Origin of the sequence: Gordonia tangerina, assembly GCF_021556435.1 — a bacterium.
GTDB lineage: Bacteria > Actinomycetota > Actinomycetes > Mycobacteriales > Mycobacteriaceae > Gordonia > Gordonia tangerina.
This window is the reverse complement of record NZ_JAKGCU010000001.1, coordinates 173,014-403,699: the sequence shown is the minus strand read 5'-3', so window position 1 is coordinate 403,699 and position 230,686 is coordinate 173,014. Positions and strand designations below refer to the sequence as shown.

Here is a 230,686-nt window from a genome sequence, read left to right as displayed (position 1 = left end):
CGGAGTTCGGCGCGAATGCGTTCAGCGTCGGGGCCGAGGCGCGAACGTGACCGATGACGCGGCGGGGCCCACCCCCCGGTTCGTTGTATACCGATCGCAATCGGCGACAGCACGGCAATCAGGAGGAGCAGCAGGATCAACATGTTCATGACTGAAAGTATGTTCTCGTAAATATCCCGCCGACAGTGGCCTGAACGACATTGTTCGCAAAATTTCGGCCATACTGGATGGGTGTTGAAGAAGGTCGCCGTCGTACTGCATCGCCAGGTGGCGCTGTTCGAGTTCGGGGTGGTCAACGAGGTGTTCGGCCTCGATCGCACCGATGACGGCGTCCCGGCCTTCGAATTCCTGATCGCCTCGCCGGATCCGGGGGTTCCACTGAGCATCGGTCACGGCGCGGCGGTGGTCCCACCGCACACGCTCGACGACTGCCTCGACGCCGACCTGGTGGCTGTTCCGGGTGGCAGCACCGACCCGGACTTCGCACCCGAGATACTCCAGACCCTGCGCGGGGTGGTCGACAACGGGGGCCGCGTGCTCACGGTGTGTACTGGCGCCTTCGCTGCAGCCGAGGCCGGCCTACTCGACGGTCGCCGGTGCACGACGCATTGGCGCCATGGCGCCGAACTCGCCCGCCGCTATCCGAAGGCGATCGTCGACACCGACGTGTTGTTCGTCGATGACGGGCCGGTCACCACGAGCGCCGGAACCGCCGCCGGAATCGACGCGTCATTGCACCTTGTCCGCGCGGAATATGGGCCCGACGTCGCCAATCGCATCGCCCGCCGAATGGTGGTGCCGCCGCATCGCGACGGCGGACAGCGTCAGTTCGTGGAGGCACCCGTACCTGCCTGCGAGTCCGACGGGTTCGCCCAGGTTCTCGACTGGATGGTCGAACACCTCGATACCGACATCACGGTCGACGAACTGGCCAACCGGATGCACATGTCCACGCGCACCTTCGCCCGGCGCTTTGTCGACGAGGTCGGGGTGTCGCCTCACCGATGGCTGACCGAGCAGCGGGTGCTGCACGCGCGCCGGTTGCTCGAATCCACCACACTGCCGGTCGACGACGTCGCCGCCCGGGTGGGTTTCGCGTCCGCGACGTTGCTGCGCCACCACTTCAACGCCACCGTCGGGGTCACGCCGACCGTCTACCGCCGCCGATTCGCCGCCCGCTGAGCGGGCCCGGCTACCCGGAGCCGGTGTCGGTGGTCGACCTCTCGGCAGCGTAGGACTCGGCGAAGGAGACGCGCGGGGTGGTCGCGGTGTGCACGAGCGCCATCGCGACGAAGGTGAGGGTGGCCAGCGCGAACACCGCGGTCACCACGAGGGCGCCGATCTGGGCCACCGTACAGAGCACGCCGTCGCCGGCCGACGCGGCCACGGCCGCGCTCATCGCCAGTGCAGTTCCGAACAACGCCCAGGCGGCACTGCGGATGCGCGGACCGACCACCGATGCGTAGAAGAGTCGCTGGTAGATGGCCAGCTCGAACTCGTCCACCGATGCCAGCCGGACCTCGTCGGTCCCGGCGAGCTCGCGGAGTTCGCGGGCGAGCGTCACGTCACGCTGCAATGTCGCGGTCTCATGTTGCCGGTAACGCACGAACGCGATGACCCCGACGGCCGCCGCGAGTAGCCCCAACCCCACTACCGCTGCCCAACTGTCCACGCTGCCACGCTACATGCGGGCATTTCGCATCGTTCGCGGGGTCACAGTCACCTCGAGAGCTGCCATCGAACTCGAGCACGCGGACACGACAACGCCGACATGACCGGGGCGCTCGGCCATGTCGGCGTGTCAGGAGCAGACGTCAGACGGACTGCGCCTGCCACATCCAGTGCAGCTGCTCGAGCTTCGAGACGATCTCGATCAGCAGGTCCTGAGTCACCGGATCGGCCGACTCGGTGGCCTGGACTCGCTCGCGCAGACCGCCGATCACCGACTGCAGGTTATCGATGACCGCGGTGACGACGTCACTATCCTGGGTCCAACCTTCGCCGAAACCCTTGGTGTTCGCGGTTTTCGCGACGGTCTCTGCGCGGCCGTCCGGGCTGACACCGATAGCGGTTGCGCGCTCGGCTGCGGCATCGGTGAACTCGCGCGCGACCGAGACCAACTCGTCGAGTTCGAGGTGAACCGAACGGAACTGACGTCCGACGACGTTCCAGTGCGCCTGCTTGGCGATCAGCGACAGGTCGATCAGGTCGACGAGGGTGTCCTGCAACGCCTTACCGGTGACCGACTTCTGCTCTTCGGTGAGCGTGCTGGTGATGGGTGTGTTGGTGGCCATGGTGGACCGCTCCTTTCCTTGCGTGGGCTGTACGCGTCGGTGCGGGTCGGGTCAGACCCGAACCGTGATGTTGTGCTCGATATTTCCCTTGGTGGCCTTGGAGTACGGGCAGAAGGCATGGGCGCCTTCGGCCAGCTCCTTGGCCTTTGCCTCGTCGAGGCCCGGCAAATAGGTCTCGATGGTGGCGACGAGGGCGAATCCGCCGTCGGCGTCGTCCTTGCCGATGCCGACCGTCACGGTCACCGTCGCCTCGTCGGGCACCTGCGCGCCCGCCTGCTTGGCGGTCGCCCGCAAAGCTCCGAGGAAGCACGACGCGTAGCCGGCTGAGAACAACTCCTCGGGATTCGCGCCTTCGCCGCTGCCGCCCATCTCGGTGGGCGGCCGCATGTCGAGGTCGACCCGGCCGGGCTGCGAGACGACCTGGCCGTCTCGGCCACCCCCGGTTGCCGTGGAGGCGACGGTGTACACGGGATCAATTGCTGCCATGGGCTTCTCCTGACTCACTCGGTGTTGCTGAATCCACTCGGTGTCGCTGGATCACAGTGCGTTCACACGGTTCTGGACGTTTGCTTCGTCATTTTCCTTTCACCGCAACCGAACTGCGACACCGCGGGCATTCACCCCAGTAGGTGACCTCGGCCTCATCGATGCGGTAGCCGTGATCGTCATCGGGCAGCGCACACGGGGCCTGCCCGACCGCGCAATCGATGTCGACGATCTGTCCGCAGCGACGACAGATCAGATGGTGATGATTGTCGCCCGTGCGGGTCTCATAGCGGACCGGCGAACCAGCCGGTTCGATGCGCCGAAGCAGACCGCGATTCGTACACGCGCGCAGGACGTCGTAGACGGTCTGCGTGGACACCCCGCCGAGGTGTTCGCGGACCCCGGTGGCGACGAAATCCGCGGTCGAGTGCGGGTGATCGTCCAGAATCTCCAGCACCGCGATGCGGGGCGCGGTGACCCGCATTCCCGCTTCGCGAAGCCGTCGATGGAACCGGTGACGATCTGACATGACTCCACTGTAGCAGTTTTCTGGAACGAGTCCAGAAATAGGAACAGTTCCAGAAAATCAGGGAAGGCTTGCCTGAACCCGCGCCGCCTCGCGGACTCGGCAGGTGTCACCTATGCTCGGACCCACGAGGTCGTATGTAGCAGCGGGCCAGAGTCCCGTTGTTCGCGTCCGCGGTGTCCTCATCTCTCAGGCACCGCGTCGAAAAGCGCATGCGGCCTCATCACCACGAGAGAGAACGCATGTCCGAGATCACCACCGCCACCCGTCATCGTTCCGTCCGAGCCGACGAGATGGCCGAGCTGCACCGCGAACGCGCGATGGGCGGGCTGGGCACCGAGACAACCGACCGCGAGGTACGACGCATCAGTCTCGCCGACTTCGCGCAGCGCCGCGGGCAGATCGCCGACGACCTCTGGGCGGCGGCAACCGACATCGGCTTCTTCCAGGTCGTCGATCACGGCATCGACATGGCCGAGGTCAACCACACCTTCGACATGTCGGCGCGATTCTTTGATCTGCCCACCGTGGTGAAAGAACAGTATCCGCTGCGCAAAGGCCAAAACGCGGGCTGGGAATACATGAGTCAGGTTCGGCCGTCGGTCGGCACGCCCGACCAGAAGGAGTCCTTCCAGGTCACCCGCCCGCGGATGGACGGCCTCTGGCCCGGTGAGCACGAACTGGCCGGGTTCCGCGCCACCATCGAGGAATTCGAGCGCAAATGCTGGCGTCTGGCGATGGACCTACTGAGCTGTTTCGCCGACAAGCTCGGCCTGGACCGGGAATTCTTCACCCGGGCACACGATCCCGCCTCCCGCACCTACCAGAGCACGCTGCGTCTGCTGCACTACTACGCATTTCCCGCCGAACTGCTCGACGCGGACTCCGCGTGGCGTGCCGGTGCCCACACCGATTTCGACGCCCTGACGCTGCTCTTCCAGCGCACCGGTCAAGGGGGTCTGCAGGTGTTGCCCGGCGCCGAGGCCGAGGGTCAGGCCTGGACACCGGTCGAACCCTCCGACGACGCGATCACCTGCAACATCGGTGACATGCTGATGCGCTGGTCCGATGACCGTCTGCCGTCGAACTTCCACCGCGTGCGGGCCCCGCGCCGCGGCGAGTACACCGGGCCGCGCTACACGATCGCCTACTTCGCGCAGGCCAACACCGACGTGGTGATCGAGAGCGCCGCGGGCACGTACCCGCCGATCACGGCCGCCGACTACATCGCGCAGCGCGTCGCGGCCAACTACGGCAAGTAGGGGACGTCGTGACCACACCGGCAACACCCGCCGCACCGGCAGCTCCCACACCCGCGTTCCGCGACGTCACTGTCTACACCGGCGGCGCCTGGCACAGCCATCAGGACGTCCTGGTCGAGGACGGCGTGGTCACGGCGATCACCGCAACCCCACATCCCGGTGATGGCAACGGCCACCTGATCCCCGGGTTCGTCAATACCCACACTCACCTGCAGCAGTCACTGATGCGCGGCATCGCCGAGTGCACACCACTGCTCGAGTGGCTACTCGCCGTCGGCGAGGAGTCGGTGGCCATCACCCCGCGACGCGCCTATCTGGCCGCGGTGTCGGCATGTCTCGAGGCGTTGCGGTCGGGTACCACGACCGTCGTCGAGCACATGTGGCCACACCCCTCGACCGAAGTGCACGGTGCGGTGATCCAGGCGTTGGCCGACACCGGGATTCGTGCGGTGCTGGGCCGCGGTGTGGCAGACCGTCCGGATGCCACCCGCAAGTGGGGATTCGAGCCACGGCTGATGCAGCCGCTCGACGAAGTACTCTCGCATGTGGATCATCTGCGCACGCAGGTTGCCGATACGCCGATCTCGATGGCGCTGGCGGTGCCCAACCCGCGGTCGGTGACCGAGACCGGGATGGCCACGCTACGTGAGTTCGCCCAACGTCACGAGCTCCCGGTGTCCATCCATCTGCTCGAAACCCCCACCGACGACCGGATGTGCCTCGAACACGCCGGCGTCGGTGCGGTGGAGTATCTCGACGGCAACGGGTTCCTGTGGGACCGGGTGCTGGCCGTGCACTGTGTCGAACTCGACGACCTCGGACAACAGATCCTCGCCGAACGTGGGGTGGCCGTGTCCCACAATCCGCTGTCGAATATGCGTCTGGGCAGTGGGATCGCACCGGTTCCGGCCATGCTCGAACGCGGCATCCGGGTGGGCCTGGGCGTCGACGGGGCGGCCAGCAACGACACCCAGGACATGCTGGAGACCTTCCGGATCGCCGCCTACCTGCAGCGGGCGCTACACCGACGCGCGGACCTGCTCGGTTTCGGCGCCATGCTCGACATCGCCTGCGGTGGTGCGAACAGCGCACTCGGCCTCCCCGCGGTGAGCGGTGGGGTCACCGTCGGCGCCCCGGCAGACCTGACACTGTTCCGGTTCGACCGCGACTACGCGACGCTGCCGGTCCGCGACCCCGGTTCATCTGTGCTCACCACCGGCTCACCGAGGATTGTCGACACCGTGATGGTCCACGGCCAGGTGGTGGTAGCCGATGGACACAGCACTCTCATCGACGAGGCCGAGTTCACCAAAGAGCTGCTCGCGTTGGAGAGTTGAGACTGTTGCGGGTGCGCTATCGCGCCCGGAACATCTTCGTCGGACGCATCCGGGTCGAGTCGGGCAGCCACTGATTGACGTTGCGCCGCAAGGTGAACACACTGGCGACGATGAGCAGAGCGAATTGCAGCCACGCGATGACCGGCATCGCCGACCATACCTCCGGGTAGTCGAAGAGCAGGTCGATGCCGATGGGGATGCACATCAGGTTGATCACCACCGCAGCGAGGAAGAAGTTGCGGCAGTTGCGGCTGTGATGGGTGACCGAGGCCACCAGCAGCGCGTACTCGATCACCAGGAACACCACAATCGTGGCGAGCATGAACGGCGGGAAGAAGCCGGCCAGCGAGTCGACTTGATCCTCCGGGCTGGCATTGCGTGGGTCGTTGACCACCCCTTCGAGCAGGCGTGCCCGCAGCAGGTCGCTGATCATCCCGAGGTTGAGGAATCCGTAGACGACGCTGATCAGCCCGGCGATCGCCGAACCCCACCACGCGACTCGCGCGTGCAGACTCAACGCCGCCGGCGCCGGTCCGGGATCGCCGGGCCGCGGCGGGTACAGATTCGCTTCGTCACGGTCGCGCGACCTGTGCTCGATGGCAGCCATGTCCTCGGCGTCGAGTTCGGCCTGGGTCGGAATCCGATCCGGGTCGTCAGGGTCGGTCATGACGCGATTGTCCCACGGCCATCCCGCCTCACCGCGAGATCTTCAGCATGCGCCCGACGGTTGCCTGCCACATCGTGCCGTCAGGGGCGATGGTGCCGGTGAGTTCGAGCGGTTCGTCGATCGGGCCATCCCCCACCCGGAGCGTGCGCACTCGTTGTCCGGTCGCGAAATCGGTTGCCACGTAATAGACCGGGCCCAGCTGCTGCACCGATCCGGGCACGTACGGGCCGTAACCGAGCGAGTTGATCAGGCCGTCTCCGCGGGTCAGTCGCGGCAGGGTCGCGATCCGGTCGCGGTTCTCCCAGACCCGGCGGCACCCGCTCGGCGACACGTCGATCCGGGTGGACCCACCCACGAACGGGGCATTCGTCGGCACGCTCGGTCCGGTGACCGCCATCGGCGGGTACTGGTAGCCGTAGGTGCTCGGGATCACCAGCGAGTCGCCCCAAGCCAGAATCGAGTTCTCGGTGCCCTGCCCCGAACCACCAAAAGCGGGCATTCGGCAGACCGTGGCGCCGGAATCACTGTCGTAGACGATCAGCTCCGGCCGCGCGGCGTTGTCGACGATCGCTACCCAGCTGTCCCCGCCGGGGCCGAAGTAGGTGGGGGTGGTCCCCGACCCCCAGGTCAGCTGACCGGGACGCCTCGCCGCACCACGGTCGTAACCTCGGCGCCACACCACACGGGGGACGCCGTCGGCGCCGGCGCGCATCTCGTAGAGCGCGTGCGTGGAGAGCACCGAGACCCCCGATTCCCGCACCGACAACCCGTTGCCCAGGTCTTCTCCGGGCCGCAGGTGCATCGAGCGGACTCGGGTGTCGTCGACAGTGCCCACCACCCCGTGGGTGGTCGCGAACCAGATCCGGTTGTCGAAGTCCGGCGCCAGACCGGTGATCGCGTCGCCGTCGGGGATGTGGCCGGAGACGTCCACGCGGTCGTCGACGTAGACCTGCCAGCCAATGGGGGTCTGGCGGTGTGCGACCCGGAGAATCTCACCCGATCCGTCGGCGACGACAACGCGGTCACGGCTGTCGAGGTAGCCGTAGACACCGCCCAGCAGTCCACCCTTGGCCAGCTGCAGCCGTGCCACCGGCGCGGCGGTCTGTGGATCGAACAGGGTGACCGTCGGTACGGCGAATTCCGGTGGCGCAGTGCCCACGAACTGCGTACACAACGACACGGGCATACCGTCGCTGCCGATGAACGTCGCCGCGCAGGCCCCGCCGGGTACCGAGGAACCGGCCAGGCGGGCGGTGCGTCCGGGGCCGCGGAAAGGCGTCGAATCCGTCGACCACAGATCGCCGTGCATCAGCGAGGTGCCGACGGGACCGACCCCGGCGGGCGGCTGCGGCGAGACAGCGGGCGCCGCGCCGGCCGAGGGTGTGGTCACCACCATCGTTGCCGCGATCAGCGCGATGATCGCGGTCCACCTCGACGTCCGCACCGTACCCACCGACCTCATCTCAGTCCCCCACACGGGCGACAGCACATCACATTCCCGATGCGCCCGGAAGCGTCTTGGGCGAGTCGAGCCGAATCAAGTGTCCTACGACGAGTTGTCGGCGTCAGCTGTCGAAATGCGTGAGCAGGAACTGTGTTCCCGGCAGCAATGTCGTCAGCATCGGCAACGCATGGTTGACCACCAGGCCCGGGAAGATCGGCGGGATCTCGTTGGTCACCAGCGCGACGTCGGCGCCCTGCGCGCGCCAATCCCGGTAGAGCTGCTGGACCTGGCCGTACGGGATGACGTCATCGCTGATGCCGCCCTCGAGCAGGACCGGGGCATTGGGCGTCAGGCGACCGATCCGCTGCTCGTCGACCGCCTTCTTGGCTGCCGGGCTCCGGTCTATGACCGCCGAAAGCGACTCCCCGGTACGCGTCCACTGAGTGGTGCGTTGGAACCCGAACGCGAGCCCGGTGTCACCGATGCACTGCGTGGCCACCTGGGAGAGCACGTGCCGTCCAAACGCCGTGGTCTCCCGGTCGAGTACCGGCTGCAGCGACGGATACCGAGCCGCGAGACCGTTGATCGCGTAGCCGATGGCGCCGGCGATGAACGTGCCATCGATCTGCTGGGTCACCTTGGCGAGATCGGCCGGCGGCGCACCGGCATAAGTCGCCTTGACGTTGAGTTCGGGCGCATAGGTCTGCGCCATTTCGGCGGCCGAGGCGGCGGCACCGCCGCCCTGCGAGTACCCGGAGAAGCCCACCGGTGCATCGTCGCCCGCCTTGGCCAGCCGGAGCGCCGCCCGCGCGCCGTCGAGCATGGCGGCACCGGATTCTCGCCGGTTCACGTAGGTGTGCACGCCCGGGGTGCCCATGCCGATGTAGTCGGTGATGAACACGCGGACACCGTTGATCAGCAACAGGTTCAACTCGAGCGCGGTGTAGTTGACCGCGATGCTCGGCTTCGCCGGATCGATGGCGAGGGGGAAGTTCATCATCTTGGAGCCGGCGCACTGGTCGCCTTGTCCCACGGTGCCGGGTCCGAGGACGACCGTCGGCCGCTTGCCGCCGCGCTGCCAGGGCGCGGTGGGCTCCACCAGCGTGCCGGTCACCGCGGCGGGTTTCCCGTCCTGATAGCTCGAGGTGTACATCACCCGGGTGGCCGTGCCCGGCCACTGGTTCGGCACGCCCGGGATCTGCAGCAGCAGCGGACTGGGCTCGCTACGGATGACGGCGCCGGGATCGGTGTCGAACTGCGCGGGCGGTGTATAGAAGTCGCCGGCGGCCGTCGCGGCCGGCGCTCCCACCGCCAGGCCGGAACCGACGACCAGACCGGTGACCACCAGCGCGATGAGTCGCCGTGGTGCCCAGGTAGTGTGCAATCGCCTCATTGAGATACTCCCCCACCTTTGTTTCATTCCCCAGTAAGCTACCGCACAGTAACATATTGGGGTGATCGGGGTCATCTTTCTCGCGATCACCGCGCCCTCGTCGACGCATCCTCCGAGCCCCACCCTCCCCGTCGACTGGGCGCCGTTCCCCGTTCACTGGGCGCTGTTTCTCGTCGGCTGGGCGCTGTTTCGCGTCGACTGGGCATGCGCGGTCAGATCACCAAACCGAGCAGGAGTACGACGATCAGACCGGTCACCGACAACACGGTCTCCATCATCGACCAGGTCTTGAAGGTCTGACCCACACTCATCCCGAAGTACTCCTTGACCAACCAGAACCCGGCGTCGTTGACGTGCGACAGGAACACTGAGCCGGCGCCGATCGCCAGCACGACCAGCGAGGTCTCCCCCGAACTCAACCCGTCGACCAGCCCGAGCATCAACGACGACGCGGTGATGGTCGCGACCGTGGCCGATCCGGTGGCCAGGCGGATGAGCGCGGCCAGCGTCCAGGCGAGCAGCAGCACCGAGATGTTGACGTCCGTGGCCCAGTCGGCCAACAGGGTGCCGATACCAGTGTCGACGAGGACCTGCTTGAAGCCACCGCCCGCGGCCACGATGAGCAGGATGCCGGCGATCGCGGGGAGGGCTGCACCGGTACATTTGGAGATCGTGTCCCGATTCATCCCCGACCCGCGGCCGAGGGTGAACATGGCGACCACCACGGCGATCAGCAACGCGATGACGGGCGTGCCGAGGACGTCGAGCACCTGGCGCACGATCTGGTTCTCGTCGTCGACGAAGATCTCGGCTAGGGCCTTGCCCAACATCAGCACCACCGGCAACAGGACGCTGAACATGGTGACCGCGAAGCTCGGGCGGCGGGTGGTGGGCCCGTCGGCGGGATCGGCGGCGAAGGTATCGGGGATCGGTACCGTCACCCAGCGACCGGCAAAGGTGCCGAACAGCGGCCCGGCCACGATGATGGTCGGGACAGCCACCAGCACACCGAGCGCCAGGGTGGTACCGAGGTCGGCGCCGAGTGCGTCGATCGCGACCAGCGGACCAGGGTGCGGCGGCACGAATCCGTGCATCGCCGACAGACCTGCGAGCGCTGGGATACCGATGGTGATCAGACCCAACCCCGAGCGCCGGGCGACCAGGTAGATCACCGGCATCAGCAGGACGAGGCCGATCTCGAAGAACATCGGCAGGCCGATGATCGCGCCGACGAGCGCCATCGCCCAGGGCAACATCCGTGGCGAGGCGTGCCCGACGATGGTGTCCACGATCTCGTCGGCACCACCGGAGTCGGCCAGGAGTTTGGCGAACATCGCACCGAGGGCGATGAGGATACCCACACCGGCCGCGGTACTGCCGAACCCATCGGTGAAGGACTCGAGCAACGTCGGGATCGATTCGCCGGCAACAATTCCGACGGTCGCGGCACCGCCGATCAGAGCGAGGAACGGATGCACCTTGGCGATCGTGATCGCCACGACGATCACCGCGATGCCGGCCAGCGCCGCAACGATCAGCTGCCACCCGGGGGCAATGGGTTCGGGGAGTTCGGCGTCGGCGGCCAGTACCGCCGTTTGTAGGGTCGTCATGACTGGTCGTTCTCCTGAAGAAGGGCGACGGACTGTTCGACGATCGCGTCCACGCTCTGGTCGACGTCGACCACACCGCCGGCCTCGTCGGGGCCGAGCGGCTCGAGAGTGTCGAACTGCGACTGCAGCAGTGTCGCGGGCATGAAATGTCCGGGGCGCGAGGCCTGCCGGCGGGTGATGACCTCGATGGGACCGTCGAGATGAACGAAGAAGACCGACGGCGCATGTGCGCGCAGCTGGTCACGGTAGGAGTGTTTGAGCGCCGAACAGCTCACCACGCCGCCGTCGGCGTGCTGCGCCAGCCACTGTCCGATGGATTCCAGCCAGGGACGACGATCAGCGTCGTCGAGGGCGCGACCGGCCGACATCTTCGCGATGTTCTCCGGCGGATGAAAGTCGTCGGCATCGGCGAACGGCGCCCGCACCCGCTGGGCCAACGCCGCCCCTACGGTCGACTTCCCCGACCCCGACACCCCCATCACGACCACTGGTGACCGCATCAGAACTCCTACCTGTTGTGCTTCTGGTCACAGAGATTGCCTCAATAGTCATACTTTTGCAAGTACGAGCGCTCACAAGTACTCATATTCGGTCGATGCGTGGAGTAATGACAAGATGAATGGGTGAGTCAGGACACTTCCGGCATCGGCAAACGGCACGACCAGGTCCTCACGTCGATCGGACGACGCATCGTCGCGGGTGAGCAGCCACCAGGCAGCGTCCTCACCCTCGACGGCATCTGCACGCAGTACGAGGTGTCGCGCACCGTGGCGCGTGAGGTGATCCGGGTCCTGGAATCGATGGGCTTGGTGAGCTCACGGCGCCGGGTCGGTATTACGATCCAACCGCAGACCAAGTGGAGCGTGTTCGACCCCCGCCTGATCCGGTGGCGCCTCGACGGCGACAACCGCGCCGATTTTCTGCTCACCCTGTCGGAGCTACGTCGCGGCTTTGAGCCGGTGGCCGCGGCATTGGCCGCCGAGCGGGCCGACGAACATCAGTGCCGCATCCTCGCGGCGGCGGTGTCGGACATGGTCGTCCACGGACGCAGCGGCGACCTGGACGCTTACCTACTGGCCGACAAGATCTTTCACCGTGCCCTACTGGAAGCGAGTGGCAATGAGATGTTCCGCGCCCTCGCCGAGGTGGTCTACGAGGTCCTCGCCGGACGCACCCATCACGGCATGATGCCGGACAGGCCGAATCCGGAAGCCATTGCGTTGCACGATGATGTCGCGCGAGCCATCCGCCTGGGCAACCCGGTGGCGGCGGAGAACGCGATGCGCGCCATCATCGTCGAAGCCGCGGCGGCCGTGACCGACGGGGATCGACCGCCGGGTTATAGGTGAAGGGATGTGCGTAGTCCGCGGTCTACGTCGTTGAGCAGGGCAAGAGGAATGCTGCCGGCGTGATCGGTGAGGTCGGCTTTGTTCAGGGTGATCAGGGCGGTGACGTTGACGACGGAGTCTTTGGGTAGTCCAGTGGCGGCTGCGGGCAGGAACACGTTGCCGGGCATGGTTGCCAGGTTGGTGTTGGAGGTAATGACCGCTGCGATGACGGTGGCTATGCGGCTGGCGTTGTAGCTGTCGTCGGAGATGACCACGACGGGACGGCGTTTGGCCGGGCGTGAGCCCGATGGTGCACCGAGATCGGCCCAGTAGATGCCGCCGCGTTCGATCACCACTCGGACGCGGCGAGGACGTTGCGACCCATGGCAACGGCCTCCTCGGCGGAGGAATCAGAGGTAGTGGCCGGTTGTTCGTCGAGTGCGGTGTTGATCTGGTGGGTGATGGAGGTGGCGTCGAGGGTATCGAGATAGCTGCCCACGGCGCGAGCGAACAACTCCGAGCGACTCAGGCCGAGCTCTCGGGCTCGGCGCGTTGCTCGTTCGAAGGTGTCGTCGGGGATCGAGATGGCGGTCTTCATGCCTAGAGTATAACCCGGTATTACCGGTATGCGTCCGTACAAATCCTTCGGCGACCCCCCGTCCCCCTTGTCTGCGACGCCCATCTGGGCGGCCGGTCACCGAGACGAAACGCCCGCCACGACAACCTGTGTCGTGGCGGGCGTTAACGTGGCGTCGAAGTCTAGACGAGCAACTCGGCGATCTGAATCGTGTTGAGTGCAGCGCCCTTTCGCAGGTTGTCGCCGCTGACGAACAGCGCGAGACCGCGGCCGTCCGGCACACCCGGGTCCTGCCGGATTCGGCCGACCAGCGAGTTGTCCTTGCCCGCCGCCGCCAGCGGGGTCGGCACGTCGGAGAGTTCGACTCCGGCTGCGGCGCCGAGGATCTCCTGCGCCTCCTGCACCGACAACGGGTTTGCGAACTCGGCGTTGATCGACAGCGAGTGCCCGGTGAACACCGGCACCCGCACACAGGTTCCGCTCACCAACAGCTCCGGCAACCCGAGGATCTTGCGGGACTCATTGCGCAGCTTCTGATCTTCGTCGGTTTCGCCGGAACCGTCGTCGACCAGCGAGCCGGCCATCGCGAGCACGTTGAACGCGATGGGCGCGACGTACTTGTCGGGTGCCGGGAAGTCGACGGAGCCGCCGTCGTAGACCAGCTTCTCGGCGTCGCCGACCACGGCGCGGGTCTGCGATGCGAGTTCCTCGACACCGGCCAGCCCACTACCGGACACCGCCTGATAGCTCGAGACGATGAGGCGCTGCAGACCGGCCGCGTCGTGCAGCGGCTTGAGCACCGGCATCGCGGCCATGGTGGTGCAGTTCGGGTTGGCGATGATGCCCTTGGGCGGGTTCTTCGCCAGCTCGCCGTTGACCTCGGACACCACCAGCGGGACGTCGGGGTCCTTGCGCCAGGCCGAAGAGTTGTCGATGACTGTCGCACCGGCTGCGGCGAACCGCGGCGCCTGCTCCTTGGACATGGTGCCGCCGGCAGAGAACAACGCGATGTCCAGGCCCGAGGGGTCGGCCGTGGCGGCATCCTCGACGACGATCTCGCCGTCGCCCCACGGTAGCTTTTTGCCCGCCGACCGCGACGACGCGAAGAACCGAACCTCATCGGCCGGGAACTTGCGCTCGGCCAGCAGGGTACGCATGACGCCACCGACCTGGCCGGTCGCGCCCACAACTCCGATACTCACCATTTCTATCGCCCCGTTCCCCCGTAGACGACGGCTTCCTCATCGCCACCGAGATCGAACGCCGCATGCAGCGCGCGCACGGCGTCGTCGAGTTCGGTGTCGCGGCACAGCACCGAGATGCGGATCTCCGAGGTGGAGATGAGCTCGATGTTGATGCCGGCGTTGCTCAGCGACTCGCAAAAGGTGGCGGTGACGCCGGGATGGCTCTTCATGCCGGCGCCCACGAGCGACACCTTGCCGATGTGATCGTCGTAGAGCAGATCGGTGAAACCGATCTCGTCCTTGAGCTTGGTCAGCTTCTCCACGCCGAGCGGGCCGAGCTCGCGCGGCAGGGTGAAGGTGATGTCGGTCTTGCCGGTGTCCACCTTGGACACGTTCTGCAACACCATGTCGATGTTGATCTCGGCGTCGGCGACCGCGCGGAAGACCCTTGCCGCGTAGCCGGGCTTGTCATCGAGGCCGACCACAGTGATCTTGGCTTCGCTGCGGTCATGGGCGACGCCGGTGAGAATGGCTTCTTCCACGGGAATGTCCTCCATCGAACCGGCGACGAGTGTGCCGGGTTTTGTCGAGTACGACGAGCGCACATGAACAGGGGTGTTGTAGCGGCGCGCATACTCCACGCAGCGCAGCATCAGCACCTTGGCGCCACAGGCGGCCAGTTCGAGCATCTCCTCGAAGGAGACGGTTTCGAGACGCTTGGCATCGGGCACGATGCGCGGGTCGGCGGAGTACACGCCGTCGACATCGGTGTAGATCTCGCAGACATCAGCCTTGAGCGCCGCAGCCAGCGCGACCGCCGTGGTGTCGGAGCCACCGCGACCGAGCGTGGTGATGTCCTTGGTGTCCTGGGCGACACCCTGGAAACCGGCGACCAGCACGATCTTGCCCTCGTCGAGGGCGCTACGGACGCGGCCCGGCGTGACGTCGATGATCTTCGCCTTGCCGTGGCTGCTGGTGGTGATGACACCGGCCTGCGAACCGGTGAACGACTGCGCCTGCGCGCCCAGCGAGCTGATCGCCATGGCGACCAGCGCGTTGGAGATGCGTTCACCGGAGGTGAGCAGCATGTCCATCTCGCGCGGCGGCGGAGTCGGGTTGACCTGCTGTGCCAGATCGAGGAGTTCATCGGTGGTGTCACCCATTGCGGAGACCACCACTACGACGTCGTTGCCCTGCTTCTTGGTCTCGACGATGCGCTCGGCGACACGGCGGATCCGCTCGGCCGTTGCAACCGAGGAACCGCCGTACTTCTGCACAACGAGTGCCACGTCGACCACCTTTCGGGGGTTGTCGGATGGTGCATCGCCCCAGTTCGGAAACGCTCGACGTTGAGCAGCGGGGCGAACCTTAGCGGCCATCACCTTACCGGCGGCGACCTTTCTGCCCGAATCCACCACCCTCGGCCACGTGATCCCAGACACATATCCGGGCACGGTCGGCGGCGTCTGCCGGTCGATTCCCTCGGATGGACTGTGATCGCCCGGCGATGGCCCGGCGAGTGTGGTGGTCGACACGTCGCGGGTCGTCCTACCATCGCTGAGGTGGCCACCGGAACCGACGTCGGTGCCTCCGCACGCGGTGGGCGCGTGCCGCGGCGCAACTCAGCCTCCCCCACCGCACCCACGTCCGGTGGCCGCAGCGTATGGGAGTTCTTCGCTCGTCCGGCGGTCCGCAGTTGGATCGAACCGATCCTCGTGTTCCTGGCCATCCGGGCGGTCGGGATCGCCGTGTTGGCGCGATTCGCCCAACTCCGCGACACGACCCTGGGCGACTCCCTCTGGCTGTGGGACGGGCAGTGGATGGTCGCGATCGCCGAGTACGGCTACCGCGACGTCCCGTTCACCCAGACCGACGCCCGCGGTCTGCACACCCCGGACACCGCCTACGCGTTCTTCCCCGGATATCCCCTGCTGGTCGGGGCGGTGGCGAAACTGCCGTTGATCACCCCCTACGGCGCCGCGATCACCGTGAACGTCGTGTTGGGATGTGTGGCCGCAGTCGGCGCGGCACGATTGGGCCGCTGGTGCGCCCGTCTGATGGCCGATCGCTCGCCGATCGGCCCGGCGAATCCCCGGCGTACGGGACTGCTCCTGGTGGCGTTGTTCGCGGCCACGCCGATGTCGGTGGTGCTGAACATGGCATACACCGAGGCGCTGTTCTGCGCGCTCGCGGTGTGGGCGTTGATCGGGGTCCTCGAACACCGTTGGTTGCTGGCCGGCACATGCGCGCTGTTGGCCGGCGCGACGCGGCCGACCGCGGTGGTGGTGGTCGGGGTGGTGATGCTGGCGGCCGTGCTGTCTCGCCGGGATGGCTGGCGGGCCTGGGCGGCGGTCGCGATCAGCCCCCTCGGCTATCTCGGTTACCTCGCGGTGGTGTGGTGGCGAACGGGTTCGCCGACGGGCTGGTTCCGCATCCAGACCGAGGGCTGGGGCACCCGGTTCGACTGGGGACGCTCGACCTTCGACTTCGTCAACGACACCCTCGTGCATTCCGGTGAGGTGGCTCCGGTCGCGACCTCCTGGATCATCGTCAGCACGCTCGGGATGCTGGTGCTGGCGGTGTGGTCGCGAATGCCGTGGCCGGTGCTGCTCTACGGGGTGTTGGTGGTCGCGTCGATCGTCTTGTCGAGCGGACTGATGATGAGCCGCGGCCGACTGCTGCTGCCGGCCTTTGTGCTGCTAATACCCCTCGCGGTGATCATGGCGCGGTGGCGGGCGGGGGTGGCCGTTGCGGCGATGGTGCCGATCGTCCTCGGCAGCGCGTGGTTCGGCGCACACATGCTGACGGTGTACCCGCACGCGATGTAGGAGACCACCCCAGCCGGTCTTTGAGAGACAACACCCCGCGCCCGACGGTACCCGAAATGCACCCCAGCAAAGCGCCCTCGCCAGCTGCGCGGTTGACACTATGCCGATGGCGCCGCTGTGGTGGGCGCATTTTTCGGAAGTATTGGCTTCGCCGGCGCGTCTCAGCCCTCGCCGCGGGCGGCGAACCCGGCACACAGGTAGGCGATGCCGTCCTCGAGGCGGGCTCGGGGATCGACCAACCGCGCCGACACCGGGTTGGCGCCCAGCGAGGACAGGTGCGGAGCCAGCACCTTTGGCTGCCCGGCGATGAGATCGGCCAGACCGTCGGGCCCCTCGGACGGTTTCTCCGCCCGCAACAGGTCGTCGCTCACCGCCACCAGCGCGACGCCGTGCACGTGACTCCATACCGTCAGCGCCATGCCGGTGGCCTCGACGAGGTCGACACCGAGGTCGAGGAAACCCGCGGCGAACCAGTCCAGGCAGCGCAGCGATTCGTCGCCGAAACTGTGCCGCGGCGAGGAGTAGGCGAGCACCACCCAGGGGTGGCGCCGGTAGAGCTCCCAGTCGATGTCGACCACCACCCGGACGCGGTCGCGCCAGCCCCACGGCCCGGGGTCGGCAACCGGATAGGGAAACCGGCGACCGATCTCCTCCGACATCTCCTGCAGCAACGCATCCTTGTCGTCGACGTGGCGGTACAGCGACATCGCCCCGACACCCAGGTCATCGGCGATCCGCCGCATCGACAACGCCCCGATCCCGTCGCGATCGGCCACCGCGATCGCGGCGTCCACGATCGCCTCCAGCGTCAGTTTCAGGCTCGCGGCCCCCTTGTCCGCTGATGCCACCGACCGCTCCTTTCCGCATCACCCACGCAGGCGTCATCATCTGCGGGAATAAATGATTTGCGTACAGCGTACCCACATGGAGTACCGTCATTGCGTACGGCGTACGCGACCGGGTCGTCGTCGCCGTCCCAGCAGATCCAAGGAGCGTTGTCATGTCCGTCCTCACCCCCTCGTCCGATCGGCACCGGAACCCGTCCGGCACCGATCGACGTATGTGGTGGGGCCTGGCGGTGCTCACCCTCCCGGTCCTGTTGGTGTCGATGGACTTCTCCGTCCTCTACCTCGCGATCCCCGCCATCACCGACGCCCTGGCGCCGACCGCCGCGCAGCAGCTGTGGATCCTCGACATCTACGGCTTCCTGATCGCGGGCCTGCTCATCACCATGGGCAACGTCGGCGATCGCATCGGTCGGCGGCGTGTGCTGCTGATCGGCGCGGGTATGTTCGGCGTGGCCTCGGTGGTCGCCGCGTTCGCGCCGAACGCGGCGGTACTGATCGCGGCGCGGGCGTTGATGGGTGTCGGCGGTGCCACCCTGATGCCGTCGAGCCTGTCGCTGATCGCGAACATGTTCCCCGACGCCCGCGACCGTGCGAAGGCGATCGGCGTGTGGACCGCCGCCTTTGCCGGCGGCAGCGCGATCGGACCGGTGGTCGGCGGCGTGTTGCTGCATCACTTCTGGTGGGGTGTGGTCTTCCTGATCAACGTGCCGGTGCTGGCGGTGCTGTTCGTCGCCGCCCCGCGTCTCGTCCCGGAATACCGGGCACCGGTGGTGGCCCGCTTCGACGTGGTCGGCGTGGTCCTGTCGTTGCTGGGCATCCTGCCGCTGGTGTACGCGGTCAAAACGATGGCCGCCGAGGGCACCGACGGCGGAGTGGTCGCGATCGGACTGTTCGGCGTGACGATGTTGGTCGCCTTCCTGGCCCATCAGCGCCGCGCGCCCGCCCCCCTGCTGGACCTCGCCCTGTTTCGCAACCCGCAGTTCAGTGCGGCCGTCTCGGTGGCACTGGTCGGCATGATGGCGCTGGGCGGGATGTCGTATCTGACCGGTGTGTACCTGCAGTCGGTCCGCGGTTTCGACGTCCTGACCGCGGCGCTGGCCGGTCTGCCGATGGCAGTCGCCGTGGCCGTGTTCTCCATCGGCGCGTCCCGGGTGGTTGCGGCGTTCGGCCTGCGTACCGCCTTCGTCGGGGCGGTGCTGTTCGCCGCGCTCGGCAACCTCGGACTGGTGGCATTGTCGCTGTCCAGCCCACTGTGGGTGTATCTGCTGTTCACGTCGATCGCCGGCATCGGGTACGGCATCGTGTTCAGTCTGGTGTCCGATGTCGTCGTGGGGTCGGTGCCGGTGGAACGCTCCGGTGCCGCGTCCGGCATCTCCGAGACGAGTTTCGAACTGGGCACCGCGATGGGACTTGCCCTGCTCGGATCGCTGGCGACGTTGGTGTTCCGGGAACGCTCCGACGGCTGGAGCTTCGGCGACACCCTCGGCGACACGCTGCACCGGGCCACCGAGATGGGCACCGGCGGAACCGAACTCGCCGACGCCGCCCGCGTTGCCTTTGTCGATGGGATGCACGCGGCGTCACTGGCGAGTGTGATCGCGCTCGGGGTGCTCGCAGTGGTCCTGACCGTGGTCATGCGCACCCGCACCGCGTCGCGGACCGACGACCCGACGTCACGCACCGCAGCGCACGACACCGAGGTCGCCGACGTGGACGCCGTGCGCCCGTAACCTGGCGGCGTGCACGAACTCATCGCCGGTCGGCGCAGCGCGCGCGGCTACGACCCCGACGCCACCATCTCCGCCGACGACCTCACCTCGATCCTCGAGGCCGGACGCTGGGCACCCACGTGGGGACGCGTGCAGCCGGTGCGGTTCATAGTCGGCGTGCGCGGCGACGCCACGTTCACCGGGCTCACCGAGATCCTCACCCGCGGCAACGCGGGGTGGGCGCCCGCGTCGGCGGCCCTGGTGCTGGTGTGCACGGCCGCCGAACCCGACGATGAGAAGGCACGCACCTATGCTGCCGTCGACGTGGGTTTGGCTGTGTCGCAGATGATCCTGCAGGCGCAAGCAACCGGTTTCAACGGCCACCCGATGGCCGGATTCGATTCCGACGCGGCCCGGGCCAGGTTCGCCATTCCCGACGAGAGACGTCCGCTCGTGCTGCTCGGTATCGGCCAGATCGCCGATCCCGAGGCCGTGGCGCCCGACATCCGCGAACGCGACGCACGTCCACGCACGCGCCTGCCCCTGGATGAAGTGGCCTTCGCCGGCATCTGGGGCACCCCGTATCCGGCAAACGACCGACCTCGGTCAGAGGGCATTTGATCCGCGACCGTGGCGGGGAGTACAGTCCAGCACATGCAGCGTGCACTCCTTCTCGGTTGCCGCGGCGGGGTCTGATTCGACCGGCCCTCCGTCGCGGGGCCCTTTCACGCGCCGGTCTTCCTCCCCCGATCTGATTCACGGAGAATGACCCATCATGGCAGCAGCAGATAGCTTCACCTCCGGCACGAGCCGCATCGTCGAGCCCGCCGGACCGATTCCCGCAGACCAGCCGGTCTGGAACACCCAGCGCAGTTCGGCGATGCCGGTACACCGCTACCGCCAGTTCGCCGACGAGGTCGAGAACGTGTCGGTACCCGACCGCACCTGGCCCGACCAGACCATCACCACCGCCCCGCTGTGGTGTGCGGTCGACCTGCGCGACGGCAACCAGGCCCTGATCGACCCGATGAGCCCGGCCCGCAAGCGTCGGATGTTCGAGTTGCTGGTCCGCATGGGCTACAAGGAGATCGAGGTCGGCTTCCCGTCGGCTAGCCAGACCGACTACGACTTCGTCCGCGAGATCATCGAGGACGGCGCCATCCCCGACGACGTGACCATTCAGGTGCTGACCCAGTGCCGACCGGAACTGATCGAGCGGACCTTCGACGCGTGCCGCGGCGCCAACAAGGCCATCGTGCACTTCTACAACTCCACCTCGGTGCTGCAGCGCCGAGTGGTGTTCCGCGCCGACAAGGACGCGATCACCAAGATCGCCACCGACGCCGCCCACAAGGTTCTCGAGGAGCAGCAGAAGTACCCCGACACCCAATGGCGTTACGAGTACTCGCCGGAGTCCTACACGGGCACCGAGCTGAGCTATGCCAAGGAGGTGTGTGACGCCGTCACCGAGATCATCGCCCCCACGCCGGAGAACCCGATGATCCTCAACCTGCCGGCGACCGTCGAGATGGCCACCCCGAACGTGTACGCCGACTCCATCGAGTGGATGCATCGCAACCTGGCGCGACGCGACTCGATCATCCTGAGTCTGCACCCGCACAACGACCGCGGAACCGCCGTCGCCGCAGCCGAACTCGGCTACCAGGCCGGCGCCGACCGCATCGAGGGCTGCCTGTTCGGCAACGGCGAGCGCACCGGCAACGTCTGCCTGGTCACCCTGGGCATGAACCTGTTCAGCCGGGGCGTCGATCCGCAGATCACCTTCTCCGATATCGACGAGATCCGGCGCACCGTCGAGTACTGCAACCAACTCAACGTGCCCGAACGCCACCCCTACGGCGGCGACCTGGTGTACACCGCCTTCTCCGGCAGTCACCAGGATGCGATCAACAAGGGCCTCGACCAGATGAAGTACGACGCCGACGACGCCGACCAGGATATGGACGACATTCTGTGGCAGGTGCCGTATCTGCCCATCGACCCGAAGGACGTCGGCCGCACCTACGAGGCGGTCATCCGCGTCAACAGCCAGTCCGGCAAGGGCGGTGTCGCCTACATCATGAAGGCCGACCACGGCATGAACCTGCCGCGCCGGCTGCAGATCGAGTTCAGCAAGGAGATCCAGAAGATCACCGACGGCGAGGGCGGTGAGGTCAACCCGAAGGAGATGTGGGACGTCTTCGCCGAGGAATACCTGAACCCGATCCGCCCGCTGGAGCGGATGCGCCAGAAGGTCGATGCCGCCGAGGTCGATGGCGGCGAGGACTACATCACTGCCGTGGTCAAGGTCGACGGCGTCGAGCGGGAGATCAGCGGCAGCGGCAACGGCCCGCTCGCGGCCTTCGTCGACGCACTGTCCACCGTCGGTTACGACGTCCGGGTACTCGACTACAGCGAGCACGCGCTGACCTCCGGCGGCGATGCAAGCGCGGCCGCCTACGTGGAGACCGAGGTCAACGGCGAGACCGTGTGGGGTGTCGGCGTCGCATCGTCGATCACCACGGCGAGCCTGCGCGCGGTGGTGTCGGCGGTCAACCGCGCCTACCGGGTGGCCGGTCCCGACCGCGGCGCCGACACCGAGACCGCGCCGCGGACCTGGGCTCCCTGATCCGCCGACACGATCTGGCCGGCGCAGTCCGGACAGATCACCCCGCGTGCGTCCCCGACGCCGCACGATGACTCGCGATGCCCGGACGACCTCCGCGCGCATCGTGGCAGAGACTGGGCCCGGAACCCATGTGAAGCGGGCGATCCCCGCCGAGGAGTTCCGGCCCATTCTCGTGCTCGGGCGCGCTCTGCAGGCAATCACCCGTTCCGGATGACGACGCGCGCGCGGATCGTCGAACACAATCGAGACCAGGTCATCTCGGTGAGCCCATCGCACCGAGGGCCGCCCGTCGCCGGCGAGGAGGAGCGTATGACCACCCCGCCCGGAACCGATTCACACGACCTGGGTCCGATCGATTATCTGGTCGTCGAACTCCCGCACGGAACAACGACTCTGACCAACAAGATGATCGATCACATCGCGCGATCGGTCGCGGATCGCACGCTGCGAATCCTCGAACTGCTCATCGTCGGGCGGGACAGCACCGGCCATGTCACGGTCACCGAGTTCGAAGACTTGGCCGACGCAGGACTGCGTGGTCTGGACGTCTCACTCGTGGAGATACTCGCCGTTGAGGATGTGGAGAACCTGGCCGGCGCGATCGCGCCCGGCCGGTGTGCGGCGGTCATCGTGTGGGAATACCTGACGGCGGCATCCTTCAGCGCCGCAGCCCGCGAGTCCGGGGCGAAGCTGGTGGCACAAGGACGAATTCCGACGCAAGCGATCGCCGCAACCCTGCGTGGTGACGACGACAACGACTGAGACGTGGCCTGGCCGCTCAGATCAGATGTCGCTCCCGCGCCCGATCGACCGCGTCCCGGCGTGAGGACACCCCGAGCTTGCGATAGATCGACTGCTGATGGGTTTTCACCGTGTTCACCGAGACGAACAGGTCCGCCGCGATCTCGGCCGCCTTGTACATCGTCGGAAGGTACTGCAACACCATCAGCTCTCGGTCGGTCAACGACTCCACCGGCGGCACAACGACTGTCGAGTCCGGTGTGCCGACTCGCCCGCAGACGCCGAGCAGGTCGCGGACGAACTCCGGATCCTCGGCGGTCACGTGCTCCAATCGGGTGAGCAACGCCGCCACCGGCGCACCACCGGCCACGAACGGCCGGATCTGACGCACCGGCGCGGCCAGCCGTACTGCCGCCGTCAGGTGCTGCAGGGCAGCCACGTCTCGGTGAAGTCGCGCCCACGCCACAGCTGTCAGGATCTCCGCCTCGACCGCCTGCAGCCGATGCGGCGCGAATCCGTCGGCGGTGCCCAGCACGTCGATCGCCACTGCCGGGCGGCCCGCAGCCAGCTGCGCCTTCGCCAATACGACGCGGGTCAGCGCCCCTTCGTAGGTCGCTGACGCGTCCGGCCGCGTCAGCGACGTGATCACGGATTCGGCCTCCCCCATCAGGATTCGGGTCTCCGCGATCGCCACGTCGTACCAGCTGCGCACCAACGGGGGCAGCCCGGAGGTCGATCGCCGCGCGATTTCCAGGCGACGGCATTGTGCGCGCGCCGCGTACACGTCGGCCCGTGTCACCGCGACACCCACCGCGACGGCCTCACCGATCAGCAACGCCGCGGTATCGGTGCCCGGCCCCACGGCACGCCGCGCCATCGACACCGCCCGATCGGCTGCGTCGAGATCATGCCGTTCGAGATCCAGCAGGGCCTGCGCCGCGTACAGCGCCACCGCCTGCGGCTGCCGCGTCCACCCTCGCCGCTCGACCAACGCGGTCATCGCCGCGATGCGATCGGCGACGACCCCCAGTTCTCCCCGCGTCACGTCGATCAGGGCCAGGTAGGTCTCGGCAGCCAGCGCGGTGAGGCCCAACCCGAGATCCTCGGCCGTCGCCGCACTCCCGACGAGTTCCGTTGCGGCCGCGTCGACCTCACCTCGATGGAACAGACCGATCCCCCGGTTGTTACGCGCCATGAGTGTGTATGCCCGGGCCGCCGGGATCTCGACCCGGGACGCCGACGCCACCAGGTCCAGGACCTCGTCGCAGCGATCGATCAGCTCGGGCAGACGAGAACTGCGCGCTGTCACCATCCGGGTCAGCGCGATCAGAATCCGTGACCCCGGCGTCGCTCGGGCGGGCTCGGCGTCCAGGAGTTCGGCGGCGTCCTCGGCATTGCGCGACATCTCGCCGAAGTCGCCGCGGTGATAGCAGAGGACCGCGGCGGCCAGGAGCGTGTCGGCAGTCGGACGTCGGGCCGCCTCGCGGGCCGCCGACTCGAGCGCACCCGCGAGCTCAGATGCCTGCGGCGACAACACCAGCGGCCCGGCGACATCGCCGAGCACAGTGGTCACCTCGTGCCAGGCCCCAGCGCGGGCGAAGTGGTCGATCGCCGCGATCGGGTCGTCGTTACGAACACACCAGTTCGCCGCGCGGCGATGCAGATCGGCAGGCGCGTCGGGATTCTCGGCGCCCAGCCGATCGATGAGCAATTCCCGGAAAAGCGGATGATAGGCGTACCAGTCCGGCCGATCGGCCAGTCGGACGGTCAGCACGTTGCGCGCGACCAGATCGTCGAGGACTCGACGGCTGTCCGCGCGCCCGGTCAGTTCCCGCGCCAACGACGGTGTGATGCTCTCCCCGACAGACGTGGCCAGCAGGAATCGACGGTCGGTCGGCGCGAGATCCTCGAGGACCTCTTCCAGCAGGTAGGCGGCCACGAGATCATTGCGGCCGGTGAGCCGATCCGACGTGACGTGTCCGAGGTCGTCGCGGGCGCTGAGCACCGCCAGACGCAAACCGGTCGCCCATCCCTGGGTCCGTTCGAGGAGCGTATCCACCTCGGTGGCGTCGAACTCGCTGCCCACCATCCGGCCGAGATCGACGACGTCGTCCCGGGTGAATTGCAGATCGCGCATGCCGACCTCGATCAGCCGCCCCTCGAGCCGTACTCGCTGCAACCGCAGGTCCGGGGCCGCGCGCGTGATCAGTACCAGCCGCAGCCGCTCGGGTTGCCGCGCGACCAGGTGCCGGATCGAGTCCATGACGTCGGGCGCATCGATTCGGTGCACATCGTCGAGCACCAGGGTCACCGGGGTGGGCGACGACGCGAGTCCGTCGACGATCATGTCCACCTCGGGCTCGGCGAATGCCGGCCCGGGCGCGATGTCGAGCAACGCACCCGACCCGGTTGACGCACCGCCCGCGGTGAGCGACCCGAGGATGTCGCTCCACAGGGCACGCATGCCGTGGGGCTCACCGACCGCGAGCCACGCGACCGGACCGTCGGCCACGCGGTGCTGCAACCACGATGCGACGGCGAGTGACTTTCCGTAACCGGCACCGGCCTCGACGACCGCGATATCGCCGGGGCCACAGGCACTGAGCGTCTGGTCGATCCGGTGCCGATGTACGTAGGCAGGAGGCAGCGCCGGCCGTGCGGTGCGCAGCCGCAATCCCGGCGCCAGTCGACCGCTAGGTGCGTCCACTCGGTACCCACTCCGTGTCACCCCGACCCGACCTCGGGGACCCGCGAAGATGATATCGGCAAGCCGGTGAGAGGGCGAGAGGGCGAGCAATCATCCGGTCCGGGTGACCACCCCGGCGGCAGTGGCCTGGCATCATCGAGGAAAAGTCACCACACGAGGGAGGCGATCGGAGATGCCGATGCGCCACGGTCGGCTCAGCCGGCGCGCAGTGATCGGACATCCCGTCGTCCGGTCACCCGCTCCCCCGGATTCGGCGTCGCTGGTCGCCAAAGGTGTGGCGCGGCGCAAGACGCGCGACGGACGCAGCGGAAACGACGGCTCCTGAGGCTGGTTGCGGTGCTGCGCGCGGTGTGAGGGTGGCCCTTCGTGACGCGGCCTCGCACGCTCGACCGCTGATCAGGGACCAGGGGTCGCGGCCTCGGCCGCCACCTCGCGGCGCGCAGGCCGCATCGCGATCTCGAGAGCCGCCAGCGCCAGGCAGGTGATCACGACAGTCCAGATCACCACGAGTCCGGTCGGGTAGGACCAGAACATCAGGATGAGCGCGGCACCGACCACCACGGCGATCCGCACCGGGATACGGGCCTGATAAAGGGCTTGCTCCACAGCATTCGGTGCACGCTGCTTGCGCCGCGCGTCGAGAGCTCCGATCCCGCCGGTGAATCCACGCCGGATCGCCTGCGCCGATCGGGAGCCGCCGGCGAAGAACACCACAAGCGCCACCACCAGCGCGGCGACCGCGACCGCCCGCAAGGCCAACCGCAACGGATTGACGACGGTATCGAAGATCACCCGCGCGGCATCGGGAGCGAGTACGTCGGCCGGGATCTCGCTCATGTACACGGCACGACCGATGAGCAGTCCGATGGCCAACAACAGCATCGCCACCACGATCGAGACCGCGACCACCGCGGTCATCCGCAATCGCCGTCCCGCTCCGATGACCGCGATGGCGCCGATGGCGGCGGCGAGGGCCAGCCACGGCAGCACATCGGCGACCTTGTCCAGCGCGTTCACCCACCGTTGCGCGTTCGCCAGCTGCGGGGACTCGAACACCACGAAGCTCTTGTCGACCTGAGGGATGTTGTTCGCGAAAGCGAATCCGCGGTCGGAAAGGATCTGTTTGACCTGTTCGATGATCGGGCCGAGCTCGATGCTGATGGCGCCGTTGGGATCGACCTCGACCGCACCGCGCTCGGTGTCGCCGGTGAGCACCGCCACCACCGACTGGTGTGCGGCACGGTTGGCCGTCACCCACAGTTGTTCGAACTGGTCGGACTGCACGAATCGGCTCACGGTCTGCTCGATGAACGACTCGGCCTGGTTGGCCAGCACCGGAGCCAGACCGACGACGGTCTGGTCGATGCGGGGACGCTCGGCCGGAGTCAGATCCACGAGTTGCTGCAGCGCGTCCTCGGTGATCTGCCGGATGTCGACCTGCTCGTCGATCGCGGCGGTGATCGCGTCGGTGACCTGGCCCTGCACGGCCGGATCTGATGCCAGCGGCGCCACCGTCGTCAGATAGTGGTCGGTGTCGAGGAGTTCGCCACGCACGTAGCGCGTCGTCACCGACAGCAACGTCAGCAGGGCACACAGCACCACGAGTACCACCGCGGTGAAACGTCGCCAGAACATCCGACGTTGCGGTGCCGGGGTGGCGCGCAGTTCGGCGACCTGCGCCCGCAGGCGTTGGAGTTCGGCCCGCTCGTCGGGGTCGAGTGGGCCCTCTTTTCCGTCGACTGGGCCCTCTTTCTCGTCGACTAGGCGCTCCGCAGCGGTCCCCGCGGGGTGTTGCGCACCGGCGTCTTCCGGACGATCGGCACCCGCGTCCGGTTCGGGATGCCCTCCGGTCGGCTCACTCACGTCGTGTCTCCGCTCTGTCGATGCCCGCGAATCCTCGCATGGCGAGATCGAACCCGCCGGTCAATGCTCCGACCTTCCCACGAGATGGACACCGACCACATCCTCCGTGCCGGGTGAGTACGCGACGACGACCCGGAAGTCACCCATTCCAGGTGATCCGCCGTGGGCTCGCAGCAGGCATTCTGACCTGACGATCCGTCTGCGGCATCGCCATGCCGCCACGTTCAAGGAGTGACGACATGTGGGACTCGTTCTGGGACTTCATCTGGTACACCGTGGTGATCTTCATCTTCGTGGCGTACCTGATGATGCTGTTCTGGATCATCAGCGACCTGTTCCGCGATCGGGCCCTGTCGGGCTGGTGGAAAGCCGTGTGGATGGTGTTCTTGATCTTCATCCCCTGGCTCACCGCGCTGGTCTACCTGATCGCGCGCGGTCCCGGTATGTCCCAGCGCGCCGCCGAGACCCAGAGCCAGATGCAGCAGCAGTCCGACGCCTACATCCGGTCGGTGGCCGGCAAGTCTTCAGCCGACCAGATCGCCGACGCGAAAGCACTTCTGGATGCCGGCACCATTGATCAGCAGGAGTTCGAGGCGCTGAAAGCCAAGGCGCTGAGCTGAGCTGACCGCGCCACCGTCGGGGATCAGCCGGCGAGGGTTCAGTCGGCGGGGATCACCCGGTCCAGGAAGTCGAGGACGTCGTCCATCCCACCGTCGGCCCGCAGGTCGGTGTGATCGCTGTTGATCGTCTTCAACTCGTAGTCGGTCCCCGCCTTGCGGAACGCACGCAGCAGCGCATAGGTCATCGGAATCGGCACGGTGAAATCGCGCAGGCCGTGCACGATCAGGATCGGACCGCCCTGCTCGCGCACGGGCACCTCCATGTACCTGCGGAGCGCGTCACGAAAGGTGTCGTCGCCGAGCGACTTCGACAGCAACGCATCGGGCCGGGTGCCGTCGAGGATCGACTCCCATTGCGGACCACACGATCGGCCCACCTCGGCTACGACCCGCCTGCCGAAGTCCGAGAGATACGTCGACACGTCGACATCGTGCTGGTTGGCCGACATCCCGGCCAGAACAGCGGCCAGCGGCCCGGACATCGCCCGCGGCAGGGCGGGGATCCCGGGCCGCATCAGCGGGATGACATCCTCGAAGTTCGATGCCGGGGCCAGTGCGGCAGTACCGCGGAAGTCGAGTTCAGGCGCATAGTCGTGTGCGTAGTGGCCGGCGGCGAGCGCCGCGTGGCCACCTTGCGACGACCCGGCAGCGGCCCAGGTCTCCGAGAGCCCGAGGATCACCGTGCGCGCGGCTCTGACGATGTCGATGACCGCGGTCGCCTCCGAGCGTGTGTGCAAGTAGGCGTGCGGGCCGAGCGAATTCGGACCGAGCCCGACGTAGTCGGTCGCCACCACGGCATATCCCGCCCCGGTGAGGGCGCCGACGACCGGCGCCGTCGATCGGATGAGATCGCCGGAATCGGCCAGGCCACAGCTCTCACCGAGCCCGGAGGTGCCGTGCGCCCACGAGATGATGGGCCATCCCCCGCGAGGTCGGGCACCGTCGGGCAGCGCGACGATGCCGCTCGCCGGTACCACAGCGCCGCGCGCATCCTTCGTCAGATACGACAACCGCAGCACCCGATCCAGTCCGCCCCACTCCCCCAACTGGGTCAACGCGATCGCACGCCCCGGTTGACCGGCAACCGACTGTGCGGAGGTGGGCGCGCCGACGATGACAGACCCCATCATCGCCACGACACCGAGCAGCACGAACAGGATCGTGCGCGATCTGCGCATATGTCACACACCGCGGCCGGATGTGAGAGTCCCAACCGTCAGCGTCTGCTGAGGTGCCACGGGACTCCTTCGTTCGGACAATGGATGTCATGAACACTCTAGCGATGGCTTCCGCGCTGGCCCTGGTGGCGGTGGCGACCGTGACCACCGGCGCGGTGGGCGCTCTGATCGGAATCGTCTCCCGCGCCGACGCGCACCCCGCACCCGTTCGGGTCCCGCGCCAACCCCCGGACGTGGTCCCACACCGCTGAATCGGCCCGCACGGTCCCTATCGGCACCAGCCGTCCATGTGAGACGCTCGCCACAGGTACGCTCACGCAAGTTGCGGAACACACCATGTGACGAGAACACCTGGCATCGGCCGAACGAGGTGAGGATCGAAATGAACCGACCGAAGACGCGTCTGACCTGTCCGTGCGGCGAGGCGATCAAGGGCGCCGACGAGGACGAGCTGGTGGTGAAGGTGCGCGAGCACCTCAAGGAGAATCACCCGGGACACGACTACAGCCGCGACGAGATCTTGTTCATGGCGTATTGAGTCGACGCCCGGCACGTGTGGCGTGGCCGAGATCCGCGTCCGTCAGGCCCCGGACGTTGCACTCACCTACTCGACATGCACCGGGCAGCCCGGTGCGAAGGTGCCCATCTTCTCGATGTCGTATCCGTTGGGGTAGGAGCGGATTCGTGGCATGTTCTGCACCAGCGCCGGCTTGCGCCGTGCCGGGAAGTACCGGAGAGCCCGGGCACGCGCCTTGAGCGCACCGACCGACAGCGCGCGTGCCACCGGGCCGGGTTCGGGATACCGGAACGCCGTGATCAATGGTTCGTCCATGAGCGACCGGCTGAAGATGTTGACGGCCCGTGCGGCGATCGACGGATAGAACGAGGCCATCAGGTCCATGGTCGAGTCCGCGACGCGACGCGCCCCGTCGTCGAAGGCGAAATGCTCGTCCTCATAGGCGTCCATCAGGGTCTCGAACTCGTCGTAGGTGTCCGGGATGTCCTTGATCGCCATGTGCCGGCCGAGATCCTGGTAGTAGCGGACCATCGCGACGCGCTCATTCGCCTGAAGTTCACGCCACCCGAACCGCGCCAGCCACCGCACCGGGACCACCACGAACGTCGACAGCACGTAGCGCATGTCGTCGTTGGAGATGTCGTACATCTTGTGCATCTGGTTGATGCGACGGATGGCGGCCTTGCCGGATGCACTGTCGAAACCTTCGACGAGGGGAACCTCGAGCAGGATCGCGGTGTCGTCATAGCGCTTCTGGGTCTGCCGGGTGAACGCGCCTGTGCGATCGAGCAGGTTACCGATGCTCGGGACAGCGTAGGTGCGGAACAGCGCGAAACTCAGTGACTGGTTGATATCCCATGGGAATTCGTAGGTCGACAGGTTCCGGTAGATCTCCACATACCGGGTCTCCGGGTCCAGTCCGGTGTTGCGGTTCGTTGTGCTCACAGCTGTCTCCTCATCTGGATGGGAGATAGCGTAAGTGCACTTATGGTTTTGTGCAACCCATCACATCTACACTGTCGATGTGAGCTCCACAGCGAAGAAGACCAGTACGCCGTCACACTCGGCACGAGTCCGGTATCTGGACGCGGGCCTGCGTGTTTTGGCAGATCAGGGACACGCGGGGTTGAAGTTGGCGACCGTGTGTGAAGTCGTCGGCGCCACCACGGGTTCGTTCTATCACGCGTTCTCGAACTGGCCCGCCTACACCTCAGCGCTCATCCACCATTGGCGCGAGAAGGAGAGTCGGCGTCCGATCGCCGAGGCCCGCACGGTGACCGACCCGGTTGCCCGCCTGCAGTTCCTGACCGACATCGCGATGCGATTGCCCCATGACACCGAGGCGGCGATCCGGGTGTGGGCCGAACACGACCCCGACGTGCGCGCCGTGCAGGACGACGCCGACGACGAACGACGCCGGTTCATCTCCGACACCTATCTCGAGGTGGTCGGAAACCGAGCCGACGCCGATCATTACGCCACTGCGGCGATGTATCTTCTGGTCGGCTACGAGAACGGCACCCTCCGATCTCGGGAGACACTCGAGTGGGCTTTTCAGACCTTCATCGAGCAGGCCCTGCGCCAGGCCGGACGTATCGCCGAGACGACGACTCAGCGGAAGACCAGCCCTCCGTCAATCAGCACGGCCTGACCGGTCATGTAGTTCGAATCCGGTCCAGCGAGGTACGAGACAAACGCAGCCACATCTTCGGGCGTCTGCGCGCGCCCCAACGCGATACCGCCGACGAACTTCTCGTAGGTCTCCCCCTCGGCTGCCCCGGTCAGCTCGGCAAAACGTTTGTCGATGGTCACCCACATATCGGTACCGACCACCCCCGGACAGTAGGCGTTGACAGTGATACCTTGCGCCGCGTATTCCTTTGCAGCGGCTTGCGTCAGGGCACGCACCGCGAACTTGGTAGCGCTGTAGACACCGAGCATGGGGAACCCGTCGTGGCCGGCGATGGAGGAGGCGTTGATGATCTTTCCCCGCGTGCCGTTTGCGGTGAATCGCGCTGCTGCGGCTTGGATTCCCCACAGCACGCCGTTCACGTTGACCGACCAGATGCGCTCTAGCTCGTCGGGCCGCACGTCGTCGATCGGCGCGACCTGGGCGATGCCGGCGTTGTTGATCATGACGTCGAACCCGCCGAGCGCCTCCTGAGCGTCATCCACGGCGGCGAACACCTGTTCCCGGTCGCTGACGTCGGCGACGAACGCGGTGGCCTTGCCGCCGAGTCCGCGGACCTCGTCGACTACCGAGCCGATACCGGCCTCGTTGACGTCGACGAGCGCGATGTCGTGTCCGTCGGCAGCCAACCGCAGCGCGATGCCACGGCCGATGCCCTGACCACCGCCGGTGATGAGTACGACGCTCATGCCGCCACCTCCGCCGGGTCCACGAGCACCTTCATCTTCGCTCCGGCATGCAGCGCGTCGAAGCCGTCGTCCACCACGCGATCGAGACCTATCGTGTCCACCCACCCTGTCGTGTCGTACCGACCCTGCGACATGAGATCGATGACGGCGTCGAAGTCCGCCGAGGTGTAGCAGAGCGAACCCTGAATGCGGGACTCGTTCATCACGAGCCGCTGAAGTGTTGTGGTCAGCGGTTTCTCGTAGATGGCGACGCTGACCAGCGGCTGTCGGGCACCGATGCAGTCGAGTGCCGTGTTGACGGCCGGTTCCACCCCGGCCGCGTCGAAGATGGCGTCGGCACCCCGACCGTCGGTGGTGTCGGCGACGAACTCCGCGACGTCGAGCGAAGTCGGGTCGAGTGTCGTCGCGCCCAACGCCTCGATGGCGGCGCGTCGCGTCGCCGACGGCTCCACCACGTACACGTTCTCCAGCCCCTTGCCACGCAGGGCGAACCACAGTCCGATCCCAATCGGCCCGGCACCGAACACCATCGCGGTGTCGTCGGCCTGTGGCTGCCCCAGCGTCGCCGCGTGGTATGCCACCGACATCGGTTCGACGAGCGCGCCCAGCTCGAGTGAGACGTTCTCCGGCAGTTGATGAATCATGTTCGCCGGGACCACTGTGTACTCGGCCATTCCACCGTCGGACATCAAGCCGTGAAAGCCGATGTGCTGACAGATGTTGTAGTTGCCGACTCGGCACGGGCCGCAGTGCCCGCAACGGTAGATCGGTTCGATGGCGACCCGATCACCGGCATGAACGCCGGTGACGCCGTCGCCGACCTCGGTGACGGTGCCCGAGAACTCGTGACCGAGCACCAGCGGCAACTGTGCTCCAGTGAGCGGGTGCGGCTCGGTGGGGATGAAGATCGGTCCGGCAAAGTACTCATGCAGATCTGTGCCGCAGATCCCGTTGAAGCCGACCTGCACCTTGACCTCACCCGCGCCGGGCGAAGGTTCGGGTACGTCGGCGATCTCCACCTTGTTCGCGCCGTAATAGACAGCTGCTCGCATCAGTTCTGACTCCTGTTTCTCGGCTGATTCCGATGCGTTCATGACTATGTGACTCAGCGCACAACTTGCCAGGGTTGCAGTGCGTTGCATCTGCCCACGCGCAACCCTCCGCCCCCTGCAGTCACCGGTGTGATCCACGCGCCGACTCGCCCCGGCATGAGGAGCGCCGACGCAATCTGCGACATCACGCGACTGCCGCCGGGCAGAACGCTCGGCTCACCGCTGTCCGGCGGCCTCCGCCGACGCCACCAGATGATCGACGACGTCGGTCACCGCCCGTCGCATCCCCGGCCGAGTCAAGGCCTCATAGACACGGGCCGCGCGAACCCCTTTGAGCGTCAGTCGCTTCACCCCGGGATGGCGCACCGCGAACCGCGGGATCAGGGCGATGCCGTGGTCGGCGGCCACGATGGACTGGATGGTGCCGAAGTCCAGCATCCGCTGGGTCACCCGCGGCGCCACCCCGGTCACCGCCGAAATCGACAGCAGCACATCGTCGACGGGGAAACCGCCCTCCACGCTGATCCAGTCGCAGTCGGCCAGGTCGTCGACCTCGATGTCGTCGCGGTCGGCGAACTCAGAACCCGCGGCGACCACCACGTCGACGGGCTCACGCATCAATTCGGTCACCTCGACCCGCGGAGCCCGCACCGGTGCCGTGCGTTCATCCCGGTGGGTGACGACGATGTCGAAGTCCGCCAGCGCCGGGGCGGCATCGGGGTAGCCCACATCGAGCTCGGCGGCGATCACCTCGACACCCGAGCCGGCGACTCGGTCCAACACCCCGGGCAACAGCAGCGCAGCACCCGACGGGAACATCGCCAGGCGCACCGTCGCGGCGCCCGACCGGTAGCCCTCCATCTCCTCCTGCGCCCGTTCGACTGCCGCGATCACCTCATCGGCGCGCAGCACCAGCGCGCGGCCGGCGTCGGTCAGCCGGATGCGGCGTCCATCCTGGGCCAGCAGGTCGACGCCGGCTTCTCGCGTGAGCACCTTCAACTGCTGTGACACCGCCGACGGCGTCATGTGCATGGCGTCGGCCACCGCCCCGATCGAGCCGCGGTCGGCGAACTCGCGCAGTAATCGCAGCCGCTTCACATCCACACCGCCAACGTACTGCGCCGCACCGCCGCGGCCACCGCGGTTCCTCCGCCGGGTATCCGCGCATATCCGCCGCGAGTTGGTGGAGACTCTGGGGAATGCAGGAGGAGGAACCGCCGGGAATGAAGCGGACCGGAGTACTGTTTGGTCACGTATGAAGAACATCGGGTTCCTGTCCTTCGGACATTGGTCGGATGCGCACGGTTCGCAGGTGCGGTCCGGGTCCGACACATTGCTGCAGTCCATCGACCTGGCGGTGGCGGCCGAAGAACTCGGCGCCGACGGCGCGTACTTCCGCGTGCATCATTTCGCGCGTCAGCTCGCCTCACCGTTCCCGTTGCTGTCGGCGATCGGCGCAAAGACCGACCGCATCGAGATCGGCACCGGCGTGATCGACATGCGCTACGAGAACCCGCTGTACATGGCCGAGGACGCCGGAGCCGCTGACCTCATCTCCGGCGGACGACTGCAACTCGGCATCAGCCGCGGATCGCCCGAGCAGGTGATCGAGGGATACAAGTACTTCGGCTATGTGCCCCCCGAAGGGTCCACCGACGCCGACATGGCGCGCCAGCACACCGACGTCTTCCTCAAGGTCATCTCGGGAGATGGCTTCGCCCAACCGAATCCGCGGCCGATGTTCCCGAACCCACCGGGACTGCTACCCATCGAACCCCAGTCACCCGGGCTGCGCGAGCGCATCTGGTGGGGTGCGGGCTCCCGCGCTACCGCGGAATGGACTGCGCAGCAGGGTATGAACCTGATGAGCTCGACGCTGCTCACCGAGGACACCGGCGTACCGTTCCACCAGCTACAGGCCGAGCAGATCGAGCGATATCGGAAGGCGTGGACCGACGCCGGCCACTCTCGTGAACCGCGGGTGTCGGTGAGCCGCAGCATCTTCGCGATCGTCGACGACCTCGACCGTGCCTACTTCGGTCGCGGTGGCTCCGAGGACGATCAGGTGGGCGTGATCGACAACGCCGTCGCACGATTCGGTCGCAGTTACGCCGACGAACCGGACAAGCTGATCGAGCAGTTGCGCGAGGACGAGGCCATCGCCGCCGCGGACACCCTTCTACTGACCGTTCCCAATCAACTCGGCGTGGACTACAACGCACACGTCCTCGAGTCGATCCTGACGCACGTGGCGCCGGCGCTCGGCTGGCGGTGACAATGCACTGACAATGTAGAGAAACTACATCATCAGTGCACAACAATTCGATTGTCCTTGATCGAATTCGTCTCCACGATGGTCGTCATGACCAACCGCGACCGGCTTCTCGGGCTTGCAGTGGTGGCGCTGTGGGGACTGAACTTCATTGCGATCCGCCTCAGCCTCGACCACTTCCCGCCGTTTTTCTGCGCAGCGCTGCGCTTCGCGGTGATGGCCGTCCCGGTCATCGCGTTCGTCACCTTCCCGCACGTGCGCCTGCGGTGGTTTCTGCTGTACGCCACCGGATTCGGCTTCGTCCAGTTCGCCTTCCTGTTCCTGGCGATGCATCTGGGGATGCCAACCGGACTCGCGTCGCTGGTGCTGCAGACGTCGGCTCCGTTCACCGTGCTGCTCGGAGTGCTGTTCCTGCGCGAGCGCATGGCCCTGCTCCAGGTGGTGGGCATCGTGGTGGCGGTGCTCGGCATGGCGGTCATCGGGATCGACCGCGCCACCGGCAGCCCGCTCGGGCTGGGTGCGCTGGTCCCGATGGTGCTCACCGTGCTCGGTGGCCTCGGCTGGGCGTTCGGCAACATCGGCAGCAGGCTCGCCGCGCAGCATCCGCCCACGCGGCCGGCCCCCGACGCCCGCCTCGACAACGCGCTGCGCATGACCCTGTGGATGTCGGTGGTCCCACCGATCCCGTTCGCCGCGATGAGTCTGGTGTTCGACGGACCCCGCGCCGGTGTCGAGTCGCTGACCACTCTCGACTCGCGCAGCGGTCTGCTCGCGCTGGCCGGACTCGCCTACACGGTGCTGCTGGGCACCGTGGTCGGGTCCGGGCTGTGGGTGTACCTGATGTCGCGCCACCCCGCCAGCAGCGTCGCGCCGCTGTCGTTGTTGGTGCCGATCGTCGGCATCACCGCGGCGTGGGCATTGCTGGGTGAGCGTCCGAGCGCCGTCGAGCTGATCGGCGCGATCACGGTGATCGTCGGATGCGCGGTCGGCGTGCTGGCCGCTCCGAGGTCGCGGCCCAAGCCCCCGGCCGATACCGGGTCAGCGAAACGCGTACGCGAGCGCGGCGCCGATGCGCTCGACGGCGGCACGCGCGTCCGGGCTGATCAGCGTCATGTTGGCGAAGGCGTGGATCAGGTTGCCGGCGCGGTCGAGGGTCACCGGGACACCCGCCTGCTTGAGACGATCGGCATAGGCAATTCCCTCGTCGCGCAGCGGATCGAATCCGGCGACGATCACATACGCAGGCGCGAGTCCGCTGAGATCGTCGGCCAGCAGCGGTGAGACGCGCGGATCGGAGCGCTGGGTCGCGTCGGGCACATAGTGGTCGGTGAACCAGTCCATGTGTTCGTCGGTGAGATACAGGCCTTCGGCGAACTCGCGGCGCGACGCCCGTTTCGTCGTCACGTCGACCACCGGGTAGATGAGCATCTGCAGGCAGGGGGTGATCGCGTCGTCGCGGACCTGCTGTGCCACCACCGCAGCCAGGTTTCCGCCGGCGCTGTCGCCGCCCACCGCGATGCGCTCGGTCGCCACACCCCATTGCGGCGCCTTTTCGACCGCGAAGCGCCACGCGGCGACCGCGTCGTCGACGGCAGCCGGGAACGGATGCTCCGGGGCCAGCCGGTAGTCGACGGACAGGATGTCGGCGCCGGTCGACAACGCCAGCCGACGTACCAGGTTGTCGTGGCTGACCCGATCACCCACCACGAACCCGCCACCGTGGAAGAAGACGAGAATGCCGGCCGAACGCACCCGGGCGCGGTACCGCGTGGCCGGTATCGGTCCACCGGGTCCGTCGATGAGCAAGTCCTCTTCGACCGCCATCGCCGGCAGATCCTCCGCCAACGTCGCCGCGTTGGCGGTCAGATCCGCGCGCGCCTGCGACACCGGTTTGCCGGCGATCTCGAAAGCCGGCACCTTGTCTGCGATCAGTCCGGTCAACGCCATCTCCGGCGACAACCGGTCACCGTCGGCGTTGACCCGGCCCCACTGGCCGGCGAAGCGCAACACCACCGGTGGGATGCGTCCGGCGGAGCGCATCAGCGCACGCCGGACCCGGGTGGGCAGGGACGGAGACATCGCTGTGGCCTGACTCACGTCCGTGAGCGTACCGGCGCCGCACGGGCGACCTGTCGACGGGCGCTTGTGTCAGACTCGTGCCATGTCCGACCGCACCAGAGTCCCGATGCGCACCAACCTGGCGCTGGCAGCCGCGTCGGCGGCCCGCTGGGCGTCGCGAACCGCAGGTCGCGGTAAGGGGTCGATGATCGGTGGTCTGATCGCCGCGAAGATCGATCCGAACATCATGAGCCGCCTGGCCGCCGGCAAGCGCTCTGCGCTGGTGACCGGCACGAACGGTAAGTCGACGACGACGCGGATGACGGCGGCGGCCCTGTCCGAGCTCGGCGACGTGGCCACCCAGGCCGACGGCGCCAACATGGACGCCGGCATCATCGCCACCCTCACGCTGCATCGTCCCGCGACGATCTGCGCGCTCGAGGTCGACGAGTTGCATGTGCCGGGTGTCAGCGATGCTGTCGACCCGGAGGTGTTGGTGCTGCTGAACCTGTCGCGCGATCAACTCGACCGGGTCGGCGAGATCAACATGATCGAACGGCGACTCCGGGAAGGCATCGCACGCCATCCGGCGATGACGATCGTCGCCAACTGCGACGACGTGTTGATCACATCGGCCGCGTTCGACGCCACCGATGTGGTGTGGGTGGCCGCGGGAGCCGGCTGGGTGGGCGACTCGGTGAGTTGCCCGCGCACCGGCGAGCCCATCATCCGGTCGGGCGACGACTGGCGCTCGAGCGGTGACGAGAACTTCCGCCGCCCCACCCCCGACTGGTGGTTCGACGACGAGAACCTCTATGGCCCCGGCGGATTCACCGCCCCGATGACGCTGTCGGTGCCCGGTCGCGCGAACCGGGGCAACGCTGCCCAGGCGGTGGCCGCAGCGGTGGCGATGGGCGCCGACCCGGCGAAGGCGGTCGCGGCGGTGGGCACGGTCGGGGAGGTCGCCGGGCGCTACGGCATTCATCAGGTCGGCAACCACTCGGTGCGCACGCTGCTGGCCAAGAATCCGGCGGGCTGGCAGGAAGCCCTGTCGATGATCGACCAGGACGCCGATGGTCTGGTGATCGCGGTCAACGGGCAGGTCCCCGACGGTGAGGACCTCTCCTGGCTGTGGGATGTGCGGTTCGAGGCGTTCGAGACGATGCAGGTGGTCGCCGCCGGCGAGCGTGCGGCCGACCTGTCCGTCCGGCTGCTCTACGCGGGCGCCGAGCACACCACCGTTCCCGATCCGATGAAGGCGATCGCCTCCTGTCCGCCGGGCCGAGTGGAGGTACTCGCCAACTACACTGCGTTCCGCGATCTCGGCACCGCCCTGGAGCGCGCCGAGCGCGCCCGCGGCGCCGACCTGAAGGGGGCGGGGTCATGAGCGAATCCACATTGCGGATCGGCCTCGTCCTGCCCGATGTGATGGGTACCTACGGAGATGGCGGCAACGCGCTCGTGCTCCGGCAGCGCGCGCGCATGCGCGGAATCGATGCCGAGATCATCCAGATCACCCTCGATGACGAGGTACCCGACTCGCTGGACGTCTACACCCTGGGTGGCGCCGAGGACTACGCGCAGCGTCTGGCCACCCGCCACCTCACCCGTTTTCCCGGGTTGCAGCGTGCCGCGGACGCGGGCCGGCCGGTCTTGGCGATCTGTGCGGCGATCCAGGTGCTGGGCCACTGGTACGAGACGTCTGCGGGTGAACGCGTCGACGGGATCTCGCTGTTCGACCTCACCACCTCGCCGCAGGAGAGCCGCAGCATTGGCGAACTCGTCACCGATCCGGTTGTCGACGGGTTGACCGCACCACTGAGTGGCTTCGAGAACCACCGCGGCGGAAGCACTCTCGGCGACGACGCGCGGCCGTTGGCCCGCGTGCGGCACGGGGTCGGCAACGGCGTGGGCGACGGCACCGAGGGTGTGGTGCAAGGATCGGTGATCGGCACCTACATGCACGGTCCGGCGCTCGCGCGTAACCCCGAACTCGCCGACCATCTGCTGGCGCGTGCCCTCGGTACCGATTCGCTGGCGCCGCTGCAGCTTCCCGAGGTGGCCCGCCTGCGCACCGAGCGCCTGGCCGCCGGTCGACGCGGCTGAGTTCACCTTCGCCAGGAAAGCCCGTTCATTACCGCTTGCTGAGCTGAGGAGACCCGGAGCCTGCGGCCACCACTATTCCGTGCGCGGCACCCACCGGCGACGACTCACCGCACCGATCGGTCAGGCCGAAACCGCGCGCACACCGTCGGACCGCAGACGGCGCAGTCGGTACCGGATCGATAGTGGGTGTGCGCGTCACGGGCGTGGCCGCAGCGGCAGCGGGAGTCCGGGTGACGGCCCAACCATCGGGCGAGCACCTTCTTCATGAGTCGACCCCCGATCTGCGGCTGACCTCGTTGTCACCGCCCATCGCAGACTACTCGTCAGTCACGGCGCGGCCGCTTCGGTGACAGCCCGGCGTGTTCAGCGGCCGCGGTCAGTACGTCGGCCAACATCGCCGGGGTGAGCCGGCCGGTGAAGGTGTTGTGTTGGCTCACGTGGTAACTGCCGAAGATGGTCAGCTCCGCCTCGCCGCGGCGGATGGTCGTTCGGGCGCCGTGGCCGAACTTGGGTTTCGGTCGGTCGACGCTCCAGCCCAGGTCGGCGAACGCCCGCAGACCCGCCTGCCACCCGAACGCACCGAGCACCACCACCGAACGCAGGGTGGGCTCCAGCAACGCGAGTTCCGCGTCGAGCCACGTCGCGCATCGGTCCCGTTCGGCGACGGTCGGTTTGTTCTGCGGCGGCGCGCAATGCACCGGTGCGGTCATCCGCACCCCGTACAGCTGCATGCCGTCGTCGACGGACACCGCGGTCGGCTGACTCGCCAAGCCAACGTCGTACAGCGCCCGGAACAGCACGTCACCGCTCTGATCACCGGTGAACATCCGGCCGGTCCGATTACCCCCGTGGGCTGCCGGCGCCAAACCCAGCATCACCACGCGTGCATCGGCGGGCCCGAAACCAGGCACCGGCCGGCCCCAATAGGTCTGGTCGGCGAACGCGGCCCGTTTGTCCCTCGCGACCTGCTCACGCCACTCGACCAGACGCGGACAGGCACGGCACTCGACGACGTCGGCGTCGAGCCCCGCCATCGTCGAATAGCCGGCCATGGCTCACCCTAACGCCGGCGGTCGATCAGTCCAGCACACGAGACCGCTGCCGGGTTCCGTCGACGGCGAACCAGCCCCGCTCGAACTGCTGCCACCGCTGCAACAAGGGCCGTGACTCTTCACCATCGCGTGCGACCGCCCGTTCGAGCCGTTCCGCCGCAGATCCACCGTCGAGCCACAGGGAGTGGGTCAGACGCGGGGCGATGCGCCGACGCGCCGACGACACCCCCTCGATGATGAGCAGCGGTTCCCACCGCAACCACACCAGCCGCCCAGGCTTGGCCACGCCGTCCCGCCACACCCGCGGCCGATAGTGGTAATCGTGTCGCCGGATGAACGCCTGCAGGAGGTCGGTTTCCAACTCAGGCCACCAGGCGACGGGATTGTCCCAGGTGGCGAAGTCGTCGGTGCGGATCAGCTGCACTCCGGTGCCGCGCTGACGCAGGCGCGCCACCAGCGCGTCGGCCACCGTCGACTTCCCCGATCCGGACGGGCCGTCGATGGCCACGATGCCCGAGTCCATTTCCGCCGCGAGATCGTCGAGTCCGCGGACGACGTCCGACATCATCACAGTCTCCCGATCCCGGTGGTCGGCGGCGTGGTCAGCGACGCGGTGATCGGCGGTTCCGGGACCTCGGTCACCGTGGTCGTACCAGTGCGCAGGTACTCGACGATCGCACGATCGAGCGGTGGATGCGATCGCCCCAGCTGCGCGTGGTCGCCGCCACCAACGGTGATCAGATGGCTGCCCATCAGCCGGTGCATCGCCAACGACTCGCGGTAGGGCGTTTGCGGGTCGTCTCGCGCCTGCAGCTGCAGTGGCTGCACGGCGAGATGGTTGTTGGTCACCGCCACCGGCGTAGTCACAGCAGGTGCACCCGCACAGGCCATCCCCGACTGGTAATAGAGACCCGGCCCGTCGAAGACGTCTGCCACCACACCGTTGAGGAACACCGACGCGGGGACCTGCAGCGGCTGCGCCGGCATCTGGTTCTCGTTGCACATGATCACCGACTGAAGGTCCTGCAGACTCGTCAGGATGGCAACGACCTCCGGATCGGGTTCGGCCTTCGGTTGGGCGCGGCCGTTGATCCGCATCGCCACGAACGGCCATTTGTTGCGGTCCGGGACGGCGATGCGAGTGATGCTGAGCAGCAACGAATTCGACTGTATACCCGGAACAGTCAGTGTCGCAATGAGATTCTCCACGCGCGCACGGGCATCGGCGGTGAGGTTCACTCCGGCGAGATACTGCTGCGCGATCGCACGCAATCCGGGCGGAACGTCACCGACCTGTGCCGGAGGCGCGGCGAGCGACGGTGGCACGCCGGACTCGGCGACAATCTTCGCACTCCACTGCCGATACACCGCCAGCGGCGTGCGCCCGAGGTGATAGATGTTGTCGTGCTTCGCGATCCACACCAACATTTCGTTCATCCGACTCTTGAACGCCTGCGTCTGCGAACCCGGAATCCCGTTCCAGACCAGTGCCGGGTTGACCGCGGAGTCGAGCACCAGCCGGTCGGTGCGCTGCCCGAACAGCGTGGCGTACGTCGACATCAGCAGCGTGCCATAGGAAATGCCGTACAGGCTCACCTTCGATACGCCGAGCACGCGGCGCACGACCTCGATGTCGCGGGCCGTGTTCTCGGTGGTGATGGTGCGTAGGTAGGCGGGCGCCGACGCCGCACAGCGGCGGCGATGCAGTGCCCCGCCCTCGGTGAGCAAGGCCAGCTGCTGCGAGTCGGAGACCGGCGTGCACGTCAGCGGCGTCGACGAGAGCAATCCGCGTGGCTGTACGCCAACCAGGTCCCACTCGTCGCGCATCTCATCGGGCACCGGGAGCCGGGAGAACATCCCGATGGCGTCGGAACCGGGCCCGCCCGGGTTGCCGATGAGCACGCCACGACGACGGCCCGGATCGCGCGCCGGGAGCCTGCTGATCATGATGTCGATCGTCGGACCGCTCGGCATCGCGTGGTCGAGCGGCACCTGCACCGTCGCACACCGTGCCGCCGGGGATGCGTCGTGGATCGCGGGGCACGGGCCCCACCGCAACTCCTGCGCGGGTGCCGCATCGGCGGACGGCAGCACGATCGAACCCACCGCCACTGCGAGCGCGACAGCGATGGCAGACAGGCGCCCGATCTGAACGTTTCCCCGGCTGGTCACGGGTCTATCTGTAGCAGACTCGTACCTGTCGCAGAGCCCGGTCGGTCCGCCTAGGCCAGCACCCGTCGGCCCGACAACGCCCGCCCCAGCGTCAGTTCGTCGGCGAACTCGAGGTCACCACCCATTGGCAGTCCCGACGCCAACCGAGTCACCGACAGTCCGGGAAAGTCCTTGAGCATCCGCAGCAGGTACGTCGCGGTCGCCTCGCCCTCGGTGTTGGGATCGGTGGCGACGATGATCTCGGTGACGTCGTTCCCGTCCTCCTGGGTCGCGAGGCGTTTGAGGAGTTCACGGATACGCAGCTGGTCGGGACCGATGCCCGACAGCGGGTCGAGCGCACCGCCGAGCACGTGGTAGCGGCCATCGAACTCCTTGGTCCGTTCGATGGCGTGCACGTCCTTGGGCTCCTCGACGACACAGATCTTGGTGGCGTCGCGGCGGGCGTCCGAACAGATCCGGCACAACGTGTCGGCCGAGACGTTGCCACATTCGGCGCAGTAGGTGACGTCATCGCGAACCCGGGCGAGAGCCGCGATCAGGCGATCGATCTCCTTGTTCTCCACCGATAGCAGGTGGAAAGCGATGCGCTGGGCACCCTTGGGTCCCAAACCCGGCTGTTTGGCCAGCTCGTCGATCAGATCCTGGATCGGCCCCTCGTACATGGCGGCCTACTGGCCAAGGCCGGGAATGCCGCCGCCGAGGCCTCCGGCGAGCGGTCCCATCTTCTCCTGCGCGAGGGCTTCACGCTTTGTCGACAGGTCGGCGAGCGCGCCGAGCACGAGATCCTGCAACGTCTCCACATCGTCGGCGTCGACGACCTTGGGGTCGATACTCACCGCGGTGACCTCGCCGGTGCCGTTGCCGGTGACCGTCACCAGGCCGTTGCCGGCCGATCCGGTGACCTCGGCCGCGGCGATCTCGTTCTGTGCGGACAGGAGCTGTTCCTGCATCTGCTGGGCCTGGGCGAGCAGGCCGGCCATCGGGTTGTCGCCGCCTTCACCGCCGCCGAAGAGTGCGCTGGGGTCGAAAGGTTGAGTCACGCCCTCAACTGTATCGCCGTCTCAGCGCAGCAACCGATCGACGTGCTCGGCGAGTTCGTCCAGCGTCGCGCCGTCGCCGGGAGTGACGACGAACGAGATCACCTCGTCACCGAAGAGACGGCCGGCGTGACGGGTCAGCGCGAACTCGAACCTGTCGTCGACGCGCCGCCACTGAGTGATGCCGCCGTACACAGGCGCGCTGGCCCCGGTCGTCACGCAGTACTCGTCGGACCGCGGCCCGCCGGTCAGGTCGCGCTGGATCTGGAAACACGCCATCGACTCGTCGTCGATGAACACCACCGCCTCGCACCCGAGGTCGGGATGGCGCTCGTAGGTCGCCTGGATGGCCATGTGCTCAGGCTATCGCGTCGACTGGGCGCCGTTTCCTGTCGACTGGGCGCCCTTGTCGCTGGTCGAGTAGCCCGCGAGCTCCTCTCGCAGGACAACAACCCACTGGTCGAGTAGGTGCCAATATCTCGCTGATCGAGTAGGTCGAGCCGCCAGGCGAGACCGTATCGAGATCAGGTGACGTGGTCTCGATACGCCTCGTCGCAGGCTCCTCGGCTACTCGACCACCGACAAGGCGCCCCCGCCTCGGCTACTCGACCACCGACAAGGCGCCCCCGCCTCAGTCACTCGATCGGCGAACAGTGCCCACCGCACTCAGGCAACCGACCGCCCCGACACGAACTCCCGACGCTCCCCCGTCAGCGGGTCGTCGAAGCCCAGCGAGTGCGCGACGAGCCGCAACGGTTGCGTGAAGTCTCCATGGTCCGGCAGTTCCGCCAGGTCGGGACGGATATCGGGATATAGGGGGTCGCCGACGATCCCGACGCCGAGCTGTGCCATGTGCATTCGCAGTTGGTGGGTCCGGCCGGTGTGTGGCTGCAGACGATAGATCCCGCCCGACACGGTCTGGTCGAGCAGAGCGATGGTGCTCGACGCGTTGGCCTCACCGTCGACAACCCGCGCCCGCAGATCACCCGCGGTCTTCTCGATCCGGTTGCTGATGGTCACCGGATCGATGAGGTCGGCTCGGACCGGCGCCAACGCCCGGTACTCCTTGTCGGCGCGACGTTCGGCGAATAACGCCTGGTAGGCCGACCGCACGTCGGGTCGCAGCGTGAACAGCAACACTCCGGCGGTCAGCCGGTCGAGCCGATGCGCAGGAGACACCAGGTCCGAGCCGAGCTCGCGCCGCAGCCGAACCAGCGCGGTCTGCGTCACGTGACGTCCGCGCGGCATGGTGGCCAGGAAGTGCGGTTTGTCGACGACGACGATGGCGTCGTCGCGGTACAGGATCGGCAGGTCGAACGGGATCGAGGTCTCGTCGGGCAGATCCCGGTACAGGTACACCGAGGTGTTCATCCGGGCCGGATCGTCTAGGCCGACGCGGCGGCCGTCGGCGTCGACGATCTCACCACGCGCCGCCCGATCAGCCAGATCATCGATGGTCAGATCACCAAGCGACGGCGTCGCCAGCAGACAGTCGGCGACTGTGTGAGCCGGGCCGAGCCGTAGCACCACCCGGGTCGCGTCGACCCCGTCCCGCGCCGACAGCGGCGGAACGGGTCGTCGTCGGCGGCGGCGGGTCAGCTCTCGAGACGCTTCTTGAGATTGCCGAGCAGCTCGGCCTGGATCTTGTTCAGCCCCTTCGGCGCGAACGTCTTCTCGAAGAAGCCGCCGATGCCGCCGGCGCCGGTCCACGTCGTGGTGGTGGTGACACGGCTCCCGGATCCCGACTTCGCCACCACGTAGGTCGTCACCATCGACGAGTTCTCGTCGTTCTCGGTCACCGTGTCCGGCACCACATTCACGGTCGCCTTCACGTCGCGCTGGCGCTTCTCGGTGGCCTGCAGAATCCAATGCACCACGGTGCCGTCGCCGTTCCCACCGCTGAGCACCTGATAGTCGCGGTAGTTCGCGGGCAGGATTGCCGGGCGCACCTCGTTGTAGTCGGCCAGCGCGGCCATCACCACATCGGGGGCGGCGGCGATGTCGAGCGTTTGCGTTGCGGAAACCTGACCCACGGCGTGTTCTCCTTCGAACTGATTGGCGGGGGGCAAACTCACGTCCTAGGCTATCCAAGTGAGCTCGGACCGGTTGGAGATGGGGGCGCAGGCATTCGACGAGGGTGTTGCGACCCTTCTGACGAGCTATCGCGCGATTCCGCCGGGCGCCACAGTGCGCCTGGCGAAGAAGACGTCGAACCTGTTTCGCAAACGCGCCGAGAATCCGCACCCCGGGCTGGACGTGTCGGGTCTGGACCGCGTGATCTCGGTGGACAAGGCCGCCAAGACCGCCGACGTCGCGGGCATGTGCACCTACGAGAATCTGGTCGCCGCGACCCTGCCGTACGGCTTGGCCCCCAAGGTGGTGCCACAACTCAAGACCATCACCCTGGGCGGCGCGGTCACCGGGTTGGGCATCGAGAGCACCTCGTTCCGCAACGGATTGCCGCACGAATCGGTCCTCGAGATCGACATCCTCACCGGCGGAGGCGAGATCATCACCGCCACCCCCACCAACGAGCATGCCGATCTGTTCTTCGGGTTCCCCAATTCCTATGGCACGCTCGGTTACTCGGTCCGGCTTCGGATCGAACTGGAAGAGGTTGCGCCGTATGTGGCGCTGCGACATGTCCGTTGCGGTCGACTCACCGACCTCCAGGAGACGATGGCGCAGGTCGTCGTCGACGGCTCCTACGACGGCGAGCGGGTCGATTACCTCGACGGGGTCGTGTTCACCGCCGAGGAAAGCTATCTGACTCTCGGCCGCCAAACCGATGAACCCGGGCCGGTTAGCGACTACACCGGAATGAACATCTTCTATCGGTCCATCCAGCACCCGAGCGGCGTCACCCGTGACCGGATGACCATCCACGACTACCTGTGGCGCTGGGACACCGACTGGTTCTGGTGCTCGCGCGCCTTCGGTGCGCAGAACCCGCGCATCCGCCGTCTCTGGCCCAAGAAGTTGTTGCGCAGCAGCTTCTACTGGAAGTTGATCGCCCTCGACCACCGCTACAACATCGGTGACAAGCTCAACGCCCGCAAGGGCGAGCCGCCCAGCGAGCGTGTGGTTCAGGATATCGAGGTGCCGATCGAGAACACCACCGCCTACCTCGAATGGTTTCTGCAGAACGTGCCAATCGAGCCGATCTGGTTGTGCCCGTTGAGGTTGCGTGAGCCCGCCCTTCCCAACAGCGATGCCACCCGACCGTGGCCGCTGTATCCCCTCGAGCCGCGACGTACCTACGTCAACGCCGGCTTCTGGTCTGCGGTACCGGTGACCCCGGGCGACCCGGGGCACACCAACAAGTTGATCGAACGCACGGTGGCCGATCTCGATGGTCACAAATCGCTGTATTCGGAGTCCTTCTATGCGCCGGACGAGTTCGATGAGCTCTATGGCGGTGAGAACTATCGGTTACTCAAGAAGCGGTACGACCCGCAGGGCCGTCTGCTCGACCTGTATGCGAAAGCGGTGAAACGACAATGACCACATTCAAGGACAGTTCGCTGCACAACGGCGCGGCGCCCGCGGCGGGCAAGATGACATTGGCGCAGATCTTCGAGGCCCTGATGGGCGGTAGGCTCACCGTCCGGATCACCGCCTACGACGGCAGCTCGGCGGGCCCGGAAGATGCCGAATTCGGCCTGCACCTCGCCACATCGCGCGGCACCACATATCTGGTCACCGCGCCCGGTGACCTCGGACTCGCCCGCGCCTACATCTCCGGCGACCTCGAACTCACCGGCGCCCACCCGGGCGATCCGTACGGCGCGTTGCGCGCGTTGGCCTCGGACCTCAATTTCGTGCGTCCGTCCCCGTTGACCCTGGCGCACGTCGCGCGGTCGCTGGGTATCGAACACTTCAAGCCGATCGCTCCGCCGCCGCAGGAAGCACTGCCCCGGTGGCGGCGGTTCACCGAGGGCCTGCGGCACAGCCGAACCCGCGACGCCGAGGTCATCCACTATCACTACGATGTGTCGAACACCTTCTACGAGTGGGTACTCGGACCCTCGATGACCTACACCTGCGCGGTGTACCCGGAGCTCGAAGCGACCCTGGAGACCGCGCAGGAGAACAAGTATCGGCTGATCTTCGACAAGCTGCGTCTCAAGCCGGGTGACCGGCTGCTCGACATCGGTTGCGGCTGGGGCGGAATGGTCCGTTACGCCGCACGCCGCGGGGTACATGTGATCGGTGCGACGCTGTCGGCCGAACAGGCCGAATGGGCGCAGAAGGCCATCGTCGACGAAGGTCTCACCGAGTTCGCCGAGGTGCGCCACAGCGACTATCGCGACGTGACGGAGACCGGCTTCGACGCAGTCTCGTCGATCGGGCTGACCGAGCATATCGGTGTCGCGAACTACCCGGCGTACTTCTCGTTCATCCGGGACCGTCTGCGTGTCGGCGGCATGCTGCTCAACCACTGCATAACACGGCCCGACAACCACAAACGCGGCCGCGCCGGGTCGTTCATCGATCGCTACGTGTTCCCCGACGGCGAGCTGACCGGCTCGGGCAAGATCATCTCCAAGCTGCAGGACATCGGCGGCATGGAAGTGGTGCACGAGGAGAACTTCCGCGACCACTACGCCATGACGCTGCGTGACTGGAACCGCAACCTCGTCGAGCACTGGGATGAGGCTGTCGAGGAGGTCGGCGAGGGCACCGCGCGCCTATGGGGTCTGTATATGGCCGGTTGCCGCATCGGCTTCGAACGCGACATCGTCCAACTGCACCATGTCCTGGCCACCAAACTCGACGACAAGGGCGGCAACGATCTTCCACTGCGCCCCTGGTGGGACGCCTGACCTCGACTTCGTAGTACGAACCGCGTTTTTTTGGCCGGTTCGTACTACGGATCCGTGGTCATTCCAACGGCCGCGCACCGAGTTCGGACTTGAGCAGTTCCAGCGCGACCTGGTCGGGGTCGAGGCGCCGTTCTGGCGAGCCGGTTCGGGCGTCGGCAACCATCTCGTCGCGTTCGGCGTCGGTCAGTTCCTCATCCGCCCGTGGCGGCTCAGGCTCCTCGGGCTCAGGTGCGGGCTCCGGGGTTGCGGCCTGCGATGCCGTCTGATCCCGCCCACGGCTCGGCCGTGAATAGGTCGGTCGTTTCGGCGCGGTCTGTGCCGCCGACCGGTCGGCCCGGCCGCGCTGCACCGCGGCCTGAGCGGCCGGTTGTCCGGTCGAGTGCACACATCGCGCGTCGGCCGACGGCCCGAACACCTGCTGCACGGCCGCCCGCAGGTTGCCCGCGTGTTCGTTGCTCAGCCGCCCGACGAGCATCTCGGTGGCGTGGCCGAACACCACGGTGGTGCCGTCCACACCGGCGATCGACGCACCCGACAGCATCACCTCCAGCACCGGCGTGATACCGCGGGCGGCGGCCCGGATATCCGACCAGCGGGCCTCGACATCGGCGACGGTCAACCCGGAATCCTGCTCTTGCGCAGGCTCGTCGACGGCCGCAGGTACCGGCTCGTCGAAGTCCGGTGGCGGGGCCATGTCGTCGTCGGTCGGTTCGTCGGGCAATGGAATGTCGTCGTCGGCCGATGACGTCGCCTGCGGCGGCGCCTCCGACTGCGCCGCAGTCCGTGCCGGCGGACGCGGGGATGTCGGGTTGGGCGGAGTGGGAACCGGGCGCGCGGGCGGCGTCGGGGTCGCCGACGTCGATTCCGGCGCTGGTGGTGTCGGTTCGGCGCGCGCCGTATCGGGCGCGGTCGGCACGGACACGTCCGGCGCGCCCGACGGCGGGCTCTGCACCTGCGGCGCAACCGGTTCCGGGGACAACGGATCCACCGGTTCCGGGGTCTGCGTGGCGGCCGACGGCTCCGCCCTCACGGGTTCAGTCGGCGCGGGTTCTGCCGCCGGTGGCGAATCGTCGGCAACCGGCGTCTCGGGCGTCAGCGCAGGCGGATCATCGGTGGCCGAAGCTGCTGGCGAGGTGTCCTCATGCGCGGCGCGCGCTGCCGCTGCCTCCTCGGCGGCCTTACGCTGCGAGGGCCGCACATACTTGGGCGCCGACTCGGCATCCGTCGGCGCGGCCGGCGCCGACGTTCCGCCGGAAGGGGTTGTCGGCGTGGCACTGCCACCCGTCGCTACCACCCCCGATTCCAGACGTTCGAGGCGCTGCAGCAGTGCCGTGTCCGCGCTGGACGCGGCGGGCAGCAGCATCCGCGCACACATGACCTCGAGCAGCAGACGTGGCGACGTCGTACCTCGCATCTCCCCGAGCGCGGCATGCGCCGTCTCGGCGAACCGGGTCAGCGATGCCGGGCCGAGTACCTCGATCTGACGCTGCATCCGGGCGAGTTGGTCACCGGGCGCCTCGACCAGTCCGCGCTCGGCCGCATCCGGAACAGCTTGCAGCAGAATCAGATCACGCAACCGTTCGAGCAGGTCGACGGCGAATCGACGCGGGTCGTGGCCGGCGTCGACAACCTTCTCCACCGTGCCGAACAACGCCGCACCATTCGCGTCGGCGAGCGCGTCGATGGCCTCGTCGATCAGCGCGATGTCGGTGACACCCAGCAGAGCCAGCGCCCGCTCGTAGGTCACACCTTCGTCACCCGCGCCGGCGAGCAACTGGTCGAGGATGCTCAGCGAGTCACGCGGTGAGCCGCCACCAGCGCGGATGACGAGCGGATACACATCCTGGGCGACCACCACATTCTCACTGGCACAGATCTTTTCCAGCAGGTTGCGCATCACCGGAGGCGCCAGCAGTCGGAACGGGTAATGGTGTGTACGCGACCGGATGGTGGGCAGCACCTTCTCGGGCTCGGTGGTCGCGAACACGAAGATGAGGTGCTCGGGCGGTTCCTCCACGATCTTGAGCAGCGCGTTGAATCCCGCGTTGGTGACCATGTGCGCCTCGTCGACGATGAACACGCGATACCGCGACTCCGAGGGCGCGTAGAAGGCGCGATCCCGGAGCTCGCGCGTGTCGTCGACGCCGCCGTGACTGGCGGCGTCGAGCTCGATCACATCCAGATTGCCGGGGCCGCCTGGGGCCAACGCCACACAGGAATCGCACTCCCCGCACGGTGTCGACGTGGGTCCGTGCACGCAGTTGAGCGAGCGGGCGAGGATGCGCGCCGACGACGTCTTACCGCACCCGCGCGGGCCGGAGAAGAGGTAGGCATGGTTGATACGTCCCCCGTCGAGCGCACGACTCAACGGATCGGTGACGTGCTCCTGGCCCACGACGTCGGCGAAGGAAGCCGGGCGATAGGTGCGATACAGAGCCACGTGACGAGAGTACCGGCGCAGCCCGACACCCGGGCGCGCTCCCCCACAGGCTCAGGCGACCGCCGAACCACTGCACGTCAGCGCCGGTAGCGGGACCGGCCCGTGGGTCACCGACCGGATCCGGATCGTCAGCGGCCCGCTGGCGTGCAGGTTGTCGATGCGATAGCCGGGGCGATCGGCGAGGCGCGCCGACCAGCGGCGATGGAAGGTTTCCGTATGTCCCGTGGGTAAGTGGGTGATGGTGACCCAGGTGTCAACCGGGTAGGAGCTCAGCGACGCACTGTGGCCCCACACAGCGAACACCCCGGGCCGGCGGGCGTCGGTCCGGACACTCGCACCGCCATAGAACGGGATGTCGAGGATGTGTGGGCTCGGCCCCCAGCAGTGTTGCCCGATCGGCTGGGTCCGCACGCCGGCCTGCGCATGCGCCGTCCCCGCGATCAACCCGGCCGCGACTGCGGACGTCGTGCACGCGACCACCCATGCTCGGCGTCCCATGCGCGGTCTCCTCACTCCCCCGCCAGTGGCCCCTGCACGGATTGTGGCGTCTCCGACGGTGCCGCCGCCACCGTTGTCGCCGAGTCGTCACCGGACCGTAAGACGACGATGGTCGCGATCACCGTCCCCAAGAAGATCGCGTTGTAGGGGTAGACCGTGAACCACTCCAGCCATTCGATCCCATGCTTGAAGAACAGACCGATCAGGTACGCGTCGGGCACCGTCCGGTTCACGAACCAGATCGGATAGGCCAGGTAGGTGCGCCAGGAGAAGGCGATCAACAGCATCGAGATCAGCCCGGCGGCCGTCAGCGCGTACACCACGACGCCGCGGCCGGGAGTGGCCAACAAATGCAGCCCGATCACCGCGAGCGGGACGAACCACACCCAGTGGTGGCCCCACGACATCGGGGAGATCGCGCACGCGGTCATCCCCACCACCGTCACGGCGAGCAACTCCTGCCCGTGCCGGTGCGCGAGCGTCGCGGCGTACATGCCCAACGCGAGCGCCCCCGCCGCCAGAAACCCCCAGAGCAGGATGTTCGGGTCGTCGGAGTGCAACAAATTGGCCAGCCACCCGCGGATCGACTGGTTACCGACGGTCTGCGGTGCACCGACCCGATCGGAGTCGAACATGGTGCCCGTCCAGTACGCCCACGATTCGCGGGGTAGCACGGCGAACCCGACGATCATCGTGCCGAAGAAGCCGATCAACACACCGGCCATCGACCGCCACTGCCGCAGGACGGCCAGATACAGCACAAAGATCAGCGGCGTCAGCTTGATGCCTGCGGCGATACCAGTGCCCACCCCGCGCAACCGCGCCCCTTCGCCCCGGGTGAGGTCGGCGACGATAAGCAACATCAGGAAGACGTTGATCTGCCCGTACCAGACGGTGGTGCGTACCGGCTCCAACAGCAACGCCACCGCGACCAGCGACAGCGCGATCACCCGCAACGGCCACGTCGCCGTTCGGCCGAGGCTCTTGAAGCTGAGCATGATCACCAGGTACAGCGCGACGACGATGCCGACCGACCAGACGATCCGCGCCGCCTCGAACGAGATCCAGGTGAACGGGGTGAACAGCAGGATCGAGATCGGCGCGTACGTGTAGTCCATCTGTCCGAGCAGTTTGGCGTCGTAGAGGCTGTTGCCGTCGAGCACCGTGCGTGCGCCGGACAAGTACACGTCGAGGTCGAGCTGGTTGTCGAACAAGCCCCAGAAAGGGGTGGTGTAGGGGACGATCACGTCCTGCAACCACAGGGCGAGAAGGCCGATGAGCACGGAGCCGACGGCGATCAATGCCGGCCGGTGTCGCTTCACTCCTCGCGGGTTTTCGAGAACATCGCGGTCCAGTCGGGATTCGTGGGGTCAGGAATCGCTGGAGGCGAGCAATGACTCGGTGGCGGCGAGCAGCACGCAGGTGGCCACGCCGTCCATGGCCTTGGCCAGGTCGTCGGTGGTCGGGAACGTCGGCGCAAGCCGGATGTTGCGGTCGTTCGGGTCCTGCTTGTACGGGAACGCCGAGCCCGCCGCGGTCAGCGCGATCCCGGCCTGCTTGGCGAGTTCGATCACCCGCCGCGCGGTGCCGTCGATGACGTCGAGGTTGACGAAGTAGCCGCCCTCGGGCTCCGACCATGCCGCGACCTTCGAGTCGGCGAGCCGATCGTCGAGGATGTCGAGCACCATCCGGAACTTGGGTGCCAGGATCTCGCGGTGCTTGGCCATGTGCGCGCGCACGCCGTCGGCGTCGCCGAAGAACCTGATGTGCCGCAGCTGGTTGACCTTGTCCGGGCCGATCGTCTTGATCGCCAGGTGTTTCTTGAACCAGTCGAGGTTCTCGGTGGATGCACCGAAGAAGGAGACGCCGGCACCGGCGAAGGTGATCTTCGACGTCGAGCCGAGCACGAACACGCGGTTCGGGTGTCCGGCGGCCGCCGCCATCTCCAAAATCGGCAGCGGCGTCGGAGGCGCCTCGACCAGGGTGTGCACCGCGTAGGCGTTGTCCCAGTAGATGCGGAAGTCGTCGGCGGCGGGCATCTCCAGGAGCCGGCGGGTGACCTCCTCGCTGAACGTGACGCCCGTCGGGTTGGAGTAGGTGGGCACTGCCCACATGCCCTTGATGGACGGGTCGTCGGCGGTCAGCGCCGCGCACGCGTCGACGTCGGGGCCGTCGGGCAGCATCGGCACCGGGACCATCTCGATGCCGTAGGTCTCGGTGATCGCGAAGTGCCGGTCGTATCCGGGGACCGGACACAGGAATTTGACCTTCTGGTCCTTCCACGGCCGGTCCGAGTCCACCGTTCCGCGCAGTAGCGAGAACACGGTGAGGTCGTGCATCACCTCGAGGCTCGCGTTGCCGAGCGCCATCAGGTTGTCGGGATCGACGGCGAACAGCTCGCCGAAGATCTGCCGGATCTCGGGCAGCCCGACGATGCCGCCGTAGTTACGGGTGTCGGTGCCGGCGGCGTCGCGGTATTCGTCACCGGGCAGCGCCAGCAACCCGTTGGACAAATCGAGCTGCTCGGGCGCCGGCTTGCCGCGGGTGAGGTCGAGCGAAAGACCTGCCGCGCACAGCGCGTCGTAGAGCTTTCGCAGGTCGGATTGGGTTTCGCGAAGTTGGTCGGCACTCATCGAGTGGTAATTCAACGCGGGGACCTCTCCGTGACACCGGCATCGGTGGGCGGCGCCTCAGGTGCTCGTCTCGAGATTTCTATGGGGACCCCGCGCACCCGAGAGAGCCCGTTGACCCTTGCTGCCTTCCGGCCCTGGGGGAGTTCACAGGATGCACGCCGCGCGGGATCCGCCGACCAGTGTAGCGGGAGGGACCCCTCGCCAGACAAACCGGTCACCGACGACGTCGCTGCCCGGCCGATTTTGGGTTGCACCCCCCTTGGCCGCTATCATCCCCCGTGGAGGATTCGCCTAGTGGCCTATGGCGCTCGCCTGGAACGCGGGTTGGGTTAATAGCCCTCAGGGGTTCGAATCCCCTATCCTCCGCCACGGAAGAACCGCCTGCTACCTGCATTAACGCCAGTAGCGGGCGGTTTTTCGATCTCCATACATCGATTTGTGCATCAGCCCAACAGAAGTTTCGCTTGCCACGCACGCGCCCGCCGATCCATGCGTTGCCACCAGGAAGTGACATACACGTCCACGGCATCGCTGAGACGCCGGTCCACAGTGGTTCCATTGAGGAGCGAACTCAGGCAGAACATCGCACCCACGTACGGCCGTCGCGGCGTCTCTTCGATCGGCGCAAGCGGGGACGGCTTCGACAGCCGCCACAGGTCACGGCGAAAATCGGTCACATGAAAATCGAGCTCAATCATCAGGTTGTACACCGCGTCCATGGCGTCCACGACATTTCGATCGGCGATCAGCCTCACGGAGATCAACTCCCTTTCGACTTCGTCCGTAATCGCGTGTAGTTCCGAGTAGGCAACGTCAACCTCATCGACCGTGAGTTCCTTGTCGTCAAACAACTCGTGCTCACGATTGTGTCGGCGCTGACATAGCTGCAACACGTGGACAGCCGAACGCAGTGTGGTGTCGCGTTGCCAATCCTTCTTCGCGCGATGCGCGCTGCTAGCCAGCGCTCCCCATGCAGCGGCGGCAGATACCACAGCAGCGGTCGCGGCAATAGCTGTCGGTTCCATTGGCGACTATTCCACCTCATTGCGGACCACGACTGCGCCAGCAGCCCCGGCCGACCTGACAGCGTAAGCGAGCAACTCAGACGCCGCTCGACCTTGACCGGGCAGTACATGCGAGTAAACGTCCAACGTAATTGTTTCGGACGCGCCCAAGTCGCCCCGATACGACCTCGACAGGTACACCGAGCGACAGGAGCAGACTTGCGTGAGTATGTCTCAGGTCATGCAGCCTTATCGCAGGTAGGTCAGAGATCGCCTTCCGCGCCGCCTCGCCGCGGGCCCCGCCACCTCCTAGACACCTCGTCGTGGTGACTGGCCGTCGAGATCTCGGCGTCGCGGTGCCCGGCCCGTCGAGTCCCTGGCCGTCGCGGTCCCTGCCTGTCGAGGTCCCCGGCCGCCGACGCGCGGCCACTCGAGGCCCCGGCTTGGTTGATCGAACGATGCATCGCCGCCGATGCATCTGGCCGCATGTAGGTGTACCTAGATGTCGTCCGGCGATCTAAAACGTGATGGTCAAACGCTATTTCTGCACCCAAACGCATCACAACGTATCTCCACTTTCAGGGGTTCGAATCCCCCATCCTCCGCCGAAAACGTCAGGTCAACGACTTGCCGCACCGGAAGGGAACACTTTCGGGTATCACCGCCGGCAGATCGCGTGTGAATTCCCGCGATCTGCCGGCGGTGACGTTTCGGCCCGCGAAGGTCTCGGCGACCCCGATGCTGACAGTTGATCTAAAAAGTGTATTGCACTACATAGAAAGTGCAGTACACTTCTGATGTGCGGATCGAGATCACGCCCAGCGCCCGGCAGCACGGGATCGCCGATGATGAGATCCGCGCCGTGGTTGAATACCCGGCACTACGTGTCGTCTTGACCGCCCGTCGCGTGGGAACTCGCCCGGTCCTCCACATTGGACCGGCTGTCGAGCGCGGCCCGTTCATCGAGGTCATCGTCGATATCGTCGACCCGGTGATCGCTGTCGCATTCCACGCGATGATGCTGCGCAAGAGCCTGGTCACCAACCTCGGCATCGAACATCTTGTCGTTCCGAGTTACGGAACACAGCGATCGTGAGAGGAGAGAATCCATGGGCCGCAAGCTGACTGACGATGACTACGCCGCGATGGCCGACGACTACGCCATGAACGCGCCCACGGCGGAGGAGGTAGTCGGGGACGTCGAAGTCGCAGACCTGGCCGTTCTCCGCCACGGCCGGCCACCGAAGGGCACCGCGTCCAAGGGTAAAACCCCAACAACCTCCGTCCGCCTACCCGAGGATCTGCGGGAAGCGATGGTCCAGCTGGCTGACGCCGAGCACGTCAAACCCGCCGAAATCATTCGTCGGGCGGTCGCAGAGTACGTCGACCGTCACCGCGCCGCGTCGTAGCAGGCGACGACAGTCCCGGCTGGCGAACACGTCAGTGTTCATCTGGTTCGCCAGCGGACAGCCACGCTGATACCGTTTCGGCCCCGACGGGCCCGGGTAGCGTGAACTCATGACCTACGTAGTGCTCGGCGCCACCGGCGGTCAGGGTGGTGCGGTGGCAGCCGAACTTCTCGAGGCGGACCTACCGGTGCGGGCCGTGGTGCGTGATCTCGAGTCCAAACGCGCGCAGGAGCTCAGCACCCGCGGCATCGAGTTGGTGACCGGCGACATGGTCAGCGGCGACGGCCTCGTGGACGCGTTCGTCGGGGCCACCGGCGTCTTCGCGCTGACCACGCCGTTCGAGACAGGGGTTGATGCGGAGATCACCCAGGGCACCGCGATCCTCGACGCCGCCCGCCTCGCCGGCGTGCCTTACCTCGTCTTTTCCTCGGTGGCCAGCGCCGACCGCGGCACCGGCGTGCCGCACTTCGAGAGCAAATACCGCGTCGAGCAGGCCCTCGGCGACAGCGGTATCCCGTACACGATCGTGGGTCCGACGTACTTCTACGACAACCTGCTCGGCAGCGTCGACGCGGTGACCGCCGCCGGCATCCTGCCCATCGCGATGCCCGCGGACACACCGTTGCAGCAGCTCTCCCGCCGGGATCTCGGTAGGTTCGTCGTCGAGCTGTTTCGCGACCCGACGAGCCACGTCGACGAACGCATCGACATCGCCTCCGATTCGCTGACCCCCGATCAGATGGCCGCCGCACTGTCGTCGGTGTTGACACGCGAGGTGAACGCGGAATCGTATGATCCGGAACGGATCTCGTCGCCCGACATGAGCGCGATGTTCGGTTTCCTGAGCCGGGAGGGTTACCAGGTAGACATCCCGGCGCTCCATCACCGCTTCCCGGCCGTCGGGTGGCAGTCGTTCGCCGAGTGGGCGGCGATCCAGTTCGGGACATGACACAGTTCGGGCCCGACACACCACAGTGCGCGGGCCCGAAACTGGAAGTTTGGACAAGACCGGGGGCTTCTGTAATCACCCGGCCTCTGGTTCAACAAGCGAGTTACAGCATCGCGTGAACGTGCCATCACCGTATCAGGCCGTCGTCGCCGTCGGCCAATCGTCGTCTGGGAAACCGTCGTCTGGGAAACTGGCAGCGTGCTGTTTCCGACGCTGACTCCCGCCGCTGCCGATCTGTCCGATGCGATCGTGGTGGGCGACGACCGACTGTCCCGCGAAGATCTTGTCGGAGCAGCCACCGCGGTGGCCGAACGCATCGGCGGCGCGCACACCCTTGCCGTCCTGGCCCGGCCGACACCGGACACGATTCTCGCGATCGTCGGCTGTCTCATCGCCGGGGTCGCCGCGGTCCCGGTTCCGCCGGATTCCGGGGCACGCGAGCTCGACCACATCCTCACCGATTCCGGTGCGCAGGCCTGGCTCGGTGCAGCCCCCGACGACCCGACGCTGCCGGTGATCCCGGTCCGCCGCTATGCGCGTTCATGGCATCGCCACCCCGAGCCACCCGAGTCGTCGACGGCCCTGATCCTGTACACCTCTGGCACCACCGGCCTGCCCAAGGGTGTGCCGATCTCGCGGCGGGCCATCGCCGCCGGACTCGACGCACTCGCCGACGCCTGGCGGTGGACCTCCGATGATGCGCTGGCACATGGGCTTCCACTATTTCACGTGCACGGTCTGATCCTCGGCGTGCTGGGGCCGCTGCGTCGCGGCGGGCGGCTGATCCACACGGCGAAGCCGGCTCCGGAGAAGTACGCGGCGGCCATCGACGACGGCGCCACGATGTTCTTCGGTGTGCCCACCGTGTGGACCCGTGTGGCCAATGACGAGTCGGCGGCACAACACCTTTCGTCGGCCCGTCTGCTCGTGTCGGGCAGCGCCCCGCTGCCGGTGCCGGTGTTCGAGAGCATCCGGTCGTTGACCGGCCACGAGATCGTCGAACGCTACGGCATGACCGAGACGATGATCACCGTCAGTACCCGCGCCGACGGAGAACGCCGCCCCGGCTGGGTCGGGTTGCCACTGGCCGGGGTCGACACCCGAATCCGAGAGGGCGACAACGACCTTCCGCATGACGGCGAAACCGTCGGCGACCTGCACGTGCGCGGGCCGATGATGTCGTCGGGGTACCTCAATCAGCCGGAGAAGAGTGCCGAATCCTGGCTCGATGACGGGTTTTTCGCCACCGGCGACGTCGCCGTCATCGACCCGGACGGGATGCACCGCATCGTCGGCCGCCGGGCCACCGACCTGATCAAGTCGGGCGGCTACCGGATCGGCGCCGGCGAGATCGAGACCGTCCTGCTCGGACATCCGGCCGTCGACGAGGTCGCGGTGATCGGCGTGCCCGACGACGACCTGGGCCAGCGGATCGTCGCCTATGTGGTCGGCTCCCGGGTTCCCGACAGCGAACTGATCGACCACGTCACCACCGAACTCTCCAATCACAAGCGGCCCCGCGAGATCCGGTTCGTCGACGGGCTGCCGCGCAACGCCATGGGCAAGGTGCAGAAGAAACTCCTCGACTGACACAAGCGCCATCGCCCCCGACCGCTTCCGCTGCCGATCCCGCCCGTTCCACAAAAGTGCCCCAGAAAAACACCCTCGCCCAAGGCGGCCGTCGGCATTATGTCGATGAGTCGCCTGGAGCGGGTGCATGTCTGGGGCGCTTTTCGGGATGGGCGGTTTTCAGCGTGGAACGCCGGCGGTGGATCACTCGTCCCCCAGGTATCGCCAACTCCTCCAGCGAGATCAGAGGGGATCTGGTCGGCTCGACGCCGACGGCACGGGGAACCCGCCCGCGCGCAAGACCTAGGACGGCAGTCGCCTACCGAACCTGGTTTCGAGCCAGTCACCAGCCGCGCGCACAGGTCGGTGTCGAGCCCACGGGTGCGACTGCTGAAGGTGTCGGTGCAGTAGACGACCGCATTGACCTCGGCGACGAGGGCTAGGTCGAGTCCGCGTTCGTTGAGGATCAGCGCGCCGTAGGTGACGCCGTCGGCGTTACGGATCCGCCGACCACATCCTCCGCGTCGGCCATCGCCGGCACTTCTTCGGGAGCGCGAAGCTCATGACCTCGACGTTGCGCACACCGAAACCGACCGCGTGACGCACCAGCTCGAGCTTCTCGTCGGTCGACAACGACAACGACTCGTTCTGCAAGCCGTCGCGTGGCGCCACCTCAACGACCGTCACGTCGCGATCCGTGACTGTGCTGACACTCACGGGCTCACCTAACGATCCCGTTCATCACGGCATTCACGTCACCGAGGACATAGATTCGCCTCATGGAGAGTGTCCTCCCCCGCACGCGCACCCACCGCCGAATCGGGATCGTCGTCTTCGACGGCGTGAAGATGCTCGACTTCTCCGGACCCGCAGAGGTGTTCGTGGAGGCCAACCAGTTCGGTGGTGACTACGAGGTCGTCGTCATGTCTCCGGCGGGTGGTGACGTGACGACGTCGATCGGCGTGCGCGTCAGCACTGCCGCGGTGACAGGGTCGGGAAGGTTCGACACCGTGATGATCGCGGGCAGCGAGATCGCGCCGCCGTTGTTCGTGACGCCGGAATTGATCGCCGCGGTCTCCGACCTCGCCGGACGCACTCGCCGCCTCGCGTCGGTGTGCACCGGTTCGGTTGTGCTCGCCCAGGCCGGGCTACTGGACGGCCGGTCGGCGACGACGCACTGGAAGTTCACCGCCGACCTCGCACACCGCTTCCCCGCGGTGCGGGTGGACCGCGACGCGATCTACGTCCGCGACGGTGACCTCTACAGTTCGGCGGGTGTGGTCGCCGGAATCGACCTGAGTCTGGCCCTCGTCGAGGCGGATCACGGTGCCGAGGTCGCTCGGCGGACTGCGCAGGGCCTACTGGTCTACATGCAACGAGGTGGCGGACAATCGCAGTTCTCCGCGTCACTTGCCGGCCCCGCTCCGCGCACCGGTCTGGTACGTCGCGCCACCGACCACATCCACGCGAACCTGCATGTCCCGCACACGGTCGCGAGTCTCGCCCGACACGTCAATGTCAGCGCGCGACAACTGACCCGACTCTTTCGCGAGGAGTTGGGCACCACCCCGGCCGGCTACATCGCCGACGCCCGCTTCGCGGTCGCCCGCGACAAACTGCACGCCGGGTTCACCGTGAGCGCAGCAGCGCACGCCGCCGGCTACGGCAGCGCCGAGGTCATGCGACGCGCCTTCGTCGCCCGCATCGGGGTGTCCCCACGCAAGTACCAGCGACGCTTCTCATCCACCCGGGCAGTCGCCGGGTGATCCGGATGTCGCAAATGGGGGTGTTTGTGGCGCAGCGAGTGGGACCGCGGAGGACGTAGCGGGCGCACATTGAATGCGCTGGTCAAAAGACCACTACCTCTCGCGAAGGAGCACTGCCATGCCCACGGTCACCACCTCGGACGGCGTCGAGATCTTCTACAAGGACTGGGGTTCCGGACAGCCCGTCGTGTTCAGTCACGGCTGGCCGTTGTCGTCGGACGACTGGGATGCACAGATGATGTTCTTCGTCGAGCACGGGTATCGGGTCGTCGCCCATGACCGTCGAGGGCACGGTCGCTCCACCCAGGTCGCCGACGGCCACGACATGGACCACTACGCCGACGACATGCGTGCCGTCGTCGAGCACCTGGACCTGCGCGACGCGATTCACGTCGGACATTCCACCGGCGGTGGCGAGATCGCACGTTATCTGGCCCGGCACGGCGTCGACCGCGCCGCCAAAGCGGTGCTGATCAGCGCGGTGCCCCCGATCATGGTCAAGACCGACAGCAACCCCGACGGACTGCCGAAGGAAGTGTTCGACGATATCCAGCAGCAGGTCGCGCAGCGTCGTGCCGACTTCTTCTGGGAGTTCGCCGCCGGACCGTTCTACGGATACAACCGCGAGGGTGCGCAGCCGTCACAGGGCGTCATCGCCAACTGGTGGCGCCAGGGCATGATGGGCGGTGCGAAAGCGCACTACGACGGGGTGGTGGCGTTCTCGCAGACCGATTTCACCCCGGATCTCGAGAAGATCGAGATCCCGGTGCTGGTGTTGCACGGGGAGGACGATCAGGTCGTGCCCTACCAGGACGCCGGGGTGCGATCCGCGGAGTTCTTGCCGAACGCCACACTGAAGACCTATCCGGGATTCCCGCACGGAATGCCGACGACGGAGGCGGACACCATCAACGCCGACCTTTTGGAGTTCTTCCGCAGCTGATGCAGACCTCGGACCGGGCCCACCTTCGCGTCGTCCCGTTGCCAGCCCTTGACCCTTTCAGCGCGCACGCCGTACCGTTGACCCATCGACTTACAGCGTAAGCTTGGAGCGACGATGAGGGCCATGACCCAGCACGAATACGGCACCAGCGACTGTCTGCGCCTGGGTGAGGTCGATCGACCCGTACCGAAACGGGACGAGGTCCTGGTGCGGGTGCATGCCGCCGGCCTCGACCGCGGCACCTGGCACCTCATGACGGGCACGCCCTACGTCGCACGCCTCGGTCTCGGCCTGCGACGCCCCCGGTGGCCGGTGCCCGGCCGTGACCTGGCCGGAGTCGTCGCCGAGGTCGGCCCGGACGTAGACGCCTGGTCGGTGGGCGACGAGGTGATCGGTACGGCGGGCGGGTCGATGGCCGAGTACGCGGTGGTGCCGGTCAAGCGCCTAGGTCGCAAGCCCGCCGGCGTCTCCTTCGAGGAGGCTGCGGTACTTCCGGTGTCGGGACTGACCGCGCTGCAGGCCGTTCGTGACGCGGGTCGGGTGATCTCGGGGAATCGCGTGCTGGTGATCGGCGCATCCGGCGGTGTCGGTTCGTATGCCGTGCAGATCGCCGCGGCGTTCGGCGCCGACGTGGTGGCCGTGGCCAGCGGTCCGAAATCCGAATGGGTGCGGTCGTTGGGCGCTGCGCAGGTGATCGACTACACCCGCGACGACATCGACGCTTCCGCCGGCCCATTCGACGTCATCCTCGACATCGCGGGCAATCGAGAAGTCTCGGCCCTGCGACGCCTGCTGACCCTGCGCGGCACCCTCGTCATCGTCGGTGGCGAAGGCGGCGGAAACCTGTTGGGCGGCATCCAACGTCAGCTCGGCGCTATGCTGCTGTCGCCGTTCGTCAAGCACCGGTTGGTCGGCATCATCGCCAAGGAGAGCGCCGACGACCTGGCCGTGCTGAGGTCGATGGTCGAGGCCGGCACACTGCGCCCCACCCTGGACCGGACGTTCACGCTGTCCGAGGCCGCGAAGGCGATGGACTACCTCACCGAAGGGCAGGTGCGCGGAAAACTGGCGGTGTCGATCTGAGATCGCCTTCGACCCTGTGCAACCGACCTTGCGCTCCGCTCCCGACCCGACCATGGTGGACCCATGCCCATCGAGGTCCGCCCGGCAACCCGTTTCGCCGATGTCCGCGCGGTCATCGGACCCAAACGCCCGGACGCCAACGTGTGTTGGTGTCTGAGCTACCGCATACCGAACAAGCTCAACCAGGAGCTCGCGCGCGAGGAACGCGGCGAGTACGTGCGGAAGCTGTGTCGACGAAAGCCTGCCCCGGGTGTGCTCGCCTATGACGGCGACGACGTGGTCGGGTGGGTGGCGGTCGCCCCACGCGCCGACACCACTTTCGCCGGCAACCGCAAGATCCCCCACGTCGACGATCTCGACGTGTGGTCGGTGTGGTGCATCCGGGTGCGGCCCGGCCATCGCAAACAGGGCATCTCCCACGCACTGTTGGCCGGGGCCGTCGGCTTCGCCCGCGACCACGGCGCACCGGCCGTCGAGGGCTATCCGGTGGACAACCGCGGGGCGAAGGTGGATCTCACGATGGCGTATGTGGGAACGCGGAAGCTGTTCGAGGACGGCGGTTTCGAGTGGGCGGCAGACACCGATTCGGTCCTCAACCGCTTCCCGCGAGTCCTGATGCGACTCGACCTCCGGTAGTCGCATCCAACGAGAACTCCGCAACCCATCGCGGGTCGGCTCGCCGCAACCCATCGCTGGTCGAGTAGCGTCCGAGGCACCAGCCGAGGAAGCGCACTCCACTGCTGGTCGAGTAGCGTCCGAGGCGCCAGCCGAGGAAGCGTATCGAGACCAGGCAACCCGAACCCACCTCGTCACGCCAGCTCGCCCAAAGCGCACTCCGGCACGTGAATCCATCCCTCCCGCGCCGTCACCTCGAGGTCCGCGCCATCCGGGAGCCGAGTACGCCCCAGCGCCGCGGCCCGCGCGATCAGCGCGGTGATCACCGCATCGAAGGCGTTGTCATCGACCCCGAGCAACTCCCGGTGACCACACGGGTCCAACCACGGGGCCCGCGCGACCAACGACTCGTACGACGCCGCGAGCACATCGCGACGCGCGACCCCTTTGTATCCGCGATGCGTCAACCCCCAGTGTTTCAGCGCCGCAGCCGGATACGCCTCCACCGCCCAGCCGTCGACACGGTCGGCGATGCCCAGGTCGGCCAGCAGTCCGACGCAGCGGAAGGCGACATGAGCGATCTGGTCGGCCGAGACGCTCAGCGGGTTGCCGAGCTTCGCTGCGGCGATGGCGCGGTCGGTCCGACGATAGGCCAGCGGCCGCCTGCGATCGATGTCGTCGAGCCCACGTCCGGCGGAGAGATTGCCGTGATGTTGTGCCACAACGAGATCGACGAACGCATCAGGCCAACCGAACGGCGCGTCGATGCCGATGCGTTCGGCGCCCGCGACGAGTTCGCGAATCCGCGTATCGTCGGCCGGCATCGTCAGCTCTACGAGTCGCGCGGTCCCGTCGGCCCACTCGATGACCGCGACCGCCGTGCGCGTCGGGGACGCTGCGAGGTCGACTCCGACGGTGCGCATCGGTTCCCGGCGGTCACACGAGGTCGTCAGAATTTCCCGTCGAGGAACTCCGCGTAGGCCGGCAGGTCGAGCTGACCATGGCCCGACAACCCGATCACCACGACCTCCTCCATGTCGCTGTTGGCGACGTGGGCAGCACAAGCGGCGATCGCGTGAGTGGACTCCGGCGCAGGCACGATGCCCTGCGACCGCGCGAACTGCACACCCGCACTGAACGCATCGTGCTGGCTGATCGCCACGCCCTCCACCAGACCGAGCTCCACGGTGTGACTGAGCGCAGGCGCCATGCCGTGGTAACGCAGTCCGCCGGCATGGATCGGGTCGGGTACGAAATCCATACCGAGGGTGTGCATCTTGAGCAGCGGGGTCAGGCCGGCGACGTCGCCGTGGTCGTAGCGGTACTCGCCTTGGGTGATCGACGGGCACGCGGCGGGCTCAGCCGCGACGATGCGCGGGTTGGACCGACCGTGGATCTTCTCCCGCAGGAACGGGAACGAGAGTCCAGCCAAGTTCGAACCGCCACCGGCACAACCGAACACGACGTCGGCGCCGCCGTCCTCGACCGCGTTGAGCTGCTCGACTGCTTCCACGCCGATGACACTCTGATGTAGCACCACGTGGTTGAGCACGCTGCCCAGCGCGTAGCGGGTGTCCGGATCGGCGGCGGCCACCTCGACCGCCTCGCTGACCGCCATGCCCAGGCTGCCGGTGGTGTTCGGATCCTTCGCCAGCATCGCGCGACCCGACTCGGTCAAATCCGACGGCGAGGGATGCAAGGTGCCCCCGTAGGTGCGGATGAGGTGACCGCGATACGGCTTGGAGTCATAGGACGCGCGGACCTGCCACACCTCGATGTCGATGCCGAACTGGGCGCCGGCGAAGGCGAGCGCACTGCCCCACTGCCCGGCGCCGGTCTCGGTGGTGAGCTTCTGCACGCCGTCGACGCTGTTGTAGTACGCCTGCGCGACGGCCGAATTGGTCTTGTGACTACCGACGGGGCTGACGCCCTCGTACTTGACGTAGATGTGCGCCTTGGTGTTGAGCGCCTCCTCGAACCGCCGCGCCCGGATCAGCGGCGACGGCCGCCACATCCGATAGATCTCCCGCACCGGTTCGGGGATCTCGATGTAGGGCTCGGTCGAGACCTCCTGCGCGATCAACCCGGCCGGGAACAGGGCAGCGAGGTCCTCGGGGCCCACCGGCTCCTTGGTGCCCGGATGCAGATGCGGCGGGATCGGGGTCCCGAGTTCTGCCGCGAGGTTGTACCAGTGCGTGGGCACCCCAACGGTGACCAGTTCCGGGTTGGTGGCGTCCACGTTCATCGTCATGCAGGTCACCATAGCGGGCGGCGTGAGCTGGGTCGTATGCCATCGAGCCCGAACCCGGTCCGGACGCGGCACACCCGCCCGCGTGTCCGCGAGCATCACCGCTCAGGGACCTCGGCTGCATAATCCATCCGGGCAGGCTCAGCGGTGATCCCGCCGGACACGGTGGATCGGGTCGTGGCGTCCAGCCCGGACCCTGATACCCCCTGTGGGCAGGCAGGAGGGGCACCGACTACGACCGACGCCGCGCCGCCGACTGTGCGTCGTGATTCTCCTCCAACGCCGCGATCACGGTGCGGGCGTCGTGCGGGCCGCGGTGGCGCCGTCCGTTGAGGAAGAAGGTCGGGGTCCCACGGGCACCGCTCGCCTCTGCGCTGCGCTCATCGTCGCTGATCCGCCCGGCGAGTTCGGAGCTCTCGAGGTCGAGCACAAACCGGCTCACATCCAAGTCGAGCTGCTCGGCATAGCCAACCAGATGCTCGGAAGACAGTTCGGCTTGGTTCGCGAACAGCAGATCGTGCATCTCCCAGAACCTGCCCTGCTCGCCGGCGGCCTCTGCGGCGAGTGCCGCGAGGTAGGCGTGTGGGTGATACTCGTAGATCGGCAGGTGCCGCACGATGTAACGGACCTCGTCGCCGAAGTGCGCGTGTACGTCGTTCCACATGCCGGTGGTCTTCGCGCAGAACGGGCATTCGAAATCCATGAACTCGACCACGGTGAGCGGGGCGTCGACCGGTCCGCGGACATGGTCGACCTCGGGATCCACCGGCGGCTCGAGGGTGATGGGCAGATCGGCGGTCGTCTCACCCCATTTGACGCGGGCCCGGGTGAAGATCAGCCAGCCCAGCGCGGCCGCACAAACCATCGCGATCAGCACACCCACGGTGGCCTCCGCCGCCTGCGTGGTGTCGGTGAACGCCAGCCCGACGATCAGCAGGGACACGGTGAATCCGATCCCGGCCAGCGCCGAGCCGCCCAACAGACTGCCCCGCCCGACGCCTTCGGGCAGCCGGCCGAGTCCGGCGCGCACCGCCAGCCACGCGCCCAGCGAGATGCCGAGGAACTTGCCGAGCACCAATCCCGCGACGACGCCCCAGGTGATGGTCGAGGCCAGCGCGTCGGTGAGCACTCCCCCGCCGAGCGCGATGCCCGCGTTGGCCAGCGCGAACACCGGCACCACGAACAACGAGACCGGGGCACGCAGCACGTCGTGCAGTCGCTGGTTGACCGAGATCGACCGGGCCAACCCACTGCGCGCGGTACGCGCCACCCCGGCCTCTGGTGACTGCCAGTAGTCGCGGAACAGCGCCTTCGCCGATTCGACGTGGTCGCGTTCCGTCGCAGCCGCCGGCACCAGCAGACCGGCCGCCATCCCGGCCAGCGACGGATGCACACCTGAGGCCAGCGTTGCCGCCCACACCACCACCACCAGCGTCACGTACGGCGCGCTACGCCAGACCGTGGTGCGCGACAGCAACCACAACCCGACCAGACCGGCGACGGCGATCAACAACGCGACCACATCGAGGTCGTCGGAATACACCACGCCGATGATCGACACCGCGAGGAAATCGTCCACGACGGTCAACGTCAGCAGAAACACTCGCAGCTGATTCGACAGCCGCGGACCCAGGATGGCCAGCGCACCCAACAGGAACGCCGTGTCGGTGCCGACCACCACGCCCCAGCCGTCGGCGGCATCGCGTCCGGCGATCAGCAGGTAGATCACGGCCGGCACCACCACACCGGACACCCCGGCGACCAACGGCACCATCGCCCGGCGGCGGTCGCGCAACGATCCGACGGAGAACTCCTGGCGCACCTCGAGCCCGATGACGAAGAAGAACAGCACCATCAGGCCGTCGTTGATCCAGTGCTGCAATGACATGTCGACGCCGTGGGCCCCGAAGCTCAGGCCCACCTCGGTGTGCCACAGCTCGGCGTAACTGTCCGACGGCAGGTTTGCCCAGATCAGCGCCGCGATCGTGACTGCGACGAGCAGCGCGGCGCTGCCGGTCTCGGTCCGCAACCAGTCGCTCAACCGCCGCGTTCGCACCACCACCACCGCGCCACTCCCTTCACACCGATGACGGCCGAGTCGGCGTCACACCCGATCATCATCGACAACGTCGGGACGTCGCGCATTCCCGACGGGAGCTCAGGCCCAGGTCCAGTCCCGGATCTCCGGGAGGTCCTCGAAGTGCTCGCGGACGTATTCGTGGTGGCGCGCCAGTTGGCCACGGCAGTGCTCGGCGAGCTCCTCGCTGCGTTCGGGCACGCGCCGCGCCCGGCGCAGCGCCTCGAGCACGAGGTGGTAGCGGCTCATCTTGTTGAGCACCACCATGTCGAACGGTGTGGTGGTGGTGCCCTGCTCAGCGAACCCACGCACGTGGAATCGATCGGCGTCGGGCCGGCCGTGCAACAGCTGATGCACTGCGCGGGCGTAACCGTGGAAGGCGACCACCACGTGTCCGTCCTCGGTGAACAGGTCGGCGAAGTCGTCGTCGGTCATCCCGTGCGGATGGTCGGCCTGCGGCAGCAGGGCCATCAGATCCATCACGTTGACGACCCGTACCCGCAGGTAGGGCACCCATTCCCGCAGCAGTTGCGCCGCCGCGAGGATCTCCTGGGTGGGCACGTCACCGGCGCCGGCGAGCACGATGTCGGGGTCATCGCCGCTGTCCCCTTCGGTTCCGGCCCAGTCCCAGATCGACGCACCGGCCGCCGCCTGCTCCCCGGCCTCCTCGATCGACAGGTACTGCAGGTGGGGCTGTTTGTCGACAACCACCAGGTTCACGTGGTCGCGGCTTCGGAAACAGTGCTCGGCGATCGACAGCAACGAGTTGGAGTCCGGCGGCAACCAGATCCGCACCACGTCGGGTGCCAGTGGCATCACCGCGTCGATCAGGCCGGGCCCCTGATGGGAGAACCCGTTGTGGTCGTTGCGCCAGCATGTCGACGTCAACAGGATGTTCAGCGACGCCACCGGTTCACGCCAGCTCAGGTGCGACGCGTGCTGTAGCCACTTGGTGTGCTGGATGACCATCGACGCACTGATCATCGCGAACGCCTCGTAGGTGGCGAACAGCCCATGCCGGCCGGTGAGCAGATAGCCCTCCAGCCAGCCCTGGCACAGATGCTCGCTGAGCACCTCCATCACCCGCCCCGACGACGAGAGGTCGTCGTCGAACTCGGTGGTGGGCAGCTGCCAGCAGCGGTCGGTCACGTCGAACACGGCGTCGAGTTTGTTGCTGGCGGTCTCGTCCGGGCAGAACAGCCGGAAGGTGCCGCCGCCGTCCGGGGTGGTGTTCTCCGTGTAGATGTCGCGCATGTATTCGCCGAGGACGGTGGTGGTGGGATGGATGGTGGCACCGGGTTTGTCGACGTCGACGGCATAGCGCGCAATGGGCGGCAGTTTCAGCGGGGTCAGCAGGCGGCCGCCGTTGGCGTATGGCGTCGCGCCGAGCCGACGATCACCGGCGGGCGCGAGAACTCGGATGTCCTCGACCACCGCACCGGTGTCGTCAAAGAGATCCTCGGGCCGATAAGACCGCAGCCAGCTCTCCAGTTGGCGCAGGTGTTCGGGGTTGTCGCGCACCCCGGACAGCGGTACCTGATGCGCCCAATGGGTGCCCTCGATGCGACGTCCGTCTACTTCGGACGGTCCTGTCCACCCCTTGGGGGTGCGCAACACGATGGCCGGCCATCGGATGTCGTCAGCGCGACCGTCGTCCCGCGCGGCTACCTGGATCTCGCGAATCAGACGGTGGGAGTGATCTATGGCGGCTTTCAAGTCGCCGAACACCGCGCGTGGGTCGTCGCCCTCGACGAATACCGGCGCCCAGCCCTGGCCGCCGAGGAAGTCGGCGATGTCGGCGTCGTCGCTTCGGCCGAACACGGTGGGGGCGGCGATCTTTGCGCCGTTGAGATGCAGGATGGGCAGGACCGCACCGTCGCGTTCGGCGTTGAGGAAGGCCGGGAGCTTCCATGACCCCGCGAGTGGACCGGTCTCGGCCTCGCCGTCGCCGATGACACATGCCACCACCAGGTCCGGATGGTCGAAGGCGGCGCCGGCCGCGTGCACCAGGGCGTAGCCGAGTTCACCACCCTCATGGATACTGCCGGGTGTCGGCACGCTCACATGGCTGGGAATGCCTCCGGGCGTGGAGAACTGGCGGCACAGGCGGCGCACGCCACGTTCGTCGAGAGTGACGTGCGGATAGATGTCGGTGTAGGTGCCCTCGAGGTAGGTGTTGGCCACCAGCGCCGGACCGCCGTGGCCCGGTCCGGTGATGTAGAGCCAGTCCGTGTCGGTCTCGCGGATCACCCGATTGAGCACGACGTAGATCGCGGACAACCCCGGACTGGTACCCCAGTGCCCGAGCAGTCGCGGTTTGATGTGCTCGACGGTCAGCGGTTCGCGCAGTAACACGTTGTCCTGCAAATAGATCTGCGCAGCGGTGAGGTAGTTGGCCGCGTCCCACCACCGCAGATCGGCGGACAGGTCGGCGTCGTCGTCGGTGTGGTCGGCGGTGCGGGCAGCGGTCATCAGGACCCCTTCGGTGCTACCGGATGTGGCCTCGTTCCCCTTGCCGTCTCCATCGTGCCAGACGGACTCCCCGCGCACGGCCGATCGCACACCGCTACCCGGGTAGCCGGTATTCCTGGCGCGGCCGACCGGTGCTGCCGTACTGCAACGCCATGTTCAGCCGCCCGGCAGTGACGAGGTGAGCGAGATGTCGACGCGCCGTGGCCGGTGACACCCCGACCGCCGAGGACACCTGATCGGCGAACAGTGGGCCGTCGGCATCGGCGAACAACTCCAGGATGCGATGCTCGGTGGGGGACGCGGCATCGGCGCGTTCGGCGGCCCGGGTGCCGAAGCGCAACGCCGACAACGCGGTGTCGACCGCGTGTTGATCGACGACCTCGGCGGCCAGCACCCGCCGGTACTGGACGTATCCGGCGAGGCGACGAGCGAGTTCGGTGTCATCGAACGGCTTGATCAGGTAGGCCAGTGCCCCGGCCCGCATCGCCGCCCGCACCGCGCCCGCGTCGGTCTCGGCTCCAACGATGAAGGTGTCGCACGGCAACTCGCCCACGAGGTCGATTCCGGAGCCGTCCGGCAGGTAGACGTCGAGTAGCACGAGGTCGATGGCGCTGCCGTGATTGGCCAACGCGGAGCGCGCCGCGGCGACGCTGCCCGCACGGTCGATCACCCGGAACCCGCGCACCGCCTCGACGATGCTCGCGTGCAGCGCGGCGACCCGGAAATCGTCGTCGACGATGAGCACACCCAACTCGTCGGTCATCGGTCTCCCTCTCCGTCCTGGTCGGCCGTCTGCGCGGTCTCCAACACCGCGGGCAGGCGGGCGACGAGCACCGCGCCGCCATCGTCGCCGCCGGGGTCCGCGACCCAGATGTCGCCGCCGATGCGTCGGGCGATCTGCCGTGACAGCGCGAGACCCATGCCGCGCCCACCGGGTACCGCCGCGTCCGCCTTGGTGGTCACGCCCTCGGCGAATATCTCGGCCGGGTCGTCGAACGAAATACCCGGACCGGAATCGGCGACACTGATGATCAGGTCGTGTCCGTCGGTGATCACCTCCACCTCGACGGCGCCGTGAGCATCGCCTGCCGGCCCGGCGGCCTCGGGGCGCGCGGAGGCATCGATCGCGTTGTCGACGAGGTTACCCAACACGGTGGTCACCACAACCGGATCGCGCAAGCTGCCCTGCACCCAGGTCTGGTCACCGAGGGTGAGCGTGGTCGCCCGTTCGCGCGCGTGGGCGGCCTTGGCGTCCAGGAATGCTTCGAGGTGCGGCTCGCCCACATTGTCGAGGCCCGCCAGGCGCGCGCCTCGGCCGCCGACGCCGTTGACCTCCTCGAGGTAGTCGATGGCTTCGGCCGTGTGTCCGTGCCGGAGCAAGCCGGCGAGGACGTGCATCCGATTCGCCGTCTCGTGTCGATGCGCCCGCAACACCGTGCTCATCGCACGAATCGAATCCACCTCGCGGGTCAGGTGCTCCACGTCGGTGCGGTCAACCACCGACAGCACCATTCCCAGGTCGCGGCCGTCGGCTTCGACGGTGTGCGAGCTGACCAGCACCACCCGGTCCCCGATGGTCGCGGCGACCGGGTCGGGTGTCGGCCGGTCCAGCACGCCCCGCACCCGGGGACTCAGCGAGAGCTCGTCGACATCGGTTCCGACCGGGTCGGGCAGATCGAGCAGTCGTCGCGCGGTGTCGTTGGCGACGCGCACGACGCCGCTGCTGTCGACGGCGAGCACGCCGTCGGCGATGGAGTGCAGCACTGCGCCCTGCTCGCGCACCAGCTCGGTCAGCTCGTCGGGTTCCAAGCCGAGGGTCAGCCGGCGCCAGCGCCGGGCGAGCAGGATCGATCCGAGCGCCCCCACCCCGAGCGCGACCAGCGCGATGATCGCGGTGGCGGCGATGTCGCGACGGGTCTCGGCGGCCAGCCGCTCGGTGGACACGCCCACGCTGACAAAACCGACCACTCGGCCGTCGTCGACGATGGGCACCTTGGCCCGCACCGATCCACCGAGGGTCCCGCGGTCCGTGGTCACCTCCTCGTTGCCGGCCAGGGCGTTGGACGGGTCGGTGGAGACATGTTGCGCGAGCTGGTCGTCGTCGGGGTGAGCCAGCCGGATGCCGGAGGCGTTGCCGATGACGACGAACAACGCGCCGGTGCGCTGCCGCACCGCGTTGGCCTCGGATTGCAGCGGACCGGCCGCCAGCTGTGCCGGGTCGAGGACGGCGCCCTGACGTACGGCGACCTCGTCGATGACGGTCGAGTCGGCGGCCACCGACTGGGCGATGGCGAGCGCTCGTTGCGCGTACTCGTCGCGGACCCGGTCGTCGGCGCCGGAGAGCACCAGCCCGAAACCGACGGCGAGGCTGACCGCGATGACGGCGAGTTGCAGGAGCAGTACCTGCGTTCGCAATCGCATGCGGCCAGCCTATTCGCCGGTGAGGTGGGCTCAGATCAGAACGGGATCGCGCCGATCAGGCAGCCGACGCCGAGCATCACCAGCGACACCGCCGCGGCTCGCCACAGCACCTTCTTGTGGTGATCGGCCAGCCCGACACCGGCGAGGGCCACCAGCAACAGGATCGCCGGCACGAGCGGACTCTGCATGTGGAAGGGCTGACCGGTGATCGAGGCACGAGCCATCTCGGCGGGATCGATGCCGTAGCGGGTCGCGGTCTCCGACAGCACCGGCAGCACACCGAAATAGAAGGCGTCGTTGCTCATCAGGAAGGTCAACGGGATCGACAACACGCCGATGACGACGGCCATGTGCGGTCCCATCCAGTCGGGGATACCCGAGGCCAACCAGTGCGCGATGGCCTCGACCATGCCGGTTCCGCTGAACACGCCGGTCAGTACCGCGGCGGCCAGCACCATCGCCACCACCGACACGATGCTCGACGAGTGCCGGGTGATGGCCGCCTGCTGATCCTTCAGATGGGGGAAGTTGACGGCCAGCGCGATACCGGAGGCGATCATGAACAACACCGGGATCGACACCAGGTCCAGACCGAGGACCGCCAGCAGTGCGACGGTGAGCCCGGCGTTCACCCAGAAGAGTCTGGGGCGCAGCGTGTCCCGGTTCGGATCGAGGATGCCGGTGAAGGCGGAGGCCGCCGGGTCGGCGGGTGCGCCGTCGGGTGCGGTGGGCAGGTCGCGAGTCACGGCTTCGGAGTCGTCGGAGTCACCGGAGTCGCCGGAACCGCCTGTGACCGAACCGCTTCGCCCGGCGCGGCCACCGCGGGGTACATCGACCCCCGAGCCGCCACCGGCGGCCACCAACACCTCCTCACGCGGTGCCAGCACCGACTCGCGGATCTCGATCTGCCCGATACGACGGCGTTCCAGCACACCGAGATGGAAGGCGAACAACAACACCACGACCAGTCCGGCGGCGAGTGCCGGAACCATCGGCAGGAACACCGAATTGGTGTCGATGCCCAGCGCGCTCGCCGCCCGTGCCGTCGGTCCTCCCCACGGGAGAATGTTCATGGTGCCGTTGGCCAGGCCCGCGACCACCGTCAGCACCACTGGACTCACACCGAGTTTCAGATACAGCGGCAGCAGTGCTGCGGTGGTGACGATGAAGGTGGTGGAGCCGTCGCCGTCGAGGGAGATGAGCATCGCCAATACCGCGGTACCCACCACCAGGCGCGCCGGATCGTTGCGTACCGCGCGGACGATGAATCGGATGATCGGGTCGAAGAGTCCGACGTCGATCATGATGCCGAAGAAGATGATCGCGAAGAACAGCATCGCCGCGGTGGGCGCAAGGTCTTCGATGCCGTCGACGATCATGTCGCTGATGTCGAGGCCGGCGCCGGCGAACAGACCGAACGCCACCGGCACCAGGATCAGCGCGACCACCGGGGTCGCCCTCTTGGTGATGATCAGGAACATGAAGGTGGCCACCATACCGAGGCCGAGTGCTACCAACATTGCCAAGCTCTTTCTGCGTGGGGGACGGCCGGAGGTGTGCGGACTCGTGGTCGCGGCCGTTACAAGAGCACTCTGCGGGTAATGCAGGTCACAGTCACGCTTGCGCGCATAACTCGTCTTTTGCGCGTTTTGTGCATGGACGCGAGGTGATCTCGATACGGCTCCTCGCTGCGCTCGTCACCTACTCGATCAGCCGAACCAACCGCTGGTCGAGTAGCGACCGAGCCCCCGGGCGAGGCCGCGTATCGAGACCCCCGCACCACACCCTCGATCAGCCGAACCAACCGCTGGTCGAGTAGCGACCGAGCCCCTGGGCGAGGCCGCGTATCGAGACCCCCGCACCACACCCTCGATCAGCCGAACCAACCGCTGGTCGAGTAGCGACCGAGCCCCCGGGCGAGGCCGCGTATCGAGACCCCGCACCACACCCTCAGTCCGGCAACATAGGTGCGTCGTCGCCGTGGTGGCGGCCGACGAGCACGGCCCGGGTCACCGCATCCCTGCCGAAACGGTTGCGCAGTGCGTCCATCGCGATGTCGAGGTCGGCGGCATGGTCGGACTCGAATGGCAGACTCAGCTGGACGCTGTCGTGGTCGTCGAGGTTGGTCAGCGACAACCCGATCAGCGTGCACCCGCGCTCCCGGATCAGCGGCTTCGCGTCGTCGAGCAGACCGCGTGCGACGGCCATGATGATGTCGGTGCGATCGGTGCATTCCAGGAACGACCGCGATCGTGTGGCACGACCGAAATCGTCGAACCGCAGCCGCAGCACCACGGTTCGGCAGACCCGATCCGCGCCGCGCAGCCGTTTGCCCAGACGTTCGACGATCGCGACGAGCGTGGCCTCGATGTCGGCCTCGTTCTTCGGTCGACGCCCGAGCGCACGCTGGGAACCGATCGACCGGCGCCGACGACCCGTCTCCACGCGCCGCGGGTCGCGCGCCATCGACAAGGCATACAGATGCCGGCCTGCGCCCCGGCCGAGCAGACCGCACAGGCCGTGCTCACCGAACGCGGCGAGATCGCCCACCGTACGGATGCCTGCGTCGGCGAGTTTGCCCTCGGTGACGGCGCCGACACCCCACAGCCGCCGCACTGGCAGGGGATGCAGGAACTCGAGTTCGGTGCCCGGCGCCACCTCCAGCAACCCGTCGGGCTTGGCGACCGCACTGGCCACCTTGGCCAGGAACTTCGTGCAGGCCAGACCGACGGTGATCGGCAGCCCCACCTCGGTGGCGACACGTTTGCGCAGGTCAGCGGCGATCTTCAGCGGAGTGCCGCTGATCCTGTGCAGGCCGCCGACGTCCATGAATGCCTCGTCGACGGAGATACCTTCGACGACGGGCGTGATGTCGTCGAAGATCTCGAACACCGCGCGGCTGGCCTCGGAGTATGCGTCGAATCGCGGGCGCACCTCGATCGCGTCGGGACACAGTGCCCGGGCCTCCCGACCAGACATCGGCGTCCGCACCCCGTACGCCTTCGCCTCGTAGCTTGCCGCCAGCACCACCCCACCGCCGACGATCACCGGACGTCCCCGCAGGCGGGGATCGTCACGCTGCTCAACCGAGGCATAGAAGGAATCCAGATCGGCATGCAGGATCGTGGCCTCCGACCGGTCCTTACGCTCGATGCGCATAGAACATATGTTCGCATAAGGGTCTGACAAGTACGGTCGGAGTATGAACGAGCACACACACGGCGATATGGACGGCGCAGCGGAATGGGACCAGCGGTACAGCAGCGCCGACCGCCTGTGGACCGCCGACGTCAATCCCGCCCTGATCGCGGAGATTGCCGACGTTGCGCCGGGCACCGCGCTCGACGTCGGCTCGGGTGAGGGCGCCGACGCACGCTGGCTGGCCGACCGCGGCTGGCAGGTCACCGCCGTCGACATCTCCCAGGTGGCCATCGACCGCGCCCGTGAAACCGACACCCGGGAGGCGATCACCTGGTTGCGCGCCGATCTCACCGTCGACGAGATCCCCGGCCGCGACTTCGGCCTGGTGTCGCTGCACTATTTCCCGCTCGCCCGCACCGACGAGACCTCGATCCGCAGGATCATCGAGGCGGTCGGGCCCGGTGGTCGACTGCTGATGGTCTCCCATGAGGCCGAGGGCATACGTGCGCACGGACGCAACCCCGACGACTACTTCCAGCCCGCCGACGTCGCCGCCCTGCTCGCAGACGGCTGGACGATACTTACCGACGAGACGCGGGAACGCGGCGTGGCCGCCGGCGGTGGAGCGCACACCCACGATGTGGTGCTACACGCCCGACGCGCCGAATAGTTCTCGTCGAGTGGGCGCCATTTCCCGTCGACTGGGCGCCGTTTCCCGTCGAGTGGGCACAGCGTCCGCGGAATCTAGACGCCGTACCGCTTGTCTAGCAGCCGAATTCGACCACCCACCACAGCCCGATCCGGGTGCCCGGCCGGCAACCGGTGCTCGAGTCGACGCCATGCGACCAGGTCGTCCCGACCATGGGTCGACGACGTCCACTTGCGCAACGTGGTGACCTCCCCCTGCGCGATGAGCCGGGAACGCAGATCCTCACGCAGTTCCTCGAAGAGCTCCACCACACCCGGCGCCGACGATTCGGCGAGCAATCCGCCGCGACCGAGCAGGTCGATGACCCCGCCGAGGTCGCTACCGGCCGCGATACGGTCACGGACCTCGGAGACGTCGGAGGTCAGTTCGACGGTCAGCCGGTAGGGCCGCGACGCCACCACGTCGGTACCCAGATCCCTACGCAGGCGGGAGATCTCGGCCCGCACGGTGACCGGGTCCACCCCGTCCTCGGCGAGCAGCAGCGCGAGTTGTTCGGTGTTGAGCCCTTCCGGGTAAGCCTGCAGGAGCAGCAGGATCTCGGCGTGACGCCGCGACAGGCTGCGCTCGCCCCCGCTCGCCCGCCACATGTAGCCGCCCGCGCCGAGCACCGACAGCCGAGCCCTGCCCTGCGCCGGCGAGAACGTGGTCGGATCAGCGAGGTCGACTGCACGGGATTGCATTTCGCGCTCCACAGCGGCCACCACCGAACGTACCGCGGCCAGCGCGAACGGTGCCGCCACCTCACGTCCGCCGGTCACGTCGATGACACCGATGACGTGGCCGGTGATGGGATCGTGCACCGGCGCGGCGGCACAACTCCATTGCTGGACGGGCCCGGCGAAGTGTTCTGGACCCACCACCTGCACCCCGCGGTCCACCGCCAGCGCCAACCCCGGAGCGTTGGTGCCGACCACTTCCTCGCTCCACAGCGAGCCCTCGACGAAATTGATGTCGGCAGCCCGGTCGCGCGCGTCGGTGGCACCCTCCACCCACAGCAGTCGCCCGGCCTGGTCGGTCAGCGCCACCACCACCCCGGTGTCGGCGATGTCGTCGAGCATCAGCGACTGCACCAGCGGACGCACCGCGGTGATCGGGTGCGCGGCGCGATACTCGGCGAATTCTGCGGCACTCATCGCCGCGGTGTCGTCGTCGGGGACCGCCTCCCCGGGATTCACGCCCCGACTGACCGAACGCGCCCAGGAGTCCCTCACCAACGAACGTACCGAGTCGTCGGCGGGGGCGATGCCGGACAGGAAGTCCTCATACGCCCTGCGGACACGGGAGGACGCCGAGACAGGATCGCTCATCAGCCCTCCGTAATCGGTCTCATCTGCTCCGATCGTGCCGCCCGGAGTGGTGGGGGCAACACGACCCCCGTCCCGCAAGCCTAGCGTGACGCACGTCGCACTAAGAGAATCGTGCGGCAAACTGTCCCGGGGTCATCCCGGTGACGGTGCGGAAGTCACGCACCAGGTGCGCTTCGTCGGCGTAGCCCAGCTCGGCCGCGATCACCGCGAGGGTGGTGTCGGCGCCGCGCAGCCGCTCGGCCGCTTCCTGCAGCCGCCGCCGCTGGATCAGCCACTTCGGGGTCAGCCCGAGTCGCCGTCGGGTCAGTCGCTGCAGGCTGCGTTCGGTGACGTGGAAGCGGTCGCAGATCTGGGTCACCGACGTCACCGACGAGTCACCCTCGACAAACTCGACGATCGCATTGATCAGCAGCCCGTCGTCGTCGACCGGCGCGAACCCACGAATCCACGCCTCCACCAGGTCGGTCGCCTCGTGTTGACGGTCCGGGTCACGCGGGCCCGGCGCCATCACCGCCCGCACGTCGGCGGTGAGCCTCGCTCCGGCCGCGCCGGCGGGTTCGGACAGATCGCCGAATCGGTCGGTCCAGTCCGACACCGCGCCGCCGGTGATCAGTCCCCCGGCAGCCGGGGTCAGCATCGTCCCGATCGCCCAGCCCTCACCCGTGAGCACCGTCTCCGACAACCCGGTCACGACGCCGTAGAACCGCGAGTATTCCGCGGTCACCACCACCAGACACACCGGATATTGCAACACCCGCTGCGGAGCCTCCGCACCCGGCGGGACCGACCAGATCGGCACCCAGAACCGCCTGATCAGGTCGGCGACATCGGGTGCAGGCGCCCAGCGGCCGATCGCGAACGACGTGTCGCCGGGGTCGACGAGGTGGGCACGTTCCACATCGTCGATACGGGTGCCTGCGGGCCGCCCCGAACTGTCGGATTTCATCAATTCTCGCCCCGGTCGGTCTGGTTACCGTTCCATCATGACCACTTCATCGCACACTGCACAGGATTCCGGCACCGACCTCGGTGCCCGCTACCGCCAACTCGCCGACGGTTTCGCCGCCGTCGTGGCCTCGGTGCCCGCCGACGCATGGTCCGCCGACTCGCCGTGCGACGGCTGGACCGCCCGCGACGTCGTCGCCCATGTCATCGACACCCAACGCCAGTTCTTCGACGGCCACGGGATCGACCTCGGCGCGCGCCCGGATCTCGACGACCCGGTGACCGCCTGGCAAACACATGCCGACCGGGTTTCGGAGGCCCTCACCGACCCCGCCGTCAGCGACCGATCCTTCGACGGCCACTTCGGACCCACCACCATCGGCGAAACACTGATGCGTTTCTACGGATTCGACATGGTGGCCCATCGCTGGGATGTGGGCAGCGCCGCCGGCCTCGACGTGCGGTTCAGCGACGACGAAATGACCCTGATGGAGACCGCCGCAGCCGGATTCGGCCCGGCTCTGTACGGCGACGGCGTCTGCAAGCCCGGCGTCGAGGTGGCGCCGGATGCCGACCGGCAGACACGGTTGCTGGCAACGTTGGGGCGACAAGCCTGACCCGCGCTACGGAATCCACCCATTGCGGCGCGGATACCGGGCGCGCAGGAAGCTGTAGAGGTAGGTGCTGAGCAGCAGCACCGTTCCGGTGATGACCGCCGGCCAAAGGAACTGGTTGTTCATGCTGTCGCGCACGGCGGCCACCGCCCACCCGATCGCAAGCAACACCAGCGCGATTGTGGCCAGCATGCGCACAACGAGCACGACGGTGGTCAGCACCGCCCACACCGCTTCACGCCCCCGGTCGGCCATGGCGCCAGGGTAACGGGCCTGCGAACAGATCTCTGTGCGGCCGCCTCGGTTGCCCGACTCCTCGACGCCGGGTCGGCCGGTGGCGGACAATGACGTCATGAAGACCATCCTCAACGTGATCTGGCTCCTGCTGTGCGGCGTGTGGATGGCGATCGGGTATGCGGTGGCCGGGATCATCTGTTGCATCCTGATCATCACCATCCCGTTCGGCATCGCCTCGTTCCGGATGGCCAATTACGCCCTGTGGCCGTTCGGCCGCACCGTGGTCCGCAAACCCACCGCGGGCGCGATGTCGCTGATCGGCAACATCATCTGGCTGATCGTGGCCGGCATCTGGCTGGCCATCGGCCATATCGTGACCGGCCTGGCGATGTGCCTGACGATCATCGGTATCCCGCTGGGTATCGCGAGCTTCAAGATGGTGCCGGTGTCGCTGCTGCCGCTGGGCGCCAAGATCGTCTCCACCGACAGCGACGTCGTCACCGGCGCAGCGCCCGGGCAGCGCCCGGCGTACTGATCTGACGGCGATGACCACCCCGCACGGCTCGGCGGCAGGTCACACGCCACCGCACCCATCCGATCGTGTCCCGGTACCGAACACCGGGCATGAGCAGAACGTCGTTCGGATCAGTGGCCGTGATCGGCAGCGGTGTGGCGGGACTGACCGCCGCGCACCTGTTGGCCGACCACCACACCGTGACCCTCTTCGAAGCCGACGACCGCCTGGGTGGTCACGCGCACACACACGACGTGACGATGCCCGACGGGCAAGTGGTGCCGGTCGACACCGGGTTCATCGTGCACAACGACCGCACCTATCCAACCCTGCTGCGGGTGTTCGACGATCTCGATGTCGCGACCCAGGACACCGACATGTCGATGTCGGTGTCCTCGACGCTCACCGGACTCGAGTACGCCGGGGCATTGGGCGTGGGTGGCCTGTTCCCCACCGCACGCAACCTCACCCGCGGCCGCTACCTGATGATGCTCGGCGAGGTCACCCGCTTCCACCGCAGTGCCCGACGGCTTCTCGACACCCCGGATTCCGACGAGCCGCTGTCGGAGTTCGTGGCTCGCGAACGCTTCTCCCGCTACTTCGTCGACAACTTCCTCGTCCCGTTGGTGGCCGCCGTGTGGTCGTGTGACGCCGACCTGGCCGCAGAGTACCCGGCCCGCTACCTGTTCACCTTTCTCGAGCACCACGGGATGCTCTCGGTGTTCGGCTCACCCACCTGGCGCACGGTGGTGGGTGGTTCGGCCAGTTACGTGGCGAAGATCGCCGATCGGATCGACGCGACCGGCGGCATGGTGCGCCGGAGCACTCCGGTGCGTGCGGTAGAGACCATCGACGATGCGGTGCAGATCAGCACCGATGCCGGCCCCGAGCGGTTCGATGCGGCGGTCGTCGCCACGCATCCGCACCAGGCGCTGAGCATGCTGACCCGACCCACCGCCGCGCAACAACGTGCACTCGGCGCCATCGGGTATTCGATGAAGCGCGCGGTCCTGCACAGCGACACCTCCCTGCTACCGCGGGCGCGCCGTGCGTGGGCATCGTGGAACTACCAGATCCGCTCGGACGGTTCCGATGTCGCCGTCACCTATGACCTGACCCGTCTCATGCGTCTGTCCGCGCGGCAGCCCCGCATGCTGGTCACCATGGGCCGCACCGACCTCGTCGACGAGTCCACCGTGATCGACGAGATGAGCTACGAACACCCCGTGTACACAACCGAATCCGTTGCCGCACAGTCTCTGTTGCCGGATGCGAATACCGACCGCATCGCGTTCGCCGGCGCCTATCACGGCTGGGGATTCCACGAGGACGGGGCGGTGTCCGGGCTGCGTGCCGCACAACACCTCAGCGCGATGCGGCCGGCCGGCGAGCCCGAGGTGTCGGTATGACCGGCAACCGTTTGGCGCCGATCTCCGTCGTTGGCCCACGTCGGTGGTCGAGTAGTTCCCGAGCCGCTAGGCGAGGGGGCGTATCGAGACAACGTGAGGAGACCACGTCTTCCCTCGTGGGACCCTTCGTGACGGCCCTCCGCACGCTCCGGGCCTCCTCAGGGAGCAGCGGCATCAGCTTGGTCCGTGAGGAGCGAGCTTGCGAGCGTCACCTGGTCCCTGAGGAGCGAGCTTGCGAGCGTCACGAAGGGCCACCCACCCCGGCGATCGTCCACACCCGCATCCGCCACGCCCGCACATCGCCGATTCGGCACGCTTTCACCCACCGCAGCGTCGCGTGGCTGATCGATGTCGACCACCCACCCATCACCGGAAAATGGTTGCGGCCCTTCGCACATTTCCGTGCCGCCGACCACTTCGGGCAACCCAGTCACCCCGGCGACACGCTGCGCTCCCGCCTCCACCACCAACTCGCCACCGCCGGCCTCGCACCGCCCTCCGGTCAGGTGGTGGCGCTGCTGTCCCCGCGGGTGGCCGGTCACGTCTTCAACCCACTCAGCGTGTACTGGTGTCATAATCGAGACGGCACGCTCGACCGTGTGGTGGCCGAGGTGCACAACACCTACGGCGAGCGGCACTGCTACGTGGTGACCCCGGATTCCCACGGAGATGCGTTGGTACCCAAGGAGTTCTACGTCTCTCCGTTCAACGACGTGGACGGCACCTACCGGCTCCATGTCCCGCCGCCGCGCGCCGACGGTCGGGTCGCGGTGTCGGTGACACTGCACCGCGACGGCCAGGACCCGTTCACCGCATCGGTCACCGGGCGTGCCCGACCGGCCACCACCGCCGAAATCATCCGCACCCAACTGCGCGCGCCGCTCGCTCCTGTGCTCGTGTCGGCACGCATCCGAATCCACGGAATCCGACTGTGGCTTCGCCGACTCCCGGTCATCCCACGCCCTGCACACCCCGACTCCATGACCGTCTCCGCATGCCCCGCATCCGGCACTCCCGTCTCGCGAAAGGACGACGATGAACGCTCCGCTTCGTGATCTCTCCGGCGACTCCGCCGACCACACCCAGGCCGCAACCGTCGCCGACGACGCCGCCTCCGATCTGACGCCCGCCGAGGCCGCACGCTGGCCCGATGTCGCGCAGCCGCCACGAGGCCGTACCACCGCGATCCGCAGCGCCGCGGCAGCCCGCCTGTTCCGGCATGCCGTCCGTGGCGTGGATGTTCGGGTGGAGATGCCCGACGGCACCGTGCTCGGTGACCACGGCGACCGGGTTTTGCCGCGGATGATCATCCGCCGTCCGACGGAGTTCGCGCGGCGGGTCGGTACCGGCGGGCTGATCGGCTTCGGCGAGTCGTATATGGCCGGCGACTGGACGACCGACGACCTCGTCGGCGTGCTGACCCCGTTCGCCACCCGGGTGGCTCGGCTGGTGCCGCGGCCACTGCAGACACTACGGTCGATCGTACTGCCCAAACATCCAGAGTCAGAGGAAAACTCGACCAAGAACACGCGCCGCAACATCGCGCGTCACTACGATCTGTCCAACGATCTGTTCGCATTGTTCCTCGATGGCACGATGACCTACTCGAGCGCATTGTTCGCCGACCTCGAACGTGGCACACGTCCACCGTGGTCGGATCTGGAATCCGCGCAACACCGCAAGATAGACCGGTTGCTGGATGCTGCGGGTGTGGGCCCGGGCACCCGGGTGCTCGAGATCGGCACCGGGTGGGGTGAATTGTGCCTGCGAGCCGCCGCCCGCGGCGCCACGGTCCGGTCGGTCACCTTGTCGTCGGAACAGCAGTCCCTCGCCCGGGAGCGGGTGGCCGGCGCCGGGCTGGCCGATCGCGTCCAGATCGACCTCTGCGACTACCGCGCGGTGCGGGGCGAGTACGACGCGGTGGTGTCGGTGGAGATGATCGAGGCCGTCGGTGAGAAGTACTGGCCGACCTATTTCCAGACGATCGACCGGGTGCTGGCGCCGGGCGGACGGGTCGCCATCCAGGCGATCACCATGCCGCACGACCGGATGGTCGCCTCCCGCAGCACCTACACCTGGGTGCACAAGTACATCTTTCCCGGCGGACAGTTGACCTCGCTGAGGGCTCTCGACGCGGTGACCCGTCGCCGCACCTCGCTGCGTCTGATCGAAGGTGAGGCGATGGGAGCCCACTACGCCGAGACGTTGCGCCTGTGGCGCGAACGCTTCACCGCCCGTCGCGATGAGGTCGCCGCCCTCGGCTTCGACGCGACGTTCCGCCGCATGTGGGAGTTCTATCTGGCGTACTCGGAAGCCGGTTTCCGCGCCGGCTATCTCGATGTACACCAGCTGGTGTTCGCCCGCGACGCGGTCGAGGACCCGCGATGATCGCCGATACGTCCCCGTGGGCGGCCTTCGGAATCCTCACCGCGGCAGCGCTGATGTTCCTGCTGGTCTTGCACGTCGTCACGATGGCGATCGGCCATCGCATCGGCCGCTACAACGTGGTAGACGTGTCGTGGGGCCTCGGCTTCGTCGGGATCTCCTGGCTAGCGCTGATCCTCGGCCCCGGCGACGCGACTCGCCGGTGGCTGCTCGCGGCGTTGGTGACCGTGTGGGGCCTGCGGCTGAGTTGGCACATGTACCAGAAGTCGGCCGGCAAGGGTGAAGATCCTCGCTACACCGAGATGCTGGAACGCTCCGGCGGTACCGAGATCGGCATTGTGGCCCGCAAGATCTTTGCCACGCAGGGGATCTCGCAGTGGTTCGTGTCGCTGCCGATCCAGGTGTCGGCGGTGGTCGACGCCACCGCAGGCGTCTGGACGATTGTGCTGGTGGCCGGGGTCGTCCTGTGGCTGTTGGGTTTCACGTTCGAGGCAGTCGGCGACGCCCAGCTGAGGCGGTTCAAGGCCGACCCGGCGAACAAAGGAAAGATCATGGACCGCGGCCTGTGGTCGTGGACACGGCATCCCAACTATTTCGGCGACTCCAGTGTCTGGTGGGGTGTGTGGCTGATCGCCGCGAGCAGTTGGCCCGGCGTACTGACGGTGCTGTCGCCGGTTGCGATGACGTATTTCCTCGTCTTCGCCACGGGAGCCCGGCTGCTCGAAGAATCGATGAGCAAGCGACCGGGCTATCCCGAGTACCAGCAGCGCACGTCCTACTTCCTGCCCCGCCCGCCGCGGGCGGGGTCGGAGTCGACACCATGACCGTGCTCGCCCCCGGCGGGTCGGCGCCCGTTCGGGTATCCACCGGGAAGTCGTTGAGGGTCGGCCGCCCGCCTACTAGGCTGATCGTCGATGACGACCGAGTGTGCGCGGTGACCGCAGATCCCGCATCCGACGTAGCCGTACTGCCGGCCCTGCTCGATCGGATCGCGACCGGCGACTCCGAGGCCTTCGCACGCTTCTACGACCTCACCTGCGACCGCGTGTACGGCATGGTGTTGCGCGTCCTACGTGACCCCGGGTTCAGCGAGGAGACCACCCAAGAGGTGTTCTTGCAAGTGTGGCGTTCGGCGCGGTCGTTCGATCCCAACGCCGGATCGGCACTGTCCTGGCTGATCACCCTCGCCCACCGTCGTGCCGTCGACCGGGTGCGCTCGGAATCGGCGGCCAGCCGACGTGACGTCAACTACGGGCTGGCGGGCATCCCGTCGACCTTCGACGAGGTCACCGAGGCCGTCGAATCCCGGGAGGTCACCCGTGAGGTACTCGGCTGTCTGCAGACCCTGACCGAGGTGCAGCGTCAGTCGGTGGACCTCGCCTACTACCACGGCCTGTCGTATCGAGAGGTCGCCGAACGGCTCTCCGTAGCGCTGCCGACCATCAAGTCGCGTATCCGCGACGGCCTCAAGCGGCTACGACAGTGTCTGGGGGATCGTGATGCGTGACGACGAACTCCTCGACCTGGCTCCCGCAGTGGGCCTCGATGCGGTGGAATCGGCCGAACTCGACGATCTGCATCGCAGACTGGATGCCGAGGCACCCGAGGTCCGCGCGGCGTTCGACCGGCAGGTGGCCGCCACCCGAGAAGCAATGGCCGGCATCAGCCACCTCACCGCGACCGCTCCCCCGGAGACACTGCGCGAGCGGGTCCTCGCGGCCGCGCGAGCCGAGGCCGAGCGCGTGACCACCGGCCCGGAGGTGACCCCGCTGCGGGCTGCTCCCGCCCCCGCCGGCGAGCTTCACGCTGAGCGGCCCGGCGCATCGGTCACCCCGCTGCATAGCCGGCGTCGGTTGATGTACGCCGCCGCCGCTGCCGTGGTGGCGGTCGCCGTCGGCGCCGTCGGCTGGGTGATCGGCGTCGCCACGACCGACACCACCTCACCACCCACCGCCGAGCAGGTGTTCGCAGCCAAGGACGTGCGCACCTCATCCGGCGATGTGGCCAGCGGCCGCGCGACCGTCACCTACTCGCCGACCGCCGACGCAGGGGTGCTGGTGATGAACGATGTGCCGCCGCCTGCGCCGGGCACGGTCTACCAGATGTGGCTGGTCGGACCGACCGGCGAGACGTCGGCGGGCACGATGACCGACGAGGACGTCGCGCCTTCGACCACCGCGGTCATCAAGGATCTCGGCGATGCCACCGCGCTGGCCTTCACCGTCGAGCCGCCCGGCGGTTCGACGCAGCCGTCCGGCCCGTTCGTGGCCGAGTTGCCCCTGACGTAGACCGTCACCACGTGTGCTCCGTGATCCGACGATGCGCGCGAGTCAGGCTGGGCAGTGCGGCCAAGACCGACCGCGAACGCCGGTCACCGAGCTCGTGCAGAACGAAAAAGCGCGACTGGTGTGGGAAACGACGTCCGGCGGTAGCTTGGATGCGGCGGATGCATTGCGCCAAATGGACGTATAGCCCGACGTCGCAGGTTATTTCACAAACCGTCACGCATCCATCGGCCCGCGCAGCGGATGCGCCCGGAAGAAATCCCAGATGATCGCGGTGGCGCTGATCGACTGGGTTATCGGGCCGGTGATCTGCGTGGGCACGAGAGCCGGGTCGCCGCCCGGCCAGGTGTGGCCGCCGCCATAGATGGTGTAGAGCTCGACCGAACTGTCGGGTGCACATGCATACGACGTTCGCGCAACATCATGCGTGATCTGCTTCGTGGTCGGGGTGGATGCGCAGCCGTTGCGTCGCGCCCAGGCAGCGGTTTGGGCCCGGGATGCTTGCCGCGTTGGGGACCAGTTGTGGATGTTTGTCCTCCCGCATCTGCCGGCCGATGGTTCGTAGTGTTCCGTCCGGCGCCGGCAGCTGCATGCCACGGGACCCGGTTCCGCCTGTGTAGGAGAGGATCTCGTCACCTGTACCGTGGAAGGCGACGACCGGAACGTCCCGGGCGGGCCGGCACCACGTGAAGTCCTGGAGACCCGACACTGGCGCGACGGCAGCGAATCGGTCGGCGAGTTGGCAGGCGACCGACGAAGTGGTGAAGGCGCCCATCGACAGTCCGGTCATGTACACCCGGCGTTTGTCGATGCACAGCGTCTGCTCGACGTGGGTCAGCATCTCGGACAAGAACGCGATGTCTGCACTGTTCTTGCGGTAGTCCCACTTCGGCGGCAGGACATGAGTTTCCGGCACTATCACCGCGAATCCGTGCCGTGCCCCGTACGCGCCCATCCCGCTCCACGCGTTCTGCATGATGCCGGGCTGCAGGTATCCGTGGACGTCGAACACCACGGGCATGGGTGTTCGTGCCGCGACGTGGGGAACCTCTTGGAGATAGTCTCCCGATCTGCCGGCGGCCGAGAAGGCGTGGACGGACGTCCCCGCCGGGGCGGCGGTTCGGCACCCAGACGATGGTACCGGGGCGTCGGTACTGGTGCGGACGGCCGGAGTTGCAGATGCGGACGCATGCGTCGTCATCACCGCCACGACCACCGCGAAGAGCACGCTCGCGACGCGTACTACCGAGTACGTGAACATCGTCGGCCTCCTGTGATTTCCCTTGTGCACCGCACTAATCGGAGAGCATTCCGCCGAGCAGCCGGTCGGCCATGGCGAGTAGTCGATCGGCCATCGCCTCCGGGTCGAGAGGATCGTCGCTCTCGTCGAGCCATTGCGTGAAAACCGAAAAGCATCCACCGACGACGAATGTGGCGTCGTCGCCGCTCGCGAGCGCGAGGTGTCCGCCGGGACGATCCCGCAGGGCGGCCACCGCCGCGAGCACGGCCTGCTTCGCCGGGTAGGCGCACGGGCCGGTGCCGACGGCACGGTAGAACTGCCGGTAGCGCGCGAGGTGACATGTCGCCAGCAGGGTCATCGCACGCCAGTCCTGATCGTCGCAGTCAATCAACTGCGGGAACACCTCCCGCTCGATCAGGTCGACGCCGGCAGCGACGATCAGCGCATCCCGGTCGGTGAAATGCGAATACACGGCTTGTCGGCTGAGGTCGGCAGTCTCGGCCAGCTCGGTCAGTGACACCGCCGTCGTCCCCCGCTCCGACACCACCCGCACCGCAGCGTCGAACAACGCGGCACGGGAACGACGGACACGGCGATCAACCGTGGAATCGACTGTGACCTGCCCCCGCATGTCAGTGACAGTAGATCCGGGCCACATCAATTGCAACTGTTAACTAATTGACAGTTGTCATTCTTTGGGCCCGGTATCTCACCGCCAACAATCCTTCTTCTTCCGCACAGCACCGCCACAAAAAGCTCAACGGTGTACCGTCGCGCGGTCGAGGTCGGCTCGATCGGCGCGGTGGCGGCCCACCTGCGTCCCCGCATCATCGGGGCCATCGAGAGCAGCTCGAACTGGTCGGATCATGAGGAACGCGCGGCTACCTGCTGATCGTCGGCGACCCGGGCCGACGCCGGCCCGGGTCCATGCTCGGCGCCACCCGCTCCGCACGGTGCTGGCTGAGCGCGGTGGCAGATGGGTGACGCCGAGCTCGCACCCGAGCCGGCATTGCTGTCACGTCGACCCGGGCGCACCCTACCCGTGTGAGTTACTGGGTCGGTACGACCTCACCGTTGACGGTGACCTCGACGGTGTCGGTCGCCGAATCCCAGGTGATCTTGCCGTGCTCGAAGGTGGATTCCTTGACTCCGGCGTTGTCGGTTTCGTCGCTGGTCGCGGTGCCCAACGGTCCGCTGGACCCGCCCTCACCGTCAGGGGACGGCATGCCCGCGTCGTCGCGCTTGACGTTCCAGGCGTCGCGGATCTTGCCCCAGGTGATGTACGCGGGTGTGCCTTCGTCGTCGTTCGCGGCGGTGATGACTCCACCATCGAACTGCTGGAACACCACGCCGTTATCACTGCTGCCCGACGCGTCTTCGCCGGTCAGCGGTGCGCCGAGATCCTGCTTCTGCTGCTCGGTGGCGGACTGGTACTTGGCCGCGATCGGTCCGGTCAGCGTGACGGTCGAACCATCTGCGGCGGTGAGGTCTACGCTTCCCGACTCGGCACCGCTTGCTTCGGCTGCTCCGCCGGCCGCACCGGAAACGTCACTGGCCGCGCCGGCCACCACCGACGACGCCGCATCGGTCACATCACCGGCGTCGGTGTCGTCGCTGCAACCTGCCACGATCAGGGTGGCCGCCGCGAGCGCCGCAGTCACACCGGTCGCGCGTCGAACGATCTGCTTCATGATTTCCTTTCGGTTTTCGGAAGCATTCCGAAAAGACACACGTAGTTTGCGCGTCCCGCCCGGCAGCCTATCCAGACGCGAGCGAAGATATGGGGATTACCACGCATCGTTTCCCAATCTCCGCAGTCCATTGAGACAATGTGCCACCCAGACGACGTCTGCCAGACGAGATGCGGACGGTCACAGTCTATTTGCATTCACACACAAATGTCCGGTTCGCTGACTTCAGCCAACTCCACGACCGTCCGAGTACGCTGCGCGGATTGAATTCAATGATCTGGCGTCTTAAACCTGCTAGTGTCCCGCGTCGGAAATTCGTTTCATGAGTTCGGCGGTCCAGGTGGATGCATCGCGAGGCGGCGGAGGAGCAGGTACTGGATGTACCTGCGACGACGCCAACGAAGCGAGGCGGCGCCTGGGCGTCGAAATCATCAACGAATTTCCGACGCGGGACACTAGCTGGTCAGCGCGCACCCAACAAGCGGCTGACGCCCACTCGACTACGAATCCGGCAGCAACGCGCGGATCGCCTCGACTGTGTCTGCCTCGTCGACAGTCTTGTCGGGCCGATAGCGCACGACTCGCGCGAATCGCAGTGCCACACCGCCGGGATAACGTGAACTGCGTTGCACGCCATCGAGTTCGATCTCCACCACGATCTCGGGCCGAAGGTAGACGGTGTACGAGTCTCGATGACTCTCGTGCTTCGGGAATTCGTCGGTCTGCCACTGCAGCAGCTTGTCGGTGAGGCCCTTGAAGGTCTTGCCGACCATGATCGGCGGGCCGCCGTCTGGGTCGCGTGCACCGAGGTGCAGGTTCGACAAGAAGCCGGTGCGGCGCCCCGATCCCCACTCCGCGCCGAGCACCACCAGGTCGAAGGTGTGCACGGGTTTGACCTTCTGCCAGGCCTTCCCGCGTCTCCCCGCCGCATACGGTCCGGCGAGCGATTTCACCATCACGCCTTCATGGCCTGCGGCGAGCGCCGCGTCCAGATGGCTCTGCGCCTCCTCGACGGTGGGGTTGACCACCGACGGGATGCGCAGGTCCGCCGCGAGTGCGGTCAAGGTATCGAGCCGTTCGGTCAGTGGCCGGTCGATCAGATCGACCCCGTCGAGGTGCAGACAGTCGAAGAAGAACGGGCGCAGCAGCGCAGCCGGATCGTCGTCGGCCACTCCGGCCGACCCGAAACGACTCATGGTGTCCTGGAAGGGACGCGGACGTCCGTCGGCGTCCAGGGTGAGCGTCTCACCGTCGAGGATGACTGCGTCGCAGGGCAACTGGCGCGCCACCTCGACGATGTCGGGGACCGCGGAGGTGATGTCACGCAGGCTCCGGGTGTAGACCGACACCTCGTCCCCGCGACGATGCACCTGCACCCGCGCTCCGTCGAGTTTGAAGTCCACCACCACATCCGGGCCCAGCGTGACGACGGCGTCGGCCAGCGAATCGGCTGGTGTCGCCAGCATCGGCGCCACCGCCCGCCCTACCTGCAAGCCCACGGCCGCGAGCGCATCGGCTCTGCCGTGCACGGCAAGCGAAGCGGTCTCCGGCAGTGAACCGGTCAGCATGTGGGCGCGACGCACGAGGTCGAGCGGCTGCCCCGAGGCCGACGCGATCGCATCGACCATCACGCCGGCCAGCGCACCCTGTCGGAGTTCACCGGTCATCAGGCGACGCAAGAAACCCTGCTCGGCTTCGGTGGCGGCACCGAACATTTCGATCAGCAAGTCCTTGCGCAGCGTCGCCGACCCCGGACCGTGCGCTCCGGCCAGCCGATCGAATACCTCGTCGACACCGTCAACAGTCAGCGTGGGTTCACCGGCAGGCGCCCCGCCCATCGACGACAGGGAACGCCAGCCCACTCCGAGACGCCCCTGTCCGATGACCCCGGACAACCACGCGACCACGGTGGGGATCTCGTCGGCGGTGGCCTCGTCGAGCAGCGCCCCGAGTACGGCGGTCTTGGTCTTGCGTGACCGCGTCGCGGCGACCGCTGCCGACGTCTCGACCACCCGCGCGAGTTTCATGGTCGTGCTGTCCCACCGTCGATCAGGTCCGCGTCACCATCGGCTAATCGACCCACGGTGCCACGATACCGGTTGGCACCGCGTCAACGGCCTCCGATCACTGTGCACGCACCCAACCACGCCGTCGCAGCGCAACGATGCTACGAGACCGGCTCGGCCAGCGAACGATCCGCGGACGGCTCGCTGCGATCGGGCGATCGGTTCAGCAGGTTGTCCATGGCGAGCCTGCCCGAACCGATGAACGCCAACAGGAACAGGGCCCAGCAGAACAGCGCCGCGGAATCCCCGTCATTCTGGATCGGGAGCAGTCCGTCGCCCTGATGCTTCCAGAAGTAGGCCACCGCCATCGATCCGGAGCCGATCAGGGCGGCCACCCGGGTCTGGAGTCCGAGCATCACCAGCAGCCCACCGACCAGCTGGATCGCTCCGGCCCACCACGATGGCCAGGCACCGAATGCCGCGGTGTCGCCCCCGTAGGGGGCGACCGGCCACCCGAGCAAGGTTGACGTTCCGTGACAGAAGAAGACGAACCCCACAACGATGCGGAATGCGGCGATGACCCACGGGGCGAGACGCTCTAGATAGGTAAGCATTGCCTAACTAGAGCACCTCGCGGGCGCGAGTTCCATACCCGTCCGCATGTTGTGGGCCATCCCACAACGTCAGCTGCCCCGCTTGATCCACTCCTCGAGGTGCGGCGATTCGGTGCCGACGGTAGTGCCGTCGCCGTGCCCGGTGTAGACCTTGGTCTCCGGATCGAGCGAGAAGATCTTCTCCTGGATCGATGCGATGATCGTCGGGAAGTCGGAGTAGGACCGGCCCGTCGCTCCCGGCCCGCCCTGGAACAACGTGTCTCCGGAGAACAGCACCCCGGCCTCCGGCACATGGATCACCGACGACCCCGGCGAGTGTCCGGGTGTGTTGATCACCGTCAACGAGGTGCCGGCGACCTGCACCGTCTGACCGTCGGTCAAATCCTGATGGGAGACATCAGGATGCGTCTCGTTCCACAACATGTCGTCACCCGGGTGCAGCAGGATCGGAGCGCCGGTGGCCTCGGACAGTTCCGGTGCGACCGTGATGTGATCGTTGTGGCCGTGGGTGAGCAGGATCGCTTTCACGGTACGGTCTCCGACCACATCCAGGATCGGGGCGGCCGAGTGAGCGGCGTCGATGATGACGACCTCGGAATCGTCGCCGACGATCCAGATGTTGTTGTCGACATCCCAGGATCCGCCGTCGAGCTCGAATTTGCCTGAGGTGACCACGTTCTCGATGTTCAACGTCATGGTTACAGCTCCACCACCGAACGGAGCACCTTGCCGGCCTCCATGGACTCGAACGCCGCTTCGACGTCGGTCAAGCCCACGCGCTCGGTGACGAACTTCTCCAGCGGGAGCCTTCCTTGCTCGTACAGGTCGATCAGCATGGGGAAGTCGCGTTCGGGCAAGCAGTCGCCGTACCACGACGATTTCAGCGCACCACCACGCGAGAAGAAGTCGATCAGCGGCATCTCGAGGGTCATCTCCGGGGTGGGCACGCCGACGAGCACCACGGTGCCGGCCAGATCGCGTGCGTAGAAGGCCTGCTTGTAGGTCTCCGGCCGTCCCACCGCGTCCACCACGACATCGACACCATTGCCGTCGGTCAGATCCTGCACGGCGGTCACCACATCGTCGACCTCGAGTCCGTTGATGGTGTGGGTGGCGCCCAGGTCGGTGGCCCACTCGAGCTTGGCCGGGTCGCGGTCGATCGCGATGATGGTGGTCGCGCCGGCGAGTTTCGCACCCGCGATCGCGGCGTCACCCACACCGCCGCAACCGATCACGGCCACCGAATCGCCCCGCCCGACGTTGCCGGTGTTCATCGCGGCACCGAGACCGGCCATCACGCCACACCCCAGTAGCCCGGCCACTGCGGGATCGGTTTCCGGATTGACCTTGGTGCACTGCAGTTCGTGGATCAGGGTCTTCTCCGCAAACGCGCCGATACCCAACGCCGGAGTCAGTTCGGTGCCGTCATCGAGCGTCATCGGCACACTGGCGTTGAAGGTGTCGAAGCAGTACCACGGACGACCCCGCTTACAGGCCCGACACTGACCGCACACGGCTCGCCAGTTGAGGACGACGAAGTCGCCCACCTCGACGTGGGTCACATCCGAACCCACCGACTCGACGGTCCCGGCGGCCTCGTGACCGAGCAGGAACGGATACTCGTCGTTGATGCCGCCCTGTTTGTAGGCGAGATCGGTGTGGCACACCCCGCACGCCTTGATGGACACCACCACATCCCGCGGTCCGGGATCGGGAATTACCACGTCGACCACCTCGGTCGGCGCGCCCTTGCTCCGTGAGATGACTCCCTTGACTGTCTGCGACATATCGGTTTTCTCGATCCTCTCGATGTGTGGGTGGACTGCCACCGGACGGTCCGCTACTCGTCTCAGTCTCGTGACGTCGACGGATACATGCATCCGGCCGAATGGATGGTTCTACCTAGACGAAAGTACAGCGGTAGCGTCGGTTCACTCCGCAGTGATCCCCGCGCGCGCCGCGAGCAGACCGGCTTCACCCCGGTTGGACACCTGCAGCTTCTGCAGGATCGCGGTCACGTGGAATTTGACGGTGCTCTCGCTGACCCCGAGCTCCGCTGCGATCGCCTTGTTGCGGCGACCCAACGCGAGGTGACCCAGCACCTCGAGTTCGCGTGGGTTCAGCGTCGACAACACGTTCTGGTCGGGCCGTTCCGCGGCGCTGTCCAGCGGCATCCGCGCCGTCACCCGACTCCCCCAGCCGGCCAGCGTCTCCACTTCCAGCCGCCCGCCGAGGGTCTGCAGCCGGCCGGCCAACTGCCTGGTCAGCGCATCACCGTCAAGATCACCGGCGCCCTGATCGCGCACGTCGACCACCAGTTCGTTGCCGCTACAGTCCCAGGCGATACGCAACCTGGACACCGTGCGCTGCGTACCGAATGCGACCGCCACCACGCGCACAATGGCTCGGGCCGCGTGCGCGATCTCGCCGGGCAAGTTCCGTCCGCGTGCGGTGGGGGCCACGTAGTCGACGTCGACGTGGAGTTGCTCGGCGACGGGCCCGAACTCGACTCGCAGGCGCGCGAACGCCGAGTCGACATCCTCGGTGGCCAGCTTGTGGTCGGAGTCGCTCACCGACCGCAACGCGATCAGCGCGGCCGATGCGGTTTCCGCGGCCGCCGACCGTGCTGTCCGATCGTCGAGGTCGCGCGCACGCAATGTCCCGAGGATCGACACCAGCGCGTCCTCGTGTGTCTGGGTGAGTTGGGCGATGGTCCGGGCGCGTTCACTGGAGGCGGCGCGGGACTCGGCGAGGTAGTCGGGGCTGGCCTGCGCCACCTGCTGGCGGATCGAGGTCGCCACGATCGCGAACCATCCCCGCAGCTGATCACAGGACACCAGGCGGTCTCCGGCGCCCGGACCAGCGGACCTCGACGGCTTCGGGATCATCACGAGCAGCGTGTCGGTCTCATCCCGCACCACCAGCACGTCGCGGGTCACGCCACCGACGACCGCGATGGCGGTCGCTGCGGTTCCCGGGTCGACCGTCTCCTTGAGAGCGTCGAGTTCGTCGATGGTGACGCGGTCGACGATGTCCCGGTCGCCGGCGACTTTTCGCGGACGGCCGGTGCACTCGCGGGTGAAGATGATCAACGCACGGTGCGGCCACTGCGGACCTACGAAGCGGGAGAATCGTGCGGCGATCTCCGGCAGCGGACCGTCGAGCACCGCCCGCAGCTGCTGCAGGCAGCCGTCGCGTTGCGCAGCGCTGGGCTCGACGGCAGTCCGCACCTCGCGCGTGGTCACGGGTCAACAGTAGTGCTGCGCAGCCCCCGGCCGTCGGGCGGTGATCGCCCGATCAGCCGAGCGCGTCGATCAGTTGCGCCTTCGTCATTGTCGAATAGCCCTTGATGCCCTTGGTCTTGGCCTCCGACCGCAGTTGGGCGACGGTCGGTTGCCCGGAGGCCGTGGACTTGGACGCGGTCTTCTTGGCCGGTGCCCGCCGACGCGGAGTCGACTCCGGGGCGTCAGGCACCTTCGTCGCTGATGATTCAGCCGCCTTTGGCGCCGAAGCGGACGCCGACGACCCGGGCTTCTCCTGAGCACTCCCTGCGTTGTCCCCGGTCGCCTTGTCGCCGGTCGCCTTGTCCCCCGTCGCCTTCGCTGGCGTCGCCGTGCCCGAATCCTTCTGCCCGATCAGCGCGAGGACCTTGTCCTGCAGGGCAGCGGCGTCCTTCTCGACCTTCTTGAGTCGCTTCTTGGCGTCCTTCTCGGCGCGTTCGAGTTCACTTTGCAACCGCCCGACCTCTTTTTCGAGGCGGCCGATGAGTTTCTTCTTCTTGCCCATGTGCGTCTCCTCCGTGTCGTGCGCCGTCTGCGAGATATGTCGGTCTCCACCAAACCCTAACGGGCAGGTCGAGGCGGAGCTGCCGTCTTCGATGGCGCGTCGGCGTAACGTCGGGAGATAGTGGGTACCCACAAGGCGTCCGTTCCACTCACAGGAGGTGTCGATATGCCAGAACGTGATCCGGGCCCTTCGGTCAAGGACGACGAGCTCTACGAAAAGCTGCGGGACGAAGGCAATTCGAAGGAGAAGTCCGCGCGCATCGCCAACGCGGCAGCCAACGAGTCCCGGTCGTCGGTCGGCGAGAAGGGCGGCCAGTCGCCGGCCTACGAAGACTGGACGGTCGACGAATTGCAGGACCGCGCAAAGGAACTGGACATCACGGGTTATTCAGACCTCAAGAAGGATGAGCTGATCGAGAAGCTACGCAACCATTAGGCCGCCTCTCCGGACGAAGCGCGGTCGGTCGATTCGGCCACGACCACATGTCCGCCGGCATCACCGCTGGCCGCCGTCGGCTGGATAATCCATCCGGGCACGCTCACCGGTGATGCCGGCGGACACCCGAGGCGGTTCCCCTACCCCGGCAGCAGACCCGACCGCCGGGCGAGCACAACCGCCTCCAGTCGGGTGGTGGCCCCGAGTTTGGCCATCGCGTCCTTCATGTACCCCTTGGCGGTCTGCACGCCGATACCGAGTTCCTCGGCGATCCGGGCGTTGCCGTGACCGAGCGCGGCCAGCGCCAGTACGTCCTGCTCACGTTGGGTGAGCCGCACCGCTGGGTTCACGTCGGGCGTGTCATCGAGCAGGCCGTCGCCGATGCGTTCGATCTCGGCAGCCAACGTCTCGTCGGCGACGGATCGTTGCAACCGACGCAGCCGGCTGTATGCGTCGGTGAGGCGGTCCCGCAGCTCGTCGCGGTCCGGCGACGCCACCGACAGCCGCTCGGCGACGATGCGTTGCTCGAGCGCACGGGCTTCGTCGGCCAGGATGTCGAAAGCGCGTCCACCGAGCGGGTTGTCGGTGTGCACCGCCCCGTAGAGCACGGCTATCGGGCTGCGATCCACGATGACCGGCACGGCCGCCATCGCGCCGAGTCCCTCGGTGGCGATAATCGGGTTGTAGCGGTGGGTGATCTGCGGTGTGCGCAGGTAGTCGTCCACCGCGAGCGGTCGACGCATCGTCACCACCTTGCCGCCGAGTCCGTGCCCGACGTCGACGGCAACACCGTTGAGGGCGCCACGTGTGGCGCCTTCGAAGTGTTCGAGACGCACAGCCTGCCGTTGTCGGGTGGGCGGCACCGACACCATGCCGGCAAACGCGAGCGATACACCACTGGACCGCCGGATGCGGCGCAGCGCATCGCGCACAGATGTGGTCTCGCTCATGTCACCTCCTGGGTTCTCCCCCTCTTCGGGGGGTGGTCCGTCCGCCGCGGCACGCGCACAATGTGACCCACATTACCCGTGGCCTGGCAACCGGCGCCGCGGCGATGACCACCGTTCCCGACCCGAGGTTCGACGATGACCCACACCGCATCCACTGCCCATCCGTCCGTGGAAGAGACCCTGAACGAGTGGATCGCCACGTTCGGCTCCGACACCGCCGACGCCGCGCACCTTTTGGTCGACCGCCACGACCCGGACGCGGTCGCCTTCACCACCATCGATGTCGACGGCGATCGCCTGGTGACCATCGACCTGACCTACGGCGAGCTCGCCGACGCCTCCAAACGATTCGCCGCCGCACTCGCCGAGATGGGCGTCGGCCGCGGTGACACCGTCGGTGTACTGATGGGCAAACGTGCCGAACTCGTGGTGTCGCTGCTGGCCATCGCCCGTCTCGGTGCCGTCTACATCCCGCTGTTCACCGCATTCGCGACGCCCGCCATCGAGATGCGGCTGACCGCCGGCAACGCCCGGGTGGTGATCACCGAGCCGAGCCAGGTCGGCAAGCTCGACGGAATCGACGGCATCACGACCGTCGTTGCCGGCGAGGAGTTCGACGGGCTCGTCTCCGCACACGACCCGGTAGACGAGTCGGTCGCGGTGGGCGGCGACGGCATGTTGATCCTGCTGTTCACCAGCGGCACCACCGGCGCACCCAAGGGCGTACCGGTTCCGGTGCGGGCGTTGGCGGCATTCAGCTGCTACATGCACTACGGGCTCGACGTGAACGCCGACGATGTGTTCTGGAACGCAGCTGACCCCGGCTGGGCCTACGGCCTGTACTACGGCATCCTCGGGCCGATGGCGATCGGTCGGCGAAACCTATTGCTGCACGCCGGTTTCTCCCCGGACGTCACCACGAAGGTGATGCAGCAGCTGGGTGTCACGAACTTCGCCGCGGCGCCCACCGTGTATCGATCGCTGTCCAAGGACCCGTCGTTCACCGGTTTCGCGTTGCGCCGGGCGTCGTCGGCAGGAGAGCCGCTGACTCCGGACGTCATCGACTGGGCCCGTGAGACATTGCAGACCGAGGTGCGCGACCACTACGGGCAGACCGAGCACGGCATGTTCATCAACAACCACTGGCATCCCGACGTGGCGCAGCCGTTGGTGCCCGGATCGATGGGCACCCCGATGCCCGGATTCGCCACCGGCATCGTCGACGGTCAGATCGCCATCGAGGTCGCACAGAGCCCGTTGCTGTTCTTCACCGGTTACCTCGACGCACCGGACAAGACCGCGGCCCGCTTCACCCCCGACGGCGCCTGGTATCTGACCGGCGACACCGGCCGCAAGGACGACGACGGCCGGTACTACTTCACCGCCCGCGACGACGACGTGATCATCATGGCCGGCTACCGTATCGGGCCGTTCGATGTGGAGAGCGTGCTGATCACCCACCCGTCGGTGGTCGACGTCGCGGTGGTGGGTCGCCCCGACGAGCTGCGCGGCGAGGTTCTCGAGGCGTTCGTGGTGCTCGCCGACGGGGTCGACGGCGACGACGCACTCGAAGCCGAGTTGCAGCAGCTGGTCAAGACCGGCTTCGCCGCCCACGCCTACCCGCGCACCGTCCACTTCGTCGATGCGCTGCCCAAGACCCCGAGCGGCAAGATCCAGCGGTTCATCCTGCGCAAACAAGAAAGCTGACCAGGAGCGAGCTCACCAGCCGCACCCCTGATCGGCCAGAAACCAGGACCGAAGTCGTCCGCATTCCCTCCTAGCGTTGACTTCACCAGCAACGACAACGAGAGGGACGATCATGGCCGGCACCTACACACCCGTCACACTTCCGTTCACCGTCAGCGGCGAAAAGGAGGATCTGCTCACCCTCCTCGCCGATCAGCGGCAGATGTTCACGGTGACGCTACGAGGGATCACCGAGGAACAGGCCCGCCAGCGCACCACGGTCAGCACGCTGACACTCGGCGGACTCGTCAAACACCTCGCGATGGGTGAACAGAGCACTCTGGAGGAGCTCGTCGAACGCGACGACACAGCGGAGTTCGACATGCAGAAAGCCGCGCACGCCTACGAGCTGACCAACGACGAGACCTTCGCCGGGTGGGTCGAGGAGTACCACCGGGCGGCCGCCGCCCTCGACGATTACGTCGCACAGTCCGCCGGCCTCGACGAACTGATCCCGCAGATGACCGCACCGTGGCAGCCGGAGCGCGAGTGGTGGACCATCCGCAAGATGCTGCTGCACAAGCTCCGCGAGACCGCGCACCACTGTGGTCACGCAGACATCATTCGCGAAGCGCTCGACGGTCAGAGCACGATGGCAGCACTCTACGACGGGCCCGACCCCGCCGAGTGGGCAATCGACTGACGTTCGTCGCGTTCACCGGCGAGTAAGCTCACCTCGATCGGCACCCCGGTCATGTTGGCCATACCCGCAAGTCGCTCGAGATCGTCGGGGTCCGATGAGATCAACGCATTCACATTGACTCCGCCGCTGCCGAGATCGTTGGCAGCGGCGGCGTTGGCCCGTGTCCAGCCGCCGGAACCGTTGTGCCCCCACCCGTGTGGGATGGCCACCACACCGGGTTTTATGTCGTCGGTGATCGTCGCCGGCAACTCCACCTGCCCGTGCGCCGAGCGCACCACCACAAGATCACCTTCGCCGATACCTCGGGTCTCGGCGTCGTCGGGGTGCAGCCGCGCTGCGTGCTCACGACCGCCACGCAGCAACATCGGGGCGTTGTGCTGCCAACTGTTCTCCGACCTGATCTCGCGCATCCCGATCAGTCGCAGTGGGAGTCGCGGGTCTGCCGCGGTGGCCACGCGGTCGAGCTCGGCCACCAGTTCGGGAGCGTCGAGGCGCACTTTGCGGTCACGGTGGGTGATGGTGTCGCGTAACCGACCGGGCATCAGACCGTCGCCGACGACGACGCCGTGCGGTTCGTCACGCACCAGCCGTCGATACGTCAGCCCACCGCGGCGCAGACCGAACCGATTGCCGCCCAGACCCATTCGAACCACCACATCAGACAGCCGCTCCGGATCCCACGCCCGACCGACCCGTGTGGCCATCGTGTTCATCGCATGCAGCGCCCCCAACATGGGCACCTGCCGCGACAAGGCTCCGACGAGTTCGTTGATGACCGTCCACTCTTCACGCGCCTCACCTCGCGGTGCGATCACCGGGTCGGTGGCCTGTTTGAACGGCGTGGTGAACAACGCCTGGAACGGCAGCAGGAAAGGGCCGCGCTCATACATCGTGGTGGCGGACAGAATGTAGTCGGCGTGGGCGTTGGTGTCGTTTCGGTAGATGTCCAGAGACACCAGCAGGTCGAGATCGTCGAGCGCGTCGGCCAATTCGGTGCCGTTGGGGACCGACAACACCGGGTTTCCGGCACTGACGAACAACGCCCGCAGTTGTCCGCGCCCCAGCGTGGTGATCTCCTTGGCCATCACGGACGCCGGCGCGGTCCCCAGCACCTGCGGCAGATTCCCCACGCGACTCCGCCGCCCCGACCACGCAAACCGCGACACACGTTGCAGGGCGGCAACTCCGAATCGTTGGCCGGGAATGCCGAGGTCGCCGAACATGGACCCGCCGACGACGTCGAGATTGCCGGCAACCAGGTTGACCATGTCCAGCAACGCGGTGGTCAGGGTGCCGGCGCGGCCCAACGAGGTGCCGGTCCGGCCGTAGACGGCGGCCCGTTCGGTGTGCACCAGCGAGCGCGCGAGCGCCCGGACCGTGTCGGGGTCGATGTCGGTGCTCGTCGCCGTCTGCTCCGGCGGGTACTCGCCGACGATGCGCTTGAGTGTGTCGAGTCCGACTGCGCGCTGCCGCAGCCGAGTGTCGTCGGCGAGTTTCTCCTCGAACATGACGTGCAGCAGCGACAGCAACAGCAACGCATCGGTGTCCGGCACGATGGGCAACCACTCGTGCTCGCGTGCGGTTTCGGTGTGCCGCGGATCGATCACCAGCACTCACCCGCCGCGCGCGGTGATGGCGTTGAGTCCTTCTCGGATGCGCGGCGAACTCATCACGCTGCCGTGGGATACGACCGGGTTGGCACCCATGATCACCAGGAGGTCGACGCGATTGATGTCCGGGATCGGGGCTGCCACCGGATTGCCGTAGAGGAAGTGGCTCGCCACGAACCGGTTGTTCACGTCCTGCGACCCCGCCGAGTAGACGTGTGGGCTGCCCAGCAGGTTCATGAACGTCGCGGTCCACAGCGTGTGCCCGGTGGAGAAGGTCGCCGGGTTGCCGAAGTACCACCCGATCCCCGCACTGCCGTGACGCCGATGCACCCCACGTAGACGCTCACCGATGTCGGCGAGCGCGGTGTCCCAGGAGACGTGTTCGAACCCGCCGTCCGCGGTGCGCCGCAGCGGATGCAGCACACGGTCGGGGTCGTTGACGATCTCGGTGAAGGCGATGCCCTTCGGGCAGGCGAAGCCCTTCGACAGTGGATGCTGTTTGTCCGGTCGCAGCGAGATGAGTTCGTCGTTCTCGACCGTCGCGATCATCCCGCAGAGGGGCTCGCAGATCCGGCAGTAAGTGACCTTCTCCTGACGCATGGTGACTCCCCAGGGCTGATGCCAACACGATCTGACAACAAGTGTTGCACGATGTCGTCGCGGTCATGAGAGAATGCCGCGACCGGCCTCATCGAACCGGTACGGCCAACGTGTTGCCGAAACTGATCTGCGCCTGCCGACGGGCCTGTTCGAGTGTCATCGCACCGCGTTCGACGAGTCCGATGACGCCGATCACCAGCATGGTGATCTGGCCGGCAGCGAACACCGGCTCGAGGCGCGGATCGATCTCACCGGCCTCCTGACCTCGCCGTATGGCCTTGAGGACCGGAACCGTGGCCCGGGCCTCGACGTCGAACAGCCCAGGATCGGTGCGGTGGTACATCAGGATGAAGCGGTAGCGCTCTCCAATCGTGATCGCATCGTCGAGGAATGCCCGCAGGGCCGCCACCACCGGCCCGTCGGCGGGCAGCCGACGGGCGACCTCGGCCGAATCGTCGAGCGCCTTCGCGTGTAGTGCACTCATCAGCTGGTCACGGCTGGCGAAGTGCCGGTACAGCGTCGCCCGATTCACCCCGGACGCCTCGGCGATCTGCTGCATCGATGCGTTCGGCTCGACGCCGAGTAGCCCGATCGCACCAGTCATGATGGCCGCGCGATTGCGTTCGACGTCGGCACGAACTTGCGTGGCGTGCGTCACAGGCATAGCGTACATGCAACACCGATGTCGCATTTCGGCGAGGACGGTGGCAGTCGGTGCGCCGGCGTGCAGCGGTCGGGGCCGCACGCCGGACGCGCGACGGTCGCGGCGCTGACAACCGCGGACATCGGTGTGCGCGTGGATCGTTCGAGGGGTGGTCCCGACGCCGACCGCCACCGCCAGACCCCCGGGTCATCGTTGCGCCAGTACACGATTCGCAGTCGGAGCACTTGCCGAATCCGCCATATTCGCGGTCGCGAGGAACTACCGTGACCCCCAATGGTGGGAGCCTGTGCCAGGCGCTGCCCACCGCGGCACGGCATCGCTCGACGAGGAGGTTGCGATGAGTGAGATCGACACAAGCGTGTCCCCGGTGGATGAGCCTGCGGACTGGGACGACTTCTACGACGTGATCATCCTCGGCGCCGGCCTGTCCGGCATCGACGCCGCCTACCGGCTCACCCAGGACAACCCGACGTTGCGATACCTCATCCTGGAGCGCCGCGAACGCGTCGGCGGCACCTGGGACCTGTTCCGCTACCCGGGCATCCGCTCCGACAGCGACATCTTCACCCTCAGTTTCCCGTTCGAGCCGTGGCGACGACCCGAGGCGTTGGCCCAAGGCGCCGACATCCGCAATTACGTCGAGCACACCGCCGAGAAGTACGGCATCGCCGACCACATCCGTTTCGGTCAGCATGTCACCGCAGCAGATTGGGATTCAAGCACCGACACGTGGACGATCTCGGCCACCGCCGACGACGCGTCCCGCAGCTACCGCACCCGGTTCGTCTACTTCGCGACCGGTTACTACGATTATGACGCTCCCTACACACCTCAGCTCGCCGGCATCGACGACTTCGCCGGCACCGTGGTGCACCCGCAACAGTGGCCCGATGACCTCGACCACACCGGCAAGAACATCGTGGTGATCGGCAGCGGCGCCACCGCGGTCAGCCTGATTCCGTCGTTGGCGAAGAGCGCCGGCCACGTGACGATGCTACAGCGCTCGCCGTCCTACATCGTGTCGATGTCCCAGGCCCAGAAGCTCAACCCCCTGATCCGAAAGCTCTTGCCCCCCAAAGCAGCCCATCAGGTCATCCGCACCCGGTACGCAGCTCAGACCGCCGCGATGGTGCATGCCCTGCACCGCTTCCCCAAGATCGGCCGCAAGCTGTTGACCAGTGGGGTGCGCAAGGAGCTTCCGGACAACTATCCGGTGGACGTGCATTTCAATCCGTCATATGACCCGTGGGATCAACGCATGTGCATGGTGCCCGATGCCGATCTGTTCGAGCAGATCTCGGCGGGCTCGGTGGAGATGGTGACCGATCACATCGACCGGATCGATGCCACCGGGGTGGCACTGAAGTCGGGCCGGCATCTCGATGCCGATGTCATCGTGACGGCCACCGGACTCAATCTGCAGGCCTTCGGCGGAGTCCGCATCCGGGTCGACGATGCCGAGGTCAAGCCCCACGACCGGTTTGTCTTCAAATCTCATCTCCTCGAGGATGTCCCGAACCTGGCCTGGTCGGTCGGCTACACCAACGCGTCATGGACGCTACGTGCCGACATGACCGCCCGCGCCGTCGCGAAGTTGCTGCACTACATGCGTTCCCACGGCTACACCCACGCCTATCCGCACCTCGGCGAGGTGTCCATGCCGTCGCAACCGTTGTGGGATCTCAAGGCCGGCTACGTTCTTCGCGCCCCGGACGCACTGCCGAAGTCGGGCACCCACGGCTACTGGAAGGTGCGGCACAACTACTACCGCGACGCCATCGATCACCACACCGACGATATCGAGAAGTCAATGGTTTTCGGCCGTGTGCCGGTACGCGCACGATCACTGTGACTGTGCATCCGCGACGCGGATGACCCGGCTGTGCCAACCGGTCGCGCCGTCGGGGATCGGGGCGACGCGCTGTTCGGGCTGGACCCGGCCGGCGCCGTCGGTCGCCCGGCAGTAGATGGTGTGCTGACCGGGTACGGCGTCCCAGGCGAAAGTCCATTGCCGCCAGGTGTCGATGGAGTACTGCTCCGCGAGTTCAGCCCGCTGCCAAGGGCCGTCATCCACCCTGACCTCCACCGCGCTGATGCCCCGATGCTGCGCCCAGGCGGTGCCGGCCACCATGACACGTCCGGCCGGCTGTGTGGACAGCGGCGCGGGCCGGTCGATGCGTGAGGCGGACTTGATGGGCGCACGCACACCCCAACCACGCTCGGTCCAGTAGGCCTGGGCGCGGTCGAAGCGGGTGATCTCCCAGTCGGTGACCCATTTGCAGGCCGACACAAATCCGTACAGACCCGGGATCACCTGACGCACCGGGTAGCCGTGTTCCAGCGGGAGGGGCTCGCCGTTCATGCCGATGGCCAGCAGCGCGTCGCGCCCGTCGGTGATGGCCTCGAGCGGGGTACCCGAAGTCCAGCCGTCCACGCTGGTCGACAGCAGCATGTCGGCGTCGCCGCGCACTCCGACGCGGTCCAGGATGTCGCGCATCGGCACGCCGAGCCAACGGGCATTGCCGGCCAGATCTCCGCCGACCTCGTTGGACACGCAGCTCAGCGTGATGACACGTTCGGACATGGACATCGCGAGCAGGTCATCCCAGTCGAGGGTCAGTTCGTCGTCGACCATGCCGTGCACCCGCAGCCGCCAGTCCTGCGTGCTGAGCCGCGGCACCTGCAGAGCGGTGTCGATGCGGTAGAACTCCGCGTTGTCGGTGACGAACGGCGTGGCGCCCTCGATCTGCAGTTGTGCGCCATCCGGGATCGGCTCGGCAGCCGATGCCGGCACCGGCAACCTCACGCGCCGACGTTCGGCCAGCACATCGCCCGCCCGCGACAGTTGCCGCGCGACCAGCGCGGACGCGCCCGATGCCGCGCCGATCAACACGGCGGCGGTCAGGAACTGTCGGCGATTCCATCCGGCCTCCGCCGTCTGGATCCTCGATCCGGCACACAGCAGCACCAGCACGCCGGCGGCGACGATGCCTGCGGCCAGCGGCGGCAGCACGAACGACGGGTCCGACGTGGGCCGCGTCGTCGTCGCCACCACACCGAACGCCGCGAACGCGACGACGACCGCGATCCCCCAGGGGGGTTTGCGCACCTGGATGATCCCGGCCACCACGGCCAGCGCCAGCAACGCCGCGCCGACACCCACCATCAACGCGGGCTTGTCGGCGGTGCCGAACGTATCGATGGCCCATTCGCGGGCAAACGCGGGTGCGTGGTCGACGAGAAACGCAGCCACCGCCTGATAGGGCGACGCGAACGGTGACACCAGCACGGCCACCAGCTCACCGACCGCGACCCCCGCCGCCACCGCGAGGACGCCTGCCACGGCTGCGCGTACATATGTTTCGACTCGCATGGTCTGCCTCCTCGCCGCGGCCTTCAGGTCTCAGGCAGGCATTCGTCCGCGCGAACTCACCGGATTGGTGCACCGCGCCGACCTGCATCGATGAGCCAGTTTTCGAAATCCCGCAAATCCGACCCATCCGGCTGCGCAGGTGCGCCGAATGACCTACAACCCGCCACGCGGCGGGGTGTCAACCACAGATTGGATCGATCATGGCTCTCAAGCGAATTCAACGTGTTCTGACGGCCGCGGCAGGTGTCACGCTCGCCGTCGGACTCGTCGCCGGCTGCTCATCCGACGACGACTCCTCCTCCGAGACGACCGCCGCGACCAGCGCGCCCATGAGCAGCATGGCCTCCGAAAGTGATTCGGACACTGCCGCGTCCGGCCTCGTCGGCCCCGGTTGCGCGGCGTACGCCGAAGCCAACCCGACCGGCCCCGGTTCGGTGGAGGGAATGGCCACCGCCCCGGTCGCCACCGCCGCAGCCGCCAACCCGATGCTGACCACGCTGACCCAGGCGGTGTCCGGCGAGCTGAATCCCGAAGTGAATCTGGTGGATACGCTCAACAACGGTGAGTACACCGTGTTCGCGCCGACCGACGACGCGTTCGCGAAGCTCCCGCCGGAGACCATCGAGACGCTCAAGACCGATTCGGCGATGCTGACCGACATCCTCACCTACCACGTGGTTTCCGGCCAGGCTGCCCCGGATGCAGTCGTCGGTGAGCACGAAACCCTACTCGAGGGCCAGTCGGTCGAGGTGACCGGTGAGGGCGACGAGCTGATGGTCAACGACGCGGGCGTCGTGTGCGGTGGCGTGCAGACCGCCAATGCCACTGTCTACCTGATTGATACGGTGCTGACGCCGCCGGCAGAGTGATCGCCACACCGCTCGCACCACGGCGTCAGTCGCTGGTCGATACGGCGCTGACGCCGCCGGCGAGGTAATCGCCACACGGCTTCAGCGCTGGTCGAGTAGTGACGAACGTAGTGAGGAGCGTATCGAGACCACCTTTCGCGGAGGTCTCGATACGCTCCTCGTCGTCGTTGCTACGGCCGGATCACCTCACCGGACGAGTTCGCGCAGCGACATGCCGGCCGGTACCTCGTTGTGGCGCAGGTAATGCAGGAACACCGTGCCCGCAGCCTCGGCGGTGAAGACCTCGTTCTGGGCAACCCGGTAGGAGTGTTCCCCGACCGCGATCTCCACATCCGCGCCGCCGGCCGCATCGGCCACCTCTCCTCGCCCCAGAACGTACTGGCGATAGGTCCCGTCGGCTTCCTTGCGCCGTACCTCCAATGTCATCGCGTCTGCGCTGCCGCCGGCTTGCAGGAACGATGACAACGATTCGTCGCGTTCGTGCTCGCTCAAGTCGTCGAGCCACTCCTGGCGGACGAGCCGGGACAGGATGATGTGCTTCTTGGTTCCGCCGTTCAATCGGGTGAGCGGGTGAGTGACGAATCGAGCGGGCATCCCGGAGTCCATCGTCACGGTGGTGCCGTCCGAGAACTCGTACACATGCGTCGGTTTCATCGCAAGTCATCCTTCGCGTTCATGGCCGGTCTATCACGTGGGTGATCTTAACTCTGGTGCCGTCGGGGAGTGTCACCGTTGCGGGGGTCTCCGGACTGACACGCGCATCGAACTGCTTCTGCTGCGGCGTCTTGCCCGCGCTTCCGCTCTTGATCTCGATCCCCGAGTACGTGCCGTCGCCGTTCGGGATCAACCCGTCGTAGAAGCGACCTTGTTTTCCACCCTCGAACGACGCGCGACGTTGGTCCCGGATGATGGGCACGCCGAAGTCGTCCTCGAGTTTGTCGAGCTCTCGCTTCTCCGCGTCCTTGCCGCTCCGACCGTCGTTTCCGTTGGCGTAGCGCCCCTTCGCGTCGCGTCCGTCACCTCGGTCGCGGTACTCGTCCGGCTCCTCGCTTGGCCGCGGCTCGGTGGTCCTCGGAGCGGGTGACTGACGTGGCGCAGGTGTCTTCGGAGGTGCCTGCCGTCCTGGGACGGCCGGGGGTCGCATTCCCGGGAAGCCGCCACCGATCATCGGCGGAACCGGCGACAACGGGCATACGACATCGCACTGCTCGTTGTCGACGATGCCGTCGTGATCGTCGTCTTCGCCGTCAATTCCGTGTGCCCCGGGACCGTTCAGCAGCCTCGTGGATCCATCGTCATCATCGCGGCGCGGCGATGTCGGCTCGTACCGCGGCGCGGGTCGGTCGGCAGACGGAGCGGTCCGTCTGTCCCGTTGTTCCTGCTGCCGTTGTTCTCGCCGCTCGCGCTTCTTGCGCGACGACCGACTCCGCTCCGATGAGTTCTTCGTCTGAGTTTGTGGCGCTCGGGTTTTCGGGGAGAACTTGTTCGGTCCCCGATCCGGTTTCGGGGTGGCCTTGCGCGGGCGGTTCGGTTTGTCGGCCGCGGGCGGTGCGGTCCGCTGCCGCACGTTGCCGGCGTTCCCGCCCGACGACGGTCCGCTGTTGCGGCCGCCCGCCGATGGTCCCGGTTGGGCCCGGGGGGTCATCTTGTTGATCCCGCCTCCGCCGGACGGGGACGATTTGTTTTTGCCGCTCTTGCCATCTCCGGATTGCGACAATGACCGATCGTTACCCATACCCGTGGTCGACGCCGCCTCGGCGTGCGTCAGGGGCAAGAGGACGATCAGGAACATCGTCGCAACGGTGAGGCATGCGCGGACCAGTGAAGCTCTGTAGACGTGTGCTCGCATGATGTCTCGATCCGTTCTGTGTGGTGGATGGAGCGATCCGAACGTAGGTCGCTCGTCACCAGACCGGAATCTGCAGCAGCCGAATATCTTCCCTGCGAACGACGGCCATTGGTCCGATGGATGGACACGGGGAACAAAACCGTGCCGCCGTCGCGTCGACGCGGACGTGGCGGTCGGCCCCCGGGCGGGTACCGGTCGGCCGGACCGATGGCATACCCGGCCGTGCATCACATCGACGACTGACCGTCGATATTGAGTGAACGGGCGTACACTCAATGGCATGATCGGATCTCCCCCGGCCCGGACCGACGAACTCGGCGCGCTCGCCCGGTTGGGCGTCACCGAGTTGCGCTCCGCGGTGTCCGGCCTCGGCGCGATGCACCGGTCGGTCGCGGGCACTGTGTTCGGCGCGCTTCGGCCGGTTCTCGGGTCAGCCATCGACTCGCCACGGATGGTCCACGACGCCGTCACCGACGGCGCCTACCTCTCGATGGATGCCCTGCTCGACACCGCGTCGTCGGCCGCCGATGCCATGCCCGCCTCGACGTTCGCCGTCTCCCAGACCCCCCACGGCGCCGTTGCCCTCGGCGTTCTCAACGGGCTCATCGGCGACGACCTCGACGCGGCGGACTCACCCCTGGCCGCCCGCATGTCGATCCGGTCCGCAGGTCGGCCGATCCCGGTTCGTCCCGCGGCCATCGCAGACGAATTCTCCGACGCACGCGGCCACGTCGTCGTCTTTCTGCACGGGTTGATGGAGTCTGAACAGGCGTGGACCATCGGGGGTCGGCCGAGCTACGGACACCGACTCTCCGCGGACATCTCGGCCGGCGAGGTCCAGATCCGGTACAACTCCGGCCGGCACATCAGCCAGAACGGGCTCGACCTCGCCGATCTGCTGGCCGATCTGGTGCTGCTGTGGCCGGTGCCGGTCTCCCGACTCACCCTGATCGGGCATTCCATGGGTGGGTTGGTGATCCGCAGTGCGTGCCATCACGCCACCGAGCGTGGCGACTGGTGGCCTCGACTCGTGACGGAGACCGTGTGCTTGGGTACGCCGCATCTGGGTGCACCGCTCGAGCGCGGCGTCCATGTGTTGTCGTCGATGCTGCAGCCACTCTCGGCCACACGTCCGATCAGCAACCTGCTGCGTCGGCGCAGCGCCGGGGTACGCGATCTGTTCCACGGGAATCTCACCGCAGCCGATTGGGCCGAGCAGGATCGCGACGCCTGGCAGCATCCCCCCGGCGCCGACGTCCCGCTGCTGTCCACCGCGCGCCACCTGTTCGTCACCGCGACGATGACACGCAACCCCGCTCACCCATTCGGCCGCCTGATCGGTGACGGCCTGGTCCTCGCACCGAGTGGTCGCGGCGAACCCACCCGCAGCCGCCTCGGCCTGCGGTTCTCCGACGGCCTCGACCTCGGCGGTGCACACCATTTCACGTTGTTGAACAACGACGACATCTACGCCTGGCTGCTCGCCCAGCTGCGACCACGCCGCGCGCTGCCGAGCGCACCCCCGGATCCGTAGTACGAGCCGACCGAAAATCGCCGGTTCGTACTACGAGATCGGCGGGGGTGGCGGGGTCACGGGCGGGGCAACTTGCGGTGCAGTGGGTTGGTGGAGATCGGGGTTGAGCGGCGTGTGCTGCCCGGGAGATTCGACACCACCGTCGGCGTCTCCGAACTCGCTCGCGTCGCATCCTGCAATCGCATCGCCGCCGAATCCCCTGCGCCCAGTGACGGCGCACCGATGACCCGCCGTGCATCGTCACCGCAGTCCGGGCAGGCCGACCGATCCGGGATCGACGCCATCGGATGGCGTTCGACGAAATCGGGGCAGTCCGCCGGACACCGGTACACGTAAGTCGGCATGTCGGTCACCGTAGCGCTTGCGCCCGGATCCCGCGTGCCGTTGGCCTGCCATCCGCGCCCTCGATCACTACACTCATCACCGTTACTTCCATTTGGAAGCAGGGTCTCGACCGCACTCGCGACCAGAGCATCGTGATGAGAAGAGGACGTGTCATGCCGGAGTTGCTGTACCCGCTCGATTCATCGAAGAAGTTCACCGATCAGCAGATCGTCGGCCACAACAGGTGGCATCCCGACATTCCGGCGGCGGTGACCGTGAAACCCGGTGACACGTTTCGTGCGCATTGTCGTGAATGGTTCGACGGCGCCATCCACAACGACGATTCGGCCGAGGACATCCTCAACGCTCCGCTCGACGGTGTGCACGTGTTGTCGGGGCCGTTCGCGATCGAGGGCGCCGAGCCGGGCGATCTGCTCATCGTCGACATCCTCGACGTCGGGCCGATCCCGCAGGAGGACTCGGGCCCACTCGCCGGCCAGGGCTGGGGGTACACCGGCATCTTCGCCAAGCAGAACGGTGGCGGCTTCCTCACCGATCAGTTCCCCGACGCCTACAAGGCCATCTGGGACTTCAGCGGCCAGAGCGCGACGTCGCGGCATGTCCCGCACGTGAAGTACACCGGCATCGTCCATCCCGGCCTGATGGGCACCGCGCCGTCACCCGAACTGCTGGGAAAGTGGAACGCACGTGAGGCGGCGCTCATCGCCACCGATCCGCAGCGGGTGCCGCCACTCGCGCTGCCGCCGCAACCCAAGGACGCCATCCTGGGCACCCTGACCGGCGCCGAATTCGACCGCGTGGCAAGCGAAGCCGCCCGAACCGCGCCGCCGCGCGAGAACGGCGGCAACCAGGACATCAAGAACCTCACCAAGGGCACCCGCGTCTTCTACCCGGTGTTCGTGCCCGGCGCGAAGCTCTCGTTCGGCGACCTGCACTTCTCGCAGGGAGACGGCGAGATCACCTTCTGCGGCGCCATCGAGATGGGTGGCTTCATGGATCTGCACGTCGACCTCATCAAGGGCGGCATGGACACCTATGGCGTCACCGAGAATGCGATCTTCATGCCCGGCAACACCGATCCGCAGTACTCGGAGTGGATCGCGTTCTCGGGTACGTCGGTCACCCTCGACGGCGAGCAGCGCTACCTCGACTCCGACCTGTCCTATCAGCGGGCCTGCCTGCACGCCATCGACTACCTGACGAAATTCGGCTACAGCCCCGAACAGGCCTATCTGCTCCTCGGGTCCGCTCCCATCGAGGGCCGACTGTCCGGCGTCGTCGACATCCCCAACTCGTGTGCCACGGTGTACATCCCGACCGCCATCTTCGACTTCCCGGTCGCGCCGTCCAAGGATGGACCGACCACCATCGACCCCGGCATGGGCGCCCCCACCGCCAGTTTCTGACCGCCGACCGTTCCTCCCCCGGGTATCAGTTCCCCCGCCCAAAGCAACTGGGGGACAAAGCGATACCCAGGGGGGAACCGGCCGGGGCCGCGCCGACTCGCCCGGCTACGCGGCCGGCTGCACCGGCGCGTTCTTCAGTTCGCGCAGCGCGGTGCGCAGACCCCGACGCTTCCCGGTCGCCGGATCGACGCCGAAGTGATTCGCCATGCCTTCGCGCATGGCGAACCGCAACTCCGACGCGGTCTCCGGTGCATCGTCGGACGTCGCCTTGAGCAAAGCGTTCGGCACGGCCAGCTTCGCAATCGTCCGGAACGACTGGAAGTACTGGTGGGCAAGCGAACCCGTGGTGTAGGGCAGGTCGTACTTGTCGCACAGCGCCCGCACCCGGACACCGATCTCCTCGTACCGGTTACTCGGCAGGTCGGGGAACAGATGGTGCTCGATCTGATGGCTGAGGTTGCCACTCATGAACCGCATGAGCAGGCCGGCGCGGAAGTTGGCCGAGCCCAGCATCTGTCGCAGATACCAGCGCGGCTGATCCTCGTTCTCGTACTCCTCGACGGTGAATTTCTCGGCACCGTCGGGGAAGTGCCCGCAGAAGATCACCATGTACGCCCAGTAGTTGCGCACGATGTTGGCCGTGAAGTTCGCCGCGATCGTCGGCTTCCAGTTCGGGCCGGCCAGCGCCGGGAAGATCAGGTAGTCCTTGGCGGCCTGCTTGCCGACCTTGCGTCCGATGACCCGTAGATCCTTGAACGCCTGACGGTACGACTTCTCCTTGTTGCGCAGCTTCTCGGTCTCCAGATGGTGCAGCGCCACACCGTATTCGAAGAAGGTACCCAGCGTGAGATTGTAGATCGGGTTGCCGACATTCCACCATTCCCACGGCTGGTCGCGGGTGACGCGCAGGATGCCGTAGCCCACGTCGTCGTCCATGCCCACCACATTCGTGTACTTGTGGTGCACGAAGTTGTGCGAGTGCTTCCACTGCACGCTGGGGCAGGTGGTGTCCCATTCCCACGACGACGAGTGCACCTCGGGATCGTTCATCCAGTCCCACTGACCGTGCATCACGTTGTGGCCGAGCTCCATGTTCTCGATGATCTTGGCCAGCGAGAGCATGGCGGTGCCGGCGACCCATGCCGACTTGCGGTTGCTGAACATCAACGCGAGCCGGCCACCGGCGGCGAGGCTGCGCTGAATCGTGATGGCCCGTCGGATGTAGCGGGCATCGGCTTCGCCGCGGGACTCCTCGATGTCGCGCCGGATCGCGTCGAGTTCGGCCCCGAGGGCCTCGACGTCGGCGTCGGTCAGATGAGCGTATTGGTCGATGTCGGTGATGGCCATCGATCCCCCTAGAGGTCGAGTGTGCATTCCCCGGACACGCTGCTGATGCATGTCTGGATTCGTTCACCCTCGCGGCGTTCCTCGCCGTTGCGCAGGTCGCGCACATATCCCCCGGCGAGGGGTACCACGCAGGTTTGGCAGATACCCATTCGGCAGCCGAACGGCATCTGGATTCCCAACTCCTCGCCTGCTTCAAGGAGTGTGGTGGCGCCGTCGATCTCGGCGCTCTTCCCCGACTTGGCGAAGGTGACGGTGCCGCCTTCACCACCCACATCGGTCCGCGCGATCGCGAACCGTTCGATGTGCAACTGGTCGCGCAGCCCCTCCTCGGTGAAGCGCTCCTCGACCGTGTCGAGCATTGCCACCGGCCCGCACGCCCAGCACTGGCGGTCCCGCCAGTCCGGCACCTCGGCGTCGAGTTGCCCGATGTCGAACTTGCCCTGCTCGCGCGTCAGCTGCAACTGCAGGTCGTAGGAGAGGACGTCGGCGTCCATCTTCTCGAGTTCCTCGAGGAAGATCACGTCGTCGCGGGTCGGCGCGGAGTGCACGTGGACGATGTCGGGCACGTTCTCCCGCGACCGTAGCGACCGCAGCATCGACATGACCGGAGTGATGCCGCTCCCGGCGGTGAGGAACAGCACGCTGTCGGGCAGCGGCTCGGGCAGATGGAAATCGCCTTTGGGTGCGGCGAGCCGGATCACGGTCCCCGGCGACACCCCATCGACGAGATGTGTGGAGAGAAAACCGTCGGGATTGGCCTTGACGGTGATCGCGATCGTCGTGTCGGAGGTGTCGCCGATCGACGTCAGCGAGTACGACCGCCAATGCCAGCGACCGCCCACCTGCAGCCCGATCCCGACGTATTGGCCCGGTTTGTACGAGTCCGGAAACCCCCAACCGGTGCGGATGGTGACCGTGGCCGAGTCCTCGGTCTCGCGCACCACCTCCAGCACGCGGCCGCGCAGTTCGCGCGCCGACCACAGCGGGTTGAGCAGGTGCAGGTAGTCGTCGGGCAGCAATGGCGTGGTGGCGCGGGCGATGAGCCCGCGCACGATGTTGACCTCTGGTTTTCTGGCCTCGACGTCGGCCGCCGGGCGTTTGCTCCACTTGAGCAGATCCATGCGTGGCACCTCCGGTGAACCTTGTGCACGACTGTACACAGAACCGCGCGGGCGGGGCCCGATCCATCGATTTCCGGTCGACCGTGGGCTCGAGTCCACCGCAGACACCCAGTCAACACTGAGAGTCCTCAGGTTGTCTGCAGAATGCTCCCAGCTTCGGGCTCTAGGTTGGCTTTCGTGACCGGATCCACCGCTGCGCGACGTTCCTCCCTCTCGCGCGCAGCGGTGGTGACGGCCGCATTCCTCCTTGCGGCCGCGGTGTTCGCCGTGGCCGTGTGGACGCGGCCCGGCCAGCGCGTCGATCAATGGCTGCTCGACGTGTGCCGGGCCCTCCCCGCGGTCGATGACCTCCCTCTCCCGCTCACCATCGACGTCGTCTCCAATCCCGCCTTGTGGATCGCGGTGGCGGCGTCGGTGGTGGTGCTGGTGCAGTGCCGCCGGTTCTCCTCACGCACCGACGCCCGCCGTGGCCTTGCGAGCACCGCCGCACTGCTGGCCTTCGCGCCGGCGACGGTGCTGGTCGTGCAGTTCCTGCGTGATCACGTGCTCACGCGTCCGCAGTTGCATTCCTGGATCGCGGAGACCGCGAACTCCGCGCCGAGTGGTCATGCCGCCGCGGTGACGGCGGTCGTGGTGGTACTGGTGCTGGCCAGTCCGCCCCTCCTGCGCCCTTACGTCGGCACCCTGGTGGGTACCTGGGCCGCGGTGCTCGAATTCGTCATCGTCGCCGCCGGCTGGCACCGACCCAGCGATGTCATCATCTCGACCCTGCTGGTCGTGGGCGCCGGGATGCTGCTGCCCGACCCGTGGCGGGGCACGGTCCGTGGACAGGCGCCGCGGTGGTCACTACCCATTCCGCTGCTCATCACGGTGTCGGCGCCCGCGGTGGTGGCCATCTTCTATCCGACCATCACGCAGGTCGCCGCGGCCGGCGCGATCGCGGCGGTGATGTCGATGGCCGTCCTCGCGCTCGGGGTGGGCCGAACCGCGCGCCGCGCGAATCGCAACCCGACAGCCGAGGCCAGACCGACCGTGGGCGCGACACCCCCGACCCTTCGCTGACGCGTTCGGCACCAACGCGCGCGAGCGGCCGCACAGCGGCCAACGGCGTAGATTCGGACATATCGGACCTACGAGACGACGTTGCGGCACACGACCCATCATCGGCAGGCGCACGGGTGGTGCGGTCACGCGGTGGGCCGGGGTCGCCACGATCTTGCTGATCACCGCCATGATCGGATTGCGCGTTCCGACAGCACGGTTGCCGGCCGAGCGGACCACGGCGGCCGCGGACACGGCCCACTCGTCGAGCATCGGGTCACGGGCGATGCGCGCCGCCGACGTCGCTGCGGGTGCGATAGCCGACGTCGACGTGGCGGTGGCCGTTCTGGACCGCGTCACCGGCGACGTGGTCGGGAACGGCCAGGCCACGGGGCCGATGTTCAGCGCATCGTTGGCGAAAGTCGTCGTCGCGGTAGACGTGTTGGATCGCCGACGTTCTGATGCTCTCCCGCTGAGCGCGAGCGATGTCGAACTCATCCGCCGCGCACTCGGTCCCAGCGATGACAGCGCGATGAACGACTTGTGGACGAGGTTCGACGGGATGGGCGCGGTCGGACGGGTGGCCACCCGACTCGGGCTGACCGACACCGCGGCCCCGGTCGACCCCGATTTCTGGGGTTGGATGACCACGACCGCACACGACGCGACACGGCTCCTGGCACACGTGGCCGAGATGCCGCCGCCCGACGCCGACGTCATAATCGGTGCTCTCGCACAGGCACCGCCCGTCGCCGCCGACGGTTTCGAACAGGCCTTCGGTCTGCAAGCGCCCGGGATTCGTGACGTCACCGCAGCCAAACAGGGTTGGATGCGGTGGCCCGCAGACACCGCGCATCTGCACAGTGCCGGGTTCGTCGGCGCGGACCGGCAATTCGTGGTCGCAATCCTCGGTCGGCAGACATCCCCGGATCCCGACTGGCAGACCCTGCGTCGGTCGGTGACCATGGCTGCGACGGCAGCGGTCGACGTGATGCGCGATCGGGTCGGTTCACCCGGCGCCGGCGGCCTCGCGGTACCGAACGTTCATCCTCCCGGGGTCGTCGCCCACTTACACTGACCGTCGTGACCAACGACGCCAGGTCCGGTGGTGAACTCACGCGGCGACTCGGCGTCGGCGATGCGGTGACCATCGGCCTCGGATCGATGATCGGCGCGGGCGTGTTCGCCGTGCTGGCACCGGCCGCGCAGGCGGCCGGATCGGGCCTGCTGGTGGGTCTGGCGATCGCCGCGGTGATCGCCTACTGCAACGCCACCTCCTCGGCTCGACTCGCGGCGCTGTACCCCGTCTCCGGCGGCACGTACGTCTACGGTCGCGAACGTCTCGGCGAGATCTGGGGCTACCTCGCCGGCTGGTGTTTTGTGGTGGGTAAGACCGCGTCCTGCGCCGCAATGGCTTTGACGGTCGGTGTCTACGTATGGCCCGAACACGCGCACGCCGTCGCGATGGCCGCGGTCGTCGGGGTCACCGCGGTCAACTATCGGGGCATCCAGAAGTCGGCGCTCGCGACGCGGCTGATCGTCGCGGTGGTGCTGGCCGTGCTGGCCGCGGTCGTGGTGACCGCGGTGTCGTCGACCCCGTCCGACGCGGGTGAGCACCTCTCGATCGGCGACGATGCCTCCGTGTACGGGGTTCTGCAGGCCGCCGCACTCCTGTTCTTCGCTTTCGCTGGGTACGCGCGGATCGCCACGCTCGGTGAGGAGGTCCGCGATCCCGCCCGCACCATCGGTCGTGCGATCCCCGCCGCTTTGGGCATCGTCCTGGTGGTCTATGTGGCGGTGGCGGTCTCCGCGCTGGCGGTCGTCGGTCCTGCCGGGCTGGCCGACGCAGCGGCACCACTCGTCGAAACCGTGCGCGCCGCAGGTGCTTCCGGATTGGCGCCGGTGGTTCAAGTGGGTGCCGCGGTCGCGGCGATCGGCTCGCTGCTGGCGATGGTGCTGGGTGTCTCGCGTACCACCCTCGCCATGGCGCGCGACGGTCACCTGCCCCGCTGGCTGGCCGCGATCCATCCACAGCACCGGGTGCCGCATCATGCCGAACTGGCGATCGGCGTCATCGTTGCGGTGCTGGCCGCCACCGTCGATGTGCGTGGCGCAATCGGGTTCTCGTCGTTCGGTGTGCTTCTCTACTACGCCATCGCCAACGCGTCGGCGGCCACCCTGACCCGCGATGAGCGGCGGCCGGCGCGGGTGGTCACCACCCTGGGTCTCGTCGGCTGTGTCAGCCTCGCCGCGACTTTGCCGGTCGGCTCGGTGATCGCCGGTTGCGTGGTGGTCGCACTCGGCGTGGCCGTCTATCTGGTGCGGACGATACGGCATCCCCGCAGGTAGTACCAACCAACTATTCCGGATTCCCATGAAAGTGACTGGAGTCCGAGAGCGTTGACCGCAATCAGCCGTGTCAGGCCCATCCGAGGGGATATCCCCTCGGACGACCCCCACGAAGCCGATTTCAGGAGGCACTCACCAACGCGGCCAGGTGTTCTCGAAACTCGGGTTGATCGGCTGCAGGTGGCCGGTGTCGTCGCGGTTGTCGATGCCACAGCGGTCGCCGATTCCGCAGCCGAGGTTGTGCTGATGGAGTCGTTCGAGCGCCGCTTCGTCGATCTCGTCTCGCCGGGTCGGTAACACCGCTGGTCACCGACCAGCGAGGTCATCTCGTTTCTCGGCACGTGACCCACGACGTAGAGTCGGAGTCATGCGAGTGGTGGCGTCATGACTCAGCACCGCGACCGCGATAGCGAGGGTCACGCCCGCCAGGCGCGTCCGCGTGACCGGCTGGGGCGACCATTGCCCTACGGCGCGGAGGGTGTCGAGCCGGTTCCCGAGGAGGCGTTGCCGCCACAGCAGACGATCGAGCTGGCCCGCCGACTACTCGCCGAGGGGCGGCCGTTTTCCGCCCACGAGGTCTTCGAGAACCGCTGGAAGGACTGCCCAGTGGATGAGCGTCCACTGTGGCAGGGGCTCGCACAGCTCTGCGTGGGTCTCACCCATCACGAGCGCGGCAACCCGACCGGAGCCAGACGCCTGTACGCCCGCGGCGCCGAGCGCCTGACCGAATACGGCGCGACCGGGGGCCTCACCTTCGGCCTGCACCTCGACGCCATCTGCAGCTGCGCGCAGGAACGTTTCGGCGGCTGATCACGGGCCCGACCGGTACGCGTAGGCCCTGGGCGCCCTACCGCCTCCGGCGATGCCGGCGGGGCACCCGAACCCTGCCGACGGCAACGCCGATGTCGCCGAGAGAATCGGACAGTCGTCGACCAGACGGATGAACCGCACGCAATTGCCACGTCACGGCGATAATCTTCGATGGGGACGGCGGATGGCGCGCCGCGGGCGGCGAGGAGCGTGAACGATGTCGATGGACGTCGAAGCGGGTCCCGTCGTGTCTATCACCCTGTCCGGGACCGTCCGCGCCGACGTCGACGGCCGTCCCGCCGAGATCAAGTCGCGGCGTGGGCGCGCGGTTCTGGCGCGCCTCGCCGCCGCCGACGGCCGGGTGGTGTCCACCGATCGACTCATCGACGACCTGTGGAACGGCGAGCCGCCACCGAAGGCTCTCGCCGGATTGCAGGTGCACATCTCCAACCTGCGCCGCATCCTCGAACCGCAGCGGGCGCCACGCACCCCGGCGCGGATCCTGGTGAGCGAACCTCCCGGCTATGCGCTGCACCTACCCCGAGATGCGGTGGACCTGTGGCGCTTCGCCGATCTGGCCGGGACCGCGGGCCCCGACCCGGCTGGCCGCTACGCCCGCCTCGGCGAGGCGCAATCGCTCTGGCGCGGTGACCCGTTCGGTCCGCATGCCGCCGACGAGTGGGCGGGCCCGGAGGTGGCACGCCTCGACGAGCTGTGGTTGCACACCGTAGAACAGCGCGCAGCCGCCGCCCTGGATCTGGGACGTCCGGCGGAGGTCGTCGCCGAACTGCCCGCGCTGTGCGAGACCCATTCCACCCGCGAGGAGTTGTTCGGACTCCTGGCGCTCGCGCAGTACCGGCTGGGCCGTCAGGCCGACGCGCTGCGCACCCTGCGGACGCTGCGCGAGTACCTCGCCGACGAACTCGGGGTGGACCCGTCGGTCAAGATCCGCACTCTCGAATCGGACATCCTGCAACAGGACCCCGCGCTCGATGCACCCACCGCGACACGGGCTCCCGAGGCCCCGCCGACCGTCTACGCCGACCCACCCGAGGTGGACCGCTCCGCAGGTCCGGAACACCGGGAGTCCGCCGGACGGGAATCCGAACTCGAGAAGCTCGCCGAGCATGCCGAGACGGCGCGGCGTACCGGGCTACGCATCGTGTGGGTCACCGCGGAGGCCGGTGGCGGGAAGACCACCCTGGCACGAACCTTCGGTCAGCACCTGCGCGCGTCGGGATGGGTCACCGCATTCGGGCAGTGCCCGGAGGTCGACGGCGCCCCGAGCGCCTGGGCGTGGCGTGAGGTGGTGGCAGAACTCGACGGCGACAACGAGATCGACGACCCGTTCCTGATCGCCCGGCAGGTGCGTGGTGCCTGCGAGTCCCGCATCGCCGATGGCCACGGGGTGGCCCTGATCATCGACGACACCCACCGCGCCGACAGCGCCACCCTGCAGGTACTTCGACAACTCGTCACCTGGCTGGCCGACCGGCCGGCACTGGTGGTCGCAACCTACCGGCCGTCGGAGGCGAGCATCGAACTACTCGCCACCGCAGCCGCATTGATCTCCGCCACCGCCGATCATCTCGTTCTGGCGGGACTGTCCGATGACGGAATCCGGGCGCTGGCCGCCGACGCCGGCCTCGACCCGGTCGACGACCCGACTTTGGCGCTGCTGCGTTCGCGCACCGACGGGAACCCACTGTTCGTACGCGAATTGGCGAAACTCGTGGCCTCCCGCGGCACCCGAGACGCGCAGACGGCGGTGCCCAGCGGAGTGCGGGAGGTGTTGCTACGCCGGGTGGAGCGACTCCCCGAACAGACGGTCACGATGCTGCGCCTGGCCGCCGTCTGCGGCCGTGAGTGCGACGTCGACACCATCATCGGACTCTGGCCCGACGACGATGCCGAGGACACCGTGCTCGACGCCATCGACTCGGCGGTGGTGGCCGGTCTGCTCAGCGCCGAAGCCGACCGCGTGCGGTTCACCCATGTTCTGATGCGTGACGCCGTCTACGACGCCATCCCGACGTTGCGGCGCCGGCGGCTGCACTGGCGCACCATGCAGTTGCTGGCCGCCCGCAACCCCACGGTCACCGACGAGTTGGCCGTGCACGCGGCGCTCGGCGCATCGAGCAGCACCGCCGACGATGCGTTGAGAATCGTGGAAGAGGCAGCACGTCATCGTTTTTCGACAGAGTTTGCCGCCGACTCCGCGCCGCTGTGGCAGCACGCGGTGGATCTGCATGACCTGGCCGGTCACGCCCGCGCCACTGCATCGACCGAGGATCGGGTGCAGATGGTCCACGCGTTGTGTGATCTGGTGACCGCGCTGGCTCATCGGGGCGAGATCTCGGCCGCGCGCGCTCGACGCGAGGACGCGTTGCGGCTGGCGCGGACCGTCGACGACCCGGCCCTGGTGGTGGCGGCGTTGACCTGCTGGCGCACTCCGTGGATCTGGTCGACGCGCACCAAAGGCGTTCCCGACGAGGTGATGACGGCGGCCGTGCTCGATGCGCTGACCGGCGCCACCGGCATCGACCGGGTGCGTCTGCTGATCAGCGCCGTGTTCGAGTTCGAGGGCTCCGACGACGCCTTCGCCATCGAGTGCGCCGAAGAGGCGCTGCGGCTGGCCCGGGACGCCGACGACGTCGACCTGCTGTGTGCCGCACTCAACGCACGCGTGTTCACCGCGCTGGGCCCCGACAGCCGCAATCAGTACCCGGCGTTGGCCGCCGAATTCCTGGAACTGACCCAGGAATCCGGCAACCGAGGCTACGAGGCGGCCGCCCGCTTCTATCTGTTCCTGCTCCGCATGTCGCAGATCGATCTGCCGGGTGCGGTGGCGCAGATGCAGGCCGGCATGCAATGCGCCACCAGCGGTCGGGTGGGTGAGCTGGTGGTGGTGTTGTCGGCGTTCAGCGCGGTCACCGACGTCCTGCGCGGCGAACTCGATTCGGCAGCAGCCAAATACACCGCGCTCAGCGCGCAGCTGCGGGCGGCCGGGATGCCGGCCGGCGGGGAGTTCGACCTGATCGGGCACTTGTGCGTCGGCTGGTTCCGCGGCTCCATCGGCCATCTCGTCGACGAGGTCGCCGCGGTGTTCGAACGTACCCCGCACGCCGTGGGATGGGTGTACGTCGATGCGCTCATCGATGCTGGTCGCATCGACGAGGCTCGGGCCATCGCCGAGACCGACCCATACACCAGCCGCGACTACTACTGGACGTCCATGGAGGTCTTCCATGCGCGTGCGCTGGTCAAGCTCGGCATGGTCGACGAAGCCGCCCGGCTCTACCGGTTGCTGGTCGACTGGTCGGGCACCATCGCGGGCCTCAACGCCGCCAGCGTCTCGTTCGGCCCAATCGATGTCGTGCTGGCCGAGCTCGCCGACCTGATCGGTGAACATGCTGCGGCCGAACGTCATCGGCAGATCGCTGCGGATGTCGAGGAGAAGGTGCGGCGCGGTCTGGCGGCGATCAGTTAGCCGATGCCGGCCCGTTCCGGTCGGTCGTGTCGCGATCGGTGGCCGGGCGACTGGTCACGACCGCCGCCCACAGCACGGTGCCCACGATCGTCGCGATCCATCCGGCCAGGTACAGCGGTGAGACGGTCGGCGCAGGCTCGGGCAGAGTGTTCTGCGACCAGAGCGCGAAGAGCCCGAACGCCGAGGTGAAACCGCCGACGCCGAACGCGCACGCCGCCAGACCCCAGCGCCGGGTGCACAGCGCCGCCGCCGACAACCCGGCCACCGCGAGCACCAGAATGATGTCGGCGCGCATCAGGAGCGAGGCGTCGGGCCCGCCGGCGAACCCGGCACCGCGGAAGGTCAGCGGCAGGGCCGACGAGGCGGCCGCCACCACGACCGCCGTCCACAGTCCGCGCCGGCGCGGTCCGCCGGGACGCACCTCGCGGGCCACCCGCCGTTCGATGCCGGCGAGTTCGCGATGGTAGTCGGCAAAGACGTCCTTCATCGCGCACCTCCCAACAGTCGTTCGCCGATGTATCCACCTTCCCGCACACCGGGCGGTATTGCGAATGGGGCAGATCCGACGTGGTGGGTTGCGCGGGTCGCCTCGGACGGCGCAGGTCGGCTCAGAGAACGCGGGCCGTCGACCGCCCGCGCGAATCGCGCCGACCTGCGGAAACGAAGACGACCCGCGTTCTGCCCAGGCATGCGGTTCGGGCGATCAGGCGAACCCACCACGCCGGTGGTCGGCGGGGACCGGTGTCACGACAGTGTCCTCACCCAGCGGCCGCCGCAACGACCACCGCGGGGTGAGTGTGCTCGCCGACATCTTCCACTCGCCGTCCTCGATCTGGTACTCGTCGTCATACTCCCCGGTCATCAGCAGCTCGGTGCGGTCGAGCAGGTTGACCTGTCGGAATTTCAACGTCCAACGGCCGGTCGCCGTGGTGGCGGAGGTGAGCGTGATGTCGGGGTGCAGGCCGTGATGCATGTCGAGAATGACGTACTGTCCGTCGACCCGATGCAACGCCACCTGTTCGAAGATCCGCGTCATCGGCGTCGCGTCGTCGAACGCGCCCAGCGGTCCGTAGTCGATGCGTGCACCGGACCGGATGAAACACCGGCGGAAACCGTTCGGGTCCTTGCCGTCACACGCCCGCCAGTAGCGGTGTTTCAGCTGTTTGATCGCCTCGATGCGGTCGAGGTCGTCGAGTCGGCGCGCGAGGTCGTCGGTGGACGTCATGCGGTCACGATAGGTGCGGCGCCGAGACCGGCGCGCCGATTCGTCAGTTGACGGGTGCGATCTCCTGCGGCCACGCGACATGCAGGTTCGGAATCGACTTCTTCGCTTCCTCGGTGCGCTGCTTGGTGGCCTGCTGGGCGGACTTGGCCGCGCCGGCACCGAGCACACTGTACGGGGCCATCGCCTGTTCGGCGGACCAGTTGAGGTCGAAACCGGCGATCGACGCATCGACATCGCCGCGCGAGTTGACGACGTAGTCGATCGGCGGCAGGCCTGCCTTCTGCGCGTCCTCGCGCGAAAGCGTCAGCTCGAACTGGTTGGCATCCGGGTTGGGCAGCGGCGTGGATTCTGGATCGCCCGGCTGCCATGGCTCGTCGGGGTTGGCGCCGGGGTCACCGGCACCCAAGGCATACGCGACGGCACCGCCGGCGGTTCCACCGAGGGCTGCACCGACTGCAGCACCCGCAGCGCCCACGCCCACGGCACCGATGGCGCCGCCCGCGGCAAGGCCGATACCAGCGCCCGCCAGCGCACCGAGCCCAATCGCATTCATGTACCCGATCGGGCCGAAACCTGGGATCACGTTCACACCGGCGAAGGTCACCGCGTTGTAGATGCCGCCGGCAACCGCACCGACACCGGTGCCGATGATCGCGCCACCCACAGCGCCCATCGCGGCAGCCGGGATACCCAGTGCCACAGCACCTGCCGTACCGCCCGTCATCACACCGATGATCGTCGATGCGGCCTGTCGAGACGCCTCGTCCTCGGGCACACCCACCGAGATCAGGCCTTGCGCGATCTTCGCTTCACCGTAAGCCGACCACGCGTTGACCGAGTTGACGTCCCGCTCCGACATGCCCTCCGGGATGTCGGTGACGAAGTTGCCGACACGGATCTTCTCCGGCGGCGGCGCGATCGGCCGCACCGGCGCAACGGGTTTCGGAGCGGTCAGCGGACGCTGGGGCACCGGGTCGTAAGACTCTTCGTAGGTCGGTGCGGTGTAGGTGCTCGGCTGGACGTACGGCTGGTACGGCGCTTCCTGCGGAGGCGCGGGGATTGCACCCGGACCAGGCACCACAACCGGGGCGACCTCGGGCGTCGGTGTGGTGCCACCCTGCTGCGGCGCAGCCTGTTCGGGAGTGGTCCCGCCCTGCTGCGGCGCGGTGTCGCTCGGGCTGGTGCCGCCCTGATGCGGTGCCGCCTGCGCCATTCCGGCGCCGAAGCCGACCGCGATGGAGGCCGCCACGGCCGCCGAGGTCAAGCCCATCATCACCGGCGTGCGGCGTTCACCGTTCTCGCGACGGCCCTGTGTGCGCTGTGATGGATCACCCATCGATACAACTCCCCTGTCATCCAGAACCCTCCCCCGAGCGCCTGGTCGTGCCGATTTCGTGCTGCGGTTGTTCGCGTGGCTACCGCTGGTGGTAGCACGTACAACCCGTCGACGGACACCCTGATCGGGCCGCCAGGCCGGACGGTGTCGCTGAGAACGTCAGCATCGAAGTAGACCGTCGGCGCCGTCCCCACAGGACGCACCGACCTTCCCCCGACAGCAGCATCACAACACTTACCCCCGACAAGCTCTGCCGCGACGTCCACCGATGCACCAATGTGGATCGGTGGCGTAGCGTCTCGGATTCTGACATGCGTGGGGCGAATGCCGCGAATCGGGGGCGCCGGGTAAGCGCCTCCCGGGACAAGATTCATTCATTCGGTTGACTCACCTGAGGCAGTGACCAACAGGAATCAGTTGATCGTCGCGCGCACCACGACCGCCGTGTCGTCGTCCACCACGACTGCGGTGCACGCGAAGGTGTTCGTCGGTCCATACACGGCACCGCTCAAGCGGTAGCCCGGGATGGTGATACTGCCGGACATCGCCCACGCCACGTCGATGGTATACACGCTGTGACCCGCGTTCTCGACGGTCGCGCGGTCGTCGTCGGTGAGACCGACGGGACGGGTCGACACGTCGGAGAACTCGGCGGCCTCACCAACCTCGCCATTGGCGGTACCGACACCGACAGCGTCGAACGTCGCATGCACCTCCGAGCGCAACGCATCGGTACAGGCCGAGGTGGCGACCTCTTCGCTGCCCTGCCGGCCCTGCATCGTCAGGTAGCCCTGCCAGATGACGACGACGAGAATCACCGTCACGACCAGCCCGATGCCGGCGCGCAGCGGTGTCAGCTCACGCCGGACGTCCGCCCATCGACCCTGCATGCGCCGTTGATACCACGTCGGGACCTCACCAGGGGACGACTTCGACGCCGCCAGCAGCTGTCCCGAGCATGCCGGTTGACTCCGATCACGGCGGAGTCGTCCCCCACCATTCGCACGAACGACAAGGCGGGAATCGCCTCGTCTGCCCCGTAGCGAATTCGATAGAGTCCGCCCCTTGTGAACATCAATCGAATCATCGCGGGCGCATTGATCGGTGGGGCCGCGGTCTTGGGTATTTCCGTCGGAGCCGGATCGGCAGAAGCCAAGATCGACCCGGGTCAATACAAGATGCAGTCGCGCGTCTACGGGTTCATTCCCTACCCCGACACGAACGTCAAGGTCGTCGGTAACCGGATGTATCAGGATTTCTACGGCGTCGGCCCGTCGAATTCCTCGACTTTCGAAATCGACCAGACACGCCGCGGTGGCATTACGTCCACCCTCACCACGCACCCTTTGATGCAGTGGTACGCACGCACCGAGTGGTCGAAGACCAAATCAGGCTACCGCGGCACGAACTACGTTCTCGGTGGCATCCCAGTCGCCGACTACACCCTCAAGAAGACTCGCTGAAGGTTCGTCCCCCGGGTATCGCCACATTCTCCGTACGTTTAGGGAGAGTCTGCCAAAACCCCGGGGGACAACTACCCGCCCTGCCGTCCCCGCAGAACGTTCTTCTGAATCTTTCCCGTCGACGTCTTCGGCAGATCGGCGAACACGATCTGCTTGGGAACCTTGAAGCGCGCCAGACGTTCTCGAGCGAACTCGATGAGATCCTCGGCCGTCAGCTCCGCGCCCCGACGTACCGTCACATAGGCGACCGGCACTTCACCCCACCGCTCGTCGGCGCGGGCCACCACCGCCGACTCGACGACGTCGGGGTGACTGTCCAGCACGCGTTCCACCTCCACCGACGCGATGTTCTCGCCGCCGGAGATGATCACATCCTTGCTGCGGTCGCGGATCTCGGCGTAGCCGTCGGGATGCATCACCGCGACATCGCCGGTACGCAGCCAACCGTCGATCGTGGCTGCGGCGGTGGCGTCGGGATCGCGGTAGTAGCCGAGCATCACGTTGTTGCCGCGCGCCACCAACTCGCCCTCGGTGGCAGCGTCCGCCGGGACGTCGGCGCCGTCCTCGGTCACCACGCGCAGCACACCAGCGGAGATGTTGCCGATTCCCTGACGCGCCTTGAGGATCGCGCGTTCGCTCGGATCAGTCGCATTCCATTCGGGTTGCCACTGGTTGACGGCGATCGGGCCGAACGTCTCGGTCAGCCCGTACAGGTGGGTGACCTCGATGCCGAGGTCGGCCATCCGCGACAGCAACGCCGGTGATGGCGGCGCACCACCGGTCGCGGCCTGCACGGTGTGCTCGAGGCGCGCGGCGGCGGGGTCCTCGGCGATCATTGTGAGCACCGTCGGCGCGGCGCTGAAGTGGGTGATGCCGTCGGCGGTGAGATGCCGCCAGATCTGAGAGGTGTCGATGGCGCGAAGGCACACATGGGTGGCGCCGGCCGCGGTGAGCGCCCACGTGAAACACCAACCGTCACAATGGAACATCGGAAGCGTCCACAGATAGTTCGAGCCCGGACCAACACCGGAGTGATACGCCATCGCAAGCGACTGCAGGTAGGCGCCGCGATGGTGGTACATAACGCCTTTGGGCCGCCCGGTGGTACCCGAGGTGTAGTTGATGGCGAGCAGCCCGCGTTCGTCGACGTCACGCCAGATCGGGGTGCTGGAGGTGGTGAGCAGCGGCTCGTACTGGTCGTCGGTGCCGCCGGCGATCACCACCCGGATGCCGACCGCCTCGGCGACCGACCGCGCCGTATCCGCGAACTCGTGCGTCGCCACCAACAGGCGTGCGCCGCTGTGATCGAGGATGTAGCCCAGCTCGGCTTCGGACAGTCGAATGTTGAGCGGCACCAGCACCGCTCCGGAGCCCGGTACTGCGTTGTGCATCTCCAGCATCACGTGACTGTTGGCGCACAGCGCCGCGACGCGGTCGCCCGGCCCGACGCCGAGGCCGGCCAGTGCCGCCGTCAGCTGCGATGCCCGTTGGTAGAACTCGGCGTAGCTGAACGTGCGGTCGCCGTCGATGATGGCGGTGCGCTCGGCGAACACCGCCGCAGCACGCGACAGAAACGACACCGGACTCAGCGACGCGAACGTGAAGTCGGCCGGCGCGGGTCGGTCCGGGTCCGTCATAGGTGCTCGACTCCTTCGTCGTCGCTCGCGGTTCGTCCCCCGGGTATCGCTTCCTCCGCCAGCGGCCGTCGGGGGACAAAGCAACACCCGGGGGAGGAACTATCCGACGACCCTTATGGCGGGGCGGTCGGCGCCAGGTAGGTGCGGGTCACGGCCGGCCAGTTCGCGATGGCCTTCTTGGCCGGCGAGACGACGACGGCGGGCGGTGGCCGGCGGACCGGCGCCGGTGGCGGGGTCGTCGGCACAGGGGGCGCCGCAGTCGTCTCCGTCGCCGTCCGCACCAAGGCCTGTACCTCGGCGGCCGTCTTCTCAAGGCGCGAAATTCGCGTACGCAGGTAGGTGTCGACCCGGATGAACTCCGACTGCAGCCGGGCCACGTCGGCTTCGAGACGTTTCGCCACGTCACGCTTCTTGCCCATCGCACGGCCCACCCTCGGTTGTCGCCTGGCCCTCACTCTACGAGGCAACCGCGGCAGACCCGAGGACATCGGGACGTGTCGTGGCCTCCACCCCTACACCGCGCTGGGCTCCCGACTCTCGGCTGCCGCCACCGCCCGGAAGTCCCGGGTGAAGTCGACCGTCCGCATCTGCGCGATGAACTGCGACGCGAAGCCCGGATACATGGTGGCATTGAAGCCGTCGTCGGTGAGATACCAACTGCGGCAACCGGAGTTCCAGGTGGTGTGCTCGAGCCGCTTCTGGATGGCGCGGTTGTAGGCGTCCTGTGCCGGTTGATGGACGTCGAGCAGCGTGAGGTCGCGGTCGCGGACCAAGCCGATCGCGGTGACGATCGCGTCGATCTGCGCCTCCATGTACACCAGCGCCGAGTTGTGGCCGGGTCCCGAGTTGGGGCCGAAGGTGAAGTACAGGTTCGGATAGCCCGACACCGCGAAACTCCGATACGCGTACGCGCCGCGTGACCATTCGTCGGCCAGCACCCGGCCGCCGCGTCCGCGGATCGGGATGGGCGTGCCCTGCTTGGACACCTCGAAGCCGGTGGCGAACACCAGGCAGTCGAAGCGCCGTTCGATGCCTTCGACGCTGCGCACCCCTCGTTCGCAGATCCGGGCGATCGGCCAGGTCACCAACGTGCAGTTGTCGGCCTGCAGCGCCGGGTAGTAGTCGCTGGTCATCAGCAGGCGTTTACAGCCGGCGCGGAAGTCCGGGGTCAGCTGTCGTCGCATCCACGGGTCGCGCACCTGTGCGCGCAGGTTCGCCTTGGCGACCGCCTCGATGACCCGAGTGAACGGCGAATTCCACACCGCGCCCACCGCCACCGACTCATGTCCCCAGAACCACAGCTGACGCGCGAGGTTCTGCGTGAGCGGGATGGCGCCGTATAGCCGTCGCGCCGAACCGGAGATGGCTCTGTCCAGCCGCGGCAGCACCCATCCCGGGGTGCGTTGGAACACGGTGACATCGGCACCGTCGCGGACCAGTTCGGGGATGATCTGCACCGCGCTCGCGCCGGTACCGATCACGCCGACCTTCTTGCCGGCGAAGTCGTAGGAATGGTCCCACGCCGCCGAATGCATGCGGTGGTCATCGAATTCGTCGATCCCCGGGATGTCGGGATAGCCCGGCGTGGACAGCGGCCCCGACGCGATCACCGCGGTGCGCGCGACGATCGGTTCGCGGTCGGCGATGTCGACGCGCCAGGTGCCGGCGGCCTCGTCGAACTCGAGGCCGGTGACGAGATGGGAGTAGCGGATGTGTCGGTCGAGACCGTGGTCGGCGATCATCGTGTCGATGTAGGCGAGGATCTCGCCGCTACGCGAATAGGTGTGCGACCAGTCGGGATTGGGTGCGAACGAATACGAGTAGAGACGGGACGGGATGTCGCAGGCGGCGCCCGGGTAGTCGTTGTCGCGCCAGGTACCGCCGGGCCGCACATCACGTTCCAGGATGACGAAATCGTCGTGGCCGGACTGCAACAACCGGATGGCGGTGCCGATGCCGGCGAAGCCGGCGCCGATGATGACCGTGGTGGTGTCGGCGACCACCGTGGTGCCCCCGTTCATGCGACCGGCTCGTAGGTCAGTTCCTTCGACCAACTGGGTTGAGGTCGCAGCAGGAAGCGTGGATAGTGGTCGGTCAGCTTCACCATGGTGTCGGCGAAGTAGTGATAGGGGCTGTCGCGGTTGATGACCCAGCCGGCGTGATACTTGAGGACCTGATAGGTGATGAGCCGGGTGCCGTTGCCGCGCTCGCCGTTCTTCTTGAAGCGCTTCATCGCTTCGTAGAGTCGTTCTTCCTTGAGGCCCATGTCGACGATGTTGTCGCGCATCTTGTTCAGCAGCGGAACATACATCAGGGCGCCGATGAGGACGCCCGGCGACGCGACGGTACCGACGGCTTCGATGACGAGTTTGCGAGCGCGGGCGTTGCCGATCATGTCCAGCGCGTGGAAGTCGACGGCCAGGTGGCGTGATTCGTCGGCATTGATCTTGCGGAACGCCTCGTGGCACACCGGGTCGTGCACCTCTTCGAGCAGGAACTTCAGCAGCGCACCGTCGAGCGCGACCTCGAGCATGGGGATCACCGTGCCCAGCACCGGCAACGACATCCGGTCGGCGAAGGTGTCGAGCCATTCGATGGCCAGCCGGATGTTGACGTTGGGTTCGGGCACCTCGTCGTCTTCGAGCATGCCCCACCGCCGCATCAGGGCCAGTTCGGCGTTGGCGTGTTTCTGTTCTTCGGCGTGGAAGTATCGGTAGATCTCGGCGAGGGTGTCGTCGGGGGCCTTCTTGGCCAGGGCCGCGAAGCCGCGGGCGCCGACGTTCTCGATCCACACCAGATCTGCCATGAATGCCTTGAGTTTCGGCTTCTGTTCGTCGGTGATCAGCTCGGCACCCGGGGCGTCCCAGTCGATGTCGGCGAGCGCCCATTGACGGTCTTTGATGGTCTGCAGCATGTCCTCGAGCACGATGGGCATGTCAGGCTCCTTTCGTGATGCGATCGGCAGGTTGGGTGGTGGTGGGTGCGAGTCGGTGCAGGATGCCGGCGCCGAAGGTGTAGGTGCGCGGCAGCAGTCGTTTGGTCAGCCAGATCGCTTTGGCTTCGAGTTGGGGCACCACATACAGGTGGCCGCGGTCGTTGGCGTCGAGCGTCTGCCGTGCCACCTGCTCGGGTGACCGGCCGCTGACGCGCATCAGGGTCTCGGCGAGTTTCTGTGCCTCCCCGGTGATCCGGCCGTCGGCGGCAACATTGGTCTTGACGAAGGTCGGGCACAGCACGGTGACGGCGAGGTCGGTGCCGGACAGTTCGGCGGAGATGGTCTCCGACAGCGCCAGCACCCCGGCCTTGCCGACGTTGTAGGGCGCCATGCCGGGGCCTGCGGCGAAGGCGGCGGCCGACGCCACGTTGATCAGTCCGCCTCGGCCGGATTCGCGCAGTTGCGGCAGGAAGAGTTCCGAGCCGAAGACCATGCCGCGCAGGTTGATTCCCAGCGCCCAGTCCCAGTCGTCGATGCCGATGTAGCCGACGGCGCGCCCGCCGATGCCGACGCCGGCGTTGTTGATCATCAGCGAGGTGGGTCCGCCGAGGAGTTCGGGTGCCCGCGCGGCCAGGGTGCGCATGTCGTCGGGGTCGGCGACGTCGCAGAACAGCGCCTCGGCCTGGCCGCTCCCGGAATCGCCGATGAGCCGGACGGTGTCGAGGGCGCGGTCGACGTCGATGTCGGCGCACAGTACCCGACCGCCGCGGGCGGCGAGTTCCAGCGCGAAGGCTCGTCCGATACCGCTGCCTGCACCGGTGACGACGGCGCGGGCCTGGTGTGATCGTTTACTGGTCATGTCGTGGCGTGATCCTTCTGCTGGGCGACGGTCACATCGACGTCTGCGGATGGACCGAAGGGCTGCCGGATGAACGCGGCGATCTGCCGCAGGGCAGGGGTGGCTTCCGGAATGAGCGCCGGAAGTGCTTGGAACACATGGGTTTGGCCCGGCCATTCCCGGAGTTCGCAGTCGCTGCCGGCGTCGATGAGCATCCGCTGCGCCTGCCGGGCGTCGGTCCCCAGCATCTCGGCGCCGCCGACATGGATGAGACTGCGCGGCATGTCATCGGCGCGTTCAAGGGCGAGTTTGAGCCGAGGCAGGTCGTCGGGGTGGCCTCGGGTGTAGTGCCGCACCAGTCTGCGTGCCGCCCGGGCGGAGATGAGCGGATCGGGGCCGTGTTCACGTTCGCGCAGTGCGGCGAGGGTCAGGGTGAGGTCGACCAGCGGCGACATCATCACCACCGAGCGGGGTTGCGGTCGCCCGTGCCTGACGTTCTCGGCCAGCAGATCCAGGATCAGGTGGCCGCCCGCGGAGTCGCCGGCGACGGTGATGTTCCGCGGCTGGTAGCCGATGTCCTGCAGCCAGGCGTAAGCGGCTTCCACGTCGTCGGCGGCCGCCGGAAACGGGTGCTCCGGGGCGAGCCGGTAGTCGACGGTGAAGGCGGGCATGCCGGTGAGATGGGTGAGGCGGGCGACGAGACCACGATGGGTGCGCGCCGAGCACACGGCATACCCGCTGCCGTGGACGTACAGGATGATCTGGCGCGACTGCTTCACGTCGGGTGGAAACACCCACTCGCCACGAAAGGTGCCGGTAGCCAGGCGCTCAACGCGCACGTGGTGCGGCGGTGGGCAGCCGATCAGCATGCCGGCGGCCACGATCATGCGCGAGGTCCGGATCTGCAGCGAGCCGCCGGGCAGTATCTCGGCGAACGGTCGGAGCGTCCGCCGAGTCACCCAGTTCGCGAGGCGAGAGGCCGATGAGGTTTCCGTCACACCCAGATCGCAACACTGACTGCGCCATCTGTCAATGGCACAATCAGTAATGCCTGGCTGGGCGGTCGCCGGCGGACATGCCTTAGGGTGGGGGCGCACCACGGAGGTCGGGAGGTATCAGGGAGATGGCGCGAGTGCCTTCGACGCGCTTGGCTCAGCTGACGACGCTGATCGAGCAACTGTCGGCCACACCCCGGTACGTCGGAAAACAGTCACGTGATCTCGAAACTGCGGTCGCCCGATTCCTCGCCGGCGCCACCCATCAGGCGTCACGCCAACCCGAGGTGGCGCGCTACCGGATTGACGATCTGGCGCGGGTCTCCGGGGTCACCACTCGCAACATCCGGGTGTATCGCGAGCGGGGGTTGCTACCCGCACCGCGCCGCGTCGGACGCGTGACGCTGTACTCCGACGCGCATGTCTCGCGCCTGGCGTTGATCAGTTCGATGCTGTCGCGCGGCTACGCCCTCGCCCATATCGACGAGTTGCTGACCGCCTGGCAGAACGGCGGTCAGATCGCCGACGTCCTGGGCCTCGAACACGACCTGACCGAGATCCAGGAATCCGGTGGGATGCGGAGCACTACGCTGGGCGAGTTGGCCGAGGCCGGCATCGATGACGATGCGGCCACCCGATTGGCCAAGTTGAACGTCATCACGATCATCGCCGACGATGAGGTGACGGTCGACGAGCCGGACGTGCTGAATGCGATCTTGCCGCTGATCACCGAAACCCGTTCGGCCGCAACGGTGATTGACGTCGTCGAGCGCGTGCACCCCGCCTTCGAGGCGCTATATCAGACCCTGGCCGAAGCCGCCGACACGCTGACCGCACCGGCCGGCGGCACCTCGGATCAACAGCTCACCGAAGTGACCCTCACTCTGATCCAACTCCGCGCGTTGGCCGATGCGGCCACCCGCGCCACGCTCACTCAGACGACGAACACACTGCTGGCACAGTCACTCTCGGATCAGGACGGCGGACCGACCGCCGACTGAGCAACGACTGTCCCCCAATCGGTGGACCCCGCAGTCCACCGGCACATCACCCGGTCGGCGGAATCCGCATCGGTGCCGACCGGAGCAGAGTCATGGGTGTCGCCGGAACGACCACCGCCCCGGCCCGAACCCAGGAGAACGATCATGAACACCACCACCCGCCGCATCGCCGCCGGAGCAGCCGTTATCGCCGCCACCGCGGGCATCGGATTCGCCGTCGCCGGAGCCGCCAACGCCGGCACCCTGCCCGTCACGCGTCCCGGCGAACCCACCATCGCGATGACCATCACGAACCACACCGACAAGCCCGAGTACCTCGTCGGTGCAACCACCGGGCAGTCCGGTCAGTGGGTGAATGCGCCGCAGCGTGTGCTGTATCCGGGTGCCAGCGAAACCATCACTGCCGTGGCCCCGTTCAGCAACTATCTGACGGCCAACGCGCAGTACAAGATCGGCCACGTCGGACCGACCGCGAACTACGAGATCGAGGACATGAAGGGCAACGTCAACACCTCGATGAGCGGCATCTGGGGCCCGCACGCCCAGAACTACTGGATGAGCCACACCATCAGCAGCCGCTACCCGAATGTGAACGTCGGCTTCGATCAGTGGTGAGTGGGCCGATGGGAGTGGGCGGCCCCTGGGGCGGTTTCGGCGAGCCAACTCACGCGCGGCCGGTCGATCACTCGTCACTCTCCGCCGTCGGCAGCCGCCACCCGAACGTCGCCGTCGGCGGTGCATCCTTGCTGTAGAGCCGCGCCGGCCGGCCCCCACCGACCCGCGTCGCCGGTGTGCCCTCCGGGGTGATCTCTGCGGCCAGCAGCGGCTGCACCCGACGGTTGAACGAATCACGCATCAACCGCCGCCCGAGGATGGCTTCGTGCAGCTCACGCAGCTCCGAAAGCGTGTAAGGCGGGTGCAGCAGGTTGTCCGGATCGGGCTGGTCCTCGTAGCGATCACGAAGGTTGTCGGTGGCGGCTGCAATGATCGCGTCGTGGTCGAACAGCAACCGCTCACCTGAGGCCAACTGACCGTGCGAGGTGAGCGGTGCGAGCTCACCGTCGACCTCGGACAAGTCCGCGGCAGGCAATGCCACGGCATGCGCGATCGAGATCGTCCACCCGCGAGGATCTCGGTCAGGATCACTGAAGACCGCCAACAGATGCGGTCGGACGTGGTCGGGCGAGAGCCCCAGTTTGAGTTCGAGAACCTCACGCACCGTCTCGTCGACGGTCCGCCGTTCACGGACGAACCGGCCCGGCAACGCCACACCTGCGGAGTCCGGATTTCGTTGGATCACCACGCACAACGAACCGTCGAGCACCGTGAGAACGGCGATGTCGACGGCGACATTGGGCCGCGGATAGTCGCTGAGGCGAGAAGTCGAACGTGCACTCACGACCCAACCCTATGCGAATGTCTGCGCAAAGTAGTATTCTCAAAATCGCGCAAAGTCACCGCCTCGGTCGGATGCCAGGTGGGAGGAAGGAATGACGATGAAACTCTCCGCCGCTCTCGACGTCGAGGTCGTGGCTCACGAGGCCGCCGACGAGGTCACCGTACTGCTGGAATTGCAGGCACCTGCCGCGCCGGGCACCGACCGTGCCCCCACTGCACTGCAGGTGGTGCTCGACCGCAGCGGGTCGATGTCCGGGCCGCCTCTCGAGGGTGCCCGCGCAGCGTTGGCCGGGGTGGTCGCGCAGCTCGATCCGTCCGATGTGTTCGGTGTGGTCACCTTCGACGACTCCGCCCAGGTCGTGGTCCCCGCCGCAACACTGGCCGACAAGCAACGCGCCACCGACGCGATCACCGCGATCACGCCCGGCGGCTGCACCGACCTGTCGTCGGGCTACCTGCGTGGTCTTCAGGAACTGCGTCGCGCCACTACCGCGGCCGGCATCCGCGGCGGCACGGTGCTGGTGATCAGCGACGGACACGTCAACCGCGGGATTCAGGAGCTCGACGAGTTCGCGAGTATCACCGCGAAGGCCGCCGCCGACGGCATCGTCACTTCCACGTTGGGGTACGGGCGCGGCTACGACGAGACACTGCTGTCGGCGATTGCCCGCTCCGGCAACGGCAATCACGTGTTCGCCGACGACCCGGACGCCGCCGGCAGCGCCATCGCCGGCGAGGTCGAGGGGCTGCTGGCGAAGTCGGCGCAGGCGGTGACGCTGACCGTGCGGTTCGTGCCGCAGGTTCAGGAGCTCTCGGTGTACAACGACCTACCCGCGCACCAGACCGCCGACGGCGAGGTGATGATCGAACTCGGTGATCTCTACGCGCTCGAGGAGCGCAAACTGTTGCTGCGGATGAAGGTCGACGGCCTCGCCGCACTCGGACTCGCGCAGATCGCGACGCTGGAACTGCGGTATGTGGAGACGGCCACCCTCACCGAACACACTGTGTCGCTGCCGATCTCAGTGAACGTGGTGCCCGGCGACGAGCTCGGTGACCGCGTGCCCGACCCGAAGGTGCAGTCCGAGCGGCTGTATCAGGAAGGGCAGGCGGCCAAGTTGGAGGCATCGCAGGCCTACGAGGCCGGTGATCTCGACGCCGGATTGGCGTCGATGCGCGCCTCCCGCGACCGACTGCAGGCGGCGTCCGCGTTGGCGATGCCCGAGGACCGCGCGGCAATCGACGCCGAACTCACCATGATCGAAGAGCTCAGCGTCGAGGCGCCCATTACCGGAGCCATCTATGCCTCAAAAGCCACCCGCGACTCCTACCACCTCGGCAACCGCAAGCGCGGCCGTCGGCGGGACTGATCTCGATACCCAGTAACTGCTGGTCGAGTAGCCCGCGAGCCCCTGGGCGAGCGAGCGTATCGAGACCAGCACCCCAACTGCAGGTCGATCTCGATACGCGACTCACTCCGTTCGCCGCTACTCGATCCAAGGAGTAGCCCGCGAGCCCCTGGGCGAGCGAGCGTATCGAGACCAGTACTCACACGCAATCCCCCAACAGGAGACCCTCCTTGCCCCTCTCTCCCGCCCAACTCAACCGCGCCACAGGCGTTCTCCTCGGCACCGCCGTCGGCGACGCCCTCGGCGTCCCGTACGAATTCGAGTCCCGCATCCTGCACGCAGACGAGGCCCCGAAGATGCTCGGCGGCGGCCTCGGTGACTTCGCGCCCGGCGAGTGGAGCGACGACACCTCGATGGCCCTGGCGATCGCCCTCGTCGCCGCGACCGGCGCCGACCTCACCTCCGACGACGCCCTCGACGCGGTCGGCGAGAAGTTCCTGCGCTGGTTCGACGCCGGCCCACCCGATGTCGGCACTCAAACCCGCGCGGTGCTCAGCGCGACCCGCCGCCGCCTCGACTCCGGTGAGCGGGGCGTCGGCCGCATCATGCGTGAGGAATCCCGGCGCTACGCCGACACCCACCCGCACTCCGCGGGCAACGGCGCCCTGATGCGCACCGCACCCGTCGCGTTGGCGCATCTCGACGACCGGGGTCAGCTCGCAGATGCTGCGCGTCTGGTCGCGTCGCTAACGCATGCCGATCCGCTCGCCGGCGATTCGTGTGTGCTGTGGTGTGAGGCGATTCGTGTGGCGGTGCTCGACGGGAGCATCGACGTCTTCGCCGGTCTCGACCTCCTACCGGCGGACAGCGCGGCGCAGTGGAGGCGATGGCTCGACGACGCCCTGGTCGGCGATCCGAAGGTGTTCGCACCCAACGGGTTCACGGTTACCGCTCTGCAGGCGGCCACAGCGGCGATCACCCAGACCCCGGCCGACGACGCGACGCACCTCGAACACGCGCTGTACGCCGCGATCCGGATCGGCAACGACACCGATACCGTGGCCGCGATCGCGGGTGGGTTGCTCGGGGCGAGGTGGGGTGCGGGTGCCGTGCCCGATGAATGGCGAGAGGCGGTGCATGGTTGGCCGCACGACAACGGCCATGCGCATGCCGCACGTGACCTCATCGCCCTCGCTGGTGCCATCGAGCCGGGCCGATGACGGCCCAAGAAACATGGAGAACTGACATCCACGCTGGTTGCAACCAGCGTGAATGTCAGTTCTTCATGTGGATGCGCGGGTCCGCGACTATCAACTCCCCCGCAGAATCGACGTCATCTTCTTCCCCTTCGCGACCTCGTCGACGAGCTTGTCCATGTACCGGATCTTCTGCATCAGCGGGTCCTCGATCTCCTCGACGCGATGCCCGCAGATGACACCAGTGATGAGTTCGGCGTTCGGGTTGAAGTCAGGTGCTTCGGCGAAGAAAGTCTTCAGGTCGGTTTCGTCGGCGATCACCTTCTCCAAGCCGGCGTCGTCGTAGCCGGTGAGCCAGGTGATCACCTGGTCAACCTCGGCCTTCGTGTGGTCCTTGCGTTCGGCCTTGGCCACATAGTGCGGGTAGATGCTGGCGAAGCTCGTGGTGAAGATCCGGTGCTCAGCCATGGTCGGACTCCTTCGTCGGGTGGGGATGATTCTGCCAGGCGGTTCGGCTACGCCACCCCGTCGGCGGAGGCCGGGCGGTAACGCCTGATCACACATCGCCGATATGACTCACGTCACACCGTCCAGCTGATTCGCGCCCGCCCCCGGGAGTACTCGTGATGCGATCACCCCGCCACGCCACCACACGCAGCGCACGGACCGCGCCGCGTGAACCGCACCGCGCGGGTCGATGGCGAAGCCGCGCACTGCGCGCATGTGTGATCGCGGCGGGAGGCGTGATCGTGTTCGCGACCGCAGCGGTCGCTGCCGATGCCGCTCCGCAGAACCGTACCGTCATCCAGGGGCCGCTGTATTCGGTCGCCGACGGCCCACTGTGTGGCGGGGTGATGAGCCTGCTGGCCGCACCCTCCACAACCCGCGCCAAAGCCACGTCGATCCAGTTGACAGGCGGGTTCTTCGGAATCTCGGGCACCACCGCACCGTGCCTGGTGGGCGTGACCATCCAGTGGCGCAACCGCACCACCGGCGAAGCTGGAGCCGAGCACGGCTGGGTAGCGGGCACGATGATCCCGTCGACCATCACCCGCCTCATGCACGCTGCGCCGGTAACCGGTTCCGGCGTGGTGGAACTCAACCTGCAGCCGCATCGTCCATACCTGCCGCTGCCGCCGGTCCGCGTGCAGGTGCCGTGACCGCCCACGTCCGAGCCGTTATAGGAGAGCCCATGTCGATACGCCGAACGATCATTGTCGCCGTGCTGGTCGCGGCCGCGACCCTACTCACCGTCACGGTAGCCACGCCGGTGGCGTCGGCGACTCCTTCGGGCGGCACTCCCGCAGCCGGGACCGCCGGACGTGGATTGTGTCTGGATCTGACGTCGTCGGAAGTCACACGGGGTTTGCGCGAGATCGGGCCTCCGCTTGGCCGTCGGGACCTACGCTGGGTTGCCCGGAGCGGTTCCATGGCGCGGTCGACGGATCGCACCCCGAATTGCCCGCCGATCATGTGGGCCACCTTCGACACGTCAGGCGGCACGGCGTCATCGCCGGTGGCGGTGTTGTTGTTCCGCCCCGGCAAATACCTCGGCGTCGCCAACCGACCGACCGGCTACACGCGTGTCACCGGATTCACCCCGGTCAGCGTCACCGTCACCTACCGGTGGCCGCGGCCCGCCGATGCCAACGCCAACCCCACCGGCGGCCCGGTGTCATCGGTGTTCTTCCAGGTGTTCGACCGGGTGTTCCGGTTCGGAGAGTTGCCGCCGGGGGTTGGCTGACAACCGTGCACGGCGGCCCGAACCCGGGGTCGCACAAAACCACTCGCGGTCAGCGCGCTCCGAGAGTTACTGTGCTGCCGTGTCCCAGTACCCTGCGATCGTTTCCCCGGGCGAGCAGTTGCGTGATGTCGTGCACGATGCCGGGCTGACGATCGACGATGCCGCTGCCCGACTCGGAGTGTCCGCGGATCGGCTCGCCAACGTCATGGCGGGCCGCGAGCGCATCACGCCGGCTCTGTCGCGACGGCTGGGTGACTTGCTCGGGCAGTCGCCGACGTTCTGGGCGAATCGGCAAGCCGAGCGTGACCGGCGGGTCGAGGAGGCGGCACGGGCTGTCGCGGGGTGGTCGGCAGGATTGAATCAGCGCCTTGCAGATCGGTAACGCCGACCGCGTCGACACCTCGGTCAGTGCCCCGCAAACGCTTCCGCCAACCACCACGACCCACCGTCGTCGGCGATCTTCGCATCGATGACGAGCGGCCGGGCCGTACCCGCTTCCCGGTAGCCGTTCACCCAGGTCCGAACCGCGTCCAGATCGTCGACGCTCCGCACCGTTACGCCCTCCGCTCCGAATCCGCGAGCGATCGAGGCGATGTCGGTGTCCGGGAAGGTGACCGTATCCTGGTCGCCGTCGGTGAAGTGATGCACCTCGGCGCCGTAGGCGGAATCGTTGTAGACGATCACCACCAGCGGCAGACCGAGGCGGACCGCGGTGTCGAGTTCGGAGATGCTCATCAGGAAGCCGCCGTCGCCGGTACCGAGCACGGGTAGCCGATTCGGTTGGGCGAGTGCGGCTCCGATCGCGGTATAGAGGCCAAGGCCGATGGACTGGTAGGCCTGGGTGAAGCAGAAGCCGTTTTCATCGGGCACCGACAGGTGCGTGGACGGGTAGCCCATGAAGTTGCCGGAGTCGATCGCCAGCACCCGGTCGGCGGGCAGGATCTCGTCGAGCGCGTTGGTCAGCGCCCGCGGATCGATGCGGTCGTCGGTGGAGATTTCGTCGACCGGAACATGCTGCCAGCGTGATGATTCGGTGATGCGGGAGCGTACGTCATCGGTCCGGTAGCGCGGCGCCGGCGCAGTGCCGACACGTCGGATCTCGTCGAGCACGTCGGCCGCGGTCAGCCCGCAGTCGCCGACCACGCCCAGCGCGACCGGCCGGTGCGCACCGATCGCGTCCACGTCGTCGTCGACCTGCACTACCCGAGTGTTGGCGCCGATCAGCTTGCCGTGGCGCATCGTCCACTGATTCAGCGCGCATCCCCAGCCGACGATGAGGTCGGCGTCGGAGATCAGCTCGGCGGTCGTCGGCGACGAAAAGCCGCCGGAGATACCGAGATCGAACGGGTCACCGGCGAACAGTCCGTTGGCCACCGCCGACGTCGCCACCAACGCGCCGGTGGTCGCAGCCAGCGCCGCGATCACCGGGCCTGCGGTGCGCGCGCCCCGACCGGCCACGAACACCGGCCGCTGCGACTCCGCGAGCAGACCCACCAGGTCACGAACCGCGCCGACATCCGGCCGCACCCGCGGCTGCTCGAACCTCGGCGAGACCGGCCCGTCCGCCGACGCCGGCAACGCCGCCACGTCGATGGCCACATTCAGCACCACGGTCCGCCGTTGCGTGACCGCAGTCCGGTACGCGCGCACCACATCGGCGGCGACCGAGTCCGCCGAGTACACCCGCTCGCTGACCGCGCCGACGCTGCGCACCAACGCTTCCTGGTCGATGCGAAAGTTGGAGCGCAGGGCGGCGGCAGGGCTGTCGGCGGTGAGCACAATCATCGGGGTACGACTCTTGGCGGCCTCGGTGATGCCGGTTATCGCGTTGGTGAGCCCGCATCCCTGGTGCAGGGACACGATTCCCACGCGCGACGACATGCGGGAGTAGGCGTCGGCCATCGTCGCCGCGCCGCCTTCGTGGCGGGCTGCGGTGAACGGCACCCCACCGGCGCGCAGGGCGTTGGTCATCACGAAGTTGCCGCTGCCCACCACTCCGAAGCAGTGTCCGGCGCCGAGGTCGGCCAGCACGCGGCCGACGACGTCGGCGACGGTGGGTCCGTACGTGCTCACGCACCCGCCTTGTCCACCACAGCCAGCACCCGCGACGGGCTGCCGGTGCCGCCGACGATGGGCAGCGGACTCACCACCAGCATCGCGCCGGTGGCCGGCAGCGCGCCGAGGTTTCGCAACGAGGTGAGGCCGTACTTGTCGTTGCCGAGGAAGTAGTAGTGCACGGGGAAGACGGGGTCGAAGCCGCCGGCCATACCGGCGTCCACGCCGACGGTTTCCACGCCGAGGCCGGTGATGTCGCGCTGGGTGGCCAGCCATTCGGCGCAGTCCACGGCGACACCCGGGGTGTGTGAGCCGGTGTCGTCGGCGTTGAGGAACTCCTCCTGCGACCCGCCGCGCGTCTCCCATCCGGTGCGCAGCAGCAGCCACGCGCCGGCGGTGAGCTGGCCGTAGGTGGTCTCCCACTCCTCGACGTCGGCGATGGTGAGCAGGTAGTCGGGGTTGTCGGCGACCTTGGCGGTGAGGTCGATGACCGCGGCCGGCCCGATGAGTCGCTGCACGGGGATCTGGGAGACGTCGTCACCGTCGCGGCCGGTGATCCAATGGACCGGTGCGTCGAGGTGGGTGCCGATGTGCTCACCGGTGTGAATGTTGTTGTGCCGCCAGAACGGGCCGGGCTCGTTGTAGGCGCTGACCTCCTCGAGGCTGAAGTCGATCAGGTTGACGAACGGCTCCGGCAGCCGCAGCGCCGGAGTCTCGGCGCTGAGCGGGGTCGTCAGGTCGATGACCTCGAGGTCGCCGGTGGACAGGGCGGACAGGAAGGTCGAGATCGTCGGGGCGGGCATGAGGTCCTCTCGTCGGTGCCGGGGCGGTGCTTCCTCCATTGTGTAACGACAAGACGATCGTTGGGCGCAGGCTTCGTGTCGGACCCGTCTGTTAGAAGTCAGCCATGGAGTCGGGGAAACTCAGCATGGATGATGGCACTGATAGGCGGCCCTCGGTCGTTGCCCAGGAGAAGGCCACGTCGGGCAGTACGCGACGGCAGTCCCGTGACAGCGAGCGAGCGATCCTCGGCAGATCGCCTGCCACGCTCGGACGGTCCAAGAGACAGGAGTCGGGCCTTACAGTCGCGGTCTTTCTCATCATGGCGTACACACCGACGTGGGCAACATTGGCCGGCGTCGGCTATGCGGCTGTTCGCTTCTCGATCGACCCGTACGCGGCGGTTCTACCCATCTCCGTTTCGACGCTGGTCTCTGTGTACCTGCTTCTTCGGCTCGACGGCCAAGGCAGCCAGATGGACGTCTTCAAACGCGCGATTACTCTCGACCCGAAGTACCTTGTGATGCATAGCGCTCGTTGGTTGCGGGTTCTTCGTGCGGTGCTTGCGGCGAATTTCGTTGTGTTGACTGCAACCACGATGGCCTTCGCGAGTGTCTACGTTTTCGGTGGCCAATTGCTCTTCGGCGCAGCCATCGCGTTCCATCTCGCTCGAGAACACCAGCGAAGCCTCGGACCCGCGACCCGCCTTCTGGTCACCACATATGCGGTCGTGCAGACCTCGCAGATCGCCTTTATCGTCGCCGCCGCCGCTTTGTTCCCGGCAGGATGGCGCGCGGCCGTGGCGGCGTTGACAGTGGCCGCCCTGCTCGCGCTCGAACCGCGACTTTTTCATACGCAGCTCGGGGTCGCCATGACTGCGGACTCGGCCAAACAGCAGATCCTGAAGTTGAACAAAGCCTTGATGACAGCTGGGCACGGTAGCCTGATCTCGGATCCCCCACCTGCCTGAATCAGAGCACAACTCTATCGCTCATGTCCGAAGTAGAGTTCAGCGCTCTGCGCCCGCCAAGAGCATCACCGACGATCCTGACGCACCCTGGCCGACTACCTCCCCGACTACCTGGCCGCCACGCTACTACCCGACAGCATGGACCGGTTCACCACCGAGGCCACGCTGCTCCTGTTGTTCTTTGCCGCCACCACCGATCCGGACGACGAACTTCCATTCGAGACGATCGCCGACCTGAGTCCCACGGCCATCGACATTGCGCGGCGCGCGATCAGCCGGTGAGTTCGGCTCAGTCCGCCTCGATGTCTCCCGGCTTCCAGGTGCCGTCGAACCAGGCCTCCAGCGGTCCGTAGAGCCGAAGCAGCGTGAACCAGCCTTTGCCCGCAACGGTCTGGACCCAGTTCGTCGCGAGTTGGGCCGGCTCGTCGGGGCCGAAGACGATGTCGACGGAGCCGTCGTCGTTGTAGACCAGCGCATCACGTTTGCTGCTGCGGCCCGGCAACGGCTGACCGGTCTGCAATTCGGATCTGGTCTGTGGGTCGTAGACCGTCACCGACCAGAAGTCGGCCGCGGGAGCGCCCGCCGGCAGACGCATCCGGTAGGTCTTCGCGCCGTCGAGCGGTTCGCCGTCCGCGTCGAGGGTCGCGTAGGCGTACTGCGACCCCTTCCCCACCATCTTGAGCGCCATCGCCGGCGTGTTGACGGTGGCGAGGTAGAAGAATGTGGTTCGCCCGTCCAAGAATCGGCCGCCGGCTCCTTGGTCGCGGAGAAACTGGTGGTCGCCGCCGGGGAACGGGTTGAGCCAGCGCCGATCCGGGTAGATCTGGAACCCGTCTTCGCGAGGCCGGAATCCCAAGGCGCGCGCCGTTCCGTTGCCGACCGCGACCGCGTCGGTGAGGATCTCGCGCATGCGCTCGTCGGGGGCGAACGGCGCCTCTTTCGTGATGCCGATCGAGGCCAGTAGGCCGCGGGTCTCGGCGTCGATGACGCCGATCGGCTCCTTGGCGATGACGTGCGCGACTTCCTCATAGAACGTGAAATCGTTGGCGTGCACTGTGTTCATCTCTTCACCGGACGCCGACGTCCACTCCATCGCGGGGGGATCATTGCGCTCTGAGAACGGATACACCTTGACGCCCTCGGTGAACATCGTGACCGCGGCATCGGCCTTACCGTCAACCAAGAATCCGCGCAGGATCAGAAGATTCACGGCGCTGGGGGATTCGGCGACGAACCAGCCATCCGGCCGCTCGCCGTCGTAACCCGGTGGGACGATCAGATAGGTGCCGCCGGCGCCCCGATCAGGTCCGGGCATCCCCATGTCCACCACGAACCGAAACCAGGCGTCATCCACAGTGCCCGGGCCGCATCCGGGCGGCACCTCGACAACGGTCGCGCCGTCACGCTCCAGGTCGAGCATCGCGAAGGCATACACCGTATCGGAGTTGCCGGTCAGAAACAGCGGATTCGAATCGAGGAGCCGGTCGGTGATGCCGCCCTTGTGGCACGCATCCATGCCGAGTTGCAGCATCCCGCGGCGCAACCCTTCCAGCGAGGCTGCGGGGATGCAGTTGAGGAACGCTTCCACGCCGCGCAGGAAGTCGAGATGATCGAACAATGTCTGCGTCGTCTCCGGAGTGGGCACCCCGTCGGCGAACTGGAGTTCGCCGATACGCGTTGACACCGTGTCGGGCGTCATGATGCTGCTGGGGATCGGCGTGTTGTAGCCCGCCATCGATTCAGACTCGCCTGTCAACTCATGCTCCTTGCTACCCGTCGAGCCGCCGAGGTGGCTCACCATCACTCGAATGCGAACGACCCGGCGCGTGCAACTGCCCGGAGGCGAGGTCCGTCGATGTGAACAAGATGACTCTAGCGTCGATCATCTGCCGACGCGCTGAGTTCGGGCCGGTCCGCTCGGGCTCACGAACGTCGCACAGGGCACGGTGAACACCGGCCGTATGCCGACGGAACTCGGTATGAAGGCAAGATGATTCGTCCGTGTCCTCGAATCGTTGGAGAAAGCAATCGTGGATTTCGTGAGCGAGCTTGCTGAGGAGAAGACGCACGGCGCCGACGTGCACACATCGAGTATGGGAGTGGATCATGAACTGGCTTCGGCGTCTCGGCGCGGTCTGGTGTGTTGTTCTAGCCTGGCCATCGCTTTGATCATCGCGGTTCTGATCGTGTGGGCGATGGTGACCTATCTGACGCAAAACGCAGTCGTGCTGCCGGACGTCTGCCCATCCGGCAGCCCCTGGTAGCCGTAGCCGTCATCGATAGTTGCCGACCCGCGGCTTGGTGTGCCCGACCTCTCTTCCAACGGTGACGGGTAACTCCAGCTCGACCTCGGACTCACTATCTACAGCGAGCCCGTCACTACACGCAGTGCCGGGCTCCTTCCGGTGACCACGGAGACAACAGCAGATGAGCTACGGTGCAGCACATGTCCGAGGTTGGTATTCGCGCACTCAAGCAGGATGCGTCAGCGGTAGCCGCTAACGCGGCTGCCGGTGAGACCGTGATCATCACCGACCGAGGCTGGCCCGTCGCGCAGTTGACACCGATTCCCGCGTCGCCTTGCAGGGCTGATCGCGTCGGGGCAGCGCGTCCGCCGCGGCGTGACATCCGCGACCTCGAATTCCCACAACCAGGCCCGGACCTGTCACGCGAACTCGCCACCATGCTGACACCGAGCGGTACTGACGGGAGGTCTGGTACGTCGACACCTCGGCGCTGAATCATCGCGGAAGTCGAGACCCCGGCGTTATACCGCTGGATCACCGACGCGAATCCCGTACTGATCTCCTCTGACCTCGCCCGCACCGAGCTGCTTCGAACTGTCCGTCGTGCCGCAGATGTCCGAGCCGAACAAGCTCGCGCGGTACTAGATTCACTTATCCTCAGAGCCGTCACCACCCGAGTATTCGACCGCGCGAGCCACCTGGATCCGGACAGCCCTCGCATGCTGGATGCAGTGATGCGACAAGGTGGATGCCACGTGCGCTGACCCGTCGCGTGGCTCCTCGACGCTGGCGCCAACGTTGACTGGGCGAATTGCTGAACCGACTTCACCCACGCCGGCGCTGCGACTCAGACGAACAGGGGCACCGGCGAGTGCGGTGCCGCGCCGGGGTAGCGGTCCGCGACCTTGTTGAGTTCAAACTGCATGTAGAGCAGGTTGGTGCTGAACACAAATGCGAGCAGCCAGCACAGCAGCGGCGAGCAGGTCTCCGGGAGCCCTGCCGCACGTTGCGCGTTGCGGATGCGCGCTCCGGCATTGTGGTAGCTGATGAGCGGACCGATGACGGTCCACCCCAACAAGAGAAGTACCAGCATCGGGCCGACTACAGGGATCTGACGGCGGCGGTCGAACTCGGCCATCTCCTTGTGAATCTTGTAGTACCAGACGAAGTAGTAGATCCCGAGGGTGATGAGCGGCAAACCGATCCACACCGCGAACGGGTTGCGGCGCTTCACAGCGAGACCAGATGCAACTGCTCCACCGGCCTGGTTTGTCGGAGGATGAGGCGAGAAACCCGCGGAGCCATCATGCACCGGGTTCGTTGCTCCCATAGAGGCCGAGCCGTCAGGTCCCGCCACGATCGGCGGCTGCGGCTGCTGAGGGACTTGCGGGGTCGGTGGAATATCCGACGGTTCGGTCATAGTGCACTCGATTCAGGTTTCCGCCACTCGCTCACGCTAAGTCGGTGGACTGGTCTTTTGTGGTTTGTGCCGTCATTTTGCACGTCTTGTGTACTGCGACCGCCGATGTCTCGGAGGGCGGTCGCGGCAAGGTTCCGCCAAACGAATGAACGGTCCACCCGGCCAGCTCCATGGTGACTGTGGCCCCTGAGCTGCGACTGCGCACCGTAGTCTCGGCAAATGGACCACGCCGAGGCGGCTGCGACGCTAAGCGACTTTTTGCATGCTCCGGTGTTCAGCAGAACCGAGGTACTCGCCAAGGTGTGCCCGGTCCCCAAACAACCTGGTGTCTACGGGTGGTGGTTCGATCGCGCGCCGTCGGCAGCCATCAACCCTGCCGGCTGTGAGAACCGCGACGGGTGGACCCTGCTGTACGTCGGGATCAGCCCGAGTCGACCACCCAGGAATGGGAAACCGCCGAGCGGCCAAACCATCCGACGACGGATAGTCAACCATTGCCGGGGACGCGCGGCGACATCGACGCTTCGCTTATCTCTCGGTTGTCTTCTCAGCAACGAGCTCGGGCTGCAACTACGGCGGGCCGGAACGGCGGGAAAGAGACATTTCGGGCCCGGCGAACTGGTTCTGAACGAGTGGATCTCCGAGCACGCACGCGTTTCCTGGATCGAGCACGAAGAACCTTGGATGATCGAAGACGAGCTGATCAGCACACTGGACCTACCGCTCAACCTCCGTGGCAACGAGACGCATGCGTTTCATCCGACGCTGGCCACGGCGCGTGCCGACGCACGACGCCAGGCCGACGATTTGTGGTCTCGTGGAGTCACGTGGTGAACGTGCAACTCAGCGGCAGACACTTCGGTCGTAGGAACAGGCAATGCCGGCTACCAGCCGCACCCCTTCGCGTCGGGTTTGAAACACAAAATTCGTCCCACCACCGTGCGCGTGAAGTTCGATGGAACCTAGCTCGACGCCGGTGCGTCCTACAGACGGTGAGCCCGACGGCGGCAGTTGGTATTATCCACGTCGGCTCAGGTATTTGTCAGTTCCGTGGCCGTCGGGGGTGTAGATGACGAAGTTCAGTATGGATACCGGTGCCGTAGAAGGCGCGGCGACCAAGGTCGACGGGCTCGCTAGCGAGATCCGCGGCCTTGAGCTGACAACCAAGATGTCGTCTCTGGGGACCGCGATCCCGGATACCCCCAACTGCTCATCACCGATCAAAGCCGTCGCGGACGGCGCGGACGCCACCATCGGCAAGTCGGTCAGCAATTGCGGCGGACAGGTTGAGGCCTTCGCGGCGCTGGCCCAGACGAGATGATGCGATCGCGTTTGAATCGGACCGGATCACCAAAAAAGGCCACGAGTTGGACGTCACAAGCATTATCGCGAAGCATACGGATGCTTGGTAGCCCGCTCGGGGGAGCCCTGATTTCGGCAAATCCCTGGAACCGATCGCCGGGTTGGCGCGTCCTAGTACTGGCATCGCGAATCACACTGAGCAATGACTGGCGGGGGCATCATGACTACACCAAACTCTGACGTCGTACTGGAACCAGCCGAGCTGGAAGCGGCGGGGGCAACGATTGCCGGCTTCGGCGAGTCGGTGTCCGGTCTGAATTGGGGTTCGCACGGCACGCCCGCCCCTACTGGCCCATTAGCGGGCTTCGAGGTCGCGACCGCGGTCGAAGGGTCCGCCGTGGCCGTGGGGCAGGCGGTGTCCACGATCTCGGGCAGATGTGAGCAGTTTGCCGGGGCACTTCGTGCAGGAGCACACGCGTTTGTTGTGTCAGATGAGATAGCTGCTGGGCTGTTGACATCGCTCGGTGACCTCAACCGTCAGCCCGAGGCGTGACTGGTGACCCAGAAGACTCGTTCAATCGTCGAACATGCAGATCTCAGCGAACTGGGAGCCGCTGCTAACGCCTTGAAACCGGTGAGTGACGGCATCAGCCGAGCGGCCGACGACTTGCATCGAACGATTCATGGACTCGACTGGAAAGGTCAGTCCCGGGTAGACGCCACGGGACGCGCTGACAGCGAAAAGACGCAGATGCACCGGGTCAGCAGTGCAGTGGATGCGCTCAAAGCAGCCTTGGCCGGCGGGCAGGCGGCGATGGCGCCGATGGTCGAGAACCTGAAATCATCGACTCGGAATCTGGAGGCGGCGAGCTACGAAGTCAGTAACGACTGGGCCGTGACTGACGGATATGAGTACGGCCTCGCGGAGGCTTTCGCAGCCGGTGATCCGGCTGAGGAAGCACGAATCGCGGAGCTGAAGCGTCAGCGGGCTGAAGAGGCGCAGAACGCAACAGTTCGGCTGACCCGTCTCGCACAGGAGCTTGATGCGGCAGACGCCGCGTGCGCGCAAGCAGTGCGTGAGGCGAACGACGAAATCGGTTCGACGGCACCTGTGGCGGCAGGCCTGCTCGGCAGGCAGGGTACCTCGGACTTGCAGGCGCTGCGGACGGCCACTGCAACTCCGGAGCAACGGGCTCGATTGTTTGCGGCCACGCAGTTGACCCCGGACCAGCTCGAAGCGCTGCGGGAAGGGCGCCCGGCGTATATGTCCCAAGGTCAGTTCGATTACCTGCAATCGGTGATGAAGGGCCTCGACGGGGTCGGCTTGGAAGAAATGGGAGACATCGAAAAGCACGCCCCCGGACAACTGGGTGACGCAATTCGGTTGATGTCCATTCCCAACCTTAAAACCGCGTCAGGCGAGAAAGGCGGTATGGGGCAGCTGCCCATCAGCGTCCGAACTCTCTTGCAGGACAGTCCCACTCGCTTGGACACAGCGGTTGTGGGGCCCACAATTCAGACTTTCACCGATGTGCCGCGGTTGAATGACTTCCGAACGCTCAACACGATACTGAGCCATGGTGACCAGGGCTTTCGACTCGGAGCGGACGTCGACCGAGGGCTCCTGAAGCAGGCGAGTGAGATCAGCGGCAACCTCAGCCCCCGTGGATCCGACGCCTACTACGGAACCTATGACCACCGGATCGACAGCGGCGAACTCCGCCAGACCGTCGATGCGATGTTCCACAACGCCTCGGGGGACCATCAAGCTGTTGCTGACTTTCTCACCGGCGACAACATGGATGTCACGGTTACACCAGGAAATCACTACAACGCCGACACGCACGTCGTCAATCTCTTGGACACAAAGTGGGAATCAGATGAGCTGGGTGCGAAGTCGGTCTTGGGTTGGATGGGTGACTCTGCCGGTGCACCCGGGTATGAGGGGGAGGCGGCGGGCCGATCGATGTCGGCGCTCGCGGACCTCATGGTTAAGAACCATGATAGCCTCGCACACATCTCGGTTGGCGATGATAAGTATTCGTCCTTTGGCCAACTCAATCCCGAGCTAGCGCAGAGCATCGCGCGAAGCGCGTCTCCGTTTATCGGCAACTTTGTCGATGCACCGGATCAAATGCTCGTTAACCACCATGCGTCGGAAATGAGTTCAACCGAAGACTTTGCGAAGTTTGCGGGGCTACTCGCAACGGATCAGACAGCTGGTGACATGGTCGTACACAGTTCCTCAACCTGGGAAAGCTATATGGCCTATGAGTTTGGTGAGCAACCGGACCGGTCCGGACTAGGTGTTACGGCTGGCTTTCTCAACCGCGGGATGGAGGATGGCATCGGCGATGCCGAGGCAACCCTGAAACAGAACGAGGAATGGCAGCAGACGGTCGACTACGCACGTAGAAGTGACCAGATCGATGGCGTACTGGGGCTGCTTCAAGGTTCAGGGATTCCGGGCCTGGCGGATGCTGCGACCCTTGCTGGCCCGGCCATCAAGAGCGAGGAACTCGGACTGCCTCCAGGAGACCCAGGTAACCGGCCTGTATGGGAGGATCAGATTGACAGCTATCGCGATAGCCACTCCGATTTGACGGACGGCACCGCGCGTAAGTATCAAATGCTGGCGCCTTTTGCGGAGAATAATCCCGAAATCGTCGATCGTTCGTGGAATGGCGACGGATACGGCCCCATCGACTTCTTTGACGAAAGTGGCCGCCCTGATTGGAAAACAATTTCAGCGAACCAGTCTAGGTTTCACACATTCTTCGACAACACTACTCTGGGGGACGCCGCCGAGGCATACACCGACAACTACTCGGGAGAGGTCGGAGGATCACGTATCGATCGCAATGGACAGAATGATCCGGGGAGTGTTGATGCTGCGCCGCGCTAATGCTGGGCGACTGCTGCCGCTCACTGGTTTGGGTATATGTAGTGCGCTGCTACTCGTCGGTTGCGGTGGTGGTACGTCGAACCAGTTGGCCAATGACGACGCCTCTGTTTCCCCTGAGACCAGCACGCCAGCATACGAAAATCTGCAGATGCGTGTCAGATGGTCAGAGGGTGCCGAATCTCTCGCTACATCAGAAGCAACCTTTTTGCGCGCGGTATTCGAGTCTGATGCAATCGCAACGGTCGAGGGCTCCTTGGCAGCGGCGTTCCCTGGCTACGCTGACGCGCTGGCTGACCCCGACACGATTTCCCGGTATGAGAGTAGCGGGAGTCCGTCGAGGAATCATACCATCGACTACCGGGCGAAAATTGCCGGTATCGACGAGACAGCAGGGCGTACTGCAGTTGCACTGGTGTGCTCGGCTGGGCGAAATGCCTTTGCCGACGGTGAATTCCCACCGATGATTTCCGCGAGTGATCCGCCAAAAGGGACCGAGGCAAACCCAGGAGTGATGAAGGTGTTCTTCGAGCGCGGCGAGGTGGCACCTCCCGAGGGTCAGCGCGGAGACGCGACAGTCCCCGGCGCAAACGTATTCGGTGACTGGAAGGTCACCGAGATCCAGCGGGTGTGGGCTAGCGACGCTCCAGACCGGCCAGACCCACGTCTAATCTGCGGAGATTTGGGCGACCTGACCGAGCCAGGAAGTTCCCGACCGGGGTGGAGCGCCGCCAGCGGAGTTTGAGAGCCCGTCGCAACTACTCGAAGAATTCTGTGTTGTGTTCGGACCCAGTGACGGCTTCAACTATGCCTATAGCGAGAAAGGGGGTGGATCAATCATTGACCGGAGTGAGCAGCCTAGCCCGAGTGACGCGAACCAGCCACGCTAGACCTCCCATGATGACTTCCACCGTTTTGATCGCAACGTTAATGGCGATAGTAGCCGGCACAACGGCTTGCGGGACCGCGTCCGATGCTTCGAGTGAAGATGAGGATTCGTCGATAACTGCCAGTCGCGAAAATTGGTCGCCGATCGCAAACGTCCATGTTGATTGGACGTCCGAAGGAGGTGAAGCCCTGACGACGTCGGACGCAACCTTCATCAGAGCAACGTTCGAGGCTGATGTAATCTCTGCACTCACTGGCGATGAAGCTGAAGCCTTTCCAGGATTCAGCACTTCGATGAGGGACCCTGATGCACGCCGTCTCTATGAAACAGGAGGCGGCCTACTCAAGCGATATGAGTATGACTATTGGACTGCTATTTCGCGCATCGAAAATCGCGCAGGAGACGCCGTGAACGCGCGTGTATGTTTTTGGTATACAGAACGGGCGCAAGGATCGCCTCTACCCTCGGTGACCGACGGAGCAGATATGACCGGTCCGGGAGTGAGGGTCATCGACTACCAGCGCACTGGCGAGTCGCCGCCAGACAACCAGCGAGGACCCAATGCTTCACCGAACTCAGATGTGTTCGGCGACTGGTACGTATCAAGCATCCAGCGCACCTGGGCGGACGGCGATCCGAATAAACCTGTACCAAGCAAAGAATGCCCGGAGATGTCACCACCACGAGCACTCAAAAGATCCTCGCCTGGCTGGCCTACCCAATATGGTGAGTAGCCAGGGCTTTCTGGCCGGCTCTGGAAAACGGTGCGATTCGAGTTGCCGTCCACTGACCGGCCGCCGGCCGCCGGCCGCCGAAGAACGCTGATCGAAGGAGTATTCGAATGCACGCCCCTTACACCGAACACCAGACAAACCCGCTAGCACCGACTGGACCGGGTGTCGGGGACCTGCCCGCAGCATAATTCGGTGCCGAAGAGCGACAGCCTGGAGGTTTCGTGGCCGGTGAGAAGGATTGGTCCCGCAGAGAGGTAGAGCTATGTGTGGCGGAGTACCTCCACATGCTTACGTTGCAGCTCAATGGCCAGAATTTCAATAAGCGAGCTCGATCGGTTGCCCTGGCGGAAAAGCTTAACCAGCGCAGCCGGACTGCCGTCGAGTTCAAGCACTGCAACATCAGCGCGGTAATGACCGAACTTGGCTATCCGCTGGTGCAGGGGTACAAGCCACGTTCCAACTACCAACGACTCCTCATCGAGGTACTCGAGGAACAGTTAAGTTCAAACAGTGCCGTTCAGGATGCTGCGCAGGCAGCCGTTCAACGGCCAGCGACACCCACTGACTTCGTCTTCGATCAGAAGATCTGGGTGCCCGCTCCCGAGCACAGCGAAGGACGGGAGTCGGCGGTGGCTGAACACGGAATTTTCAGTCCTATGCGCCGCGATTTCCTTGCCCAAGAATCACGCAATCGCTCGCTAGGGTTGGCCGGGGAGACTCTCGTAGTCGACCTCGAAGTGCGGCGTCTGTACGAAGCCGGCAAGAAGTCGCTCAGCGAACGCGTCGAGCACGTGTCTCAAACTCTGGGTGACGGACTCGGGTACGACGTACTGTCCTTCGATGACGACGGCCGCGAGCGGCTCATAGAAGTCAAAACAACCGCCTTCGGCCGCTACACGCCCTTCTACGTCACGCGCAACGAGCTTGCACGTTCTGAGGAGGACGCTCCTACGTACCATCTCTATCGCGTGTTCGATTTCCGCGAGAACCCGAAGGTCTTCGATCTCCCAGGCGCGATTGGCAGCAACTGTCGTCTCGATGCCGCCACGTACTTGGCCCGGGTGGGCTGAGGATCTCTCGGAACCGAACTCTTCCTGCGCCGTCACCCGTGCATGCTCCTCGCCACTACCGTCGCCGGCCCCACCCGACAGAACACCAACTCCAACCGAGTCACCCTCTCCCCCGTCGCATTTCGCAGCAAGTCCGCATAGATGGCCAACTGCGCCCAGTAGGCCTCGAGCGTATGTGCACTGACGCCGACGTCGGTTTTGTAGTCCGCGATCACAAGCCCGCCATCGTCGTCCCGGTACACAAGGTCTGCAATGCCCTCGACGACCGTTGTTCCGTCCGGTCCGAGACCTGCCAGCTGCATCTCTTTCCAGTGCTCACGTACGGCGGCTCGCTGGACAGGTTCGGACTCCAGCGCCGATCGCGCTAACGCGACGAAGTGCTCGACGTCGACGATGCCGGCCACGGACGCCGCATGGCGAGCGGTGGTCTCAAAAGCTTCGTCGAGCGGTGCGCCCAGCTCTATCACCTCGAGCACCGCGTGCAGCGCCGTACCCAGAGATGTACCGCTGTCCGCAATCGCCGTGGCTGGCGAAACCCGTTCTTCTGCAGGCACAGTGAGAAGACCAGCACCGCGATAGCCTTCCAGCAGAGCAACCTCTGCACTGTCCTCACCGTGCACGATGCGCGTCGCCGAGTACGACGCCCGCAACGCCGAGGTCACCTCGATCGTGGCCGTCTCCGCCGACCACTCGTCCCACGACTGACGCTCGAACTGCTCGATGGGCTCGTCATCACGCCGTACAGGCTCGATGAGCTCCGGCCCCGAGTTCGGCAGACCGTCGATCGCAGGCGCCAGCGTCGCACCCCACGAGGCACCTTTGCCGACGTACCCGGACACCGCGAGATGACTCTCGGCGCGGGTGCACGCCACGTAGAGCAGCCGCTTCTTCTCGGCCTCAGCGTGGTCCTTCTCCGCGGCAGCCGCCGGCTTGTAGCCCTTCGACGCCACCGCCTTCGACACGCACGCCTGCAACGTGCCCTCGTCATCCCACAGCAACGGTTCGGGCTGCGTGCGGAAGCCCCCGCTCATCCCAGCAACCACCACCATCGGGAACTGCAGGCCCTTGGCGGCGTGAATGGTCATGATGCGCACGGCATCGACGCCGATCTCCGGGAGAACGGTCTCGGCAACGCGCGCGTTCTCGTCGGCTTGGGTGTCGGCCCAGTCGATATAGTCACGCAACGATCCACGGTCTTCGGCGTACCACGCGCGGGCCTGATCGATGACGAACCGCAGCCGCCGCCACACGTCGCGGTGACGGGGCGAGTCCATTGACACCTCGAAGACCCGGCGGTCGGTGGCTAGGCGACTCAGCAACGCACCAGGATTCAGATCGCCGAGATCGAACGACAGCTCCCGAAGGTACGCGTATGCGGCCGCCACAGGCGAGTCAGCCAGCTCATCCGTAGGCGGCGTCGCGTAGATGCTCCATCGCCCGTCCGCAGCTTTCCAGCGCAGCAGATCATCGTCACCGCAGCCGAACAGCGGGGTACGCAGGGCGGCAACGAGCGCGGCTTCATCGGCGGTATTCGCCAACGCCCGGCAGGTCACCAACAGGTCGTGCACCTCTTGCGTCGAGTACACGAGACTCGATGCTTCCGAACGGAACTCGATACCGGCGGCGTCGAGACCCTTCTCAAGGAACGGCAGAACTGTGCGCGACGGGATGAGGATGCAGATGTCTTTCCATCGCAGTGCGTCGTGCCGGTAAGTCTTGCCATCATCGAGTGACTCTCTATGCCAACGCTTTTCGACGGCGGTGGCGATGATCCGCGCGACATCGCGGGATTCGCGTGCTCGGATGGCTTCGGCGGGTGAGAGGGAGTCCTCGTCGTCGACGGGTTCGTCGTTGTCAGGGAACACGAAGGGGTGCGGACCCCAATCGAGGGGCCACCGCGGCCTGCCGGGCGCGGGATGCAGCGGCGTGTAGGACGGCTGGACGTGGCCATCCGCGACGATGAGCCGGCCGAAGACGGTGTTGATCCAGTCGATGACCGGTCGGGTGGAGCGAAAGTTGGTGGTCAGTTGCACGACGTCGGCGGCCGGGGTGCGGTCACGGGCAGCCATGTAGGCGGCGATGTCCGCGCGGCGGAAACGGTAGATGGACTGCTTCGGATCGCCGACGGTGAACAGTCGACCCGCTTCGTCACGGCCAGCGACGATGCGCTGAGCCAGCTCAAGCTGCAGCGGGTCCGTGTCTTGGAACTCGTCGAGCAACACTCGCTGATAGCGGTCGTGCGCTGCCGCGGCGACCTCGGGATCGCCGAGCACGTCGCGGGCGAGCACGAGGAGGTCGTGGAACTCGAGCTGTCCGCTTCGTTGTCGTTCGCAAGCTTCGTCGAGGACGATCTCAGACAGATGGTGCACCACCACACGAACGGCGCCGTCGATGTAGGCGCCGACGACGTCGGGACAGATCTCGTCGCGCAACGCCTTGATGGACTCTTTGATCTCCTTGACCTGTGCCGAGCCACCCCGCCAGTTCTTGCCAGCACCACCGTTGCCGGGCCCTGGACACAGCGCCGCCATGGGAATCCAGCCGGTCGCATCCCGTTCTGCTGCAACGAGGATGCGCCATTCGCGGACCTTGTCGAGCTGCTGCGCGAGCTTGTCGTCGAGGTCGAGGCAGTCGTCGATCCTCTCGGTGATGGTGTCGGCTTCGCGCAGGATGCGGTCGATGTCGGCGGGGGCGATGCCTTGTGGGTTGTCGTCGAGGGTGAGGCGGTCCCAGTTGCGGTCGAGCGCGTCCGCGAGTCCACGCATCTGATCGAGTGAGGCGCCGGCAGCCATGATGATGCCCATGGCGTCGACCAGCATGGGTGGTGCGGCGTCGGTGAACAGTCGGGTGCGCATGCGGCGCCATCGTCGTTCGAACGACAGCTGCGAGCCCATCGCGTCGACGACGGCGATGCGCGGAGGTACCCCGGCTTCGAGGGGATGTTCGCTGATGATGCGGGCGGCGAAGGCATGCAGGGTGCCGATGGCGGCGGTGTCGATCTGTTCGAGCGCGGCGTGCGCACGTTCGGTGTCGTTCTGGGCGAGTTCGACGCGGACGCGTTCGCGCAGTTCGGCGGCCGCCTTCTCGGTGAAGGTGATGGCAGCGATCCGGTCGAGGTCGATGCCGTCGCGCAGCACGAGTTGGCAGATGCGGCCGACGAGCGAGTGGGTTTTGCCGCTGCCGGCGCCTGCTTCGACGAACAGGGTGGCGGCGGTGTCGGTGGTGATGCGGTTGCGGGCTGCTTGGTCGGCGAGGGGTTCGGTGGTCATGTCAGCCTCCGTACTTCCGTACGTAGTCGGCGATCTCGTTGACGCCTTCGAGGGCGGCCCAGGCGCGGCGCAGTCCGGCGCGGCCGAGGAGGTCGATGACGGGCAGTTCCCAGTGGGTGTCTTCGATCTTGGGTGGGAAGTGGCCGGCGCGGATGGATCGGTGGACAAGGTCCATGTCGTCGGTGAGGGTGGCGATGACGTCGTCGGTGATCGGGTAGCCGATGGAGGCGAACTTCCCTTTGCTGGTGACGAACCAGTAGCGGGCTTCGACGTCGTCGCCGAGGGTGCGCGCGAATAGCCCGTAGACGGGGAGCTGGAATTGCAGTCCGGAGTTGGTCGGCGTGAGGTTGGTGAGATCTCGGTACTTGTCGCTCTTGCCGGTCTTGTAGTCGGTGACGCGGATGCGGCCGCCGCTGTGTCGGTCGATGCGGTCGATCTGTCCGCGGAAGCGGATGCTGTGGTCGCCGAGCGTCAGGGTGACCTCGGGATCGGTTCCGGTGCCGAAGTTCTGTTCGGCGTGGGTGGGGCGCCAGCCGCCGGCGTGGTCGGTGTGGTCGTGGCCGAACCAGTCGTCGAGGTCGCGCACGATGGTGCCGCGGTCTTTGGCCCAGAGTTGTTCGAGCCAGCCGGGACTGTCGGCCTGTGCTTCGTCGAGCACTTCCTGGGCGACGAGGTGCAGGCGGCCGACGTCGAGTTCGGCGCCGTCGATGGTGGCGAGGACGTAGCGCTCGAGGATGGTGTGGATGAGGGTGCCGCGGGTGAGGGCGTCGATCTGGGCGGTCTCGTCGGGGTCGGCGAGGGCGCGCAGGCGCAGAATGTGTTCGAGGAAGTACTGGTAGGGGCTTTGCACCCAGAGTTCGAGCCCGGTCGGTGACACCGGGTGGTCGAAGGTGGTGATCAGATCCTTCACTGTCGACAGGTTGCCGTTGAAGCGGGTGAAGCGGCCGTTGAGGCGGTCGCTGCGCATTGCCATGCCCCGGTTGATGATTGGGTCGTTGAGGGTGCCGCGGCGTCGGTTGGCGGGCACGGACGCGAGTTCGCGGAGCCGCCATTCCGTGTCGGAGGCGGCGGATGCGCCGATGCGGTCGTCGGCGCGTTGGGCGGCGACGTCGAACGATTCGACCGCAACGATTGCTTGGCAGTTCTCTGTCTCGCGTTGCCAATCGACGACGTTGACGTCGCGGCCGGCGAGCTGAGCCATCGCGGGGATAAGCCAGCGCGACGGCACCTTCTCGGCGCCACCACGCAGATTGCCGCGGGGAAAGGTAACGACCCGTTCGGCACGGCCGGCGCTGACAGCGCTGGCGAAGGCGAGGCGTTGGCGGTCCATGTGGTCGCGGGCGGTGAAGCCGGTTAGTTCGGGCGGCAGGAGTGGGTCGTCGCGGCGGGGTGTGGGGATGATGCCTTCGGCGGCGCCGATGACGATGCTGACGTCGAGGTCGCGGCCGATGCCCGCGGCGATCGGTCCGATGGTGACGCCTGCGCCTGAGTCTCCGTGCATGCCCCGGTGAGCGGTGAGGCGCACCGTGACGGCGTCGAGGATGCGCGCTGCGAGGAGTGTGAAGAGTTCGCGTCGCGGAATCGTGTCGTGGTCGAGTTCCAACAGCCCGAGTAGCGCGCGGGCGGTGGGGCGGTCGACGAGGGCGTGGCATTCGGGCCCGGCGAACGCGATGTGGCCGGCGGTGAGATGTTCGTGGAGTAGCGGCAGGTAGGGGTCGTCGCTGCCGTAGAAGATGCCGATGCGGTGGCCGGGGACGCCGTTGGCGAGGTGCTTGCGGACGAGTCGGACGACGGCTCGGACCTCGTCGTCGGCGTCCGAAGTGTGGATGATCTGCGTCGGCGTCACGTCAACGGCCGGTTCGATGGTTTCGCCGCATTGTTGAAGCTCGCGGAGGAGCGATTGTTCCGCGCGCGTGTTGGCAACGGGCTGGTAGACGATAATCGCGCCGAGCTCGTTGAGACGTTCGGCGGCGGCCGTGTAGGCCTCGTGCTGGAGGTAGTACGAGCCGGTGAGCCGGTCGGTGGCTGCACGGTAGATGCGGAGCAGGTCGGCGACCAGAGGCGTCGGCGAGTCCATCGTCGGCTCGGCGATGGCGGTGAGTTCCCAGGCCGCGCTCGCGAGGGCTTGTGCGGTGATCGGCTCGTCGGCGACGTCGGCAAAGGCGCCAGGGGCTTCGGCGAGGACGCGTTGGATGGCGGCTTCGAGGAGTGGGTAAGGAAGTGGTTGGCGAGGCGCAAGCATCGGGACGGCTAGCCTGGAAACGGTCTGCGGAAGCGCCGAAACTGTCACATTGGCGGCCGATTGGGCCCGCGCGAAGTAATACAGGACATCTCTGCCGGCGTGGTGGTTGGGCACAGTGATCGTGACCTGTCGCAGCGCCGAGGCGGTTTTGGCACGAACTGCGGCGGCTGTTAAACCGTCGAGCGCGGAGCACATACGGACATAGTGCACGGCAGGTAGGACAACCGTCCGTCCCTTGGACGGGACAAGGATGACTCGGATTCGAAGCATCGGCCCCACAGACCCGCTCAATTCCCTCTAGACCGCGTCAAACCCGGTCCATTAGCGTACCCTCGTGCGCGTGACACTAGTGGACGCTCGCAATTGGGCGCCTCGGGACCGAGGAGAGACGTCCGTTGCCTGCTGAACCCTGGCTATCGGCCGACGCGATCGCCGCCCACCTGGGTGTCACAAAGGAAACGGTCTACGCATGGATTGCCGATAAGGGCATGCCCGCTCACCGGGTCGGCCGCCTATGGAAGTTCCAAGCCAGCGAGGTCGACGGCTGGGTGCGAAGCGGCGGTGCCGACGCAACGCGGCGAGAGTCCGGGAGCTGACCTATGCGCATCATCGATAACGTCAACGAACTGCTCGGCGACGACCTAAAGTCGACAATCACACCCGGCTCGCGAGTCCGAATTGCTGCGGCCACCTTCTCGATCTTTGCATTTGAGGCACTGCGCAAGGAGCTCGAGCAGGTTGCGGAGCTGCAGTTCATCTTTACGTCGCCATCGTTCGTCACCGGCGAAGCCACAGACAAGCTCCGAAAAGAGCGGCGTCAGTTCTTTATTCCTGCCAACGGCGCGGAGTCAAGCCTTTTCAGCTCAGAGTTCGAGATTAGGCTGCGCAACAAGCTCACCCAGCGCGCGATCGCGCGGGAGTGCGCGGAGTGGGTACGACAGAGAGTCAGGTTCCGATCCAATGCCACCGGGAACCCCATGCAGCAGTTCGCGGTAGTTGACGATCAGGCCGCCTACATGCCGCTGCAGGGTCTCACGACAGCCGACCTCGGCTATGAGCGCGGAAACGCAGTCTCAAATATGGTGCACCGCATCGACGATGCACCCATGACGACGCAGTACGTCCAATTGTTCGATCAGATCTGGAACAACCCCGATCAGGTCGACGAAGTCACCGATGCCGTCCACGACCACATCGCAAGCGTCTACTCGGAGAACTCCCCAGCGCGGATCTATTTCCTCATCTTGTACAACCTCTTCGCTGAGTTTCTCGACGACATCAACGAGGACGTGCTCCCGAATGACCGGACTGGATACCAGGACACCAAGGTTTGGAACAGTCTCTACAACTTCCAGCGCGACGCAGCGACCGGGATTATCAACAAGCTCGAAACCTACAATGGATGCATCTTGGCCGACAGCGTCGGTCTCGGTAAAACCTTCACCGCTCTGGCAGTCATCAAGTACTACGAGCTCCGCAACAAATCGGTACTCGTACTATGCCCCAAGAAGCTCTCCGAGAACTGGACCAACTATAACGCCAACCTGACGACCAACATCTTTGCTAGTGACCGCTTCAATTACGATGTGCTCGCCCACACCGACCTCTCCCGTACACGCGGTGAGTCACTCGGACTCCGGCTAGATCGAGTTAACTGGGGCAACTATGACCTCGTCGTCATCGACGAATCCCACAACTTCCGCAACGCGGACTACGCCGTTGAGAAGGAGTCCCGCTATCAACGGTTAATGCGTCAGGTCATTCGCGAAGGCGTGAAGACTAAAGTGCTGATGCTGTCAGCTACCCCGGTAAACAACCGCTTCAACGACCTCCGAAATCAGCTGCAGCTCGCGTACGAAGGCGAGTCGAAAAACCTTTCTCGCCACCTGAACCTCTCGACCACTGTCGAAAAAATCTTCAAAGATGCGCAGACCGTGTTCAATGAGTGGTCGAAACTCGATCCGGTGGATCGCACCACGGATCGCATCCTCCAGATGCTTGACTTCGATTTCTTTGAATTGCTCGACGCAGTTACGATTGCTAGGTCCCGCAAGCACATACAAGCGTTCTACGACACGACCGCAATTGGAGCGTTTCCACAACGCCTTCCACCGAGGTCCATCCATAAGCCTCTCACGGACCTGCCTGACATCGCCAGCTTCAACGAGATCTTCGAGCAGCTCCAGGTGCTCACTCTAGCGGTCTATACCCCACTGGCGTACGTCTTTCCAAGTCGTCTTAGCAAGTATGAGGACCTCTATAACGTCACCGCTGGCAACGCTCGGTCGAACCTCGGTCAGAGCGGACGCGAGCAAGGCCTGAAGAAGCTGATGACGGTCAATCTCCTTAAGCGCCTGGAGAGCTCAGTGGACGCTTTTCGACTCACCCTAGGAAAGATCGAGACCTCTATTGACCAGACCTTGACCATGATCGACGCCCATCAGGCTTCCTCGACCCAAATCGACAGCAGTCTGTCCAACCTCGATCTCGATGTAGACGACGAAGACGATGCCAACCTCGAGGCGCTGTCATTCGGAGAGAAGATCAAGATCGATCTCAACGACGTAGACACCGAGTCCTGGCGCCGGGACCTATGGAACGATCGTGAGACCCTCCGAGAACTGCTCGACGAGATGCGCAAGGTCACGCCCGATCGAGATCTCAAACTCGGGGCGCTCAAGCAGCTCGTTGAAGAAAAGGCCACCCATCCAATCAACTCAGGCAACCGAAAGGTCTTGATCTTCTCGGCGTTTGCCGACACCGCAAACTACTTGTATCGCGAATTAGCGCCTGCCATATCCGCGGCGGGGATGGACTCCGCAGTGATCACTGGCGGCAGCCACGGCGCGAAGACGACGCTGGGCACTGGCTTCGACTTCCAGCAGGTCATGTCAATGTTCTCCCCCCGGTCGAAGCAGCGTCACCTCACCATGCCCAAGGAGACTCGAGAGATCGAGGTGCTCATCGGCACCGATGTCATCAGCGAAGGGCAGAACCTCCAGGACTGCGACTACTTAATCAACTACGACATCCACTGGAACCCCGTCAGGATTGTCCAGCGATTCGGCCGCATCGACCGCATTGGATCGACCAACACGGTCATCCAACTGGTGAACTTCTGGCCCGATATTTCTCTCGATGAGTACATCAATCTCAAAGAGCGCGTAGAGAACCGAATGGTCATCGCGGACCTGGCGGGTACCGCCGACGACAACGTCCTCACATTGGAAGACGGTGACGCAGCGTTCCGTAAAGAACAGCTACGGAAGCTCCAAGACGAGGTAATCGAGCTGGAAGACGTACGAACCGGGGTGTCCATTACGGATCTCGGGCTCAACGACTTCCGCATGGACCTTCTTGGGTACCTCAAGGAGTACGGAGACCTCGCCACCGCACCGAAAGGCCTACACGCAGTTGTTCCTGCGCAGCCCACACAAGGCCTAGTGCCGGGGGTCATTTTCGCGCTGCGAAACGTAAACACCGACGAGTCCCAAATCACCGGCCAGAGCGGCAACCGAGGTAACCGTCTTCACCCGCACTACCTGGTCTACCTCGGCGACGACGGCACCGTCATCGCCGATCACACCGAGGCCAAACACCTACTCGACCTGATCCGTGCCGGCTGCCGCCCGTACGACCAGCCAGTCTCTGACGTCGTCCGAATCTTCAACGCAGCCACCGGCGAGGGCGCCGACATGGGCCGGTACTCGCAGCTGCTCACCGACGCGATCCATTCGATGATCGATGTAACCGAGGAACGCGACATCGACAGCCTGTTCACCGGCGGTCACACCACCGCCCTCACCCAGGCCATCGCCGGGCTCGATGACTTTGAGCTGATCGCGTTCATCGCGGTCGTCGACACCGACAAAGGGCTGTCCGCCAATGAGTGATCCGCATGTGGACATGCTCTACCGGTGGCCCACAGCCGCGAGATTCGACCGACGAGTACCGAAAGAGAAGTTCTATCGCCACGGCACCGTCACTGCTGCGGTACGCGACAAGTTTGTCGCCGACGTGCAGCGCATCACCTGGGCCTACAAACTTGCCGAGAGCACCGTCAACCTCGCCGGCAACACCACGGTCCCCGAGATTCAGATCTTCGAGATCGACGCGAAGAGCAATGACGTCACCGAATCAGTGTTGACCGCGATCGACAGGGCGATCCCGTTCCCGATCATCTTCGAGATTAACCGCGGCAGCGGTGAGACACAGGTAACCCGGATGGTGGCAGCGCACAAGCAATTGACCTCCGGCGCACCGAAAATCGGCAACTACTACAGCACAGGCTGGCAACCGGCTCGGACCGAACGACGACCCCTTCCGGCCTCGATCACCCTGCCCGCCCTCTACACCGCACTACTCGATCCGCTCACGCCAGTGGATGCACGTCCGGGCGAAGACGTGTCAGAGGTCGCTGCAAGACTGCATACAGTACGCAAGCTCGAACGCGAAATTGCCGCACTGGAACGCAAACTCGGCGCTGAACGTCAATTCAACCGCAAGGTCCAATTGCGGCGCGCATTGAAGACGAAGCAAGCAGAACTGACCGTGTTGGTCGAAAGGTAGGCAGAGCAAACCCGTGGACAAGCTGCGCATGACGTCACCCGACCTGACCGACACCAACATCGACAAGATCGCGGAGTTGTTCCCGAGCGTCGTCACTGAAACTCTCGGCGCCGACGGCAGCCCTCGGAAGGCCATTGACTTCGACCTGCTCCGCCAGGAACTGTCCGACCATGTTGTCGAGGGGCCGCAGGAACGTTATCGGCTCGATTGGCCTGGAAAACGCGCTGCCGCGTTCGCGGCGAACGCCCCCATCGCGAAAACCCTTCGACCCGTGCGGGAAGAGTCCGTCGACTTCGACACCACAAAGAACCTCTTCATAGAGGGCGACAACCTCGAGGCGTTGAAGTTGTTGCAGGAGTCATACCTCGGCAAGGTCAAGCTGATATACATCGATCCGCCGTATAACACCGGCAACGACTTTGTATACAACGACGACTTCGCAGAGACGAAGGACGAGTACCTCCTGAGATCAGGACAGACCGACGAGAGCGGAGCAAGCCTCGTCGCGAATCCTGAATCGAATGGCCGGTTTCATTCCGACTGGCTGAGCATGCTTTACCCGAGGCTTAAGCTCGCGCGAAACCTACTTACTGACGATGGTGTCCTAGTCATCTCGATCGATGACAACGAAAGTGCGAACCTGCGCAAGATCGGCGACGAGATATTCGGTACACGCAACTTCGTTGCTCAGGTTGCCGTGCAAGTCAACCCACGAGGCCGTCACTTGGATCGATTTGTGGCCAAGACTCATGAGTCTCTCATGATCTTCGTACGCAACTCTGCTGCTGAGTCGATCAAGGGGATCGCGAAAGCTGGGAGGATGGCGGATGAATACCAGCGTTCCGACGATGGCGGTCCGTTTCGTCTCCTCGGTCTGCGCAACCGAAATCAGGCATTCAACCCCCAGACGAGGCCCAATCTCTATTTTCCCCTCTTTGTCGAGCCTTCGACAGGGCGAGTGTCAACGGAACGGACTGGCGAGTTCCATGTCGAAGTGCTCCCAGATGCGCCAGATGGGACACAAACATGTTGGACTTGGGGGCGTGAGAGGGTTCTACGTGACAACGCACTGCTGACCGCTGAATTGACGGGTGCGGAGTGGCGAATCTTCCGGAAAGACTATTTGTACGATGTCAATGGCGAAGTTTCTAAAACACTGGTGAAATCCGTTTGGCTGGATGGAGAGTTCACCAACGACTACGGACGAAAGGCAGTCAAGGATCTCTTCGGGGGTGCTGTAATGGACTTCCCCAAATCGCCCAAGTTGATGAAGCGTCTTCTCGAGATTGCCACCGGCCCGGAGTGCACTATCCTCGATTTCTTCGCAGGCAGCTCATCAATGGCTCACGCAGTGATGATGGCCAACCTTGAAGATGGAGGGCGGCGACAGTTCGTCATGGTGCAGCTGGATGAGCACACCGACCAAAATTCCACCGCTGCGGATGCCGGGTATTCTACGATCGCCGAGTTGTCTAGAGAACGCATTCGGCGAGCTGGTGCGAGCGTCGCCGAGAGTTCAGGCATTGGTGAGACAGGCTTGGATATCGGCTTCAGGAGCCTCCATGTCGATTCCACCAACATGGCCGATGTGCTCCGGTCGCCTGATGCGACCGACCAGCTCACCATGGCGGAGCTTGAGACCAGTGTGAAGATGGACCGTTCAGGCGAGGATCTGTTGTTCCAAGTTATGCTCGACTGGGGCCTCGAACTCACAATGGAAATCGCTGTCGAACAGATCGACGGTCAGGAGATCGTTACAGTCGAGGATGGCGCCCTGATCGCGTGCTTCGACTCGACGGTCAAACCCGAGTTGGTGCGCACCATCGCTGAGCGTGAACCCTTGCGCGCCGTGTTCCGTGACTCCAGCTTCGCTGACGATGCCCGCATCAACGCAGAGCAGATCTTCCGCGAGGTCTCGCCGACCACCGTCGTGAAGGCGATCTGACCGATGAAGATCCAATTCAAGGTTCAGCAGTTCCAGACCGACGCGGTCGATTCGGTGGTCGAGGTGTTCGCGGGTCAGCCCAAGCACGACGGCATCTCGTACCGGATCGATCCCGGCAACGTGAAGTCGGTCGCCAACCCGGGACTATTCGAAACGAGCGAAACCCCGGACTCCGGGCTGCGGAATGCAGAGATCGCACTCACCGATGCCCAACTGCTCGAGAACACCCACAGGGTGCAGCGTTCCCGGAATTTGCCGCTGGCGGCGAAGTTGGTGGACAGCAAGGCGGCACCGGGGGCGCCGAATCTCGACGTCGAGATGGAGACAGGCACGGGTAAGACTTACGTCTACATCAAGACGATCATGGAAATGAACAAGCGCTATGGCTGGTCGAAGTTCATCATCGTCGTGCCGTCCGTAGCGATCCGTGAAGGCGTGAAGAAGTCTTTCGACGTGACCACCGAGCACTTCCAGCAGATTTACGGAACGAAGCCTCGCTCGTTCATCTACAACTCGTCGCAACTGCACGAGCTTGAGCGGTTCAGCTCCGACGCTGGGGTGCAGGTGATGATCATCAACATTCAGGCCTTCAACTCGTCCGGTAAGGACAACCGGCGGATCTACGACGTACTCGACGATTTCCAGTCCCGCCGACCGATCGACGTGATCAAGGCCAACCGGCCGATCGTGGTCATCGACGAACCGCAGAAGATCGGAGCGGACAGGTCACTCACATCGCTGGCCGAGTTCAATGCGCTGATGGTGCTGCGCTATTCGGCCACACACAAGGTTGAGCACACCAAGGTGCATCGCCTCGACGCCCTCGACGCCTACAACCAGAAGCTAGTAAAAAAGATCGCCGTCCGCGGTATCACCGTAAAGGGGCTCGCCGGCTCGGCCGCGTACCTGTACGTCGATGCGATCGAAATTGCCAAGGGCGCCAAACCACGAGCCCGAGTCGAGATCGAGGTCCAGACCAAGACCAACATAAAGCGCCAAGTCAAACGGCTCGACGTCGGCGCGAACCTGCACGACCTGTCCAACGGTATCGAGGCGTACAAGGGCCTATTCGTCACCGACATCGACGCCAACCGCGACGTGATCGAACTGAGCAACGGCGACGTGGTCATCGCGGGGCAACTTGCCGACCGTGATGTGACCGAGGAAACCAAGCGGCGCATCCAGATACGGGAAGTCATCCGAGCCCACCTGGACAAGGAACGTGAACTGTTCAGTCGTGGAATCAAGGTGCTCTCACTGTTCTTCATCGACGAGGTCGCGAAGTATCGCGACTACGCCCGCGAGGACACCCTTGGCGACTACGCCCGCTGGTTCGAGGAAGAGTACGTCGCGATCCGCGACGAGGTGCTCGGCGAGCTCGCGCTCGACGACTCGGCCGCCGCGCATCAGGAGTACCTGCTCCGCGACGAGGTCGGACGGGTGCACGAGGGCTACTTCTCCATCGACAAGAAGACCAAGCGGCAGGTCGACGGAAAGGTCAGCGGCCGGGGTGACGACAAGGGACAGTCCACCGACACCGACGCCTACGATCTGATCCTCAAGGACAAGGAACGCCTGCTGTCGTTCGAGGAACCGGTACGATTTATCTTCTCGCACTCCGCCTTGCGCGAGGGCTGGGACAACCCCAACGTGTTTGTTATGGGAATGCTCAAGAAGAGCGACAACACGGTCTCTCGCCGTCAGGAGATCGGACGAGGTTTGCGCCTGGCGGTCGACCAGCACGGCGAGCGAATGGACAACCCGGTCGTCGTGCACGACATCAACGAACTGACCGTCGTCACCGACGAGTCCTACACCGACTTCGTCGCTGGCCTGCAGAAAGAGATCGCAGACTCGTTGGCCGCACGCCCACGCAAGGCGAGCGTGAAGTTCTTTACCGGCAAGACCATCCAAACTTCCAGCGGCGAATCCGTCGTAGAGGAGGCGCTCGCGCAGGCACTGTACAAGTACCTGATCAAGAACGACTACCTCAACGACGACGACACGGTCTCCGAGACGTACAAGCAGGCCAAGGAAACCGGCACCCTCGCCGCCCCCACTTCGGAGGTGCTGCGGCCGGTCATCGATTCCGTGTGGCCGCTCGTGGATGCCCTGTATCTGGATGTGAAGGTGATCGGGGAGGACGGACGCAAGCCGAAGAAGATCCCGCTCAACGAGGCCAATTTCGCGAAGAAGGAGTTCCAGGCACTCTGGGATCGAATCAACCACAAGGCGGTCTACCAGGTCGAGTTCGACTCGAACGAGCTGGTCCGCAAGTGCATTCAGGCGCTCGACACCCACCTCAACGTGGCCGCGATGCAGTACGTTGTTCAGGCCGGGCAGCAGAAGGACTCCTTCGACGCCGAGGATCTCACCAACACAGCGGGATTCGACCAAACGCGGACACGGACTCACACCGAGACGGCCACGGCGGGCTCACAAGTGAAGTACGACTTACTCGGCGAGATCACTGAGAAAACCCAACTAACCCGACGTACCGCTGCCGCCATCCTGGGCGGGATCACGCCGGCTACATTCGCGAAGTTCCGGCTCAACCCGGAACATTTCATCACCGAAACCGCCCGGCTCGTCAACGAGCAGAAGGCAACTGTGATCGTCGAGCACCTGACCTACGACACACTGGAAGACCGATTCGACGCGGCGATCTTCACCGAGAATCAGACCAAGCAGGACTTCACGCAGGCCGGCGACAAGCTGAACAAGCACATCTACGACTACGTCGTCACCGACTCAAAGATCGAACGTGACTTCGTTACCGAGATCGACACGAGCAGCGAGGTAGCTGTCTACGCGAAACTCCCTCGAGGCTTCTTCATCCCGACCCCGGTCGGTGACTACAACCCTGACTGGGCGATTACGTTCAACGAAGGCAACATCAAGCACGTCTACTTCGTGGCGGAGACCAAGGGCTCGCTGTCAAGCCTTCAGCTCAAGGGCGTCGAGAACGCCAAGATTGAATGCGCTCGCAAGTTCTTCAAGTCTCTGAATACCAACAGCGCAAAGGAGGTCGCCTACGATATCGTCACTGATTACGCTCAACTGATGCAGCTAGTCAAGGGCTAACGGACATCGAGAAACCGTGAACGAATGTATAGAAGCCGACGCCGTGTGCATGGAATCAGTTACAATTTGCACCTGCCCGACGCGCCGAAATGGCGCTCGGCCCTGGGATTGGACGAAAAGGCATGGGTCTGGGAACTGAAAGCTTGATTACTCAGGTACGGCATCTTCTCGACGGCCGGATCGTAATCCCATCAATCCAGCGCGGATACGTATGGAAGAAGTCTCAGGTACCGTTCCTGCTTGACTCTCTCTACAAGGACTATCCCGTCGGCTCACTACTGGTCTGGCGAACCACGCTCGATATTCCCCTCAAAGCCGCATCTGTCGTACAGAATCAGCAAGATCAATTGCACCCGTCGGTGCTTCTAGACGGTCAGCAACGGCTCACGTCTCTCGCAGCCGTCATAGCGCCTGACCGCACAATTGGCACTCACCTCGACGTCCGCTTCGATGTGGACTCCGAGGAGTTCTTGAACGCCAGTGCAACACAGCGCAGAAACCCGCGGCTGCTACGAGTGTCCCAACTTATCGGCGAGGCACCTCAATTCGGACAGCTACTCGCTGCTGCTGGCGTCGATAACACCGACCCGAACTATGACATGTTTTACGAACGGGTACGCAACGTTCACCGCATTCGCGACAAACTGGTCCCCGTCATCACGGTGAACTCGGACGACTACGAAGAAGTCGCTGAGATCTTCACACGCGTCAATCAGGGCGGTCGCAGGCTCGCTAAAGGCGATCTGGTGCTGAGCGCCATTGCCGCGCGATGGCCCGAGGGCGTGGAAGTTATTGATCAGTTTAGCGATGAGCTCGATCGCCAGAATTTTGCACTTGACCGCGAGGCAGTCCTTCGACTGACCGGCCTCCTGGCTGGCACCGGTGCGCACTCCATCAAGCTCATTAACAAGTCCGTTACCGGCGACGACCTCAAGCGCTGCTGGTCTCAAACAGAAACAGCCCTCAGCTACGCAATCGACTTTCTCAGAGGTGAGTGCAGCATCCCACGCTCGGCGGTCTTGACGAGTCCCAATGTCGTAGTGATACCTGCCTATCTACTGTTCCTAAAACGCAGTCGGCTCAGCCCTAACGAAACCGCACACTTGAAACGGTGGGTCTACACCGCTATGGCTTTCAGTTACTACTCGAACCAGGTGGAAGGCAAGCTCGACGCCGACGCGAAGGCGCTGCGGACCGCCACTGCTAACGTAGGCGACGCCGGCGACGCGCTGACGGATCTAGTGCGGCGCGCATCAGGCGCACGCCCGATAGGCACCCCCATCGAGCCCGAAGAGCTTTCGAGCAAGAAGATGAGCTCCGCCTGGTTCAACCTGCTCTACATCGCGGCTCTTAAGCGTTCCGCGAAGGACTGGATCAACAATCAAACGCTGATTTCCGCCCCCATGACATCGGGGTCGAGAATCGAGTATCACCACGTTTTCCCGAAAGCAAAAGTACTGCAAATCTACGGTTCCGACATGACGAACTGTATCGGCAACTTAGCATTCGTGTTCGGCTCGTCAAACCGGTCTATTGCAGCGAAAGATCCTGCGACCTATCTTCCTACCATTCCGGAAGAACGGCTCGAAGAGCAACAAGTTCCAACGAATAGAGAATTGTGGTCGATCGATCGATTCCCAGAATTTATTTCCGTCCGGCAATCTGAACTCGCCAATGTGTTGAATCGGCTCCTAGAAATACCCTCCGCCACAAGTACAGCACCTGTGGCTGAGTTTCCGACCGTGGAATCCGAGCTACCTGAGGACGAAGATGACGCATTCAGCGTAGGCGACGCCTATGATCCGGCCCTAGACTCGCCGTCGGCGATGCCAGCCGCTTCGGCCATGTCGCCCCGCGTCGAGACACGTGTACAGCAGGTAAGAGGCATTGGCGGTTATCGCCGTTCCAACGGAGCCGTCGCTTCACACGTGCTTCAGGTCCTTGGGCGCTTCCCGCCCGGCACTGAGTTTCGAATTTCCGAGGTCGCGGCTTACGAAAGCACCGACTACGAGGCCAATGAGATCAGCGCCGGCGCCATCGCTCAAGGTGTCAACAAGGGAACCATTCCGGGTGTCGAATACGTGCCGGGCGTTCGCCCGCGGAGGATTCGATTAACGTAAGTTCAAACCCTTCCGGTCTCCGGACGCAGGTCAACGCGCCACTCTGACGCATAGTCTTCCTTCACTCCGGCCATCGAAACAACGGAGATCAAATCCTCCTGCCGCGCCTGCCCAAACGCCAGCCGGTAGTACGCAACCCGCTTCTTCACCCGCTCGATCCGCGCCTCATCCGTACTCAGCTGATACGGAAGCAGATCCCGAAACACCTTGTGCGGACCCGGATACACCCAGTCCGGTGCGAGTCCCGGAACGTCCGGATGCGGCGCATCGATCCCCGCCAGCTCGTACGCCTCGCCCCACGGATTCGCCGACTGCAGCATCTCGCCACCGTGCTTCTGCGCGATGTTCCGCCGCACCGCGTGCCCGCGGAATCGATTCACACGGCCGTCGCGCTGCTCAAAGTCGACCGGGTTGCCCGGCACATTCCAGTGCACGAGGTTGTGGCACCACGGATGGAAGTCGATGCCCTCCTGCCCGACACTCGTGGACACGAGCACGAACGGCCAGAACGGCGAGTTGAACGCTTCACGGATGTCGGTGGAGCGCACCGCCTGATCGTCTTGCTTGGTGTCGCCGTAGCGCATCGCGAAGCGGCAGCGGAAGTCGATGTCGTCGCCACCGAGCGGGTCCTTGCCTTTATAGATTGCGGTGCTGAGCTTGAGTGGCTGCGCGGCGTGGAACGCGAACCTCACGAGCGACTCGTCTGACATCGTGCTGTCGCCCTCGACAGCGGCGAGGTGATAGAGGTACTCGTCGAGAAGCGCCTGCAGATTGCCATCTGCGCAGTAGCGCAACACTTTCTGCCAGTATGGGGACTCGTCTCGATAGAGGTCGTCGAGTATCAGTGACGACTCCCAGCGGTTGAACAGAGTTCGCAAACCTGAGGCGAGGACCGCCGCCGCGCGCCACCGGCCACCGACCGTCACCTGAGAGGTATCTACCGACAGCCTTCCGAGCGCACGCCAGGCACAGTTCGCCGGTGAATGCATGGCTAGCCGGGCGGTGCGGACTGCGAGGTCCTGCGGGATCGTCGACAGGTCGAGGGGCTGTTCGCCCCGATGCACCGCAATGGCCTGGGCGACGTAGTCCGACAGGACCGATGTCTGGTCCTCATGATGCGGAGCGTCAGGGTCGTCGGGATCTCGAACGCGGCCGGCCATCGCCTGAGTCGGCGTTAGCCCTGCAACCGTCCCTGATAGCGCCTCGTCGAGCACTCCATCACTGATCACGAGCGGCCACCGCCACAGCAGGGGCGCAGTCTCGCTCGCTGTGGACTCTCGCGCGTCGGCGGGGAGGCGGGACGCAAGTTGGCGTGCCAGCTGTGTTTCAGCGACCTCACGGTCAACGGCGTCGCCGGCCGGTCCGGCTAGCGCGAGCGGGTCGGCTTCGTCAGCGAGTCCAGGCAGCGGGAAGAAGATCATGAACGACGCCATCGCCGACAGATCACCGCCACTCCTCCGGAACTGAAGACGTGGCGAGACATTCTCGTTCGTCGTGATGTTGCGTGGCGCGGCTGTCTCACTACGCGCGATGCGGCGGCTTGCGTCGTGGCTCAGCAGGGAGGCGACGGATGCCGGGGTCGCCGACCATTGCGAAAACACCAACTTCTTGGTCATCGTCTGCGCTTGGAAGCTCGCATATGGACCAGACGGCTTGAGATACGGCAGCGACGGCGGCATCCACAGCGTCTGCTGCCAGTTCTTCCCGGTGGTCTGGTCGATCAGGGTCTGGAGCCTCGGATTCTGTTGGGGCAGTTCCTGATATGTCTCCACTGCTTGTGGGTTCAACCGCTGCAGACCGTTCAGCATTCGCTGCACCTCGGGGTCGTCGGCGTCCCGGTCCACGAACCGCCCCAACTGGTAGGCGTCCATGAAGTGGACCAGTGCAGGCACCGACTTCCACACATCCATCGGCAGGTGTGTGCCGACGTGGTCTGCAAGTTCTGTCAGTGCGATGAACTGACTGATGTCGTCGCTGGTGACAGCCGATGCCGGAGCTCGTCGCTCCTTGACCATGGACGACTTCGCGGTAGAGGGCCGTTCGGTTCGGCACATCACGGTGAGAAGCTCCGCGCGCAGACGATCCCGCAGCTCGGTCGGATCGTGCCCGCGCGTGACAGCATCGCGGAACTCATTCAGCAGCTTTGCGATTCCGCGAGTGCCTTCCCCCGGTTCGGCGCGACCCTTGGCAAGGAAGTCGAGGGTACCCATGAACTGTTCGCGGTGAGTCCCATCGCTTCCCCTCATTGCTGCGGCGCCTCCATCGACTTCGTCATCGATGTCGAACGGCTTGTAGGGAGTCGCCGACAGCAGCAGGACGCGGGCAGCCGAGTAGTTGAACATCTCCTGGGCAAGCTCGCTCACCGGTTGGTCGTCGGCGAGGAGGTCGGTGAACCGTTGAAACTCATCCAAGATGATCAGATCGGGCTCGAGTGCCTCCACACCGGCACGTGCCAGCGTTCGACGCAGGGCAATCACCATGTTCGCGCCGGCCGAAAAACCGCCGGGAACACCGGATCGGCCCACCGTCTCATCGACCAAGTCGATGAAGGCGTCCAGAAGTGAGGTGCCGTCCGATCCAGCTTCCCGGATGAGCTCGGTAAACTTGGCGACCACGGTCTGATCCAGCGGTGGTGCACCGCCCGATGCCCTGTCTGCCAGCGCCCGCTCGAACTTCTGCGTTTGTTCTTTGAATCGACCCCACTCCATGGTTCCGCGGAGGACACGGTAGGCGGCAGTGGCACGCGCCCCGCGCAGCTGTAGTTCGTCACGCAAGATCAGAAACAGCAGCGCTCGCTCATCGCTCATTCCAGTGCGCCATCCCCTGTCGGGGAATGATGTTCGTGGGGTGAGCGAGACGAGGTTCACTGGCTTACCGACTGACGTCACTGGAGTGTTGAGCTGGTGCGACGCGGTGGCCAGCATGCTCAGTCGGGTCGACAGGTTGACCTTGGTGCCCAGGATGTCGAGGCGTTTGACGTTCTGGCGCGCAACGTCGGCATTGGAGCAGATGTAGACGATGTCGATGCGTCCGACCTCGTCGTCGTCTTGGAGGTCTTCGATGGCGGCGGCGATGACACCGCGCGCAATCATGCTCTTGCCGAGACCCGTCTCGTCGGCCACCAGGTAGCGGGTTCCGGTCTTCTGCCGGTAGAGCACGTTGACGACTTGGTCGACGCTGGCGCGTTGAAAGGGTCGCAGCTCGGCGAGGTAGGGCTCGGCCGAGAACCGTGAATCAGACACTGGCACCACTCTTCACTTCGGTCGCCGTCGAGATCGCGTTCCACAGGTGTTCGAAGCCTTCGGGTAGCACGCCGTGGCGGTCGCCGTTGTCGATGATCGATGTGACGACTCCGGCAAGTTGGTCGAGTACATCGCGCTGGGCCACAGACGCTTTCAATATCTGCTCGAACAAGCCTTGCTCGAGCTGCGACCATCGGCCGTTCAGGCCGGCACCGCTGCCACCGACACCAGCATCATCGTCGGCGGGACTGCCGAAGGCGAGCAACAGCGACAACAGCCGGCGGAAGGCGTCGGGGTTGTTGATCTCGTTGATGATGATGTGGTCGAGCCGGCGGCCGATGTCGCCGATGAGATGTGCCTTGACAACGGTGGCGCTGCGGGTGCCGTGGCCGTCGTCCGCGGTGATGACCATGAACGCGGTGACGTCGCTGAGCCGTAGACCCGAGTAGGTGACGTCGACGCGGGTCGCGGGTGTGAGCGGCGTGGCGGTTGAAGCATCGGTCAGCAGCGAAAGGCTGACTGCGACATCGTCAGTCGCCGGTGGCAGGTTCTCGTCGCTGGTGATCGTCAGCTGCGCTTCGTCATTCGCATCGACAGTGAGATGTGCGGTCAACGGGATGGCCGCGACTGTCCGGAGGTAGGAGTCCAGCGCGAACTGCGGATCGTCCTCGGGTTCGGCCCCCGGTTCGATGTCGGTCGCTTCGAGAATGGATGCGAACCCGTCGGTCCCGATCAGTGCGTCGACACCGTAGGTCTTCACCTTGCCGGTGAGTTCGACCAGGATTTCGGCGTTGTCGTCGAATGCGGCGCGGGTGGCGTTGGCCGAGCCGACGAAGATGTGCGCGAGCTTGGCCCGTTCGATGGCGTAGAGCTTCGCGTGGAGCCCGGTGAACAACGATCCGCGGCGCGCCGCGTCATCGTCGTCGTCGGGTATTCCAGCTGTCGGGCTGAGGACGTAGGCCTGACTGATCCAGTCGGCCCATTCGCTACTGAGGCAGTCGAGCGATTCCTGCCGTGACACCACCGTCAACGAGTCACGCGCAGCTGCGGCGAGACGTTCCATGCCCTTGTCCTGAACGAACGGCGAAACCAGGAGGTGGCGGTAGCCGCTGAAATCTGGCTTCGGGGCGGCTTTTCCGGGCAGGCCGAACACGTGGAAGGTCAGATCGTTGGCGTCCGGCGGGAGATCCCACTCGGCATAGCGGATCGTGTCAGCGAGGTCCGTCATCCGGTCCCGTCGCTGGGCTGTTAGGCTCCGGCCGGCGGCGGCGGCCACGTAACGCAGCAGGCCGGCGATGGGCTTGTTGCTTGCGCTCGGTGAGCTGACGATCCATCCGTCGAGGGAGAGAGCCACGTCCCAGGACCGGTCTTTGGTGAGGTTGCGACTGAGCACGATGAGCCGAACCGATTGTTCGCCGTCGTCGTTGCTGTAGACGCCGAGCCAGATCTTGGGGTGGAACAGTCCGCGGGGCCGGACGATCGCATGGATCGAGTCTTCGAGCAGTGAGAAGAGCGGCGCGCGATCTCGCGGAACGGCGATCTGCCCGCCTTGGTGGAAGATGTCGATCTTCGCGATGCTCGCTCGGATGGCCGCCATAGTCTCTACACGGTCGGCGCCGTCGACATTCGCGCTGCCGGCGAGCGCCAGACTCGGCAGGAGCGCGCTCTCGAGGTCGAGGGTGAAGGTGGTGGCGACGAGGTGATCGAAAGTAAACCCGGGTGGCGGGACTAGCTGTTTGAGCAGGGTGGTTCGGCTGTCAGGCGGGAGCATCCGCGAGTCCCTCCCGAATGTCGGCGAGCATGGTCTGCACGATGGGCCACCGGAAGTTGAGGCGCGCCGATCCTGACGAGCCACCCCAGTTCTTGATCTGCCGGTCGTTGCTCAGGCGTGAGTGTTCGCCCTTGTTCTTGCGTTCGCGTTCACTGATCATGCGTCGGATGGTCGTGTCGCTGGACATAGTGTGTGGGTCTCGGGTTCGGACTTCGGCGATCCAAGTGTTGATGAAGATCGTGGTCGCCGGTGAGACCGGGGTGTTGCGACCGCGGAGCACCGTGGCCCAGAAGTCGTCGAGGTTCCAGCTGGTCAGTTCTGCTCGGTTCGTCTCCACGTCGTCGGCCCACTCGCTGAGTCGCTCGCGATACTCGTCGGCGCGGCTGTCGTCGTCGGCGCTGAATGTGTCAAAGCGTTCGGCGATCAGCAGGTTGTAGATGAGCGCGGCGCCGTTGATGGCCAGGGAGAAGAGTCGTGCGTGCTCGACGGTCCCACGGAGTTCCGCCGAGGCGTTGGCGAGCGCGGGGTGTAACCACGGCGCGTCGGCGTCGTCAGGGTCGGTGTCGAGGCCGTTGGCCAGTAGGTGTGCCAGGTAGGTTCCGGGGGCGGCGACCATGATGCGTTCGCGGAGCCATTCAGCTTCGTCGTGGGTGAGGTCGAGACCGTCGTCGAGCTGTTTGGGGAAGCCGTCGGGCGGGGGCACTCCGACGTCCCAGGTCAGCGCCTTCGGATTCAGAAGGATTTGATAGCGCTGGAGTGCCGCCCAATAGATGCTGGATGGGAGATTTAGGACGGTCTTTCCGGCGCGCGAGCCGATCATCCCGCGCGCCGGGGTCGGGTGCCGCAGGACTTCGATCAGCTTGCGTTCCTCATCGTTGGCCTTGGAAGTGACCATCGTTCCGGTGTGGCGGGCCGCGGCGCGTTCGAAGATCCACGCGATGATCAGGAAGTAGCGGGGCCGCGTGTGGATGGTCGAGGTGCCGGGAAACATGAGGTCGGCGAGTCCGTCACGCACCTGCCCGATCCCCAGATCGTCCAGGGTGGTGGTGTCGCTGAACATCTTGACGATCTCGCGCATGCGGCGCTCGTCGTCGGTGGACGTGTCCAGCCAGGCGAGACTCGACATTGAGCAGCTCCTCGTCGTAGGGCGGTTGTCAGGCTATCGCTCGGAGCCGACAGCGCGTTTCGGAACGGCGCGACGATTACGCGGTCTGGTTGAATCCGCGATCTCGGGCCGGGACGTTTGCTTTCCGCAAAGTACGGAGCACGACTGATCGTTGTTTGCTTCATGCTTGAATCAACACATGACCATCGGGAAGTCCTCTTCTTGGCGAAGGCAAGGCATATTCGTACTCCTTCTCATCGTGGCCGGTGCCTGGCTCACAGCTTGTGGTGCCGAGTCACGGCCAGTACCAGACGTGACCGGTTACCGACTCGACGATGCGCACAACCGGTTGGAGGACGCCGGGTTCGAGAAGTTCGCCGACGACGATGCAGTCTCTGATCGAACCCCTGCATGGGATGCCAACTGGGTGGTCGTCAAGCAGTCTCCCGCGGCAGGCGATTCTGCCGAACTTGGCACGACAATCCAATTATCGATCGCCAAACCGGAGGACGAGGGTGTGCGACAGGACCTCCCTGCTGGCTCACCGGTCGCCATAGAACTTAGAGAACAGGACAAAGAACGGGCCGCGGAACAACGACAGGAACAAGCGGAGCGGATCGTCCAGAACAAGAAGGACCGAGCAGCGGTCACAGAATTCGTAGAACAGAACGATCCGATGTCGCGCAACAGTTTGAACGCGATCGCCGAACTGCCAAGCCTTGCTGACTCAATTCGCGCCAAGGGCGTCGTCACAATCAGTGACAGTGCCACACTTGCAGACATAGACGCGTCCTTACGTGTGTACTGGGAAACATTGGAAGCTACACCGGAGTCAGTCAACGAGTGTGCTGATCGGACGCAGGAGGCCATTCGCTCGTTCCAACAGGCCGCTGACACTCTGCAGACAGCGGAGGGCGCCGCGGCGCAAAGTTCATTGACCCGTTTTTCTCAGATTTATCAGCCGGCGAAGAACAAGTACAACTCGGGGCTCACGTGCCTATATCAAGACACCGGCATCGATGCTCCAACCCTGCCATAGCACACACAATGTGGCGTTGAGCTGACCACGAACTAGAGATCCTCTGTCCCCAGAAACTTCAGATTTCGGACCCTCCCTCGTCGGCGTCTTCGACTTGATGCACTTGGATCGTTAAGGGCCCGACGCCGCGCACGACTTCCGCTGGCCCGCTTAAAGCCAAACCGGGCCGGCGCCGAAGTCGACAGCTCCACAGCCCGAGTAGAGAGAATATTTTGAGTGCGGCAGTGGCCTGAAGTAGCGCGCTGTAGAACATTTGAATGAAAACCATTCCGCATTCACAGTTCCCCGATACCCACCGCTGCACATCGTTAGAGTCAGTCAATACTGTGCTGAATTCCTATCGGCAGGATAAATCAATGCGAAAGTCCCATCCATTTGCGGTTGCGTACATCTGCGCGCTCCTCGTTACGTTGACAGCGTGCGGCGCCGATGACGATCCGGTATCCACTACTAGCGCTACACAGACACAAGAGACCGCACAGATCACCACGGATACCACCACAGCAACGACGGCGGACACCACCGCCCCAGAGCCACCGGCCGCGACCACAACGATTGCCGAACCGGCACTGATGCCCGATGTCGTGTGCATGAATCTGCAAGCCGCACAGGACAGAATTCAGAGCGCTGGTGTGTTCTTCTCTCGAAGCGAAGACGCGACGGGAGAAGGGCGGTCCCAGGTCCTGGATCGCAATTGGATCGTCGTAGCGCAAACGCCGGCGCCAGGAGCTCCGTTCACCGAGGGCGAAGCGGTTCTCTCGGTCGTTAAGATCGGCGAGCAGAGCCCCTGCTGACGTTGACTGCCCAACACCAGGCGTAGGTTCACGCGGGAACTCTCTGAGTTCGGCCTCGCCCGTCCTCAGCACGAAAGTTGTTCATCGTGTATCCATCACACCGACCTGGGCAAGTGCACCTCGGGTCCAGCAAATCGAGTTACAACAAGAGTTCCGATCTACCGCGAATTGGGGATCCTTGTCCGACTCGCATGTGAAGATGGCGCCAACTGGTTTCGAGATGGAAGTTGGCGAGAATGACCCAGTTGAGTCCCAAGGTCAAGGAGAAGAACGGCGCAAAGTGGTGCGCCGCACTCGCACCAGATTTGCTCAACGGCGAGACCATCTGGGCACTGGTATCGGCCGGGCGGATGAAGCCGGTAACGAGCGGCGCCGCGATCACAAACGCGCGGATCATCGGCTTCTGGCACAATGGAGAGAGCACCGACAAGCGCATCGTACTGGAGGTTATGGCCCACCAGATCCGAGGCGTTGACTTCCCGGTCAAGGCCGGGAGCACCAGCATGCGCGTCATGACCGACCAGGGCGAAGTGAATTTTGGAAACCTACACAAGGACGAAGTGGGCTTTGCGCACTACTTCATCGACTACCTGTGGAGGAATGGCGTAGACCCCGCGGTGGCTCACGCAATTGACCAGCGCCACAAGTCCGAAGTTGCAGCACAGTTGGCCGAACACGACTACCTGAGCAAGCGTGAATCAGTCAAGGTCTTTGGCGGCGCGCTGAAAGACAAATGGTGGAACGACATCAGGGGTCACGCTCACCCCGGCGAATTGCCTTGGTTCATCATCAATTCGGGCAGCGCCGGTCGGCTCGTCGCGTTCGAGGACAGGCTGTTGATCAGCAAGACCGGCGGAATGACTAGCCTGATGGCCGGTTCGTTCGGCGGCGGACGGGAGACGACCTTCCCCTATTCAGATATCACCAACATCGAGTACAACGGCGGCTTCGCCAATGGTGTGCTCGAGGTCTTGACTCCGAGCTACCAAGGCACCGGCAACCACTACTACTGGCGTTCCACCAACAAGGCTCGCAACAAGGCGAGCGACGACCCTTGGACGCTTTCGAACTGCCTCCCGTTGGCGAAGCACATCTATCGCGAAGCGCAGCCAACATTGAACGAGCTTCATCGAAAGATCATGGACGCCAAACGGCCCCAGGTGGTCGTTCACCATGCTCCTGCCGACCCGTCTCCAGCCCCTGCTCCCGCTGCCGATGCCGGACTAGCGGACGAGCTGACGAGATTGGCCGAGATGCACCAGCAGGGAGTGCTCGATGACGATGAGTTCAAGGCAGCGAAGAAGGCGGCTATCGCCAGGCAGTCATAGGTCTCTAGCATGAGCAGCGACCCTTCTCAGCAGCATCTGGTACCGATTGGCTACAAATGCACCACCTCCGGACTCGGAGAATGAGCGCGGTCGGCGCGGGAGGAGACTCAGTTCCTGGCGACCGCCGCCTTGCACGCCCAGTGTCGTCGCTGGGCATCACCCCAATCGTGTTAGACCTACGCTGCCTTAATGCCATACAAACCTTCTGACCCCCTCGATCTGGGCCAGAAGCTCGTCGCCCTCCTCGACGGCGGACGCCGCACCGCCACCTACAAGCTCGCGGTCCTCATGGCGTTGCTTGACCTCAGCGTCGAGTCCGTCCCCGCCGATCCCTACGCTGCCGTCGACATCGACCTCGATCGGCTGACCACCCGGGTCATCGAGCTGTACTGGCGTCAGCTGCGACCCCTCGACGGCCATCGGCTACGGCAATCCACCGACGGTCGAGGCGTCATCTTCACCACCGTCGCCGACCTGCGGGACGAACTCACCCGCGCACATCGCACCCCGACGATCGACCTGGTGGTCGCCGAGGGGTCCGTCGCATACGTCGCCGCGCACACGACTGTGAAGCGCACGCTCGTCCGGTATCCGCTCAAGCTCCTGCAGAACGTCACCACCGCCACCGAACACGAGCGCTTCCTCTATGACGACTCCTGGATGGGAACCGCGTCGGAGCGAGCCATCGCCGATCATGGCAACAAGCTGCAACTGTTCCCCGGTGTCTGCACGACGCTGGCCCGCCTCGCGCCGTTGTTGAAGCCCGCTTTCCAGCTGTCCTGGGTCGACGACGTGCGCCGCATGAACAAGACGCTGTTGGCCGACGGTCCCGACATCGCCGACCATCTCTTTGGTGCCGACCGCGTCTCGCTGCTCAAGGCCGGCGACGTCTTGGCGAACGAGTTCGGACCGCACTGTTTCTACTGTGCCGCACGATTGACCACCACCCGACACGTCGATCACGTACTGCCGTGGGCGCGGGTCGGCATCGACGGACTGGCCAACCTCGTGTTGGCCTGCCCGTCCTGCAACTCCAATAAGTCCGACCTGCTGCCCTCCCCCACGCTTGTCGACCGGGCGCTCGATCGTGGCCGGTCTGTCCTCGACGCGCTTGCCGCCGATATCAACTGGCCAAGCCAGTTCGACCGGGTGGTCTCCGCGGCGCACGGGCTCTTTGCGACTCAGCCGGAGAGCACGCCGGTCTGGTTGGGTCGCAGAGATATTGGAGTGCTGGGACGTTTCGACTTCGATTGGTATACCGGCTGACGGCGTTCCTGTTGGGACTGTGGCCCGCGCCGCCGGCAACAAGGCGTAAGTGTAAGTCGCCGCACGACGGGCATGTGCCGCGAGCCGAGAGGTCGGCGCTCGGTGCCGGCGTGCACTCCTACGTGTCGAACTCCTGACTTATCGAAGAGCGAATCGTGTGCCCGGAACAGATCCGCAGCAGACCGCGGCCATCTCGGTGCTCATCGTGGCCGCTCGCGGAGACTGCGAACAAACTGGCGGCGAAAAGTTGTCAGACCTCGGTTCTACTCTCTCACTCAGTTCGTCAGAGATCGGAATTCACGCTCTCAGAACCGCGAGTACTTCGGCGCTCGACCCGCATTCGCAGCAGCGTGGTGGGTCGGCACAGCATGAGCGATGTTGTGTTCGTGCATAGCGGAATTCAGATCATCGACGACCCGGTCGCCACGACCAACTACTGACGCATGTACCGCTTGCCGATCAGCACACCCAAGATACGAAAGGTCAACGATGACTCAGCACAACAACGACATGCCCACCGCGCCGTGGGCCCAGCCCGCAGCGCCTGCGGGCCACCCGCCCAACGGCAAGAAGGGGTGGAGTCGGCGCAGGAAGATCGTCGTCGGCGGTGTCGCCGCCTTCGTCATCCTCGGCGGCATCGGCGCGGCGATGGGCGGCTCGGACACCGAGACGAAGGAGGTGAACGCCGCGCCGGGCAGCGTGTCCGCGCCCACGCCGGTCGAGCAGGCGGCCGCCGAGCAGGCCACCGTCGCGCAGGCACCGGCACCGGCAGCCCAGGTGGTCGACACCACGGCCACCGAAGCCCCCTCCCCGGCCCCCGAGGAGGCGCCGGCGGCTCCGACCCTGACCAGCAGCCAGCGCAACGCGGTACGCGCCGGCGAGACCTACCTCGACATGATGGGCATGTCCAAGCAGGGTCTGATCCGTCAGCTCAGTTCCGATGCCGGAGATGGGTTCTCGGTGCAGGATGCCACTGTCGCGGTCAACCACATCGAGCAGCAGGGTGATGTGGACTGGAATGAGGAAGCCGTGCAGGCGGGTCAGACGTACCTGGACATGATGGGGATGTCGCGCTCGGGGCTGATCCAGCAGTTGACGTCGGATGCCGGCGACCAGTTCACGCTCGAGCAGGCGACGTACGCTGCCGACCAGCTGGGTGTATGACCGGCGCCGTCGGGTCGTCGTTGCTATCGAATACCTCTCTCTAGCAACGACTTCCCGGCTACCTCGACAACCACGACTCACCCGCATACTCGGCGCGGACCACCACAAAGGAGAACCCACATGGCCGAGGACGGCTGGGAGTTCTGGCGTCTCACCCGAGTTGGGGGCACCTCCGTGGACTGGCTCGCGGCGACCCGGCCGGAGGCTCGGGCGCTGGTCGATCAACGCAAGGTGTGGTCGCTCATCCCGAATCGTTCGATCTTTCTGGCGAACTGGTTCGTCACCGAAGATCACCATCGCGCAACCGACTTCGTGTGGACCCACGAGAACATCGACATAGTCGAGGCACGGCAGGTCGCCGTGGAGGTGCCGGATGTGTCGGCCGACGATCTGAAACGCATGATGAGCCCGACAGCGGAAGTCACGCTCGAGCAGATCGACCGTTAACCCGTAGCAAAGCTACTCGGCAAGCGTGTGGCAACCACCTTGAGCGATCGGCGGGTGCGGTCGGACTGAGCCACATCGCGCCGGCGTCACGCCACCGCGGTTCTGTCGCACCCCCGTCATAGCCTGTCCGCACACCGCCACCACCGAGGAGGGACCGATGCCCGTCACCACGACCGAGAGCCGTCTGGAGTTCGGGTTCCCCGACGTCCATCCGGACGCGCGCCTGTTCGTCACCGTGCACCGCACGCTGCGGGTTCCCGACGACGACACCAGCTACGGCCTGCCGCCGGGGCTCGGTTCCTTTCAGCTCACTGACGTCGGGCAGGTCCGCAGCCGGGCCGGCGACTGGTCACCCGGTGATGTGCTGCTGCCGATGTGGCAGGCCGAGGCGGCGTGGTTCAGCTTCTCGGCCCCAAGCGACTATCCGTTCCTGGTGCGGATGTCGGTGGGCGGCGTCAACGCTGTCACCGGCGACGACTTCACCGATGAGGTGGACTTCACCGGCGAGGACTACTTCGAGGTGCCCACCCAACCCTGGCTCGATGGGTTCCGCGTCGATGAGACGACGGTGCGCCAGTTCGTCGCCATGCCGCTCGGTAAGGGGTACACCGCGGCCGAGCAACTGACCGGCGTCGACGACGCGGCAGTGCGGATTCAAGTGACACCTCTGAAAGGCGAAACGTGGGCTCGCCGTCGAGCCGCCCGACAAGCCCTACAGCAGACGGTGGCCGACTGCGGCGAGACCATGGCCCCGATGGCAGCACCCGATGGCGCGATGCCAGAACCCGGCTCGGCGATGGGGATGGGCGCCGGCGGGTCGATCACCCAGTCGGTCGCGGTACCGATCGAGCCGAAGGAAAATTGGGCGATCGGCGCGCAATCGCACGCCACCCTGCGCATCATCAACAGCATGCAGTGGCAAACGCTCACCGGGACTCCCCCACACCATGCGCCACCGACGATCACCGAGTACCAACGACACGGGTACCCGTGGTTCGAGTGGTACGACGACTCGCTCGCGCGGCAGGGATCATCGAAGTTCGCCGATCTCGACACGGTCAAGCAGGTCGGCGACAAGCATGGCGAGCAGCCGCTGCCCGACAACCCGAGTTTCCCGCCGCCCACACCGCACATCGTCGGCGGCTGACCGAGGACCCAGCACGATGCCCACCAACCCTGTCGGCATGGCCGACCACCTGGTCGCGATGTCGTCGGCCGGCGCCCGCAGCGCGTTGCGGCCCGCACCCGATCCGGCGGCCCTGAGCTCACTGCTGAATCACTGCGCCCCCGAGAATGCGCGTGACGCGTTCCTGCGTTTCACGTGGTCCAACCGCACGCCGCAACCGAACCCGGTAGCGCAGTCTCCGGGTCCGTGGCAGTGGTGCCGGCGCCACCCGATCGTCACGGTGGTGATCGCGTTCCTCGCCTGGGCGTTCATGACTGGCATTGCCGGTGGCCAACCGTTGGCGGGCCTGGCGCTGCTGGTTGTACTCGGCGGTGTCATCTACTGGCTGCAACGACGCGCGAACCACGAGAAACGGCCCACCGCACCGCCGATCAATCCGTGGCCCTACGGCGCCGAGCGCGTCCCCGCCTACGGTGCGCTCGCCGGCGAGTCGACACTCCTGCGTCCCGAAGCCGAACTGCTTGGCGTCGCGGTGCTGCTGGTGGAGACCATCCAGGCCTCGCCCGTGGTGCGCAGCGACCTCATCTACACCGGCACCCTGCTCGAGCAGATCAATGCGTCGCTCTACACGATCAGCCATCAGTGTCACCGCATCTGGTGGATTCGGTCCTTGCTGGAGAAGCCCGAATCGACCTCCGATGTCGGACGCGCGTTGCAGGCGGCGATCGACCAGCGCGTGCAGCGGGTGGAGCAGAACTGGCGTGAATTGCTGGGCAACGTCGCCCAGCTCGCCGAGCTGGCCGTCGACTTCGATCAGTACGCAAAGGTGTTGCGCGATCACGCCCGGCACCACCGGTTGATGGCCGACGGTTACGGTATGCCGATCCCGTCGGCGCCCGACCCGCAGTGGCAGTACTTGCAGGAGGTGCAGGCGAACCTGTCGGCGCAGGTGGGCTTCCTCAACGACACGGCGGTTCGGGTGAGTGCGGTGGATCTGGGCTGAGTGTGGTGTCTCTGAAGGCGAGCAGGATGCGCACCGCGGTCGCGGTTCGCCAGAGAAGTTCTACCCGTGCTTCGTCCGTAGGCACGCATTCAGCACGCCCAGTCACCCCACCACCCAGCCCCTTCCTCGAGCGATCGCAGTCTCAATCGCCTGCTGTCCCGGCTGCGACACCTGCGTCTCGATGAAGTCGTTGAGCATCTCCGGCGGCGTTTCGCTTCGTTCGGCGACAACGACTTCCTCCCAGGTTTCGTAGTCGGCAGGGTCATCGAAGACGATCACGCCAACGCCGTGTTCTGTCGCCGCCTGCTGAACGTTGCCGAGTGTCTCGACATACGCGTCGGTCAGCTCGTTGCGCATCTCGATGAGGACGTACGCGTGCGTCGATGCGCGACGATGTGCCAACGCCTCGAACACTGCGATCACATTGAGCTTCGCCATCGGTTTGACCTCGAACGTGACGATCTCGAACTGCTGATGCGGGACGTGTTTGAAGGTCTTCATTCCCACCGCGACCAGGTCAGGCCGGGTCCAGTACCCACCAGTGGGCCGACGGCCCTGGTGTGCGGTCTCCTCGATCACCAGGGCGTTGAAACCTCGGTCCTCGGACCAGCCGGTCTTCAGGGTCGCGAGAATGGGTTCGTACAGTTCAGCCTCGGCGACCGGTGGGCGGATCGTGGCGGAGCACGCCGCGTCGTCGACACTGACGTCGGAGTCGTCGGTTACCGGTGCGCGACGCAAGGCCCCGCCGCGGCCGCGTGCCCGCACCACAAGTTGCTTCTCCAGCAGGCCGGCGCGCGCACGGTCGTATCGCAACCTATTCCAGCCGAGATATGTTCTCGCAGCCGTGTTCCCGAGAGCCTCACGCGAATCGGGCAAGGCGACGAACAGGTGATACTCGTCGATGGTCAGTTGCAGTTCGTACATCGCGTCCGCTCCTCGACTCAGGACGTGTACCCGTCTGACCGCTGGCAGCCGTCCGCCGTGCTTCGGTCCCCCTCGAAGCCTCGCATTCTCGGCAGCAAGATACGGCTGATTCGCACCAACTACGGACCAATCACTGACGCTGCACTCCGCGGTTCAGCGCGTCCCCAAGTGAAATGTCGGTCGGACGCACTACGGTCACCGGCGGACGGATGAAAGGGGCAGTACGTGCACACAGCACCCGGTTGGTACGCCGATCCTTGGCAGCAAGCGCAGTTCCGGTGGTTCGACGGCACTGACTTTACTGCCACCCTGAGCAGCGCACCCGGTTGGTACCGCGACCCGTGGCAGCAGGCGGCATGGCGATGGTTCGATGGCAGCCAGTGGACAGCCAGTGCATCCCGCAGAACAGCGCCATCCGGTCAACCCCACGCCAGTGGGTCCGTCGACTCCGATGCCGGCGCGCGATCTGCCGACCGATCCCGGCCTCACGTCGCCCACCGATGAGTCTGACCGCATCCCCAGCGGCGGACTGGCCACCCCAGAACAGACCAGGATCACGGCTCAGGATCAGCCGGATGCCTCAACCCTCGCCGGCCTCATCGGTACCGGATCGACGGTGGCGGTCATCGATGTGGAGACCACCGGGCTGCGCCATTCCGATCGGATCGTGGAGATCGCCATCGTGACCGTCGATCACACGGGCGTCATCTGCGACGAGTTCGAGACGCTCGTCAATCCTCAGCGCGATGCCGGACCGGTGTGGATTCACGGTCTGACCGCGTCCATGCTTGTCGACGCGCCGAATTTCGCCGACATCGCTGGCGCTGTGGCCACCCGCCTCGACGGTGCTGTCGTAGTGGCGCACAACATTTCTTTCGACACCCGGATGGTCGGATACGAACTGACCCGCGCCGGGATCGACATCGACTGGGGTAGCGGGCTGGACACTCTGTCGGTGACCCGCCGCAAGCTCGCCGCCGCATGCGCCGCCCACAACATCGCCCTAGACAACGCGCATCGGGCAATCGCCGATGCCCGGGCAACCGCCGAACTCACCCTCAGGGTGGCCGATCAGTTCCCGGCGGCGGGCACACCGGCGCGGACCGGTGTGCGGGAAGCCGCACCCACCCGAATGCAAGTGCGTGACAAGGCGTCTGCCGTCTACGAGCCGTCGCCCTACCTGGTCGAACTCGCTCGCGACATCCGGCCGGCCTCCGACGTCGCGAGCTACGTCGTGCTGCTCGACCAGGCGCTGGCCGACCTGAAACTCACCGACGATGAACGCGCCGAGTTGCGCGAACTAGCCGGCGAACTCGGACTCACCGATCGCGACATCGAGCGCGCACCGCGAGTTCCTCACGTCGCTCGTCGACACCGCCCTCGACGACGGTGTCGTGACTGACGACGAGCTCGACAGCCTTGTGCGTGTGGCCGCCTTGCTCGACCTCGACACGCATCTGGTCACCGGCCGGACGAACTCGTATCGGATCGCCACCGAGTCACTTCAGCTGGACGCGGACCTGACGGTGTGCTTCACCGGCGACGGGGCGACCCGGGCAGATGGCACCGAGGTGACGCGCGAAGAGCTGCATGCGATTGCCGCACGTCACGGACTACGACCGGTTGATTCAGTCACGGCGAAGGGATGCCAGCTACTGGTGGCCGTGGATGCGGCCACGTTGTCCGGTAAAGCCAAGTCGGCGCACAAGTTTCGTATCCCGATCGCCACGGTCGACGACTTCCTCGCCGCGACGGCCACCGGCCGGCCACTGCCGGTCGGGGTGCTCGACCATCACGGTGTGGCATGCGTGTGCGAGCGGTGTGGGGATTCGTGGACCGCGAGTCGCCGTGGACGTGTCTGCCGGGAATGTCGTCGCAGCCCTGCGGGCGCTGCGACACGACACGCGAAGTCAACGCCGGTCCCCGCGTCAGAGTCCAGCGTCGACACGTTGGTCTGCGCGGAATGCTCTCGGACGTGGCACCGCGGACGGACACGTGGCCGTCGACCGCACCGCTGCCCCGAGTGCGCCGGTGCGGCTTGACGGGTCGGGTGATCGAAGACCGATAGGCCCGCTCATCGGTCGCTGGGATACGGTCAGGCATGTTCCATAGCGTGTCGGACCGCGAGAGCCGCACGGCGAGTCGGCAGCGCCTGCGCCCGTACTCGCTGCGACTTCTTCTCATCTCAGTTCCGATCAGCTATGGCGCCTTCATGTTCGTGGTCTGGGGGGTCGGGGTGCTGCCCCACAGGTCTCCCGGGGACCCGAGCATCGTTTCCAGTTTCGCTGTCGTCAGTGTCTGGTATGCGTTGTCCTGCTACGTGTGGATTCCGCTGACCTGGATCGCATCGTCGTTCACGATCGCGACCTTCCGGCGGCGGAGACACTGACGGTCGCACCGGCCACCTCACCTCCCCCGCCTCATCTCCGACGCCACGTTAAGCTCCGCCGCCACCCCGATCGCCTCGAGCAGCACCGGCACAAATCGCCGCACATCACGCGGTTCATCGCAGCCGGCGGCGGGCCCCCCGTCGGGCAACTCCTCGAGCCATTCGCCGCAGATACGCGCATACCGGCGCAGCATCGGCGTGTTTGCCTTGGTGTCACAGGCGATTCGGGATGGGGTGACGCCGCACGGGTCGGCGACCCAGCGTGTGATCAGGGCGACCAACCCCGCGGGCATCTGGTCGTGCGGCGGGCCGTACTCACCGGCCATCTCGGGGTGGAGTTGTTCGACGATGTCGATGGCGCCGGACGTACAGAACTCGCGCCAGCCGTCCATCGCGGCCAGCAGGTTGGCGGGATAGAACGTGGCGCATTCCAGCGCTCTGACCGCGAACACGTGATCTTTCGCCACGACGACGGCGATATCGGGCCACCGCGACGAGTGCTCGGCGACGACGGCGCCAAGGAGCTCCATGTCGGGCATGCAGTGGCCGACGACCGTGCAGAACTCCAACCGCATGGCGTGCGGGGACACCAGCACCTTGGTGTAGATGCCGTCGACGTCGGTGAAGCGGATGGCGCCATCGTCGGCCGGACAGTGGTGTCCCCAGGTGGCGGTCAGCGTCTGCGCGGCCATGGTCAGCAGATGTTGCGCGTCGTCGGGGATCACCCCCGGCGATGCCTTGCCGCTGAGGGTCAGCATTCGTTGCTTGGGTCGGTTCTCTGCGCGGAGCTTCTTGGCCGCCGGGCTGAACGGGTCGTGCACGTTCAGCACCGACGGATGCTCGATCTGCCAGACCTCACGCAACGCCGTCTCCGCGTCGCGCACCAGTCTGTCGACCGTGCGTTTGCCTGTCTCACGAATAGTCCTGCCCGATCGCAGCTTTCGCCATTCGAGCCTGGCGAGAGCCGTTCGCTGCGCTCGGGCCTCCGGCGCTTGATGAGATGGCCAGAAATTGGTGAGCGCCATGTCGCCGACCGTGCATCGCATCCTCCCCGCTCCGGTCATGGTGAAGATGAGCAGGGGTCGTCCGGTGCTCTCTGCTCGGCTGAGTTCGACGAACTCGTCACGTTGCAGCCTCGCCACGCTCGCGGTGAGCCGCGCGCGGAACTGTCGCCATGCCACATCTGCGTCGTCGTCGAAAACCGCAGCCTGGTCGTCGGACATGCATCCCTCTATGCCGTCGGCCATCGGCGATGACCGCATGCCCTGCACGGTAGGAAGTAGCTCTGACAAGGGACGGGGGCTGCGGATCAGTTGTCCACAGGGAAAGGTTCAGACCACGCAACACCTCGAGCGTTGCGCTCGGCGGTGAGAGCGGGCGCGAGACACTAGCACCACCGGTCAGCCCGGCAACCCAGCCGCCACCCGGTTCCGCAATCCATACGCCAACGCCGGATCATCGCGCAGCCCCCAGCCCGGCCCGACGAGTTCGGCTCCGGCATCCGGGTCCTGCTTGAGAGTGTGGTCGAACCAGCTGAGCAGGATCGGCGCCAACGGGTTGTGCGCGGGGTCGTCGACGGGCGTGAAATGCCCGACGCCGTTGGCGCACAGCAGGTATGCCGGGACGCGCCCAGCGAGTTCGTATTGCGTCCAGCGCGCCCACAGGTAGTGCGGCACCACCACGTCGTTGTAGCCGGTCAGATACAGAGTCGGCACGGTCAGCGTCGCACCAATCGCCACCGGTCCCGGCTCGACGGCCGCGGCACTGCGCACGGAGATGCGCGGGTCGATCAACCGCCACACGTTCGCCGGCAGGCTGGCGGCCTGCTGGGTGGCGGCGCCGCCGGCAGAGTGACCCGCAATCGCGATCCGCCCCAGGTCGACCCGGTCGTGCAGCGCGGAACCACGATCGGAGTCGGCCCTGGCTACGGCGGATGCCGCGATCAGAGGCAGTTAGGCGAAGGAGTTCACGAAGTCGTAAGGGATCGCGACCACATATCCGTTGCTGGCCAACATCTTCGCGGTGAGGTCGTAATTGCCGGGTTCCGACAGGATGCCCCCGGTCCACAGCACCACCGGCAGCCGACGATCGGGTGGGGTGTTGGTCGGGTAGTACAACGCGACACCAATCGGGCTGGCCAATCCGTCCGGGAATGTCTGCGAGCACTTCAGGTCCGAGTGATTGTTCCCGAACGCATGCACTAAGCCGTTCGAGATCGCACCGTACAACGACGTGCAGGCACCTGCGTCGAGAGTCTGCGCGGTGCGGTACGGGCCGGTCAGCGAGCGCTGCGTCGCGATATCCGTCGTCGGGGGTGCGGCAGACGCGACGACGGGGTGGGCGAAAGCCGTGATAGCGACCGCGAGTGAGACCACGGCAACGCAGAGCCGGATGGCGAGAGCAGACATGGCAATGGTTTCCTTAGCGTGAGGATCACAGAGGCAGGACGGGTGCGCCGATCTGAGCGCTCGACCTTCGTTCCAATGTGCGGATGGCTTTCGAGAACGTCTCGATCTGCCCGGCCATCAGATGCTTGTCGAGCTTGTCGATCACCCCGTTGGCCGGCGCGGCAGTCAGATACGTCTGCGACGGGATCAGCGACATCGTGGCGATGCCGCTCTTGTAGAAGGGTGCGCCTTCACCGAAGTACAAGGCGGGCAGCGGATCACACGTGACGGTCCGCTCGTTCGCGGTTCCGTGGGCGCTGGCCAGGTAGATCGACCGCATCGCGGGTGTGGTGGTGTAGCACCAGCCGACCTCGGGCCGTCCGGTCGGACCGTAGTGACGGTGCTGCGGGTCGTCGAGCCATTCGCGACACCCCAGATGTTCCAGGGTCAGTGCCGCAACAGCTTTCCGATGTGCACCCTTGCCGTCCCACCATTCGGGGTGCATGCGCATCCATCGGCTCGACGCCTGCATCGTGCCGATCCCGTTACCGACCTCGGTTTCGAATTGAGGCAACTGGAAGTGCCCGGTGACGAAGACGAACACCAGGGTTCGTCGGCGTCGGTGGGCCGGCACCTGAGCGAACTGTCGGGCCAGGGAGATCAGTCCGATGCCGCCGTTCTCCTCGGCGACGTTGGGTCCGTCGGTGTGGGTGTTGACGATGACGGTCTCGCTCGGGTCGGTGCCCGGGAGGACGGCGAACAGGGTGTCGGTGGCCGCGCCGAGCGCGCGACGGGCGTACATCACCAGCCGCGCCGATGCGCCGCGGCGTGCCGACGCTCTGACCCGTTCCGCTTCTCGGGGACCCACCCACAGCGCCGGGCATCCCTGGTAGCCGGTGGTGAACGGCGCGTACTGGTCGTCGGCCAACGCCTCACTGATGCCGGTGCGAATGCAGATCACGCCGCGCACACCTGCTCGCACAGCACTTTCCAGCGTCGGGGCGCCGACCGCGTCCGACACGCTCGGCAGGTAGGCGATCGGATCCGGCGGCGCGGCGTCGGCAGGGTACTGCCCGGAAGGCCGGTAGCCCACGGTGATCGGCAGCGGCAGCACCGGCACCTCGACCACGGCGATCTTGCCTCGGGCCGGTTCCCACGCGCCGATCTGGCCGAGCACACCCAGGTACTGCAGCGGCGCAGTGATTCCGTCCGGCCCGGTGACCCCCGAGTACGGGAAGTAGAAGGCGACCGGCACCGGCGTGCCGTCGATCGCGAGTTCCCAGCGCAGCGGGTCCCATCGGTCAAAGGTCAGCCGGTCGCGGTGGACGTCGAGGCCGATGCGGTCGAGGTCTGCTTCCAGCGAGTCGATGAATCGGCGATGGGCGGGATTGCCGGTCAGCCGAGGTCCGTGATCGGCGAGTTCCAGATTGCGATCCCATATCTCGTCGGTGCTCAGCCCGCGGGGCAAGCCACCCGGTGCGGCTTCTGCGGCGCCCGGCCGTGCGGCGAGCATCGCGCCGGCGACGCCGACTCCAGCCGCCTGCAACAACCGGCGACGACTCAGCGCACGACCTCTCAGCCCAGACGAATCGGGTTCCCCAACCATTCCATCTCCCCTGACGACGACGGCCCGTGAACGTGATGTGGCTCACGGCGGTGGCATGAATGTAGTCCCGTTCAGGAAAGAAAAACAAGTGCGTACTTTTATCGGTGGCGGCGGACGGCTCTGTCCCTCCGCCGCCTGAGTGATTGTCTGCGCAGGTCAGGCGGCTAGACCATCGTCGTGATAGCTTCACGTGGTCATCGACGTCCCGTACCGCTAGAGGAAGACCCCGATCATGGCGACCAGTGGCGGCGAGCCGGGAGGTGCGCCTGCCGATCCCCGCGGCATCGTCGCCATCGTGCCGGGGGTGTTCTTCACTCCCCCGGCACCGCTGCCCCGAGGTCGGCACAGCATCCCTCGCGTCCAGATCGACGCCGCCCAGCAGGAGCGACTCCTCATCGCGCTCACCGAACTCGTCGCGGCCCGGGGCTATGCCGCGGTCAGCGTCGCCGACATCGTCGAGCGAGCGCAGGTGTCGCGGGCCGCGTTCTACCGGGTGTTCGCCGACAAACAGGCGTGCGCGCTGGCCGCCTACGACAGATTCATCGAGGTGTTGCTCACCGGCATCGCGGCACGGCTGAATCCCGAGCAGAGTCTGGCCGACTTCGTGGACGCATGTCTGCGCGGCTATCTGGAACCGATGCAGCGCGATCCGGTGGTGGGCCGCGCTTTTCAAGTCGAGATCGACGCGATGGGTGCGCCCGCCCGGCAGCGTCGGCGGCACTCGTTGCAGCTGTTCGCCGACACCGTGGCCGACCATCACCGCCACATCGTCGACACGCGGCACGAGGGCGACGTGCTTCCCCCATCGGCGTACCTCGGTGTCGTCTACGCGGTTCGCCAGATCACGTCGGATGCGCTCGAGACCTCCGACCCGGTCGATCTGCTCGCCTCCATCCCCGAACTCTCCCGATGGCTGCTCCGGCTGCTCGATCCGGCAGCGGCCTGACGTTTGCTGGGCTGGGGCCGCGTCGACATCCCCGCACGGGTTCTTGTCGGTTGGCGGTCACCCAAGGTGGGCCACTCCATCCCCGCTCAGATCTGCGATCCCCGCCGACCGACCGCTGAGCACCAGCATCAACGACTCGGCCGGCCCTTTGACGATGGGGCCGTCGCCGCCGGTCCAGTCGAGGTCGGTGGCCACCCAGCGCACCGTGGTCGGCGTGGTGCCGAAGATGTTCTTGCCCGCGCTGTCGACCAGGAAGTCGAGCACCTCCCGGACACGGTCGGCATCGAAGTCAGCGGCGATGCCGAGCGGTCGGCGAATGTCGAGTCCGTGCACGAGGGTGTCGGTCAATGGTGCGCGCGGTCCCTGCCCGGGCGGTGTGAAGCGTTTGTCGGCCTTGTCGCGCAGCGTCTTCGGCAGATCGGAGTAGCTGGCCGCAACCTTGGCGGTCATGGCGATGTTGGCGCGATCGAAGTTGCCACGGGCGCGCAGCATCGCCAGCCCGAACGCGGGGATCGACACCACCAGCGGCACCACCAGATGGGCCACCACGTCGCGGCAGGTCCAGCCGCCACACAACGACGGCGTGGCCCACTGGTCGTCGGTGAAGGTGCTGGCCAGGTCGGCCAGGCGACGTCGCTCATCGGCGATCGCGGTGAAGATCTCGTCGTCGTTCACGGGGGCACCGTCGCTTTCGTGTCGATGTCGGTGACTCAATGGTCACACGGTGGTGAATCCTGACGCGTGGTCACGACAACTCCGCCTTTGCGCCGCGGCGTACGTGTCATAGCGTCTCGGGGGATTGCCGTTCGTGCGGTAGGAACTCTGGCGCCACCTCGGCAATTTCCGCCATCGCACGTTGAACCTCGGCGTGCAGTTCCACGCCCTCGGCGAGCCATCTGTCGGCATCGGCGAGCGGTTCGTCGTGGTGTCGGGAACCCCAATGCTCGTTCCACGCCTCCAGTTTGGCAGCCAGGCCGCGACTCAGGCCGAGCCGACGAGGATCGGCTGGATAGTTGTCGGTGAACGACTCCCACAGTGGACCCGCTCCTCCCCATTCGGGAAACATGCGGATGACCCGCAACCCGTCTGGCAAGACGACCGGTTTCGAGCTTCGCGACCTGGCCGCCAGAAACCGCAACTGCATATCGCGACGAGCTTGCCGCTCGCCGAACGTTTGTGGCGCGATCCGGTAGTCGTAGCCGGAGAGCCACGTCATGTCGGTACCTCGTGATCCCTCGTGGATCAAGGCCAGTGACCACAGCTTGTCACTGTCGGTGTAGTAGTAGCCTGCGTCCGCGATCAGTCGGGTGACGTCACGACACCAATGATCGAACGCCTCCACGTGGTAGCTGCCGGCCTCGTAGGAGAACACGAACAAACGGAACAGCGGCTCAGCACCAATCCACTCCTCGCGTTCCACATCAACCGGCCCACCATCCATTCGGCCATCCTATGCGGTGACACGAGATGGACCGGGCCGTCACTCCCGCCCGAGCGTCTTCGCCAGCGGCGCAAGCGCATCCAGGTAGATCGACGCCAACATCTCCGATTCGTCGGCGGTGTTGCGCATCCGGCCGGCCTCGGTGGCGTCCCATTGGGCGTCGACCTCGTTCTCGAAGTCGTCGATGGCGCTGACCCGGTCCAGCCAGTCCCGCTTGTCCTGGCGCTGCTGGATGGCGGCCACGATCTGCTGGTACTCGCCCAGCGCGCCGAGCCGTTCGACGAGTCCGTCGAGCCGCCGCGACAACAGTTGCGCCTTGGCGGCGTAGGTGGTGACGACGTCGTGGTCGGCGGCCAGGTTGGTGGGCGGATCGCCCAGGAGCGAGATCTGGTCGCGGACGTTGGCGGCCGACGTCGCCAGCGCGGTCACCTCGGCGGCGAGGTCGACGCGGACGCCGTGACGGTCGAAGAAGTCGAGCTTCCAGGCCGGGTAGTCGCTCACGCGGTCGGCGACCAGGCCGGCGGTCGCGGCGATCTGTCCGATCGATTCGGTGCGGAGACGGTCGACGTCGACGAGGTCGGGGTCCCACCGGTGTGCCGCGAGTTGCCGGTACTGCTCGGACTCGGCCGGTTCTGCCTGTTCCTGGATGGCGCGGCACCGCGCCCAGCGGCGGGCGCTGGCGGCGCGGAGGTCCTCGGCAAGTTCCGCCAGCGGCTCGTTTGGGGTGTCGGGCTGCGGGTCGGAGTCGGCGGGCAGCGACTTCTGGGTGGACGATCCGATCCGTCGGACCCGGTCAGCGATTCCTGTGCCCAACGACCGGACACCGTCGACCACCCAGGACCCGACCACCACCAGGGCAACCGCGATCGCCGCCACCACGACGACAATCACGAGGAGCCTGATCACCTCTCCAGTACAGCACGATCAGCGGGGTCGCCGGTGAGTTCGGGGCGCTGACCTCGGCGGATGAGGTCAGCCGGACCGAATCAAGCCTGTCAGGGATAACCGCGTGATCCACCGTCGGCGGCTTCCGACCATCACGACTGGTAGCCGGCCCGCTACGCTGACCTCGCGGGCGAGAATCGTCACTTCGCTCGCAGGCGTTGACGCGGGAACCGCAACGGGGGTCTATGCGTCCAATCAACGTGGGAGGACATCTGTGACTGGCGACAAGAAGTTCGGGAGTAACGCCCTCGAGCCGTGCGTGGCGATGCCGGAGATCACGGCGGCCCCGAATCCGCTGGATTGGGGACAGCCGGTTGACGGGTTGGGTGTGCTGTCTGAGCAGGGGAAGTGGGCTGCGCGGGCGGCGGATGCTCGGAAGGCGGCGGAATCGTTGAAGAACGCAGTCGAGATTGTCGAGCCACTCATCAAGGGCAACTATTTCGGCCAGGACTGCGAAGAGGGCGCAGCCTTACGAGACTCCCTTCTCGCGCTCGTTGGCGCAGAAGGCTCATGGAGAAACGAGCTTGTTAACCAAATAGTTCGACTCGAGCAGCTCGCCGACCAATGCGAGAACGCGGCGAAGGAACTCGCGGCGACTGACCAGGACTCTGCTGCGGAATTGAGTCGTGACCAGTAGCTTGGGTCGCCGCAGAGCGCGCGTCAAGGCTGTCGCGTGCGTTCTTGCGCCCTTCATATTGATGGTCGCCGCCTGCGACGGAGGCATTGATACACGGAACGTGGCTTCAAGCACCTCGACCGCTAGCGGCATTCGGCAGACTGACGCTGCCGGCCAGAGTTTGCCGTTTGAGAATCAGTTTGAAAAACGGTGGAACAGTTCGAACGACGGTACGGCCTACGAGCCGTGCACAGCAGTGGACCAAGCCGTTGCAGACAGGGTAGGCCTCGATCAATCCTCCACAGCGGACGCAGCCGCGGTATCAGGTCAGACGTTGCGGGGCTGCAAATGGCATTACGCTGGCGAGGGGATGGAGGGCTGGTATGCGGATCAAATTGTGGCAGATTCCGAGAGTCTCGCGGCCTACAAGAAGCTCAACAGATCTTTCACCTGGCGCGAGGATATCGTCGTCAGCGATAGGAATGTCGGTGTAGGCGCGGTAAACCAAACGAGCTGTTTCACCTACGTACAAGCCGAGGGCTCTGGCGTCGTTACGGGCGCCGCGTACCATTCTCTGCCGGCACCAACTCTAGACGAAGTATGCCGAAGGGCCATCGACCTGACGCGAGCCACAATCGACAAGGTCCCCAACGGCTGATCCCACCCAGCCGACCAGGCATGCACGATGTCGCCCGGTGAGACGCGACCCCATGTGGCGGGCCACTGACTTCACGCGCCCCCGCACAAGCAAGTGAGGGCAACCCGTACTTGCGCCCTAACCCACGCACTAAATGAGAGTATGGCCGCCACGTGCCCTCACTATTGGCGCCCTTGCCGCGCTCGCTGATCTCCTGAACGCGCTGCAACCAAGCGCGGATATGCAGTAGTTCCTTGGCCGCCTTCCGATTCATCAGAGCAGAATTGCCTCATCGCGAATATCGTCGTCGAGGCCGGCTTTCAGGCCGCCGTACTCGACGAGATCGATCTCGCGACCGAGGACCCCCTCGAGGAGTCGTTTGAAGCCGACGAAGTCGAACGACGACGCAGAGTCGGGGGCCTCCACGATCAGGTCGATATCCGAGTCGGGATCTGCCTCCTGGCGAGCGACCGAACCGAATGCGGCCACGCGCGTGTACCCGCGTTGCGCGGCAAGCACTTTGAGGACGGGCGCGGCGGCTTCGAGCAGCATCTCAGGGTGCACCCCGTTGAGGTCGGGCGCGAACTTGAGTTGCTGGCTGACTGCCGGCTGAGTGATGTCGAGAGCCTCGGCGATCTCTCGCTGAGACTTCCCGGTCGCCGCCAGCGCCCGCAACGCAAGGATGCGCCGCAGTCGCGCAACTTCCTCGTCACGCCGGGCGCTGCGGTATTCGCCAGCGAGATCCATAAGCCAATCTTATCAGCGGTGGGCGGGGACATTGGGCCACGTCAGCGATGCCGATATCGCGTACCTCAGGCGGCCGGCAACAAGTGACGGCATGACGCAGACATACCCTCACTTATCGTCTAACTGAAGGTATGGTCGCCTCATGCCCTCACTTTCTGCCGACAACCGCAGCCAGAACCCCTGGCCCGCGGTGTCCAGTGAGGTCGTCGAGTGGTCCCCGACCATTCCTGCTGACTTGCTGACCCGGACGCAGCGCGAGCGGTACCGCGGTCCGTACCGTGCAGCTCTGGTCCCGCACGTCGCCGACCTGACCCCGCATGTTTCTCCCGAGACGTCCGCCCTGGTCGCCGAGGCCAGTTCGGTGATCACCCGTTTCGATGCCGAACTCGGCAACGAGCTCGCACCCTTTTCCGCCATCCTTCTCCGCTCCGAATCTGCCTCGTCGTCGCAGATCGAGAATCTGTCGTCGGGCGCCAAGCAGATCGCGCTCGCCGAGTTGGGCAGCCGAGAGAAACGCAACGCCACCGAGATCGTCGGCAATGTTGCGGCAATGACTGCGGCCATCGAGCTGGCCGACCGACTGGACACCAACGCGATTCTGGCTATGCACCGCGCTTTGATGGAGGACACGAGTCCCCAGATGGCTGGGCGGTGGCGCGAGGATCAGGTATGGATCGGCGGGACCAGCATCGGCCCCCATAGCGCCGACTTTGTCGCGCCCACCCCCGCGCATGTGCCTGGTCTCATGGACGACTTCATTGCATTCTCGCACCGCGCCGATGTTTCGCCGCTGGTCCACGTCGCGGTTGCGCACGGCCAGTTCGAGACCATCCATCCATTTCCCGACGGCAACGGGCGGACCGGCCGCGCGCTCGTGCAGGCAATGCTGCGCGCAAGCCGGCTGACGCAGAACGTCACCGTGCCGGTGTCGGCGGGGCTGCTCGCCGACACGCGCAGCTACTTTGCCGCGTTGGATGCCTATCGGTCTGGCGATCTGTCGGCGATCGTCGAAACGTTCTCGTATGCAGCGCTTTCCGCCGTAGACAACGGCAGCCGACTGGTCTCTGATCTGCGTCGCATTCGCGAGTTGTGGGGCGAACGAGTTCGTGCTCGCCGGGGTTCGGGCACCCAGAAGCTGCTGGATCTCCTACTCCGGCAGCCGGTGGTGGATCGACGGGCCACCGCGGCCGCGTTGGGCATCTCCCCCGACAACGCCGGCAGGGCCATCGACCCCCTAGTCGAGGCGGGAATCCTGCGCGAGTTAACCGGATTCACTCGCAACAGGATGTGGCAGGCAATGGAGGTCACCGACGCGCTCGATGAGTTCGCAGGCAGGGCGGCGAGGCGGAGCCGGCACTGAGGTGAACGTGCCGGAAACCGGAACGTTCACCTCAGTGGGATGCGTCGGCGTGCTTGCCGCCCCGCTTCGGAATGACATGCATGATCGCCACGATGATCGCGCCGATCACCAACCCCACGACCGCTGACACCACGGTCCCCGCCGTCCACGACAGAACACCGCCCAACGAGTGGGACAACTCGTGGAACCAGTGCTCGATGTCGTGCAGACGGTCGGCGGGCCAATGGAATCCGGCCTCGCCGACGTTGACGATCAGGATGTGCCCACCGACCCACAGCATAGCGGCAATGCCCACCACGGTCAGGGTGGACATGATCTTCGGCATCGCCTTGACCAGGCCGCGACCGATGCGTTGGCTCGCCGTCGACTTGCGTTGCGCCAGTGACAGTCCCACGTCGTCCATCTTGACGATCACCGCGACCACGCCGTAGACGAGTGCGGTGATGAGGAAGGCCACCACGATCAGCACCAGCAATCGGGTAAGGAACGGTTCGGATTCGACCGACGACAACGAGATGACCATGATCTCCGCCGACAGGATCAGGTCGGTGCGGATGGCACCGCTGACCATGGACTTCTCGAACTCGGGGCCCTTTGCCACGGCCGGCACCTCGTCGGCGTCGTGGTGTCCGTGGCCGCCGCCGAGGGCTTCGTACACCTTTTCGGCACCCTCGTAACTCAAGAACAGTCCGCCGGCGATCAGCAGATACGGCAGCGCTTGCGGCAGGAACTGGCTGAGGATCATCGCCACCGGCAGGATGATCAGCAGCTTGTTGCGGATGGACCCGACGGCGATCTTGCGGACGATCGGCAGCTCGCGGTCGGGGGTGAAGCCGTGGACGTAGCGCGGCGTCACGGCCGTGTCGTCGACGACGACGCCCGCCGCTTTGATGCTGGCCTTGCCGGCCGCCGCACCGATGTCGTCGAGCGACGCCGCGGCCGCTCGGGTCAAGGTCGCGATGTCGTCCAACAGCGCAACGAGGCCACCGGCCACCAGAACCTCCCGGGTCAGACGCACGAGTCATCGATCAGTATGCCCCGCTGATCTGACGTGCGGCGGACGCAGGGGCGAGCGCATCGCGAGGGTCGCGAAACTGTCGTATCCCGTTCGTATCGTCGTCGTCATCGGCAGCCGCCGGTCCACCCATCGAGCAAGGAGGACCATGACCACCGAGGCCTACGACGACCACGATCACGACGACGAGTTCGATGACGAGTTCGAGGGCTACGACGAGCAGGTCGCCGAGTCGTGGCGGGAGTTCACCCACGACCTGGCCGTGCGTCTGGGTGATCTGCGGTTCGGGTCGTTCGATTTCATCGAACTGACCCATCCCGTCGGTACCCGCGAGCAACTGCTCATCACGTTTCGGGCCAACCGCGCGAGCCGCGTCCGCGCGACCGTGCCCCGCAGCGCGCTGGTCGGGCCACGCCAGCCCGAGTGGGTGCAGACGCAACGAACGTTCGAGGCGTTGGACTGGCGCTATCTGCCGCGCAAAGAGGAGTACATCCGGGAGTTCGGTCGCAAGCAACTCTTCCGAGCTTCGGTCCAGACCATTACGCTGCTGCGAGGTCAGTGGGGCGTCACCCATCCGTCGTTCCTGTCGCTCACCGACCCGTTCAGCACTGTGCACCCGTTCTCGCTCACCGGGTGAGGCGCGACGCGGGCCACCCGTCTCCGCCGACTGGGCGCTCGATCACGTGAGGCACTCGATCCGTTGACTGGGCGTCGTTTTCCGTCGAGTGAGCGCGATTTTTCGTTGACTGGGTACCGGCGCCCACAGCGTGGACACGTCGCACTACCCACTCGACCAGAAACGGCGCCCACTCGACGGAGATGAGCGCCCAATCGACGGAAAACGGCACCCACTCGACGGTTGGACACTGCCGCGAACTGCGCCCATTGGCGGCCCTTCAATGCGCGTTCTTGACACCAGAAGACCGGAAATTGACAGTAGAGCCCATGGCCGTGATCCGGGGGACGTCGCTGCTCGGCTTCGCCGAGCTCGTGGCGCAGCTGGGTGCCGACCCCGACCCGCTGCTGCGCCGCGCCGGGATCGCGCCCGACGACGCCGGACGCTTCGATGCGTTCCTCACCTATGCGTCGTTGATCCGGGTACTGGAGTCGGCCGCCGAGGCCACCGACCGCGCCGACTTCGGTCGGTTGTTGGCGCAGCGGCACGGCATCGAGATCCTCGGGCCGGTGGGTGTCGCGGCACGTACCGCCGGTTCGGTGGCCGCGGCGTTCACGATCTTCGAGAAGTATCTGGGCGCCTACAGTTCGGGGCTCACCGCGCGTATCCAGCCCCTGCCCGACGACCGTTTCTCCTTCGTCGAGCTGCGACTACTCACCCCGCACCTGCCGGCACATCCGCAGACCACCGAACTCAGCCTCGGCGCCACCCTGCAGGTGCTGCGGTTCCTGCTCGGCGCCGGCTACGCCCCGCTGTCGGTACATCTGCCGCACGAGGCGCTGACCTCCCGTGACGACTATCTGCACTACTTCTCGTGCACCCCGCGCTTCGGGGAGCCGCGTGCCGGGTTCACCATCCTGACCGCCGACCTCGACCACCCTCTCGTCGACGACGAACACACCCACCGCGCAATGCTCGGCTACCTCGACACCGTCATCGACCGCACCGCTCCGGGCGTCACCACGTCGGTGCGGGAACTGGTGCGACAACTGTTGCCGACGATGTCGGCGACGCTGCCGGTCGTGGCCGATCAGTTCGGGCTGCACCCCAAGGCGCTGCAGCGACTACTCGCCGGCGAGGGCTCCAATTTCCTCGCCGTCGTCGACGACGTGCGCCGCGAGATGGCGCAGCGCTATCTGCGTGACACCGACGTGACGTTGTCGCACCTGGCGCACGAGTTGGGGTATGCCGAGCAGAGTGTGTTCAGTCGGTCGTGCCAGCGGTGGTTCGGGTCGTCGCCCGCCCGATTGCGCAAGCAGTGGCGCACAACCCCCGCGTTGTCCCCTGCGGATCACCCGGCCTGACCGCCACCGGCGTCCTGTGCTGTCAAGTTTCTGTCCTCTGCGGTCAATACATGGGCTGGCAATTCGGACAATGATGTGGGTCACACCTGTGTGTCGAGTGAAAGGGGGTCCACAGGATGCGCTGCCGGACCGCGCCCTTCGCGAAACCCACCGCCTGTGCCGCGTCGGAGTGCCACGCTCGGATGTGATCCCGCCACCCGCCACCGACCCGACCCCGAACACCTGAAGGAGAAGTCTCGATGCTGAGCACCATGCAAGATGCCCCGCTGTCGATCGCGCAGCTGCTGCGCCACGGCAGCTCTGTCCACGGCACCGCCGAAGTGGTCACCTGGACCGACGACGGTCCGCGTCGTCGCAGTTACGCCGACGTGGGCAAGCGCTGCGCGCAACTCGCGCACGCCCTGCGCGGGCTGGGCGTGACCGGCGACGAGCGGGTGGGCACGTTCATGTGGAACAACGCCGAGCATCTCGAGGCCTACCTGGCGATCCCGTCGATGGGCGCGGTGCTGCACACACTGAACATCCGACTGTTCCCCGAGCAGCTGGTGTTCGTGGCCAACCACGGTGAAGACCACGTCATCATCGTCGACCCCACCCTGCTGCCGCTGCTCAATCCGCAGCTGCCGCAGCTGAAGACGGTCCAGCACGTCATCGTGACCGGCGACTCGACCGCAGGTGTGGAGGCACCCGAAGGGGTGCAGGTTCACTCCTACGAGCAGTTGATCGCCGACCAGCCGACCGAGTTCGACTGGCCGGAGGTGGACGAACGCTCAGCTGCCGCGATGTGCTACACGTCGGGCACCACCGGCGACCCGAAAGGCGTTGCCTACTCGCATCGTTCGATCTACATGCACTCGATGCAGGTGTGCATGACCGACGGCCCCGCACTCAAGCAGGGTGATCGGGCGCTGGCGGTGGTGCCACAGTTCCACGCCATGTCGTGGGGACTCCCCTACGCGGCGTTCATGATCGGCGCGTCGCTGATCATGCCCGACCGCTTCCTGCAGCCTGAGCCGCTGGCCGCGTTGATCGCCGCCGAGAAGCCCAACTTCTCCGCCGCAGTGCCCACCATCTGGCAGGGTCTGCACCAGTACCTCGAGGCACATCCGCAGGACATCTCGTTCATGAAGGACGTGCTGATCGGCGGGTCGGCGGTGCCGCCGTCGCTGATGCACACCTTCGAGGAGGACCACGGCGTGCAGGTGCTGCACGCGTGGGGCATGACCGAGACGTCGCCGCTCGGTTCGGTGGCTCGCCCGCCCGCCGACACCGAGGGGGAGGAGCGTTGGCGCTACCGCTACACGCAGGGTCGGTTCCCGGCGTCGGTGCAGGCCCGCCTGGTCGACGACCTCGGCGAGGTGGTTGCGCACGACGGCAAGAGCGTCGGTGAACTGGAGGTCCGCGGCCCATGGATCACCGGCTCCTACTACGGGGTCGACGCCCCGGAGAAGTTCCAGGACGGCTGGCTGCGCACCGGCGACGTCGGCACCATCACCCCCGACGGCTACCTCACCCTGACCGACCGCACCAAGGACATCATCAAGTCCGGCGGCGAATGGATCTCTTCAGTGGACCTGGAGAACGCGGTGATGGGCCATCCGGACGTCATCGAGGCCGCCGTCATCGGCATCCCCGACGCCAAGTGGGACGAGCGGCCGCTGGTCGCGGTGGTGCTGCGGGAGGGCTCTGACGCCACCGCCGACATCCTCCGGGAGTTCCTGTCCGACAAGGTCGCCAAGTGGCAGCTGCCGGAGAACTGGACTGTGATTCAGGAGGTGCCGAAGACCAGCGTCGGCAAGTTCGACAAGAAGCGGCTGCGCTCGCAGTACCAGGATGGCGACCTCGACGTCACGCGGATCTGAGGCTCGATTCTCTGCTGGCCGCGGGCCGGAGTGTTCGTCCCCCGGGTGTTGTTTCATCCGCCGACTGCGGTCGGCGGGTGAGGCGATACCCGGGGGACGAATTGTGTTGGGGCGGAGCGTCGTCGTCGGCGGCGGCGATGTCCGCGGGCAGCCCGTCAAGCACGGGACCGTGGCGTATATGCTACGGTTGACGTGTTGGTGCATCAGCACTATAGGGAGCGGGGACGCCATGAACGAGGCTTTCAACACACTGCTCGAACTCGAGGGCCGTGACCCCGAGTTCGTGCGCGCCTACGCTGCGGAGTCCGCGCGGATCGAGGCAATCGACTCGATCATCAACGCACTCGACGAAGCGCGGGCTGAAGCAAATCTGAGTAAAGCGGCCCTGGCCCGCGCGATCGGCTCCGAGGCAAGCACCGTACGACGTCTCCTCTCAGCCGAATCGGTGAATCCGACACTCAGCACCATCGCCGAGGTGGCTGCGGCACTGGGCATGAAGGTGACGCTCACGCCGATGACAAGGGAGGAGCGCACCCGTATCACCGAGCCGATGCGGGCCTGCGCCTAGCACCACTAGATTCCGTCCAGCGCTTCGCGGATGTCCTCCGCGGTGACCAGTGACCGTGGGTTGCGTCGTCGGTACTCCTCGCCGAATTTCCGCACACCTGCGTACCGGACATCTGACATGGTCGTCTGGTAGCGCTTCGCGGCACCATCTATCACCACGAGCAATGGCGCTGCCTTTTCTGCAGCGTCGTAGTCCAGTAAGCAGAACAACCGGTAGTGCCACTTTCCGTTCGGGGTCTTCGAGGTGATCCGCACTTCGAAGTATCCGGTCATGTCGCCGTGCATCGCTTCCCACTGTCCGCCGCCGGCGAACCGCTTCGGTGGAGCCTTGGCCACCGCTGCAAGGGTGGCGAGCAGCCTCGCCCTCACCTTCACAGGAAACTCCAAAAGTGAATCAAGGCCGGGAGCCGCCCCCCGCGGCGTCGTCGCTGTGGTGCCGTTTGAAGAACACCACTTCGTGCGGAGTGTCGGACGGGAGGGGATCGACCCGGGACTTACTGCTCACGAGTCCAGCTCATCACCACCGACCGACAGAACGCGGACGGCAGCGCAAGCGGCACCGTCCACGACGGTTCGTCCCCCGGGTGTTGTTTCGTCCGCTGGCCGCAGTCGGCGGGTGAGGCGATACCCGGGGACGAATTGTGTTGGGGCTCAGTTGTCGAGCAGATCGGCGAGCGCGTCGTCGAGGTGCGGGAAGCGGAACTCGAAGCCGAGGTCGTCGAGCACCTGGGACCGGGCGCGTCGTCCGGTGAGGCCCAGGGCCGGGTCGGTGCGCAGCGCGATGGCGCCCAGCCGCAGCAGCGGGGCGGGGGTCGGCGGAGCCGGCGGACGGTGCAACGCCTGGCGCAGCGATGCCATCAGCTCGGCGTTGCGCACCGGGTGCGGGCTGGCGCCGACGACGACGCCGTCGGGGATGGTGATCGCGGGGTCAAGCCCCAGTGCGGCACGGGCGATCGCCAGCCAGTCGTCGATGTGGATCCAGCTGAACCACTGACGGCCCGATCCGACGCGACCACCGAGCCCGACGCGGGTGAGGTCGGCGAGGCGTTTCATCGCCGGGGCCTGATTGTCGAGGACGATGGAGGTGCGCAGCACTACGAGGTGCTCGGTGTGCGCGCCGGAAACCGCCTCCTCCCACGGCAGGGCGACGCCGGTCATCTGCGGCAGGCCCTCGGGGACGGGTGTGGTCTCGGTGCACCACTGCTCGCCGGCGTCGCTCCAGATGGCGGTGGTGCTGGCCTGCAGCCAGTGCGCGATCGGGCTGTCGCGCAGCTTCGAGGCAGCCACCAGGGCTCGGGTGGCGTCGACGCGGCTGTCGCGCAGCAGCGCGATGTTGCGTTCCGTCGGACGACAATCCACCAGCTTGCCGGCCAGATTCGCCACCGCGACCGGACGGCCCGACACGAGGATGTCGGCCCAGTCGCCGACGGTACGGCCGTCCCATTCCAGCTGCTCGAAGGGCGACGCGGAGTTTATGCTGCGGGTGAGGATGACCGGTCGATGCCCGCGACACGCTAGGTCGGCGGCCAGATGTTGTCCGAGTGCGCCGCTGCCGCCGGCCAGGACGACGGACAGTGCGTCGTCGACTGGTGCGAGGCCGGCCAGGCGAGCCAGGCGGGCGAAGTCCACTCGGTCGGTCACGTGTGGGACGGCAGACCGCAGCGTTCGGCTCGCCGGGCCTGTCACGGTGACCTTATCGGTGACAACACACCCGCCGTCGGCCGGTGTGAGGTGGAAGTCGATGATCGTCGCCCCCACCGGCTCCTTCTGCGTCAGCTGCATATGACGGCCCGGGTTATAGGCGGTGATGGTGAACGGTGGCGCGAAGCGTCGATGCAGTGGTCCGGCGACGCGATGCGTCTGCACGTAGGAACCTTCGGCGCCGACGGCGATCGCGTCGTCGACGGTCACCGATCGATACCCGCTGTGCCATTCGGGCAGCCGGGACGGATCGCCGAGCACCTGCCACAGCGCACCGGCGTCGAGGGCGATGAACTGGGCGTACGTCGTTGTACTGGCCATGTCTCACGGTAGGCCGGTCTTGGATTCGCAGCGCTGTCGCGATTGTCACGTTGACAGCAACGCGGGGAAGCGCCCGCCAGTTTCGAGAAGTGCTCCGCCGACCGCGCTAGCGTCGGCCGAACAAATGACGCCCTGATCACCGTTCAAGTCCGCCTTGTTCGAATTGGTATGCTCCCTCCGACAACGGGCGGAACTGACTTTTCGGGGGTATCAGTGCTGGTTGATCCAGACGTCCTACGTGCTCTGGCAACGCAGACCGTTGGCGCTGCCGACAGTATTGACGGTGCCGACCTGCCGGGCGTGGCCGCGCGTGCAGCCGACGGGCTGGACAGATCGACCAGCCAATGGGCCGCCCGCCTGGTAGCTACGCATCTAGATCAGCAGTGCCAGAGGATGCAAGACGGTCTCACGACGATGGGGCAGGCCGTTCGCGGCGCGGGTGAAAACTACCGTGTCACCGATGAGGATCTCGCAGCGGACCTCACCCGCCTCTGGAGGTAGAGACAATGCTGCCGTCACGACCTCGGCTCGAGAGTTGGGACCCCGCGTCACTCGGACCAGGTGGCGCAGCCGTCACGACCGCCGGTCAATACGTTCACGATGCCGTGAGCACGTTGGACGCCGCCTGCCACACCCTCCCCGAGCTAAACGCTTGGTCTGGGGACGCGCACGACGCCGCAGCCGCGATGTTCGGCCGAGCGAACGCTGCCGCCGCTCATCTATCCGACAATGCAGCCGCCGTGGGCACGGCGACCAGCGCCGGCGCCGGTCCGCTCGGTGACGCACGGGCTTCGCTCCTCGCCAAGGCCAACGACATTGACGCCGGGGATCTCTGGGTGACGGATGACTGGGTCGTCCTGATCAAGGCAGCCCCGCTGTCAGCGGACGAAGCGGAAACCCTCGCGGACCGAGCAGTCGCCGAGCAGGTCGTAGTGAATCGCTTCTTGCTCGCCGTCGGTGACGCAGACGAGGAAACAGCCAACAGCATTGTGGCCGCGGCGAGCGCCCATGGGTTCGAGATTCCGAGATCGATCATCCCGCTGCCGGGGACCAGCAGGCCCGCCGATGAAGTCCCCAACCCTCAGAACCCCATGGGCCTGTACCAGCAGGCGCTGGTGCGCTCCGAGGACATGGGAGTGACGGTGCGTGAAACCACCAAGCACGAGGACGCGGTGGGGAACCGGGTCACCACCATGCACATGCAGGACGGGAGTCGGCAGGAACACATCCTCATGAATCCCTATCGCGGGCCGGTGGCAGCGTCCGTGTTCAACGACGTCCGGGTATTGCACTACGACAGGAACGGGAACGAGATTTCCAAGAGCAGGTCGTGGGAGAACTTCGAAGGCACGAAGTTCATGACGACCACATGGGCGGACGGGACCACGGTGCACGCCGAAGAGTGGGAGGACGGCTACAAGGTTGCCCGCGTCAGCACCGCCGACGGACGGACCGGGGAGATCCCCGCCGACAGTCCGTTCTTCACGCATCCAGGCCTGACGACAGTGGGTGGCGCGATGAGTGGACTCGACGAGTATGCGACGCGCGGGGGAGGTATTCCGACGCTCAGCGCCGACGACGTCAAAAAGGTTGGGGTTGGCGCAAAATTTGCTGGGCCGGCACTGGGTATTGCGACGGCCATCTACGATGTCGCCACCGCAGACGCCGGACAGAGATGCGAAGCCGCAATATCAGGAACGTTCGGCGTGGTCGGCGGCGCAGTGGCCGGCACAGCCGGGGGTGCGCTCGGGGCTGCAGCAGGCATGGGCGCGGCATCGGCACCAGCTGCCGTAGGCGGCGCCGCGGTAGGCGGCACGCTCGGCAGTTGGGCGGGCGGTTGGGTCGGCCAAAAAGTTGCCGGGGTGGTCTGCCGATGACCGCCCTCACCGCTCCCAGCCGCTGGCGAGGTCCTTCGAAATGGATGGTCGCCGGCATGGTGTTTTTCGTTGCGGCCGTGCCCTTCTGCCTCAACTGGGCTGTGCGAGCTCTGCTCAACGGCAATGCGCTGACGTCCCTGGTCGCTGTGGGCCTGGGCGTTTCGTTGTGCGGCTATGCAGCGGCCGGATACCGCCTCTATCGGAGGCGGGTAATCCCTCGGGCGACATCAACTTCCGACGGCACGATCGTCGAGCCCGACTACGTCTCGCGACGAATCATGAGCACGACTTTCTGCGGGCTCATCCTCAGCGGAGTTCTATTCGCTGTTCTTGCCCCCCAAGACAAGGTTGACCTCGATCTCAGCGACGGCCAGCGACTCTTCTTCTCGATCGGGGCATTGCTTGTTGCCATTCTGTGCGTCCCCGCTTTGATCGGTTCCGCATTCCGTGATGGGCCTCGCATCGCGCTTGGCAGACAAGGCGTCGACTTCTACAACGGAAGGCGGTGGACGACGTTTCAGTGGGACGAAATCAAGGCCATCCTCGACTACATCCCGGAGGGGAAGTCCAACACAGGCCATCCGATCACCGTCATCGCGACCGACGACCGGCAGTTCACGCTGGACACACCCGACTCCTACACGCCGGGAGGCACTGCGCTCTTCTGGATGCTGCGGTACTACTGGCTCACCTCTGACGCGCGCGACGAGTTGGCTGACGGTCGAGCAGTCACGCGATATCTGGAGAGCCGGTTCGAGATGATCTAAGAGCCGAGGCAAGAGGGCAGCTGATGGCTTGTTGTGCCGGAACGGGGTTCTGGACATACGACCCGCGGGCTTTGACAGCCGCGCTGCCGTCGAGGTGACCGAGCGATAGCCGTGCCGATCCAGCAACATGCCGGGTGCCGAGCATTTGCCATACAGCGCGTCGGCGTCGAGATGTTGGGAGCCGTGAACCTCGGCGTTGCGAACTCGCACCTGATTAACTCAGTGCATGGCCCGTGTCACCCGCCTTGCGCTGCTTCGTGTCCTCGTCGTCCTCGGACTGGCTCTCGGATCGATGGTGTTCGCGGCGGCTCCGGCGGCGATCGCGGCCCCCGGCCCGGGTTCACCGCTCCCGTCTGCCGACCCGTTCTACAGCTATTCCGGACCCCTCGAGAACATCGCACCCGGCACGGTGCTGCGGTCGCGGCCGATGACGTTCCGCACTCCGACACTCGACACCCCGATCACCGGAACCCAGGTGCTGTATCGGACCACCGATCAAGCCGGCGATGGGGCCGTCACGGTGGCGACGGTGCTGCGTCCGCTGACGCCGGGCCCGACCCGATTGGTGTCCTACCACATGGCCTACGACGCGCTCGGCTCGAAATGCGACCCGTCGTACACCCTCAGCGGCGGCTACGCGAACTCGCTGAACACCGCCGAACAGGGCGTGATCGCAGGCTATCTCGCCGCCGGCTACACCGTGGTGGCGCCCGACTACGAGGGCGAGGACCTGGAATGGACCATCGGCCGGCAGTCGGGGTACGCCGCGCTCGACGGCGTCCGCGCCGCGCAGCGTTTCCTGCGGGTCCCCGACTCCACGCCGGTGGGCCTGGTCGGTTACTCCGGCGGTTCGGTGCCGACCCAGTGGGGCGCCGAGGTCGCGCCGCGCTACGCACCGGAGCTCAACATCGTCGGCACCGCGGCCGGCGGCCTGCCCGTCGACCTGTCCCACAACCTGCCCTACATCGACGGCAGTGATCAGTGGGCCGGGGTGATCCCCGCGCTCGTGGTCGCCTACCAACGCACCTATGACCTCGACGTCGACTCCTTCCTCTCCGCCCGCGGCAAGCAGACCTCCCAGCAGGTCAGCGATGAGTGCATCGTCGAATTCGCCGGCAACTATCCCGGACTCACCAGCGCCGACATGGTGAAACCACCCTACTCCGGGCTGCTCGACGTGCCCGAGGTGGTCCGCGCAGTCAACGACAACATCATGGGCACTGCCGGTACCCCGCGCTCGCCGCTGTTGCTGGCCGTCGGACACAGCGACGCTATCGGCGACACGATCATGGTCACCGGCGACGTGGCGGGTCTGGCGCACGAATACTGCTCGCGCGGCGTGGATGTCACCTACGCCCAGTACGACGGACGCACGCACGGTCAGGCGTTCCCAGTCTTCGAGGCGCAGGCCCTGCCGTATCTGACCGAACGGTTCAACGGGGTGCCGACCCGCAGTAACTGCGCGACGATCCCGCAGGGGAACAGTCTGGCGCCGATGGCGGTGCCGTAAGGATGCACCACCATCGGCGGAGGACTTCGCGCGCCGGTCGTTCTTGCGCGCGTGAAGCTTCGCGCGCGAGCGCACGCTAGACGCGCGAGAGACGTTCCGTCAGGCCGGCGCCCCCGCGACGGCCCGCGAGTGGTCGATCTCGATCGGGGTCTCCTCGACCGCTTCGGCGACTGCGGCCGGCTCGGCGCCCGGCCCGAAGTGCGCGAACTGTTCGATGTGCTGATCCAGCGACAGCGGGCTCGGGGTGCCGTAGGTGAAGTAGGTTTCCCACGGCAGCTTGGCGCCGCCGATGGCGAGGCCGGTGTCGATGTCGGACATCTGCCATGTCTTGGTCTGCGCGTCGGGGTCGAGGTGCAGGTAGCCGGCCTCGCCGAACAGTTCGATCCGGTTGCCGCCGGGCTCGAAGACGTACAGGAACTGGCCTTGGGTGATGCCGTGTACGTCGGGGCCGGCTTCGATCTGGATGTCGTAGTCGCGGAACATCTCTGCAGCATCCATGTTGTGCTGACCGGTCCCGTAGTAGAAGGCGACGTGATGCAGTTTGCCTCGCCCGCCGGTCATGTCACGCATACAGGCGACCTCGTGGCCCAGGATGTTGGAGCTCATCCAGGCGCCGATCTCCTCGTCGCCATCGACGACGCGTTCGGTGGTGCGGAAACCGAGGTGGCGTTCGAACTCGTTCTTGACCGAGGTCACATTCGACGCCATCAGATTCAGGTGGTCGATGCGCTTGACCGGGATACCCGACAGCGGCTTCTTCGACGGGCGCGACAGGATCTTGCTCCGCAGTTCCTCAGGCGCCACATACTTCTCGGCCTCCCACACCAGTGACAGGTTGTGGCCGTCGGCGGAGTGATACTCGAAGGTCTTCCCGAAGCCGAACTGATCCTCCGACCACCTGCCGTCGACGTTGCCGTCCTTGAGGGACTTCACCCGACGTTCCAGTGCCTCGGGGGAGCTGGTGCGTAGCGCGGCGTGTCCCATGCCGGCCTGATCGGATTCGGTGATCTTCAGGCTCCACTGGTAGGGGTCCTCGTAGCCGCGCAGGTACACCGACTGCCCCTCGCGCTGCGTGACATACATGCCGAGGAACCGGGTGAAGAAGTCCTCGGTCTCCTGTGGCTTCGGGCTGAACAGTTCGACCCGCGCGAGGTGGGCGATCTCGAATCGGTCTGTGTTCTCGCTCATCGGTACTCCTGTGGTGAATCGTCCGGCACCGGGGGTTCCCTGGGGCCGCTCCATCGGTGGATGACCCGAGCATGCCGCGCTCCTGTGACCCGGGTCACGGCCATTCGGGATGGCCGAACACCGTCGGCACATCCGATGCCGGAATTCGGGCAGTCCGGTCGACGCCCCTCCGGCACAGCGGATCTTCGTACGGTCGAGCCAACGCGACAGCGAGTGAAGGAGAACCAAGATGAGTCGGTTGACGGCCGCGATCGTCGGGTCGGGAAACATCGGCACCGATCTGATGTACAAACTGCTGCGGTCCGAGCACGTGGACCCGGTGGCGATGGTGGGTATCGACCCTGACAGCGAAGGGCTTGCGCGGGCACGGGCTGCCGGACTGGACAGCTCAGCCGATGGGATCGAGTGGCTGCTCGCACAGTCCGAGCTGCCAGATCTCGTGTTCGAGGCGACGTCGGCGAAGATCCATTCCGCCGCGGCGCCGCGGTATGCCGAAGCCGGGATCGTCGCAATCGATCTGACACCGGCCTCGGTGGGTCCGTATGTGGTTCCCGCGGTGAATCTTTCCGAGCACCTGCAGGCGCCGAATGTGAACATGGTGAGCTGCGCCGGCCAGGCGACCATCCCGATCCTGTACGCGATCAACGAGGTCGCCGACGCGTCCTATGGGGAGATCGTGGCGGCGATCGCGTCCAAGAGCGCCGGCCCCGGCACTCGGCAGAATCTGAGTGAGTTCAGCGAGAAAACCGGCCGCGCACTGGCGCAGGTGGCCGGCGCCGACCGCGCCAAGGCGATCTCGGTGATCAATCCCGCCGAACCGCCGATGAACATGCGTGACACCGTCTACGCCCGCGTCCGCAACCCCGATGCCGCCGCCATCGAGCGCGCGGTGATCGACATGGTCGGAGAGGTGCAACGGTACGTACCCGGCTACTCGCTCAAGCTCGTCGACGTCGAGGGCGATCTGGTGACGGTCATGCTCGAGGTCGTCGGCGCCGGCGACTTCCTGCCCACCTACGCCGGCAACCTCGACATCATCACCGCTGCGGCCACCCGGGTGGCCGATGTGATGGCCCAACAGAATCTCGTGACAGGAGCAGCACAGTGACCACCAACGCCGATTCGACCCAGGCGGTGACCCTGGTCGACACCACGCTGCGTGACGGCATGTCCAGCGTGTCACACCAGTTCACCACCGACAACGTCGCCGCCATCGCCGCCGGACTCGACCGGGCCGGTGTGCCGACCATCGAGGTGGCGCACGGCATCGGACTGGGCGCGTCGTCCATCCAGTATGGCCAGGCCGCAGCCACCGACCCCGAGTACATCCGCGCCGCGGTCGGCGCCGTCGAACACGCCGACATCGCCGCCCTGTACGTGCCCGGCATCGCCACCCTCACCGAACTTCAGGGCGCCATCGACGCCGGCATCCGCACCGTGCGGGTTGCGGTGCACTGCACCGAAGCCGACTGCGCCCAGCAGCCAGTCGAGTGGGCGAAGAGCAAGGGCCTCACCGTCATGTGCTTTCTGATGATGAGCCACAAACTCGAGCCCGAGCCGCTGGCCGAGCAGGCCGCCAAGCTGGATTCCTATGGCGCCGACGTCGTCTACGTGGTCGACTCCGCCGGCGCGATGGTGCCGCAGCAGGCCGGTGCACGGGTCGCCGCCTTGCGAAGCGCGATCAACGCACACATCGGCTTCCACGCCCACAACAACCTCGGCGTCGGGATCGCGAATGCCTTGACCGCTGCGGAGAACGGCGCCACCTACATCGACGGGTCGCTGCGCGGCCTCGGTGCGAGCGCGGGCAACGCGCAGACCGAGGTGCTGGCCGCCGCGTTCGAACGAGCCGGATGGCGCACGGACGTCGACCTGTTCGGTCTCATCGACACCGCCGAGCACGTCGTCGCGCCGTTGATGACAGAACCGCAGATCGTCGACGAAACCGCCCTGGTCCTCGGCTATGCCGGGGTGTACTCCACGTTCTTCCACCCCACCAAACGCGCGGCCAAGAAGTTCGGCCTTCCCACCCGCGACATCCTGCTCGAACTCGGACGGCGCGGCGTCATCGGCGGCCAGGAGGACATGATCATCGACGTCGCCTCCGAACTGGCCGGACGCACCTACGAGACCCCGGAGGTGGCAGCGGTATGACCACATCACCGACGAGCCCGATCAACGTCAAGCACCTGATCGGTGGCGACTGGAGACCGGCCTCGGATGGCGCGACCTTCGAGACCCACGACCCGCACGACGGCACCCTACTCGGCACGATCGCCCGCGGCACCGCCGACGATGGCGCCGAGGCGATCACCGTCGCCCGCCGCACCTTCGACGAGGGCGGATGGTCGCAGATGTCACCCAAGGAGCGGGCCAAGATTCTGCATCAGGTGGCCGATGCCGTCGACGCGCACCGCGACGAACTGGCGATGCTCGAAACCCGCGACGGCGGTAAGACGATCACCCAGTCGCTGCATGCCGAGATCCCCCGCGTGGCACACAACTTGCGCTTTTTCGCCGACTACGTGTCGATGGCGGCCAATGAGGCCTACCCCGACGGTGATCTGCTGTCCTATGTGCTGTACCCGCCTGCCGGAGTGGTGTCGGCGATCAGTCCGTGGAATGCGCCACTGATGCTGGCCACCTGGAAGATCGCGCCCGCGTTGGCCTTCGGCAACACCGTGGTGCTCAAGCCGGCCCCGCAGACACCGTTGACCGCCAATCGGTTCGCCGAGATCGCCCTCGAGGCGGGACTACCGCCCGGGGTGCTGAATGTGGTGCACGGCTTCGGTGGCGAGGCCGTCGCCGGACCGCTAACCTCGGACCCGCGGGTCGATCGCATCACCTTCACCGGCTCGAGCGCGACCGGCGTGAAGATCCTGCAGGCCGCCGCCGCCAACCACACCCCGGTGTCGGCGGAGATGGGCGGCAAGTCCGCCAACATCGTCTTCGACGACGCCGATCTCGATGTCGCGGTGCCGATGTCGCTTCGGGCTATCTTCGGCGGCAACGGGCAGGTGTGCCTGTCGGGTACCCGCCTGCTGGTACAGAACTCGATCCGCGAGAAGTTCCTGGAGCGGTTCACCGAGGAGGCCCGCAAGCTGGTGGTCGGCGACCCGAAGGAGGCGTCGTCGTTCATGGGCCCACTCATCGAGCAACGCCACCTGGAGAAGGTGCACGGCTACGTCGAACTCGCGCAGGAGGAAGGCGGCAAGGTGATCACCGGCGGCGAACGGCTCACCGGTGACGCGTATGCGAACGGCTTCTACTACCCGCCGACCATCATCACCGGGCTCGACAACACCTCCCGCACAGCGCGCGAAGAGATCTTCGGTCCGGTGGAAACCGTGATCGGTTTCGACACCGAGGAGGAGGCACTGCGCATCACCAACGACTCCCCCTACGGACTCGCCGGAATCCTGTTCACCGAGAACCTCAATCGCGCCCACCGGCTGGCGGCTCGGTGGAAGGCCGGCACCGTCTGGATCAACACCTTCTTCGAGCGCGACCTTCGCCTGCCGTTCGGCGGTGAAGGCATCAGCGGGCTCGGCCGCGAAGGTGGGCAGTACTCGCGCGAGTTCTTCACCGAGCCGCGTGCCGTCACCATCCGGTTGCGGAAGTGATGGGCATGAAGATGCCGTCAACGGAGACGTGCGTGGTCGTCGGCGCGACCGGCGCGATGGGCTCGGTGATCACCGAACGCCTCGCACGCACTGGTTATCGAGTTGCGGCGGTCGCGCGCAGCGCCGACGAACTGGAGAAGCTGGCGACGTCGAGCGACCGGATCGTGCCGTGCGTGGCCGACATCGGCTCCGACGACGCCGTCGACACCATCCGCTCGAGTCTCGCCGGACCGGTTCGGTTGGCACTGTTCGCCGCAGGCCTTCCGGTGCGCGGGTCGGCCGATTCGATCGAGCCGTCGGCGCTTGCGTTGGCCGCGAACATCAAGGTGGCCGGTACGGTGCGGCTGCTACACGCGGTGCGTGATCATCTGCGGAATGGGTCGAGTTTTGTGGCGATCGCCGGGTCGCTCGGAGCCGAGCCGGGTCCGCTCGATGCCGGTCCCGGCACCGCAAACGCCGCGCTGTTCAACCTGATGCGTCAGATCAGCAAGCTATACGGTCCGAAAGGCGTTGTCACCCATACCATCGCACCCGGACCTATCGATACACCACGGCTGCGATCACTGGTGGAGACGCAAGCCGGCGAGTCCGGGCGCAGCGTCGACGACGTGTGGGCCGACTATCGCGCCAAGACCTCGCTGGGTCGGCTGCCCACCCTTGACGAGATCGCTTGGCTGGTGGAAACGCTGCTCGCACCGGAGGCCGCCGTCCTGCACGGTGCCACCCTCGCAGCCGACGGCGGCGTACGCCACTCACTCCTCTGACCCCAAGGACCTGACATGCCTGTCGCCCACTTTCACCTGCCCCGCAACACCTTCAGCGCCGACGAGGAGCGTCGCCTTGCCGTAGCAGCCAGCGAAACCTATGCGCGTGTGCTGGATTCGCCGATCGACCGTGTCCGCGTCTTCGTCGTGCACTATGAGCCGACAGCTGTCGCGGTCGGCGGGCGACTCGTCGACGAGGGCGCTGCGGTGTCGCCCTACTTCACCGCCATCGTGTTGGCCGGGCGGACGGTGGAGCAACGTCAGGAGTTGGCGAGCGCGCTCACCGATGTGGTGGTCGACGTACTCGGGGTCGAGCGGAAGCAGGTGCGCGGACAGATCGTCGAAGTCGCGCCCGAGAACTGGTCGATCGGCGGGACCCCGGCAAGCGCGTTGCGGGCGGCGGAGATCGCAGCGCGTAGGTAGTCGCACCAACTGGTGGTCGAGTAGCAGCGAAACGAAGTGAGTCGCGTATCGAGACCTCGGAAGGTGGCACTGGTCTCGATACGCTCTCGGCTAGCGCCTCGAACTACTCGACCAGCAGTGGGCCCGCCCTTGCATCGAACGCCTCGAACTGCTCGGGGCAGCTCCCTGCTGGTCGAGTAGCGGCGAACGAAGTGAGTCGCGTATCGAGACCTCGGAGGGTGGCACTGGCCTCGATACGTTCTCGGCTAGCGGCTCGAACTACTCGACCAGCAGTGGGCCCGCCCTTGCATCGAACGCCTCGAACTACTCGGGGCAGCTCCCTGCTGGTCTAGTAGTCGACGAGCAGTTGGGGCAGCTCTCTGCTGGTCGAGTAGTCGACGAGCGCAGCGAGGAGACGTATCGAGACCAGTACCACCTGTGGATGAGTATCCGGCACCGATGGCTCCAGGCTGCATAGTCGACGTATGGGGGCGTTCGTCTACATCCTTGAATGTGCCGATGGCAGCTTCTACGTCGGGAGCACGCGGAATCTCGAACTACGACTAGCGCAACATAACTCGGGTCGAGGATCGGTGTACACGTCTGCTCGGTTGCCTGTGCGGTTGGCGTACTACCACGAGTGCGAATCGATCGATGTTGCGTTCGCGCTGGAGAAGCGCATCCAGAACTGGTCACGGGCGAAGCGGCTCGCGCTGATCGAAGGCAGGCTCGACGACCTTCCGCGGCTCTCGAAGAAGAGGCGTCGGGGATGAGGTCGATCGCTGGCCGTAGCACTGGTCTCGATACGTTCTCGGCTAGCGCCTCGAACTACTCGACCAGCAGTTGAAGGCGCCTCTTCTGCTGATCGAGTAGCGGCGAACGGAGTGAGTCGCGTATCGAGATCCACTGTGGGCGGCACTGGTCTCGATACGCTCTCGGCTAGCGCCTCGAACTACTCGACCAACAGTCGGGGGCGCCTCGAACTACTCGACCAGCAGTTGGAGCGTCTCTCCTGCTGATCGAGTAGCGGCGAACGGAGTGAGTCGCGTATCGAGATCGATCGGCGGTCAGGGGCCGGTGGTGGTTTCGTCGACGAAGTACATCGTGGCACCGCCGGAGGCGAAGTTGGGGACGTCACCGGCAGCGGCCTGCCCGGCGTCGGAGCCGAGCGCCTGGGCGCACGCGTCTTTCGATGTGAAGGTGAGTGTCGCAATCGCGTAGGCGGCCGGCGGGTTGCCGTCGAGTGATTCGCACCGGCCCATCGAGAACCGCTCGACACCGGGGATGGCTTTAACCAGGCGCACATGCTTGGTCTCGTAGTGCTCGTCGAAGGCCACCGGGTCGGTGGGCTGGTTGTAGATGACAGTGAGCTGATACATCGGTGTGCCTCTCGGGTGGGTGTCAGGGTGTCGCGACGGATGCGGCGGGGGTGAACTCCTCGCGGAAGATCAGCCGCGGCGCCATACGGCGACGTTTGAGCGACTTCACCGCGGCGTCGATCATGGCGGGCGGACCGCACAGGTAGGCGCTCATGCCTTTGCAGCTGCGGAAGTCGCCGACCACGACGTCGGTGACCAGGCCGGTCGCGCCGTCCCATGACTCGTCGCTGAGCGCCGGGCGGTAATGGAAGTGCTCGTGCTGCGCGGCGAGGTCGGTGAAGAACTCGACGTCGTACAGGTCCGCACGGCCGCGCCCACCGTGGTAGAGGTACATCTCCGGCACCAGTTCGCGGTCAAGAGCGTGTCGCACAATGGATTTGAGCGGCGCGAGGCCGGTTCCACCGCCGATGAGGATGGCCGGTTCGGCTTGCTGGTGGACCAGGTTGAACTGGCCCAGCGGACCGCGGAGGTCGATGCGGTCGCCCACCGCGAGCGAGTCGAAGATCCAACCGTCGGTGGCCAGCCCACCCGGTGTTCGTTTCACGTGGAACTCGAGTCGCCGCTGCTCACCGGGCGGATTGGCCATCGAGTACTGTCTGCCGACGCCGTGCCCGGGCACGATCAGCTCGCAGTACTGGCCGGCGTTGAACGCCATGTCCTCGTCGAGGTCGACGACGAGACGGCGGGTGTTCGCCGCGACATCTGACAGCTCGACGACCTCGCCGAGGTAGTCGCGCAGCGGATGGTGCGGCACTCCGTCGTCGACGGCACCGGTCGGCTCGACGACAAGATCGGACTGCGGGGTCGCCATGCAGGCCAGGGCGAGGTCGTCGGCGCGTTCGGCGCCGGTCAGCGTGTACTCGGGCGACTCGCGATGATCGACCGATCCGCACAGCACCTTGAGCTTGCAGGTACCGCAGGTGCCCTGCGTGCACGAATGCGGAATCCACGCGCCGGCGCGCAGGGCGGCGTCGAGAATGGGTTGACCGTCGGCGACGTCGAACGCGTCGGCCGATCCTTTGATCTCCACTCGGTGCGTGCTCATGATCGCCTCTCGGTGCGGCGGGCCGGCGGGCATGGTGATGGTCATCGCTCACACCTCCCAGGTGACGTGCAATTCCTTGGGGCCGCGGAATCCCCAGCCCCAGAAGCTGACCTCGTGGTCGGGATCGAGTTCGATGTTCGGGATCGTCTCGAACAGTTCCTCGAGCGCGATGCGCACCACGGCGCTGGCGAAGTAGGTGCCGGCGCAGGCGTGCACGCCGCCGCCGAAGGTCATGTTGGGGATCACCGCGCGGTCCAGGTCGTAGCGGGTGGGCGCGTCGTAGGCGTGCTCATCGTTGTTCGCCGACCCGTAGGACAGCATCACCAACGACCCGGCGGGTAGCGTCACGCCGCCGACGGTGACCTCATCGGTGGCCACCTTCACCGCCGCCGACCAGATCGGTGCGACCCACCGCATACCCTCCCCCACCGCGCGCGGGATCAGCGTCGGATCGTCGATGACACGTTCGAGCTGTTCGGGCCGACTGAACAGTCCGGCGAGGGTGGTGCCCATGGCGTGGCCCGGTTCCTGCATCGCGCCGAGCAGGAACACGTACAGGTTCGGGTAGATCACCGACCGGTCGCGGGTCTGACCGTCGGGCATCCCATCATGCAGCCAGTGCGAAATCGCGGTGTGATCCGGATTCTCGATCCAGTGATCGATCTTCGGATCGAGGTGCGCGATGATCTCGGCCTTCGCCTCGTCACCGGGGATGAAGCCGTCCGGGTTGGCGAACTCGCCGTCGGCGGTCATGTCGGCGTTGGTGAACGAGACGCTGAGCTTGTGGAACCATTCGCGCAGTTTGTCGGTGCTGACGTCGTTGAGCCCGAGTAGATCGCCCAGGGACCGGACACTGACCGGTTCGAAGTACTCCGCGACGATGTCGGCGGTGCCGTTGTCTTCGATGGCCGCCAGCCGTTCCCGGGCGAACGGGCGCACCAGGTCGTCGATGTAACCGTCCACCGCGGCGGGCTGCAGGTGTGGCTCCACCATGCCGCGCAGGTTCTGATGCTCCGGACCGTTGGTGTTGAGGATGGCGCCCTCCCCGAAGGTGCGCCCGCCGGCCGGTGAGATCACTGCGGGCCAGTTCTCCGAGTCCTTGGCGATCTCCATGCACAGTTCGCGGGTGGACACGATGTGCAGACCCAACTGCGGGACGTATGCGATGGGCGCCTCGGCCCGCAGCCGCTCGTACACCTGGTGTGGATCGTTCTCCAGCTGTTCGATGGTGATGTCTTCGATCCATGCGGGAGTCAGAGATTGCGCAGTGGTCATGGGTTTCTCCGTTCGGATATGCGGAATCGACATCGGAATCGACCGGCGGACGATCCGGTGATGACGGCGACCGGGCTTGATGAACCCTGTGATCTGGAACACTATGGTCAGATCGGAGGAGAGAGAATGACCGATAGTGCACCGTTCGTTGACCGCGAGCGCACGGACCCTGAACCGGCGACCGTGGCGTTGAGTACCCGCGATCTGACGAGTACCGAGCAGCGCGCGCTGTGGTCGCAGACGTTGGATTCCACCTACTGCGAGATGGCTGTCGACTGGCCCTCGGGTAGCGACGGTTTTGCCGCGGACATCGTCGCGCGACCGGTGGGCAGTATCTCGGTGAGTGTGGTGCGCGCCGACCCGCACACGGTGGTCCGCACGCCGTCGATGATCGAGTCCGATCCCGGTGATGATCTGTTGCTATGTCTCATCACTCAAGGGACCGCGACGATTGCGCAGTCCGGGCGAAGCGGTGTGCTGTGTGAAGGTGCGTTCGGTTTCGTGGATTCCGCACAGCCGTTCGTGGTGCGTGGCGAGACCACTTTCGAGCAGATCGTGGTACGGCTGGGCCGTGATCTGCTCGCCCCTCAGGTTGCCGAGAACCGACTGGACAACTCACTCGGCCAACGATTCTCGGCTGAGAAAGGCATTGATCGGGTGGCGTCGAATCTGTTGGTGGACCTCGCTTCACACGACGACGACTTCACCGCCGGCGACCTGACCGCGGTGACGTCGGCAGTCCTCGACGTGGTTGCCGCAGCGGTGAATACACGAGTTCCGGCGGCAACACTCATCGAACGCGCACATGATGCCGACCTGCGCGTGGTGCAGCAGGTGATGGTGCGAGAGATCAGCAATCCCGATCACCGGCTCACCGATGTTGCGGGCGAGGTCGGTATGTCGGTGCGGTATATCCACAAGCTGTTCAGCGCCGCCGGCACCACCCCACGAACCTGGTTGTACGCGCGGCGTTTCGACCGAGCGCGGTCGCTGCTGTTGCAGACCGACCTGCCCGTCGCCGACATTGCCGAACAGCTCGGCTTCCGCGACGTCTCGCACTTCAGCCGGGCGTTCAGCAAACACTTCGGGACCAGCCCGGGCCGCTACCGCACCGCCGGGTCCTGACTGTTCGACGGGGCATCATTCGCCGACGTCGCGGCCCGCTCCGCGATCGTCACGTCGCCGGCGGCAAAGTGCGTCGGTGGCACTTCCCGGACCACCACGCGGATGTTGGCCGCCGGCGCACCGACGGCTCGTTGGGCAGCCGCGGTCAGCTCGTGGATGAGCGCGCGGATCTGCTCGTCGGAACGCCCTTGTGCCAGCGTCACATCGATGAACGGCATGTCACCCTCCCGCAATCGTGATCGAGCCCAGCGAGGTGAAGTGGGCGGCCACCCGCGCGCCTTCGGGCACGGCCACCGCATCGGTCATGCCGCCGGTGAGTACCGTCCAGCCGGCCTCGAGCGTGTGGCCACGAGCGCCCATGGTGTTCGCGGCGAACGCAAGCGCCTCCGCCGGGTGGCCCAGAACCGCTGCGCCGGTGGCACTGTCGATGACGTGACCGTCGACTTCCAGGAGACATGCCTCCAGGCCGAGGTCCAGGTCGGCGGGTCTATGTGGCACGGGTCCGGTCACGTACACACCCGACGAGTTGTTGTCGGCGACGGCATCGGCGAGGGTGAACTTGAAGCCGGAGTAGCGGCTGTCGATGATCTCGATGGCGCCGACGACCGTGTCGACCGCGGCAAGCGCCTGCGCGGCCGTCACACCCGGTCCCTTCAGTGGTCGTTTGAGCACGAAGGCGATCTCGGGTTCGGCCCGTGGATGAATGAGCTGGGCACGCGGCACCGGCAGACCGGCAGGCAGCACCATCGCGTCGGTCAGCCATGCCACCGACGGCACATCGACACCCATCTGCCGCTGCTTGGCGCGTGAGGTGAGGCCGAGTTTGACGCCGGTGATCACCTCACCCCGCGACAACCGGTCGGCCAATGCCACATCCTGTGCGGTGTAGGCGATGTCCAGATCGAGATCAGGCCATTCGGCCTGGATGGACATGCGGGCGGTGCGGGTGCGTTCGGCGGTCAGCAGGATGTCGGCAACGCGGGCCGCACTCCACACTGTGGCGGTCTCCGTGGTCATCGGTCTTCCTTTCCTGCGAGAACTGCGGTGACGCTGCCGACGCCGGCGATGTCGGCGACCACCGCATCACCCGGGGCGATCGGCACGGCCTTGGTCATCGATCCGGGCAGGACGACGTGTCCGGGTTCGAGTGTCACGCCGAGCGGACCGACGGTGTTGGCGAGCCACACCAGAGCGTTGAGGGGTGAACCCAGCACAGCCCCGCCGGCGCCGGTGGCGATGAGCTCGCCATTGACGTGCAGGGTGCAGCCGGCCAGCCGTAGGTCGACATCGGCGAGCCGGACCGGGCGGCTGCCGAGTACCACGCCACCGGAGGAGGCGTTGTCGGCGACGGTGTCGAAGATGCCGATCTGCCAATCCTGGATGCGGGAGTCGACGATCTCCAGCGCGGGCAGGCAGAAGTCCACGGCCGCCGCAGCTTCCGCGACGGTAACGCCGGGTCCGCGCAGCGGCTTGGCCAGTACGAACGCCACTTCGGGTTCGATGCGCGGTTGGATGAATGTGTCCGCGGGAATCGGCTGGTGTTCAAGGTGGAACATTCCCGCGGTGAGGTGGCCGAAGTCGGGTTGGTCGACATTCATCTGGCGCTGGATGGCGCGGGAGGCAAGCCCGACCTTGTGCCCTTTCACCACGTCGCCGTCCTTTACCCACGACTCGACCTGGGCGAGTGCGATCTCGTAGGCCGTCGACAGCGGGGCGTCGGCGAAGCGTGCGGCGATCGGTGAGATCGGTTGGCGGGTGCGGTAGGCCGTCAGCAGGGCGTCGGCCGCCCACTGCACATCAACGGTCATCGGATCTGCTTTCTGTGGAAGGGTCAGCCGGCGACGGCGCGCAGGCTGGGGTCGTCACGGTCCTGGCCGAACGGCTTGTCGACGGCGGCCACGAGCGACTTCGAGATGGCCCCGGCTGCAGCGATGACGGCCCGCCGATACTCGTGGTGGCCGGCTTTGAACCTGGTCTCGGGCGCGGTCATGCTGATGGCGGCGACCACCACGCCCATCTCATCGCGGATGGGCGCGGCGACGCAATGCACCTCGGCGACAGCTTCCCCGGAGTCGTAGGCACAGCCGTTGCGCAGCACCGCCCCCAACTCGCGCTGCAGGTGGGCCGGGTCGGTGATGGTCGACGACGTGAATCGGCGCAGCGGCTTGTCGGTGATGTTGCGTTCGATCTCGGCGGTGTGACAGTGCGCCAGCAGCACCTTGCCGACGGCGCTGCAGTGCGCGTCCAGGTGGGCGCCGACTCGTGCGCCGTTCACATTGATGACGTGGTTGCCCAGCACCTTGTCGACGTACATGACGCGGTAGCGCTCCATGATCGCCAGATGTGTGGTCTCGCCGTACTCCTCCGACAAGGCCTGCAGAATCGGTGCCGCGCAGGTCTTCACGTCGACGGTGCCCTGCAGAGTCTGATTGAGTTCTACCACCCGCCAGCCGATCCGGTAACGACCGCGCGATCTGCACTGCAGTAAGCCGATGTCGACGAGTGACGCCAGCAAGGCATGAGCGCTCGATCGCGGCAGCCCGAGTTCACCGGCGACCTCGGTGACCCCCCACTCCGGCCGCTGCACGGTGAACAGGTCGAGGACCGGGCCGATCTTCTGGACGGTTTGCAACGCGGCCATGTCCTAGAACCCCCAGCCGTCGGAGGTACCCTGCAAATCCAGGGCGCGGAAGCTGCCGGTGTAGAACAGCAGCGGCCGTCCGTTGTCGTACCAGAGTTCCTCCACCTGACCGACATGCAGCGTGTGGTCGCCCGCCGGATGCGAGTCGGTGACCGTACACGACAGGTGCACCAACGCCCCATCCAATAGCGGAACCCCTCTTCGCCAGGTGAATCTCACCAAGTCGGGTTCATGCGCGGCACCGGCGAAATGCAGCGACAGCGGTTCCTGATCGCCGGCGAGGATCGACACACCGTAGCGGCCGGTCTCGGTGATCTTGTCGTTCATCCTCGCCCGGTTGGCGATCGACACGAGCACCAGCGGCGGGTCCAGCGAGACCGAGGTGAATGCGTTGGCGGTCATGCCGTGCACGGACTCTTCGCCTGGCCCTTCGGCAGTGGTGACGATGGTGACCCCGCTGGCGAACCGTCCGAGCGCCTTCCGCATCCGCGGCGGTGTCGGGTCCAGCTCGAGGGTGTGGTCGGTAATAGTGCTCATGGCAGCCCTCTCAGCGCCGGACGATGGCGAGGTCGTCGTTGTTGATCAGGTCCGGTCGGGTCCAACCGTCGACGTTGTACTCCGACATGCACTGTTCGGCGAAGCCCTTGAGTGCCAGATCCTGCCCGGTGCCCTGGTAGGCGAACAGGGTCTGGAAGCGAACGGCTTCGTGGTCGCCACCGTAGTTGCGTTCGTACAGTTCGTGGCGTCCCCCAAACTCGGAGCCGACAGCGTCCCACAGCAGTTTGAGCAACTGCACGCGGTCGATGGCGGCGATGCCGTTGGAGCCGCGGACGTACTGGTTGAGATAGGGCTCGATGTCCGGGTTGCCCCAATCGTCGGCGTGGGAGTTGAGATAAATCAGACCGCTACCGAGCACCTGCTGGATGATCTCCTTGACCCGCGGATAGCCGACACCCATGAAGGTTCGGTACGCCAAGCCGTAGTTGAGATTCGGCTGCACCGCACCGTTGACCCACTCGTCGGGCGACTTGGCCATCGCATCCGAGAGGCCCCAGAACATGTCGCGCCAGTTGAGGATCTCGCCAACCTGCATCTGCACCCCGCGGAATCCCGCGGAGCCGGTCATCTCCACGCCCTTCATCACGCAGCCGGCGATGAAGTCCAGTTTCACCGCCAGGCGGGCGCAGCCGTGGAACATGAAGCGGTTGAGAAAGCCGGAGCGCATCACGAAGTTGTTGGTGGTGTCGACGTCATAGGCGAAGACGTTCTCCCACGGCACCAGTACCCGGTCGAGCACCATGATGGCGTCGTTCTCGTCGAACCGGCTCGACAGCGGATAGTCGAAGGGTGTTCCCATCACCGCGGCGTTCATCTCATACGAGGTACGGCACAGCAGTTTCAGGCCCTTCGAGTCCATCGGGATGGTGAAGATCAGGCCGTATTCCTTCTTACGCAACGGCAGTCCGTAGTGCGCGATGAAGTTGGCGTTGGTGATGGCCGAACCCGTCGCCACGACCTTCGCACCGGAGACGATCAGGCCGGCATCGGTTTCGTCGACCACATGCACGCACACGTCGGCGGTCTCGTCGGCAGGCTTGTCGCGGTCGATCGGCGGGTTCACGATCGCGTGATTGAGATAGAGCATCCGCTCCTGCGACTTCTTGTACCAGTCCAGCGCGTTCTGCTTGTACTCGCCGTAGAAGTCGGCATTGGCCCCCAAAGTGCCCAGGAAGGATGCCTTGTAGTCGGGTGAGCGGCCCATCCAGCCGTACACCTCTCGCTGCCAGGTGACGATCGCATCGCGCGCAGCGACCAGATCATCCGCCGAGTGCGCCGTCTTGAAGAACGGATGGGTGAAGCCACCGTTTCCGGTGTCGGTCGGTACCGCCAGCACACCCTGCGCGTCAGGCTGATGCATAGCGTCATACATCCGGGCGATCGACCGCGCCGAATTCCGGAATGCCGGATGCGTGGTCACATCATCGACGCGTTCTCCGCGAAAATAGATCTCCCGGCCGTCCCGCAGCGATTCCAGATACTCTGCGCCGGTCATGGGGCGGACGTCGTTCTCCTCGGATGCGGTTGCTGCCGGGTTCACGGTTGCGGGTGCAGATGTCACGGAACAAACCTCCTGGTACGGACCGACGATGTGCCCGATCGGCCGGGTCATCGGTCGAATCTGTTGCGTGGGTGCCGAAATGACAGCCACTCGCGGGACCGTGACGTTTCGGTGTATGTTGGCCGAGCCACATCCCTGTGACGTAGAACACTAAGAGGCGGAGGTGTGGCGCGGAATGGCTGAGAACGAACAGTCACATGGCGGATTGCGCACGACCGACACCGACGATGTCGTCGAGCTACGAACCGGTGAACTCGATTCAACCGAAGGGCGAGCCGAATGGGCGCGCACGATCGGCCAGCTCTACGGCGAGATGGACGTGACCTGGGACAAACCCACCGAGCGCTACGACGCCGAGTGGGGCGGGCGCGCGTTTGGTCGGCTCCACGTGAGCGCGATCCGGTCCGACGTCCAGACCGTCGTCCGGTCACCGGCCATGATCCGCGACAGCGGAGAGGATGGCTACCTGCTGCTGATGGTGACCGACGGCGCGGTGGAGGTCACCCAATGCGATCGGACGGCAGAACTAGGGCGCGGCGCGTTCGCGATGGTGAACCTCAACCGACCCTTTGTATTTCATTCACTTGTTCCGTTTCATCAAGTGGCGGTGCGTATTCCGACGTCGCTGATGGAATCTCGGCTGCCGGCACGACTTGCCGGCCACGCGGTTGCGCGAACATATGAACCCTTGGGGGCGCCTGCTGTTCTGGGACGTCTGCTGGCAGACCTGGCCGGCAGCGACGAGTCCATGTCGCAGTCGACGAGAGCTTCGTTCGGGTCGGCCACGGTCGACATGCTCGCCGCAGCGCTGAGTGAGACGACCTCCATTGGCCCCGCGTTGACGCAGCGGGAACGGGATCTGGCGCGGATCGCCCAGATCATCTCCGATGGGCTGCACGACCCGTACCTCAGCCTGCCCGACGTTGCGGCTGCGGCCGGGATGTCGTTGCGCAACATGCAGAAACTGGTGAGTGCCACTGGACACACGCCAACCGGCCTGCTGCATCAAGCTCGTGTCGAGCGAGCCAAGAATCTTCTCCTGACGACCGACCTGTCGGTCGCCGATGTTGCGGCAGCCGTCGGATACCTCGACGTGTCGCATTTCAGCCGCACATTTCGCCGCCTCACCGGGCACAGCCCGGGGCGGTTTCGCGCGGCGAACTCCTAGTCGCTACTTTTTCCCGCAGGTGCAGTTCTCGCCACACTGGCAGTCGGGCCCGCAGGTGCAGTCGGGGTTGTCGCAGCCTTTTGTATTGTCAGCCATGCATATGAGCATACGCGCTCGCCGGCTCGCTGCGTCGTGCTCGACGCGGCCACCGCGAATGGGTGTCGGTGGGCCATACCCGCTACGCAGCAGGTTGTTCCCCATCGTTGTGCGGGGTCGGCTCCACCGACCGTCCCCGTCCGGTCAACTTCATCGTCCACCGCGGACGACGCTGTCCGGCAACAGCACTCACGGTCCGATCGCTCGCCGACCGCCCCTCGAGACGATCCGCCAACCACCCCACCGCCATCGGCCCCGACAGCGGCAGCAGCGAGTAGTGCTCGCTGAGCTGGTCGCGGACGTAGGTGACCGTGGCGCCCTGCTCGCGGTAGCGGGCGACCTGACCGTCGATGTCGTCGACGGCGATCACCTCGTCGTGCACCGCCTGCACCACCAGCAGCGGGATCGTCGGGGCGTGGGTGCCGAGCTGGAGGTCGTCCATCATCTCGACGATGTCGGGTTGGGCGAGCAGGTCGGCGAGCGGGATGTCGAGGTAGTCGTCGATGTCGTGGTGGCGGAACTGCCGCACGGCATCGAGCACCGGCAGCCGGGCGATCTCGTCGAGGTGCCGTCGCCCCTTCTCAGTGGCATGCTCGCCGATCGCCCGTTCCAGCTGCGGATAGACGCGGCGCAGGCCGGCGATCGCCATCACCGGCAGCCCGGCGTGCAGGCCACCGTTGAGCCGCATCAGCGCCGAGGCCATGTCACCGACCGGGGACCCGAGCACCGCGCCGATCAGGTTGAGCTCGGGCGCGTAGTCCGGTGCAACCTCCGCTGCCCACGACGTCGCCATCCCACCACCCGAGTAGCCCCAGAGACCGACAGGAGTGTCGGCGGGCAGTTCGTGATGCGGGAATGCCAGGGCGGCGCGGATGCCGTCGAGGGTGCGGTAGCCGGGTTCACGGGGCGCGCCCCACGCACCGACCATGCCCTCGTGGTCTGGGATGGAGACCGCCCAGCCCTTGGCCAGTGCACGACGCACCACCAGGAATTCGAACGGCGCGATGGTTCGGACCGAGTCGGCACCCTTGCGCAGTGCATACGACGGAAAGCATTGGCTCGAGACCGCGTCGATGGCGCACTGGAACGACAGCAGCATGAACCGGCCGGCGGGCGCGGGCTTGCGCGGCAGCACCACGGTGGTCGCCGCCACACCGGCGCCGCCGTGCAGGTCGGTCGAGCGGTACAGCAACTGCCACGCCTGGCTACGGTGATGCGACGCCCAGTAGTCCTTGAGCTCCACTTGGCGTGACCGGATCAGGTCGCCGGGCCGCATACGGTCCAGGTCGGACGGGACGTCGTAGAACGCATCGTCGTTGGGTAGCAGCAGGTCGGCAGCGTTGGCCGGCCCGCGCGCGGTCTGCGTGGTCATGGTCACCTCGGTTCGGCCCTGTTGGGTGTCGATCCACGTTGATCCCCCCTGTTCAGAGCCTGTTTGTGCTGTGTTTAACGCCGTGGCCTCGACAGCGATTCCATCGACCTCGCCGCGGCGACGGTTCACCTGACCTGCGGATGTAACGCGACACCCATCGTTGCGCGATGCAACAATGACACCGCCACCGGAATCAAGCCCGCGTTCCGAGGGCGTATCCCACCGAGACGATCGCGTCATCCTGTCGGATACCTCCCCTATGGTTCAGACACCGAGAAGCACCGCGACACCGTCCCGCGAGCGGCCCACCACTGCCGCCGCACCGGTCACGTCGCACGCCTGACGAGAGGAGATGCCATGCGCGACTTCGATTTCGACGCATCTGTCGATGACGCCTGGCGTGCGTTCCGCATCGACCTGGCCGACCGGGCCGCACAGCTGCGCGCCGACGACGAGCATCATATGGTGCAGGTCCAGCAGTCCCCCGACGGCCCGCGAGGCACCCTGACGTTCACCGTCACCCGCGCGCACCGCATCCGCTGCACCGCGCATGTCGCCGACCTGCACCCCGCACCGGACGTCCACGCCGAGCAGCTCGACGCGCTGACGGCAGCCGGGTGGCGGCTGCTGCGCGACGGACGGCTGATCGTCGAGGTCAGCCGCCGCCACGTCGACCGGTTGGCGCAGGTCGCCGTCGACGCGCTGCGCGAGAACTGGGAGGTCGTGCACCCGTCCTTCCTCGAACAGGACCTTCCCATGATCCGCGAAGCGTCCATCGCCGTCGGCGCACACCCGGTGTCGCGCGAGCACCTGCTGCGGTTGATCGTGTCCGCGCTGCAGGACATCGCCGGCCGCCGCATCACCGTCGACGACGACGGCGACATCCCGCTGCCCACCGGGTCGCTCGCGTCGTGGCTGCGGGTACTCACCGAGGAGCCGACCATCGAGTTCGTCGCGACGCTGGTCGACGAGGTGCCCGACACGGCGATCGCCGCGGAGTTCATCGCCACCGAATCGGTGCGCTGGCCGGGCATCACGCTGGTGCTGCACCAGGGATCGCTGATGGCGTTCTCATCGGTCCCGATGACCGCATTCCACCGGGAGAACCTCACTGCAGCCGTCGGGCACTGGTTGCAGTTCACCGCCGAGACCGCGCCCGGCATCATCAGCGCACTGGCCGGCTCCGGCGCCGCCGCGCACGACGAGGCGCTGCCCGATCCGCTACAGACGTTGATCGTGCTCGACGAGGACGGCTCCACCCTCGACCCGCACGAGGTCGCGACGATCTGCCGCCATGACCAGTCGGCCATCCTCGACTACATCCGCACCAGCCAGGAGCAGTACCTGGAGTGGATGAAGTCGGCGGCCGAGGCCGACCTCGCGGGCGACGCCGACGAAGCGGCGGCCTGCCGACACGAGGAGCAGGCGTGGCGGGCAACCACCGAACAGTTGCGCGCGGCGTTGCGGGTGGTGGTGTTGCGCGGGGACGGGGATGTGCCGTCCCAGCGAGTGCGGTGAATCGGAGCACCATCCACGTCTACCGCTCCATCGACGCGACGGAAGACAATCGGCATCGGCTGAGCCAGGCCCCGGCAACCATCATCGCACCGAGAGCTTCCGCACCCGACGCGAACAGCTCGGTACCGCCCTCGGTCAGCGTGTCATGCAACGCTTTTGGTCCGTCGAAGGCGGAGATCAATGCAATGGCGACACTCACCTTGTCGAGATCGGTCCGCATTCCCCGATCCGGTCAGGTGGACGGTGTTCGCGGAAGAAAGAAGCGCTCGCAGTCCCGATAGCAACGTTCGATACGGAAGCTCTGTGTTCGATATCGCGGCGTGAGGTCACTACTACGTGTACGTGTAAAAGCCTTCGCCGGTGGATGTTCCGAGCTTTCCTTTGTCGATGTAGTTGGTTTTCAGGTAATCGGCGAACTGCTGCTGGATCGGACTCTCTGATGCCGCAGCGATGTTGCGGGCGGTCGTGAGACCCACGATG

General features: G+C 66.0%; 214 protein-coding genes, 1 tRNA gene, 1 other RNA gene and 2 pseudogenes (1 of these 218 cut by a window edge). 105 read left to right on the top strand and 113 right to left on the bottom strand.

Annotated elements, in window-relative coordinates; genetic code table 11:
* Positions 1-231 precede the first annotated feature (231 nt).
* Positions 232-1,182, top strand: a complete 951-nt coding sequence (locus tag L1892_RS01855; RefSeq protein WP_235721739.1) for a GlxA family transcriptional regulator — start codon at positions 232-234, stop codon at positions 1,180-1,182.
* A gap of 10 nt (positions 1,183-1,192) precedes the next feature.
* On the opposite strand, the gene L1892_RS01850 is transcribed toward L1892_RS01855, so the two are convergent.
* The 4 genes from L1892_RS01850 to L1892_RS01835 form a co-directional block, all read right to left on the bottom strand.
* Positions 1,193-1,672 carry a hypothetical protein gene (locus L1892_RS01850; RefSeq protein ID WP_235721738.1) on the bottom strand — a complete coding sequence of 160 codons (480 nt, stop codon included), beginning with the start codon at positions 1,670-1,672 and terminating at the stop codon, positions 1,193-1,195.
* A gap of 142 nt (positions 1,673-1,814) precedes the next feature.
* A complete protein-coding gene (locus L1892_RS01845) occupies positions 1,815-2,294 on the bottom strand; it encodes a Dps family protein (RefSeq protein ID WP_235721737.1) in 480 nt (159 codons plus the stop codon).
* 51 nt (positions 2,295-2,345) lie between these two features.
* A complete protein-coding gene (locus L1892_RS01840) occupies positions 2,346-2,780 on the bottom strand; it encodes an organic hydroperoxide resistance protein (protein ID WP_235721736.1) in 435 nt (144 codons plus the stop codon).
* A gap of 88 nt (positions 2,781-2,868) precedes the next feature.
* A complete protein-coding gene (locus L1892_RS01835) occupies positions 2,869-3,309 on the bottom strand; it encodes a Fur family transcriptional regulator (protein WP_235721735.1) in 441 nt (146 codons plus the stop codon).
* A gap of 239 nt (positions 3,310-3,548) precedes the next feature.
* On the opposite strand from L1892_RS01835, the gene L1892_RS01830 reads away from it, so the two are divergent.
* Together L1892_RS01830 and L1892_RS01825 are read left to right on the top strand one after the other, a co-directional pair.
* Complete coding sequence (locus tag L1892_RS01830) at positions 3,549-4,568, top strand: isopenicillin N synthase family dioxygenase (protein ID WP_235721734.1); 1,020 nt, start codon at positions 3,549-3,551, stop codon at positions 4,566-4,568.
* A gap of 8 nt (positions 4,569-4,576) precedes the next feature.
* Positions 4,577-5,905, top strand: a complete 1,329-nt coding sequence (locus L1892_RS01825) for an amidohydrolase family protein (protein WP_235721733.1) — start codon at positions 4,577-4,579, stop codon at positions 5,903-5,905.
* Positions 5,906-5,921: 16 nt separating this feature from the next.
* Here L1892_RS01825 and L1892_RS01820 read toward each other — a convergent pair whose 3' ends face one another.
* The 5 genes from L1892_RS01820 to L1892_RS01800 form a co-directional block, all read right to left on the bottom strand.
* The gene (locus L1892_RS01820; protein WP_235721732.1) at positions 5,922-6,572 is read right to left on the bottom strand and encodes a hypothetical protein; all 651 of its coding nucleotides are present in this window, start codon (positions 6,570-6,572) and stop codon (positions 5,922-5,924) included.
* A gap of 28 nt (positions 6,573-6,600) precedes the next feature.
* Positions 6,601-7,968: a hypothetical protein gene (locus tag L1892_RS01815; RefSeq protein WP_235721996.1), complete on the bottom strand. Its 1,368-nt coding sequence runs from the start codon at positions 7,966-7,968 to the stop codon at positions 6,601-6,603.
* Positions 7,969-8,137: 169 nt separating this feature from the next.
* A complete protein-coding gene (locus tag L1892_RS01810; protein ID WP_235721731.1) occupies positions 8,138-9,409 on the bottom strand; it encodes a lipase family protein in 1,272 nt (423 codons plus the stop codon).
* A gap of 212 nt (positions 9,410-9,621) precedes the next feature.
* On the bottom strand, positions 9,622-11,019 hold the full coding sequence (locus L1892_RS01805) for a GntP family permease (RefSeq protein ID WP_235721730.1): 1,398 nt from the start codon (positions 11,017-11,019) through the stop codon (positions 9,622-9,624).
* Positions 11,016-11,519, bottom strand: a complete 504-nt coding sequence (locus L1892_RS01800) for a gluconokinase (protein WP_235721729.1) — start codon at positions 11,517-11,519, stop codon at positions 11,016-11,018. Before L1892_RS01800 ends, L1892_RS01805 begins: the two co-directional genes overlap by 4 nt.
* Before the next feature lie 123 nt (positions 11,520-11,642).
* On the opposite strand from L1892_RS01800, the gene L1892_RS01795 reads away from it, so the two are divergent.
* Complete coding sequence (locus L1892_RS01795) at positions 11,643-12,368, top strand: FadR/GntR family transcriptional regulator (protein WP_235721728.1); 726 nt, start codon at positions 11,643-11,645, stop codon at positions 12,366-12,368.
* Here the strand turns inward: L1892_RS01795 and L1892_RS01790 are convergent.
* From L1892_RS01790 to L1892_RS01775, 4 genes are all read right to left on the bottom strand, one after another.
* Positions 12,359-12,703, bottom strand: a complete 345-nt coding sequence (locus tag L1892_RS01790; RefSeq protein ID WP_235721727.1) for a type II toxin-antitoxin system PemK/MazF family toxin — start codon at positions 12,701-12,703, stop codon at positions 12,359-12,361. The two genes, L1892_RS01795 and L1892_RS01790, sit on opposite strands and share 10 nt — an antisense overlap.
* Complete coding sequence (locus L1892_RS01785) at positions 12,697-12,945, bottom strand: ribbon-helix-helix domain-containing protein (protein WP_235721726.1); 249 nt, start codon at positions 12,943-12,945, stop codon at positions 12,697-12,699. The genes L1892_RS01790 and L1892_RS01785 overlap by 7 nt, the downstream gene beginning before the upstream one ends.
* A gap of 161 nt (positions 12,946-13,106) precedes the next feature.
* Positions 13,107-14,129 carry an aspartate-semialdehyde dehydrogenase gene (locus L1892_RS01780; RefSeq protein ID WP_235721725.1) on the bottom strand — a complete coding sequence of 341 codons (1,023 nt, stop codon included), beginning with the start codon at positions 14,127-14,129 and terminating at the stop codon, positions 13,107-13,109.
* A gap of 2 nt (positions 14,130-14,131) precedes the next feature.
* Positions 14,132-15,397, bottom strand: a complete 1,266-nt coding sequence (locus L1892_RS01775; protein ID WP_235721724.1) for an aspartate kinase — start codon at positions 15,395-15,397, stop codon at positions 14,132-14,134.
* 273 nt (positions 15,398-15,670) lie between these two features.
* On the opposite strand from L1892_RS01775, the gene L1892_RS01770 reads away from it, so the two are divergent.
* The gene (locus L1892_RS01770; protein WP_372474938.1) at positions 15,671-16,936 is read left to right on the top strand and encodes a putative hexosyltransferase; all 1,266 of its coding nucleotides are present in this window, start codon (positions 15,671-15,673) and stop codon (positions 16,934-16,936) included.
* Positions 16,937-17,097: 161 nt separating this feature from the next.
* On the opposite strand, the gene L1892_RS01765 is transcribed toward L1892_RS01770, so the two are convergent.
* On the bottom strand, positions 17,098-17,784 hold the full coding sequence (locus tag L1892_RS01765; protein WP_235721723.1) for a TetR/AcrR family transcriptional regulator: 687 nt from the start codon (positions 17,782-17,784) through the stop codon (positions 17,098-17,100).
* Between the two features lie 152 nt (positions 17,785-17,936).
* Between L1892_RS01765 and L1892_RS01760 the strand changes: the two genes are divergently transcribed.
* From L1892_RS01760 to L1892_RS01745, 4 genes are all read left to right on the top strand, one after another.
* Positions 17,937-19,514, top strand: a complete 1,578-nt coding sequence (locus L1892_RS01760; RefSeq protein ID WP_235721722.1) for an MFS transporter — start codon at positions 17,937-17,939, stop codon at positions 19,512-19,514.
* Between the two features lie 9 nt (positions 19,515-19,523).
* Entirely contained in the window at positions 19,524-20,114 is a 591-nt protein-coding gene (locus L1892_RS01755; protein ID WP_235721721.1) for a nitroreductase family protein, read from the top strand.
* A 154-nt stretch (positions 20,115-20,268) separates the two neighbouring features.
* Complete coding sequence (leuA, locus tag L1892_RS01750; protein ID WP_235721720.1) at positions 20,269-22,122, top strand: 2-isopropylmalate synthase; 1,854 nt, start codon at positions 20,269-20,271, stop codon at positions 22,120-22,122.
* A gap of 309 nt (positions 22,123-22,431) precedes the next feature.
* Positions 22,432-22,884, top strand: a complete 453-nt coding sequence (locus tag L1892_RS01745) for a DUF6325 family protein (protein ID WP_235721719.1) — start codon at positions 22,432-22,434, stop codon at positions 22,882-22,884.
* Positions 22,885-22,900: 16 nt separating this feature from the next.
* Here L1892_RS01745 and L1892_RS24835 read toward each other — a convergent pair whose 3' ends face one another.
* A complete protein-coding gene (locus L1892_RS24835) occupies positions 22,901-25,570 on the bottom strand; it encodes a winged helix-turn-helix domain-containing protein (protein ID WP_235721718.1) in 2,670 nt (889 codons plus the stop codon).
* Positions 25,571-25,742: 172 nt separating this feature from the next.
* Here L1892_RS24835 and L1892_RS01735 point away from each other — a divergent pair, with 172 nt between their 5' ends.
* Positions 25,743-25,895, top strand: a complete 153-nt coding sequence (locus L1892_RS01735; protein ID WP_235721717.1) for a hypothetical protein — start codon at positions 25,743-25,745, stop codon at positions 25,893-25,895.
* A gap of 71 nt (positions 25,896-25,966) precedes the next feature.
* Here L1892_RS01735 and L1892_RS01730 read toward each other — a convergent pair whose 3' ends face one another.
* Positions 25,967-27,433, bottom strand: coding sequence for a hypothetical protein (locus L1892_RS01730; RefSeq protein ID WP_235721716.1), 1,467 nt, complete (start codon positions 27,431-27,433; stop codon positions 25,967-25,969).
* 239 nt (positions 27,434-27,672) lie between these two features.
* Between L1892_RS01730 and L1892_RS01725 the strand changes: the two genes are divergently transcribed.
* Positions 27,673-28,053, top strand: coding sequence for an SHOCT domain-containing protein (locus L1892_RS01725; protein ID WP_235721715.1), 381 nt, complete (start codon positions 27,673-27,675; stop codon positions 28,051-28,053).
* Between the two features lie 38 nt (positions 28,054-28,091).
* Here L1892_RS01725 and L1892_RS01720 read toward each other — a convergent pair whose 3' ends face one another.
* The gene (locus tag L1892_RS01720) at positions 28,092-29,231 is read right to left on the bottom strand and encodes an alpha/beta hydrolase family protein (protein ID WP_235721714.1); all 1,140 of its coding nucleotides are present in this window, start codon (positions 29,229-29,231) and stop codon (positions 28,092-28,094) included.
* An 89-nt stretch (positions 29,232-29,320) separates the two neighbouring features.
* On the opposite strand from L1892_RS01720, the gene L1892_RS01715 reads away from it, so the two are divergent.
* Together L1892_RS01715 and L1892_RS01710 are read left to right on the top strand one after the other, a co-directional pair.
* Positions 29,321-29,482 carry a hypothetical protein gene (locus L1892_RS01715; RefSeq protein ID WP_235721713.1) on the top strand — a complete coding sequence of 54 codons (162 nt, stop codon included), beginning with the start codon at positions 29,321-29,323 and terminating at the stop codon, positions 29,480-29,482.
* A gap of 131 nt (positions 29,483-29,613) precedes the next feature.
* Positions 29,614-29,769 (top strand): DUF1059 domain-containing protein, encoded by a 156-nt coding sequence (locus tag L1892_RS01710; RefSeq protein WP_235721712.1) that lies wholly within the window; start codon positions 29,614-29,616, stop codon positions 29,767-29,769.
* Positions 29,770-29,835: 66 nt separating this feature from the next.
* Here the strand turns inward: L1892_RS01710 and L1892_RS01705 are convergent, their stop codons facing one another.
* On the bottom strand, positions 29,836-30,693 hold the full coding sequence (locus L1892_RS01705) for an oxygenase MpaB family protein (RefSeq protein WP_235721711.1): 858 nt from the start codon (positions 30,691-30,693) through the stop codon (positions 29,836-29,838).
* A 79-nt stretch (positions 30,694-30,772) separates the two neighbouring features.
* On the opposite strand from L1892_RS01705, the gene L1892_RS01700 reads away from it, so the two are divergent.
* Positions 30,773-31,399 (top strand): TetR/AcrR family transcriptional regulator, encoded by a 627-nt coding sequence (locus L1892_RS01700; RefSeq protein WP_235721710.1) that lies wholly within the window; start codon positions 30,773-30,775, stop codon positions 31,397-31,399.
* On the opposite strand, the gene L1892_RS01695 is transcribed toward L1892_RS01700, so the two are convergent.
* The 3 genes from L1892_RS01695 to L1892_RS01685 all read right to left on the bottom strand — a co-directional run bounded on the left by L1892_RS01695 (position 31,360) and on the right by L1892_RS01685 (position 34,283).
* A complete protein-coding gene (locus tag L1892_RS01695; RefSeq protein ID WP_235721709.1) occupies positions 31,360-32,127 on the bottom strand; it encodes an acetoin reductase in 768 nt (255 codons plus the stop codon). The genes L1892_RS01700 and L1892_RS01695 overlap by 40 nt on opposite strands.
* Positions 32,124-33,179, bottom strand: a complete 1,056-nt coding sequence (locus L1892_RS01690; protein WP_235721708.1) for a 2,3-butanediol dehydrogenase — start codon at positions 33,177-33,179, stop codon at positions 32,124-32,126. Before L1892_RS01690 ends, L1892_RS01695 begins: the two co-directional genes overlap by 4 nt.
* A 216-nt stretch (positions 33,180-33,395) precedes the next feature.
* The gene (locus L1892_RS01685; RefSeq protein WP_235721707.1) at positions 33,396-34,283 is read right to left on the bottom strand and encodes a LysR family transcriptional regulator; all 888 of its coding nucleotides are present in this window, start codon (positions 34,281-34,283) and stop codon (positions 33,396-33,398) included.
* Between the two features lie 151 nt (positions 34,284-34,434).
* Here L1892_RS01685 and L1892_RS01680 point away from each other — a divergent pair, with 151 nt between their 5' ends.
* Together L1892_RS01680 and L1892_RS01675 are read left to right on the top strand one after the other, a co-directional pair.
* A complete protein-coding gene (locus L1892_RS01680; RefSeq protein ID WP_235721706.1) occupies positions 34,435-35,454 on the top strand; it encodes an LLM class flavin-dependent oxidoreductase in 1,020 nt (339 codons plus the stop codon).
* 87 nt (positions 35,455-35,541) lie between these two features.
* Positions 35,542-36,537: pseudogene (locus L1892_RS01675) on the top strand (EamA family transporter); the annotation flags it as partial.
* Here the strand turns inward: L1892_RS01675 and L1892_RS01670 are convergent.
* Entirely contained in the window at positions 36,490-37,548 is a 1,059-nt protein-coding gene (locus L1892_RS01670; RefSeq protein WP_235721705.1) for an alpha/beta hydrolase, read from the bottom strand. The pseudogene L1892_RS01675 and the gene L1892_RS01670 overlap by 48 nt on opposite strands.
* Before the next feature lie 64 nt (positions 37,549-37,612).
* On the opposite strand from L1892_RS01670, the gene L1892_RS01665 reads away from it, so the two are divergent.
* Together L1892_RS01665 and L1892_RS01660 are read left to right on the top strand one after the other, a co-directional pair.
* A complete protein-coding gene (locus L1892_RS01665) occupies positions 37,613-38,896 on the top strand; it encodes a MurT ligase domain-containing protein (protein ID WP_235721704.1) in 1,284 nt (427 codons plus the stop codon).
* On the top strand, positions 38,893-39,615 hold the full coding sequence (locus L1892_RS01660) for a type 1 glutamine amidotransferase (protein ID WP_235721703.1): 723 nt from the start codon (positions 38,893-38,895) through the stop codon (positions 39,613-39,615). Before L1892_RS01665 ends, L1892_RS01660 begins: the two co-directional genes overlap by 4 nt.
* Positions 39,616-39,938: 323 nt before the next feature.
* On the opposite strand, the gene L1892_RS01655 is transcribed toward L1892_RS01660, so the two are convergent.
* From L1892_RS01655 to L1892_RS01620, 8 genes are all read right to left on the bottom strand, one after another.
* A complete protein-coding gene (locus L1892_RS01655) occupies positions 39,939-40,667 on the bottom strand; it encodes a uracil-DNA glycosylase (RefSeq protein WP_235721702.1) in 729 nt (242 codons plus the stop codon).
* 25 nt (positions 40,668-40,692) lie between these two features.
* Positions 40,693-41,235, bottom strand: a complete 543-nt coding sequence (locus L1892_RS01650) for a uridine kinase family protein (RefSeq protein WP_235721701.1) — start codon at positions 41,233-41,235, stop codon at positions 40,693-40,695.
* Positions 41,235-42,839, bottom strand: coding sequence for an alpha/beta fold hydrolase (locus tag L1892_RS01645; protein WP_235721700.1), 1,605 nt, complete (start codon positions 42,837-42,839; stop codon positions 41,235-41,237). The genes L1892_RS01650 and L1892_RS01645 overlap by 1 nt, the downstream gene beginning before the upstream one ends.
* 50 nt (positions 42,840-42,889) lie before the next feature.
* Entirely contained in the window at positions 42,890-43,501 is a 612-nt protein-coding gene (recR, locus tag L1892_RS01640) for a recombination mediator RecR (protein WP_235721699.1), read from the bottom strand.
* A gap of 6 nt (positions 43,502-43,507) precedes the next feature.
* The gene (locus L1892_RS01635; protein WP_235721698.1) at positions 43,508-43,879 is read right to left on the bottom strand and encodes a YbaB/EbfC family nucleoid-associated protein; all 372 of its coding nucleotides are present in this window, start codon (positions 43,877-43,879) and stop codon (positions 43,508-43,510) included.
* Positions 43,880-43,900: 21 nt separating this feature from the next.
* Positions 43,901-44,230: a hypothetical protein gene (locus L1892_RS01630; protein WP_235721697.1), complete on the bottom strand. Its 330-nt coding sequence runs from the start codon at positions 44,228-44,230 to the stop codon at positions 43,901-43,903.
* Positions 44,231-44,542: 312 nt separating this feature from the next.
* Complete coding sequence (locus tag L1892_RS01625; RefSeq protein WP_235721696.1) at positions 44,543-45,406, bottom strand: pseudouridine synthase; 864 nt, start codon at positions 45,404-45,406, stop codon at positions 44,543-44,545.
* 65 nt (positions 45,407-45,471) lie between these two features.
* The gene (locus L1892_RS01620) at positions 45,472-45,909 is read right to left on the bottom strand and encodes an SRPBCC family protein (RefSeq protein ID WP_235721695.1); all 438 of its coding nucleotides are present in this window, start codon (positions 45,907-45,909) and stop codon (positions 45,472-45,474) included.
* Positions 45,910-45,988: 79 nt separating this feature from the next.
* Between L1892_RS01620 and L1892_RS01615 the strand changes: the two genes are divergently transcribed.
* Together L1892_RS01615 and L1892_RS01610 are read left to right on the top strand one after the other, a co-directional pair.
* Positions 45,989-47,380 (top strand): FAD-binding oxidoreductase, encoded by a 1,392-nt coding sequence (locus L1892_RS01615; RefSeq protein ID WP_235721994.1) that lies wholly within the window; start codon positions 45,989-45,991, stop codon positions 47,378-47,380.
* On the top strand, positions 47,377-48,702 hold the full coding sequence (locus tag L1892_RS01610) for a class I SAM-dependent methyltransferase (protein WP_235721694.1): 1,326 nt from the start codon (positions 47,377-47,379) through the stop codon (positions 48,700-48,702). Before L1892_RS01615 ends, L1892_RS01610 begins: the two co-directional genes overlap by 4 nt.
* A 58-nt stretch (positions 48,703-48,760) precedes the next feature.
* Here L1892_RS01610 and L1892_RS01605 read toward each other — a convergent pair whose 3' ends face one another.
* The 5 genes from L1892_RS01605 to ffs all read right to left on the bottom strand — a co-directional run bounded on the left by L1892_RS01605 (position 48,761) and on the right by ffs (position 54,447).
* Positions 48,761-51,142: a DNA polymerase III subunit gamma and tau gene (locus L1892_RS01605; protein ID WP_235721693.1), complete on the bottom strand. Its 2,382-nt coding sequence runs from the start codon at positions 51,140-51,142 to the stop codon at positions 48,761-48,763.
* Positions 51,143-51,193: 51 nt separating this feature from the next.
* Entirely contained in the window at positions 51,194-51,640 is a 447-nt protein-coding gene (locus tag L1892_RS01600; protein WP_235721692.1) for a hypothetical protein, read from the bottom strand.
* 11 nt (positions 51,641-51,651) lie between these two features.
* A complete protein-coding gene (locus tag L1892_RS01595; RefSeq protein WP_235721691.1) occupies positions 51,652-52,962 on the bottom strand; it encodes a glycosyltransferase 87 family protein in 1,311 nt (436 codons plus the stop codon).
* A gap of 48 nt (positions 52,963-53,010) precedes the next feature.
* Positions 53,011-54,288: an aspartate aminotransferase type Ic gene (locus L1892_RS01590; RefSeq protein ID WP_235721690.1), complete on the bottom strand. Its 1,278-nt coding sequence runs from the start codon at positions 54,286-54,288 to the stop codon at positions 53,011-53,013.
* A gap of 64 nt (positions 54,289-54,352) precedes the next feature.
* Positions 54,353-54,447, bottom strand: an RNA gene (gene ffs / locus L1892_RS01585) — signal recognition particle sRNA small type.
* Positions 54,448-54,553: 106 nt separating this feature from the next.
* On the opposite strand from ffs, the gene L1892_RS01580 reads away from it, so the two are divergent.
* Positions 54,554-54,642 (top strand) — tRNA-Ser (locus L1892_RS01580).
* 74 nt (positions 54,643-54,716) lie between these two features.
* Here L1892_RS01580 and L1892_RS01575 read toward each other — a convergent pair.
* Positions 54,717-55,298, bottom strand: coding sequence for a hypothetical protein (locus L1892_RS01575; RefSeq protein ID WP_235721689.1), 582 nt, complete (start codon positions 55,296-55,298; stop codon positions 54,717-54,719).
* Between the two features lie 778 nt (positions 55,299-56,076).
* On the opposite strand from L1892_RS01575, the gene L1892_RS01570 reads away from it, so the two are divergent.
* The 4 genes from L1892_RS01570 (at position 56,077) to L1892_RS01555 (ending at position 59,225) form a co-directional block, all read left to right on the top strand.
* Entirely contained in the window at positions 56,077-56,373 is a 297-nt protein-coding gene (locus tag L1892_RS01570; protein WP_235721688.1) for a hypothetical protein, read from the top strand.
* Between the two features lie 13 nt (positions 56,374-56,386).
* Positions 56,387-56,686 (top strand): CopG family ribbon-helix-helix protein, encoded by a 300-nt coding sequence (locus L1892_RS01565; RefSeq protein WP_235721687.1) that lies wholly within the window; start codon positions 56,387-56,389, stop codon positions 56,684-56,686.
* Positions 56,687-56,795: 109 nt separating this feature from the next.
* The gene (locus L1892_RS01560; protein WP_235721686.1) at positions 56,796-57,635 is read left to right on the top strand and encodes an NmrA/HSCARG family protein; all 840 of its coding nucleotides are present in this window, start codon (positions 56,796-56,798) and stop codon (positions 57,633-57,635) included.
* A 198-nt stretch (positions 57,636-57,833) separates the two neighbouring features.
* On the top strand, positions 57,834-59,225 hold the full coding sequence (locus L1892_RS01555; RefSeq protein WP_235721685.1) for an acyl-CoA synthetase: 1,392 nt from the start codon (positions 57,834-57,836) through the stop codon (positions 59,223-59,225).
* 474 nt (positions 59,226-59,699) lie between these two features.
* On the opposite strand, the gene L1892_RS01550 is transcribed toward L1892_RS01555, so the two are convergent.
* Positions 59,700-59,921 (bottom strand): hypothetical protein, encoded by a 222-nt coding sequence (locus L1892_RS01550; protein WP_235721684.1) that lies wholly within the window; start codon positions 59,919-59,921, stop codon positions 59,700-59,702.
* Positions 59,922-59,983: 62 nt separating this feature from the next.
* Here L1892_RS01550 and L1892_RS01545 point away from each other — a divergent pair, with 62 nt between their 5' ends.
* The 4 genes from L1892_RS01545 (at position 59,984) to L1892_RS01530 (ending at position 63,632) form a co-directional block, all read left to right on the top strand.
* The gene (locus L1892_RS01545; protein ID WP_235721683.1) at positions 59,984-60,970 is read left to right on the top strand and encodes a GlxA family transcriptional regulator; all 987 of its coding nucleotides are present in this window, start codon (positions 59,984-59,986) and stop codon (positions 60,968-60,970) included.
* A gap of 118 nt (positions 60,971-61,088) precedes the next feature.
* Complete coding sequence (locus tag L1892_RS01540) at positions 61,089-61,913, top strand: alpha/beta fold hydrolase (protein ID WP_235721682.1); 825 nt, start codon at positions 61,089-61,091, stop codon at positions 61,911-61,913.
* A gap of 123 nt (positions 61,914-62,036) precedes the next feature.
* Positions 62,037-62,996: an NAD(P)-dependent alcohol dehydrogenase gene (locus tag L1892_RS01535; RefSeq protein ID WP_308191633.1), complete on the top strand. Its 960-nt coding sequence runs from the start codon at positions 62,037-62,039 to the stop codon at positions 62,994-62,996.
* Positions 62,997-63,059: 63 nt separating this feature from the next.
* A complete protein-coding gene (locus L1892_RS01530; RefSeq protein WP_235721680.1) occupies positions 63,060-63,632 on the top strand; it encodes a GNAT family N-acetyltransferase in 573 nt (190 codons plus the stop codon).
* A gap of 173 nt (positions 63,633-63,805) precedes the next feature.
* On the opposite strand, the gene L1892_RS01525 is transcribed toward L1892_RS01530, so the two are convergent.
* The 8 genes from L1892_RS01525 to dinB form a co-directional block, all read right to left on the bottom strand.
* Complete coding sequence (locus L1892_RS01525; protein ID WP_235721679.1) at positions 63,806-64,534, bottom strand: DUF429 domain-containing protein; 729 nt, start codon at positions 64,532-64,534, stop codon at positions 63,806-63,808.
* A 26-nt stretch (positions 64,535-64,560) separates the two neighbouring features.
* Positions 64,561-65,862, bottom strand: a complete 1,302-nt coding sequence (locus L1892_RS01520) for a TrpB-like pyridoxal phosphate-dependent enzyme (RefSeq protein WP_235721678.1) — start codon at positions 65,860-65,862, stop codon at positions 64,561-64,563.
* Positions 65,863-66,091: 229 nt separating this feature from the next.
* Entirely contained in the window at positions 66,092-67,924 is a 1,833-nt protein-coding gene (nhaA, locus tag L1892_RS01515; RefSeq protein ID WP_235721677.1) for a Na+/H+ antiporter NhaA, read from the bottom strand.
* Between the two features lie 93 nt (positions 67,925-68,017).
* Entirely contained in the window at positions 68,018-70,408 is a 2,391-nt protein-coding gene (locus L1892_RS01510; RefSeq protein WP_235721676.1) for a phosphoketolase family protein, read from the bottom strand.
* Between the two features lie 94 nt (positions 70,409-70,502).
* A complete protein-coding gene (locus L1892_RS01505) occupies positions 70,503-71,171 on the bottom strand; it encodes a response regulator (RefSeq protein WP_235721675.1) in 669 nt (222 codons plus the stop codon).
* Positions 71,168-72,829, bottom strand: a complete 1,662-nt coding sequence (locus tag L1892_RS01500; protein WP_235721674.1) for an ATP-binding protein — start codon at positions 72,827-72,829, stop codon at positions 71,168-71,170. Before L1892_RS01500 ends, L1892_RS01505 begins: the two co-directional genes overlap by 4 nt.
* Before the next feature lie 35 nt (positions 72,830-72,864).
* Positions 72,865-74,349: a CitMHS family transporter gene (locus L1892_RS01495; protein ID WP_235721673.1), complete on the bottom strand. Its 1,485-nt coding sequence runs from the start codon at positions 74,347-74,349 to the stop codon at positions 72,865-72,867.
* A gap of 430 nt (positions 74,350-74,779) precedes the next feature.
* Entirely contained in the window at positions 74,780-75,988 is a 1,209-nt protein-coding gene (gene dinB, locus L1892_RS01490) for a DNA polymerase IV (RefSeq protein ID WP_235721672.1), read from the bottom strand.
* A gap of 43 nt (positions 75,989-76,031) precedes the next feature.
* Here dinB and L1892_RS01485 point away from each other — a divergent pair, with 43 nt between their 5' ends.
* The gene (locus L1892_RS01485) at positions 76,032-76,640 is read left to right on the top strand and encodes a class I SAM-dependent methyltransferase (protein WP_235721671.1); all 609 of its coding nucleotides are present in this window, start codon (positions 76,032-76,034) and stop codon (positions 76,638-76,640) included.
* Positions 76,641-76,714: 74 nt separating this feature from the next.
* On the opposite strand, the gene L1892_RS01480 is transcribed toward L1892_RS01485, so the two are convergent.
* On the bottom strand, positions 76,715-77,986 hold the full coding sequence (locus L1892_RS01480; protein ID WP_235721670.1) for a GAF domain-containing protein: 1,272 nt from the start codon (positions 77,984-77,986) through the stop codon (positions 76,715-76,717).
* Positions 77,987-78,086: 100 nt separating this feature from the next.
* Entirely contained in the window at positions 78,087-78,932 is an 846-nt protein-coding gene (locus L1892_RS01475; protein ID WP_235721669.1) for a helix-turn-helix domain-containing protein, read from the bottom strand.
* Positions 78,933-78,969: 37 nt separating this feature from the next.
* Here L1892_RS01475 and L1892_RS01470 point away from each other — a divergent pair, with 37 nt between their 5' ends.
* Positions 78,970-79,548 (top strand): TIGR03086 family metal-binding protein, encoded by a 579-nt coding sequence (locus tag L1892_RS01470; protein WP_235721668.1) that lies wholly within the window; start codon positions 78,970-78,972, stop codon positions 79,546-79,548.
* A gap of 6 nt (positions 79,549-79,554) precedes the next feature.
* Here L1892_RS01470 and L1892_RS01465 read toward each other — a convergent pair whose 3' ends face one another.
* The gene (locus L1892_RS01465; RefSeq protein ID WP_235721993.1) at positions 79,555-79,800 is read right to left on the bottom strand and encodes a hypothetical protein; all 246 of its coding nucleotides are present in this window, start codon (positions 79,798-79,800) and stop codon (positions 79,555-79,557) included.
* 97 nt (positions 79,801-79,897) lie between these two features.
* On the opposite strand from L1892_RS01465, the gene L1892_RS01460 reads away from it, so the two are divergent.
* The 7 genes from L1892_RS01460 (at position 79,898) to L1892_RS01430 (ending at position 86,378) form a co-directional block, all read left to right on the top strand.
* Positions 79,898-80,317, top strand: coding sequence for a YccF domain-containing protein (locus tag L1892_RS01460; protein WP_235721667.1), 420 nt, complete (start codon positions 79,898-79,900; stop codon positions 80,315-80,317).
* Between the two features lie 89 nt (positions 80,318-80,406).
* Complete coding sequence (locus tag L1892_RS01455; RefSeq protein WP_235721666.1) at positions 80,407-81,705, top strand: NAD(P)/FAD-dependent oxidoreductase; 1,299 nt, start codon at positions 80,407-80,409, stop codon at positions 81,703-81,705.
* A 212-nt stretch (positions 81,706-81,917) separates the two neighbouring features.
* Entirely contained in the window at positions 81,918-82,760 is an 843-nt protein-coding gene (locus L1892_RS01450; protein WP_235721992.1) for a DUF1365 domain-containing protein, read from the top strand.
* Positions 82,741-84,093 carry a class I SAM-dependent methyltransferase gene (locus L1892_RS01445; RefSeq protein WP_235721665.1) on the top strand — a complete coding sequence of 451 codons (1,353 nt, stop codon included), beginning with the start codon at positions 82,741-82,743 and terminating at the stop codon, positions 84,091-84,093. Before L1892_RS01450 ends, L1892_RS01445 begins: the two co-directional genes overlap by 20 nt.
* Positions 84,090-84,914, top strand: a complete 825-nt coding sequence (locus tag L1892_RS01440) for a DUF1295 domain-containing protein (RefSeq protein WP_235721664.1) — start codon at positions 84,090-84,092, stop codon at positions 84,912-84,914. The genes L1892_RS01445 and L1892_RS01440 overlap by 4 nt, the downstream gene beginning before the upstream one ends.
* Complete coding sequence (gene sigK / locus L1892_RS01435) at positions 84,911-85,597, top strand: ECF RNA polymerase sigma factor SigK (RefSeq protein WP_268899804.1); 687 nt, start codon at positions 84,911-84,913, stop codon at positions 85,595-85,597. The genes L1892_RS01440 and sigK overlap by 4 nt, the downstream gene beginning before the upstream one ends.
* A complete protein-coding gene (locus tag L1892_RS01430) occupies positions 85,590-86,378 on the top strand; it encodes an anti-sigma factor (RefSeq protein ID WP_235721663.1) in 789 nt (262 codons plus the stop codon). The genes sigK and L1892_RS01430 overlap by 8 nt, the downstream gene beginning before the upstream one ends.
* 418 nt (positions 86,379-86,796) lie before the next feature.
* Here L1892_RS01430 and L1892_RS01425 read toward each other — a convergent pair whose 3' ends face one another.
* The 9 genes from L1892_RS01425 to L1892_RS01385 all read right to left on the bottom strand — a co-directional run bounded on the left by L1892_RS01425 (position 86,797) and on the right by L1892_RS01385 (position 95,712).
* Entirely contained in the window at positions 86,797-87,396 is a 600-nt protein-coding gene (locus L1892_RS01425; protein ID WP_235721662.1) for a CE1 family esterase, read from the bottom strand.
* A 274-nt stretch (positions 87,397-87,670) separates the two neighbouring features.
* Entirely contained in the window at positions 87,671-88,246 is a 576-nt protein-coding gene (locus L1892_RS01420) for a TetR/AcrR family transcriptional regulator (protein WP_235721661.1), read from the bottom strand.
* Between the two features lie 418 nt (positions 88,247-88,664).
* A complete protein-coding gene (locus L1892_RS01415) occupies positions 88,665-89,306 on the bottom strand; it encodes an LGFP repeat-containing protein (protein WP_235721660.1) in 642 nt (213 codons plus the stop codon).
* A gap of 500 nt (positions 89,307-89,806) precedes the next feature.
* Entirely contained in the window at positions 89,807-91,333 is a 1,527-nt protein-coding gene (locus tag L1892_RS01410; RefSeq protein WP_235721659.1) for an ATP-dependent DNA ligase, read from the bottom strand.
* 140 nt (positions 91,334-91,473) lie between these two features.
* Positions 91,474-91,926: a DoxX family protein gene (locus L1892_RS01405; RefSeq protein WP_235721658.1), complete on the bottom strand. Its 453-nt coding sequence runs from the start codon at positions 91,924-91,926 to the stop codon at positions 91,474-91,476.
* Positions 91,927-91,995: 69 nt separating this feature from the next.
* Positions 91,996-92,622 (bottom strand): MBL fold metallo-hydrolase, encoded by a 627-nt coding sequence (locus L1892_RS01400; RefSeq protein WP_235721657.1) that lies wholly within the window; start codon positions 92,620-92,622, stop codon positions 91,996-91,998.
* Positions 92,623-92,624: 2 nt separating this feature from the next.
* Positions 92,625-93,713, bottom strand: coding sequence for an S-(hydroxymethyl)mycothiol dehydrogenase (locus tag L1892_RS01395; protein WP_235721656.1), 1,089 nt, complete (start codon positions 93,711-93,713; stop codon positions 92,625-92,627).
* A gap of 144 nt (positions 93,714-93,857) precedes the next feature.
* Positions 93,858-95,111: a helix-turn-helix transcriptional regulator gene (locus L1892_RS01390; protein WP_235721990.1), complete on the bottom strand. Its 1,254-nt coding sequence runs from the start codon at positions 95,109-95,111 to the stop codon at positions 93,858-93,860.
* A gap of 112 nt (positions 95,112-95,223) precedes the next feature.
* A complete protein-coding gene (locus tag L1892_RS01385) occupies positions 95,224-95,712 on the bottom strand; it encodes a Rho termination factor N-terminal domain-containing protein (RefSeq protein ID WP_235721655.1) in 489 nt (162 codons plus the stop codon).
* 165 nt (positions 95,713-95,877) lie between these two features.
* Here L1892_RS01385 and L1892_RS01380 point away from each other — a divergent pair, with 165 nt between their 5' ends.
* Positions 95,878-96,147, top strand: coding sequence for a DUF7218 family protein (locus L1892_RS01380; protein WP_235721654.1), 270 nt, complete (start codon positions 95,878-95,880; stop codon positions 96,145-96,147).
* Between the two features lie 140 nt (positions 96,148-96,287).
* Here L1892_RS01380 and L1892_RS01375 read toward each other — a convergent pair whose 3' ends face one another.
* Entirely contained in the window at positions 96,288-97,097 is an 810-nt protein-coding gene (locus L1892_RS01375; protein WP_235721653.1) for a LuxR C-terminal-related transcriptional regulator, read from the bottom strand.
* Between the two features lie 135 nt (positions 97,098-97,232).
* Between L1892_RS01375 and L1892_RS01370 the strand changes: the two genes are divergently transcribed.
* Both L1892_RS01370 and L1892_RS01365 read left to right on the top strand, forming a co-directional pair.
* The gene (locus L1892_RS01370; RefSeq protein ID WP_235721652.1) at positions 97,233-98,804 is read left to right on the top strand and encodes an AMP-binding protein; all 1,572 of its coding nucleotides are present in this window, start codon (positions 97,233-97,235) and stop codon (positions 98,802-98,804) included.
* Between the two features lie 112 nt (positions 98,805-98,916).
* Entirely contained in the window at positions 98,917-99,486 is a 570-nt protein-coding gene (locus L1892_RS01365) for a DinB family protein (protein WP_235721651.1), read from the top strand.
* Here the strand turns inward: L1892_RS01365 and L1892_RS01360 are convergent.
* Both L1892_RS01360 and L1892_RS01355 read right to left on the bottom strand, forming a co-directional pair.
* Positions 99,447-101,696 (bottom strand): annotated as a pseudogene (locus tag L1892_RS01360) (molybdopterin-containing oxidoreductase family protein). The gene L1892_RS01365 and the pseudogene L1892_RS01360 overlap by 40 nt on opposite strands.
* Before the next feature lie 88 nt (positions 101,697-101,784).
* Complete coding sequence (locus tag L1892_RS01355) at positions 101,785-102,360, bottom strand: TetR/AcrR family transcriptional regulator (RefSeq protein ID WP_235721650.1); 576 nt, start codon at positions 102,358-102,360, stop codon at positions 101,785-101,787.
* Between the two features lie 337 nt (positions 102,361-102,697).
* Between L1892_RS01355 and L1892_RS01350 the strand changes: the two genes are divergently transcribed.
* Positions 102,698-104,212 (top strand): flavin-containing monooxygenase, encoded by a 1,515-nt coding sequence (locus L1892_RS01350; RefSeq protein ID WP_235721649.1) that lies wholly within the window; start codon positions 102,698-102,700, stop codon positions 104,210-104,212.
* Here L1892_RS01350 and L1892_RS01345 read toward each other — a convergent pair.
* On the bottom strand, positions 104,204-105,733 hold the full coding sequence (locus L1892_RS01345; RefSeq protein WP_235721648.1) for a molybdopterin-dependent oxidoreductase: 1,530 nt from the start codon (positions 105,731-105,733) through the stop codon (positions 104,204-104,206). The two genes, L1892_RS01350 and L1892_RS01345, sit on opposite strands and share 9 nt — an antisense overlap.
* A gap of 200 nt (positions 105,734-105,933) precedes the next feature.
* On the opposite strand from L1892_RS01345, the gene L1892_RS01340 reads away from it, so the two are divergent.
* Complete coding sequence (locus L1892_RS01340) at positions 105,934-106,602, top strand: fasciclin domain-containing protein (RefSeq protein ID WP_235721647.1); 669 nt, start codon at positions 105,934-105,936, stop codon at positions 106,600-106,602.
* Between the two features lie 186 nt (positions 106,603-106,788).
* Here the strand turns inward: L1892_RS01340 and L1892_RS01335 are convergent, their stop codons facing one another.
* A complete protein-coding gene (locus L1892_RS01335) occupies positions 106,789-107,256 on the bottom strand; it encodes a hypothetical protein (RefSeq protein WP_235721646.1) in 468 nt (155 codons plus the stop codon).
* A gap of 19 nt (positions 107,257-107,275) precedes the next feature.
* Positions 107,276-108,394, bottom strand: coding sequence for a hypothetical protein (locus L1892_RS01330; protein WP_235721645.1), 1,119 nt, complete (start codon positions 108,392-108,394; stop codon positions 107,276-107,278).
* Between the two features lie 337 nt (positions 108,395-108,731).
* Between L1892_RS01330 and L1892_RS01325 the strand changes: the two genes are divergently transcribed.
* Positions 108,732-109,985: an esterase/lipase family protein gene (locus L1892_RS01325; RefSeq protein ID WP_235721644.1), complete on the top strand. Its 1,254-nt coding sequence runs from the start codon at positions 108,732-108,734 to the stop codon at positions 109,983-109,985.
* Positions 109,986-110,041: 56 nt separating this feature from the next.
* Here the strand turns inward: L1892_RS01325 and L1892_RS01320 are convergent, their stop codons facing one another.
* Positions 110,042-110,329: an FmdB family zinc ribbon protein gene (locus L1892_RS01320; RefSeq protein ID WP_235721643.1), complete on the bottom strand. Its 288-nt coding sequence runs from the start codon at positions 110,327-110,329 to the stop codon at positions 110,042-110,044.
* Between the two features lie 153 nt (positions 110,330-110,482).
* Between L1892_RS01320 and fmdA the strand changes: the two genes are divergently transcribed.
* Positions 110,483-111,736, top strand: a complete 1,254-nt coding sequence (gene fmdA / locus L1892_RS01315; protein ID WP_235721642.1) for a formamidase — start codon at positions 110,483-110,485, stop codon at positions 111,734-111,736.
* Between the two features lie 105 nt (positions 111,737-111,841).
* Here fmdA and L1892_RS01310 read toward each other — a convergent pair whose 3' ends face one another.
* Both L1892_RS01310 and L1892_RS01305 read right to left on the bottom strand, forming a co-directional pair.
* Positions 111,842-113,083, bottom strand: coding sequence for a fatty acid desaturase family protein (locus tag L1892_RS01310; protein WP_235721641.1), 1,242 nt, complete (start codon positions 113,081-113,083; stop codon positions 111,842-111,844).
* Between the two features lie 8 nt (positions 113,084-113,091).
* Positions 113,092-114,204, bottom strand: coding sequence for a ferredoxin reductase (locus L1892_RS01305; RefSeq protein ID WP_235721640.1), 1,113 nt, complete (start codon positions 114,202-114,204; stop codon positions 113,092-113,094).
* Positions 114,205-114,381: 177 nt separating this feature from the next.
* Between L1892_RS01305 and L1892_RS01300 the strand changes: the two genes are divergently transcribed.
* The 3 genes from L1892_RS01300 to L1892_RS01290 all read left to right on the top strand — a co-directional run bounded on the left by L1892_RS01300 (position 114,382) and on the right by L1892_RS01290 (position 117,594).
* On the top strand, positions 114,382-115,266 hold the full coding sequence (locus L1892_RS01300; RefSeq protein WP_235721639.1) for a hypothetical protein: 885 nt from the start codon (positions 114,382-114,384) through the stop codon (positions 115,264-115,266).
* Positions 115,267-115,420: 154 nt separating this feature from the next.
* Positions 115,421-116,323: a serine hydrolase gene (locus tag L1892_RS01295; RefSeq protein WP_235721638.1), complete on the top strand. Its 903-nt coding sequence runs from the start codon at positions 115,421-115,423 to the stop codon at positions 116,321-116,323.
* A 5-nt stretch (positions 116,324-116,328) separates the two neighbouring features.
* Positions 116,329-117,594 (top strand): APC family permease, encoded by a 1,266-nt coding sequence (locus L1892_RS01290; RefSeq protein ID WP_308191632.1) that lies wholly within the window; start codon positions 116,329-116,331, stop codon positions 117,592-117,594.
* 132 nt (positions 117,595-117,726) lie between these two features.
* On the opposite strand, the gene L1892_RS01285 is transcribed toward L1892_RS01290, so the two are convergent.
* The gene (locus L1892_RS01285) at positions 117,727-117,894 is read right to left on the bottom strand and encodes a hypothetical protein (RefSeq protein ID WP_235722023.1); all 168 of its coding nucleotides are present in this window, start codon (positions 117,892-117,894) and stop codon (positions 117,727-117,729) included.
* Positions 117,895-117,978: 84 nt separating this feature from the next.
* Between L1892_RS01285 and L1892_RS01280 the strand changes: the two genes are divergently transcribed.
* Positions 117,979-118,404 carry a DUF309 domain-containing protein gene (locus L1892_RS01280; RefSeq protein WP_235721637.1) on the top strand — a complete coding sequence of 142 codons (426 nt, stop codon included), beginning with the start codon at positions 117,979-117,981 and terminating at the stop codon, positions 118,402-118,404.
* A gap of 217 nt (positions 118,405-118,621) precedes the next feature.
* Positions 118,622-121,894, top strand: coding sequence for an ATP-binding protein (locus tag L1892_RS01275; protein ID WP_235721636.1), 3,273 nt, complete (start codon positions 118,622-118,624; stop codon positions 121,892-121,894).
* Here the strand turns inward: L1892_RS01275 and L1892_RS01270 are convergent.
* The 4 genes from L1892_RS01270 to L1892_RS01255 all read right to left on the bottom strand — a co-directional run bounded on the left by L1892_RS01270 (position 121,887) and on the right by L1892_RS01255 (position 125,345).
* Positions 121,887-122,381, bottom strand: coding sequence for an Rv2732c family membrane protein (locus tag L1892_RS01270; RefSeq protein ID WP_235721635.1), 495 nt, complete (start codon positions 122,379-122,381; stop codon positions 121,887-121,889). The two genes, L1892_RS01275 and L1892_RS01270, sit on opposite strands and share 8 nt — an antisense overlap.
* Positions 122,382-122,597: 216 nt before the next feature.
* Positions 122,598-123,119 (bottom strand): nuclear transport factor 2 family protein, encoded by a 522-nt coding sequence (locus L1892_RS01265; RefSeq protein ID WP_235721634.1) that lies wholly within the window; start codon positions 123,117-123,119, stop codon positions 122,598-122,600.
* A 43-nt stretch (positions 123,120-123,162) separates the two neighbouring features.
* Positions 123,163-124,455, bottom strand: coding sequence for a hypothetical protein (locus tag L1892_RS01260; protein WP_235721633.1), 1,293 nt, complete (start codon positions 124,453-124,455; stop codon positions 123,163-123,165).
* A 413-nt stretch (positions 124,456-124,868) separates the two neighbouring features.
* Complete coding sequence (locus tag L1892_RS01255) at positions 124,869-125,345, bottom strand: hypothetical protein (protein ID WP_235721632.1); 477 nt, start codon at positions 125,343-125,345, stop codon at positions 124,869-124,871.
* 177 nt (positions 125,346-125,522) lie between these two features.
* Here L1892_RS01255 and L1892_RS01250 point away from each other — a divergent pair, with 177 nt between their 5' ends.
* Positions 125,523-125,918, top strand: a complete 396-nt coding sequence (locus L1892_RS01250) for a hypothetical protein (protein ID WP_235721631.1) — start codon at positions 125,523-125,525, stop codon at positions 125,916-125,918.
* A gap of 71 nt (positions 125,919-125,989) precedes the next feature.
* Here the strand turns inward: L1892_RS01250 and L1892_RS01245 are convergent, their stop codons facing one another.
* The 6 genes from L1892_RS01245 to L1892_RS01220 form a co-directional block, all read right to left on the bottom strand.
* Complete coding sequence (locus tag L1892_RS01245) at positions 125,990-127,555, bottom strand: acyl--CoA ligase family protein (protein ID WP_235721630.1); 1,566 nt, start codon at positions 127,553-127,555, stop codon at positions 125,990-125,992.
* Between the two features lie 113 nt (positions 127,556-127,668).
* Complete coding sequence (locus L1892_RS01240) at positions 127,669-127,974, bottom strand: hypothetical protein (RefSeq protein WP_235721629.1); 306 nt, start codon at positions 127,972-127,974, stop codon at positions 127,669-127,671.
* 93 nt (positions 127,975-128,067) lie between these two features.
* Positions 128,068-129,576 carry a flavin-containing monooxygenase gene (locus tag L1892_RS01235; RefSeq protein WP_235721628.1) on the bottom strand — a complete coding sequence of 503 codons (1,509 nt, stop codon included), beginning with the start codon at positions 129,574-129,576 and terminating at the stop codon, positions 128,068-128,070.
* The gene (locus tag L1892_RS01230; protein WP_235721627.1) at positions 129,573-130,490 is read right to left on the bottom strand and encodes a ferritin-like domain-containing protein; all 918 of its coding nucleotides are present in this window, start codon (positions 130,488-130,490) and stop codon (positions 129,573-129,575) included. Before L1892_RS01230 ends, L1892_RS01235 begins: the two co-directional genes overlap by 4 nt.
* Position 130,491: 1 nt before the next feature.
* Positions 130,492-131,349, bottom strand: a complete 858-nt coding sequence (locus L1892_RS01225; protein ID WP_235721626.1) for an SDR family NAD(P)-dependent oxidoreductase — start codon at positions 131,347-131,349, stop codon at positions 130,492-130,494.
* Positions 131,346-132,326 (bottom strand): alpha/beta hydrolase, encoded by a 981-nt coding sequence (locus L1892_RS01220; protein WP_235721625.1) that lies wholly within the window; start codon positions 132,324-132,326, stop codon positions 131,346-131,348. The genes L1892_RS01225 and L1892_RS01220 overlap by 4 nt, the downstream gene beginning before the upstream one ends.
* Before the next feature lie 134 nt (positions 132,327-132,460).
* On the opposite strand from L1892_RS01220, the gene L1892_RS01215 reads away from it, so the two are divergent.
* Both L1892_RS01215 and L1892_RS01210 read left to right on the top strand, forming a co-directional pair.
* On the top strand, positions 132,461-133,324 hold the full coding sequence (locus L1892_RS01215) for a MerR family transcriptional regulator (protein ID WP_235721624.1): 864 nt from the start codon (positions 132,461-132,463) through the stop codon (positions 133,322-133,324).
* 144 nt (positions 133,325-133,468) lie between these two features.
* Positions 133,469-133,939: a hypothetical protein gene (locus L1892_RS01210; protein WP_235721623.1), complete on the top strand. Its 471-nt coding sequence runs from the start codon at positions 133,469-133,471 to the stop codon at positions 133,937-133,939.
* Positions 133,940-134,006: 67 nt separating this feature from the next.
* On the opposite strand, the gene L1892_RS01205 is transcribed toward L1892_RS01210, so the two are convergent.
* Positions 134,007-134,723, bottom strand: coding sequence for an NUDIX hydrolase (locus L1892_RS01205; protein ID WP_235721622.1), 717 nt, complete (start codon positions 134,721-134,723; stop codon positions 134,007-134,009).
* A gap of 97 nt (positions 134,724-134,820) precedes the next feature.
* Between L1892_RS01205 and L1892_RS01200 the strand changes: the two genes are divergently transcribed.
* A complete protein-coding gene (locus L1892_RS01200) occupies positions 134,821-136,092 on the top strand; it encodes a vWA domain-containing protein (protein WP_235721621.1) in 1,272 nt (423 codons plus the stop codon).
* A gap of 209 nt (positions 136,093-136,301) precedes the next feature.
* The gene (locus L1892_RS01195; protein ID WP_235721620.1) at positions 136,302-137,291 is read left to right on the top strand and encodes an ADP-ribosylglycohydrolase family protein; all 990 of its coding nucleotides are present in this window, start codon (positions 136,302-136,304) and stop codon (positions 137,289-137,291) included.
* A gap of 90 nt (positions 137,292-137,381) precedes the next feature.
* Here L1892_RS01195 and L1892_RS01190 read toward each other — a convergent pair whose 3' ends face one another.
* Entirely contained in the window at positions 137,382-137,735 is a 354-nt protein-coding gene (locus L1892_RS01190) for a DUF2200 domain-containing protein (RefSeq protein ID WP_235721619.1), read from the bottom strand.
* A 158-nt stretch (positions 137,736-137,893) separates the two neighbouring features.
* Here L1892_RS01190 and L1892_RS01185 point away from each other — a divergent pair, with 158 nt between their 5' ends.
* The 3 genes from L1892_RS01185 to L1892_RS24830 all read left to right on the top strand — a co-directional run bounded on the left by L1892_RS01185 (position 137,894) and on the right by L1892_RS24830 (position 139,393).
* On the top strand, positions 137,894-138,427 hold the full coding sequence (locus tag L1892_RS01185; protein ID WP_235721618.1) for a hypothetical protein: 534 nt from the start codon (positions 137,894-137,896) through the stop codon (positions 138,425-138,427).
* A 32-nt stretch (positions 138,428-138,459) separates the two neighbouring features.
* Positions 138,460-139,011 (top strand): LppP/LprE family lipoprotein, encoded by a 552-nt coding sequence (locus tag L1892_RS01180; RefSeq protein WP_235721617.1) that lies wholly within the window; start codon positions 138,460-138,462, stop codon positions 139,009-139,011.
* A 79-nt stretch (positions 139,012-139,090) separates the two neighbouring features.
* A complete protein-coding gene (locus tag L1892_RS24830) occupies positions 139,091-139,393 on the top strand; it encodes a helix-turn-helix transcriptional regulator (protein WP_235721616.1) in 303 nt (100 codons plus the stop codon).
* Positions 139,394-139,416: 23 nt separating this feature from the next.
* Here the strand turns inward: L1892_RS24830 and L1892_RS01170 are convergent, their stop codons facing one another.
* Both L1892_RS01170 and L1892_RS01165 read right to left on the bottom strand, forming a co-directional pair.
* Positions 139,417-141,084, bottom strand: a complete 1,668-nt coding sequence (locus L1892_RS01170) for a thiamine pyrophosphate-binding protein (protein ID WP_235721615.1) — start codon at positions 141,082-141,084, stop codon at positions 139,417-139,419.
* Positions 141,081-141,869, bottom strand: a complete 789-nt coding sequence (locus L1892_RS01165; protein WP_235721614.1) for a cyclase family protein — start codon at positions 141,867-141,869, stop codon at positions 141,081-141,083. Before L1892_RS01165 ends, L1892_RS01170 begins: the two co-directional genes overlap by 4 nt.
* 125 nt (positions 141,870-141,994) lie before the next feature.
* Between L1892_RS01165 and L1892_RS01160 the strand changes: the two genes are divergently transcribed.
* Positions 141,995-142,816 carry a hypothetical protein gene (locus L1892_RS01160; RefSeq protein ID WP_235721613.1) on the top strand — a complete coding sequence of 274 codons (822 nt, stop codon included), beginning with the start codon at positions 141,995-141,997 and terminating at the stop codon, positions 142,814-142,816.
* Positions 142,817-142,954: 138 nt separating this feature from the next.
* Complete coding sequence (locus L1892_RS01155) at positions 142,955-143,098, top strand: hypothetical protein (protein ID WP_235721612.1); 144 nt, start codon at positions 142,955-142,957, stop codon at positions 143,096-143,098.
* A gap of 7 nt (positions 143,099-143,105) precedes the next feature.
* Here L1892_RS01155 and L1892_RS01150 read toward each other — a convergent pair whose 3' ends face one another.
* Positions 143,106-144,572: a DUF1254 domain-containing protein gene (locus L1892_RS01150; protein WP_235721611.1), complete on the bottom strand. Its 1,467-nt coding sequence runs from the start codon at positions 144,570-144,572 to the stop codon at positions 143,106-143,108.
* Positions 144,573-144,855: 283 nt separating this feature from the next.
* On the opposite strand from L1892_RS01150, the gene L1892_RS01145 reads away from it, so the two are divergent.
* Complete coding sequence (locus L1892_RS01145) at positions 144,856-145,080, top strand: hypothetical protein (RefSeq protein ID WP_235721610.1); 225 nt, start codon at positions 144,856-144,858, stop codon at positions 145,078-145,080.
* Positions 145,081-145,909: 829 nt separating this feature from the next.
* On the opposite strand, the gene L1892_RS01140 is transcribed toward L1892_RS01145, so the two are convergent.
* Positions 145,910-146,482, bottom strand: a complete 573-nt coding sequence (locus L1892_RS01140; RefSeq protein ID WP_235721609.1) for a DUF4234 domain-containing protein — start codon at positions 146,480-146,482, stop codon at positions 145,910-145,912.
* A gap of 219 nt (positions 146,483-146,701) precedes the next feature.
* Between L1892_RS01140 and L1892_RS24990 the strand changes: the two genes are divergently transcribed.
* From L1892_RS24990 to L1892_RS24825, 6 genes are all read left to right on the top strand, one after another.
* Positions 146,702-147,316 (top strand): GIY-YIG nuclease family protein, encoded by a 615-nt coding sequence (locus L1892_RS24990; RefSeq protein ID WP_372474932.1) that lies wholly within the window; start codon positions 146,702-146,704, stop codon positions 147,314-147,316.
* Positions 147,317-147,551: 235 nt separating this feature from the next.
* Complete coding sequence (locus L1892_RS01130; RefSeq protein ID WP_235721607.1) at positions 147,552-147,803, top strand: hypothetical protein; 252 nt, start codon at positions 147,552-147,554, stop codon at positions 147,801-147,803.
* A gap of 537 nt (positions 147,804-148,340) precedes the next feature.
* Positions 148,341-150,689, top strand: a complete 2,349-nt coding sequence (locus tag L1892_RS01125; RefSeq protein WP_235721606.1) for a TPR repeat domain-containing protein — start codon at positions 148,341-148,343, stop codon at positions 150,687-150,689.
* Entirely contained in the window at positions 150,667-151,431 is a 765-nt protein-coding gene (locus L1892_RS01120; protein WP_235721605.1) for a hypothetical protein, read from the top strand. The genes L1892_RS01125 and L1892_RS01120 overlap by 23 nt, the downstream gene beginning before the upstream one ends.
* Positions 151,432-151,583: 152 nt before the next feature.
* A complete protein-coding gene (locus L1892_RS01115) occupies positions 151,584-152,309 on the top strand; it encodes a hypothetical protein (protein ID WP_235721604.1) in 726 nt (241 codons plus the stop codon).
* Positions 152,310-152,530: 221 nt separating this feature from the next.
* Positions 152,531-153,379 (top strand): protein NO VEIN domain-containing protein, encoded by an 849-nt coding sequence (locus tag L1892_RS24825; protein WP_235721603.1) that lies wholly within the window; start codon positions 152,531-152,533, stop codon positions 153,377-153,379.
* A gap of 32 nt (positions 153,380-153,411) precedes the next feature.
* Here L1892_RS24825 and L1892_RS01105 read toward each other — a convergent pair whose 3' ends face one another.
* Positions 153,412-156,648: a UvrD-helicase domain-containing protein gene (locus L1892_RS01105; protein ID WP_235721602.1), complete on the bottom strand. Its 3,237-nt coding sequence runs from the start codon at positions 156,646-156,648 to the stop codon at positions 153,412-153,414.
* 1 nt (position 156,649) lies between these two features.
* Positions 156,650-158,890: a PD-(D/E)XK nuclease family protein gene (locus L1892_RS01100; RefSeq protein WP_235721601.1), complete on the bottom strand. Its 2,241-nt coding sequence runs from the start codon at positions 158,888-158,890 to the stop codon at positions 156,650-156,652.
* A gap of 395 nt (positions 158,891-159,285) precedes the next feature.
* Here L1892_RS01100 and L1892_RS01095 point away from each other — a divergent pair, with 395 nt between their 5' ends.
* The 6 genes from L1892_RS01095 (at position 159,286) to L1892_RS01070 (ending at position 170,608) form a co-directional block, all read left to right on the top strand.
* Entirely contained in the window at positions 159,286-159,486 is a 201-nt protein-coding gene (locus L1892_RS01095) for a helix-turn-helix domain-containing protein (protein WP_235721600.1), read from the top strand.
* A 3-nt stretch (positions 159,487-159,489) separates the two neighbouring features.
* A complete protein-coding gene (locus L1892_RS01090; protein WP_235721599.1) occupies positions 159,490-162,783 on the top strand; it encodes a helicase-related protein in 3,294 nt (1,097 codons plus the stop codon).
* Positions 162,776-163,459 (top strand): DUF4391 domain-containing protein, encoded by a 684-nt coding sequence (locus tag L1892_RS01085; RefSeq protein ID WP_235721598.1) that lies wholly within the window; start codon positions 162,776-162,778, stop codon positions 163,457-163,459. The genes L1892_RS01090 and L1892_RS01085 overlap by 8 nt, the downstream gene beginning before the upstream one ends.
* Before the next feature lie 13 nt (positions 163,460-163,472).
* The gene (locus tag L1892_RS01080; RefSeq protein WP_235721597.1) at positions 163,473-165,404 is read left to right on the top strand and encodes a site-specific DNA-methyltransferase; all 1,932 of its coding nucleotides are present in this window, start codon (positions 163,473-163,475) and stop codon (positions 165,402-165,404) included.
* A 3-nt stretch (positions 165,405-165,407) separates the two neighbouring features.
* Positions 165,408-168,488 (top strand): type III restriction-modification system endonuclease, encoded by a 3,081-nt coding sequence (locus L1892_RS01075; protein WP_235721596.1) that lies wholly within the window; start codon positions 165,408-165,410, stop codon positions 168,486-168,488.
* Between the two features lie 122 nt (positions 168,489-168,610).
* Entirely contained in the window at positions 168,611-170,608 is a 1,998-nt protein-coding gene (locus tag L1892_RS01070) for a GmrSD restriction endonuclease domain-containing protein (RefSeq protein ID WP_235721595.1), read from the top strand.
* A gap of 2 nt (positions 170,609-170,610) precedes the next feature.
* On the opposite strand, the gene L1892_RS01065 is transcribed toward L1892_RS01070, so the two are convergent.
* From L1892_RS01065 to L1892_RS01055, 3 genes are read right to left on the bottom strand one after another with little or no spacing between them, the layout of a single operon-like run.
* Positions 170,611-173,850: a C-terminal helicase domain-containing protein gene (locus tag L1892_RS01065; protein WP_235721594.1), complete on the bottom strand. Its 3,240-nt coding sequence runs from the start codon at positions 173,848-173,850 to the stop codon at positions 170,611-170,613.
* The gene (locus L1892_RS01060; protein ID WP_235721593.1) at positions 173,843-175,621 is read right to left on the bottom strand and encodes a phospholipase D family protein; all 1,779 of its coding nucleotides are present in this window, start codon (positions 175,619-175,621) and stop codon (positions 173,843-173,845) included. Before L1892_RS01060 ends, L1892_RS01065 begins: the two co-directional genes overlap by 8 nt.
* Positions 175,608-176,747, bottom strand: coding sequence for a DUF6361 family protein (locus L1892_RS01055; RefSeq protein WP_235721592.1), 1,140 nt, complete (start codon positions 176,745-176,747; stop codon positions 175,608-175,610). The genes L1892_RS01060 and L1892_RS01055 overlap by 14 nt, the downstream gene beginning before the upstream one ends.
* 178 nt (positions 176,748-176,925) lie before the next feature.
* Here L1892_RS01055 and L1892_RS01050 point away from each other — a divergent pair, with 178 nt between their 5' ends.
* From L1892_RS01050 to L1892_RS01015, 8 genes are all read left to right on the top strand, one after another.
* Positions 176,926-177,765 carry a PASTA domain-containing protein gene (locus tag L1892_RS01050; protein ID WP_235721591.1) on the top strand — a complete coding sequence of 280 codons (840 nt, stop codon included), beginning with the start codon at positions 176,926-176,928 and terminating at the stop codon, positions 177,763-177,765.
* A 257-nt stretch (positions 177,766-178,022) separates the two neighbouring features.
* A complete protein-coding gene (locus L1892_RS01045; RefSeq protein ID WP_235721590.1) occupies positions 178,023-178,559 on the top strand; it encodes a PASTA domain-containing protein in 537 nt (178 codons plus the stop codon).
* A 236-nt stretch (positions 178,560-178,795) separates the two neighbouring features.
* Complete coding sequence (locus tag L1892_RS01040) at positions 178,796-179,887, top strand: SHOCT domain-containing protein (protein ID WP_235721589.1); 1,092 nt, start codon at positions 178,796-178,798, stop codon at positions 179,885-179,887.
* A 189-nt stretch (positions 179,888-180,076) separates the two neighbouring features.
* Entirely contained in the window at positions 180,077-181,153 is a 1,077-nt protein-coding gene (locus L1892_RS01035; RefSeq protein ID WP_235721588.1) for an HNH endonuclease, read from the top strand.
* A gap of 489 nt (positions 181,154-181,642) precedes the next feature.
* Entirely contained in the window at positions 181,643-182,317 is a 675-nt protein-coding gene (locus tag L1892_RS01030; protein WP_235721587.1) for an Ltp family lipoprotein, read from the top strand.
* A gap of 120 nt (positions 182,318-182,437) precedes the next feature.
* Positions 182,438-182,764: a hypothetical protein gene (locus tag L1892_RS01025; protein WP_235721586.1), complete on the top strand. Its 327-nt coding sequence runs from the start codon at positions 182,438-182,440 to the stop codon at positions 182,762-182,764.
* A gap of 157 nt (positions 182,765-182,921) precedes the next feature.
* Positions 182,922-183,911 (top strand): hypothetical protein, encoded by a 990-nt coding sequence (locus L1892_RS01020; RefSeq protein ID WP_235721585.1) that lies wholly within the window; start codon positions 182,922-182,924, stop codon positions 183,909-183,911.
* A 16-nt stretch (positions 183,912-183,927) separates the two neighbouring features.
* Positions 183,928-184,893: a hypothetical protein gene (locus L1892_RS01015; protein WP_235721584.1), complete on the top strand. Its 966-nt coding sequence runs from the start codon at positions 183,928-183,930 to the stop codon at positions 184,891-184,893.
* Between the two features lie 102 nt (positions 184,894-184,995).
* Here the strand turns inward: L1892_RS01015 and L1892_RS01010 are convergent, their stop codons facing one another.
* Positions 184,996-185,817 (bottom strand): hypothetical protein, encoded by an 822-nt coding sequence (locus L1892_RS01010; RefSeq protein ID WP_235721583.1) that lies wholly within the window; start codon positions 185,815-185,817, stop codon positions 184,996-184,998.
* 225 nt (positions 185,818-186,042) lie between these two features.
* On the opposite strand from L1892_RS01010, the gene L1892_RS24985 reads away from it, so the two are divergent.
* From L1892_RS24985 to L1892_RS00995, 4 genes are all read left to right on the top strand, one after another.
* Positions 186,043-186,321: a DUF2510 domain-containing protein gene (locus tag L1892_RS24985; RefSeq protein ID WP_372474931.1), complete on the top strand. Its 279-nt coding sequence runs from the start codon at positions 186,043-186,045 to the stop codon at positions 186,319-186,321.
* A complete protein-coding gene (locus tag L1892_RS01005; protein ID WP_372474930.1) occupies positions 186,269-187,219 on the top strand; it encodes a 3'-5' exonuclease in 951 nt (316 codons plus the stop codon). Before L1892_RS24985 ends, L1892_RS01005 begins: the two co-directional genes overlap by 53 nt.
* Positions 187,212-187,859 carry a BRCT domain-containing protein gene (locus L1892_RS01000; protein ID WP_235721581.1) on the top strand — a complete coding sequence of 216 codons (648 nt, stop codon included), beginning with the start codon at positions 187,212-187,214 and terminating at the stop codon, positions 187,857-187,859. The genes L1892_RS01005 and L1892_RS01000 overlap by 8 nt, the downstream gene beginning before the upstream one ends.
* Before the next feature lie 71 nt (positions 187,860-187,930).
* Positions 187,931-188,206, top strand: a complete 276-nt coding sequence (locus L1892_RS00995) for a hypothetical protein (protein WP_235721580.1) — start codon at positions 187,931-187,933, stop codon at positions 188,204-188,206.
* Between the two features lie 17 nt (positions 188,207-188,223).
* Here the strand turns inward: L1892_RS00995 and L1892_RS00990 are convergent, their stop codons facing one another.
* The 4 genes from L1892_RS00990 to L1892_RS00975 all read right to left on the bottom strand — a co-directional run bounded on the left by L1892_RS00990 (position 188,224) and on the right by L1892_RS00975 (position 192,199).
* On the bottom strand, positions 188,224-189,468 hold the full coding sequence (locus L1892_RS00990) for a TY-Chap domain-containing protein (protein ID WP_235721579.1): 1,245 nt from the start codon (positions 189,466-189,468) through the stop codon (positions 188,224-188,226).
* Positions 189,469-189,606: 138 nt separating this feature from the next.
* Positions 189,607-190,149, bottom strand: a complete 543-nt coding sequence (locus L1892_RS00985; RefSeq protein ID WP_443669979.1) for a poly(ethylene terephthalate) hydrolase family protein — start codon at positions 190,147-190,149, stop codon at positions 189,607-189,609.
* A 9-nt stretch (positions 190,150-190,158) separates the two neighbouring features.
* Complete coding sequence (locus L1892_RS00980) at positions 190,159-190,614, bottom strand: hypothetical protein (RefSeq protein ID WP_235721577.1); 456 nt, start codon at positions 190,612-190,614, stop codon at positions 190,159-190,161.
* A gap of 25 nt (positions 190,615-190,639) precedes the next feature.
* Positions 190,640-192,199 carry a hypothetical protein gene (locus L1892_RS00975; RefSeq protein WP_235721576.1) on the bottom strand — a complete coding sequence of 520 codons (1,560 nt, stop codon included), beginning with the start codon at positions 192,197-192,199 and terminating at the stop codon, positions 190,640-190,642.
* Between the two features lie 232 nt (positions 192,200-192,431).
* Between L1892_RS00975 and L1892_RS00970 the strand changes: the two genes are divergently transcribed.
* On the top strand, positions 192,432-193,145 hold the full coding sequence (locus tag L1892_RS00970) for a TetR/AcrR family transcriptional regulator (RefSeq protein ID WP_235721575.1): 714 nt from the start codon (positions 192,432-192,434) through the stop codon (positions 193,143-193,145).
* A 57-nt stretch (positions 193,146-193,202) separates the two neighbouring features.
* Here the strand turns inward: L1892_RS00970 and L1892_RS00965 are convergent, their stop codons facing one another.
* From L1892_RS00965 to L1892_RS00955, 3 genes are all read right to left on the bottom strand, one after another.
* Positions 193,203-193,820 carry a maleylpyruvate isomerase family mycothiol-dependent enzyme gene (locus L1892_RS00965; RefSeq protein ID WP_235721574.1) on the bottom strand — a complete coding sequence of 206 codons (618 nt, stop codon included), beginning with the start codon at positions 193,818-193,820 and terminating at the stop codon, positions 193,203-193,205.
* A 106-nt stretch (positions 193,821-193,926) separates the two neighbouring features.
* Positions 193,927-194,586 carry an immunity protein CdiI family protein gene (locus tag L1892_RS00960; protein ID WP_235721573.1) on the bottom strand — a complete coding sequence of 220 codons (660 nt, stop codon included), beginning with the start codon at positions 194,584-194,586 and terminating at the stop codon, positions 193,927-193,929.
* Positions 194,587-194,625: 39 nt separating this feature from the next.
* A complete protein-coding gene (locus L1892_RS00955; RefSeq protein ID WP_235721572.1) occupies positions 194,626-195,492 on the bottom strand; it encodes a hypothetical protein in 867 nt (288 codons plus the stop codon).
* Positions 195,493-195,745: 253 nt separating this feature from the next.
* On the opposite strand from L1892_RS00955, the gene L1892_RS00950 reads away from it, so the two are divergent.
* Both L1892_RS00950 and L1892_RS00945 read left to right on the top strand, forming a co-directional pair.
* Positions 195,746-196,168, top strand: coding sequence for a hypothetical protein (locus L1892_RS00950; protein WP_235721571.1), 423 nt, complete (start codon positions 195,746-195,748; stop codon positions 196,166-196,168).
* A complete protein-coding gene (locus L1892_RS00945; RefSeq protein WP_235721570.1) occupies positions 196,158-196,805 on the top strand; it encodes a DUF3558 family protein in 648 nt (215 codons plus the stop codon). The genes L1892_RS00950 and L1892_RS00945 overlap by 11 nt, the downstream gene beginning before the upstream one ends.
* A 252-nt stretch (positions 196,806-197,057) precedes the next feature.
* Here the strand turns inward: L1892_RS00945 and L1892_RS00940 are convergent, their stop codons facing one another.
* Entirely contained in the window at positions 197,058-197,531 is a 474-nt protein-coding gene (locus L1892_RS00940; RefSeq protein ID WP_235721569.1) for a nucleotidyltransferase domain-containing protein, read from the bottom strand.
* A gap of 142 nt (positions 197,532-197,673) precedes the next feature.
* Here L1892_RS00940 and L1892_RS00935 point away from each other — a divergent pair, with 142 nt between their 5' ends.
* Positions 197,674-198,891 (top strand): Fic family protein, encoded by a 1,218-nt coding sequence (locus L1892_RS00935; RefSeq protein ID WP_235721568.1) that lies wholly within the window; start codon positions 197,674-197,676, stop codon positions 198,889-198,891.
* Between the two features lie 31 nt (positions 198,892-198,922).
* Here L1892_RS00935 and L1892_RS00930 read toward each other — a convergent pair whose 3' ends face one another.
* Complete coding sequence (locus L1892_RS00930) at positions 198,923-199,885, bottom strand: DUF808 domain-containing protein (protein ID WP_235721988.1); 963 nt, start codon at positions 199,883-199,885, stop codon at positions 198,923-198,925.
* A 169-nt stretch (positions 199,886-200,054) separates the two neighbouring features.
* On the opposite strand from L1892_RS00930, the gene L1892_RS00925 reads away from it, so the two are divergent.
* The 4 genes from L1892_RS00925 (at position 200,055) to L1892_RS00910 (ending at position 204,316) form a co-directional block, all read left to right on the top strand.
* Positions 200,055-200,543: a TY-Chap domain-containing protein gene (locus tag L1892_RS00925; protein WP_235721567.1), complete on the top strand. Its 489-nt coding sequence runs from the start codon at positions 200,055-200,057 to the stop codon at positions 200,541-200,543.
* Between the two features lie 308 nt (positions 200,544-200,851).
* A complete protein-coding gene (locus tag L1892_RS00920; RefSeq protein WP_235721566.1) occupies positions 200,852-201,886 on the top strand; it encodes an AraC family transcriptional regulator in 1,035 nt (344 codons plus the stop codon).
* 239 nt (positions 201,887-202,125) lie between these two features.
* Positions 202,126-203,748, top strand: a complete 1,623-nt coding sequence (locus L1892_RS00915; RefSeq protein WP_235721565.1) for a long-chain fatty acid--CoA ligase — start codon at positions 202,126-202,128, stop codon at positions 203,746-203,748.
* Between the two features lie 229 nt (positions 203,749-203,977).
* Positions 203,978-204,316, top strand: a complete 339-nt coding sequence (locus tag L1892_RS00910) for a type II toxin-antitoxin system RelB family anti-toxin (RefSeq protein ID WP_235721564.1) — start codon at positions 203,978-203,980, stop codon at positions 204,314-204,316.
* Between the two features lie 5 nt (positions 204,317-204,321).
* Here L1892_RS00910 and L1892_RS00905 read toward each other — a convergent pair whose 3' ends face one another.
* On the bottom strand, positions 204,322-204,651 hold the full coding sequence (locus tag L1892_RS00905; RefSeq protein ID WP_235721563.1) for a hypothetical protein: 330 nt from the start codon (positions 204,649-204,651) through the stop codon (positions 204,322-204,324).
* 315 nt (positions 204,652-204,966) lie between these two features.
* The gene (locus L1892_RS00900) at positions 204,967-206,337 is read right to left on the bottom strand and encodes a DUF1731 domain-containing protein (protein ID WP_235721562.1); all 1,371 of its coding nucleotides are present in this window, start codon (positions 206,335-206,337) and stop codon (positions 204,967-204,969) included.
* Positions 206,338-206,942: 605 nt separating this feature from the next.
* On the opposite strand from L1892_RS00900, the gene L1892_RS00890 reads away from it, so the two are divergent.
* The 3 genes from L1892_RS00890 to L1892_RS00880 all read left to right on the top strand — a co-directional run bounded on the left by L1892_RS00890 (position 206,943) and on the right by L1892_RS00880 (position 210,491).
* Entirely contained in the window at positions 206,943-208,214 is a 1,272-nt protein-coding gene (locus L1892_RS00890) for a hypothetical protein (RefSeq protein ID WP_235721560.1), read from the top strand.
* Positions 208,211-208,981 carry a hypothetical protein gene (locus tag L1892_RS00885; protein ID WP_235721559.1) on the top strand — a complete coding sequence of 257 codons (771 nt, stop codon included), beginning with the start codon at positions 208,211-208,213 and terminating at the stop codon, positions 208,979-208,981. Before L1892_RS00890 ends, L1892_RS00885 begins: the two co-directional genes overlap by 4 nt.
* A 226-nt stretch (positions 208,982-209,207) precedes the next feature.
* Positions 209,208-210,491, top strand: a complete 1,284-nt coding sequence (locus L1892_RS00880) for a lipase family protein (protein WP_235721558.1) — start codon at positions 209,208-209,210, stop codon at positions 210,489-210,491.
* 99 nt (positions 210,492-210,590) lie between these two features.
* Here L1892_RS00880 and L1892_RS00875 read toward each other — a convergent pair whose 3' ends face one another.
* A complete protein-coding gene (locus L1892_RS00875; RefSeq protein ID WP_235721557.1) occupies positions 210,591-211,679 on the bottom strand; it encodes a VOC family protein in 1,089 nt (362 codons plus the stop codon).
* A gap of 229 nt (positions 211,680-211,908) precedes the next feature.
* On the opposite strand from L1892_RS00875, the gene L1892_RS00870 reads away from it, so the two are divergent.
* The 6 genes from L1892_RS00870 (at position 211,909) to L1892_RS00845 (ending at position 217,241) form a co-directional block, all read left to right on the top strand.
* Positions 211,909-212,787: an acetaldehyde dehydrogenase (acetylating) gene (locus tag L1892_RS00870; protein WP_235721556.1), complete on the top strand. Its 879-nt coding sequence runs from the start codon at positions 211,909-211,911 to the stop codon at positions 212,785-212,787.
* Positions 212,784-213,833 carry a 4-hydroxy-2-oxovalerate aldolase gene (dmpG, locus tag L1892_RS00865; RefSeq protein ID WP_308191631.1) on the top strand — a complete coding sequence of 350 codons (1,050 nt, stop codon included), beginning with the start codon at positions 212,784-212,786 and terminating at the stop codon, positions 213,831-213,833. Before L1892_RS00870 ends, dmpG begins: the two co-directional genes overlap by 4 nt.
* On the top strand, positions 213,830-215,302 hold the full coding sequence (locus tag L1892_RS00860; protein ID WP_235721555.1) for an aldehyde dehydrogenase: 1,473 nt from the start codon (positions 213,830-213,832) through the stop codon (positions 215,300-215,302). The genes dmpG and L1892_RS00860 overlap by 4 nt, the downstream gene beginning before the upstream one ends.
* Positions 215,303-215,313: 11 nt before the next feature.
* Positions 215,314-216,066 carry an SDR family oxidoreductase gene (locus L1892_RS00855; protein WP_235721986.1) on the top strand — a complete coding sequence of 251 codons (753 nt, stop codon included), beginning with the start codon at positions 215,314-215,316 and terminating at the stop codon, positions 216,064-216,066.
* A gap of 15 nt (positions 216,067-216,081) precedes the next feature.
* The gene (locus tag L1892_RS00850) at positions 216,082-216,489 is read left to right on the top strand and encodes a tautomerase family protein (protein WP_235721554.1); all 408 of its coding nucleotides are present in this window, start codon (positions 216,082-216,084) and stop codon (positions 216,487-216,489) included.
* Between the two features lie 464 nt (positions 216,490-216,953).
* Positions 216,954-217,241, top strand: a complete 288-nt coding sequence (locus tag L1892_RS00845; RefSeq protein ID WP_235721553.1) for a GIY-YIG nuclease family protein — start codon at positions 216,954-216,956, stop codon at positions 217,239-217,241.
* A gap of 294 nt (positions 217,242-217,535) precedes the next feature.
* Here L1892_RS00845 and L1892_RS00840 read toward each other — a convergent pair whose 3' ends face one another.
* The 3 genes from L1892_RS00840 to L1892_RS00830 are packed head-to-tail and all read right to left on the bottom strand — an operon-like array spanning position 217,536 to position 220,167.
* Entirely contained in the window at positions 217,536-217,847 is a 312-nt protein-coding gene (locus L1892_RS00840) for an EthD family reductase (protein ID WP_235721552.1), read from the bottom strand.
* Positions 217,848-217,869: 22 nt separating this feature from the next.
* Positions 217,870-218,937, bottom strand: coding sequence for an NADH:ubiquinone reductase (Na(+)-transporting) subunit F (locus L1892_RS00835; protein ID WP_372474929.1), 1,068 nt, complete (start codon positions 218,935-218,937; stop codon positions 217,870-217,872).
* 3 nt (positions 218,938-218,940) lie between these two features.
* A complete protein-coding gene (locus tag L1892_RS00830; protein WP_235721551.1) occupies positions 218,941-220,167 on the bottom strand; it encodes a cytochrome P450 in 1,227 nt (408 codons plus the stop codon).
* 126 nt (positions 220,168-220,293) lie between these two features.
* Here L1892_RS00830 and L1892_RS00825 point away from each other — a divergent pair, with 126 nt between their 5' ends.
* Positions 220,294-221,292 (top strand): AraC family transcriptional regulator, encoded by a 999-nt coding sequence (locus L1892_RS00825; RefSeq protein ID WP_235721550.1) that lies wholly within the window; start codon positions 220,294-220,296, stop codon positions 221,290-221,292.
* On the opposite strand, the gene thmT is transcribed toward L1892_RS00825, so the two are convergent.
* The 6 genes from thmT to L1892_RS00795 are packed head-to-tail and all read right to left on the bottom strand — an operon-like array spanning position 221,271 to position 225,986.
* Positions 221,271-221,510, bottom strand: a complete 240-nt coding sequence (gene thmT / locus L1892_RS00820; RefSeq protein ID WP_235721549.1) for a 2-hydroxymuconate tautomerase — start codon at positions 221,508-221,510, stop codon at positions 221,271-221,273. The genes L1892_RS00825 and thmT overlap by 22 nt on opposite strands.
* 1 nt (position 221,511) lies before the next feature.
* A complete protein-coding gene (locus L1892_RS00815; protein WP_235721548.1) occupies positions 221,512-222,309 on the bottom strand; it encodes a 2-keto-4-pentenoate hydratase in 798 nt (265 codons plus the stop codon).
* Entirely contained in the window at positions 222,306-223,100 is a 795-nt protein-coding gene (locus L1892_RS00810) for a 2-keto-4-pentenoate hydratase (protein WP_235721547.1), read from the bottom strand. The genes L1892_RS00815 and L1892_RS00810 overlap by 4 nt, the downstream gene beginning before the upstream one ends.
* A gap of 23 nt (positions 223,101-223,123) precedes the next feature.
* On the bottom strand, positions 223,124-223,933 hold the full coding sequence (locus tag L1892_RS00805) for an IclR family transcriptional regulator (RefSeq protein ID WP_235721546.1): 810 nt from the start codon (positions 223,931-223,933) through the stop codon (positions 223,124-223,126).
* A gap of 3 nt (positions 223,934-223,936) precedes the next feature.
* Positions 223,937-224,461, bottom strand: coding sequence for a flavin reductase family protein (locus tag L1892_RS00800; protein ID WP_235721984.1), 525 nt, complete (start codon positions 224,459-224,461; stop codon positions 223,937-223,939).
* Positions 224,462-224,480: 19 nt separating this feature from the next.
* Positions 224,481-225,986, bottom strand: coding sequence for a 4-hydroxyphenylacetate 3-hydroxylase family protein (locus tag L1892_RS00795; RefSeq protein ID WP_235721983.1), 1,506 nt, complete (start codon positions 225,984-225,986; stop codon positions 224,481-224,483).
* A gap of 241 nt (positions 225,987-226,227) precedes the next feature.
* Between L1892_RS00795 and L1892_RS00790 the strand changes: the two genes are divergently transcribed.
* Complete coding sequence (locus L1892_RS00790; RefSeq protein ID WP_235721545.1) at positions 226,228-227,220, top strand: helix-turn-helix transcriptional regulator; 993 nt, start codon at positions 226,228-226,230, stop codon at positions 227,218-227,220.
* A gap of 178 nt (positions 227,221-227,398) precedes the next feature.
* On the opposite strand, the gene L1892_RS00785 is transcribed toward L1892_RS00790, so the two are convergent.
* Positions 227,399-228,688, bottom strand: coding sequence for a lipase family protein (locus L1892_RS00785; RefSeq protein WP_235721544.1), 1,290 nt, complete (start codon positions 228,686-228,688; stop codon positions 227,399-227,401).
* A 357-nt stretch (positions 228,689-229,045) separates the two neighbouring features.
* Between L1892_RS00785 and L1892_RS00780 the strand changes: the two genes are divergently transcribed.
* Entirely contained in the window at positions 229,046-230,206 is a 1,161-nt protein-coding gene (locus L1892_RS00780) for a TY-Chap domain-containing protein (protein ID WP_235721543.1), read from the top strand.
* A 19-nt stretch (positions 230,207-230,225) separates the two neighbouring features.
* Here L1892_RS00780 and L1892_RS00775 read toward each other — a convergent pair whose 3' ends face one another.
* Both L1892_RS00775 and L1892_RS00770 read right to left on the bottom strand, forming a co-directional pair.
* Positions 230,226-230,426, bottom strand: coding sequence for a hypothetical protein (locus tag L1892_RS00775; protein WP_235721542.1), 201 nt, complete (start codon positions 230,424-230,426; stop codon positions 230,226-230,228).
* Between the two features lie 112 nt (positions 230,427-230,538).
* Positions 230,539-230,686, bottom strand: partial view of a 3-hydroxyacyl-CoA dehydrogenase gene (locus tag L1892_RS00770; RefSeq protein ID WP_235721541.1) — the end only. It continues 710 nt past the right edge of the window; the window shows 148 of its 858 coding nt (coding positions 711-858); its start codon lies beyond the right edge, outside the window; its stop codon occupies positions 230,539-230,541.

Coding starts and splice junctions, on each gene's coding strand:
- L1892_RS01180 (WP_235721617.1), top strand. CDS start 138,460: ATGTCGATACGCCGAACGATCATTGTCGCCGTGCTGGTCGCGGCCGCG.
- L1892_RS00790 (WP_235721545.1), top strand. CDS start 226,228: ATGGCTGAGAACGAACAGTCACATGGCGGATTGCGCACGACCGACACC.
- L1892_RS01425 (WP_235721662.1), bottom strand. CDS start 87,396: ATGCCCGTGGTGTTCGACGTCCACGGATACCTGCAGCCCGGCATCATG.
- L1892_RS00830 (WP_235721551.1), bottom strand. CDS start 220,167: ATGACCACTGCGCAATCTCTGACTCCCGCATGGATCGAAGACATCACC.
- L1892_RS01845 (WP_235721737.1), bottom strand. CDS start 2,294: ATGGCCACCAACACACCCATCACCAGCACGCTCACCGAAGAGCAGAAG.
- L1892_RS01340 (WP_235721647.1), top strand. CDS start 105,934: ATGGCTCTCAAGCGAATTCAACGTGTTCTGACGGCCGCGGCAGGTGTC.
- L1892_RS00810 (WP_235721547.1), bottom strand. CDS start 223,100: ATGACCGTTGATGTGCAGTGGGCGGCCGACGCCCTGCTGACGGCCTAC.
- L1892_RS01545 (WP_235721683.1), top strand. CDS start 59,984: ATGGAGAGTGTCCTCCCCCGCACGCGCACCCACCGCCGAATCGGGATC.
- L1892_RS01345 (WP_235721648.1), bottom strand. CDS start 105,733: ATGCGAGTCGAAACATATGTACGCGCAGCCGTGGCAGGCGTCCTCGCG.
- L1892_RS01560 (WP_235721686.1), top strand. CDS start 56,796: ATGACCTACGTAGTGCTCGGCGCCACCGGCGGTCAGGGTGGTGCGGTG.
- L1892_RS00775 (WP_235721542.1), bottom strand. CDS start 230,426: ATGCGGACCGATCTCGACAAGGTGAGTGTCGCCATTGCATTGATCTCC.
- L1892_RS01400 (WP_235721657.1), bottom strand. CDS start 92,622: ATGACGTTGAACATCGAGAACGTGGTCACCTCAGGCAAATTCGAGCTC.
- L1892_RS01760 (WP_235721722.1), top strand. CDS start 17,937: ATGTCCGTCCTCACCCCCTCGTCCGATCGGCACCGGAACCCGTCCGGC.
- L1892_RS01270 (WP_235721635.1), bottom strand. CDS start 122,381: ATGAAGGACGTCTTTGCCGACTACCATCGCGAACTCGCCGGCATCGAA.
- L1892_RS00920 (WP_235721566.1), top strand. CDS start 200,852: ATGGCCGTGATCCGGGGGACGTCGCTGCTCGGCTTCGCCGAGCTCGTG.
- L1892_RS01410 (WP_235721659.1), bottom strand. CDS start 91,333: ATGAAACTCGCGCGGGTGGTCGAGACGTCGGCAGCGGTCGCCGCGACG.
- L1892_RS01160 (WP_235721613.1), top strand. CDS start 141,995: ATGGATGATGGCACTGATAGGCGGCCCTCGGTCGTTGCCCAGGAGAAG.
- L1892_RS01380 (WP_235721654.1), top strand. CDS start 95,878: ATGCCAGAACGTGATCCGGGCCCTTCGGTCAAGGACGACGAGCTCTAC.
- L1892_RS01445 (WP_235721665.1), top strand. CDS start 82,741: ATGAACGCTCCGCTTCGTGATCTCTCCGGCGACTCCGCCGACCACACC.
- L1892_RS01335 (WP_235721646.1), bottom strand. CDS start 107,256: ATGAAACCGACGCATGTGTACGAGTTCTCGGACGGCACCACCGTGACG.
- thmT (WP_235721549.1), bottom strand. CDS start 221,510: ATGCCGTTCATCGATGTGACGCTGGCACAAGGGCGTTCCGACGAGCAG.
- L1892_RS00875 (WP_235721557.1), bottom strand. CDS start 211,679: ATGAGCGAGAACACAGACCGATTCGAGATCGCCCACCTCGCGCGGGTC.
- L1892_RS01680 (WP_235721706.1), top strand. CDS start 34,435: ATGAAGAACATCGGGTTCCTGTCCTTCGGACATTGGTCGGATGCGCAC.
- L1892_RS01630 (WP_235721697.1), bottom strand. CDS start 44,230: ATGGCCATCCAGGCGACCTACGAGCGCCATCCCGACCTCGGGTGCGAG.
- L1892_RS01420 (WP_235721661.1), bottom strand. CDS start 88,246: ATGCGGGGGCAGGTCACAGTCGATTCCACGGTTGATCGCCGTGTCCGT.
- L1892_RS01325 (WP_235721644.1), top strand. CDS start 108,732: ATGATCGGATCTCCCCCGGCCCGGACCGACGAACTCGGCGCGCTCGCC.
- L1892_RS01320 (WP_235721643.1), bottom strand. CDS start 110,329: ATGCCGACTTACGTGTACCGGTGTCCGGCGGACTGCCCCGATTTCGTC.
- L1892_RS00910 (WP_235721564.1), top strand. CDS start 203,978: ATGAACGAGGCTTTCAACACACTGCTCGAACTCGAGGGCCGTGACCCC.
- L1892_RS01265 (WP_235721634.1), bottom strand. CDS start 123,119: ATGACGTCCACCGACGACCTCGCGCGCCGACTCGACGACCTCGACCGC.
- L1892_RS01470 (WP_235721668.1), top strand. CDS start 78,970: ATGACCACTTCATCGCACACTGCACAGGATTCCGGCACCGACCTCGGT.
- L1892_RS01275 (WP_235721636.1), top strand. CDS start 118,622: ATGTCGATGGACGTCGAAGCGGGTCCCGTCGTGTCTATCACCCTGTCC.
- L1892_RS01785 (WP_235721726.1), bottom strand. CDS start 12,945: ATGAAGACCGCCATCTCGATCCCCGACGACACCTTCGAACGAGCAACG.
- L1892_RS01245 (WP_235721630.1), bottom strand. CDS start 127,555: ATGACGGACCCGGACCGACCCGCGCCGGCCGACTTCACGTTCGCGTCG.
- L1892_RS00795 (WP_235721983.1), bottom strand. CDS start 225,986: ATGACCGGCGCAGAGTATCTGGAATCGCTGCGGGACGGCCGGGAGATC.
- L1892_RS01480 (WP_235721670.1), bottom strand. CDS start 77,986: ATGAGCGATCCTGTCTCGGCGTCCTCCCGTGTCCGCAGGGCGTATGAG.
- L1892_RS01540 (WP_235721682.1), top strand. CDS start 61,089: ATGCCCACGGTCACCACCTCGGACGGCGTCGAGATCTTCTACAAGGAC.
- recR (WP_235721699.1), bottom strand. CDS start 43,501: ATGTACGAGGGGCCGATCCAGGATCTGATCGACGAGCTGGCCAAACAG.
- L1892_RS01190 (WP_235721619.1), bottom strand. CDS start 137,735: ATGGCTGAGCACCGGATCTTCACCACGAGCTTCGCCAGCATCTACCCG.
- L1892_RS01115 (WP_235721604.1), top strand. CDS start 151,584: ATGATGACTTCCACCGTTTTGATCGCAACGTTAATGGCGATAGTAGCC.
- L1892_RS01800 (WP_235721729.1), bottom strand. CDS start 11,519: ATGCGGTCACCAGTGGTCGTGATGGGGGTGTCGGGGTCGGGGAAGTCG.
- L1892_RS00980 (WP_235721577.1), bottom strand. CDS start 190,614: ATGTCTGCTCTCGCCATCCGGCTCTGCGTTGCCGTGGTCTCACTCGCG.
- L1892_RS01165 (WP_235721614.1), bottom strand. CDS start 141,869: ATGCCCGCCCCGACGATCTCGACCTTCCTGTCCGCCCTGTCCACCGGC.
- L1892_RS00870 (WP_235721556.1), top strand. CDS start 211,909: ATGAGTCGGTTGACGGCCGCGATCGTCGGGTCGGGAAACATCGGCACC.
- L1892_RS01200 (WP_235721621.1), top strand. CDS start 134,821: ATGAAACTCTCCGCCGCTCTCGACGTCGAGGTCGTGGCTCACGAGGCC.
- L1892_RS01260 (WP_235721633.1), bottom strand. CDS start 124,455: ATGGGTGATCCATCACAGCGCACACAGGGCCGTCGCGAGAACGGTGAA.
- L1892_RS01075 (WP_235721596.1), top strand. CDS start 165,408: ATGAAGATCCAATTCAAGGTTCAGCAGTTCCAGACCGACGCGGTCGAT.
- L1892_RS00885 (WP_235721559.1), top strand. CDS start 208,211: ATGACCGCCCTCACCGCTCCCAGCCGCTGGCGAGGTCCTTCGAAATGG.
- L1892_RS00850 (WP_235721554.1), top strand. CDS start 216,082: ATGCCTGTCGCCCACTTTCACCTGCCCCGCAACACCTTCAGCGCCGAC.
- L1892_RS01510 (WP_235721676.1), bottom strand. CDS start 70,408: ATGACCGCTGCCCGCACCGCCGACCACACCGACGACGACGCCGACCTG.
- L1892_RS00925 (WP_235721567.1), top strand. CDS start 200,055: ATGACCACCGAGGCCTACGACGACCACGATCACGACGACGAGTTCGAT.
- L1892_RS01240 (WP_235721629.1), bottom strand. CDS start 127,974: ATGGGCAAGAAGCGTGACGTGGCGAAACGTCTCGAAGCCGACGTGGCC.
- L1892_RS01505 (WP_235721675.1), bottom strand. CDS start 71,171: ATGACCGACGAGTTGGGTGTGCTCATCGTCGACGACGATTTCCGGGTC.
- L1892_RS01695 (WP_235721709.1), bottom strand. CDS start 32,127: ATGAGCGTCGTACTCATCACCGGCGGTGGTCAGGGCATCGGCCGTGGC.
- L1892_RS01030 (WP_235721587.1), top strand. CDS start 181,643: ATGACTCAGCACAACAACGACATGCCCACCGCGCCGTGGGCCCAGCCC.
- L1892_RS01440 (WP_235721664.1), top strand. CDS start 84,090: ATGATCGCCGATACGTCCCCGTGGGCGGCCTTCGGAATCCTCACCGCG.
- L1892_RS01485 (WP_235721671.1), top strand. CDS start 76,032: ATGAACGAGCACACACACGGCGATATGGACGGCGCAGCGGAATGGGAC.
- L1892_RS01085 (WP_235721598.1), top strand. CDS start 162,776: ATGAGTGATCCGCATGTGGACATGCTCTACCGGTGGCCCACAGCCGCG.
- L1892_RS01815 (WP_235721996.1), bottom strand. CDS start 7,968: ATGGTGGTGACCACACCCTCGGCCGGCGCGGCGCCCGCTGTCTCGCCG.
- L1892_RS01500 (WP_235721674.1), bottom strand. CDS start 72,829: ATGCGATTGCGAACGCAGGTACTGCTCCTGCAACTCGCCGTCATCGCG.
- L1892_RS00960 (WP_235721573.1), bottom strand. CDS start 194,586: ATGGATGGTGGGCCGGTTGATGTGGAACGCGAGGAGTGGATTGGTGCT.
- L1892_RS01395 (WP_235721656.1), bottom strand. CDS start 93,713: ATGTCGCAGACAGTCAAGGGAGTCATCTCACGGAGCAAGGGCGCGCCG.
- L1892_RS01495 (WP_235721673.1), bottom strand. CDS start 74,349: ATGTTGGTAGCACTCGGCCTCGGTATGGTGGCCACCTTCATGTTCCTG.
- L1892_RS01060 (WP_235721593.1), bottom strand. CDS start 175,621: ATGCTCCCGCCTGACAGCCGAACCACCCTGCTCAAACAGCTAGTCCCG.
- L1892_RS01690 (WP_235721708.1), bottom strand. CDS start 33,179: ATGCGAGCAGCTGTCTATTACGGCGCGAACAAGGTGGAGATCGCCGAC.
- L1892_RS01715 (WP_235721713.1), top strand. CDS start 29,321: ATGAACACTCTAGCGATGGCTTCCGCGCTGGCCCTGGTGGCGGTGGCG.
- L1892_RS01040 (WP_235721589.1), top strand. CDS start 178,796: ATGACCCAGTTGAGTCCCAAGGTCAAGGAGAAGAACGGCGCAAAGTGG.
- L1892_RS01745 (WP_235721719.1), top strand. CDS start 22,432: ATGACCACCCCGCCCGGAACCGATTCACACGACCTGGGTCCGATCGAT.
- sigK (WP_268899804.1), top strand. CDS start 84,911: ATGACCGTGCTCGCCCCCGGCGGGTCGGCGCCCGTTCGGGTATCCACC.
- L1892_RS01280 (WP_235721637.1), top strand. CDS start 117,979: ATGACTCAGCACCGCGACCGCGATAGCGAGGGTCACGCCCGCCAGGCG.
- L1892_RS00815 (WP_235721548.1), bottom strand. CDS start 222,309: ATGACCACGGAGACCGCCACAGTGTGGAGTGCGGCCCGCGTTGCCGAC.
- L1892_RS01535 (WP_308191633.1), top strand. CDS start 62,037: ATGACCCAGCACGAATACGGCACCAGCGACTGTCTGCGCCTGGGTGAG.
- L1892_RS01025 (WP_235721586.1), top strand. CDS start 182,438: ATGGCCGAGGACGGCTGGGAGTTCTGGCGTCTCACCCGAGTTGGGGGC.
- L1892_RS01020 (WP_235721585.1), top strand. CDS start 182,922: ATGCCCGTCACCACGACCGAGAGCCGTCTGGAGTTCGGGTTCCCCGAC.
- L1892_RS01780 (WP_235721725.1), bottom strand. CDS start 14,129: ATGGTGAGTATCGGAGTTGTGGGCGCGACCGGCCAGGTCGGTGGCGTC.
- L1892_RS24990 (WP_372474932.1), top strand. CDS start 146,702: ATGGACCACGCCGAGGCGGCTGCGACGCTAAGCGACTTTTTGCATGCT.
- L1892_RS01430 (WP_235721663.1), top strand. CDS start 85,590: ATGCGTGACGACGAACTCCTCGACCTGGCTCCCGCAGTGGGCCTCGAT.
- L1892_RS01105 (WP_235721602.1), bottom strand. CDS start 156,648: ATGACCACCGAACCCCTCGCCGACCAAGCAGCCCGCAACCGCATCACC.
- L1892_RS01370 (WP_235721652.1), top strand. CDS start 97,233: ATGACCCACACCGCATCCACTGCCCATCCGTCCGTGGAAGAGACCCTG.
- L1892_RS01100 (WP_235721601.1), bottom strand. CDS start 158,890: ATGCTTGCGCCTCGCCAACCACTTCCTTACCCACTCCTCGAAGCCGCC.
- L1892_RS01045 (WP_235721590.1), top strand. CDS start 178,023: ATGAAAACCATTCCGCATTCACAGTTCCCCGATACCCACCGCTGCACA.
- L1892_RS00915 (WP_235721565.1), top strand. CDS start 202,126: ATGCTGAGCACCATGCAAGATGCCCCGCTGTCGATCGCGCAGCTGCTG.
- L1892_RS01365 (WP_235721651.1), top strand. CDS start 98,917: ATGGCCGGCACCTACACACCCGTCACACTTCCGTTCACCGTCAGCGGC.
- L1892_RS01530 (WP_235721680.1), top strand. CDS start 63,060: ATGCCCATCGAGGTCCGCCCGGCAACCCGTTTCGCCGATGTCCGCGCG.
- L1892_RS00835 (WP_372474929.1), bottom strand. CDS start 218,937: ATGACCATCACCATGCCCGCCGGCCCGCCGCACCGAGAGGCGATCATG.
- L1892_RS01050 (WP_235721591.1), top strand. CDS start 176,926: ATGACCATCGGGAAGTCCTCTTCTTGGCGAAGGCAAGGCATATTCGTA.
- L1892_RS01185 (WP_235721618.1), top strand. CDS start 137,894: ATGCGATCACCCCGCCACGCCACCACACGCAGCGCACGGACCGCGCCG.
- L1892_RS01565 (WP_235721687.1), top strand. CDS start 56,387: ATGGGCCGCAAGCTGACTGACGATGACTACGCCGCGATGGCCGACGAC.
- L1892_RS01820 (WP_235721732.1), bottom strand. CDS start 6,572: ATGACCGACCCTGACGACCCGGATCGGATTCCGACCCAGGCCGAACTC.
- L1892_RS01665 (WP_235721704.1), top strand. CDS start 37,613: ATGTCCGACCGCACCAGAGTCCCGATGCGCACCAACCTGGCGCTGGCA.
- L1892_RS01810 (WP_235721731.1), bottom strand. CDS start 9,409: ATGAGGCGATTGCACACTACCTGGGCACCACGGCGACTCATCGCGCTG.
- L1892_RS01140 (WP_235721609.1), bottom strand. CDS start 146,482: ATGACCGAACCGTCGGATATTCCACCGACCCCGCAAGTCCCTCAGCAG.
- L1892_RS01840 (WP_235721736.1), bottom strand. CDS start 2,780: ATGGCAGCAATTGATCCCGTGTACACCGTCGCCTCCACGGCAACCGGG.
- L1892_RS01015 (WP_235721584.1), top strand. CDS start 183,928: ATGCCCACCAACCCTGTCGGCATGGCCGACCACCTGGTCGCGATGTCG.
- L1892_RS01465 (WP_235721993.1), bottom strand. CDS start 79,800: ATGGCCGACCGGGGGCGTGAAGCGGTGTGGGCGGTGCTGACCACCGTC.
- L1892_RS01830 (WP_235721734.1), top strand. CDS start 3,549: ATGTCCGAGATCACCACCGCCACCCGTCATCGTTCCGTCCGAGCCGAC.
- L1892_RS01385 (WP_235721655.1), bottom strand. CDS start 95,712: ATGGGCAAGAAGAAGAAACTCATCGGCCGCCTCGAAAAAGAGGTCGGG.
- L1892_RS00860 (WP_235721555.1), top strand. CDS start 213,830: ATGACCACATCACCGACGAGCCCGATCAACGTCAAGCACCTGATCGGT.
- dinB (WP_235721672.1), bottom strand. CDS start 75,988: ATGCGCATCGAGCGTAAGGACCGGTCGGAGGCCACGATCCTGCATGCC.
- L1892_RS01460 (WP_235721667.1), top strand. CDS start 79,898: ATGAAGACCATCCTCAACGTGATCTGGCTCCTGCTGTGCGGCGTGTGG.
- L1892_RS01415 (WP_235721660.1), bottom strand. CDS start 89,306: ATGAAGCAGATCGTTCGACGCGCGACCGGTGTGACTGCGGCGCTCGCG.
- L1892_RS01650 (WP_235721701.1), bottom strand. CDS start 41,235: ATGATGTCGGACGTCGTCCGCGGACTCGACGATCTCGCGGCGGAAATG.
- L1892_RS01455 (WP_235721666.1), top strand. CDS start 80,407: ATGAGCAGAACGTCGTTCGGATCAGTGGCCGTGATCGGCAGCGGTGTG.
- L1892_RS00990 (WP_235721579.1), bottom strand. CDS start 189,468: ATGCGGTCATCGCCGATGGCCGACGGCATAGAGGGATGCATGTCCGAC.
- L1892_RS01375 (WP_235721653.1), bottom strand. CDS start 97,097: ATGAGCGAGACCACATCTGTGCGCGATGCGCTGCGCCGCATCCGGCGG.
- L1892_RS01355 (WP_235721650.1), bottom strand. CDS start 102,360: ATGCCTGTGACGCACGCCACGCAAGTTCGTGCCGACGTCGAACGCAAT.
- L1892_RS01725 (WP_235721715.1), top strand. CDS start 27,673: ATGTGGGACTCGTTCTGGGACTTCATCTGGTACACCGTGGTGATCTTC.
- L1892_RS01660 (WP_235721703.1), top strand. CDS start 38,893: ATGAGCGAATCCACATTGCGGATCGGCCTCGTCCTGCCCGATGTGATG.
- L1892_RS01255 (WP_235721632.1), bottom strand. CDS start 125,345: ATGCAGGGTCGATGGGCGGACGTCCGGCGTGAGCTGACACCGCTGCGC.
- L1892_RS01475 (WP_235721669.1), bottom strand. CDS start 78,932: ATGAAATCCGACAGTTCGGGGCGGCCCGCAGGCACCCGTATCGACGAT.
- L1892_RS01070 (WP_235721595.1), top strand. CDS start 168,611: ATGGGTCTGGGAACTGAAAGCTTGATTACTCAGGTACGGCATCTTCTC.
- L1892_RS01225 (WP_235721626.1), bottom strand. CDS start 131,349: ATGACCAGTAAACGATCACACCAGGCCCGCGCCGTCGTCACCGGTGCA.
- L1892_RS01805 (WP_235721730.1), bottom strand. CDS start 11,019: ATGACGACCCTACAAACGGCGGTACTGGCCGCCGACGCCGAACTCCCC.
- L1892_RS00845 (WP_235721553.1), top strand. CDS start 216,954: ATGGGGGCGTTCGTCTACATCCTTGAATGTGCCGATGGCAGCTTCTAC.
- L1892_RS01720 (WP_235721714.1), bottom strand. CDS start 29,231: ATGCGCAGATCGCGCACGATCCTGTTCGTGCTGCTCGGTGTCGTGGCG.
- L1892_RS00935 (WP_235721568.1), top strand. CDS start 197,674: ATGCCCTCACTTTCTGCCGACAACCGCAGCCAGAACCCCTGGCCCGCG.
- L1892_RS01330 (WP_235721645.1), bottom strand. CDS start 108,394: ATGTTCCTGATCGTCCTCTTGCCCCTGACGCACGCCGAGGCGGCGTCG.
- L1892_RS01610 (WP_235721694.1), top strand. CDS start 47,377: ATGACCACATTCAAGGACAGTTCGCTGCACAACGGCGCGGCGCCCGCG.
- L1892_RS01235 (WP_235721628.1), bottom strand. CDS start 129,576: ATGAACGGGGGCACCACGGTGGTCGCCGACACCACCACGGTCATCATC.
- L1892_RS00970 (WP_235721575.1), top strand. CDS start 192,432: ATGGCGACCAGTGGCGGCGAGCCGGGAGGTGCGCCTGCCGATCCCCGC.
- L1892_RS01055 (WP_235721592.1), bottom strand. CDS start 176,747: ATGTCGAGTCTCGCCTGGCTGGACACGTCCACCGACGACGAGCGCCGC.
- L1892_RS01575 (WP_235721689.1), bottom strand. CDS start 55,298: ATGGAACCGACAGCTATTGCCGCGACCGCTGCTGTGGTATCTGCCGCC.
- L1892_RS01310 (WP_235721641.1), bottom strand. CDS start 113,083: ATGGCCATCACCGACATCGACCAATACGCTCATCTGACCGACGCCGAC.
- L1892_RS01405 (WP_235721658.1), bottom strand. CDS start 91,926: ATGCTTACCTATCTAGAGCGTCTCGCCCCGTGGGTCATCGCCGCATTC.
- L1892_RS01350 (WP_235721649.1), top strand. CDS start 102,698: ATGAGTGAGATCGACACAAGCGTGTCCCCGGTGGATGAGCCTGCGGAC.
- L1892_RS01090 (WP_235721599.1), top strand. CDS start 159,490: ATGCGCATCATCGATAACGTCAACGAACTGCTCGGCGACGACCTAAAG.
- L1892_RS00900 (WP_235721562.1), bottom strand. CDS start 206,337: ATGGCCAGTACAACGACGTACGCCCAGTTCATCGCCCTCGACGCCGGT.
- L1892_RS01210 (WP_235721623.1), top strand. CDS start 133,469: ATGAACACCACCACCCGCCGCATCGCCGCCGGAGCAGCCGTTATCGCC.
- L1892_RS01305 (WP_235721640.1), bottom strand. CDS start 114,204: ATGGATCTGCTCAAGTGGAGCAAACGCCCGGCGGCCGACGTCGAGGCC.
- L1892_RS01835 (WP_235721735.1), bottom strand. CDS start 3,309: ATGTCAGATCGTCACCGGTTCCATCGACGGCTTCGCGAAGCGGGAATG.
- L1892_RS00840 (WP_235721552.1), bottom strand. CDS start 217,847: ATGTATCAGCTCACTGTCATCTACAACCAGCCCACCGACCCGGTGGCC.
- L1892_RS01035 (WP_235721588.1), top strand. CDS start 180,077: ATGCCATACAAACCTTCTGACCCCCTCGATCTGGGCCAGAAGCTCGTC.
- L1892_RS00855 (WP_235721986.1), top strand. CDS start 215,314: ATGCCGTCAACGGAGACGTGCGTGGTCGTCGGCGCGACCGGCGCGATG.
- L1892_RS01615 (WP_235721994.1), top strand. CDS start 45,989: ATGGGGGCGCAGGCATTCGACGAGGGTGTTGCGACCCTTCTGACGAGC.
- L1892_RS00880 (WP_235721558.1), top strand. CDS start 209,208: ATGGCCCGTGTCACCCGCCTTGCGCTGCTTCGTGTCCTCGTCGTCCTC.
- leuA (WP_235721720.1), top strand. CDS start 20,269: ATGGCAGCAGCAGATAGCTTCACCTCCGGCACGAGCCGCATCGTCGAG.
- L1892_RS00785 (WP_235721544.1), bottom strand. CDS start 228,688: ATGACCACGCAGACCGCGCGCGGGCCGGCCAACGCTGCCGACCTGCTG.
- L1892_RS01710 (WP_235721712.1), top strand. CDS start 29,614: ATGAACCGACCGAAGACGCGTCTGACCTGTCCGTGCGGCGAGGCGATC.
- L1892_RS01735 (WP_235721717.1), top strand. CDS start 25,743: ATGCCGATGCGCCACGGTCGGCTCAGCCGGCGCGCAGTGATCGGACAT.
- L1892_RS01520 (WP_235721678.1), bottom strand. CDS start 65,862: ATGACGATGAACGTGGACGCCACCAACCCGGAACTGGTCACCGTTGGG.
- L1892_RS01525 (WP_235721679.1), bottom strand. CDS start 64,534: ATGCGCACCGTCGGAGTCGACCTCGCAGCGTCCCCGACGCGCACGGCG.
- L1892_RS01010 (WP_235721583.1), bottom strand. CDS start 185,817: ATGTACGAACTGCAACTGACCATCGACGAGTATCACCTGTTCGTCGCC.
- L1892_RS01230 (WP_235721627.1), bottom strand. CDS start 130,490: ATGCCCATCGTGCTCGAGGACATGCTGCAGACCATCAAAGACCGTCAA.
- fmdA (WP_235721642.1), top strand. CDS start 110,483: ATGCCGGAGTTGCTGTACCCGCTCGATTCATCGAAGAAGTTCACCGAT.
- L1892_RS01655 (WP_235721702.1), bottom strand. CDS start 40,667: ATGGCCGGCTATTCGACGATGGCGGGGCTCGACGCCGACGTCGTCGAG.
- L1892_RS01005 (WP_372474930.1), top strand. CDS start 186,269: ATGCCGGCGCGCGATCTGCCGACCGATCCCGGCCTCACGTCGCCCACC.
- L1892_RS00805 (WP_235721546.1), bottom strand. CDS start 223,933: ATGGCCGCGTTGCAAACCGTCCAGAAGATCGGCCCGGTCCTCGACCTG.
- L1892_RS01130 (WP_235721607.1), top strand. CDS start 147,552: ATGACGAAGTTCAGTATGGATACCGGTGCCGTAGAAGGCGCGGCGACC.
- L1892_RS00780 (WP_235721543.1), top strand. CDS start 229,046: ATGCGCGACTTCGATTTCGACGCATCTGTCGATGACGCCTGGCGTGCG.
- L1892_RS01600 (WP_235721692.1), bottom strand. CDS start 51,640: ATGGGACGCCGAGCATGGGTGGTCGCGTGCACGACGTCCGCAGTCGCG.
- L1892_RS00975 (WP_235721576.1), bottom strand. CDS start 192,199: ATGGTTGGGGAACCCGATTCGTCTGGGCTGAGAGGTCGTGCGCTGAGT.
- L1892_RS00940 (WP_235721569.1), bottom strand. CDS start 197,531: ATGGATCTCGCTGGCGAATACCGCAGCGCCCGGCGTGACGAGGAAGTT.
- L1892_RS00825 (WP_235721550.1), top strand. CDS start 220,294: ATGACCGATAGTGCACCGTTCGTTGACCGCGAGCGCACGGACCCTGAA.
- L1892_RS01155 (WP_235721612.1), top strand. CDS start 142,955: ATGGACCGGTTCACCACCGAGGCCACGCTGCTCCTGTTGTTCTTTGCC.